A 230,686-nucleotide genomic window follows, 5' to 3' on the forward strand; every position below is an offset into this window, starting at 1 on the left:
TCTTAAGCACTTCTTCAAAGCTTCTGAATTCATAGGTACTGGCGGGACTTACACTGGAAGCTCCCATAGGATGACTGGCATCGGAGCCCTGTTTACACACTTCTATCAGCCGGGGGAGAATTATATTTTCCACCTCTGACTGGTCATATATTCCATTCTCAATACAGGGTGCCATCTGCTTCAGCCACATTTTAGCGTATGCCCTGCAGTTCTCATCATATGCGGATTGCAGTTGCTGGTTTACCAGGCTTTGTGCGGAATTACCGGAGGAGGAATTCAGCAAATTGCCCAGGCCATTTTGTGAGGCCACTTCGGCAGCACTTACAAAATTAGGTGTAAAACCTGCTGCGTATAATTGCTGCGCAGTTGGATTGGCGGCACCTGAAGGGCAAGCGGCATTTACAACAGTTACCAGGAGTTGTTTCTTCATTTGCAGATAACTGTTCCTGAATACTCTCCAGGCCATATCGAGATCGCCACTGCATAAAACTGTTTCATTAAACGGATAGAGGTATGCCTTATATAAGCCAGCAGTATCGTTTCCAGCTACAGTAACCGACATGCAGGCAGTAGCCCACATACTGAATGGCACATTGCTCTGAACGCTTCCATTTATATTTAAAGTAATTGTATGTGCTACGCTCAGGCTATTCTGAAGCTGAGATCCAAACGAGGCTGCCAGCGGGTCTGCAGGTTTACTGCCGGTTGCATATTGCGGGAAAGCGCTGGTATTGCCAATGGGATTAAGATATCCCTTACTCTTAGCGTCCTGGTAAGTATCTGTATTGGCGAAGTCGATATCCCATTCATGGCTGGCTTTATATTCCCCGAATTTTAGCAATTTGCAATATTCCGGATGTAATGGCAGCAACGCTTCGGCCCAGCTTAACTGGAATTTATCTGCAAACTGTTCCCTGTTGAGGAAATTAGGTTTTACCAATTGCAGATTCCTGTTATCGATAACGTAGGCAGGCTGCCCTGATGCATCGAAATAATTGATAGCAGTTTGCTGGAAAGGCTCAGGTTTATCCGCGTCCTCGTCTGCATAAAAGATAGAATACGCTGACTGTCTTTTTGCGAAGTCGGCGTATTGTCCTGACGGTGGCGTAAGATCGAGCAGCATAGCCTTTCGCAGATCATCCGCTTCTGTATGTTCGCCACAGAGCGCCTTGCAGGCTTCTTCCGCCTCTTTGTAGGCTGCCCAGGCCTGCTGACGGAATGAGGCCGAGTCGCTTGCCGCGATACCTGCACGCAGCATATATTGGGCCCGGAAATTCTCCCATTCGCCCAGGCTCTGCTTACAGGCGCTACAACTGGGATAACATTCCCTTCCCGACAATACGATAGTTCTTTGCTCGTTAATAATATCCTGCAGCGTAGTGCAGGTATTATTGGGAATAAATGATTTTTCCTGGTAGTAATCTTTCGCATACTTACTAATACTAAGCTGCTTGGTAACCTCGTAGTTACCGGGCACCAGGTGCAGTGTAAAATTCAGATGGAAGCCAGGCGTATTACATGCATTCTGAATATCGCTGATAGAAAAATTATGCAACACCTGTTCATAGGCCTTGCCACCGGGGAGTTTCTGGTTGTTGCAATCATCTGAAACCGTAATGGTAAGGTCATAAAGACAGCTATAACAGATCTGCGTTTGCTGACAGTTGCTTTTTAACAACGCTTCCGGGTCAAGATCGTAACGGAATACAAAATCGCCTTCCTGGTCAACGAACATACTTTTTTTATGTTCGATGGTTGTTCCCCTGAGCACGACACTGTTGGAGTCGGCCAGTTGTTCTGTTTTATGTCTTGCATATTTAGAATCCAGTTCTTTCATTCCTGCAGGCTTATCGCCCGCCAATGCTGTGGCAATGGTTCGCCCGTGCATGTCAACATAACTTACGCTAAACTGGCCGTTAGCGTCCTGCACGGCATTTTTGAAGTAATGCGACTGGTCGCCTACTTCGGTACCAAACAAGGCATCCAGTTCGTCCTGTGCAGGAGAAGCATAGAAATACCTGGTATCGTGGCCTTCGCCCGGCCTGTAATTGGCGCCTACCCCACCCTGCCTGCTGATCCTGCCGGTTCCATCCTGGGTGTACTGTGTTTCGGCAAAAGGAAAACCCTCTGCATCGGGGATATAGGCGTTGTTGCCTGACCTTTCAGGGTTTTGCGGTGAATAGTAACGTGCGGCACCAGTTTGTGTGCCCATTGCCGCTGCTCCTGTTCCGCAATATGCCGAGATATCGGGCAACGTATCGTAGTTACCTTTTTCGTATTCGCCGCCAGCCAATGCCACATTAAACTGCCGGGTATAACTGACGATAGTATTCAAGGTGGGGGCCGGTAATACCTGGATCACCGGCCTTCCCTGGTAGTCGTAAAAACTTTCAGCTACAACTGTGGTATTGGTAGAATTATCTTTTGTGACAGTTTGCCTGCTACGCAGGCTTCCGTCGTAATACTGCACTACCAGTTTACGCAATCCACCTTCGGCATAACTTATTGTCGACTGCCAGTTAAGTTCTCTTTCATGTCCCTGGAAAGCATATAAGCCAACAGTGTTATTCCAACTGGCTTCGAGCCGGCCCGGACCATTGTATTGAACAGCCCTGACCCTTACAAACACGGTACCAGCGTCGTTATACATCAAGGGAATAGCATAGTGGCTGCCGGCAAGACTAACCCGTGTAGCGTTATTCTTAAATACCGCATCGCTATTTACCGGGTTACCGAATACGTGGCTGGCAAGTGTGCTGCTGTCGACATAAGTCCATTCAAGATCGTATTCATGTGCGCCGAGAATGTCGTTCCAGGAAACGTATAACTCATCGGGATTGAGCTTTGCCGAGTCGGTCAGCACAAGACTGGTTACCGTAGTGGTACAATTAAATTTATAGCGGGGTTGTACCTGGATCTTATTTTCTATTATGATATAGCCATTATCGGGGGCCGGGGAAATAACCTGGTTAGCCGCATTAACGGCCTGAATGCCCAGGATCCTGACAGTAACGCGCTGGGCGTCGTGAAATACAAAAAGGTCCTGCATCCTGTGTGCAGCGGTATCATAGGTTACAGTAAAGTCATGCGTAATAGAATCCTGTACCTGTGAGGTGTTGGTATAAATGATACGGGCACTGACAGTAACCGTAAACCCGGGGGGCAGCAGCCGGTTATAGGATTCATTGATGCGTAAGGCTACAATATTTTTAACCGGGTAAGGCTGATCTATCTGAGCGCTGTATACCGGATCGAAAAAAAGGTCATTCTGAACGGTTACAGCGGCCTGTGTCACCAACTGCGATCCTGTCAGCGGTTGTACATATTCCACCACGGGTAAGCCAGGCTGGGCCTTTACCCTGCCAATGCAAACGGAAAGCAACACCACTATAGCCGTACTAATTTTAAGAAGATCTGTCTTCAGGCACATAAGGGTTGATTTAAAGGTTAGGAGTTGCTACGAATATTTTATAATTGCGATAAGCTTCAGTTACGTTGAACTCGTTACCGGTTCTGATAAAAAACTGCTTATCATCGAAATAACCGGCAGGCAACAACGGCTTTTTATAATCCGAAAGCCTGGTTTCCACTATACTGTATTCCGTGAAGCCCTCTTTTGCAAGACTATTACCCTGTAATTCTGGCAGCATATAACTGCTTTTGACCCAGAGTTTTGACTGTAACAAGTATCCTGAAGCCGTGTCGACCAGGAAAACTATCCTTTTATAAGGAGAAGGTTCTGAGAATTCCAATGTAGCCTGTTGCACTGTGGCGGTATCGCGGATACTATAACTCACCCCCTTCATGGTTTGCAAGAGACTGTCTGCTGAAGCAAGCGGATTCTGGCCGGCAATAGCTGCCGGTTTTGCCAGGTACATCAGTTTATCGGACTCAAACAGGGTAACACTGTATTGTTCATTAACGATAGTTTCTACCGCAGGCATCCTCACCCTGTAGCTGCTGCCCCAGAGCGTTAGTTCGCCCTTCAAAGAATCAATATAAGCAGACGGGCTGTTTTCACTGGCGTAGTAGTAACCCACTGTCATTTGAAAAGGCGCCGGCTGGCGATAGGTTTGCTTTACCCTTTCCAGGAGCTTTATAACCTGGCTACGCGCAGATGTATCCTGCGCTGCTACTGATACAAAGCAAAGACTGCATATCACCAATATGATCATTTCTCTATTTCTCATAAATCATTTTATTCTTCGATACGTAATGCGCTTCTTGTTTCCTGGATGGTTTTCACACCACGTTCTGTTTCTTTTTTAACACGGATGAGTGTACCGTCATCGTCATATTCATAGAAAGCAGCGTAGTTGTTTTCATCGAGTTCCGCCATGAGACGAAGATTTACCGGGTGGTAAATAAAGGACTTCATGTTGGCATGATAGGGATGAATCCTGATATCATCGACATACAAGGGTGTGCTGCCTGTTGACATGAAACTGAACACTGCAGAAGTTGCATCAGCGGGAACAGCGATCACTACTTCGTATCGTTGCCAGCCTTCAATAATATTACCTGCAGGCCTGGCTACCGTTGTAACATCACCGCCAGGACGTTTCACCGTTACCTGCAACTGGTTATTGACGTAGGTAGAACATTTGCAGTCCTGCTCTTCCCTTACCCAGGCCGAGATAAGCACCTGGGAAGCATTAAGCGGTGAGAATACAGGCAATACAGCCTGCTGGTTGGTTTTAATGCCGTCGAGCACGGCACCGCCGGTACAGGATGCCGTTTTTGTATTAAAGTTGAGCACGAAACTGTTGTCATCGGCCGGCTTCACTGTAGCAGCGATGGCAACGTTAGTTCCTGCATTTATTTTAAGGCTGTACTTACCCGTATGGCTATACGTGTCGCTGAGCTGCGATTTAAAATCCGAGAAATCAAAATGCCGTCCCACTACACAATTACTGTTACAGGCTGCATTGGAATAGAAATAATCCTCGAAGCCTTCGAAAGCAGACTCACGGTAACGCCCGTTCTGAATAACGGCTACCGGTAAGGAGTGATTGTAGCCATAGATTCCGGAGTTGAAACGACCGAGCGGATCTTTTGTTTCCAGCTCCAGGCCGCGCCTGCCATACAGGGAGGTTTCAGCATTCCATACCCATCGCGACAGGTCGTAACGCGGAACAATTTTATTATCATTAAAAATCCAGAAAGGTATAAATGAGGGAATAGTGCCGTCTTTTCTTATATGGTTACCGGTTGCGGACAGTACACCCGTACGATCGCCGTAATACGTGTAAGCTTTGCTGGTACGCATATTACCAGTAATACCGTAGAGATAGGGATTGGTGGCAGAATCGGTAATTGGATCGTAACACTGACCGGCGACGAGGGTGTCTCTGTATCCTTCACAATTGATTACCTCAAGTGTAAGGTTGGGAATCCGGTAGTCCTGTACCGGCGGGCAAACTCCCGTTCCCTGTTGCGTGAGGTTGGTAAGTGTCCAGTTACTATATTGTTCATCGAATCCGGTTAATGTATCTCTCCAAAATACTTGCCCGGCAGCAGTAGACAAATTCGGGTGCGAACAAAACATAATAGCAGTATCCTTTGGAGTAAAATAGGTCAGATTTAAACCAGTGCCCGGTGTATTGTTGCAACTGGGGAATGATCGCACGACCAAAATGACGTGAGGAGAATAAGGCAGCGTATTAGTTATAGTTAACAGGTAGTTGTTACATTCCGGCTCATAGTGCTCCAGAGTATATTGTACGTTTCCGGCGCTATTGCAGGCAGTTGATGTAAGATGATTAAGATATTCCTCAAAGAAATATTCAGCAACCTTTAACCCAACAGAACAACTACCAATATTGGCTTTATATACAAATGTGCCATATCGTCCTATACGAACCATATTTCCTGACCAGAAAAGCGATGAATCTTCATAGAATTTCCCATCCAGATTACTCCTTAAGATCATGCAGCTATTAGGATCAACGGGATAACCAGCTGCTATAGCTTCGTTCACCAATGTGCGAACGGTTACATTATCGGCCTCTTTAACCAGCAGGCGCTGCGATGCAATCAAATAATCAAAGAAAGGTTTAAGACAGCCGCATGTATTTTCATTCATTACGGGCGCTTTTACCCATTCGTGTTTTTTAGCCGCCGGAACGCGCCACAGGCCTTTGTATTCTACAGCGGCTGCATTTATAATGTTCCTGGTGCTATCGATACGTAAGGTGTAAACATTCCCATTTTTTTCAACAGGGTTCACTAACATAGAAACAGAACCAACACTGCCGTCTATATTTTTTCTTCCCGACCTGATTACCTTAAGCGCCAGGTTATGCCCTGTAACAGTACGCCCATCGGCATCTACAAGATAGAGGCTGTGCGCGCCACCATATAAACTGGAATCTACGACCCAGGCTTTCAGCTGACCGGGGAAGGTAGCTACTTCAGGAGAACAATCGGCGCCGCCTGTTTTTTGCCGGGTGTACACCATCAGCTCGTCACCTCCAGCCAGGTAATTCATTTCTTCTCCCGGATTCAGTCCCGCAGTGATCTTTCCATTGGTAATGGTCAGGTTCTCCAGCGTTACACCAATATTGGCATAAGCCAATCCCAATGCATCGTAAGCCCACCGGGAAGGATAGGAAAACTGGTATACAGGATCCTGGAACTCATTCTGTGTACTGGAAAGCACCACCTCTCCCGTTTCGCTATCATAAACAAGATTCCTGGCGGTAACCTTGCTTCCCTTATCTATTTGTACAATGCTATCGATGAGGCCATACCGCTGAATAACCTTCACGGAGGCAAGACTACGGAAAAGGGTTTCTTCACGTTGCGGAATGGAAGGCAATGAGGGAAGCGGGATAACGGGCGGCGCTCCTGGTCCGGGCACCAGGTCTACATTCAAGTTCACGTTGTTGCCATATACCAGCGTTTGCTGCTGGCGGGAATCCATCATGAGTTCGATATCTTTTCCTATAACAGCTTCCGGATCGATGGTACCGTCGGAATTAACTGCCATTACGGTATTGTTAAGCTGCTTATGTGTATTAGCGGGATTTTCTGTCTTGTAAAAATTGCCGGTGTAGGTCACATAATGTTCCATGTCGTTCTCGGCATAGGTTGCGGTAGACTTCAATTTACCGTGCATATCGTTCAGCTCTACTTTAAAGCCCTGCGCCACTGTGAGATAGTGTTTGGCATCAATCTTAAGTAAAGCAGGCAGCGTGGGTTTATACCTTTTTTTGGAGTTATCATCAATCACCGACCACTCTACCTTTGTTGGATAATCGTAAGCAGTATAAAAGCAACTTTCCTGTACGCCGTTCGCAGAGCGTTTTTTATCGGTATGAATAGAGCGCACACGCACCCTGCTATATCCTACCGACGGTGAAGGGAAGAAACTTTCACCCAGCGGCTCCTCGGTATAACCTATTGTTACCGGTGCGAGCACAGACACCCGTTGTGTATATTCGACAGGCAGGTGGAAAGGATTTTCTTCACTGCCTACACCCGGTTCGTAGGCGGCCACGCCGCTGCTAATCTCTATTTTCTGTCCATCTACCTCTTTAACATCAGTATAGTTATATTCCTGTCCGTAGGTAGCTTCTTTTTGCCGGGTCATTTTATACCAGCTATCGTAAACGGTAATCCTTTTTACCCTGGCGCCTCCACCCAGCCGTTTATAGGTTGGACATGCGAGCCTGACAAGCGACCTGTTCAGGTCTATATTTCTTGCCCATCCTCTGACACGTGCCAGGTTATCGAAGGAAGCCATCAACTCCATTACATTGGCATACATGCTATAGATAACTCTTACGGCCTCCGCCAAACCAAGATCATCTCCCACCTCAGAGCCTGTAAACGCTTTAGATGGCAGGTTCAAGCGCAGGAACTGGATAGCAGCTTTGGCAAGCGGGCTATATTCACCTCCGGGAGTTCCGTCTTTATTTATTCCTTTTAGTTTCAGGCGGATCCTATTGCCCGAAAAGGAATAGCCGGCGGCATGGTCAATATCGGCATAACAGGGTACATATTCATAACCAGAGCCCCATTTATCGCCTGGCATTGACACATATAAGCGGAAATACAGCTTATCAATGCCATCGAGATACCTGCTACGGATCTCAGCTTCGGATGTTACGGCCTGGGATACGTCGATGTATACGTATAGATTGTCACTTGGGGCTGCTGCAAAGCTGGCAGTATACAAACCGGCGGCGCTTTCATTCCAGTTAGCATTCCTGCTGAGGCCTGCCAGTTTAAATAGCTGCATGGCCCGCTTGTTTTGAACATAAGCATAGTCGTCGCTTTCGTAATCCACCTTGATAATACCACCTGAGGGCAGTTTTATCTGCGTCAACGCCCAGGCTCCTACATTGGAAGCGGCCATGGCACTGTCCTGCACCACATACGGATAATCGGAATTGGGGATAAGCGCTCCTGTAGTGGGGTTGCCTGCCGGAGACTTATAGTTGCCCCAGCGATCGTAAGACCTGATATTATAAGCGGGATTATTGCTGTGATAGGTAAATACATAAGCATTTTTTCTACCTTTTTCGTTGCCGTTGTAAGAGAACCAGATCTTTTTCAGCGTAAGCTTACCGGAATCGTTCAAGGGCTTGTTAAAGCCGGGGCACAATTCATAGGAGTACTCGAAATAAACCGTTTTTACGGGAGTGGCAGCGGTATCCTTTGCCAGGAACTCCGCCTTGTTATATAAAACAATCTTGCGTAATCTTTTAATTTTAGCGGATGCGGTTTTAACGGCCGCTTCATTCATTTCCATGGCATCGAGCCTCGGAGTGTTGTCGAGAAAGAATGCCGCCACCATGTTCTTAGATTCAATGCTGTTCAGGTACCAGTGCTCGCGGGAGCCATAGATATAATTGCCTTTATCGTCCCTGTTATCGGTACGCAGCCCTTCATTATAAGTAACCTTGCCTGCTTCAAATGGCACCCGCCATTGCAAAGCATTTTTAATACCGGCAGTTTTGGTATAGTTGAATTTGATAGCGTCGCCCTGGTCATCTTCGCTAATACCATCACCGGTAAGGTCGGCATAATCCGGAGAAAGAATTCCTGTAAGTAAAAACGAATGGGCATAAGATGGCACTTCCTCCGAGCTGAAATAATGTTCATTTCCTTTTTGATTATTAACCGTGTTATCTACGCCGGGCGTAAAATTTGCGGTTCCGTTAACAGCATCTCCGTCGGACTGGTTAAGGGAAAATGTGGCTTCTTTTTGCTGAATATTATATACAGGAATACCATACACATATCTGCGGCCATCGGGGTTAAGGACATCTATTTCAGAGATATGTGTTTTTTTACGGAAGCTGTTAATACGTTTTTCTTTGCTTAGCACTTCTCTCCCCTGCGCGTCTTTTACGGAAAAAGTATCATTCAATGGCTTGTTGAAAACGGCATCCAACGGGATGGTTAGCCAGTTTTGTCCAGGCACCTGCCATTGCAGGTTTACGATTGCATATTTGCCGGCATCGAAGAAATCAAGCCGGATATGATTAACTTCTCCTTCCACAAGATTGAGTGGTGTTCCTTCTTTGAACTGATCAGCGCCATGCGTATTCCAATCATCGATCACCAACACGTCGTTCACCCAAAGGCGAACGCCGTCATCTGATTTTGTTCTGAAGCGATAAGTACCGGTAACAGGGGCCTTTAACCTTCCTGTCCAGCGTGCAGAAAAATCGGATGGTATACTGGCGTCAGGCGATGCGCCTTTTCCCCAGTTCTTATCTATCGTTTCGCCATTAACAGTAAAAGGCGGATTACCAGCCAGATTCTTATTGGCGAAATATTCCCCGATAAAACCAGTTCCTTTACCCTGGTCGGCGGGATCGCCTACAACAGCACAGGTTCCCGAAAGGCTAAAGCTGTTAACCGGCTTGCTTTCTATGTATCTGGCAAGTCCCACCTTGTCGGCCTCCTCTGCAGTGAGGTAGGATATTACCTGGCTGCGCTTATCCCGTTTTGCCTTTACGGCGTTGTTTGCATTCAGGTCAACGCTACCTGTAAGGTGCTGGTTCGTGTATTTATTCAGCTTCCCGGTAGTGCTGATGAAGGAGCCGCTCTGGTAAAGCTCGGGCACCACCACCTCATCACCGCCTATTGCTTCATAAAACGCTTTGGTGTTTATAGATTTTTCACCGGGGTTCCTGAAATAGGCTGCTTCAAATAATTTTGAGGAAGACCTGAAGGCTGTGTTTGTAGCAAGTGGATGATCGCGCCAGGCGCCGGTTTGCGTAATTGAGCGGTTAAAATTCAAATCCACACCAGCATGTGCCAGCTTGCCTGCCCCTCCTTCTACAGAAAAACGTTCAGACGCATCCCTGGTACGCATGTAGTTATCACGTACATAACCGATATCGCCGCGGTAAGCCCTGAAGGCGCCGCCAGTGCCCTCACCCGTTATGGAAAACACATCATAAGTATAAGCAGGTATAGCAATATGGGGAATAGCAGGCTTTTCGCGATAAGGAATATCCTTTTCCCTGTTAAAATCAAGTACACTTTCCACATTATTATTTCCGTTCTGGTAATTGAGGTAACCATAGGCGGGTAGAGACAAGCGTTTATCGCTCTCTTCGACTTTCTGCTCCGACACATATCCGCTGATGGAAGTGTTGGCAAACAGCGCCCACTTAGTTTCACCTACTTTTGTTGAAAACGAGAACTGCGTACTGGTATAAGGCATTGTAATAGCAGGCGTAAAAGCGGGATAAGCAAATGACAAACTGGAAGAGAACTGATGCCTGATGGGAAGGCGAACCTGTTTTTCCGCCGTTTTCCCCACAGTTTTGTATAGCGACAACCCTGTTGAAAGCTGCAGGCCACTCAAACCTGCTCTTGAATTATAAGAAGATCCAATAGCGACAGAACCTGCCCCTTCCATGCTTTTCCCTCTTTCAAGTTCATACTTTGCAGAAAGCGTGGGAGCAATTGTAAAGCCATCCTGTGAATTATTGGTAAGAGAGAGCCCTGCCGTTAAACTTCCGCCCCCTTTTGAGCCGGCGGGAATACTTGCATTGAGGCCGGTTTCGATACCCCAGCCTTTGTAATTATTATAAAAAGCGCCGACGTTAAGGTCAAAATCCACCGGAATGCCTACTGCTTCCACTCCTTTACCCACGGTGGCGCCTGTTGTCTTATTTTCTTTTATAGACAATGATTTGGTAATGGTATCTGTAGTGCCATTGAAATCATCGGGCAGTCCCCTCAGGTTCCTAGTAATGGTTCCGGGGTTGATGTTCCAGCCATAGCCCACCCAGGAAGCCTCCTGGTCCATAGAGCCCCCACCCTGGTATGCGATGTTTACCGGATAACCACCCACGTCCAGCAAGGGAATGTTATAAGAGAAATCGCCTGTGAACAGGTCAACCATATCGGAGCTGTTTACCGAGGTAAACTGCTGCATTTCGGGCTGGGACGGGCCGCCATCCTCAAGAGTTTCTATTGCATAAGGCAGCGGTGGTAAATTCGCAGTTCCGCGGGCATCGGCCTGTGCGTTGGCAGCAACTGGTGATGAAGCCCCGTGCATTGGGTATGCGGTATTGTTACAGATAAAATTACCACCGGCCTTCAGCTGTTCAGCTGCCGCCAGCACCATTTCTGCGTAAAACAGGAAAAGGAAAATAAAAGCGATCGTTCTTTTGTTTCTTCCGAAGCTTGCCAGGATCATGAACTATAAGTTTAGGGTGTAGGTCATTGAATGGAACTATTGACGGGGTGTATCTACGAAGCGGAATTTGCTGTACCAGTGTTCATTCCTGCTGTTGATTACTTCGAGCAGGTACCGTTCATCATATAGCAATTGCCTGGTTATGACAGCGGGCAAGCTGGTAAAATTATGCCCGGGACTAAGCGATAAAGCACCAGTAACCCTTACCTGCTCACGGGCATCGCCAAGAGAGGTAATAACAAAGCTTACGGCAGAATCAGCTATTTCATTACCATAAGCTACCAGGATCTCTTTTTCACAAACAGCATCCGCCATATGTATATTCCTGGTAAGTGTAACAAATGAAGCGGCCTGCCGTTGGGGCTTCCCGGGGATGCCAGGTGCTGCAATGTTAAAAGTCCATACTTCGCTTTGAGTAATCAACTGACCATTATTACGGGCAACGACACACCATGCATACGTTTGCCCCGTATCCAGGAGGGCATTAGAAGCGGGGTAGCTAATGAAATTATTTTTTAAACGGCCGGCATTATAAACCAGCCTGTTCTGCCTGATGGCAGCTTCCGGGCTCTGCCCCTCCTCCAGTTTTGCAATCAGCAGGTCGTACGACAGATCACCGAATAATTGCAGGGGCGCCGGCGGCAGCCAGGAAAACCGGGGGCTTCCGTAACCAATGGTATCGTTATTTCCGGGCAAATGAAGAACAGGCGGGCTCAACGGCTGCACTTCAAGCGTGATACAGTCTTCCAGCAGCGTTTCCCCCGCTGCTTTCTGCCATGAGCTAACGCTGTAGCAGGCGATATAGGTACCTACCGGCAAAAAGCCTTCGGGCCGGAGATCGGCATTAAAAGCCGGCGAATGATACCTGTACTGCACGGGTGATACATCTGCCGGCTTCACCTGCATAGCGCCATGCGGCACCATCATGTTCTTACCAACAGCGGTCATAACAGGAGTGTTATCGGCAGCATTCATGAGTGTGATAGTTACCTGTACACTTGCATCACCTGCCCCGCCATTTACCAGCAGAAAATTCCAGAGCTGCGTTTTCTGAACCACACCTGCCGAAGGCACCTGTAATGTAAGCGTCAACTGCCCATATCCTTTTATAACATAAAGCAATAACAGAAATAGAACGCTGCTTTTTATAGTCATAACCAGTGTTATTAGAATGTTCTGAAAAAGCTGATCCTGCCGGTTTTATTTTCTACCAGCCGTTTTTCAGGACCGGGCAGAAAACCATTATCCAGCATCATCTGCAACTCACCTATTCTTTTTATTTTGATAAGTATATTGTTTTTGTATCCCCATTGAACCAGGTTGTAATTTGTTTGCCTGTTGTATTTTACGCCTGCTCCTATACTCAGCCAATCCGTTAATGCATACTGTATATCATTATCGAGGGAATACAGGTTATAATCGGCGGAGACGGCGGCACTGCCTGTTGCTTGCCAGGTAAACCGTTTGCTGAAAAAGACAGCATGGTTAAGCATGATGTTAGTAGTGTTGAAATGCAGGAAACCACTGTCGGCCTGCCTGTTATAAAACCGGGAATAGGTGGCAACACTATTCATAGCGGTTTCACCGAGGCTATAGTAATAACTGGCATTCGCTACCAGCGAATAGAATGTATTTTCGATATACGATTCATCGGACAATTTTGTCAGTTGCGCGCTGGGATAATATCCCACAAGCAGCACAGGCCATTTGGGCAAACGAAGTGTAGCCTGGATGGTTTTAAATACCGTATTGGCATGATACGATACCGCCTGCAGGTTGTTGTAATCGTTTTCCTTAAGAGATGCTTTCACCAACAGCTTTTTTTTGAAGAAAGGCTGTTCTGCCTGTACCAGCCACGCCTTTTGCTTTACACCTGTAGTGACGAGGCTAAAGGACTGAAAGTTGGCGCCATATTGTTTAATGAAACCGGTGAACACTGTTTGCGTTGCCGGAAGCCGGGATTGCAGTTTGAGGGAATATGCTTCATTGGAATGATCTTTCATAGACAAAGCGGTAGCAAACAGATCCTTGCTGGTGTTGTTATAGTAGGGCAATGAAGATTTAGCCAGTTCTGCAGTGATATACGTATTATCGTTCAGGCGGTAATTACCTTCGAGTGTAAAGCCCAGCAGGCGATAGTCGGGATATGCAGTTGCAGCGCCACTATTATTAAACAATTGCTTTTTCCCCGAGTACCATGTAAGAATGATATTATTACCTCCCAGCTGTCCCCATCCGGTCCTTAACATATACAAATACTGGCGGGGAGACTTTTTATTATTCACTATGAAATCGCGGAATCTGTAATCTACAGTTCCGGCAGCTACTGCAACATAATAAGAAGGATTGTATTCGGCCTGAAAGCCCGTTATACTTACATTTCTTGCCGATAATTCGGAGTAATTAACCAGGGTTCGTCCTACACCCATACTCCTGATAGCCAGCAGTTGTTTGTATCCTTTGGGCAAAATACTATCGGGCACCTGGCGTTCTTCCATTTCCCATTCCAACTCTCCGGGAGAAAAAGCAGCTTTTCGTTTTGTTGCCGCAGTACGCTTCCAGTCCTTCAATTTACCCTGCAGGTCATAATATTTCTTTTCCATCTGTGCCAACTCATTGTTGAGGGAATCCGCTTTTTTCTGCCAGGCAACATAGCGGTTCTGCCAGGAAAGCACAGGTGTATCCAGCTTAAAATCGCCGGCTTTCCCGATTGGATCCAATAGCTTTCGGGCATCCGGGGGCCAAGAGGTGTCATATTTAAGAGTGCCACCATATAACAATCTTTCTTTTTCTTCCACAAGTCTTTGTTTCAACCCGGGATCATTCAGCCTGGCCGTTAGTTTAGTTAATTCAATACGTTTAAGATCGAGTTTGTTTTTCCATAATGTTATAGAGTCCATCATAAAAGCCGGCGGATAAGTATTTATCTTTTGTACAATTCTATTCCGGAAGTCAGTAGTATTAAAATTGAAGTTCACATCGGAAAAATGTCTTGTAAACGAAGAGTTTCCGAACCTGTTGGTAAGGTATAAACGCATGGGATACTGGTCTTTCCAGGTAATATCGAGATAGGTTTGAACAGTATGGTAATAAATATCTTTTTCGGCATACGGGGTATCGCTGTATGAGCGGTAATCCATATTGTACAACACGTTGCCATGAATAACAAGATCGCTTTTCTTTCTGGCAGCAGCGCCCCCCGGCGTTGTTGCCGTGTAACCAATACTTTCAATATTGGGCAACAAAAACAAATGCATCAATGCTTTAGATAAATTTCTTTCTTTAACTAAAGCCGGCAGGTAATATGGTACCGTATCATATACTGTAAGAGCGGTATCGGCTGAAACATGAATAGCAGGTAATGCAAATGGCAGGCCTGGTAAAAGCAAATAAGCAGGTTCGCTTTTATCAGGAGGATGCGGAGGCTGACCGCTGACGGAATTAATTCCCAGGGCAATAACCATCCAACCTATCAGCAATATCGGCAATGCCTTCTTCAATGACATGAAACAGGCAAAATGGATGTAACAACAGGTTTATCCATTACTATTTGGCGGAAAGTATTCCATGCTACACGACATTGTATAACAATGCATAAGCCAATCAGGATATTGGTGCTCACGGCAAATGTGTTTTAAGGTCTACAAAAGGGTTGTTGCATTAAATGTAATCAACATATTACCTAATTGCAAGTAAAAGCCCTGCATAACGGAATAAACAGTGGTAAACCATAGGTAATTTTGGCCAGGACTCATTTATTTGAAAATAATGCCATCATAAATCACAAAACCCTTGCGCTACAAAATGGTGTATAATTTCTACACAGGTGATTATTGTACCGCTGCTTCGCCCGCTATTGGCTACTTAAATAAGGTAACCGTGGCTTGATTTTTTTGGAAACATTTTTGATTTACAGGTGTAAAAGTTTTCCGTTAACACTTTAAAAACTCTTACACTATGAAACTGAAATCCTTTTTACCTGTCCTGGTGTGCATGATCTCGTTTTTTGCTACAATAGTACCTGCCCAGGCTGCCATGAGCAACAAAGAAATACAAGCTGCCGTAGCGGGAATGAGTGAGTCGCAAAAGCAGGCCCGGGCTGAGCAGATAAAGCTGCGTGTTGAAGAAATTAAAAACATGGACAAGTCGCAGCTCACCAGTGAGGAAAGAAAGGAATTACGTGCGGAAATGAAGATGATGCGTAAGGAAGCCAAGGCTATCGGTGGCGGCGGCATTTATATTTCTCTGGCGGGAGTTCTGATCATCATATTGGTATTGATCCTGATCCTGTAGCAATTACACCGAATTAAACAACGCCGGCGCAACTACCAGTGTTGCCCGGCGTTTTTATTTATACCTATTTTTTTCACGAAAACTGTGTGTTATGGCAACTTTCAATCGCGTGAGCCTCAGACACGTCAATTCGTTACAACAGCCTAAATGGCTGGCTATTCTGAGAATTTTGCTAGGCGGTATGTTATTCATCAAGGGTATTACTTTTATCAGCGACAGCGCCCAACTGGAAACCATATTGGAGACAAGCCGTCTGCGTTATATCACCGGAAGTAATACGGCAGTATGGGCCGAAGTGATCGCCTGGACCAACCTGTTAGGCGGTTTATTTATTCTTACGGGTTTGTGTACACGTTATATGTCGCTTTTGCTCCTGCCTATATTGCTGGCGGCGGTATTTTTCGTGAACCTGCCCAATTATACCATTAACGGAGGATCGGAGTTTGCGTTTTCCATTATCATCCTCGTTCTATTAGGTATTTTCCTATACGAAGGAAGTGGTAAGATCTCTGCCGACGAGTATTTCAGAACTTATTACAAGGCGGGGTACCACAATGTGAAGGTAGACGTGTAAGGAACAGACAACAGAGGGTGTATTTTTATGATGAGCAGCAGATAAGTCTGATGAAGCTCCTATCTGCTGCTTTTATGTTATCATGCAGTTATACTTATAACAGCACTACTTCATCTCTTTCATCTCTTCCGCTCCAGTACACCTTTACTTTATTGGAAGGGAAAGTATCTATGGCACGGCCTATATAGTCGGCATGAATAGGAAGTTCGCGGCTAAAGCGGCGGTCGATAAGCACGCAGAGTTCTACTTTTGAAGGGCGGCCGAAATCGAGCAGTGCATCGAGCGATGCGCGGATGGTGCGGCCGGTCCATAATACGTCGTCGATTAATACAACGTTTTTATTTTCTATGCTAAAGGGGATATCCGTAGCGTTGGCGACGTGCAGTTCTTTACGTACGTCGTCGCGGTAAAAAGTAATATCCAACTTACCATATGGAACGGGGATACCTGGCAGCAGTTGCCTTAGTTCGTTCACGATACGGTCGCTCAAAAAAATACCACGGGGTTGCAGGCCAATGATGACCGTATTTTCCAACTGAAGATGGTTCTCGAGAATCTGGCGTGCCAATCTCTTGATTATTAAAGCTACCTGTGGTTCCGTTAAAATGGATTTCAAAATCTGATCGTAATTTTTGCACTAAAATAGAGCATTATGCTGAATGGTCATTATCTTAGGCCGATTAATAAAAACGATCTCCCAAACTGATGAAAAAGATATTTCTCACCACAGGCGTTCTGGCGATTGTATTAGCCGGGGCGGCACAGGTTAAAAAAACACCCGCAACCAGCTCCAAACCTGCTACAGCAGCCAAGCCCAAAACGGCAACCGGTACAGTGATGACGGCAGTACCTTTTAAAAATGCCGCCGATTCGTTCAGCTATGCTTTAGCGATGAGCGCTGCAAGTTTCTGCAAAGAAAAAGGCATCACCGAGGTTAATATGGCAATGATGCAGCGTGCTTTCAACGACGTACTTAAAACGAATAAGCCTGCTTTCACCATGGACCAGATGAACCAGGCGATGATGACCTATCTTACCAGAGCGGAAAAGGATAAAACGGCTGTTACCCGTAAAGAGGGAGCTGCATTCCTGGCGGCGAATAAAACCAAGCCTGGCGTTAAGGTACTGCCCAGCGGCCTGCAATACCAGGTAATAAAAGAAGGTACCGGCGCCAAGCCCACCCTTAGCGATAAGGTAAAAGTACATTATCATGGCATGCTGATAGACGGTACTGTTTTCGATAGTTCTGTAGACCGCGGCACTCCTATTACCCTTTCGGTAAGCGGTGTGATCGCCGGATGGACCGAAGCATTGCAGTTAATGCCTGTTGGCAGCAAGTGGAAGTTATTTATTCCTTCGGACCTGGCTTATGGCGACAGAGATACAGGCGGCCCCATCAAAGGTGGTTCTACGCTGATATTTGATGTAGAATTGCTTGGAATAGAAGCTGCCACTCCTGCAAATGAAGGAGCTGTACCAGAGCAATAGCGAGCAGCTGATCACAGTATATAAACAGAAAGAGGCCGTATCATAAGTGCGATACGGCCTCGTTTTATTCGGGTAGCTGATGGAGCCGGGTTCGCGTTTAAGCAATTCTCAGCGGCTATTTTTATTTATGACCACCCTCTTTTTTATTGTTTTTATTCTCCTGGCGCCAGGAAAGGATATTTATAATCCGTAGGGGGATTAAACGTTTCCTTCACTGTTCTTGCGCTAAGCCAGCGGTAGAGGTTGATCATGCTGCCAGCTTTGTCGTTGGTGCCACTTGCACGGGCGCCGCCGAAGGGTTGCTGCCCTACTACTGCGCCGGTTGGTTTATCGTTGATATAAAAGTTACCGGCTGCATTCCTGAGCTTTTGTGTAGCAAGCGTTATGGCATCCCTGTCCTGGGCCAGAACAGCGCCTGTAAGGGCATATGGCGAAGTGGTGTCTACCAGTTCCAGTGCTTTTTCATAATTATCGGCATCGTACACGTACAAGGTAAGTACGGGTCCAAAGATCTCTTCGCACATGGTAACATAACGCGGGTCTTTGGCTTCGATCACTGTTGGTTCAATGAAGTAACCTTCAGATTTATCGTAGTTGCCACCGGCTATGATCGTTGCTTTCCTGTCTTTTTTAGCGGCATCGATATAGGCTGCAATTTTATCGAAGCTTTTTTCGTCGATCACGGCGTTGATGAAGTTGCCGAAGTCTTCAACGGTTCCCATTTTCATGGTTTTGAGGACTGCTGCGAGCTTTGTTTTGATGGCATTGGCGAGGTTTGAAGGGATATAAGCCCTTGACGCTGCAGAACATTTTTGTCCCTGGAATTCAAACGCACCACGTGCCAGCGCTGTAACGGCTGCGTCGACGTCGGCGCTTTTATGCACGAGTACAAAATCCTTACCGCCGGTTTCACCTACTATGCGGGGGTAGGTCTTGTATTTGGCGATGTTTTTACCAATGGTTTCCCACATTTGGTTGAAGACGCCTGTAGAGCCTGTGAAGTGCACACCTGCGAAATCGGGATGTGTGAAACAAGCTTTACCCAGTACTGGTCCGCTTACATAAACGAGGTTGATAACGCCATCGGGCAATCCTGCTTCTTTGAGGATACGCATGAACATCTGTGCGGAATACACCTGAGTATTAGCAGGTTTCCATACCACTACGTTGCCGCACATGGCTGCGCTGGCGGGGAGGTTTCCGCCGATAGCGGTGAAGTTGAACGGTGTAATAGCCAGAACGAAGCCTTCCAGCGGGCGCCATTCGGTACGGTTATGAATTCCGGGAGAAGAGACCGGCTGCTGGCGGTAGATCTCGCTCAGGAAGTGTACGTTATACCGCAGGAAGTCGATAAGCTCACATGCGCTGTCGATCTCTGCCTGGTAAGCGTTTTTGCTTTGCCCCAGCATGGTAGTACCATTCATAAAGGAGCGGTATTTGGTAGCGATGAGGTCGGCCGCTTTCAGGAAGATGTGTGCGCGATCTTCCCAGGGCATGTTAGCCCATGCTTCTCTGGCCTTCAGGGCTGCGTCGATGGCCTGTTGAACGTGTTTATCGTCGCCTGCATGGAAATACCCCAATACGTGGCTGGTTTCATGTGGGGGACGGATGGCAATGCGTTTGCCGGTTTTAACGGCGCGACCGCCGATATACATAGGAATATCGATCTCTTTCTTTTTAAGCTCAGCTAAAGTTTTTTTCAATGTAGCTCGTTCAGCCGATCCGGGAGCATAAGACAGCACCGGCTCATTGGCTGGCAATGGGTAATGGAAATATCCCAGGTTCATAATCAGAAATTTTTAGCAAACGTAAGCAATAAAGTTTTTTTACCTTAGGATTGTTTTTCAGCAGCGTTTTTGTGATTAAAGTATTAAGATGGTTCAATTTGGTCGTTTTTCCGTTACCCTGTTACGCCTTGCCGCTTTTGTAATCCGTTCCAAGAAAAAGGAGACTGCCCGTGCCTATGCGCTGTTATCGGAGATTGAAAAACAGCTGGGGGGCCGGTTTCAGCCTGCTACACGCAGGAAGATCGCTATAAGTTACGGCCTGTATAACCCGATGATCTGCGATGCATTTGGCCGTTTACACGGGCGGCTGACCACGGATGCGGAAAAGGAAAGGCTGATCCACTATTTTATCTGCAGTTCGCTGTTCGACGATTTTACGGATCATGGCACCATCAGCGAAGCGCAGTTGTTGTCACTGTCGTTCTGCCCCGAAGATCATAAAGCGGTGAGCTTCGATGAAAAAGCTTTCCAGCAATCACATTTACTTTTATGGAACTATGTGGCCGATAAACCGGCTTATGAGAAGGTGACGAAGGCACTTTACAAGGCACAGCTGTTATCGAAGGAACAGCATAACAGCCAGCTGCCCGACGAAACCCTGCTGGACATTACTTTCACCAAGGGCGGTTATTCGGTCCTGTTATGCCGCTACTATCTTGATCTGCCGGCCAATGCTACGGAAGAGGCCTGCTGGTACCGGATAGGCACCATCATACAATTGACCAATGATCTTTTTGATATTTACAAAGACCTGGCCGACAACATAGATACTTTGCCTAACCGGATGACCAATGCATATGTTTTTGAACAGTTCTTCAGGGAGCAAATGGGAAAAATGGACGGTCTGATCCGGCAGCTGCCTTATGGCCGCCAGCGAATACAAGGTTTCAGGTTAGCGATGTCGGGTATTTATGGGCTGGGGCTTGTGGCCATAGACCAGCTCAAGGCAATCCAGGGCGACCAGTTGCAGCTTCCTGATTTCGGGTCGCTGCCGCGTAAGGCTTTGATCGTAGATATGGAGAAAACCAGGAACCTGGTAAAATGCCTCCGGCATGCTTATAAGAGCTGGCGTTATTGATGACAGGGCCGGTTGTTATAACCAGCCCAGTCATATCAAGCCCTGCGGGCTTATTGTAAATTGAGTTCAAGCTTGTCTTTTATTCTTCCTTGGCGCTCATGAGATAGGCTTTTATGAAGCCATCGAGTTCGCCGTCCATTACCGGTTGAACGTTGCCCACTTCGTAATCGGTACGGTGGTCTTTGATCATTTTGTAAGGGTGGAAAACGTAGCTGCGGATCTGGCTACCCCATTCGATCTTTTTCTTATTGGCATTGGTAGCGTTCTTGGCTTCTTCGCGGCGGCGCAGTTCTTCTTCATACAAGCGGCTTTTCAGCATCTTGAGCGCCAGTTCGCGGTTTTCGCCCTGGGTACGCGCCTGCTGACATTCAACGATGATGCCGCTGGGGATATGTTTCAACCTCACGGCAGTTTCTACCTTGTTCACATTCTGTCCGCCTTTACCGCCACTGCGATAGAACTCCCATTCCAGGTCGGCGGGGTTCACTTCAATTTCGATGCTGTCGTCGATCAAAGGATAAACGAAGACCGATGCAAAAGAAGTGTGCCGGCGTGCGTTGCTATCGAAAGGCGAAATCCTTACCAGGCGGTGTACGCCGCTTTCGGCTTTCAGGAAGCCATAGGCAAAGGGCCCTTCGAACTGGAGCGTTGCGGCTTTTATGCCGGCGCCATCGCCTTCCTGGTAGTCTAATTCGGTCACTTTCCAGCCTTGTTTTTCGCCATACATCAGGTACATGCGCATGAGCATTTCGGCCCAATCCTGGCTTTCAGTGCCACCGGCTCCGGGGTTGATCTGCAATACTGCGGGCAACTCGTCTTCCGGCTGATTCAGCGTACTTTTAAACTCTGCGTCTTCAATTTCCTTTAAAGCCAGCGTATGGGCTTCCCTGGTTTCTTCTTCCGTGGCGTCACCGGCTTTCCAGAATTCAAATAATACGGCAAAATCCTCTACCGACTGCTCCACCTGTTTAAAGAGTTTGAGCCAGTATTCATTCACCTTTATTTCCTTCATGATAGCCGTTGCGCGCTGGTTGTCGTCCCAGAAGCCTGGCGAAAGAGAGAGTTGGCGGTCGTTATCTATTTTTGCAGTCCTTTGATCGACGTCAAAGAAACCTCCTCAGGACACTAACACGGTCCCTCATATCTTTAATTTGCTCTTGTGTCATAGTTGGGCAAGATACATTATTTAAGTGACAGAGAAATAATGAATTAAGGCTACCAGTTGGCAAACTTTTTATTGAGTTTGGGCGCGGCGAGGTATAAGGCGATACCTGCGAGCATCAGCAGGGTAGAAATGATCTCGGCCTGGGTAGGCTGAAACCCGAAGAGATGCTGTGGCGTGTTCACCCTTATCTTTTCGATCCAGAAACGTTCAAAGCCGTTCAGGAAGAGATAGATGGCAAAAATGCGTCCGCCTACTTTTATGCGTTTGCGTAAAGACCATAACAGGGCAAACAGGAGCAGGCAAGCTATAATTTCATACAAAGGCGTAGGATACACACCTGCGGGCAGTTGGGTGCAGTAGTCGTTCCAGGTGCATCCGGGGATCATTTCCCCTACTTTGTTCACGTTATGCGGGTAGTTATAGGACCAGGCCCAATCGGGCAAAAATGAGAAGGGATTGGGTTTGGTATTGACGATACCCCAGTCGCCATCGCCGGACACCTGGCAACCGATACGCCCCAGTGCATAAGAAAGCATTAGTACGGGGCCGAAAGCATCGGCGGCATGGATGATGGCCACTTTATGTTTACGCAGGTACCATACGATGGCAATGGTTGCCACAATAAGCCCGCCGTAGAAGGTAAGTCCGCTTGCAGAAAAAAGATTATTGATAGGATCGTCGATGAAGCGGTCCCAGTTTTCGAGGTTATCGAAAATTTTGGCGCCGGCAAAACCTGCTACCGCTGCGATGATGGTAATATCTCCTACCCTGTCGCTTGGCCAGAGGCGTACCGTTTTTTTCTCGGGCTTGGGTAATTTTTCTTTGTTCCTTTCGCGCCACTTGATGCCGGCGAGTATCAAGCCCAGGACGATGCCGGCGGGCCAGCTACCGCTACCTGAGAATATGAAGGACTGCGGATCGTTCAATGCACCGGCGGTAAAGAAAACGCCGAGGATCTTATATCCAAAAATGAAACCCAGGAAAAAGTTCACCAGTAATTCGCTGATGGAAGCGGGCTCACCCACCGTTATAACCACTTCTTCATAACCAAGCAAGCCTTCCTTTTCTTTTCTTTTCAGTTCTTTAACCAGCACCCAGGCGCTTACAAGGAATGCGATAGCAACGAAAAAACCAAAGCTGTTTACGATTTTAAGTCCGGACAGTTCAATTCCAAACAGATCTTTAAAGGCGTAGTACAAATTAGGATACATTCCGAGTATGGTTTGTGAAGTGCAATGTTACTATAAAAAAAATCCCCCTGGCGAAACAGGGGGAACATTTACTAACCCATCCATAACAAAGCTGCACTTTAAATGGATGCTCTTTAACTGTTAACAATATTCATTGAAAACAGCAATAAGGTGTTGCGCGATAACCTGAGCCGGCGCTCCTTCGATCTGGTGACGCTCTACCATGTGTACCAGCTGGCCGTCTTTAAACAGTGCCACTGCAGGTGATGATGGAGGATAAGGCAAGAGATGTTCTCTTACTTTCTTCACTGCGTCTACATCGAAACCAGCGAAGCTGGTTGCTAATCTATCGGGACGCTTCTGCGCGTTTTTAACAGCCATTACAACTCCCGGGCGGGCAGCACCTGCTGCACATCCGCAAACGGAGTTAATTACTACAAGTGTAGTACCCTCCTGTTGTAACGTACTATCTACTGATTCAGGCGTTGCTAAATCTTCAAAGCCATTATCTGTTAATTCTGCCTTCATCGGCAATACTATCTCTGCTGGATACATCTTCTTTTCCTCCTTTTCGTTACTTGGGATAACAAAATTAAGGATTCTCCCCTAACGATAAAAACTGTTTTTTATGCCATTTTGACGGCCAAAACCAACCATAACAGACATTATGACACAAATAATGAGCCAAAAATGCCAGTATTACCTTAAAAACGGCAATGGAATGTCATTTGATCTACAGGAATCAAGTTCAACATTTAAAAACAATAAAAAGAATAATTATGACACTCGTAAAACACAACTACAGGAACCTGGACAATTTATTTGAAGATTTCTTTTCCTTTCCAGTGAACCAGGCAGCAGGCCGTACAATTCCTTCCGTAAACATTCATGAGTCTGCCGATGGTTTTCAATTAGACCTGGTAGCGCCGGGATTAAACAAATCTGATTTCAAGATCAATCTTGAGAAAGGTTTATTAACCATCAGCTATGAAAAGAAAGCGGAACAAGAGCAAAAGGACAGGAAAACACATCGCCGCGAGTTTACAGTAAGCAGCTTTAAAAGAAGCTTCACTATCGATGATCAGATCAATACTGAAGCCATTGAAGCAAAATATGAAAACGGTATCCTGCAATTGACACTTCCCAAAAAAGAAGAAGTAAAGGTTTTGCCTAAAGAGATAGCTATTGCTTAAGTTGATTTTTTTCATAAGAGCAGTTGATTTTGGTTTAACCCCTGTGTATTGACACAGGGGTTTTTTAAGTTTCTGATGCGCCGGATAAGAAAACCACTACTTACCCTTTGGGGTCAGACAGCAATGCGGTCAGTTTTTTATCCAGCTCCCAACCATAGAAATTAGTGCCGATAATAGTTTTTGTACTCATATCTATCAGGAAATTATGAGGCACGCTTTTAATAAAGTATTTGAGAGGGAGTTCACCGGTTGCTCCTTTCAGGTCACTTACATGTATCCAGTCGCCAACGTTGTCGGCCCGGATAGCCGCCAGCCATTTGTCGCGGGATTTATCAAGCGATACTGATACGATGGTGAAGCCGGCTTTATTAAATTGCTGGTATGCCTCGCGCAGGAAGGGATGTTGCAGCCTGCATGGACCGCACCAGCTGGCCCAGAAATCCAGCAGTACATACCTTGCTTTCAGACCTGCAAAATCAACCATTTTTCCCAGTGTATCGGGCAGCTGAAAATCAAGCGCCTTCTTCCCTATGCCGAAAGCTTCCTTTTCGGCGAGTATTTTTTCAAGCGCTGCGCCCATAGGCAGCTGCCGTAATTCAGGTGACAGCCTGTTGAAAAACGGACGGGAGTTCTGCTTCTCTGCAGTTCCGGGGCGCTCAAAATCATACACTGCTAAAAGCGAAACCGGAGAATTGGGGTAGGTTTTCAAAATCTCATCTACCAGTTTCTGTTCCTCCAGTTGAAGTGGCTTCAAGCGCTCTTTATATATTTCAACGCTATCACGCTTCTTCTCTCTTTCCAGGCGAAAAATTGCCAGATTCACAGGCCGCAACCGATCGTAGAACGCTGCGGTCTTTTTGCTGTAGGCGAGATATTCCTCCTGGAGACGTGAACCTTTTACCACTGCACCGCTCAGGGAATCTTTCGCTTGAAGGGTTATCCTGGCTCCCTCTTCAAGAAACAAACTATATCTCCTTTTTTCCTGTACGGCATGAGTAAGAGGGGTATTGTCATTAGCAGGACTATAAATGAGCGTTATTAATGCCGGGCTTTTCAATGCACCTTTGAGTACAAAATTGCCTTGCTCAAGGCGCGCGCTGTCTATCACCATTTTATCGCCATCTTTATACCTCATCTGGATAGATCCGCTTTTGGCGGGCTGAAAACTTCCCTGCACCACAAATCCTGTTTGTGCATGAATAAGCTGAGACAGCAGAAAAGTTGCGGCGAAGCTAACCTTCACCGCTATTTTTTTTCTTTTTGTATGCATAGTGTTGGATTAAGGATTGTTGGTCATGCCTGGATTCTGGAGCATTACTTTTAATGGAAAACGTAATGTAAATCTTTCTTTCCTGAGCGGGAGCCTTTCCACTTCATTGCCGTCGGGACCATAGACAATATGCTCATAGGTTTGAGCAGCGAACAGCGGATCTACCGACAGGCGACGCATATCGAACCAACGTAAACCTGTGAAAGCAAATTCACGAATCCGCTCATCAATTACAAAGCGTATCAGCGCATTTTTGTCCGTGATAGTCACTTCGGCATCGGCGTCGGGCATACGTTTGCTACGCAATGTTTTCAGATCTGCTTTTGCAGCGGACAGTGCGCCCGTGCGGGCATAACACTCTGCGCGTAACAGGTAGAGTTCCGGCATGCTAATACCTATAGCAACGGCGGCCGACGGAGCAAACTTTCTCATAGCACCTGGTACGGTTAATTGTGTGCCGTACGAGGAATAGGCTGGTGTGCGGGTATAAAACAACTTTCTTTTGTCATTGTTGCCATACAGCTCATACGCTTCTTTTTTCAGCAGTAATACGCCGTGCTGGTATTGATATTGTGAAGAAAATTGACGGGCGAACAGCGTTTCGGTGCTGGCCCATGGTAATGGCGCGCCAATATAATAACTTACAGTTGGCGCAAAGTACCAGGCTCCACCCGGCGCCAGCAATGTATTGTAATCGTACAAGCCCACAGGAAGGGTTCCGTTAGGCAGATGGTTAAATGCGCTTTCCAGTAAGGGAAGTGCCTGGTCGAATTTTCCCATAAACATATACACTTTACCCAGCAGGATTTCAGCGCCTGCCTGTGACATTCTTGAGCGTGCATCGTTGTTGCGGGGCAACAATGGCAGCGATTCTGTAATATCTTTTATAATAAAGTCATACACTTCCTGTACACTGGCTCTGGTAAAAGTGGTTGCAGTAACATCTGCATCCAGTATAATAGGAACACCAGGATCTGTAGCAGCAGTTGCAGGATCGTAAGGTTTGCCATACAGGCTAATAAACTGGAAATAACTCCAGGCTCTTGTGGCACGCGCTTCTGCACGAAGGGCTTGTTTCTCCGCCTCGGTGCCCCTTTCCGACTCCATCACCTCATTGATGATTTTGTTAAGTACGTAAATCTGCGCCGTTACGTTGGTCAACTCCGGCGCATCAGTTGCATCGTCATAAAGGTCGTCGGCCCAGCGGAAAGCCTGCTGAACTCCCTGCGACATTGAATTTAGAACTGCACTCTGCGCTACCACTTCGTCACCCAGCAGAATTTGCATATCGGCGGTGCCCAAAGACAATAATGTTCCGTTGTAAAACAGGTTCCTGTAGTCATTGGTTTGGGTGGCAATAATGCGCCCTTTTGGATCGATCTCCAGAAAAGATTTGGAGCAGGAAGAAAATACTCCCATCAACAGGAATATGCTTATTATTTTAAGATATTTCATGAATTTCTTGTTTTTAGAATGAAACATTTGCTCCTAGTGTGACTGTATTGAATCCTGAACGTTGTGTTCTGGTGCCTGTAAGGGCATTAAAGTATTCAGGATCGATATTATGTTTGTTTGCTTTCCAGAGCATAATATTGCTCAATTGAATACTGAGCGAGATATTTTGCGCTCGGATCTTGTCTGTTATATTCCGTGGCAACGCATAGGCGAACGTAATGTCTCTTAATTTCATAAATGAAGCGTTCAGCACATTGGTGTTTGCGTATGTATAATAATTCGTTGCCCGGGTAGTAGCACTGGTACTTGCATTACCTATCCAGCGTGGTATGTCCGTCACATTTTCATCACCGGCTTTTTTCCAGCGCTTGTCAAAATCGGCATGGGCATTACCGGTAGAAAGAGAACCGCCGCCCGGACTCAGACGGTTTAAAGAGTACATGGTATTTACATCTTTACGCATCACGTGACCCAGGTTGGCAATAATATTGGCTGTAAGCGAAAAGCCATTGTAACGGAAAGTGTTGGATAAACCACCACTCCATTTCGGCTGATAGGTACCCATGAAAAGCATGTCTTCCGGCTTTGCTATGCTGAGTGCTTTGGTAACACTGCCATCTTTTAGTCTGATTTGCGGATCACCTGTTGCATCGAGCCCTGCGTAGTTGTATGCGAAAATGGCGTAGGCTTCGTATCCCTGGAAAAAGCCGCCATAGGCATTGTTCGATATTATATTGTTTCCGGTTGTAATGTTTACATTGTTAGAAAGGCGGGTGATCTTGTTTTTGTTATAAGCCATGTTCAGTATAGAACTCCAGCTGAAGTGTTTTCCTTTTATATTTTCGGAGCGGAGTGCCAGTTCTAAACCTTTGTTTTCAAGGTCGCCCAGGTTACCAATTACTGCATTATAACCACCGAAAGCATTGACAGGGAGCTGCCCCAGCATATCTTTCGTTTTTCGCATATACAAGTCTATGGAACCGATGAGTCTTTTGTTCAACACACCAAAGTCGATACCGAAGTTAGTGGTAGCTGTAGACTCCCAGGATAATCTGCGGTTTGCAGGCGATACAATGGCATAGATACGTCCGCCCGGGTAAACGGAGGAGGTAGAGCCGCCGGATATAATATCATCTGAAGAGGCAATACCGGGTGCCGGAGCATTACCCGTAAGGCCATAAGTAAGTCGCAACGCCAGCAGGTTAAGCCAGTTCAGATGCTGCATAAAAGGTTCTGAGCTGATCTTGTATTTGGCTCCTACACTCCACACGGGGCGGTTCTGCGCCGATTTGTCGATGCCAAAAAGGCTTGACTCATCTTTCCGCCAGCTACCATTTACCGTGTACTTCTGAAGAAAGGTATAAGCAATGTTGCCGTAAACCGATCTTAACCTGCTTTTAGATTCTGTAAAAGAGAAATCATTTGAAAAATTCCAGTAGCTTCTGTTGGAATTATACAAAAGGATGGGATTGGCTATCCCTGCCGAGAGGGTTACATAGTCCAGTGCCTGGGGAGCAATCAGTCCATCATCGTAGCCCCAGAAAGTACCTGAGTTTCCGCGGGAAAAAGACTCCTGCTGTTCCATGCCCGCCAATGCAGTTACCTGATGATTGAGGTTATCCCAGTCGCGGTTGAAAAAAAGCTGGTTTCTAACGGTCCAGTTCTGCTGTCTGGCATCACTCCGGACATATTTGCCACCTTTGGCAGGGAAGTTATACTTGATCGTGTTATCCAGTACAGAGCCGGTGGCAAAACTCACCGTCATGTTTCTTACCGTATAAGCCCGGTCATCATTGAAAGAGCGGCCTTCACTTGTGCCTTTTACCAATCCATAGGTACCTTCGAATCGCAATCCTTTATATAAATTTACGGCTATGCCGGCTGTTAGTCGGGCCTGCAGCGATTCGTCGTTCGAGTAACCATAATTCACTTCATCGAGCGGCACGTAATTGAGGTTGATACCGCTCCGTGATTCCAGGTTCTGCCTTACACTTTCTATGCGGTACAGCCAGGGCATAGCAATATTACTTCCGTCGCTGTTGCGGAAAAGCTGGTAGGGAAGGAAATGTTTTTGCAGGACGATCTGTTTTTTATATAAGTGACCGGTCAGGATGAAATGATCAATGTTCTGCCCTCCTGCCGGTAGCGAATATCCAGTCCCTTAAAATATTCCAGTACGCCACTGAGCGGAACATCTTTCGACATACCGCCCCAGATGGCTTTGTCGGGCATTTTACCTTCAAAAATGATTTCAATATCGTACCAGCGTTCCAGCTCGCGGGAGATCTCTGCAAAGGAAAGACCTTCGAAGTTGAACTTGCCGTTTTTCCAGGCAATCACCTTATCAACTGCTACATTTTCTACCACCTGTATATTGTTTGAAGTCAGCTTAGCCTGCTGGCCGGGGTGTAACCGTACCTTTTCGGAAACAGTGGCAGCGGAAACGGCCACAGCGCCCTGCAGCAGTGTTGTACGAATGTTCGCTTCATTATCATAAGCATTGATATTGAATGCTGTACCTAATACTTCCACTTCTGCCTTACCATTAACCCGGACGATAAAAGGCTTTGCCGGATCTGCGGCTACCTCGAAATAAGCCTCACCTGTGACTTCCACCAGGCGCTTTTCAGCCGTAAACGAAACGGGATAACGTATAGCGCTTGCAGAATTCAGCCATACCTGCGTACCATCGGCAAGCGTAAGGTGAAACTGCCTGCTTCTGGGTGTAGACATGGTATTATAGGCTGTTACATTTTCGTTGCCTTCATAGATGAGCGCGCCGTTTATCACCTTTGCATTTACACCACCCTGCAGCGCAAGCGTGGCATTTTTAACAGTATCCAGGGAAATCTGCGAGCCATTTTCAAGCGTCAGGATGGCGCCCTGTTTACCAGGCAAAATATCCGTGGCAGCAACAGGGTTGTTTGCTGTATTTTTTGCCGGCTGCCTGGTAACAATTACCAAAGACAAGGCTGCCACAACTATGAGTATAGCGGCAGCAGCTGTCCAGCGCCACGGGCGCAGGAAGAAACTGCTGCGTTGTGGAGATGCCGGTTCAGCTGTGCTAAAAATGGCGGATAATATACCGTTGCTCGTGGGCAGATCGGGCTCGTCGGTGGCAGTAGCCTCCTTATACGCTTTATCGAGCAGGTTGTTGATAATATGCTCGTGCTCCGGCAATGCAGCCATAGCTATCCACTCGTCTCGTTCCGCCGGCGTGGCGGATTGATCCAAACAACGTTCAAAAAGGTACGATAGTCGTTCTACAGTCATTAAAAAGAGTTAGTTAACCTTACGGCTACTATATTGAGGCAGAAAACTTAAGGTTGGGGGGGCGTTCAGGAAAATTTTTTCAGGGAGCCTGCCAATATCACCAGTACAGGTAACAGATCGGTATGTGCCATGAAATAAGCCCTGACCTTTTTCGTAGCCTCATCGAGGTTGTACTTGACAGTTTCGGGCGAAACATCAAGTTTTGCAGCCACTTCTTCTCTTTTCAGGCCGGATTCCCTGATGAGCAAATAGGTTTCCTGCTGCCTGGGTGGTAACTTTTGAATGGCCTGCCGGAGCACATTATTATACTGCTTAAAGGTAAAAATGTGTTCGCCGGTGATATGGAAGGCTTGTTCTCCGGCATCTGTACCCGGTGAGTGCCGTTGCGCGGCCAGTTGTTTCAATCCGCGGTATGCAGCCCTGCGCGCAATGGTGTGCAGGTATGCTTCAAAATTTACGACAACTTCGAGCTCTTTGCGCCTGAGCCATATTTTAAGAAATACATCCTGCAGAATTTCTTCGGCCATCTGCCGGGAATTGGTTAACCTGAGGGTAGTGGCATAAATTTTCCCGCGGTGATGCATGAACAGCCGGGTGAATGCCTGTTCATTTCCTTCCGCCATTTGCCGGAGCAAATCATGTTGGTTATATGGTTGACCGGTTGACAATCTCCTTTCCCTTCGATGTAAAGAGCTGCAAACTAGGGCAAAAAAATTTAAATGCCACACAATACCCTACACAGGGCCATATTGTTGAAATTGAAAAGCCGCCTCATTTTTATTTATATTGTGTTGCTTAAATACTGAATGGAATGAAATACCTCTTCTTGTTCTTTATGCTGCTGCTAACCGGCCGAAGTATAAGCCAACCTCCTGCGGAACGTGCGTTGTTGTGGAAGATACAGGCGCCTGGTCAAAAGGCACCCTCCTATTTATATGGCACTTTTCATTTACTATGCCCGAAGGACCTGGTGGTTGATTCCGCCATCAAGAAAGCGTTTGTAACCACACGCCAGCTTTATCTTGAAGTAGATATGAGCAACAGCGCCGCTATGGCCATGGAGATGATAAAGTTCATGAAGATGAGCAACAACCAACATCTTTCGAAATTATTAAGCAAGGCTGATTACGATTCGGTATCCCATTTATTCCAGGCTAAAACGGGCATGCCATTAAACCTGCTGGGCAATACCAAGCCTGTTTTATTAATAGCCATGCTGTATCCTTCTTTAATGAACTGCCAGCCTGAAAGCTGGGAGCAGACCTTTGTAAAAATGTCGGAAGGGATGCATATGAAAATGGGTGGTCTCGAGACTGCGGAATTGCAGCTAAGCCTGCTTGATTCAATTCCGTATAAAGATCAGGCAGAGAGCCTGAAAACAGCGTTGTACAAGTTTGACAGCATGGCGGTGGCAACAAAGAAGATGGTTGAATTATACAAGAGCAAAAACCTGAAGCAGATGCAGGCTGAGGTTGCTGCGGATAAAGATATGGGAGCTTTTGCATCGATATTACTTGATAAGCGCAATGCCAGCTGGATACCAGTGATGCGTGCCCAGATGAAAAAGGCGCCCACTTTCTTTGCGGTTGGGGCCGGGCATCTTGCGGGAAAGAACGGGGTTATCAACCTGTTAAGAAAGAGCGGTTATACTGTGACTGCCGTAAAATAATATTCATTTGCATATCCCGGAGATTTTGCGGGTGGGGTGCAATAAAAGAAAACTGCCTGGCTTATAAAGCGCAGGCAGTTTTCTTATTGTTCAATAACATCCGGGTTATCTATCATAACCCAGGATCTTGAGCATGCTTTGCGCTGATTGTTCTTTGGCGTAAACCCAATCGACCAGTTTTCCATTTTTATCGTATCCTACGATAATATGTTTGGGTGAAGGGATAAGGCAGTGTTTGATACCACCGTAGCCGCTGATCTGATCCTGGTAAGCACCTGTATGGAAGAAGCCAACGTACAGCGGTTCTATATTGGGAGAATCGCCTTTATTGCTGGCGTGTTCCAGTTTGGGCAGGAACACTTCATTGATATGCTCTTCGGAATCGTAATAGTCGTGGCTGTCGCATGTGATCCCTCCCAGGACCACCCGCTGGTAATCGTTATCCCATTTATTGATGGGCAGCATCAGGAATTTTTCACCGATGCCCCAGGTATCGGGTAAGGTAGTGATGAAAGAAGAATCGATCATATACCAGATCTCGCGGTCGTTCTGCTGCTTTTGTGCAACAACGCTGTAGATATGCGCCATGCTTTCGCCAACGGTGAAGGAGCCAAACTCGGTATAGATATTTGGCATTGGCACTTTGGCTTTTTTGCAGGTCTTTTTGATGTTACCAACAATTTCATTGATCATGAACTGGTAGTCGTATTCAAAGCCAAGGGAGTGTTTAATGGGGAAGCCACCTCCGATGTTAATGGAATCGAGTTCAGGGCAGATCTTTTTAAGCTGGCAGTACAGGTTGATGATCTTATTCAGTTCACTCCAGTAGTAGATATCGTCTTTGATGCCTTTGTTCAGGAAGATGTGCAGCATTTTCAGCTGGAACTTGTGTTCGTAACCTTCGATATTATCGACATAGAATTCGAGGATATCCCTGGCCCTGATGCCGAGGCGGGAGGTATAGAACGGAAAGTTAGGTTCTTCTTCTGCTGCAACACGGATCCCCAGTTTAAAGGGCTGTTTTACGCTTCTTTTATAAGCATCGAGCTCTTCCTTGTTATCGAGAACAGGCACTACGTTTTTAAAACCGCTGTTAATAAGCTTGGCAATACGGGAGGTGTATTGTTTTTGTTTAAAGCCGTTGCAGATGATAAAGGTTTCTTTATTGATCTTACGGCGCTGGTAGAGCTTATTAATGATTTCGATGTCGTAGGCATAGGATGTTTCGAGATGAATATCGTGCTTCAACGCCTCTTCGACGACAAAGGAGAAGTGCGAGCTTTTGGTACAATAGCAATAGAAGTATTTGCCTTCGTACTTATGTTTTCGCATGGCATCTGCAAACATTTTCTTGGCCCTGTTGATCTGCATACCTATTTTAGGCAAATACGACAGCTTAAGCGGCGTACCGTATTTTTCGATCAGAGCTTTGAGGTCGAGGCCATTGAATTGGAGATACCCGTCGTCGTTTGTATTGAAACCTTCCTGCGGGAAGTGGAAGGTTTGTTTCACCAGCTCGGTGTACGTATTATTCATTCCCGGGTGCGTTATACTTTTAGTAAGTAATTAAAATAACGGTGCAAAAATAGTTTTTTGCAGATATTATAGACATAAAAAAACCGGGCCACAAAAAGTCCCGGTTTCCTATTGTTTTGATAACAATTATTTTACAGAGTCGATGAGCGCTTTGAAGCTGGCGGGCTCGTTCATAGCGAGGTCGGCCAGGACTTTGCGGTTCAGTTCGATTCCTTTTTTGTTCAATTTGTCGATGAAGCGGCTATAAGTGAGGCCTTCGGCTCTTACAGCGGCGTTAATACGGGCGATCCACAGCTGGCGGTATTCGCGTTTTTTAAGTTTACGGCCTACATAGCTGTAGGTCATCCCTTTTTCTACGATATTTTTCGCTACTGTATAAACGTTTTTGCGTTTACCATAAAAACCTTTTGCTTGCTTCAGGATCCTCTTCCTTCTGGCCCTTGATGCTACAGCATTTACTGAACGTGGCATAAGTATAAATTTGAATTACCGGCGAACGGTAACTGGAATTATAAAATGGGGATTATTTCAAACGTAATAAACGTTGTACAAAATCTTTGTTGGCAGGAGCTACGATACCGCTTACACGGAGCGCGCGCTTACGTTTTTTAGATTTTTTGGTAAGGATGTGACGTTTGAAAGACTTCTGGAAGGTGATTTCTCCTGAACCTGTCACCTTAAAACGCTTTTTTGCGCTTGAGTTGGTTTTAACCTTTGGCATATTAATAATCTGCGACGATTACACCCTGCCGGCGTTCCCGAACAGACGGGACACTTGTAGAGCCATATGGGTAATGTTTCCCTTTTTTAGGGTTTGCAAAGGTAGGTATAAAAGTGGAAAAACAAAACTTAGGATACAAAAAAGTCAAAAAGCGCGCAAAAAGGCGCTTTTTGACTTTCCGTATTTTTACTAAAGACTATAACTATTTCTTTTTCTGGCCTTTAGGCGCAAACATCACGAGCATCCGTTTGCCTTCCATCTTGGGCATACCTTCGAGCACACCCGCTTCGGTTAAACGTTCTGCAAACTTCAGCAGCAACAATTCGCCACGGTCTTTAAACATGATCGCGCGTCCTTTAAACTGCACATAGGCTTTTACCTTGTTACCGTCTTTCAGGAATTTTTCGGCATGTTTTGATTTGAAATCAAAGTCATGATCATCCGTACCAGGCGTAAAGCGGATCTCTTTCACCTCGCTTTGCTTGGCATTGGCTTTCATTTCTTTTTCCTTACGTTTTTTCTCGTAGAGGAATTTTTTATAGTCAATCACCTTACAAACGGGAGGATCGCCATTGGGAGAGATCTCCACCAGGTCGAGCTCCTGTTGCTGGGCTATGCGTAGTGCTTCTTGAGTAGGATAGATGCCCACAGTTACATTATCGCCAACAAGGCGAACCTGTGGTACCCGGATTCTATCGTTAATACGATGTTCAGGCTCCGGCTGCCTGTTAAAACGGGGATTAAACCTTCCTCCCCCTCCACCTCTGTTTGGTAAAGCCATTAATTGTTGTTTAGTAAAAAATAATTTTCAACCCTAAAATAATCATTTTATGCCTTTCTTTCCGCAATTTCCTCCACGATCGTATTCAGGAAGTCTTCAACCGACTGGCTGCCGAGGTCGCCCTGGCCCTGGCGGCGAACCGACAATTGTCCTTCGTTCATTTCCTTCTCTCCTACTACCAGCATGTACGGAACGCGGCTCAGTTCGGCTTCACGGATCTTTTTACCGATCTTCTCGCTGCGGTCGTCAATTTCCACCCTTACCCTGGCTTTGCGCAGTTTTTGCATCACCTCCCGGGCATAAGGCAGGAACTTGTCGCTGATAGGCAGTATTTTAACCTGTAAAGGCGACAGCCATACCGGGAATTTACCTGCATAGTTCTCTAACAGGAACCCGATGAACCGCTCGTGGGTACCCAGCGGCGCACGGTGGATGATCAAAGGCGTTTCCAGCGCATTTTCCTTGTTGGTGAACTCGAGCTTGAAGCGGCGGCCCTGGGCAAAATCGACCTGGTTGGTAGCCAGGGTAAATTCGCGTCCGATGGCGCTCCAGATCTGCACATCAATTTTCGGACCATAGAAAGCGCCTTCATCGGGCACTTCAATATATGGCGTACCGGTTTCGTTGAGCACGTCGCGCACCATCTGCTCTGTTTCGAGCCAGAGTTCGGGTTCGTTGATATATTTCTGTCCCAGTTTGGATGGTTCGTGCAGGGAAAGACGCATCACGTATTTATCGATACCGAAGATCTTGAAGTACTTGATGTACATGTCGTTCACCGCCTTGAATTCCTGGGCAAACTGTTCCCTGGTACAATAGATATGCGCATCGTTCATGTGCAGGCAACGCACCCGCATCAGTCCAAACAGCTCACCACTTTGCTCGTAACGGTAGCAGGTACCGTATTCGGCCAGGCGCAGGGGCAACTCGCGGTAGCTTCTGTGCTCGGCGGCAAAGATCTTGTGGTGGTGCGGGCAGTTCATGGACTTCAGGTAATATTTAGTACCATCGAGTTCCATGGCAGGGAACATACTGTCCTGATAATATGGCAGGTGTCCGCTGGTGAGGTACATGCTTTCTTTGGCGATATGCGGTGTTACCACGCGCTTGTAACCTGCTTCCTCTTCTGTTTCCTTGGCCAGTTTTTCGAGCTCTTCGATGATGATGGTACCGTTGGGCATCCACAGGGGAAGGCCAGCACCTACGTCGTCATCCATGGTGAAGATGCCCAGTTCTTTACCAAGTTTGCGGTGGTCGCGTTTTTTTGCTTCCTCCAGCATCGCCAGGTATTCGTCGAGTTCTTTCTGGTTCGGGAAAGTAACACCGTATACCCTGGTAAGCTGCCTGTTCTTTTCATCTCCTTTCCAGTAAGCGCCGGCGATATTGGTAAGCTTTATTGCCTTGATAAAGCCTGTGTTCGGGATATGAGGTCCACGGCAGAGATCGGTGAAATCGCCCTGGGTATAGAAAGTGATGTTACCATCATCGAGACCGCTTAACAGGTCCAGTTTGTATTCGTCACCTTTTTCTTCGAAGTAAGAGATAGCGTCTTTTTTGGAGATCTCTTTACGGATGTAGGCGTTGTTTTTCTTCGCCAGTTCATTCATTTTCTTCTCCAGTACAGCCAGGTCTTCTTCAGACAGTTTGCGGTCGCCCAGGTCCATATCGTAATAGAACCCTTTATCGAGTGCAGGACCTACCCAGAATTTCACGCCGGGAAATTGGCTTTCCACTGCTTCGGCCAATAAGTGTGCTGAAGAGTGCCAGAACGTTGATTTGCCATCCGTGTCGTCCCACGTCAGGAGTTTCAGATTTGCGTCTGCGGTAATGGGGCGTGTAGCATCCCATACCTGGCCATTGACACTCGCGGCCAATACTTTCCTGGCCAAACCTTCGCTGATGGATTTGGCGACTTCTAATGCAGATACGCCTGCTTCATATTGGCGTACTGCTCCGTCTGGTAGCGTTATATTAATCATAATGGGGAAGCAAAAGTAGCGATTTTAAGCTTTTAACGCTTCTTTATCAGCATATGCAATGTTCCCTCTTAATTTTGCAAAATGAGGTACCCGGTTTTATTTTTGCTTACCCTGTTTTCCATTGCTGCCACAGCCCAGGACCTTACCGGCATTTGGAGGGGCAATTTTGTACAGGGCGCAGGCCTTTTCAGCCAGCAATACAAGTACGAAGTCCAGATAAAACAAAACCATAACAAAGCTTTATCGGGCGTCACCTATTCTTATCTCACCACGGTATTTTACGGGAAAGCAGCGTGCCAGGGCATTTTCATGGACAAGGCGCGTAATGTTGTTCTGAAGGAAACGAAGATGCTTGAACTGCGTGCGTCGGATAATTCAACGGCGAATATCATGACCTGTTATCTTACCTATCGCAAAGAAGGTGCTACGGAATATCTTGAAGGCACTTATTCGAGCGTAAGCGTGAAGGATGGCATGATGGGCACCAATGGAAAGGTTTATCTTAAAAAGGTAAAGGAATCGGATTTCCAGACGGAAGACTTTTTGCTGGATGGCGTAAAAGGGAAAAAGGGAATTAAACCGGGTGCGGAATCGGCTTTACTGCCCCATAGCGGAGCCAGACGGTTGTTGCCGTCACCTAAACCAAAATTGTCTCCTGCCGATTCGTTGAGGATTGGCAAACGCGACGACAATGATGCCGACCTGATGCCGGAGGCTCCTCCCGAAGCCAGCAAAACAGTTCCGGTGCCACCTGTGCTGAGCGCCAGAAAAAACAAGCTGGTGAAAACGATCATTACTCATTCTCCCGATATTAAAATCCAGCTTTACGATAACGGCGAAATAGATAATGATACCGTTACTGTTTATCATAACAACAAAGTGGTAGTAGACAGGAAGAAACTTACTTACGACCCGCTTACCGTTAATGTTACTGCCAGTGAGGCGGATCCGGTTCATGAATTTGTAATGGTAGCGGAGAACCTGGGCACTATTCCTCCCAATTCGGCCTATATGGTCATATTCTCGGGTGGGAAAAGGTATGAGCTGTCTGTAGCGGCGGATCTGAAGGAAAATGCGAAGATCGTGATCGAGTACAGGAAGGAGGAGAAATAGATGATGGATGTAAGGTAGAGGGGCCAATGCCAGGATAGGCTTATATCACGGGAATGGGCTGATGTATTTTGGAAGTAAAGGCGCTACTAATTGCTAAGAAGATTGGGCTTTTGCTAAAAAAGAGGACGATTTCGGGGAAGATGCGATAAAGCATCCTTAAAGCTTCTCTAAAGCTTCTCAAGAGCTTCTTTAAAAAAGTCTGTTTTTTTAGCATTTGGTCAACTATCAAATAATAAAAATAGCCCCGGTTTTGCCGGGGCTATTTTTATTCCTTCCTATTTTCCCCTGAAATCGATGGAATCGGGAACATCGCCGCATTCGAGCATACCGGCTTTGTATTTAGGATGCTTTTTGCCGAGATAAGGATTTTCGACCACGTTTTTATCGCTGAGCCAGAAAGCTTCTTCTTCGTCGTTGAAGGCCATGGGGCAATGCTGGTGGTACACCACTGCCTGGTCGTATTTAACAGTGCGGGCGAGGTTGTATAAGTTATCGGACAGGATGTTGAAGGAGCGTCTTTTGCCCTCGATCGTTTTTTCGCCTGCGATGGCCTGCGCTTCAGCGTTTATTCCTTCAGAAAAAGAGCGGGCGGTGAGGATGATGGCGGAATCGGCTTTCAGCTCGTTCAACGGCACTTTAGAGACGCTGGCGGCCAGGGCATTGGCTGCGGCGCTGGCCTGGGCAGTATCCCATTCTACAAATGCATTCTTAAGTGTATAATATTTAGCTAACAAATCGTTAAAGGCGGTATTAAAGGCTGCGGAGTTTTTGCTGATGGCCAAAGCTTCCTGTTTTGGCGCTTCGGGCTTATCGGATTTTTTGGTATAAGAGAAATAGGCTACTACGGCAACCGCCACTACTACAATTATTAATACTAACTTTTTCATCCGCGAATTTTTAATTGAAGAATAAAGATAGCCGCTTCACGCGCTTTTCTTTTAGTTTTGCGGCAATTTAATTGAGTTATGTTAATTGGATTGAACAATGTGACCTTCGAATTCGGGGCAAGGGTAATAGTATCGGAAGCCACCTGGCATATACATCCGGGAGAAAGGATTGGGTTGATAGGCTATAATGGAACCGGGAAATCCACTATGCTGAAATTGCTGGTAGGACAATATACCCCTTCTGTTGGTACGGTTGAAAAGGGACGGGACACCACTATTGGTTACCTGCACCAGGACCTGTTAAGTTTCGACACCAATGATTCTATCCTGGAGGTGGCGATGGGGGCTTTCGAGCGGATCAAACAACTGGAGAAAGAGATTGAAACGCTGGGTCATCAGCTGGAAGCTACCAGCGATGAAAAGCTGCTTGAGCAATATACCGACAAACTGCATGAACTTGAAGTGCTGGGTGGTTATACCATTCATCACCGTACAGAGGAAGTATTGCAGGGTCTGGGTTTCAGCAATACCGATCTGCAACGTCCGTATAAGGAGTTCAGCGGGGGCTGGCGTATGCGTGTGCTGCTTGCGAAGATGATATTGCAGCAGCCCGATGTGTTACTGCTTGATGAACCTACGAACCACCTCGACCTTCCTTCTATCGAGTGGCTGGAGAAATACCTGCAGCATTACCAGGGCAGCGTGGTTATTGTAAGTCACGATAAATATTTCCTGAACCGTATGGTGAATAAGATCGTGGAGCTGTACCAGCAGCGGCTGCATATTTATTCCGGCAACTACGCGTTTTACGAGCAGGAGAAAGAGATCCGTGTAGAACTGCAGCAGCGTGCCTACGAGAACCAGCAGGATTATATCCGTCAGCAGGAGCGTTTCATTGAACGCTTTAAAGCCAAAGCCAGTAAGGCTGCGGCTGCGCAAAGCGCCATGAAGCGTCTGGATAAAATTGAGCGTATAGACCAGGTTGAAATTGAGCGTCCGAACCTCCGGATCAATTTCCAGGTAGATAAGCAGCCCGGCAAAGTATTGGCTGAGCTGAAAGGCGTCACCAAGAAATTCGGGGAGAATACCATTATTGAAAATGCCGTAGCTGAAATAGAGCGCGGTGATAAAATAGCGCTTATCGGCGCCAACGGTAAGGGTAAATCTACCGTGCTGCGCATTATTGCCGGCACCGAGCCTTACAGCGGCGAGCGCGTATGGGGGTATAACGTAGACGAAAGTTTTTATGCGCAGCACCAGCTTGAAGCACTGGATCTGAACAATACCATCCTGGAAGAAATGCAAACCTGCCGGAGCGGAAAAACAGAACTGGAACTCCGTTCACTGCTGGGTTGTTTCCTTTTTGGCGGTGACGATACCGATAAACGGATCAAAGTATTAAGCGGTGGTGAAAAAGCCAGGGTGGCGCTCGCGAAGGTAATTGTGAGCAAGGCCAATTTCCTGATGCTTGACGAACCTACGAACCACCTTGATATGCACAGCGTAGAGCTGCTGGCCAACGCATTGAACAAATACGAAGGCAGTATCATCTTCGTTAGTCACGACCGTTATTTCATTTCGGAGACTGCCAACAAGATCTGGGAGATCGTGGATCACGAGATCAAAGAGTTCAAGGGTACTTATAAGGAGTATATGGAATGGAAAGAGCGGATGGCCAGGCAACAAAAGGCGCAGGCGCAGGCGAATGCCAATAGCGGCGGAAAGGCTGTTCCTGAAAAGAAAGCGGCACCGGCCCCCACTCCTGCCAAAGCACCTGTAAGCCAGGAGCAGAAGAAAGAGCAACAGAAGATCCAGAAGGATTTCAATAAAGCGGAAAAGGACCTGGCGCAGCTGCAATCGGAAAAGGCGAAGCTGGAAGAAGCGATGGGTAACCCGGACAACTATTCAGACAAGCAAAAGTTCACTAAACTGGAGCAGGAATACCGGACCGTCCAGGAGAAGATCACTGAAGTGACGCGTGTGTATGAGGCCTTATTCGAGAAGGTGATGGAGATGGAATAGCTAACAACAGGTTGCAAAAACAGATAGAGAGGCTTTAGGTGTTCCTAAAGCCTCTTATTTTTTATAGTACCGTTTCTTTATTTTCCCAGGCTTTCACAAAATCGGAAACCAGGTAGCTGATGAGTTTACCTGTGGAGTCGCTTCTGCGGCCGTCGAGCAGCTGAGTGGCGCCTTCACAAATGTGGAGGTAGGCCGGGCTCGTTTCGCGGGCTGCCATATGAACATACTGGCGGGCCTGCAGGGTGGAGACGCCGGCAGGGGAAACCGCGCTGCTGAGGGTAGATTCGATGCTGTCGAGATCGAGTTCGAGCCCGCAGCGGTTGCCTTCGGTGAAATTTGCGGCGTGAAGTACGGCTTCGGTAAAACTATACTTTCCACGCAGGAAAATGTCTTCATAAGTCACCAGATCAAAGAAGGGGTTGTTCACGAGATCCATCCAGGAGTTCTGGGGCAGGTAGTTTTCGTGTAAGCCTACGATGCAATATTTTTCGAGATAGCCGTCGTCTTCGGCATAACGGAACGGGTTGCCGCTATGGCGTCCTTCGGCGGGGCGGTAATCGGCGTGTGCGTCGAGATTGATGACATTGATCTGGGCAAGCGGCAGGATGCCAGCCTGGTATAATCCTTTTGCTGCGCCTTTGATACATGGGTAGGCGTTGTTGTGTCCGCCACCGATAACGATGGGTATTTTGCCGTGTTGCGCCACCAGTTTCACCACATGCTCCACTTCATCGTCGATGGTTTTTACGGCGTGGCGGTAGGCTTCTATTCTTTCATCGGGGCTTCCGGCGTTGTTTTCTATGATGGTGATGATATCATAAAAGTCGAAATGGCCGAGGATAAGCACTTCCTGCCCTTGTAAGAAGTCATTACTCTGGATATTCAGGAACGCACGCAGAAAGGGCAGCCATGCCGAGTCTGCGCCTCCGATGCCATAGTTTGCTTTTACGCCTATATCTTCAGGAACGCCCAGAACAACAAAGGGGGCATTGGTTGCCTTCAGCACCTCTTCTATTGTCTTTCCTTTTTCCGCTACCTGCACGCATTCACCCAGCTTGGTTTCGAACTTCCTGATGCGGGTGATGGCGAGGATATCCTGCCTGTTATAAATTTTAAAATGCTGCATAATTTCACCTTGAATCGTTGTTATCACTCCGCGGTTTCGTTTCTGCGGTTCTATCCTATTGGTTTATCGAAAGCGCTGTCGTTGTCTGTTATACCTGTTTATGCGACTTTTCATACCGAATCCTTCGTTTCCTGGTTATCTGCCGTCTTCCCATTTGTCGATGGTTCTGCGGGGTCTGATGAAATCGAGCGGATATTTTTGAAAATAGCGCCACAAGATCCTGATAAATTCGGGATAATCTTTCAAGCGGATACCGCGTGATTTCAAAGCTACGATGAATGCCAGAGAAAAGCTAACCAAAAAGTTGAAGAAGCCTATGCCCAGCACGCCCAGCACTACAACAGCCAGGTATTGTCCCCTGACCTGGTCGAAGCCAAGTCCGTAAGTACCTATCGCCACGTTACCTGCGGAAATGGTGATATGCCTGATATCGAAGGGGATCCCGAGGATCTTTACGAAGATACCCGACATACCCAGCAGGAAGCCGAGTGCGATATTACCGGCAAGACTGCCGGCATGCGTTTCGAGATAATGGGAAAGCCGTTTACGGCGGCCGGCGGTCATAGTAAGGCGTAACACCGGGTGCATGATAAGTCTGTCGGCCACCCGGCTGTATTGCATTTTATTTTGAATAAACCCGGCAAGCAGTCCGCTCAGGAACAGGAAGAGGCCGGTATTGCAGGCATATAGTAAAGAAAAGCTTTCCCATGGATGCTGTTCGCGCAGCAGGCTCATTGCTTTTGCGCCCTGGGCCAGCTTGTGGCCGGTGCTTATATGGTAGAGCCATGCAAACAGCCATGTTACGGGGAACACCACCAGCAGGTTTCCGGCGAACGAGGCAAACTGGCTGCGGGTAACGCGCGCCACTGTTACCGCAAGATTATAGAGATTCGGCTGTTCGTTTTTCCGGGTGTCGAGCGAACCGGCTACGGCGCTGGCTGTAAAGGCCGGCTGTTTGGTTGCCAGTGTAGAATGCGTTTCTTCAATTGCGATGAAGCCAATGCTATAGTTAAGACTATAAGCCACGCCCTGCCATAACGGCAACAGGTGCAGCCTCCCGAGCAGATTTTTTACGACCACCATAAAGCAGACTATCAATCCGCCTCCCATGGCGCTCAGCAACATTTTATAGTATTGGCGTGGGGTGACCGTTATGTATTTGTCGCCTTTGCTGCCTTTGTGTTCGGCTATCTGGTAAGCCACATATCCGAAGCTCTGCGAAAACAGTTCTCGCAAGCTGTTCTTACGGTTCTCGTAGCGCACTACCAGGCGGAAGAAATCGACCAGGCGGCCTGTGTGAAAGGACTGGTCGTTATCCAGTGCATCTACCAGGATCTTCATGCGCGACAGGCAATAGCGCATAACAAGCAGCATATAACTCAAGGAAAGGCTGGCCCCTTTTATGGACTGGACCTCCCTTATTTCTTCAGCTACATCGGCACATTGTTCCAGGACGTTTTTCAATTCGTTATGCACCCGGGTGTTTTGCAGCTGGTTCACCAGTTGGTTTTGCACGATGAAGATGTTATCGCCTTCGAGCACTGCGGGAAGATATTTATGCACTTCGGGCTCCATCGACAAATGCGCCACTTTATAGGAAAGCATGATCAATGCCTCTGCCAGCTGCTCTTTGAATTTAAGATCCTGCTGGTCGATGGTAAAGCCAAGCGTATCGAAAAACTGTTTCCAGGTATCGCGGCTGATGGCTTCTACCCACAGATAGTCGTTCTTTTTATAAAAGACCCTGTTTATTACATATAAGAAATCATCTTCTTCCTGTAGTGACGGGAGGAATTTATGGCTCAGCCGGGAAGAGAATTCCTGGACAAACCCCCGCGACAGCAGCATGCCGCTATCGGTAAGGGTCTTGATGATATTGGTATGCGCGAGCTGCGTTACCACAGCAATTTTCATGTTACGCAGCAGCAGCGGATTGGCGTGCAATTGTGCTATTACCCGTTGTAAGTTCAGTTCTGCTTTTGATGCTGCTTTCATTTTACCGGGCCGCACCTGTTTGAAGAGGTGTACCAGGAAATCGAGGCATTGTTCACGGTTACGCGATGATAACTCGAAATTCTTCTCCAGTGAATCCCGGAAAAGGTCCATTCGCTTTTGTTTCATATGTTCCCCTCCTTTTTCTTTATAGCCAGGTTCCGCGCACCATCACCTTTTTAACGAGGTTTGTTCCGAATGAGTAAGGTATGTAGGCGATGGAGGGTATTGGATGTGTAAGAATAAGATTAGCCAGTTTTCCGGCAGTGATACTTCCCGTTTCATTTTGGAGCTGCATGGCGTAAGCGCCGTTGAGCGTGGCGGCGTTGATGGCTTCTTCCGGCAGCATCTTCATCTGAATACAGCTCATTGCTACTACCAGGTTCATATTACCGCTGGGGCTGGAGCCCGGGTTATAATCGCTTGCCAGCGCTATCGCGCAGCCGGCGCTTATTAAATCGCGTGCGGGCTGGAATGCCATACGCAGGAAGAAGGCGGCGGTAGGCAATAAGGTTCCGATGGTATCTGAAGCTGCGAGCGTTTCTATTGCCGGGCGATCCATTGTTTCGAGATGATCGACGCTGATAGCGCCGAGCTTCACCCCTGTTTGAACGCCGCCAGATAAATGCAGCTGGTTGGCATGGATCTTTGGCAACATGCCGTATTGCATACCCGCCCTGCAAATACGTTCTGTTTGTTCCGCGGAGAAAAAGCCCTCTTCACAAAAGGCATCGATATAATCGGCCAGTTGTTCTTTGGCTATTGCGGGGATCATTTCGCTGATGATGAGACCGACATAGGCTTCGTGGTTGCTGCGATATTCTTCGGGGAATGCATGTGCGCCCAGGAAAGTAGCTTTTACCGGAATGGGGGCTGTGTCTTTCAGCCTGCGGATAACGCGTAACATTTTAAGTTCATCCGCTACCGTTAACCCGTAGCCGCTTTTTATTTCGATGGCGGTGGTGCCAAGGTGCATCAGTTGTTGCAGCCTTTCCCAGGCCATGTTAAAAAGATCATTTTCAGAAGTAGATTGTAAACGCCTTGCCGAGTTAAGGATACCTCCGCCTTTGGCGGCGATACCGGCATAGCTGAGCCCCTTTATTTTATCAACGAACTCCTCTTCACGTGTGGCGGCAAATACAATGTGGGTATGGCTATCGCACCACCCGGGCAGGATAGCGCCTCCCTGCGCATCCCATACCTGTTCGTTATCGTGTACAAGCAGGGTGTTCATGGGTCCCCATTCCAGGATGCGGCCTTCGCGGATACGCAGCCAGGCGTTTGCCAATACCGGTAATCCGGCCAGCGCGGCTCCTTTCAACAACGAATACTGCTCCCGGATATTTACCAGCCATCCGATATTTTTGATCACACCTGTTGTCATACAACAATATTACAAAGCATTTGTCAGCAGCGGTCTTTTTTTGCGTGTAAATGACTAGTTTAGGTTTCTGAATATGAAGTTGCGATCCACATCCCTATTCATCCTATTGCTGCTGTTTGGCCTGCTGGCAGCGGGTCAGGGCAGGAAAACCGGCCGTCCACAACTGGGCGTTACACTAAGCGGCGGCGGCGCCAAGGGGCTTGCGCATATCGGCATACTAAAAGCTATCGATTCGGCGGGTTTGCATATAGATTATGTTACGGGCACCAGTATGGGAAGTATCATAGGCGCTTTATATGCCTGTGGATACAGTGGCGACAGTATTGAGCAGGTAGCGCGTAAGATAAACTGGGATGCGCTTTTATCGAATGCCGCGTCGCTGCGCACCATGGGCATGGATGAAAAGGATGAATACGACAAGTTTGCGGTGGAGCTTCCCTGGGTGAACCATGCTTTCCGTTTGCCTTCGGGTATGCTGGAGTCGCAGGAGCTATGGCTTAAGTTCAGTGAGTTCTTTTTCCCGGTATTCCGGATCAAAGACTTCTCGAAACTGCCCCGCGGTTTCAAGTGTGTGGCGGCTGATATTTCGAACGGGGAAGCAGTAGTAATGGAAGATGGTGAAATAGTATCGGCGGTGCGGGCAAGTATGGCTATTCCAACTGTATTTACCGCGGTAGAGTACCAGGGCCGGAAGATGGTGGATGGCGGCATCGTGCGTAATTTTCCTGTAAGAGACGCCAAGAAAATGGGGGCTGATTTTGTGATAGGCAGTAATGTATCCGGTTCGCTTTTGAGCAAGGAAAAGATCACCAATGCTTTCCAGGTATTATTACAGATCGCGTTTTTCAGGGAAGATGAAGACACCAGGAAGGAAAAGCAGCTTTGCGATATTTATATAGGGCATAGCCTCGATGATTATTCAACCGGCAGCTTTGGTTCTTCCAAAGAGATCATCGACGAAGGCATTGAAGTAGGCAGGAAGATGTATCCGGTGTTCAAGCGCCTGGCAGATTCATTGAACAGGATCTATGGCCCCGATAAACGCCATGCGCCCTGTGTACCGAAGGTACATTCCGTTAAAATAACCGAATCGGAAGTGAATGGTTTATCGCGTACGGGTAAGACCTTCTTTATGCGCCGTATGCAGTTTATACATGGTGAATGGTATGATGCTGCCAGTCTTGCCAAACATATCCGTGCCGCTTTTGGTACACGCTATTACCAGAAGATCGTTTACCGCCTGGAGCCTTTAACGGATACTACTGCCAGGATCATCTTCGATATAGAAGAGCATCCTTTTACGTTTGCGAAGCTGGGTATTCACTATAACTCGTTTTCTGGCATCAGCGTATTATCGAATCTTACGTCGCGCAATTTCTTTACCCCTTATTCGCGCAGCATGGTAACGCTGAATGTGGGTGAGAACATGCGGATACGCGGGGAGCATGTACAGTATTTCGGCAAATTCAAGAACTTTTCCGCCAATGCCATGATACAGGCGGAGCAAGTGAACATCAACACTTTCAACAACTATAAACAGGAGGGCATTTACCGGCAGAAATATTTCAAGTCGGAACTGAACATACGCAGGACATGGAACAACAAAGCGTCGCTGGGATTGGGTACCCGCTTTGAGGTGCTCGGCTATAGCCCCGACCTGGCTTCGAGCCTGGAAGCCAGGGGCAGCAGCAGTTTCACGAATTCTTACCTGTTCTTTAATTACAATACACTTTCGAACAATATTTATCCCCGGAAGGGACTTAAGCTGCATGCAGAGGCGGGTTATATTTATAACAGCAATCCCCGGTTCCATTTCTATAACCGTGGCACCGCGCTCGACATGGATTCTATAGGCGCCAGCTTCGACAATTTCCTGCGCACTTCCCTTTCCGCCTCCAACTACACTCCTATCAGCCGGAAGATCACGCTGATGCAACAGGTGCAGGCGGGTATCAATTTCAATGATCACCAGGGGTTCCTGAATGGCTATTATATTGGCGGGCTTAGCGGTAATGAGTTAAGGAACCAGATCACCTTTGCGGGTGTTGAAGAGGGCTCATTATATACCAGCAGCGCGGCGGCTTTACAGATTGGCGTGCGTTACCAGATGTATAGCTCCATATTCCTTACGGGCAGGGCCAACCTGTTGTACCACGACTTTATCAATACCAACAGCAAATACCAGCTATCGGGTTATCTTACGGGGTATGCGCTCACATTTGGCTATAATTTCCTGATGGGGCCGCTCGAGATAAGTGCGATGTATTGTGACCAGTCGAGGAAGCTGCGGCCTTATATCAACCTGGGGATAGCGTTTTAGAAATAGATGGCTGCATTGCCGGAGCATGCCTGAGGAAGCAGAGAGAAACAGTCCTGATAATAGATGGCTGCCTTACCGGAGCATGCCTAAGCAATGGAGATGGTAAAGAAAAGAGAAACAACCCGGAGGCGTGATAGCCTGCGCGTTCAGCAATGATAAAAGTCATAGCCCAGGTGAATACGGTAATCTACATTTACGCCTTTTTAACGGGTATTTACAGATAGATTATCGGCAATGAAAAAAGTTCTGGGTTATATCTTCTCTCCTATACATTATTTGTTTTTCGGGTTTTTCCTTTTGTTATTTCATCCTATTCAATGGCTGAGTTTGAAGCTGGGTGGTTATAGCGGGCATAAGCGGTCGGTAGATATCCTGAATTACTTTCTGACAAGTACTTATTACCTGATGGGTACCAGGGCTAAATTTACCAATGTTCACCGGTTGCCGGAAGGCAGGCCTATACTGTTCATCGCGAATCACCAGAGCATGTATGATATCCCTCCGATGATCTGGCATTTCAGGAAATATCATGCGAAGTTCATATCCAAGATAGAACTAACAAAGGGCATACCCAGTATATCCTTCAACTTAAAATATGGCGGGGCTGCGAATATCAATCGCAAAGATCCGAAGCAGTCGATAGGTGAAATATTAAAGCTGGCGCAGCGGATGCGTGATCAGAACTGGTCGGCCGTTATCTTTCCGGAAGGCACCCGTTCAAAAAACGGGGAGATGCGTGCGTTTGCCGTTGCGGGAGCTGCCACCATCCTAAAAAAAGTACCTGAGGCGCTGGTAGTGCCTGTAGCGATAAAGGGGGCCTGGAAACTGGTGCAGCATGGTGCTTTCCCGCTTAGTTTCGGGGAAAAGATGAGCTGGACGGTGCTTACTCCTATTGAACCGGCGGGGCGTACTCCTGAAGCGGTTTTGAAGGAGGCCGAGGAGGCTGTGAAAAACGAGATGGCAGACCAGATGCGCAAGGCATAAACCTTATTTTCCGCAAACAGGCGATATTATCTCCCGGTGCGTTCTGCGCCAGCGAAACTGTTTGATTTTTGCAGCTAATGGTTTGAATGTTACAAGAGGCGGCGTTTGGCAGCCACTACCTTTGCTATAGAAAATCAAATACGTATGAGCAGTAAAGTATGGTATGTAACAGGCGCATCCAAGGGATTGGGATTGGCGCTGGTGCAGAAGCTGCTGGCGGCGGGTCATAAAGTAGTGGCTACTTCAAGGTCACTTTCCGCTTTAACCAAAGCAGTGGGCATTGACGCCAGTTCCCAGTTTTTACCTGTAGCAACCGATCTGGGCAATGAGCAATCCGTTGAAGCCTCTATTAGAGCGGCTGTGGATACTTTCGGCAGAATAGATGTGGTTGTTAACAATGCCGGCTATGGTATAGGCGGTACTATTGAAGAGTTAAGCCAGGAGGAGATAAGGCAGAGCTTTGAAGTGAATGTATTTGGCACCATGACCGTAGCACAGAAGGCGATGCCTTACCTGCGTGCGCAGCGTTCGGGGCATTTGATCAATATTTCATCTATTGCCGGTTTTGCGGGTGCTACGGGGTGGGCTGTTTATGCGGCCGCCAAGCAGGCTGTAATTGGCTTTTCGGAAGTGCTTGCACAGGATGTCAAAGAGTTTGGTATAAAAGTAACAGTGGTAGCTCCGGGCGCCTTCCGCACACAATTTCTGACATCGGATTCGCTGGTATTGGCGGCGCACCAGATAAAAGATTACACCGAGGTAAGCGCTTCACACGCCCGTTACCGATCTATGGATGGTAAGCAAACAGGTGATCCGGATAAAGCTGCTGCTGTTTTTATGGAACTTGCAGCTTTACCTGAACCACCCGTCGTATTGTTTTTAGGTGAGGATGCCTGGAGCAGGGCTACTGCCAAAATAGCGACCTTACAGGAAGGTCTGAACAACTGGAAAGCATTAACCTGCTCTACTCAACTCACGGTATAACTATTTATCAAGTTTGAACGCATGCGCCGTTGCTTTTGCCTGTTCGTAACCTGCATCGGCATGACGGATAACGCCTGTGGCGGGGTCGTTGTGCAGGACGCGGCTGAGACGTGCAGCAGCAGCATCGGTGCCATCGGCAACGATCACCATGCCGGCGTGGATGCTGTAACCCATGCCAACACCGCCGCCGTGGTGAAGGCTTACCCAGCTTGCTCCGCCGGCCGTGTTTACCAGGGCATTCAAGATCGGCCAATCGGCAACAGCATCGCTGCCATCGAGCATGGCTTCCGTTTCGCGGTTGGGGGAAGCAACAGAGCCGGTGTCGAGGTGATCGCGGCCAATAACGATAGGTGCTTTTACTTTGCCGGAGCGCACCAGTTCATTGAATGCCAGCCCGGCTTTCTCGCGCTCACCCAGTCCTAACCAGCATATTCTTGCGGGCAGTCCCTGGAAGGAGATCTTTTCTTTGGCGAGCTTGAGCCAGCGTTGCAGGCTTTCGTTTTGGGGGAAGAGGTTTGCTATGACCTCGTCGGTTGCAGCGATATCGGCGGGGTCGCCGCTTAAGGCAGCCCAGCGGAACGGGCCTTTCCCTTCGCAAAACAGCGGGCGGATATAGGCAGGCACAAAACCGGGGAAGTTAAAAGCATTCGCCAATCCGTATTCTTTGGCGCGGGCGCGCAGGTTGTTGCCGTAATCGAAAGTGATGGCGCCTGCTGCCTGCAAATCGAGCATCAGTTGTACATGCAGCTTCATACTATCGTACGCCAGGGAGAGATATTTTGATTTATCGGATGTTCTTAATGCCGTTGCCTGCTCATTCGTTAAGGTATGCGGGATATAACCTACCAGCGGGTCATGTGCAGAAGTCTGGTCGGTTAAGACATCTACCTTTATGTTCCGGTCTTTTAGTCTTTGTAATAAATGAACTGCATTTGCCAGTACGCCAATGCTTACCGCTTTGCCTGCTGCTTTGGCTTCCAGCGCCGCATCGATCGCCTGATCGAGGTCGGAGAACTTAAGGTCGAGGTATTTTGTTTCCAAGCGTTTATCGATACGCCATTCCTCAACTTCGGCCACCAGGCAAACGCCTTCGTTCATGGTTACCGACAGTGGCTGAGCGCCGCCCATTCCTCCGAGGCCGGCGGTTACGCTGAGAGTGCCTTTAAGCGTGCCGCCGAAGTGTTTGCGGGCTACGGCTGCAAAGGTTTCATAAGTGCCTTGTACGATGCCCTGGGATCCTATGTAAATCCAGGAGCCGGCAGTCATCTGGCCGTACATGATAAGTCCTTTTTTCTCTAGCTCATCGAAATGCTCCCAGTTGGCCCATTGCGGCACCAGCTGAGAATTGCTGATAAGCACCCTGGGCGTATCGGGATGCGTTTTGAGGATGCCAACGGGTTTACCGCTCTGGATAAGCAGGGTTTCATCGTTTTCCAGGACTTTCAGCGCTGCGATGATATTATCAAGCGCTTCGAGATTGCGGGCGGCTTTACCACGGCCTCCGTAGACAATAAGTTCTTCCGGTTTTTCCGCAACGGCGGGGTCGAGGTTGTTCAGGAGCATGCGCAGCGCTGCTTCCTGAAGCCATCCTTTACAATTGAGCGTTGTACCTGTAGGGGTTTTATATTTCAATGCATCGTAAGTTGCCATAATGATAAGGTTTTAAGCAGTTTTAGGATAAATGATCTCATTGGAAGCGGCTTTCCAGTTGCGGAGGAATTCAATGGAATTCACCATATCGTTGTGTAACACACGATCCACTTCATTGAATGAAACCACCTGGCGGAAGGCAGCATATAGTTCTTCGAGAACAGGAGAAGTTTTTAAAGGTCTCCTGAAATCCAATGCCTGTGCGGCACTCATAAGTTCTATCGCCAATAGTTTTTCAACATTATTCATGACACGCAAACATTTTGTTGCGGCGTTGGCCCCCATGCTTACGTGGTCTTCCTGGTTGTTGGAGGAAGAGATGCTATCAACACTGGCTGGCGTACAGAGTTGTTTATTCTCGCTCACAATGCCTGCGGCTGTGTATTGCGGGATCATAAAGCCGCTGTTGAGGCCTGCTTCTTTTACGAGGAACAAAGGCAGATTGCGCTGACCGCTGATAAGCTGGTAGGTTCTGCGTTCGCTGATATTTCCCAGTTCACTCATGGCGATGGACAGGAAGTCGAGATGCAGGGCAAGCGGCTGTCCGTGGAAGTTGCCGCCGCTAACAATCAGGTCGTCGTGCGGGAAGATATTAGGGTTATCGGTCACGGAATTAATTTCCGTCATAAAGACCTGTAGTACCGTGTCGAAAACATCTTTGGAGGCACCGTGTACCTGTGGCACACAGCGGAAGCTATAAGGATCCTGCACCTGTTTCTTAGGCTGGTCGCCGATCTCGCTCTGCGCGAGGTATTGCCTGATGGCGCGCGCGGTAGCTACCTGTCCTTTATGCGGGCGGATCTCATGAATAAAGGGATGGAGCGGTCCTTTAATGCAGTCAAAGGCATCAAAAGACAGCGCTGTGATGAGGTCGGCCATTTTAAGCAGGTGTTCGGCCTTTTTCAGGCAGTACATACCATAGGCGCTCATGAACTGAGTGCCGTTGATCAATGCCAGGCCTTCTTTGCTTTGCAGGTGAATAGGTTCCCATCCCAGTTCTTTGAGCACCTCCTGAGCAAGGCGTTTCTTTCCCTGGTAATACACTTCGCCCAAACCTATCAACGGCAGGCTTAAATGACTTAAAGGGGCAAGATCGCCTGAGGCACCGAGTGAGCCCTGGGTATAGATCACGGGCAAGACACCTTTGTTATACATTTCCATCAGCCGCTTCACCGTATCGACCTGAACGCCGCTGTGGCCATAGCTGAGCGACTTTATCTTGAGCATGATCATCAGCTTCACAATATCGTGGGGCACCTCTTCTCCGAGTCCGCAGGCGTGCGATTTAATGAGGTTATCCTGGAGCTGTTCAATCTGGTCCTTGTCGATTTTAACGTGTTGCAGGAATCCGAACCCGGTATTGATGCCATAATAGAGCGCCCCGGGCTCATCCATTTTCTGATCGAGATAAGCGCGGCAGGCTGCAATTTTCTCATGGGCGTCGAATGTGACAGAAACCAGCTGATGGTAATCCAGCAAGTCTTTTACCTGGTTAAAACTTAACCATTTGCTGTCTAAAGGCAGGTAGTTATAGCTCATTTTGTTGACTTTCCTTTTTTGTTAGGCAGGCTTCTACCCTATTGAACAGGGAGTTTGCCTGGATATTATTTTCCAATTCCGTTAATGCTGTAAGCACCTGTGCGCTGGCGGCGCTTTCGTGCGCCAGTTGTTGCATAGCCTGCTGCAGGGCTTCCCAAACGGGCTGGATCTTCTGTAACAGCTTACTGCCTTTTGAGGTGAAGGTGACCACTTTACGGCGGGCATCCGATGCCGATGCAGTTGTTTTGATAAGGCCTTTTTCTTCCAGGTTACTCACCATCTGGCTGGCAGCGGAATGCGAGGTATTGAGCGTTTCTGCGATATCTTTTATGCTTACCTCTTTTTCACGAGAGAGAAGATAGAATACAGGAAACCAGGAAGCGTCGAAAGGAATCTGGTGGGCTTTATAGATGGCGCTCACATCGCCCAGAAAGGTATCTCCCAACCTTTTAAGCCGGCTGCCAAATACAAGGAATCCCAGTGACTGATAGAAGTTCATAGAAAATATATAAGCGCTTATATATTTCAAAGATAGGGAAATAGATCAAAGATGAAACTGGCATTGGCGTGGCAGTGAGAGCGCATGGAACGTTTGCAGGGGTAATGCGGCTTTAAGGCGGCTTAGAGGCGGCTATATAAAGCGTACTTTTTGGTAGCGGGAGGCATTGTTCAGTTCGGGTATCCGTTGTTATCTTTGCGTTTCAAGGGCAAGGCCCCAACAATATAACTCTTTAATACTTAGCAGTTTTGGTGAAGATAGGCAATATTGAACTTCCGGATTTTCCACTATTGGTAGCCCCGATGGAAGATGTAAGCGGCCCTCCTTTCCGGGCGGTGTGCAGGGCTAACGGGGCCGACCTGGTGTATACGGAATTCATTTCGAGCGAGGGATTGATCAACAAAGCCATCAGCAGCCGCCGTAAACTTCATTTGCTTGAGGAGGAGCGGCCGGTGGGGATCCAGCTTTTTGGCGGGGACGAAGGCAGGCTGGCACTGGCAGCGCAGATTGCCGATGTTACGCAGCCTGATTTGATAGATATCAACTTCGGTTGTCCTGTCAAAGGCATAGTGACCAAGGGGGCTGGCGCCGGAGTATTAAAGGATGTAGCTCTTATGGTACGGCTAACCAAGGCCTGTGTAAATGCCACACGACTGCCGGTTACCGTAAAAACACGTCTTGGCTGGGATGAGCAAAACAAGAACATAGAAGAGGTGGCGGAGCGTTTGCAGGATGTGGGTATAAAGGCGCTGTGCATTCATGGCCGTACGCGCATGCAAATGTATAAAGGCGAGGCAGACTGGTCGCTTATTGCCAGGGTAAAGAACAATCCGCGTATACATATCCCGATCTTCGGTAATGGAGATATAGACAGTGCTGCAAAGGCGCTGACTTATAAAAACCGTTATGGCGTTGATGGTATCATGATTGGAAGGGCTGCCATTGGCTATCCCTGGCTTTTCCGTGAGATCAAACATTATGCTGCTATGGGAGAGCTGCCTCCTCCCCCTTCGGTGCAGGATCGTGTGGCTGTGTGCAAGATGCACCTGGAGAAACTACTTGACTGGAAAGGGCCGGTAGCAGGCATTTATGAGATGCGCCAGCATTATACCAAATACCTTAAAGGACTACCTGAACTGAAAGAATGGCGCAGCCGCCTGGTGACGCTTAAGACACAGGAGGAGATATTATCAGTACTTGATACAATAGTAACACAGTATGGTGACTTTGAAATTCAGCGTACGGCTATCGAGCTGATCAATTATCATGAGAACTGTCCGTTATAGGGAGCCATCCTGTAACGTTTTCCATGAGAAATGAGGTACGGGCTTCTAAAGAAATAGCACGACTGGCGTTACCGCCTATCCCTGTTTTCAAATTTACTTTCGGAAATAATATTAAGTATCTATAATTTAGCGGGATTCACCTCCCATTTAAATTGCAATTACTTAATATATGAAACGGATCGTTCCGGTAGAAAACTCCAAGCAAACTGCCAAGTTCATTGACTTCCCCCATGATCTTAATGAAGGAAATCCCAATTATGTTCCTGAGTTGTTCATCGCGCAGCGCGATCTTCTGAGCCCGAAACATCCTTTCTTTGAACATGCTGAAATGCAGTTGTTCCTTGCTTATGATGGAGAGAAGATCACCGGCCGGATAGCCGCCATCCTCAATCACAATCATAACAGGTTCAATAATGTAAATGAAGGTTTCTTCGGCTTTTTTGATTGCATTGATGACGTTGAGACCTCCCAACTATTGTTTTCAACGGCAGAGAAATGGCTGAGAGACAAGGGGGTGACGGGTAAGATCATAGGTCCTGTAAACCATTCTACCAATGAGACCTGTGGTTTGCTGGTGGATGGATTTACTACTCCACCCAAGGTATTGATGACGTATAACAAGCCTTATTACGAGAAGCTTGTAACGGCGGCTGGTTTTCGTAAGCGGATCGACATTTATGCTTACCTGTATCATAAGGAGACATTTGATGACAGCCGTTTACGCAGGTTCCAGGCGGTGTTCCTGGAAAAGCTCAAGAAAAAAAATATTACGATCCGGCCTGTAAACATGAAGGACTTCAAGAATGAAGCAAGCCGTATCCGGGAGGTATATAATTCTGCATGGGATAAAAACCTGGGGTTTGCTCCTATGAGCGATAAGGAGTTTGATTATATGGCGAAGGATCTTAAGATGATCCTGGATCCGGAGTTGTGCCTTATTGCGGAGCATAACGGCAAAATGGTGGGGTTTGGCGCCGCGATCCCGAATATCAACGAGATATTGATCACTATCAAGAGAGGACGTCTTTTGCCTACAGGTATTTTCAAGCTGTTGTTGCGCAAAAACAAGGTAAAGGCATTACGTATACCATTGTTAGGCGTTATTGAAGGCTATCGTAAGATGGGTATAGAAACGATGTTTTATATGGGGATCATCGATTATTTCATGAAACATCCGCGACTGGTGGAAACGGAAGCTTCGTGGATACTCGAGAACAATTTACCAATGAACAAGGCTATTATCGATATTGGGGCAAAGCTGGATAAAACCTATCGTATTTACGAGAAGGATTAACCATTTGACCGGCAGTGTAGCCTCCATTACAGGCTGCAACCAGCACTAAATGTTATTGTCACCTGCACAAAAAAGAAAACCGGTAAGAAGTGAGCAGAAGCTACTTTTTACCGGTTTTGCAGTTTACTATATCTATTTATACTAACGCGCAGCTACGGGTACAGGGACAGGTTGTGGTGCTGTAAGAGAAAGGTTCTTTAAAACACAACTTGCTTTTTCAAGATCTTCTTTCATAGTAGCCAGGTATTGGCTGCTTTCTTTTTTCAGCAGTGAAACTTTGTCCTTGTAGTACTGGATGCCTTCGAGCAGATTTGATTTGAACGTCTGCAGGTACTTTTCCTGTTTGGGATTAAGTACGGTTGTAGCATCGAGTTTTTTCTTGAAATAATCTATATACAGGTGCAGTTCGTTGATGAACATATGCGGGCGGGGCAGGGAATTCAGGAGGTTGATACGTCCGTAGATATGTCCTACCATTTCGGCCAGCGAAAACACACCGGAGAAATAAGCCAGGTTGGGGCCGGGGCAAATTGTTACAGCGCCCAGGTTATGCGATAAAGGGATCTCGTTCTTCAATAAAGCGGAAGCGCCAAGGCCCTCGCAGAGGCAGTCTTTCACAACGATGTTATCCATGGCTGCCTGATATTCTTCGGCAGACATTTCGTCTTTGTTAAGCTGTTTAAGTTTCAGGTTCTGATACTGACGGGAGCCGGTACAGATAGGCGCACTGGTAAATTCAGTATCTGTTACCAGGAATTTTTTATAACAGGGGCTTCCAGGCCGTGCTTTCTGAATTCTTTCTTTACGTTGATCTTCAGAGCTGCTTATTCTGAAATTATGGAAGGGAACGCCGAGCGGAGATGCGTCGCTCATAAAGTAATCGTCTTTGCTGGCGGTGGCCAACTGCTGTAAGGTAGATGCATCTACGGAAGTAGCTTCGGGCACCAGCAGGAATGGGCTTCCCCAGCCTGTAGCATTTACATCGTAGTATTCAAGCAGGAAGGCCTGTTCATTTGCAGTACCTATACCACCTTGTACCGTGATCCTGAGTTCCGGTACAGCTGTGAATACCGGCAGCTCTTTTGCGGCAAGGGCGTTGTTACAGAGATCGCCCAGTTCCGTTGCCAATGCCGTTCTCTTTGTTTTAAATTCTTCGAGTATTGGTCCCAGCAGCAGTCCGTCTGTTGCAAAGGCATGACCGCCACAGTTCAGCCCCGATTCAATCCTGAATTCTGATACCCAAATACCTTTCTTTGCAAGAATTTTTCCTTGAACCAACGCAGAGCGGTAGTCACTAACTTTCAATATGATCTTCTTTCTGAAATTTCCGTTCTCATCAGGAAAGAAATCGGGAAACTGATCTATGTAATTGTATAAACGGGGGTTGTATCCTGCGGATAGAACGACGCCTGCGTTGAGATCGCTTTGTGCAAAACCTCTCAGAGAAGCGAGGGCATCGGAATATTCGGAAGGCAACATGTTACCATCGGCGTCGGTATTCATTTTATCTACCTTCACCATGATGTTCACATCGATGGAGCCTGCTACCAGTGAATTACGCAGCATTTCTTGCTGCTGTTGTTTCTGCTCTCCCCCGGGCAACTGCAGCATTTGCTGATAAGCCAGTTTAAGGGCAGCGTCTTCGGGTAAGAGCTCAAAGTATTTGGCGAGATCGTTCTGTTCTCCGAAAGGCAGGGTTTTGAGGGTTGCCATCTGCTCCTGCACCAATTCCTGTACGAGGTTGAGGTAGCTGGTAGTACGTTTGGCTCTGAAGTCGTGTTCGTCTTCTGTAATGGGCGTATAGGCTTTGCCATGATGCAAGGCATAATATCCCCTCATTTTCTCTATCAGCTGATCATCTACAATAGAGATCACAGAAGAGATGCCATAACGCGCTACTTTTATGGGAGTATCCATTGTATACCCTAATCCTAAAACCGGTATATGAAAGCTATGTGGTACAGAACTCATCGTGTGGGGGCTATAATTTTTAGCGAATGTCTGTTTCCCCGCTATGAGTAACAATGATATATATCATTTTATTATTTGATGGCTATACCACGTGAGGTTTTAAAACCGTTTATCCCAGATCGAGCATCCCTCCCCGGACAACATTCTGTTTTCTTTAACGTTCACCGGCTTTTCCGTTGTATTTCCTATCTGCTTCTACCCTTCTTTGTCATGTATGGCAGCCGGCTGTACTTTATCATCCCGGGAATTGGCAGCAGCAGATCGGGAAGCTTTTTGGAACATATTTCATACGACCCAAACACATACTTATAATTTATAATAAACTATAATTCCCTTACAACCGCAACAAGTATTCTTATATGAAACTCAATAATAATAAGGCTTACAGCTATTTTGTTTTCTCCTATATTTTTGTATTTTGGAGAAAATTGCATTTATGAAAAAGACAATGGCTGTTTTTTGTACAGCTGCTATCACACTTATCGCCTGTAACAGTAGCACCAATTCCAACACAACGACTTCGGACAGCAGCGCTCCCGCTGCCGCCACTGCCACCAAGCCACCTGCAACGGAGGAAAAATGGGAACCAGTAGATTCCGCCACTGAAATGAAAGCCTGGCAGGAATACGCTACTCCCGGCGCTTCGCATGAAGCATTAGCCAAATCGAACGGGTCATGGAACGGAGAAGTTACCATGTGGCATTCCGCCGATGGCGCTCCTATGAGCAGCAAGGCCACCATTACGAACAAAATGATCCTGGGAGGACGCTACCAGCAGAGTAACTTCAGTGGTAATTTCATGGGAATGCCATTTGAAGGCATGAGCATCGTAGGTTATGACAACTATCTTAAGAAGTTTATCAGCACCTGGGTGGACAATATGGGAACAGGCATTATGAAGATGGAAGGTCCCTGGGACGAAAGCAGCAAGTCGATGACACTGACCGGCAGCTCTATCAATCCTGCCAATGGAAAAGAATGCAAGATGCGTGAAGTATATAAGATCGTTGATGCCAAGACAGAGATCATGGAAATGTACGGCCCTGACTCCAAAACAGGCAAAGAGTACAAAATGATGGAAATTAAGTTCACAAGGAAATAAGCAACTATTCCGAATCATACCCAGTGGCCCGCAATTATTTGCGGGCCTTTTTTATGAAAACAGGCCATTCAACAAAAAATAGGCTCTCAATATTGCGCAACCAATTAATTGCATATATATTTGCAACCGAACAGTTGCGCAAATCATGAGAAGAGATGTATTCCAGGCAATAGCCGATCCAACACGCAGGGCGATACTGAGCCTGATTGCTTTTCAGGCCATGACACCTAATGCACTCGCTGAGCATTTTAACAGCAGCAGGCAGGCCGTATCCAAACATATCAAGGTTTTAACAGAATGCCAGTTGCTACGGCAAGAACAATCTGGCAGGGAAATTTATTATCATATCAACGCCAACTCGATGAAAGAGATAGCCGACTGGCTGGAACCGTTTCGCCAGGTTTGGGAACAAAGGTTTCAGCAGTTGGACGATTTATTACAAAATTCAAAAACCGGACTATGACAACACAAAAGCAAGCCATTTTCACTAAAGATGCGGTAGGCGGTAAAATAACCGTAGTGAAAGAGTTCAATGCCCCTGTATCGCAGGTTTGGAAAGCCTGGACAGAAGCAGCCTTACTGGATCAGTGGTGGGCACCTAAGCCCTGGAAAGCACGTACCAAAACAATGGATTTCCGCGAAGGCGGCTTATGGCATTATGCCATGGTTGGACCCGACGGCAGCGAACAATGGTGCCGGGTCGACTTCATCACCATCGTGCCCGAACAACGCTTTACAGTGATCAATGGTTTTGCCGATGCAGAAGGCAACCGCACACATGATCTTCCCGACATGAACTGGTCAAACGATTTTGTCGCAACAGACAATGGCACCAAAGTAACCATCCAGATAAACTTCGAGAGTGAAGTCGAGATGAAAAAGATTATCGAATTAGGCTTCGAAGAAGGATTCCAGGCCGGCCTAAGCAACCTCGACGAACTATTGGTCCACTAATTTAGTCTTACGATTCGCGCCTTATTTTATCAAAAGCCTTTTACCCTGCAGACACGCTCCTGTCAACAAGGGAAAAGGCTTTTGATATACCCGACCTCAACGTGGAATCAACAAGATAGCATCTGCCGCCACGGAACCGGAACCACTACCAGCAACAATTTCAACATAGTTGTCTTTACCGGCTCCAAACCGGAAAGTCCCCAATTCCACCCACGCGCCTGAAGTCTGCCCCGCAGCCTCCAGCTTATCATTTTCAATAACGATCTTATGTTTTCTCACCCCATCAAATACCGATAATTGCATCTTGCCTGCCCCAGCTCCCAGCTTAGGCAAATAAGTATATACCTGGTATACACCCGCCCTACCAATTTCAGGCACAAAACGAACAAAAGCCGGCTCTTGCGAAGCACTATCCTTAAGCAACCACGAAGCGCCATATCCCCTGGACTGAGACAACCACCTACCCTTTATAACAACATGCCTGGCATCATCATTATCTACAACAATTTCAGGAGCAGAACCATCCGCCAGCGGATCAGTTTTCAAACGCGCCTGCAAGCCCTTCACATCGATATCCTGTACAGCACCCTTTCCATCAACTGCCATTACTGCCGCAACGGCAGCAGATTGCGCCAGCACCATAAACACCGGCTCCATCCTGATAGAACCATAAGCAATATGAGAAGCCGAGAGACAAACAGGCACCAGCAAGTTCGTACACTCGCTTTTAACAGGCGTAATAGAACGATAAGCAATAGGATAAGGACCAAAGCCTCCCACCTGCACATCCCCTTCATTCTTCACCATACCATCGACAACGATACGCTGACAGTTATGAGAATCCATCGTATAAGCTGCCATGCCAATGCCATCATCAACAATTTCCTTCCCCTGGCAATTGGCCTGCGTCATGACATAAGCCCCTTTCATCCTTCTGGCTTCGCGGATATACAACTGTGGCGACCAATGTCCTGTTTCCTGGTATTCATCTTTAGGATACCCCCATTGCTGCATTTGACGGCGAATATGTTCCGGCATACGCGGGTCGTTACCAATAAAATACAGAAGCCCCTTTGTATACACCGTATGTTCATCGATGATCTGTTGTCGCGTAGCCATATCAGCCTCAGGATAATTATAATTCATACCAATCATATCCGTTGAAAAAGGGCCATTATTATTGATGTCGGTCTTATGGTTTGGCATAAGATCGAACTTCAGAAAAGCCCAAAGATCTTTTGCAGGTCTTTTCTCCAATACCCGCAGCAACAACTCGTATTTTTCCGGTGCATATCCCGCCGGCTTCGTAATAGCAATCCTGTTATCAGGGTTATCAGTAAGACAGATCCTGAAATTATAAGCCTGCACCTTATCATCACCACTCCCCTGCCGCGCGAGTTCCCCCGGACTAATCCCCCATAGCAACCCAGATTCAGCCTTGCCCGGAATCTTGTAAGGATCGATGCCATCAGGAAACTGGTGTTCGCCTCTTAATTGTACCCCGTTATAAGATTCATCATACAACTCATTGGCTTCACGCCCTATCACATAACCCACACCAGCTTTTGCCATCAGATCCCCCTCATAAGAACAATCGATAAACACCCTGGCCCTTATGATCTTTTCCCCGACAGTAATTTCGTTAATAGCATTTTCTTCCTTCTTAACGCTTAGAAGCGGCGCCCGGAACAGAACATCCACTCCCGCCTTTTCAATATAGTAGCGGAAAGTTTCTTCAGCCACATGCGGCTCAAAGATCCAGGCCTCCAGTTTGCCATAATGTTTCCCCATTCGACGGTAGAAATCCAGCGCTAACCCTGTGACGGCATACTTGTTTCCAATATCAGTATAGCCAAGTCCCCCTGAACTAAGACCGCCCAATCTCGCCCCCGGCTCTACCAGTAAAACCGACTTACCCGATTGTTTTGCAGTATAAGCAGCGATAACGCCCGCAGAGTTGCCACCATATACACAAACATCAACATAAACAACAGACTGCGCACAAACATACTGCCCGAACAATAGGCAACAGCAGGCAATCCAGACCAAAGACTTCTTCATAAGATTCATTTAATAACTGGTAAATACCCTGACCAAGCCCGCTATTGAATACCAAACATCCCCTAAGTCTTTATCCACCATGCAGCTTCAGAAAGCCGGCCAGTCCTCTATGAATGCTGTTTGCCTATCAGCATCAGCCCCCAACTGAAAAATAGCCTCGTTAAGCATGAGCTGTAGCTACTCATATTCCTATAGCAAGCGAGCAGGCAATAACCCATCCACCTAACCAGACGTACTAACGTCCAAGAGGAAGGTGTTCCATTCACATTTTTTTTGTTTCCAGTAGCTTAGACAGAAAATTTCCAGTCGGCCATGAAAAACTGCGTAATAAATTTTGTCAATATCAATGATACACAATACATTTGCAGCCCGGTTTGACAAAAGTGTCAAAGAAATGTTCGGGACGTAGCGCAGCCCGGTAGCGCACTTGCATGGGGTGCAAGGGGTCGCTAGTTCGAATCTAGTCGTCCCGACTTTTAGCTATTCAAAGCAGATTAAAATGCCTGTAAATAATTGATTTACAGGCATTTTTGTTTTTGGGCATTTGAAGATATATCAAAATATAGGATCATATCAAAAAGTTGAGGGATTAAACTTTTAGGCATAAATCTTCGCAAGTCTAAAAAGGAAGAAATTAATATCTCTTACGCCTCTGGCGGAGGCCCTAAAAGCCTTGATTTTGGCGTTAAAAGATTCTGCTGACGTATTAGTGCTTCTGTTATTGAAGTAATTCAATATGCTTTCGTAGTGAGTTTCGATGGACTTGTATACGGTTCTAAAAGATTCGATTCCCGCCTCTTCTATTTCGTTGAACCACAGGGCTAGTTTTTTAAAGGCTTCTTCCTTGCACTTACAATGACGGAAGATATTTGACAGCCTCATAGAGAGGTCATAGGCACTCTTTATGCCGGGATAATGCTCAAACATTAGCATAGCCCGCTGCTTTTGAGTATCTGTCCAGCAGTCTTTGTGTTTGAATAACAGATAACGGCTGCGCGCCAGTAACTGCTTGGGAGAATCGCCGTTAGGTAATAGCTGAGGTATGTAAGTTGTCCTTGTTTTTTAGCCCTGGCTATTTGTTCGTTTTCTTCATCCAGCGCCTTCCATCGATACTTGATACGTATTTCCTGCACTGCTTCCGATGCCAGTTGTTGTACGTGGAAGCGGTCTACTACGCGGTGAGCATAGGGAAAACAGCGCTTGACGATCACATGCATGCCGGCAGCCATATCGAGGGTGACCTCCTTTACGTGCTGTCGCAATCGCCTGCTAATACGTTGCAACACCTCGATAACCTTGTCAGCCTGGGTACTTTTAATCATCGCTACGATCGCTCCCTTTTGGCCTTTGGCAGATTTATTCGTTACCACTGTATAAAGCTCATCATTAGACAATGCCGTCTCATCAATGCTTAAATGAGTGCCCATATTCTTCTCAAATAGCATCCATTGACTCGCATGGTCACGCTGGTCCCATTCTTTGTAGTCTGAGATATGGTGTTTGTATTGCTGCTGAAGTTGCCGGCCATCCATTTGATACATTCTGGCCAGTTGATGGCAGCTGACAGGATGATTATCCAAATGCTGCTTTTAAAAAAAGCGCGAACTCTTTGGTCAGTCGTGCTCCTTTCATTACCAGATCCCAGTTGCGCGATACAATTTCTCCGCTTGACTGAACCTCCCAACGGCGGCGTTTGAGGCTTAATTCTACTTTATTATCGCGAATAGGGAAGTCCTGGACACGTACTTCAGGATAGAAGCCCTTAGAATGAAGCTTTTGTTCTTTGTATTCTTCAGCAGGAATGTTCTTTTCTTCTAAAAACAGGACAAGGCCAGCTTTGTCTTTAACTATATGCACGATGTCAAAATATTCCAGTGTCCCTTCTGGTAAAAAATAGCCTAATATCTCTCTTTCAGTACTCAATTTCCTATTACCGTTTTGTATCGACGGCAAATCAAACCTTTTTTACAATATCCCCCAAATTTTCGAACTGATCCAATATAGCATCCTTTTCGGGAGAAAATCGGGGAGACATTTTTTAAGATAGATTTGTCTCCCGGAAATCTGCGTAACTGATTGATGTTTAATTTGATATAACATATTTTATTGCATTTTGAAGTCACCTTTTTCCCGTCTTAAGTGAGGTTTAGAAGAGAGAAATGAAACCATTTTAAATCATTTCAAATCGTGTGTATGAAAAAAGACAAAAGTTTTGCTATCGACTTTAAAGCAAGAAAGACCAAAAGCAACCGCTCGTTTGCCTATCTGATAGTGAAGGTCACTGTCAACGGCGATGAAACCGAAATTTCTCTCAATGAGAAAATCCCTATTGCATCGTGGGACAGCAAGGCCGAAAAATTGAAAGGCCGAAATGTCGAAGTTCAGGCCTTGAACGATTATATCGACGATGTTCGTTTTCGCCTTAAAGAGAGTAAACGAACATTAGAAGCAGGTAGATACGAAGTGACGGCTGAGAGCGTAAGACAGCACTACGAAAACAGGCATATCAGCCAGCGTCCCCCCCTCGTCAGGGCATACCATGAAAGATTTAATCCAAAAGCATGAAAATCTGGAAGGCGAAACCAATAAACTGAAGGGCGGCACACTAAAAAACTATGTAACAACAGCAAAGTATCTGGGAAATTTTATGCTGGATTACTTCAAAAAGGAAGACGTAGATTTATTGATGTTCGATTATGAAGCCATTCTGGAACTGGAAAGACATATTCGCACCAAACCGCTAAAGAAGCATGACCCATGTAAAGGAAACGGTTTATTTAAACACATGGAACGCGTAAACAAAATGATGGGAATGGCCAAAGACATGAAATGGATAAAAGACAGTCCTTTTGATCCATACATTCCAGATCGAAAGAAGGTCATTCGCGAAAGATTAACCCTCGCTTATTTTGTACGTATCGAGAATCTAAAATTTGATGATCCAAAGCTAACTTTAGTTAAGGACCTGTTTGTCTTTGACTGTTATATCGGTGCCAGCTGTGTAGATTTAATGAATCTCAATGAAACTCATTTTGAGGTTTCCGGGGAGCATCTTTTATGTACGCTTTATCGTCAGAAAAGCACCGAATTGGCGGCGATTCCCGTCCCGCCCATTGCCAGGGAAATTATGGCTAAATACAGCAATACACCGGCAGCATTATCACGAGGTAAAATTTTTCCTTATATCAGTAACCAAGATTTCAACCGGTATTTGAAGGTAATTGCCTCGGCAGCTAACATTCCGATACACCTGGATACCAAAAAGGCAAGAGCTTTTTTTGCCAGGGAGTTAAACTTAAAGAATGGAGTTCCACTTGAAACAGTTAGTAAAATGATGGGACACGCCAAACTTGCGACTACTAAAGAGGTTTATGCAGATGTTGACGAAGAGAAAATCTTGGAAGATACGGCGCAGGTTCAGCAACGATTCGCTGCAAAGAAGCAGCAGTTTTTGGGGGTTGCGTGATAAAATTATCTGCAAGGTAAAATAGCGGCCATATTATTTACATATTGTATTATAGCTCAGGTTACTCATTTTGAGTAACCTTTTTAAGTCTTTTCATGAATTTTTTTCAAATTCAGGTATATCTCGCCATAAGGTTGCATACTCTCATAGTTTGTAGCCACTAATTTGACAAATGTTTCCAATGGGTAATATACAGAAATAATAACTGTATAACTTCAAAACAAAATCTCAGGAATAAACTTATCTCTCTTGTTTGCTTTTATAATTTTAGGATCATTAGTTATCAATGTGCATTCCATTTGTACTGCCGAAGCATAAATGATTTTGTCATGTAGTTCAAGAGTTCTTTCCGAATCAACATCAAGCAATAGACTAACAATTTCTTGCTCAATTGGTTTAATCTCCACATCCTCGCATTCCTTAAGCTGAATAAAGATTTCGTAGTAAAATTTTCGGGCCATTTCTTCGCTACGTAAAAAGTTTTTGTATATTTCTACGAAGACGACAGATGGGATTATTAGTTTGAAATAATCATAAGATCTATCCAGGCATTTCGAAATAGCATTTCTGACATTAGGACTTAACATATCCTTTTCATGAAAAAAAATGTTGTAATAGTTAATGAGTGCTACAGTATCAATTACAAATATTCTATTCATACCTTTCCAAATAATTCTGGTGTACGGAATGGATTTCTTCATCTAATGATACTTCCGCATTCGAAGGCTGCGATATTAGGAATTCTATAAAATCAACAGTCATTTCCTCAATAGCAAAGTTGCTTTCGTTGGCAAGAGAAAAGACCGAAGTTATAAATTGTTTACTAACGCCATTCTTGCGTATATTAGTTTCATTACTTTTTGAAAGGAAATAGGAGTTGCCATGAACTTCATGATAAAAATATTTACACCCCTCCACTAACTCAGAGATTTCTTTATCATCACAAAGGGTTTGTCCTAAAACCGAGTTAAGGAATATTTCCTGATTGTTTTTGCTTAGAACATATTTCATCCTAATCCGTCTGATTTGATTTGTTAAGTAAGTCTACTGTTTTTGTCGTCGAGATTGAATCCGGCAATGTATCTGATTGTATGTTTATAGCACCTTGCTTAGTTAAGCTACCTATATAAGGCTCGTCAATTTCCTCAATACCGTCGTTTGCAGCATTCTCAATGATATTATACGCCATTTGTAGAATCTTGGCTGCATTAAATTCTGCGGTTAGGCCAATTTGCCTAACTGCTCCTTCAGTAAAGGGACTTAAGGGTTTACCCGAATCTGACGTTCTGTATTCCGATAAATATTTCTGAATAAGCATTATGGCATGAACTTCATTAATTTTGTCAAAAAGGATCATGTGACGCGGATTATCAATGGAGGGATTCAATGAAACCCGCTGTTCTAGCCCGGAAAGTCCCCATGCATCTTGAAGAATTCGCGGCACACCCGCGTGAAGTGCGAGAATAATATTATAGAAGCCTATTTTTGAATTTAAGTAAAGTCCATCATATAAGATGGTTCTAAGTTGGGTTACAAAGTCCTTCTTTTGTATTGCACTCTGATGATCCGGTATCCGCTCGAAGTCATCTACAAACAAATAAGCTCCATTAAAACCAGCTGCCAAAAAAACATTTACTAAATCCGTAAAGATAAAATCCATCCTATCTTTACCCTTTTTTAGAGAATTAAAGTATTCGATAAATTCTTTCTGAGTAACGATACTAGTAAGAACTAGATGTGCTTCTTTATAAAGAGGAAAGTCACTGGATATTCCTTGTAAATGAGAGTTTTTGAGAATTTGTTTACCTATATCTGTTTTTGAGCATTCAAATATCTCGTTCCTTTCCTTACTCGAAAACCAATCTTTGTTGTTGAATTTTGCTACAATCTCATTTTCATCAGTGAATGACTCTAAAAATGTCGATGAATTTAGTAACGTGGATATAGCTTCGATCCTTAAAATAGCAAGAGCGTTGCTGATTATATTACTGTCAATAATTGCAGTAAATAGAATATCAACAAAGTTGTCAAATGATTTAGTTTTCCCTCCGGACTCTGGTTGAAAATAGATTGCAAAACATTTATTAACATTATCGGAAAGATCTAAGCAATACTCTTCGTTTATTTTTTTTGTCAGATTTAGAAGAAAAGCAGTCTTTCCGTTTCCTCTTCCGATATAGGAAGAGTCGAGAATAAAACCTAAACGTTGATGATTCAAATCGTTTTGAGGAACCTTTATAAAGTTTGTAAGCATTTTTTCCCATTCGACACTCCGGATCTCGGGTTCATAAATACTGCCATTGAATTTTCGCTCTGTTGAATCTTTATTGAGAATAGCCTGAGAGGGAAAAGGATTTTCGTTTAATAAATACCTTTCAAACTTACCCTGAGGTATCACATCAATTGATGATGTTGCTTTTTTTAGCAGTTTGCTCATTGTTATTTTTTTATGTCTATTGCTATTATGTTTAGAGATTTATTATCCACAACTATCGGTTCGCGTTTTAAATACATCGCTTTTGTTTCTGATGGTAATCTGTCAGCTTCTAACGAAATGCTTATTTTGGTTTCATTTCTAAGATTAAGCTGGTATAGGCTTTCTAAAAACTCTACAAACTTATTGTAAGATATTTTTAACTTAAAACAAACTAGATCCCTCAAGTCAGCGAGATTAACAAAGTAAGTTTTAACTCTGCTTTTAAGATCGATGTACGATTCATAAACACACTTTGTAAATTCTTCAATCATATTTTCAAAAGAGGGAGAGTGTATAAACAGTTTTATATTTTCTGGATATTGAAAAATTTCAAGAAAATCTCTATTAGACACACTTGGTGTCAAAATCGATATAGGATACACTATTTTTCCGCTAAAATTGTAGTAAAATTCAGTTGCATTTATAATTCCTAATTGTTTTCCTCGATAGCACCAAATATCAAAGTAGCTAAGGCTCATTTGCATTTTATAAATATCATTTAAAAAATAGTTGAGCCAGTGATCCCTTATCCGTTTAACGATGACGTTATAGTCTGCATTCTTAAGTGGAGCCTCAGGGGACAAGTCTATAAGCCCAGCGCTCACCAACTTCGCTATTAAATTTTCTTTTGTCGAGGAAAGATTCTGTTCGATATTTAAGTGCTCCTTTATGTCACTTCTTAGTTTTTCAACGAGTAGGTTTATATAATTAATAACGTCTGCCGTCTTTTTGAAAGACTCTTTAGCAATATTTAATCTTAGAGGAGAATAAACTGGAAATATTAATAGGCCAGATTTACTGGCGGAATAACACTTCTGTATCAGATAATAGAATCCGTGAAGCTCCCTTTCCATCAAATTGAAAATAGCCAAATGGTATTCATCCAAGTTTCGTTCATAATTATTAATCAGATTTTTTCCTGTAGTGGTAAGAAAAAAATCTTCACCTCTACTTTCAATTAGATTGTACAGTTTGGATTCTTCAATAACTTCTTTTAAAGTATATTCATATCTCTTCAGCTTTTTACTCGACATTTCTTCATCTGGAGTAATTATTTTTCTATATTTCGATTCGCCTAATTGAAAAGAGTCCTTTCTTCTCCGAAAGTCACTAAAAATTTCCTTTTTACTTTGATGTTGCTCTACGCTTTTGAGCAAAATGTAAAAGTATTCAAGAAAGTAAAACTTTTTGACACTTGTTATTTTTGGTTCAATAAGGAGCTTGCTCAAAAGAGACGTGGTTATTTTTGTTATGAAATAAATACATCTTACTTCATTCCGTGAAATAAGATATCAACAAATATCTGAAATATACCTCTTTTTTCAACTGTTCACGACTAGTTTTTAACTAATTAAGCCAACTTTTTCTAGTACATTATGTGAGGCTATTAGTATTCGAGACTTGTCATTTTTATTTTAATGGCTGTCAGATGCGATTATTTATTGGACGAAATTACCAATCGCCTCAGCTCCGGGGTGTTCAGGATTCGTTCAAGTTCATCGGAAATGATATTTTTTGCATCCTGTTTAATTTGGAGGAAGGAAGCCAGTATCGTTTTTTGGTCTATTTGCCCCTTCGATTTATCATCCCCTGCGGTTGATTTAATCACTGTATTTTCATCTAGGATAAATTCAGCATGAAACATTTTCTGTTCAATCTTCTGATCCGGATTGTCGGCTACGACACCAACGAATTCACCGGCTGACAGGGCGGCAATAACCGATTGCGGTATGGCATAATCCAATTGTTTGGATTTGGTAACGGAGGTTTCACTGCTGTTGATGGCAATGCTCTCTCTGTCCTGCATGATCTTCCCAAAGCGTTCTGCCAGATCTTTGGCGTGTTGACCAGTAACCTGCCCTGAGATAATATTGCCCACCATGTTCAGAATAACATCTGCCTGTTGTTTGCCATATTGGGCCACCAACTGGCTGGAATCCTGTATGACCATCACAACGGAAACGAGATAAGACCGGCAATAAGCTAAGAACTTAGACAGGCCGGGCCAGGAAAGATTGGCGAACTCTTCCAGCATAATGAGACAGGGCTGTTCTTCCTGTTCCTTCACGAGCTTTTGCAGGTTATTAAGGTAAAGAGAAACAATGGGGCTGTATACGTTCGCCTTCATCGGATTATTGGCGATGCAAACGATCTTCGGCGCTTTAGGATCATTGATTGTCATCGTAAAATCATCGGCGGATAATACATAGTAAAGGTTCGGGGAAGCTAAAGTAGCAAGGCTCATGGTAGCCCCGGAGATCTGCCCGATCAATTGTTTACCCGCATCACCCGTCAGTGCCTGGACAAAAGGTTTTGCCAATGCTTCCAATTGTGGTTCAGCCCGCAGGATGGTCAATAGTTTATCCAGATCGGTTTGCGCCATCTCGATGACGTGCGGCAGGGTGCAGTATTTTCCATCCTTATACAACCGCAAAAACCAGATGATAGCCGTTACAAAATTTATACTCGATTCCACCCAAAAATCCCCTTGTTCGTCGATCCAGTCCTGGTTTAAGCCAAGTAAAATACTGCGGGAGGCGGACGCAGCATCGGTAATATCTTTGAGGGATTCTATCTTCAGTGGGTTGCAGCGGTGCTGGATTTCATCAAAGTTCAGCACAAAAAATTTCGGTTCGACTTTATACAGGTGCTTATACCGTAATAATATTGGTAGGTGTCAGGTCTGGATATTTAAAATCATGCAAGCAGATACCGAAGCCTTTTCGGACGGCTTGCTCCAAAATGGGTTTCACGATCCGTCTTGTTTTACCACTGCCCGGTAGTCCGGCTGTCAGCAGGCTGCGAAAGGGATTCACGATAGATACTTGACTGCGCCGTTGTTTTCCCTTCAATTCATAGCGCGCCTTAAAATTAAAGCTGTATTTATTTTCCAGCAATCGTTCTTCCTGCGGGAATGTCTGGTTGTTTTTATTGAATACATCGCCCTGTAGTTTCAACTTAATGATGCGTGATAGCAGTGTGCCACCGGTCAGGATCAGGATAAAACCAATGCTGGTGATCGCCATGTATGTGCTTCCAACAAGTTGAGGCGCTTCGCGCCAGAACAGGATCAGACCTGCACCGAAATAGATCAACAGCTCGGTAATTAAATAAGCTAGGGCGATGGGGTAGTTCAATTTCTCAGACTTCTTTCCTTTTGCTCCCATAAGGGAGACAACGAGGAAGGCCAGTGCCAGGTATTTTGATTTATGAATGGAACTGAACAGCCCTGTCCGTATAATATTGCCAAGCAGACGGTCGGAAAGTGCGGCGGTCAGTTCCCATGTTTTAAAAGCACCATAGCAAAAATAATAGCAGTGCAGGAGCAAGATAAAAATGCTGATCCCACGTGTCATATCCAGGATTTTCTTCAATCCGATTTCAGGTGTTCCGTTTTTCATTGTCATTGATTTTAGCGTTCCAGGGAATTATCGTTGGTATGTTGGTGGCGGTTTCTGCGACGTTCTTCTTCGTCATCTTTGAGCGCATGATTCAAAGATTGACCGCCTCCCTTCGGCTGCATCAGCTCTGTTAGTGGCGAAGTGTCGTTTGACAATTCCGGTAGCTTTGATCTTTCATTGCGATCAGGCTGTGACTGTTTTGCTGTGGAATTGGCCGGGGATCGTTCATGGGCAGCGGAGTTATTAAGATCTTTCTGAAACAGCTTTTCCGCTTTTTTGCCCTCTTCTGGAAAAAGGGATAGCCCCATTCGTTCCATAATCCTTTTGGCGCCGTATTCTTTATTTTTATCGAGGTCAGAGCCGTTGTAGACTGTTTTTTTATCGTGGTCGACAAAGGTCAGGCCATATACGCGCCCTTGCTCGTTCTGCCAGATAACGAGCGAAACGTTTTCCTTTTCCAATCCCTGCTGGAAGGCGCGCAGACTTAGGGGTTGCTGACTGATCTGCCAGTCAATCTTCGTTTTTAGAGACTGCTTTCCTTTTTCTGCTTGCTGTTGATTGTCTTTAAAATGTCGTTCCAGTTCATCGAGTGTCGGCTTACTGTAGATGTCGCTGGCTTTGATAGGTACGCCGATCTTCTGCCCGTTTTCATCAAGCGCCCTATAATACAGGCCACGGTTTTCATACATACTGGACCCTTCTTTACCACGATCAGCGATGACATTGAAGCCTTTTAAAACAGTGTTGAGTTGTTCCAGTGATGTGTAACGGTAAGTAAGAAGCACATGATCGAGGACATTAGTAATACCCCGCAATGTTTCTGATCTGCCGTATTGAACACTGCGCGTATCAAGTGCAAGCGCCTGTCTTTTCTCGGCAGCCTTATCCAGTTTATCCACTTTTATCAGCCCGTATTTTTCTTCCAGTTCCTTACGTATCGGCTCCGATTTCTCTTTCGCCTGGTAGTGGGTATTGATGCGTTCGCCATCTTCTTTGATGAGTGTAGTCACTATGTTCAGATGCAGATGTGCGGCGTCAAAATGCTGGTAGACAAGATACGGCTGGTCACCAAAGCCCATCTTTTCCATGAACTCCGTTGCCAATACTTTAGAAAATTCAGGCGTGAGTTTATGTGTCTCGGACGGATGAAGGTTCAGGGATACATGCAGCAATTTGGTATCAGCACGGGTGTTCAGATCCATGCGATCTTTGAAGGTGTCGTACTTCTCACGGTACTTTAATTCGTCGGGGTTCTTCAAAAAATTGACAGCCGCCAGTAGCAATGCCTTGCCATCTTTGACTTTGTTTTCGTTATAGTTCAACACCCGGGACAAGGATTTCGGGTAACTTATTTGCGGGCGCATACTTCATGAATTTGAATGAGACGGATACGGATTTCTTCTGTTTTCTTCAGGAGCAATTGCCGCTTTGATCTTCAGCAATGCAGATAATACTTCATCGGCAGATTGATTGCGGTATTTCATCGTGACCGGCTTACTGAGTAAGATATTCCGGGCAAAATCACTCCGGCTTTGGTGCGTTGATTTTTTGCGTTTGGCATCGAGCTTTTCGAATTCTTCAGGCCGCAGCTGGATGGTGATCCGGCGTGTATAACCAGGTTCTTGCTGCTTCATATTCTCTCTTCACATTTATAGGTTATCAGCGGCTGCAAGCCGCTACTGCTTCCGGCAGGCCGAAGGCCTGCCCGCCCCCGCCGACTTCGGAGGCATCAGGGGGCGAGGTCGATTGCGGTCCAGGCAATCGGGTTCGATGAACAACGGCGGGAAGGCTTGTCGGGAGGTACTGCTGTTCAATGCGCAGTGCTGTGGCAGCGCGGGTTTGCTGTAGGTTCATACACTTCATTTTCAGGTCACACAATGCAGTAAAAATAACAGGTGTATGAACATCAGACAAGATGTGTGTGTGGCGTATAGGTTATGGGTGAAAGGAATTGAGTTTTTTAAGCCATAGAGGGCAGGGATAATGTGATTGTTGTACCTGTTATCAGGTAGCTGGGCGAAGATATTTGCTGTTCGCACGGATAAAAATCTTGTATTGAATTATCTTTAGGTACCCATGTTTTTCACCTAAAGATGTTATATGATTTATTTCGATGAAGCCGGTAATTCCGGTGAAAACCTGCTCGACTTACAGCAACCTGTTTTCCTGTTGCTCTCTCATAATTTCACGTTGACAGAGGCAAAAGAAATACTGCGGCCCTTGCAGGCGATATCAAAAGCAGAAGAACTGCATTTCAAAAATGTCAAAAAATATGCAGCGCAGCAACGGGCATTGATCGAGTGTTTCAAACATCCATTGATTCAAGAGGGGCGCGTTTATTTCTATGTTGCCCATAAAAAATTTATGATTACGATTCATCTTGTTGACCGATTGATCGAGTATGTTTTTCATAAAAGAGGAATAGATATTTACAAAGGAGGCTTCAATTTGTCAACGGCCAACATCCTTGCGATCCTGGGAACGTCTGTGTGGGATACCACGTTGTATGATCGGGTCTGCGTGTCATTTGTACAATGGACAAGGACTGCCGATAACCAGGATGCCGTAACTTTTTACGATGCGGTGAAAGCATTGTATCGGACTTTGCAACATGAAAAGGACCGGGAACTTGTTCAGTGGATACTGGATAGCGAACCCTTCAAGGAGGATATTGCAGAAAGTTTTGAGAAGTTTGGTACAGATGCTACCCTGTCCTGCTTCATAGAAGAGATACAATATTGGTCGCGGTCATTGAATGCTGATGTGGATGCCACCTTTGATAATTCCAAACAAATTGAGCATTGGAAAAGCTACATCGAGTACCTGCGGCATTTACCGCCTGCCGAAGTTGGCTTTGGAAGTCGCAAGCATAAGTATCCGCTTCCCTTAAAAAGCCTCACTCTGGAAGATAGCAAAACTTGTGTAGAATTGCAGCTTGCCGACCTGATGGCCTCTTATCTTAACTATTATTTCAATGTTACAGCCACAGGTCGGGAGGATGCATTTGCCCAACAGATTACTGATACCCGGCTGGTCCATGTGTTATTTAACAGAATGTGGCCGGGCAAGGAAATGAGACCAGAAGAATTAGGGATGGAAGATACCCGTGGTATCAATCCGTTGGATTACCTGGCTGCGCAAGCCCTGGCAAACCCTGAAGCCTATGCGAAGGTGGAGCGTAAGAAAAGAGGTGGCGCGAACGGATAAGCGTTATCATTTTGTGTTGGCGGCACTGACGAGTAGCAAATCCTATTCATAGCTTGCGATAGCACTACCTTTCGGCACCAGCGTTTTTTTGTTAACTTTTTTTTCGTGCCTGTAAAAAAAGTTGCCCCGGCTATGTGCAGCCGTGCAACTTGCTTGCGATGAAACAATGGGTTAACTTAAAATGGTATAAGCGGCTATGATTTTTTTGCTCATGGCCTCCGCTTCCGGGTGCGGGTTTTTATCGGGATGCCATTGTGCAATCAGTCGCCGAAACGCTTTTTTGATTTCCTGCGGTGTGGCTTCCGGGCTAATGCCTAATACTTCGTACGGTGTCATCAGGGCATACCAGGCCAATTATATTACCTTTCCATTCGGTATTAATATCGTAACTCATTCTGGTTAGTAAGTGGGTGTAATTGTTATCGTTTTGTACTGATATATAAAATTCTGAGAAAAACTCGAAAAAATCACCTTTAAAGGTTGCTTCATTATATGTCTTACCAAATAAATTCTCACAAATTTGATTCCTATGATTTTCACTTAGCATGGTAAAATGATCAGCAGGTGCTTGCAAATAGTTAATCGCATTTCTTATAGAGCCAGCCTGGAGTTCACCTGTAAACTTGAAGACAATTAATTGTTCGACCCAACTATTCATTCTTACCGAAGCCAAAGCCAACACTCTTTTGTCTTCATACAGATTAAATTCTTTTTTCCTATTAGCATTAGTATCACAATATGAGATCAGAGTAAATATCAAACGTCCAAATTCATAAAACTCATCGTTATTCTCAAAAAGGTCTTTGAGTTTATGATAATCTTTTTTATTATCAAGCAAAAATTCCTTTCCTCTCCCAGTTACTTCCAAATTGAGATACTCATCCAATGTATCTTTTGCTTTTTGAAAATAAAAATCAGGTTCATTAATAATTAGCAAACAGGTTTCTGACCTCAGAAAATTCTGAATTTTATTTCTTATTTTATCGTTCATTATTATTCCGCCTAATATTTTTTTTCTATTTCCTTATACAAGAAAACCATCTACTAGACATTGTTGAAATCTACTTACCCTTTATTCCTTCCAGATCCTTTCTCATTTGCTCTATCTTTTCATTTTGTTGGCTTATCGCTTTATTCTGCTGAATGATATAAAGGGTCAACTCTTCTATCTTTTTAAGAAGGACAACCTGATTATCGGCCAGATCAAGTCCATTTTCTTTTACCTCAATGGCGGAGGGCACTTCTGGAAGATGCTTATTTTGCTGAACAAATGTTTCTACATAAGCAAGGGATTTTAGTTGGTAAGACGAGTCGAATACATAATCAGCCCAATCGGTTTGTGTAACTTTTATTTTTCGGGTTTTAATATTTCCATTTACATTTAAGTCACGTTGCGTTGCGGTGGTTCCAATGGTTTGATTACCATTCAAAAATAGGTTTCCTGAGCCATTTAAACTCATTAGTGAAGTAAGAATACCGTTGTTGTCGTAATCAAAAAAACGGAACCCGCCCAATCCTCCACCACCTCTATTGGTAATAAAGTCAGTTTCTCCTTCGCTTCCAGATCGATTCCAGCCTATAAGTAATTTTCCGGTGTTCGCTAATGGAGAAAGCTGGTCAGGTATCGCAGGATCAAGATTACCACCGCCTAAAAGTGCGTTGCCATGAACCACCAGCTTATAAGAAGGAGTAGCGGTTCCAACGCCCAAATTTCCCGCAAAATAGCCACTCCCATCCCCTCTAACATAAAAAGAATTAGTACCACTTCCTAGTTCCGAATTTGTTCCGTGGTATCCGGAGAATAGATATACATTATTGGACGAAAGAGCATCAGTTTTGGCATAAAATATCGCTGCATATGGGTTGGGGAAACCATAACTAGTACCCATTTGCCGACCTGTATACATCGGTCCACCATATGACGTTTGTACAGTTATCCTTTGGTCAGTAGTATTTCCGGCTGTTGTAACTGATTGCAAGGTTTCCTGAGCGGCACTGAAATTAAGAATAAGAGAACTTAATGAAATCAGGCTGATTATTTTTTTCATAATAAGAGTTTAGGTTATTCAATTTTCTGCAATGTAATAAAGACCTAAAAACCTATCAACAGAATTATTGTGGTAAAATAACCCTTCCTAGACAGGAAGGGCCAACAGAACAAATGGAAAGAAATAGAAAGAATACTGTTCATCCCCCTTCACCTGCCAGGGGGTCGCTTTATTTGTAGAAGTTAAGATTTGATCTGACAAATGGGATTAATTTTAAGTAACCACACTTTTAAACGAATCCCAAAATGTCAGACCATGAAATCTGAAACTAAATTAATCAAAACCAAGTTAGAGCTGTTGAATTTAGCGTCACATTTAGGCAATGTATCGCAAGCCTGCAAAGTAATGGGGTACAGTCGCGACAGTTTCTACAGGATCAAAGAGCTGTATGATAACGGTGGCGAGAATGCTCTGCATGAAATCAGCCGTAAAAAGCCCATTGTTAAAAACCGTGTCGAACCAGCTATTGAGAAAGCAGTTGTAAAAATGGCCTTTGACTATCCTGCTTATGGGCAGCAACGTACCAGTAACGAACTGCGGAAACAAGGCATTTTTATCTTTGCGGGTGGTGTCCGGAGCGTTTGGCTAAGCCATAACCTGGAGGTGTTTGAAAAGCGGCTTAAAGCGCTGGAGACTCATAGGGGCTAGCCTTTTTGGTCAGCCCCTTACCCTTTTGGGGGAGTGAATACTTTCGGATTCTCTGATCATATATTAAAAATCACTTCCACGGATCATTCTGCTGTATCGACACATTGGCATTGATCTCATCCTGCGGAATAGGAAAGTATTTATGTTTAGCCTGCGGTGCGCGCACAGGATATACATCATTTACAGCAGCAGGAATAACGGTAAGAAATTTCCCGGTGCGGGTAAGGTCGTACCAGCGGTCGCCTTCGGCAAAAAACTCCCACGAACGTTCCTGCAAAACAGCCTCTATAAACTGGTCTTTCGACAACCCTTGCGGCAGATCATCCACATGAGCGCGAAAGCGTATCTCATGTATAAGATCATAAGCTACCTTGGTAGCGCCATTCTGCCGGGCCTCCGCTTCTGCTGCAATCAAAAAGGCATCAGCAAACCGGAAGATGGGTACATTGATAGTACCGCTGATGCCCACCGAATTGGCGTCCATATACTTCTTAACCAATACTCCTTTGGGCGTAATGGGCGTAATATCTTTCTGGTGAACAACCTGTCCCGATTTGTTTACATAAAACGTATCCAGCAGTTTACGCCTGGCATCGCTGGGGTCAAAAGAATCGAAAAAAGCCTGGTAGGCAAAGGCAGAACCGAAAGTAGAAGCACCATAGGCGGGTCCATCGCTGTTTTTGGGGCCGTACAGACTCAGCATTTGGTTGCTCAGGCCTGGTGTGGCGCTTTCACATTCAAAAGCCCACATGTTCTCCTGCCTCGCCACATCTTCTCTGGCTACATTGTACAGGTCGGTCACCTCTGCCATCAGCGTATACTTATTCGAGCTTCTCACCGCCTGGGCTTTTTCGAAAGCCAGCGGCCAGTTGCCGCTGTACAGGGCCGCTTTGGCATACAACAGCAGGGCCACTTCTTTACAGGTTCTGCCCTTTTGCAAAGCACTACTGTAAGAAGGCAAGCTGTTTACTGCTACGTCAAGGTCAGCAAATACCTGTTTGTAGATATCCGCCTGTGTGCTTTTGGCCACAACGGCATTGGTAAGACTGTTGCTGGCAGATGTTTTCAGTATCACATCTCCAAAATTTTTGGTGAGCGTCCAGTGGTAAAAAGCGCGGAGGAAATAAGCTTCTCCCATAATCTGGTCACGACGCGCCACGTCCATTTGGGTATTGGGTACTTTCGCCAGTACCCAGTTCACTTTCTCAATACCCTGGTAGCAGCTCTCCCATATCTGCTGGGGCGATTCAAACTGACGGCTAAAACTCTTTTGTGTGGTATAGTTAGCGTCGTAGTTAAACAGCGTAAGCGTATTGCGGCCTACTACCGGGCGCGGATAAATCTGATCGGCACTCCAGTCAGAAGCGCAGATAGCCGCCGTATTGTACAGGCCGGATATAGGGCTGTAAGCAGCCGTCAAAGCCGCTTCGGCATCTGATGCAGTTTTGTAAAACTGATCGGTAAAGATGGAAGAGAATGGCTGCTCGTTGAGTTTGCTGCAAGAAGCCAGCACTGACAGGGCAGCAGCAATAAAATATATTTTTATAGTAAGTGGTTTCATAACATTGTTTTTGTGCGGTGATGATAAGAGCAAAAATCAGAAGGTGAACTGTACGCCGGCAAGGTAGCTGCGCGACATAGGATACACCAGGTTGTCAATACCTACCTGCGTATTGGAACCGCCAAAGGCATTCACTTCCGGATCATAACCACTATACTTGGTAAACGTAAACAGGTTGTTGCCGCTCAGGTATACCCTTATGTTGCTCACACCTTTTATGCGTGGCAGTGTATACCCAAGCGTAATGTTCTTTATCCGAACAAAAGAACCGTCTTCCACAAAGCGGTTGGTAATCGGCAAACGGCCGCCCTGGTAACCACTTACATATTCATTGGCAGCATTGGTGGGCGACCAGCGATTACTCATACCCGCTACTACATTGCGCTGCCCCAGCGGATTTTCGAAAGTATAGCGACTCAGGTTATACAGATCATTGCCTTGCACACCGGAAACAAAAGCACTGAAGTCGAATTTTCGGTAAGATAAGTTGGTGGAGAAGCCAAAGATGAAGCTAGGGTTTGCATCACCGGAAATCACCTGGTCATCGGCTGTAATGCGGCCGTCTTTCACCACATCGGCCACCTTCATGCCACCGGTACGACTGCCCGATCCCTCCAGTATCGTTTCCCCTGTTTGGTAAATACCATCGAATAGGTAGGTTTTGTAAATGCCCAGCGGCTGCCCTGTTTGCAACACCACATAGTTATTTACCACATACTCTTTTACATCATCAGCCAGGTGAATGAGCTTGTTGCGGTTAAAGGTGATGTTACCGTTTACCGTCCACTTCACTTCCTTTTCCAGTATACGGGCACTTACACTCAGCTCCAGTCCTTTGTTTTCAATACTGGCAAAGTTGCCTGTTACAGACTGATAACCGGAAGAGGATGGAAGGTTCCGTACAAAGAGCAGGTCATCTGTACGTTTGTGGTAATAATCAGCAATGAAAGAAATGCGGTTGTTGAGTATAGAAAGATCCACACCCACATCCAGCTGGGTCGATTTTTCCCAACGCAGGTCTTTATTCGGAATACCCGTTGGACTTACCCCTATGGTATAAATATGATTAAACTGATAGTTGCTGCCGGAACCCACCAGCGCCAGTGAGTTGTAAGGGCCAATAGCTGCGGCATTACCGGTTACGCCATAGCTGGTCCGCAGTTTAAGATCGGTGAACAAATTCTGTTGCTGCAGGAAAGGCTCGTCTATAATGCGCCAGGCCCCAGATACGGCCGGAAAGAAGCCGTATTTATTGTTTTCACCAAATTTGGAAGCGCCATCATAACGCATCGTTACATCTATAAAATACCGGTTCTTATATCCATAATTCAGGCGGCCCATATAGCTGTCCAGCCTTTCTTCGGTACGGTAGCTGCCCACCGTTCTGTTTACCGCAAGACCAATGGCTTCGTTGGTAGTTACATCGTTGGGAAAACCGCTGGCTTCAATGCTGTTGGAATTGCCCAGGTTTTTCTGCGTACCAAAAACACCGGTCACTTTCAGGGAATGTTCTCCCAGGTTGCGCGAATAAGTCAAAATGCTTTCATGCAGCAGCGCCGTGCCATTACTGTTGCCTTTATAAGCACTGCCCGAACTGGCATTTTTTTCCAGGCTACCAAGAATGTACAGCGGCGAATACCTGTCTGCCAGGGTGGAAGAAAGGTCTGCATTGAAAGAGGCCCGGTAGGTTAATCCCTCTATAATTTTAGCTTCGGCGAAGAGGTTGGCCATAGTACGTTTAATGGCCTTCTGATTCAGCACCTCGGCCATACCCAGCGGGTTTACCACTTCGCGGTAACGGCCATTGAACTGGTCGGAGAAAGGGTAAATGGAACCATCTTCCCGGTAAGGCTGCAAAGTGGGAGGAGCGCCTAAAGCAGCGCCTACAATACTGGCGGTAGCCAGACCGTCTAACCCGGTAGCACCGGTAGGAATGGTATTGTTGATGGAGTAACTACTCAGTACCGTGGCTCCCATGCGAAAACGGTCGCTGATCTTATGATCTATGTTGAGGCGCAGCGAATATCTTTTGAAGTTGGAGTTGATAATGATCCCATCCTGGTTGAAATAATTACCGCTTATACTGAACTGTGTTTTCTCACTGCCACCCGATACGGAAAGCTGATAGTTTTGTATAATAGCTTCGCGGAAAAGAAGGTCCTGCCAGTCTATGCCCTTGCCCAGTGAGTCGGGATTACTGTAGACGGCAGAATTGTATATTTCATTTTCCAGTTTGGCAAAGCCGGCGGCGTTGAGCATATCAATAGTCTTTGTCACCTGCTGAATACCCTGGTAAGTCTCCAGTTGTACCCTGGTTGGGCCGTTCTTACCCCGTTTGGTGGAGATGATCACCACACCATTGGCACCACGGGCACCATAAATAGCGGTGGCCGAAGCATCCTTCAACACCTCTACCGATTCTATATCATTCGGATTGATGGTAGACAGCGGACTGGCATCCGTTACGCTGGCCTCGTTGGATATCTGTATGCCATCCACAATGTACAAGGGCTCGGAAGAGCCGTTGATGGAGTTGGTACCGCGTATACGCACACTAATATTGCCCCCTGGCGCCGCGTTGTTCTGCGTAATCTGTACACCCGACACCCGGGCCTGTAGCCCCTGGGCCACATTCACCACCGGAGTCTGGGTAATGTCAGCAGCTTTCACACTGGCTATAGCGCCGGTGGTGGCCGCTTTACGCTGGGTGCCGTACCCTACTACGATTACATCGTCCAGTTTGTTTACCTCCACCTCCATGGTAACGGTGAGGGTGCGCTGGTTATTCACCGCCACTTCCTGGCTTCTGTATCCCTTGTAAGAGATCACCAATACCGCCCTAGGCGATACAGCGGCCAGCCTGAACCGGCCTTCGGCATTGGTGGTAGTCACCTGCGATGTACCCTTAACCGCAACGTTGGCCCCGGAAAGCGGCACACCGCTGGTATCGGTCACCTGTCCGCCTACAGTTAGGTTGCCGCTTTGGGCGTGGGCAAAAAAAGAGAATAAAAGAAGCAAAAGAGTTACCAGAGGAACCGTAGTCAGTTCCTTTAATTTTATTACATTCATATGGCAATAATTTTTTACATAAACATTCAAAAGAAACTCATAAGCATAGGCATGTCTGCAACATCATTAGCCAATATTAGAAAGAATTTAAACCGTTGTATGCAGGTGAAATCACAGCTTCTACCGGGAACGATTGCGGTATCGTTCCCAATGCATAAAATGGTAGCAAGCCATTGCAGGAATGCTGCTTTCTTTGTACCCAAAACCAATACTATCCACCGGCATGATTAAATGCGTTCAATGCAAACAGGTGCATGCTATCACCAAAGCAGGCATAGTAAGAGGCCGTCAACGCTATCATTGCAAAGACTGCCACCTATACTTCACCATTCCCGAAGCAGCCAGTGCCACCGGCCCTGAAAAGCAGCAGTCTATGCCTACCATCCGTGATATTGCTGAGGCCCTCAACATTTCTAAATCTACCGTATCAAGGGCCCTTCAGGCACACAGCGATATCAATGCCCAAACGCGCCAGGCTGTGCTTGAGATGGCGCAAAAGCTCAACTACCACCCCAACTACATGGCCCAAAGCCTGGTGAACAAAAAGAGTAAAACCATCGGCATTCTTGTACCCGAGTTTGTTAACTATTACTTTCCCGCCCTCATCATCGCTGCTCAGGAAGTAGCTACCGAAGCAGGCTATAATGTCATCATCTGCCAGTCGCAGGAATCTGCCGGTACGGAAAAGGCCAATGTAGATGTATTGTTATCAGGACGCGTAGAGGGCGTGATAGCCTCCATGACCAAGGAAACAAAGCAGCATGATCACTTCCGTTCACTGGAGCAGCACAACATCCCTGTCGTTTTTTTTAATCGTATTTGTGAAGCCATGAACACCTCCCGGGTAACCGTTAACGATTATGAAGGAGCTTACAAAGGCGTGGAACACCTTATAAAAAATGGATATAAAAGAATAGCTTACATAGGCGGCCCTCCCAGCCTGCTGCTAAGCCAGAACCGGTTGAACGGCTACCTGGATGCATTAAAGAAATACCGTATTCCCGTACAGGAAAAATACATCGTATCCTACAACCTTACCGGGCACCATGCCAAACAATGCGCTCAAAAGCTGTTGAAGATGCGCGACAGGCCAGATGCTATTTTTTGCCTTAACGACATCAGTACAACCCAAACGCTTTTTGTAGCCAAATCGTTACAGATACAGGTACCGCAGCAACTGGGTATTGCCGGCTTCAGCAACAACCCCTTCTCCGCCCACGTAGAACCGACACTTACTACCATAGAACAGCCCATTCAGGAAATGGGCCGCGTGGCCATGAAGCTGCTGATAGATCACATTTCAAAAGGTTTTGGCAAATACAAACCGGTACACAGGATACTACCTACCAAACTGATTGTGCGACAATCATCGATAAGGTGAATACGCCTATCGCTCAATTCCGTTTTGCTTGTTGTATTTCATTTAACTTACTCGTCAATTTTACCTTTTCGTTGCTTTCGTTTGTCGTGAATCGGAGAATAGGGAATTATATTTCCCCAATATTTCATCTCAATTCCCAGATTTTTGAAAAGGCTGTATAAACAAAACTGAAAAAGGAGTTACGGTTCCTTTCGGGCTTTTTTATGTTTTTTAATTTAGTTCCAGTGTGGCGAGCAAGGGTGGTTTATATTCTTGCATGAAGTCGTACCGAAAAAACATGTACAGGTCCGTGTCTGTCTTTATTATAACCTGGGTTAAGCAGGAACTGGTATGCTCCGGTCAGATAAAGTTGTGATGGCACCAGCTCTGCAGCGTAGAATAGTTCGGTTAAATGTTCCCAGCCATAGTTGAGGTTGCCATCGCCCAGCATAAAACCTTTTCCACCTGCTTTCAGATAATCTTCATGTGCCTTTGAAATACCCGATGCAACATAAGCCAACCCGGCATTATCCGCCGCTCTCTTCCACCGTTCACCTGCCATCGATAATCCGAAGCTTAAAGAGTGATCTATTTCAGTAAACGCCCAGGTTTCATTTCGTCCGTCATTCCAACCTGCCCTGGCAAAACACCCCAAACTACTTGTAATCTTTTGTTCCATATTTAAACCGAAGCCGAATTTCGTGTTTCCATATTGCCGTGTTTCCTCTATTTCGGGATTGACCGGACTAAGCGCTATGCTTTGTTTGTAGTTGCCCAGATTGGCAGTGGTAAAGAAGCCCAAGATCCTGATAGCTCCATCAAGGCCTGCAAACTTGTGTTTGTGCGTGTATTCAATGGTGTGTGAGCTTGCTTTCGAGATATTCCAATTCATGTCATTGCCGTTGGCCTCTTTAGCAACCAATGCAGCGCCATAGCGAAGCTCATGCTGTGGCGTCACGAATTCGAGTACAATGGCAGGCGTATAACCTCTTGTATTTGCCGGATAATCCCAAGCTCCGTTGGCCATAAGCGCCCAGCTCATGAATTGCGTTCTGGGGTCGTGACTGAATTTGTTGTTGTCGAAATAATCTGTCGATCCTATTTTACCTATTGTGAAAGCAAAATATTTAAGCGGCGTATTTCCGTCCAATTGATTAAAATCAGCTTGCTGATAACCTGTTTCTTTTGTTAACGCAACTATTTGCCTGTAAAAAAGCCGGGCTAAATAGATTTTGGGAGCGGGGTCACCCACTCTGAATGTTTCGCCATTTGTAGCAGCAGCGACTCCCAATGCCTGGCTTAATCCTGCTCCTCCTGCAATTTCGGGATTAATAAACAAGCTTGCTCCTTTCCATAGCCGTGTTCCTGCAAATAAGGTAGCAGTAATGGATGTCTGGTTTTCTCCCTGAGTAAGAAGACTGTTATCACCGGTATATTTTGCGTTAAAAGACGGCTTCGACTGGCTTATGACAGTGGTTTGTGCGTGGACAGAGAAACGGTCATTTTTGGATGTATCAGGCTGTTGAGCCATTGCATTTACTGAGAGCAATTCCAATATTAGAATACCTATTATCCATTTCATAGCAGCTTCTTGCAACCCGGCACCCCAGGCCAGTGAACAAATACGTATTATATAAATCGATCTATCAAGAGCAATTTATTAAAAGCTATGATATAAAAAATAAAAATCTATACAGGAAACACAACACATTTATTTAAATCATCATTTAACCGGTTTCAGGAAGCAGCTGCTGGCAAAGAAGATGCCATATGTTCCATAAATGATGGAGAGGGATTATATTTGACACTGCACCTAACTTATAGATATGAAAACGATTGCCGTTCTACTGGCACTGCTTCCTATGTACCTGTCTGCGCAACATGCAACAGATGGTCCTTATATTATATATCGTAATGATGACAGCGCTGTGGTGAAGGTGCTTTTACAGCAGGAAGACCTGATAAGGCCAGCTTCCAGCGTTCTTGCTGTTTCGGCGTTGCCTGGCACCTCTTTCACAGTACCGGTAGCGAATCATCCTGAGTGGGCATTTCCTATACAAGCACATGCTTCTCTACTACCAGCTCCGGTGACTTATCCGGCATCCGAAAAGATACTTGTATTATCTGATATTGAGGGAGAGTTTGAAGCAGGAAGGCAACTGCTGATTGCAGCCGGCGTAATAGATACAACATATAACTGGACATTTGGCAAAGGGCAGGTAGTAGTAGCCGGTGATCTATTTGACCGTGGCCAGGATGTACTTCCCTGGCTTTGGCTGCTGTACAGCCTGGAAACCAAGGCGGCAGCGGCAGGCGGCTGGGTACATGTATTACTGGGAAATCATGATATCATGCAGCTAAGTGGCGACTATCGTTATACCGACGCCCGCTATTTCAAACATGCGTGGGTGATGGGAAGAGAAATCCGGAACCTGTTTGGCGCTGATACGGAACTGGGACGTTGGTTACGAAGTAAGAACATTATAGAAAAAGGAGGAGATTACCTGTTCATGCATGCAGGACTTTCTCCCGAGGTATTGCAAAAGCAGCTTTCATTACAGGCCATCAACGAGATCTGCCGTCCTTATTATGGGATGTCGCGCAAGGAGATGCCGGATAGCATGCATATGTTCTTTGATGCACGTTCGCCATTCTGGTATCGCGGCTATTTTATGAAACCACAAGCTCCGAAAACACTAATAGACAGTACGCTGAAACAGTACGCTTGCCGCACCATCGTGGTGGGACATACCATTACAGACACGACCATTACTATGCACTATAAGGGGAAAGTTATTGCCGTAGACGTAAATCAGCATGAGGGGCATCATGCGGCCTTGCTGATAGAAGGTCATAGCCGTTATATTATAGATGATAAAGGCAATAAAACAGCTTTAATAAATAATAAGCAGCCTTAGCATTTGAGACGTTGCCGGTATGCAACGTTGCGATATCAGCTCTGGCAGTAAATGAAATTTACCTAAGCATCATTAAGGCCTGGAACTGAGGATTCGCGTTTATATCAATTGGCCTGGCTTCATCCAGAATATCGTATTGCAAGTCGATGAAAGATTCAGTAATACGGACTTCCGAATTCCTTGTCTTTTCTATGTGCGTAATGGATTCAGGAGCAAGAGCAGACGCCTGATAGGCACGCCATACATCTTTTTCCTTTTCAACTATCTCATGCAGTATTGCCTTATAGTCTTTTTGATAAAGCACAGTAAGTTTTATCTTTTCTTTTGCCAGTAATCGTGCATAAACCAGGAGATCATCCATATCAACCAAATACTGTAGTTTTCTTAGCTGTGACCATTCAAGAATGTGCGCAACCGAATACATACCGTTTCGATGACCAGAGAAAAAGGTATAGAAAGCCAGGGAATCCTGAAGTTGCTCCAAACCATACTCCCCGTTGCCAAACAGTTCGTTTAGAACAACTGCCAGATGATCCATTATTAGGTCACGACTTATTCCATTGGCGCTGTCTATACTGTCGGCCAATATACGGCCTATTGTAAGATTTAGTAAGTTGAGCTCACCGTTGAGCAAAACTGATATTCGCTTTAAATTTCCGGACAACGTTTTTTGAAAAGCGGCTAATTGAGGATGCTGCATCCTGTTGGTTTGCCATAACCCTTCGGGCCCGTTACCGAAGCAGTAAAAACCCTTATATTCCCCTCCCCCTTCGCTTAAAAAGGGATTGGCTTTTGCAAGAGGACGGAATTCGGATAAAGCCGCAAGGGGCAGCATGCGTAGTATTTCCTGCTCTTCAAAACAGATAAGCAGATGTTCTTCTGCAGTAAATGCATCGGCATCATTAACTAACAGAGACGAAACCTGAATTGCCGCTTCGCCGAATGACTTGCGGTTATCAAGCATGACAGACAGGAATTCACAGAGATCGTTCCTGTGTTTTAAACGGAGCAGTAGTTGAATAGATCTCCAGTCGAAATAGATTGCCAGGCTTCGTGCGGCAGGCTCTGTTGGAAAAGCTTCACTAAACCTGATGACAGCCTTTAATTCTGCCGTATTAAAGTTAATAGCTGGGAGCGTTGCCTTTTGCAGCAATTCAAGCATGGAAATACCGTTTCCTTCCTGCAAGGCCGTTTCGCGTATGATCGCCATTTCTTTACTTATCGTCCAGTAAAGCAATACCTGTTCATAGCTTGCATGTTTGACTATGCTTTGCCGCGCGTTATGAAACGCCAGTAATAGTTTAGACTGCAGGTCGGATATTACATCAGTTTGAACATTCATACTTATGGCTTATTAATTTAATCATCTAATCCTTTTCGCTCCAGTATTTTAGGAATGCATTTTTCAATTCTTGACTCACGTGTTTTAGCCTGTTTCGCCTGCGAAAAGTAAAACAAATATGCGCGTTGCCTGCCGGGAGTCAATGCATTAAAAGCTGTTTTTACTGCGGGGTCTTGTTTTAATACCTTCTGAAATTCGTCAGGGACGGCATAATCTGATGTTTTCTTCAAGGCTACTTTTGATCCCGACTTCTCCATTTCTATAGCTTGTTGGATATAGTCTTTGATGACGGATCTCAGTTTCTTTACCTGGCTGAGCTCTGTAAACCGCAACTGCCGGGCGGATTGCACATTTTCGGTTTGCCGGATTAAAATGCCTTTATCATCTTTCAACAGGGCTCCTTTGTGAAACAGCAATGCACAGTATTCTTTAAACCCATGAATAAGCACCACATTTTTCCCCTGCAGGGTATAACATGGGTGCATCCATTTGTAATCTTCGGAGAGCTCCTTAGCTTCAAGAACAATTGTTCTCAATAGCGTCATTTCATCTTTCCACCGGGTGGCTTTGTCCAGGAACTGGTTGACGCTGGCGTTTAATCTGCTTTTTACTTCCACGGATATTTAGTTTTATGTTTAAGGTTCGGATCTGCTTTGAAATATAGAATAGCTATGCGGCTAATTCGATCTTTGTTTAAAAAGCCATTCGGGGATAAGGTTGGTGGTGTATAACGGTGGATATACTTCATGCGCCAACTTGTCGATTTCCCAGAAACGTTTATGCGTGGCGTGCATTTCCCGTAAGGTATGAAGCATGACACTATCGGTAGCAAACGGATTTTCATCATCGGCATTTCCGTGAACGAACCATATGGGCTTATTCAGCAGCGGATGTATGTAATCGAAGTCGGGGATACCCGAAATTGCAATGCCAGCAGTAAAGAGATCCGGCCGTAATCCTAATACGTTGATTGTTGCAGACGCGCCCATGGAGAAACCCATTACATATATGCGGCTTTTATCTACCGGCCATACATTGCATAAAGAATCTACCAGGTCCAGTGCGTTAGCGAGGCAAACCGAAGGTATTGAAACCAGTATACCTTTTTGCCTGTTCATTGTATAGTTTGAGGAGCGCTGGCTGAATTGCGGTGCCACTACATAAGCCGGGTAGGCGCTGCGTAATGCGGGTTGCGCCCACATTTTCACCAATGCATTGAGCTGACTGGTATTGTCTGTGCCTATACCACCTGAAGTGGGCAGGATCAAGACCAACGGGAATTTACGTGCAGCATTTTCTTTAAGCGGTTTTAATGCACGATAACGCACCGTATCGTTGACCTTTCCTGTATAAATGTATGCGGTGAAGCTATCATTACTGATCTTATTGATCCCGGCTCTTATGGCATAAGCGGCTTCTTTATTTGCCGGCGCCGCCAATTTCTGATAACTGACAGCGCGATCCGGAGTTGTACAAGCTGCAAGGATGGTTAATACTATTCCCAAGAGCGCATAGCTGGTATTTGCCTTAAATATCGAGTAAAGCGTCACTGTTTCTGTGAGAGACATATTTGAAGCGTCTTTAGTAATATAAAACGGCTCTAAAGTACTGTTTCCAGTATAAAAAAAGGCAAAAACTAATACCAGCATATGACAAATGACAGGTTTCTAACTATTTGTGAGCGTTAGTTTTGTGAGAGCCGAAAAGGAGTCTTTTAATGGGTCAGCTTGTCGGTCCTTTTAATAACTGTACGCTTTTATTTTCAAAAAAGGAACATATGTTCAGTGTAGATATGACGAAACCGGCCGATTTGCATTCTCATGCAAAGGGCACCGGTGCTTTACGCTCCCAGCATCCCGTTTACAAAGATTTTCTGCCTCCGTGTAATAATGCCTGTCCGGCCGGAGAGAACATACAGGCCTGGCTTTCACTTGCCCAGGAGGGGCAGCTATACGAGGCCTGGCAGAAACTGGTGGAAGAAAATCCGATGCCTGCTGTACATGGCCGTGTTTGTTACCATCCGTGTGAATCGGCCTGTAACCGTGCTTCTGTTGATGCTCCTGTAAGTATTCATGCTGTAGAACGTTTTCTTGGCGACAAGGCTTTGGAAGAAGGCTGGGCCATCCGGAATACAGCTGTTAAAACCGGCAAACGTGTACTGGTCATTGGCGGCGGTCCGAGCGGTTTATCTGCCGCCTATCATCTTACACGCCTGGGTCATGAAGTTGAGATATATGAAGCTGGTCCTATGCTGGGCGGCATGATGCGATTTGGCATTCCGGCCTACCGTCTTCCCCGCAATATCCTTGATGCCGAGATAAAAAGGATCCTGGATCTTGGTATCAAGGTAAAATTAGGCTGTAAGGTTGATGATATAGAAAAGGAAAAGGCATCCGGCAATTTTGATGCTGTATTTGTAGCTATAGGCGCCGGGCTTGCCAAGAAGATCGATATACCTGGTCAGGCGGCTGCCAAGATGCTTGATGCGGTATCGTTCTTGCGGGATGTAGAGATGGGTACTGCGCCGAAGCTGGGTCGTAAAGTGGCGGTATATGGCGGGGGCAACACTGCTATAGATGCAGCACGTACTGCCAAACGTTTGGGAGCCGATGCTTTTATCATTTATCGCCGTGACAGGGAACATATGCCTGCGCATGATGCCGAAGCTGATGACGCCCTGACTGAAGGCGTTAAAATAAACTGGCTCCGCAGTATCAAGAATGTAGATGACAACGATTTTGTTGTTGAGGTAATGGAAATACAGGATGGCAAGTTAACCGGTACGGGGAAGTTTGAAACCCTGGAAGCAGATGCACTTATTATGGCGCTGGGCCAGGATACCGATGCGGGTTTTCTTTCCAAATTAAGTGGTATAGCACTCTCCAAAGACGGCACCTTACAGGTAGATGATACCATGATGACCGGGCACAAGGGCGTATTTGCCGGCGGCGATATGGTGCCCAGTCAGCGCACAGTTACCATAGCCGTAGGTCATGGTAAGAAAGCTGCGCGTCATATCGATGCTCACCTGAAATCCTCCAAGTGGGAAAAGGCGCTTAAAAATGAATTAGTAGGTTTTGAAAAGCTGCATGTATGGTATAAAACGCTTGCACCCCAGCAGGAACAGGCGATACTTGATGCTGCAGAACGTACAGCCAGCTTCCAGGAGGTACTTGGCAGTTATACACAAGCGGAAGCGCTTTACGAAGCCCAACGCTGTCTTAGCTGCGGCAACTGTTTTGAATGCGACGGCTGTTACGGTTCGTGTCCTGAAGATGCGATATTGAAGCTGGGCAAGGGCAACCGTTATGAATATGATTACAACAAATGCACAGGATGTGCCGTATGCTATGAGCAATGCCCTTGTCATGCCATAGAGATGGTACCGGAAACTTTATAATTATTCCATGAGAGAGACAATAGTTAAAACCATTGACGGCAACGAGGCAGCGGCGTCCGTAGCTTACCGGGTAAACGAGGTATGTGCGATCTACCCTATCACGCCGTCTTCCACTATGGCCGAGCTGGCTGATGAGTGGAGCGCCGTTGGCTATAAAAATATATGGGACAATGTTCCCGACGTAATAGGCATGCAGAGTGAAGGTGGTGCTGCCGGTACCGTACACGGTGCTTTACAGGCCGGTACACTGACTACTACATTTACGGCATCACAAGGATTGATGCTGATGCTGCCCAATATGTATAAAATTGCGGGGGAATTGACCTCCACAGTTTTTCATGTGGCGGCGCGTGCGCTGGCAGCGCAGGGGCTTTCGATCTTCGGCGACCACAGTGATGTTATGGCGGCACGTACTACCGGGTTTGCGATGGCATCCTCGAATTCCGTTCAGGAAGCTCATGACCTCGCATTGATATTACAGGCAGCCACACTTGCTTCACGTGTACCTTTTATTCATTTCTTTGATGGTTTCCGGACCTCTCATGAGGTGAGCAAGATAGAGATGCTGAGCGATGATGATCTGCGTGCAATGATCAGCGATGAGCAGGTTTTTGCGCACAGGCAAAGAGCGCTGAATCCGGATAATCCATTCATCAGAGGTACTGCGCAAAACCCGGATGTTTATTTCCAGGCAAGAGAAACGGTGAACCCGTTCTATGACAAAGTTCCCGCTATGGTACAGGAGCAGATGAATAAGTTTGCCCAGCTTACAGGCAGACAATATCATCTGGCAGAATACACCGGTTGCCCCGATGCAGAACGCCTGATCGTTATTATGGGATCGGCCACTGAAACAGCCAGTGAAACGGCGCTGTTCCTGAATAAAAACGGAGAAAAAACAGGTGTTCTCAATGTGCGTCTCTTCCGCCCTTTTCCATTACAGGAGATCGTAGCTGCCATTCCGGCAACAGTAACCAAGATAGCGGTATTAGATCGCACCAAAGAACCGGGAGCGGAAGGCGAGCCCCTTTACAAGGATATTGTAACAGCATTGACAGAAGCTTATACCGGCGGCCAATTAAATACACTACCCAGGATTGTAGGCGGCCGTTACGGGCTTTCTTCGAAAGAATTTACGCCGGCAATGGTTAAGGGAATCTTTGATGAACTGAAGAATGATATTCCCAAGAATCATTTTACGATAGGGATCAATGATGACGTAACCCATACAAGCCTTAGCTACGATCCTCATTTTGAACTGGATGAAAGCGATGTAACTACAGCACTGTTCTATGGTCTTGGGGCTGACGGTACTGTTTCCGCCAATAAGAACAGTATCAAGATTATAGGTGAGAATACAGATTTTTATGCACAGGGTTATTTTGTGTATGACTCTAAAAAATCGGGGTCTCAAACAGTATCACATCTCCGTTTCGGCAAAAAACCTGTAAGAGCTCCTTATCTTATCAATAAGGCCAATTTTATAGCCTGCCATGTATTCAACTTCATTTCAAGAGTGAATATATTAGAGCAGGCCCGTCCTGGCGCTGTATTTTTACTTAATAGTCCCTACGGAAAAGACGAAGTATGGGATCATTTGCCACAGCCTGTACAGCAGACCATCATTGACAAAAAGCTCAAGTTTTATGTTATAGATGGTACAGCGGTAGCGGAAGCTACCGGTATGGGTAACCGCACCAACACCATCATGCAAACGTGTTTCTTTGCCCTGGCTGGTGTTTTACCTAAAGACGAGGCTATCGACGAGATTAAAAAGGCCATCAAAAAAACCTATGCCAAGAAGGGACAGAAGATCATTGATCTCAACTTCAATGCTGTTGATCAGTCGTTAAGTCACCTGCACGAGGTAGCAGTACCCAAAGTTGTTTCCAATAAATCGGGGTTTCCACTTACAGTACCTGTTGAAGCGCCTGAATTTGTACAACTGGTAACTGCGGAAATGATGCGTGGCAATGGGGACGCTTTACCTGTAAGTATGCTGCCGATCGATGGTACATATCCGAGCGGCACTACGCAATGGGAAAAACGTAATATTTCGGATACTGTTCCGGTGTGGGATGCCGAGACCTGTATTCAGTGCGGTAACTGCAGCTTTGTTTGTCCGCACAGCGTTATCAGGGCTAAATTCTACAACCAGGATGTACTGGAAAATGCTCCTGCTGAATTTCCTTCTGCACGTATCTCTGCAAGAGGTTTTCCGGAGACCCGATACAGTTTACAGGTATATGTAGAAGACTGCACAGGATGTACACTTTGCGTTGACGCCTGCCCTGCCTACAATATCAATGACCGCAGCAAGAAGGCCATTAACATGGCTGAGAAGCAGCCTATACTGGAAAAAGAAAAAGAAAATATCCGCTTCTTTGAATCTATCGATAACAATGACCGCTCGAAGGTTGACTTCTCATCTGTGAGAGGCACCCAATTCCTGGAACCATTATTTGAATTTTCAGGAGCTTGTTCCGGCTGCGGTGAAACGCCGTATGTCAAGTTATTGACGCAACTGTTTGGTGACAGGTTAATGGTAGCCAATGCTACGGGGTGTTCTTCGATCTACGGCGGCAACCTGCCCACTACGCCCTGGTCTAAAAACAGCCAGGGAAGAGGGCCGGCGTGGAGCAACTCTCTTTTTGAAGATAATGCTGAGTTCGGACTTGGCATGCGTGTGGCTGAAGACAAGAAACTATCTATAGCGCGTGAGCTGGTGCTGAAGTTAAAAGATAAAATTGGTGCAGAATTTACCAGTGAGCTACTGGAAGCTCCCCAGCTTACCGAATCGCAATTAGCATTGCAGCGCCTGCGGGTTGAAAAACTGACGGGTTTACTGCAAGACCATAAAGAAGATCCGCTGGTATTACAACTGCTTTCGTTGAAGGATCACCTGGTACGGCGTACCGTATGGCTGATCGGCGGTGACGGATGGGCTTATGATATAGGTTCAAGCGGCCTGGATCATGTGCTGGCAAGTGGCCGTAATGTAAACGTGCTGGTTTTAGATACGGAGGTTTACAGTAATACAGGTGGCCAGTCTTCAAAAGCGACGCCTACTGCCGCCACGGCTAAGTTTGCGTCTTCGGGTAAACGCGTAGGGAAGAAAGACCTTGCGTTGCAAGCTATATCGTATGGCAACGTATATGTAGCCCAGGTAGCCATGGGAGCCAATCCGCAGCAAACATTGCTGGCGATGCGCGAGGCAGAGGCTTACGATGGGCCTTCGCTGATACTGGCCTATAGTCATTGTATTGCACACGGCATTGATATGACCAAGGGGCTTACCCAACAGGAACTGGCGGTTAAAAGCGCTTACTGGCCGCTGCTGCGCTATAATCCACAGTTACGCAGGGCTAACAGTAATCCTTTTGTACTTGATTCGCCGGCTGCTACGATCACACTGAAGGACTATGCCTACAATGAACTACGGTATAAAAACCTGCAGAAAGCGAATCCCCAGGAAGCTGAATACCTGCTGGGTAAGGCGCAGGAACTGGTAGACTTGCGCTGGCAGACATATGAGAATATGCATTCCTGGAAAGCGGATGCATTTGCTCCTTTAATGTAGCACTATTTAACATTGCCCATAAACGACCAACGAAGCCCGCTCAATGAGCGGGTTTCTCTTTTATTACGAGGAGCGAATAAATCATAGGATGCCATAACAGCCTTACAGGCTTTTACCGTGGTCGCACGATCTGCTTTAGCGTTAAGAGGATCAGGCGTAATAGCCCTGCTATTACTATTACCCCCAATTGTACAATACCCTCGAGCAGACGGGTAAGTAGTTTCATCAAACGATCGTTGCTGCGGCGCCTGCCTTGCTCTGCAACGGGGCTGCCGTATACCTGTAATGGATTTCCTTCTAAGTTCATAGTTTAAGATTATCAAAAGGTGTGCACTTTTTTTTACGGATTAGTTCAGCATCCTTTTTGTGAACAGAATCTTCAAATTAATACTATGCCGAAGAAAATACCTGCAAGAGACAGCATTCATCCTCAACCGGACGACAAGCGTGCTGTTAACCCAAGTAACGCTAAAACTGAAAGCCTGGCGCCGTTTACAGAAGACCCTACCAATGAACTGATGACGACCAACCACGGAGTTAAGATCAATGATGATCAGAACACGCTAAAGGCGGGAGAAAGAGGCCCTTCCCTGCTGGAAGACTTCATTTTCAGGGAGAAAATGACACATTTTGATCATGAACGCATACCCGAGCGCATTGTACATGCGCGTGGTTCCGGAGCCCATGGCGTGTTTAAAGTTTATGAATCGCAAAGCGCTATTACCAAAGCTGCGTTTTTACAGGACCCTACCGTTGAAACACCTGTGTTTGTAAGATTTTCTACTGTTGCAGGCTCACGTGGTTCTACAGACCTGGCGCGTGATGTACGTGGCTTTGCAGTAAAATTCTACACTACAGAAGGCAATTTTGATCTCGTGGGTAATAATATGCCCGTTTTCTTTATCCAGGATGCGATGAAATTTCCCGACCTGATACATGCGGTAAAACCTGAGCCCGATAATGAGATACCACAGGCGGCTTCTGCACATGATACTTTCTGGGATTTTATTTCTTTAATGCCAGAAAGTACCCATATGATTATGTGGCTGATGAGTGACCGTGCTATTCCAAGAAGTTACCGGATGATGGAAGGATTTGGTGTTCATACTTTCAGGCTCATTAATGCCGACGGCGAATCGCATTTTGTAAAATTTCACTGGAAGCCACTGTTAGGCGTGCACAGTGTAGCCTGGGATGAGGCGCAGAACATTTCGGGTAAAGACCCTGATTTTCACCGACGCGATCTGTGGAATGCCATTGAGAGCGGCAATTTCCCTGAGTGGGAACTTGGCGTACAGGTTGTTCCGGAAGCCGATGAGCATAAGTTTGAATTTGACCTGCTGGACCCTACCAAGATCATTCCCGAAGAACTTGTGCCGGTACAACGCATTGGAAAACTGACACTCAACCGTAACCCGGATAATTTCTTTGCGGAAACAGAACAGATCGCTTTTCACGTGGGACATATTGTACCGGGTATCGACTTCACGAATGACCCTTTATTACAAGGCAGACTGTTTTCTTATACAGATACCCAATTACTACGCCTTGGCGGTCCTAACTTCCAGGAAATACCCATCAACAGGCCTATCGTAGAAGTACATAATAACCAACGTGACGGGCATATGCGCCAGACCATCAACAAGAGTAAAACCAGCTACAATCCCAATTCTTTAGGAGGTGGCTGCCCTTTCCAGGCCGGCAAATTGCAAGGAGGCTTTACCTCTTATACCGAAAGAATTGATGCGCATAAGATCCGGGAGCGGAGCCGCAGTTTCTTTGATCATTTCAGCCAGGCAAGACTCTTTTTCGAAAGCCAGTCAGAACCAGAGAAAGAACATATTGCGCAGGCGCTGTCATTTGAACTCGGCAAAGTACAAACAGTAGCTGTAAGGGAGCGTATGCTACACATTTTGTTCCATGTAAATAAACATCTTGCTGCTCAGGTTGCCTATGCTTTAGGTCATCATATACCCAAAGACAGTTCAGCGCCCATGAACCAGGGTGTTCCTGCCGATGGGGACCCGGAGCATTATGTTCCTATTATTAAAGACAGCCCGCTTGCTGTTTCAGCAGCATTGAGTATGGCGAATACCGTCAAGGACAATATCCGGACAAGACAGATTGCCATTCTGGCGGCAGACGGTGTTGATGAACAGTCGTTAAAGACCGTAAAGAATGCATTGATCGCCGAAGGCGCCGTTGTTGAAGTAATTGCTCCCAGACAAGGTTTTATATTATCAGAGAATGATGAGCAGATACCGGTAGATAAAAGTCTGCTTACCGCTGCATCGGTATTTTACGATGCAGTTTATGTACCAGGAGGAACGAATAGCGCCGCTACACTGGAAAGCGAGGCAGAGGCCATTCATTTTCTAAATGAAGCTTTTAAACATTGTAAAGCGATTGCTGCTGACGCCAGTGCTATCCAGGTAATTGAGGCGACCTATTTTGCGAAAAAGCTTCCGCCTGATTTCAGCAGGGAATCGGTCCTTACCGAAGGAATTGTAGTGGAGAAAAATGCCAAGCAACTTGCGTCGCTGTTTATAGATGCTATTAAGCAACATCGTTTCTGGGAGAGAGAACGTCCGAGGAAAGTTCCAGCGTAATCTGTTTTACAGGAAAGCTATTTTCAAGAAAACAAGCTGCCGGCAGGCAGCTTGTTTTCTTAGCAGCGTTCTATCGGGCGTTACTGAGATATTGTTTTATAAGCTGTGTAACAACAGGCGCTGCTACCTGAGCGCCAAAGCCTCCGTTTTCTACAAGACATACAATAGCAATGCGCGGTCGCGAACGTGGGGCAAAGGCAGCAAATACGGCATGATCCTTCTCTCCTTTTCCATTTTCAACAGTACCCGTTTTACCACAGATCTCCAGACCATTGACGCGGGCATTATAGGCAGTTCCCGCTTTTGTATTTACTGCTTCATACATTCCGCGATGCACTAAGTTCCAACTACTATCGGGCAAGACAAAAGCGTTGATCTTTTGATGACCTGCCAAAAAGCTACTACCCGGGATTCCTGCGATACTATCTACGATATGTGGCTGATAGAACCAACCCTTTCCGGCAACAATAGCAATAGCATTGGCCAACTGTAATACTGTGGCGCTTACCTCGCCCTGGCCTATTGCATTTGATAAAATGGTACAACTATTCCACCCTGAGCGGTACTTCAATTTATACAGGGTAGTATCAGGAACCATTCCTGCCTTTTCGCCCGGCAGATCAATACCTGTACGCGTACCGAATCCGAAATGCTTTATCAGTTCGGCCCACTGTGAAAGCCCTGATCCGGGAAAGGGTCCTATCATTTTCCGGAACAGATCGGCAAAATAGCTGTTGCAACTAATCGCCAGTGCTTTCACCAGGTTAGGCTGGTGGGCACCTTCGACATGGCATTTGGGTTTTGGTGGATTGCCGCACAACGTATAACTACCCTTGCAAACAAACGTAGTATAGGGATCGGCCACTCCCAGCTGCAAAGCAACCAGAGCCTGGAACAATTTAAAAGCTGAGCCGGGAGCGTTGTAACTGCTGATAGCCCTATTTAACAGAGGTTTATCTTTGTTCAGCCTGAGCGCGGGATAATAAGCATTCCGATCCAACGCCAGCTTAACAGGACTATAAGCAGGGCTACTTATCATGGCCAGGATGCCCCCTGTCTGAGGATCTATAGCAACAATGCTTCCTCTTTTACCCTGCATCAGCTTTTCTCCCATCAATTGCAAACGAAGATCTATTGTAGTATAAAGGTCTTTCCCTTTTTCGGGCATGACGTCCAAAGAACCTGCCGCCCATCGTTTTGAAGGCGTGTTCCTGTGATCGCAGGTCCAAAACTGCAGTCCTGTTGTGCCACGCAGAAAATGATCGTAGCTTTCTTCGAGTCCCGTTTCGCCGATACCGCCTGCTTTGATGTATCCGAGCAGGTGAGCGGCTGTATTAAAAGGATAATGCCGTACAGGCCTTTTCTTTAAAGAGAATGCGGGTTGCAGTTCCGGAAGTTTTTTTTGGAAAATACGGGTGATCTCTTTAGAAAGCAGGCCTTTAAAAGGGGCCGGCTGATCGCTTGTTCTTTTTGGCAATGGCTGTGCAGGATCGGACCAGTTACGTGCGTACTTCAACCGGTCGCGAAATTCCTTCCGGCTTATTTTCAACAAACTGCAGATGATAGCTGTATCCTGTTGCTTTACTTTTCCCGGGCGTACCATCAAGTCATAAAGAATGGAATCGGAGGCGAGCATCTTACGGTTGCGATCGAATATCGTTCCTCTTTGCGGGATATTATGAAGTGCGCATACCGAATCACTGGGATTATGCCGGATATACGGTAGCAGATCCGTTATGGGAAAGGAATAGTCCTGGCTCAGGATATCGGACGAAAGCAATAATTGTAGTAACAGGAGCACACTCAGCGACCATCTTTTTTTCATACCTAAAACCAGCCGTATGTTTGTTGATTTAGCGTTGTGCAGCAAATATATAATAAAGCATTAACCTGCGAAGCCACGAGTCAGCGAAGACTTTCCACACAATTTTTTAGCAGCAGGATGCTTTTAGTCATTTCCTCCTGATTGAGATGCCCAAAGCCCAATCGCATGGCGGTAAGGTTTTTCTGCTGGTAAAGTAAGGTGCGAGGAACGAATAATCCCTTTCGGGCTGATTCCTGGCTTAGTTTCAGTAAATTAACCGGTTCTTTCCATTGCGCCCATATAGCCAGTCCTCCTGCGGGTAATTTGAAAGAAAGCTGTTCACTAAAATGTTCCTGCAGCAGGAGTGCAAAATTGTCGCGGCGTTCCTTGTATACCAGGACCGATTTTTTCAGATGCCTGTGGATCTCTCCTTCGCGGATCATTTCTGCCAGCACCTGTTCGACAAGAATATCGCCCTGCCTGTCTATAATGCCCAGGTATTTTCTCATTTCCGCCATCAGGTTTTCGGGCGCCACAATGAAGCCGGTACGAAATCCCGGCGCCAATGATTTTCCAAAGGCGCCAACATATACTACCATGCCGCTGGTATCGGCACTTGCCATGGGCAAAACCGGCTTTTTATCGTAGCGAAAATCGAAATCGTAATCATCTTCCAGCACAATAAATCCGAATAGTGAGGCCAAGCGAAGGACTTCGATGCGCCGTCCGGCACTTAGCGTTATGGTAGTGGGGTAATGGTGATGGGGCGTAAGATAAAGCATACGTATGGGCTGCTGCCGGCAAAGCTGTTCCAGGGCTTGTACATCGATGCCTTCCTCATCCATTGGGATGGAGCAGATCTTAGCGCCTGCTTTCTGAAAGATCATGTTGACAGAAAAATAGCTCAGATCGGCCACCACAACCGTATCGCCTGGTTCGAGCAGGATCTCGGAGATGATATAAACACTCATTTCCGTGCTGCGGGTGATGAGCAGGTTATTTTTCGAGATATGCAATCCTCTTGACAGGTTGAGGTAGTGAGAAAGATTTTCTTTCAAAAACTCACTTCCATCCCTGTTGTAATACCCCATTTTACGATAATTGCTTTTACGCTTAAGGTTTGAGCTGTATAGACGTGAAAGCAAATCGGTTTGCGTAAGTCTTATATCGGGGATGCCGTCATTAAAGACATATTCACAGGTAGCATGCTCAAAAGGGTTATCAAGCAGGTTGGATTGTTTAAAGCTAAAGCCTGTTTTCACAGGATATCCATTTAAAGCGGCTTTAACGGGAGAGGCAATGCGCTGTGCTTTTCCTTCCTCTACCCCTACCACAAAAGTACCCTGATTGGGACGTGATTGAACCCAGCCCTGTGCCTCCAGTTCTTCGTAGGCGGCAACAACTGTTCTCCGGTGGACCTTCAACAACTCACTCAATACCCTGGATCCCGGCAATTTTGTTGCTTTCGGGAGGTAGCCCCGCTGAATGGCATTGATCACCTGGTGGGCTATCTGCATATAGACAGCCGTAGCCGACTCCCTGTCGAGGAGGATAAAACTAAGGTAAGGAACTTCAACCGGACTACCCATAAACTAAAAACTGGCACAGTTACATGATCCGGCAAGATAATAGTTTTGGTTAAAAATAAGAGAGATGCAGGACCTATTAAGTAAAATCGTTGGAGATGACGAGCTGCACGCCAGGTGGTTAAACACGCTTTCATTTATGGAAAATGCGGGCGCCCGAAAGATCTCGGCATGCGAGGCTACGGAGGAAGTGAGCCTTATGCAGCTAAAACATGCCGCCGAGGAGCATCGCCATGCTTATTACCTTAAAAAGCAGATAAGCAAGCTGTCTGACCAGCTTTGTGCTACCTACCGGCCGCAGGAGCTGCTTGCCGCCTATGCCACCCGGCGGTACTTACACCGACTGGATGTGCAGGTGTGCCGTTATCTTAAACAAAGATTAGGATTGAGCGGTCAGTTGCTTAAAGATGCAGCGTACCTGCTGGTTACCTATGCCATAGAAGTTCGTGCGGATGCTTTATACCCGGAATACCAGCAGGTGCTTAGTGAAGCCGGACATAAGGTGACAGTAAAATCGATTATCCTGGAAGAGGAAGGGCACCTGGAAGAAATGCTGGCCCAGTTACGCTTGTTTTCGGACATATGGGAACAACACGCCTCCATAGCGCAGCAACTGGAACAGGCGTTGTTTACCGAATGGTGGCTTGCTGTGACACAGGAAACAGAACACCCTTCCTATGCATGAACATCTCACCTTCATGTCGCAATTGCTCCTTAACCGGGTTGAACGGGGTAACCAGAGAAAACTGAAGGCGAACGATTGCCGCATTGACTTTTTCTCGAATGATTACCTGGGTTTTGCGGGAGACCCGGCATTTCAGCAGTTGATATGGGAAAACGTTAAGAGGTGTCCGGCACAATTAACAGGCAGTACCGGATCGAGGTTAATCAGTGGCACTTCCCGAGCAACATCAGAGACAGAGGCATCGATAGCCCGTGAACATGGCGTTGAAAGCGCCCTGCTTTTTACTTCGGGTTATACTGCAAACCTGTCGTTGTTTTCAAGCCTGGCTCAGCGCGGGGATACTATACTGGTGGATGAATATATACACCGTTCCGTGCACGATGGCTGTATGCTTTCCATGGCGCAAAAATGGAAGTTTCAGCATAATGATCTTTGCCATTTAGAAACGTTATTAAAGAAAGCCAAGGGGAAATGCCTCGTAGCGGTAGAAAGCCTTTATTCGATGGAAGGAGATTTTGCTCCATTAAAAGAACTGGTTTCAATTACTGAGCGCTATGGAGCCGCATTGATCATAGATGAGGCGCATGCCTTCGGAGTTTGGGGTTATGGCCTGGCAACTCAGCATCAATTGCAGAACCGGGTGCTTGCTACTGTAGTTACTTACGGTAAAGCAATGGGATTACATGGAGCGGCTATATTAACTCAACAGCTCACCAAAGACTACCTCGTTAACTATGCAGCTCCCTTTATTTACACCACAGCACCTGGCGACCTGGCAGCAGTGAGTATAAGCCTGGGATATGATCATTTGAAGCAAAATACAACAGCCAGCGCCTGCTTACAGGAAATAATTAAACAATTCCGGAACGCTGCTTTGACAACTAAGTCTATGGCTGGCAGTCCTATCCAGGTAATAGAACATTATTCACTGCAACAACTGGAAGAATTACAGACAGCATTGGCCGCTGAAGGAATGGCGACCTACCTGGTAAAAGCGCCATCTGTTAAAGCGGGTTCTGAACGCATACGCGTTTGCCTGCATGCCTTTAACAGTGAAAGAGAAGTAGCGCTGCTGACCAGTATCATAAAACATTACCTGTAAGGTTACTCCTATTAACGCCAATAAAAAGATGAAAGAAGCTTTAAAACTATTTGTAAGCGGCATAGGAACTGGTGTAGGCAAAACCATTTGCGCCGCTATTTTGACGGAAGCGTTTGAGGCTGATTACTGGAAGCCTGTGCAGGCCGGGGATCTGGATCGGTCTGACAGTATGCGGGTTCAAGCGCTGGTGAGTGAAGACCGTATTATTCACGAGGAGCGTTATCGTCTTTCGCTGCCGGCATCTCCCCATAAGGCAGCCCGTATAGAAAATTTACAACTACAGCCAAGCGAATGGCAATTACCGGCAACCCATCGTCCACTTATTGTAGAAGGTGCAGGCGGCTTGCTGGTTCCCTTAAACGACCATTATTTTATGCTTGACCTCATAAGCCAATGGCAACTTCCTGTGGCGCTGGTTGCGCGTGATTATCTCGGATGCATTAATCATACGTTGTTATCTATTGCGCTACTTAGCGCGAGGCATATTTGTATGCCGCTATTTATATTCAACGGTTGTTTTGATGCAGATGCCAAACGCGTTATAAGTCTTCAGCTCTCACCGGGAACCAAGGTATTAGAGATACCGGATATAGAAAACATTGATCGTGCAGCCATTCAGCAGCTCGTAAAAACACTCCACCTATTTTAAGATCATGACAAAAAGAAATGAACCCAGAACAAACTGGACAAAAGAAGAAGTAAGTTCAATTTATCATCAGCCCTTACTGGAACTGGTATTCCAGGCAGCAACCGTTCACCGGCAGTGGCATGACGCTTCTTCGATACAGGTAAGCACCCTGTTATCTGTAAAAACGGGTGGTTGCCCGGAAGACTGTTCTTATTGCGGGCAGGCTGCGCGCTATCATACCGACATCAAGGTGCAGGCCTTATTGCCTACAGAAACGGTGCTTTCACATGCCAGGCAGGCCAAAGATGCCGGGGCGCAAAGGTTCTGCATGGCGGCTGCCTGGCGGGAAGTACGGGATAACCGCGATTTTGACCGCATACTCGAGATGGTAAAGGGAGTGAATGAAATGGGATTACAAGTATGCTGTACGCTGGGCATGCTAACAGAAGAGCAGGCGCAGCGTCTTCGTGAGGCAGGTTTATACGCCTATAATCATAACCTGGACACTTCATCGGAGTACTATGAAGCAATCATTTCAACCCGACAATTCGACCAACGGATGAATACGCTGGATAATGTACGAAAAGCAGGTTTATCGGTATGTTCGGGCGGCATTATAGGATTAGGAGAAACAGACGAAGACAGGATATCGTTACTGCTAACGCTGGCTACCCTGCCCGAGCACCCCGAATCGGTACCCGTGAATGCGCTGGTAAGAGTAAAAGGAACACCACTGGAAGCGCAGCCTAAAGTAAGCGTATGGGAAATGGTTCGTATGATAGCCACCGCACGTATCATCATGCCTGCCTCCATGGTAAGGTTAAGTGCGGGGAGAATAGAAATGACCGAAGCGGAGCAGGCATGGTGCTTTATGGCCGGCGCCAATTCTATTTTTACAGGCGAACGGAAAACACTTTTGGTTACGCCTAATCCTGCTATATCGGAAGATATGGAAATGTTTATGCGACTGGGATTAAATGCAGCCGTTGCCCAAACAAAAACATCATGCGAACAAGCAGTTTAGCAGCCAGGGACGAGCGGGTAAACTGGCATCCTTACACGCAAATGAAAACAGCCTCGCCTGTTATACCGATAGTACGCGGGGAGGGCACCTATTTGTTTGACGAGCAGGGGAAACGTTATATAGATGCTATTTCATCGTGGTGGGTAACACTGCACGGTCATGCGCATCCGTATATTGCCAGCCAGGTATCCAAACAACTACATACGCTTGAACATGTGATATTTGCGGGTTTTACCCACAGGCCTGCAATAGAGTTATCCGAGCGGCTATTGTCATTGTTACCGGGTAACCAGCGTAGAATATTTTACTCCGACAATGGGTCTACGGCTGTAGAGGTAGCCTTAAAAATGAGCATCCAGTATCATTTTAACAATGGCGCCAGGAAGTTGAAGGTGCTGGCTTTGAGAGACGCTTATCATGGTGATACATTCGGGGCTATGTCGGTAAGCGGGCGCAGCCGGTGGACGGTGCCTTTTAATGATCTGCTATTCGAGGTGGTATTTATCGACAGACCTTCTGTCACCAACCTGGCAGCCATAAAACAGGTAATAGATGTTTACGCGGAAGCGGTGGCCTGTTTCATTTATGAGCCACTGGTGCAGGGAGCCGGCGGCATGTTAATGTATGAAGCCGATGTACTTAGCCAGCTTATGCTTTATTGCCGGCAAAAGGGAATATTACTGATCCAGGATGAAGTTTTTACAGGATTTGGACGTACGGGTCAATTATTTGCCGCCAATCATTTAACTGAGCAGCCTGATATCATGTGCTTTTCGAAAGGGTTAACCGGAGGTACTATGGCTATGGGAGTTACCAGTTGTTCGGAAATGCTATATGAGGCGTTCTATTCAAGCGACCGTTACAAGACCTTATTTCACGGGCATTCTTTCACGGCTAATCCATTGGCCTGTGCGGCTGCACTGGCCAGCCTCGACCTACTGGTTAACGAGAGTACACAAGATAATATTCACCGGATATGCCGGCAGCATGCTCATTTTATCGAGCGCATACGGCAGCATCAAGGAATTGGTGTTACCCGACAATGTGGCACTATCGTGGCTTTAGAGCCGAAGGAGAGCGAGGGTACGGGTTATTTTTACAAAGACCAGCAGCGTTTATACCATCAATTCCTTTCTAATGGCGTATTGCTGCGCCCGCTGGGGAGTGTAGTTTATATTGTACCGCCCTACTGCATCAGTCCTGAAGACCTGGATCTTGTTTATGAGGTTATTGAAACAGTCATCACGCAATAAGCGAGAGAGGATGGCTCATAAATAAAATCAGCCGCCGAGAGTTGCTTAAACGGGGAGCTTCTCTGCCAGGGATCCGAATGAAAGGAGGCTGTATCGCACTTATGATACGGCCTCTTTTACATTGCAGCGCTCTACTTTGGAAGCGCAGGCATCAAAACGGTCCGTTCTTCCATCTGGGCCGGCATACCCGCCTATTTACGGGTGTCATCGCTGCAATACTAATCGCCTATGTGTTCTTTAGGCAGACATTAGATAGCAGAGGAGACGAGCGATGCATTGCTAATAGTGTTAGCAGTTTTTTTTTACAAAAGATCTTTTGCTAAAAAAAAGATCTTTTTCAAAGAAGCTTTAAAGAAGCTTCTGAGATGCTTTAGAGAAGCTTTAAGGGTGCTTTCTCAAAAATGAGCTTTTTTTTAGCAAAATAGTATATGCTCCATTGAGGCTCCCAATAAAAGAGGGCGGTTTCATAGGTAAAATTAGCCGCCGAGAGTTGCTTAAACGGGTATCCTTCTCCATGGGGGGGCCGAAAGAACGAGGCCGTATCGCATTTATGATACGGCCTCGTTTCTGTGTATGTATTGGGGGTAGCAGGATTAGCAGCGAGAGCAAGCCTTTACGGCTGGTTCATTTGTGTTATTTATACTGTTCTGTTTTTTTATTATAATAATCCTGCATTACAAAGAATGCCTTTTTCTTAATTCCCCAGCTGGAGATCAATCCTTTCCTGTTAAAGAAGTCCTGGATGTTTGGAAGCTGGCGGCGGGGAGACCTGAAGTCGACAAGGATCCAGGGTGACAGGCCTGATAAACCATCTATTTTCTCCAGCATTTCGAGGTTACGGATGTATAATTCTTCCTGGTACTCTTCGTTCCATTTGGCAGTTTTATCGCCATGTAATCCCTGCAGGGCTTCACCGCCAAATTCGCTGATGATAACGGGTTTGTTATAAGGTACCTCCCATTTCATTTTTCTTGCATCTTCGTTGGAAGCACGGTACCAGCCGATGTATTGGTTAAAGCTGATAACGTCGACAAAAGTGTTCATGTTATCTTCGAGGCGGTTCAGGTTGTTGGCGTCTTTTGTAACTTCCATAGCCATGCTGATAAGCCTGGTATCATCCTGTTTACGTGCATAAGTGGCCAGTTTGCCCAGGAAGCGGTCGCGTGGTTCGCTATGCGGCGTTTCATTGGCGATAGACCAGATGATGACAGCACTACGGTTTTTATCGCGCCGGATCATATCGTGCAGTTGTTGCTGTGCATTGGCGTAGGTAGCTTCGTTTTCCCAGGAAATAGTCCAGTAAACAGGAATCTCCGACCAAACCATGATACCCATTTTTTCAGCCTGGCGGACCATATTCTCGCTATGCGGATAGTGCGCCAGCCGAACGTAGTTACATCCCATTTGTTTTGCCCATGTAAGCAAAGTTGTTGCGTCCTCTACGGAGTGTGCGCGGCCACGTGCATATGGCGCTTCTTCATGAATACTCACACCACGCAGGAAGATCTTCTTTCCGTTCAGGAGAATTTCCCTGCCTTTAGTTTCGATATTACGGAAGCCAATGTTATCCTTTATTACTTCGCCTTTCGCAGTTATCACCACCTCATATAATTTCGGATTTTCGGGAGACCAAAGTATGGGATTGGCGGTTAATTCGAAACTGGCTTTGCCTTCGGCATTAGTAGTAAGCGTTTGCTTTACTTTGAGCTCGGGGATTTCAACAGTTACTGACTGAGCGGCTGTTGCCGTATTAAGCTTGATCCAACCAGGGATAGTGTTTGCGCTACCTTTCTTCAGTTGCACCGTGTAATCCTCTACAAAAGTATCGGGAACACTTGCCAATAATACATCGCGAGTGATGCCTCCATAGTTCCACCAGTCGAAGTTTTGCGTGGGAACAAAGTCTTTTCCCCGTTTGTTATCGACTTTCACCACCACGAAATTTTCGCCGTCATTCAGGACATCGGTGATGTCGAAGTTAAAGGGAGTATAACCGCCCACGTGCGCACCTACCAATTCGCCGTTCACATATACTTTGGCGTCGTAGTTAACAGCGCCGAAATAAAGAATATTTTTTGTGCCGGATTGTTTTTTAAACTGGAAGTCCTTTTTAAACCAAACCGTTCCTTCATAGAAGAACAGTTGTGGATTTTGCATATTCCAGTCGCCGGGGATATCCATTACAGGAGAAGCGTCGAAGCTATATTCCACCAGGTCGGATGGCGATTTAGGTTTTTTATTTTCAAAGAAACCGCCTTTTGTATGGGGTTGCAGCCGATAGTCGTAGTAGCCGTTCTCGAGCGGGTCTACGATATAGTTCCATTTACCGTTCAGGGTCATATGCTGGCGTGCATAAATGTTAGCTACCAATGGAATTTCTTTGGCCAGCAGGCTGCCGGATAACAGGAAGGTAAGGATTAGCGTCAGTATTCTCTTTGAAAGTGCCATATCAATCATTTTTAGCTTTTAAAACTTATCTATTCTATTTGCGTGACAGCTTCTTATTGCTGTGTTTTATCGAAGTAGCTGATCAGATTATAGGTGTTTGTATTAACGATCTTCATTTGTTCCAACAACGGAGTGTAGGGGCTAAAGTACCTGTCGACAACGCCTTTATTGGAGTCCCTGTTCGAGGGATCGGTCGTTTTATCTTCCGGATCGTTATCCATATATTTGAACCAGTGCCATCCCACGCAGTTTTTGTTACGCAGCAATCCGAGCGTAAAATTCTGATAAAATATGCCACGATCTTTCTGAGAATGTACCAGCCATCCTGCACCGGTATTGTTAGGCAGCCCGGAATCCACGGCTTTGGTGTACCATTCCGTGATAATTACCGGTTTGCCGGACCATGCCGCCCAGTTATCGAAGATCTGCTGATCGGGTTCCCATTTGCGGTAATGATTTACAGAGATGATATCCATATACCTACCTGCTACTTTAAAGATCTCGGGATTACTTAGTTCCTGTCGTTCTTTATCCTGGTTAAAACGGCATCCCAGGTAAAGATGATTAGGATCGGCTTTCCGCAGCGCTGTAACCACTTTTTTCATGTATGTATCGAAATAAAAAGCGGTGAAAGCAGCCCTGTCTTCATCGGTGATATCGTTTACTGTAGCGTTATTTCCTTTGCGCTGTTTCAACCATTTTTCGGCGGCGATATAGCCCTGTTCTGTTTTACCCAATTTTGTGAGGTGGCGGTCGAGCGCATCGAACACCCAGGGCAATTCGTTGTCGGTGAAGTATCCCAGCAGGTATTTATCGTTCTTATATTTTGCTATCGGTTTAACCGCTTCTACGATATAGTTATCGAATTCTTTATCGAAGACCATCGCCAGATCGTAACGATAGCCCTGCCACCCGGCTTCTTCATATTTGCCTCCGAATTTCTTCAGATGATCTTTATGATATGCGCCCATAGGAGAAATGATGAGTGTGTAAACCAGAGGTTGTTTTTGCTGGCGCAGCAGGTCTACATTGGTCCATGCCCCGGCGCCGTTAAAACCATAACCTTTCAGCATATCAGAGGACTGCTGCACCCAGGAATCGAGCGTTCCGAATTTATGCTGAAAGGTTTGTTTCTGTTTTTCCGATTTGCCGGGATTAAATGCCACAACAGCTTTATGAATATAAGGATAACCATCGGGATCTATAATCCACCACCGGTCTTTTACTTTCTCTGTTCTGAAGAAGCCTGTGGCTTTAGCTCTCCAGTCTTTCCATCCACCATATCCGGAGGTTGGTGGTTCCTTCCGCTGTGTAAAGCCAGGTAAGGTATTCACAGTATTTGCCTCATACTTTGACCAGACAGAATCCTTATTGTCTTTCCTGGATTCTATGAATAGTTTTCCTCCATACTGTGCTTTACATCCGGCCAGACAGATGGCCAGTAATGCGGCGGGGATTGATACAATGTACTTCATTTTCAAGATATCGGCTTTAGATCAAACAACACCGGACGTACTCTCCTTACCTGTAGCGCCAGGCAAGGGTTCCCCTACTCTTCCCGGATCTGTGCTGTTGCAGTACAGATCCAGGAAGAAAGCGGATCACCAAACAGGCAATTATAACTCCTGATTTATTATTTACCCTGATAGAGGCCTTCTAACAAGCCATCGTAAGCGGGTTTCTTTTCAAACAGATTATTAAAAGGCAGCGCCCAATCGGGATTAGGGCTCAGCCAAGAACTGGGATCATGTACTCCCCACATGGTAATGCCGAAGCGCTGATTTTCCGGTATATCGAGCATTGCTTTAGCCGCAGCGCGATAACGTTCTTTCTGTTGCTGTGCCACTGTTTCGTTGAAAGCAGTCAGCTTTTTATCGGGGTTAACCGCCACATCGAGTTCAGAGACGTGAACTTTAAGGCCGGTAACAGCCGCTGCTGTGATGGCATACCTGATGTCGTTAACGGAGCGTGCTACGTTCGTATGCATTTGCAGGCCGAGGCCATGAATAGGAACATTGTTCTTTACCAGGCTATCGGCAAGATGATAAGCTGCTTTCCTGCGTGCGTGGCTCCATTCCTGACCGTAATCGTTATAGAAGAGAAGCGCCGCCGGATCGGCTTCATGCGCATAGCGGAAGGACAGTTCGATGTATTCCGGCCCTATTTTCTGCAGCCAGATACAATCGCGCAGGGAGCCATCGTCGTTGATGATCTCGTTCACGACATCCCATGAAGCAACTTTTCCTTTGTAGCGTCCTACCACATCCTGGATGTATTCTTTCAGGATTGTTTTCCAGTCATCTTTGGTGCCGGAGAAACTGGCCACCCATGTGGGCGTATGTTTATACCAGATGAGCGTATGACCATGAACACGCAGTTTATTTTCTGCAGCGAAGTTCACCAGGTAATCGGCATCGTCCCAGAAATAAGATTTTCTGCCGCGGCTGATCGAATTCATTTTCATGGCATTTTCGCCTGAGATACTACTCATTTCCGTAGTTACTATGTTACGGTAATTTGCGTTGCTCTTAAGCGTTGACGGCACTACGGCAGCTCCTATGGGAAAAGGCGCCTGGCGCAGGGTTTGAAGATCTGCTTTCTGATATGTTTGCTTGCTGTTATCGGAATCAAAGTTAGCCTGTTTACTGCATGCGCCCAATGTAAGCGCATACAGTAATATTATGATGGCATGCATATTCGTTATTTTCATTTTTTCAGCGTTTGGCATTAATAAAATGGCAGCGTTATTTAATTAATATCCCTGGTTTTGATCGAGGACATTTCCTACGTTGGCGTCGATCACAATCTGGGGGAAAGGTAATAACACGTGGAAGTCCTGAATACCTGCCACACCATCACGCTCGCCAGATGCGATGTGATTGTATTTACGGGTACGTTCAACAAGTTTGCCGGTGCGCACCAATGTTTCGCGGCGGTTTTCTTCTGTTACCAGTTCCCTCGCCCTTTCGTCGAGGATGTAGTCGAGCGTTACATCTGCAGCGGAAACAGGCGTGGCATGCGCGCGTTCTCTTACTTTATTGATGTAGAAGGCGGCGCCGTCGGCGGTGCTATTTTTACCTTGTTTAAACAGCGCCTCTGCCAGTAACAGATAAGTATCGGAAAGGCGGAGGTAAGCCTGATCGGCATAGGAGTAGTTTTCACCATAACGTGCGGGGTCGGCGAAAGTCCAGTCCCATTTACGCGTGCTGGCCCATTTATGGTTATTGGTGGTCATTTGTGCTTTACCCATATCGCAGGTCACTGTAGCGCCTGTACGGGTAATATATTTTTTCCTGATGGCGTATTCGCTAAAGCGATCGTCCTGTGGCTCGTAGATGGAGAATACCCAGGCGGTGATACCTGCGCGGCCAATACCCCTTCCGCCATATTCGGGAGAATAAGCGATGTTCAGGTTATTATATGCAGAAACCCATGTACGGCGTAAGGTGTTGGAATATTGTCCCAACTGGTTGTTCACTTCGGAATTAGGGAATACCCACAGGGCTTCGGTATTGCCCTGGCTGGGCAAGATATTACCGTTGTAGAACTGATCCATAAAAGCACATCCTGCCTGGCTTGCCTTAACACCGTAACGTGCAGTGATGAGCCTGTAGTTAGGATTGTTTACAACAGCGCGGGCTTTGGCTTCGGCCTCGGCCGGCTTGTTTTCCCAGAGGTACAGTTCTGCGAGGTAATGTTGTGCAATGGCTTTTGATAAGCGTGTTACATCCTGAGAATTGTTGGGCAACCATTGTTCGGCAAACAGCAAGTCTTCCTCGATCAGTTGTTGTATTTCAGGAACGGAGCTTCTTTCCCAGTCGTCCCTGTATGTTTCACCGGTGATTTCGGTAGTGTTTTTAGGAACGGGTCCGAAAGTCATTACCAGGTGGCGGTAAGCCCATGCCCTTATTAATTTCGCATGTGCAATGATCTCATTTTTGCGGGCTTCATCTGCTGCCGGGCTACCGCCAAGCCAGTTTACTTCGGGGCGCTCTGCACGGGAAATCATGAGGTTGGCAGAGCTGATACACCTGTATAAAATAAGGAAGATACCGGGTCTGTCTGAAGCGCTAACGTCGCCGTTCAGGAACTGCATCATGGGAGTTAGATCGGCAACTGTATAACGGTTGAGGCCACGTGTCCATGACAACTCAGTATTGGCCCAGGCCACATCGGTACCTATTTTCCATATAATGCCCAGTTCTGCCGACTGGATGGGTTCTCTGCGTTCCTGACGGGGAAAGTTCAGTAACGCATACTTAGCAGACAGGAAGCCGTTATAGTCGGTAAAAAGGTTATCGGCATAAGTTTCATCTTTTGCCTTTTCGTCGAGAAAGCTTTTAGAGCAGCCGGTGAACATAAAACCAGCAATAGTGAACGCGGCTGCATATATTAATTTTTTCATCAGTAATTCTTTTTTCTTTACAATAGATAGTACCTGATTGTATTAAAGTCCCACCCTGCATCCGAACAAGAATGCCCTTACCTGGGGAATACCATAATCGGAAGTGAATTCGGGGTCGAGGCCTATAAAGTTGGTAAGCGTGAGAACATTCTTCACGTTGCCGAATACTTCTACCCTGCTGATCTTAGCCTTGTTGAGCAGGCTTTGTGGCAGCCTGTAGCTAACAGAGACATCATTAAGACGGATATAAGAGGCATCGTTGGGTTTTCCGAAATAGTTAAGGCCATAAGGGTTGGAGTCGTCCCTGTTTGCAGGGTAGCCACTCAATGCATTTTCCGGCGTCCACCATTCTCTTTGCCTGATGTTTGTTTTACCGTCGAAGAAAGTGTTCATGTATTCGGTGTAACGCGTTACACCTTTTACTGCGTTGATGAAGAAACTCATAGACCAGTTGCCGTAGGTGAATGTGTTCATTAAACCTACCGTAAAGCGGGGATCGGCGTAGCCGATCACAGACATATCGGCTGTAGTGATCTTACCGTCGTTATTGATGTCTTTGATTCTTACGTCGCCGGGGCGTGCTTCGGGCATGTGAGAGCCTAAGATATTGTCTTTTTCCTGCCAGATGCCATCGAAAGTATAGGCATAAACTACGTTAATAGGTTTGCCGATAAACCACCTGTTACCGAGGTTATCGAGGGCATTACCGTTTGCTCCGAAAAGGCCAACATTCACAATACTATTTCTGTTGCGTGCGAAGTTGACATCTGTGCGCCATGAGAAGCGTTTCTTCTGAATGTTAATAGTTGACAGGGCTACTTCTATACCACTACTTTTTGTTTTACCAGTGTTCTGACGAATAGAGCCAACGCCATTGATCTGGGGGATATTCTTGTTCAGGAGCAGGTCGAAAGTATTGGCTGCGAAATAATCAATAGAACCGGTGATACGGCTGTTGAACATGGAGAAGTCCCAGCCAATGTTGATCTGGCGTGTTGTTTCCCATCCAAGAGAAGGATCGGCGAGTTTATTTGGATAAAAGCCTACGAGCGTTGTTTTATCGTTATTCAGGTAATAATCGGTAGACATGGTAGGCATGGTAGCGTAAGCTGCGATTGCCTGGTTACCATTTTCGCCATAAGAAAGCCTGAGCTTAGAACGGGTAAGCCATGCCGAAGTGGCCTGCATGAAAGATTCACGTTCCATGTTCCAGCCTAATGCTACGGATGGGAAAACACCATATTTATTATTGGCGCCAAAGGCAGAGAAGCCATCGCGACGCACAGAGAACGTAAACAGGTACTTGCTATTGAAGTTATAGTTCACACGTCCCAGTTGTGAGAGTTGTGTTTGTTTCTCGTATGTATCACTTGGTGTAAGTGAGGTTGCGAGCCTGAACTGATAGTAGGACATGTAATCGCCGAGGAAGCCCACCCCTGTGTTATCGTGGTATTTGGTGGTTGCTTCACGTGCAGTGTATACATAAGTAAGATCGAGGTTATGTAAACCAAATTTGCGGTTGTAGTTAAAGATATTTTCCAGCGACCAGTCTTGTTTGTATTGGTTGTTGACAATTGCCACACCTTTTTTAGATTGACCTTCGAGCGTAGCCGTTGAGGCTTCATAAGTTTCGATAAGCCTGTTACGGTAATTGTAGCCCGCGATGGTTTTGAGGGACAAACCTTTGATAAAAGGGAATTTGATGTGGAAGTAGTTGGTTGTATTAATACTTCTGGCAACGTCTTCCTTAGTTGTATTGAGGCCTTCCAAGGGGTTTGTTACGCCCATGTCATCGGGGTTTGGCTGCAGTTTGATGTTACCGTTGGCATCGTAAGGTTCGAGCAGCGGGTTCATACGGGTGGCATTGCTAATATTTGCCTGAACACCGGGACGATCGTGGTAACCGAGGACCGTGTTGGTTCCGTATTTCAGCCAGCTGGTGATATCGGATTCCATATTCACACGGAAGGTGTACCTGTTGAACTGGTCGTTTTTAGCGACACCTTTTGTTCTGTTCACGTTGCCGGAGATATAATATCTTGTTTTTTCGGCGCCACCGGATACGGCTACGCCATATTCCTGCATGATACCTGTTTGCATGGCGTGGCTGAGCCAATCGGTATTGACGCCTTTTTCAAACTGTTCTTTTTCATAGGAGCTGGCGCCAAGGCGGGCTTCCTTGAAATTATAGAACTGGGTGGCATCCATCATATCGGGGCGGTTAATGATGTTGCTGATACCGATAGTGGAGTTGATATTGATGGTGGTTTTACCCGCTACTCCCCTTTTTGTTGTTACGAGCAATACCCCCCCGGCAGCGCGGGCACCGTAGATGGCAGCGGAGGAAGCGTCTTTGAGGACCTCGATAGATTCAATGTCGTTGGGGTTGATCTCGGAGAGAAACCCTTCGTACTGAATACCGTCGAGCACAATCAATGGGCCGGCGTCGGCGCTGATAGAATTCTGGGCGCGGACCCTCATTTTGGTGCTACCCTCGGCACTGGTTCCGGTATTTACGATTGTAAGGCCGGGCAGTTTACCCTGAAGCGACTGGACAATGTTTACGTTAGGCATGTTTTCGAGGTCGGCCGGCTTAATGGAGACAACCGCACCGGTAACATCCCGCCGCTTTTGGGTACCGTAACCAACGACAACCACCTGGTCGAGGACCTTGTCGGCGCGGGTCATTACGACATCGATTACGTTTTTAGTGCCGACCCGGAAAGTTTGGTCGAGCATGCCTGTATAAGAGAATGTGATTTGGGCGGTATCGGACGGAACAGCAATTCTGAAACGTCCTTCCGCATTTGTGGCTGTACCTGTAGTGCGGCCTGAAAGCGTAACACTTACCCCAAGAAGTGGGGCGCCTGTTTCGTCGGTGACCTTACCGGAGACCGTTTTTCCTGTTTGTGCAGTTACTACAAGAGAAGACAGTAGCCATAAGAGCAGCAATAGTTTTTTTATTCGCATGGCAAAACAACTTTTTGTACGGACAAAGTAAGTTCAGTAGTGGGGTTAGGGGCTTATAATCCCGTTCGGGAGACTTATAAAATCGTACAGAAACGCTGATTTTGTACGATTTTAGGGGTATTTTATCATGAAAGATCCTCTTCAATGAACTTTTTAGGCGACTTACCATAGATTTTCCTGAAGCAGGTGCTGAAGTAAGCCGGCTCGTCGAAACCAACCATCAGGGCCACCTCATTAATGGAGTATTTTTTCTCCTGGAAGCAGGTAATGGCTTTTTTCATGCGGACGATCTTGATGAAGTCATTTGGCGAAAAGCCTGTTATTGCGTTACATTTTGTGTACAGGAGGGTACGGCTCAAGGCCAGTTCGCGGGCAAAGTCGTTGACTGAGAAAGCCGGGTTTGCCATGTTTTTCTCCACCACGGCGGTGGCGTTTTCGAGGAAACCATCGTTAAGTTCGTTTCCCGAGGTGGTGGTTTCGGGTTGTTCTTTGCTGCCGGCGGCAAGGAATTTCTGGCGGAGCAGTTTTCTATTCTGGATGATGGCGTCGATCTTCAAACGGAGGTAGCCGGCGTCGAACGGTTTGCCGATATAGTCGTCGGCTCCCAGGTGCAATCCTTTTTCAACAAATTGCTTGTCGCTGGCAACGGTAAGGAGGATAACCGGGATGTGGGAGGTTTCAAAAGTGCTTTTTACCTTTTCGCAAAGCTGGAAACCGTCCATTTCGGGCATATGCAAATCGGAAACGATGATATCCGGGTTTATTTTGAGCATGTTATCCCAGGCGTCGCGGCCATTTTCGGCGGTGTAGACCGTATAATAATGTCCCAATGACAGTTTCAGGAAAGATCTGAGATCTTCGTTGTCTTCGACTACGAGCAGTTTCATTTTCAGCGAACCGGTGAGGGTATGTTCTTCCTGCAGTTCTTTTTCACCGAGTACCGGCAGGTTGTGGTCATCGAGCACTACTGTATCGTGGAAGTGTTTGTTTCCGCGTTTAAACTGCATACAGAATTCAGTTCCCTGGTTTTCGGCGCTGCTGACCTCGATACTGCCATTGTGAAGGGCGACATACTTTTCTACCAGCATTAAACCCAGGCCGGAGCCTGTTATTTGTTTATTAATGGCGTTACCGGCGCGGTAAAAGCGTTTGAACAGGTTTTTACGATCCTGTTTGGAGATGCCGATGCCGGTATCGGCTATTTTCAGCTGCCAGGAGTTTTTGTCGGCAGAGAGTGTTATGGTGATCTTTCCTCCTGCCGGCGTATATTTCGTGGCGTTAGACATGAGGTTGTCGAGGATCTTATCCATTTTTTCAAGGTCGAACCATTCAATGAGCTCTTCGTCGGGCAGCAGCATTTCAAGGGATAAGCCTTTTGATGCCGCAGCAGACTGCCAGTAGATCAGTTTGTTGGATAGGTAACGTCTGAGGTCCTGTTTTTTGATCACCAGCTGGTCTTTGGCTTCATAAGCTTTCTGGAAGTCGAGGAGCTGGGAGAACATTTTGTTTAGCCTGTCGAGATTGTCGGTGACCAGGGACATCAGGTAGTTGTTCTGCGGAGAAGATTTGAGCTGTTCTTTCAGTTCATAGATGGGCGCACCGATAAGCGTGAGCGGTGTGCGAATGTCGTGAGCTGTGTTGATAAAGAACCGGATCTTTTCTTCCGTTTGCTTTTCTTCGAGCTTTTGCTGTGCATATTTATATATAAACCAAGCTGCTATCAATAGTATCACCAGTAAGATGATGCGTGCCCAGGCAGTTTTCCAAAACGGAGGGGTAACGGTGATCTTAATTTCCCTTTCGTCAATTACATTATTGCTGTCGTCGAGGTATTTTACTTTGAAGACATAGTCGTTGGGGCTAAGGTTGGTGTAATTGGCAATATGTTCGGTGGTAGGGCCTACCCAGTTTTTATCCATGTTTTCCAACATCCAGACATAGCGCCGGGCTTTTCCCAACGAATAGTCGATGGCTACAAAGTCGATTGAAAACGAATGTTGCTGGTAATTGAGTGTAATGGCGCTAGTGCTGTCCAGCGATTGTTTGAGCGGCGCATCCTTGTCGCCGGGTTTAACCATTTTATTAAACAAGCGCAGTCCCTGCAATGACAGGTGGGCTTCGTTAGCGCGTTTCTTTACTTCCCTGGGATTAAAATAGGTTACGCCGCTGTATGAGCCAAAGTAGATATCGCCTCTGATACTTTTTGCTTTGGAGCACTGGCGAAACCTATTACCGGAGATACCATCGGCTATCGAGAAGTTGCTGACTTTATGCGTGGACAGATTGAAGCAACCTATGCCATTCTCGGAGCTAAGCCAAAGGTTATTGTTATCGTCTCTTTCTATGGCGTAGATAATATCGGAAGGGAGGCCGTTTTCCTGGGTAAAGGTTGTAACAGTTCCGTTAAGCAGGTTACACCTATCGAGCCCGTTGCCATAGGATGCCAGCCAGATAATGGAATCGGATTCGAGATACATGTCACTGATGTACCTGCTTTTGAGATTTTTATTAAAGAGACATTCCTTGCTTTTTCCGGTTTGGGTATTTATTTCATGGACACCTAACTCTGTAGAAACCAGGATGGTATTCGGGCGACGATTCATCATATGGTTCACCTGTTCTACCGGCACTTTTAAAAAGGTGTTGTTGGATAAAGAAAGCCTGGAAACCGCTCCCCTTCTTCCGCCGAACCACATGTTTCCTTCTGCGTCTTCACAAATGGCGTAAATGAAGTTGGTTCCAATAGAATTCTCATTTCCGGGCTGAACAATATAATGATTGATGATTGCTCCCTGCTTACTGATCTCGTAAACACCTGAAGAATAGGTGCCTACCCAGATATGTTTCCGGGAGTCTTCGAAGAGGGTGAGCACATTTTTTTCGTTGAGGACGCGCTGCCATTTGTTTGCGTTCTTATTCCAAAAGGAAAGATCGTTATTAGTGGCCAGCCAGAGCTTACCGTCGGTATCTTCGAGCAGGTCGCAGACGATGCTATTGGTGAGGGAATTCGGCTGTTCATTATTTTCCTGTATGACGTGGAATCCCTGATCGGAGAAGTCCAGGATATTCAAGCCGTCGGTAAATGTAGATAACCAGACCTTTCCACCGGCGTCTTTATAGATATCGTAAACGACATTGCCGTTGATACGGTTTTTAGTGTCGTTCAGCTGGTTATAAAACTTTTCTACGGCAAACGTCTTTGTATCAAGAAGATAAGCGCCCAACCCGTCGGTACCCACGAGGAGGCGTTCACTATTGAAGGAGGCTAAAGACAGTACCGGATGAAACCAAAGTCTTTGTTCGCCTGTAGCGCGGAGCGTACCTGCGGCTATATCGTAAACGAAGAGGCCTTTATTGGAAGTTCCGACCCAAAGCCTGTTTGAATAGGGATCGAAGAGACAGGTTTCGATACTCAAGCCTTCTTTTTCAAGGAGTTCGTTTTTGATGACAGGCTGACGCGTGGCGGTTTTGATATTGTATTTATAGATCGCAAAATCGCTGACGAGCAATAAGTGTTCTTTATCGAGGTAGGAAACTGCGCGATATCGTCCTTTTGACAACTGGAGGGCGGTTTGCAGCTGCAATTTGTTGCCAACCAGGTGTTCTACCCCTTTACCTGTTATCGCCCAGATGCCGTTGCCTGCATCGAAGCAAAGTGAGCGGAGGTAGGTGTCAAGGTCTTTAAAGCAAATGAATTCATCGCGCCGTGCGTCGTATTTATAGACAGTGCCTCTATCGGTATATGCCCATAGCGCGGAATCGCGGTCGAGGCCTACTTTAATGGTGCGGATGGGGGTTTTGCCGTTAAAGAGGATGTTCATGGGGTAGTTCTTGATATTGAGTCCGTCGAAACGGTCAACCCCGAAGCGCGTTGAGATCCAGACAAATTTCTTTTTATCCTGAACGATATTAAAGACCTGGCGACCATTGATGCCCTGATCACCGCCGAGATGCGTAATACGCTGTGCCAGAAGCGGAACTGCACAGAAAAGCCAGATAGTGATAAAGGATATGGTTCTTATTAACTGAGATACTGCAAGCATAATATATAACAACACCTCCTGCATTTATATACAGGATAGCTTTGGTTCCGGATGGATGTATAAAGTTTCTAAGCTAGTGAAATTATAGCAATTCCCGGTTATGCACCTCTATTATAAGACGGATCGGACAAAAAGCCCGGTATATAAAACAATACCGGGCTTTGGCTTATTTATTTCTAGTGTTCATGTTCGCCTTTGTTCACCAATTTGGCCATTACAAAAAACGCTCCTTTGGTTACAATTCCTGCGTTGGCGGGAAGAGGCTTCACCGGGATGATGGCTGTATATCCCATATCGGTAACGCCTTTTGCCACGGGCCATTTTTCGAAAGTATATTTTTTAGCTCCGGTTTCAGCTTTTACGGGGGAGTTGCTTTTCGCGTGGTCGTGTCCGTGGTGGTCTGCCTCAGCAGCACCGCCATGGTTCATCAATACGAATACATAGTCCTGTCCCCCGTTGGCAACAATAGCTTCGGAAGGAACAGCTGGCAGCAAGCCGGTGCCGGTATTGATAACGGCCGTTACGTTCATACCTTCTATGAGGCCTGTTTTATCACCTTTCACCACAGCATGAACGGGAATCGTTTTCGTATCGTTTTCGAAGGCGGTGCCGATAGAGAAAATGCGGGCTTCGTGGTTTTCGCCGGGGTTATTGGTAAGGGTAAAACTAATAGACTGGTCCTTTTTCAGGCGCGGCAGGTCTTTTTCATAAACAAACAAGTCGAGGTGCAGGTCTGAGTTATTGACAATCCGTGCAATAGGCATTGCTGCGTTGATCTGCGCGCCTATTTCTGCTGAAACAGCGCTTACGGCGCCGCTGATAGGGGCCAGTATGGCAATGGTAGTATTGATTTTGCCGGAAGCAACTGCTGCTGTTGAAACGCCTATTGCGGAAAGCTGCTGCTGCAATCCATTGCGGGAGGCAACCAGGGAAGCAAGCTCTGTTTGAACCCGTTGTAAGTTTTTGAGCGGCGCCGCATTTCCCTCCACCAATTCGCGCTGTCGTTGCAGTTCCAGTTCTGTAAGCTTTATCTGCGCCAGAACAGACTGCAGTTCCTGTTGTGTGCGGGCTATACCGGGATTCACCAGGGTGGCTATCACTTGTCCTTTGCGTACGTGATCGCCGGGCAATACCAGCAGTGTTTTAACGAAGCCATCGGTTGCAGCGGTTACAATGGCTTTGTTTTGATTGGGAACGGAAAGGAGACCATTGGCCCTGATAGAGGTAATAAGATCCCTATATTGGATGGTATCCCAGGTAATGCCTACGGCATTGACCTGCTCCTGCGTAATTTCAGCAACAGTAGTTTCTTCGTCACCTGCATGTTCGTGCGCGTGTTCTTTTTCTTCCGACGCTTTTTCATTACCACCACAGGAGGTTAATAGTGCAAAGGCCAGCAATGCTATTATGAATTGTTTCATTTGTCAAATCTTTTACCTGTTTATATAATAATTCGATTGTACTACGGACTGATTGTACTGGTTGAGCACATCGAGATAGTTACGCTGCAGATCTATCGCCTGTGTGAGGAACTGGGAAAGCTCTGCGAAGCTGATCTCTCCTGCCCTATAGCTCAGGTCCGCTGCTTTCATGATGGCTTCGGCCTGTTTCAAGCCGGTTGATTCATAATATTCCAGGAGGTCTTTGTTTTTATTCACCTGCTGCATTGCCTGCTGGTATTCGGTATTAAGCGTGCGTTTCTGATAATCCAATAGATATTGCTGGTATTCCCTTTCGAGTTGAGCCGCCCGGATAGCATGTTTGTAAGTATTTCTACCCAACAGCGGTATGCCTACGGTGAATGAAAAACCAGTGAAGGGATTACTTAAACCGTATAACCGCTGGGAGAAGAAACGTCCCTGAAAATCGGGCATACGGGACATTTTAGCGACATCGATCTCCCTGTTCGCGATGGTGATATTCTGTTCCTGGATATTCAACATCGGATGAGGGCTGCTGCCAGGTGTTTGTTCCAGCGGGATCTTTGCCAAGGGGGCATCAACAGGCAGGAAAAGGCTATCTGTATTCATCAGCTTTTTCAGGATCTCCTGATACGATTGCATATCGCGTGCTATCAGCTTCAGCTGAACTGTTGTTTCGCGGGCTTTGGCGATTGCTGCGATGCTATCCAGGCCGGCAGTTTCGCCGGTGCGTACGCGCAGTACTGCCGCGGCTGACAGTGATGCATAGATGCTATCGAGCTTTTTCCAGAGCTGCTGCCTGCTTTGTGCATACCATAATGCGTAATAGGTGCTTTGCAATTCCTTTTTCAGCTCCAGTATTTTCAGTGATTTATTCAGTGTTGCTACTCTTGCCTGCTCACTGACCAACCGCCTGCGGGCTTTATAAAGGCCGGGCCAATCTATGCTCTGGGACACACCTATTTTCAAGATTCCCCTGCTATCATCGGGGCGCAGGTCTTCGTTTTCTGCAAATACGCCGGTATTGGGAATATTGTATCCTGTTTTACTTAACGCCAGTGCGCGCTGCACTTCGACATCAACGGCTCTTATCTGCAAGCTCTGGCGCATGGCCATGTCATAAGCGGTATCGAACGAAATGCGTGCAGCAGAAGGGCCAGCCTGTGCGAACAATGCCGGAGCTGCCAAAAGCAATAAGGGCAGCAGCAACAATTTGCCGGTATTGGCAGGCAGTTGCACAGCAGGTTTGGTAAAGAACATATATAACAGGGGAAGTACGATTAGTGTCAGTGCGGTTGCCGAGATAAGGCCGCCTATCACAACAGTAGCCAAAGGCTTCTGTACTTCGGCGCCTGCACCTGTTGAAATGGCCATTGGCAGGAAGCCAAGTGAGGCTACAATAGCGGTCATTAAAACCGGGCGCAGCCGTTCCAGCGTACCTCTCCGTATTCTTTCCATAACATTGGTCACGCCTTCTTTCTCCAACTGGTTAAAGGTACTGATGAGCACGATGCCGTTCAATACGGCAACACCAAACAAGGCTATGAAACCCACGCCTGCTGAGATGGAAAAGGGCATACCTCGTAACAAGAGCGCCAGAACACCGCCTATTGCGGCCATGGGTATGGCAGTAAAGATGAGGGTGGCCTGTTTAAAAGAATTAAATGTAAAGTATAACAACATAAAAATGAGTAATAGTGCGGCAGGCACTGCAATACTTAACCTGGCAGCGGCTTTCTGAAGGTTCTCGAATGTGCCACCATAGGTGAAGTAGTACCCTGTAGGCAATTTAAATTTATCGAGTTGGGCGTGAATGTCTTTCACAACAGACTGCACGTCGCGGCCATCAACATTGAAACCTATTACCAGCCTGCGTTTGGCATCTTCCCGGCTGATCTGGGCCGGTCCTTCTTTAAAAGTTACATCTGCCACCTGGCTTAACAGGATCTGGCTGCCATTGGGCAATGGAATAAACAGGTTGGCTACGTCGTCGATAGAAGTTCTGCTGGCGGAATCGAGGCGCACTACCAGATCGAAGCGTCTTTCATTTTCGAAAACCGTTCCCGCTACTTCGCCTGCAAAAGCGGTACTGACAACCCTGTTCACCTCAGCTATGTTGAGCCCATAGTTGGCGATACGACTTCTGTGATATTGGATGGTGATCTGGGGAAGGCCGGTGGTTTGTTCTACCTGGGGCGACGAAGATCCTTTCACCGATTTAATTATGGCCGCAATTTTAGGCGCCAATGCGGCCAGTGTATCTACATTTTCGCCGAAGATCTTTACTGCTACGTCCTGCCGTATGCCTGTCATCAGTTCGTTGAACCGCATTTGAATTGGCTGGTTTGCTTCGAAGAAGACACCGGGGATGACTTCGAGCCTTTCCTCTATTCTCCGTGCGAGATCATTATAATCTTTCGTGGTAGTCCATTCAGATTTATCCTTCAATGTTATGATAAGATCCGAGGCTTCAGGCGGCATAGGATCGGTAGGCACTTCGGCGCTGCCGGTTTTCCCTATCACTTCCTTCACTTCGGGGAAAGAGCGGATGATACGGGAAGCCTGCATAGATGTTTCTATGCTTTGGCTCAACGAAGCGCCTGCGGGTAAAATGCAGTGGAATGCAAAGTCGCCTTCCTGCAGTTGCGGGATGAACTCCCCTCCCATCCGGCTGAAGATAAATGCCGCCATTGCGGTTAAGGCTACAGCCGCCGTCATCACTGCGTATTTAAAACGTATTGCGAGTTCGAGTGCCGGGCGATAGAGACGTTGAAAGAAACGCATCATTTTGTCGGCGAAACTTTCTTTATCCGTTATCGTTTTAGGCAGCAGTAATGCCGATATCATTGGGATATAGGTAAGCGAAAGGATCAAGGCGCCCAGGATAGCAAAGCTTACCGTTTGCGCCATAGGGCGGAACATTTTACCTTCTATGCCCACCAATGTAAGCACGGGGATATATACCACCAGGATAATGATTTCACCAAAAGCTGCGCTGTTGCGGATACGTGAAGCAGAGATGAAGACTTCCTGGTCCATTTCCTGCTGCGTCAGGCGGGCGGTCCCTTTTCGTGACGACAGATGATGAAGGGTGGCTTCCACTATAATTACCGAGCCATCTACGATCAGGCCAAAGTCTATGGCACCGAGGCTCAGGAGGTTTGCAGATACGCCGAAGACATGCATCAGGCCCAGGGCAAAAAGCATAGATAAGGGTATTGCAGAGGCTACTATGATGCCTGCCCTAATGTTCCCAAGGAACATTACGAGTACGAAGATGACGATAAGGGCGCCTTCGAGGAGGTTTCGTTCTACTGTACTTATAGCACGATTTACAAGGCTGGTACGGTCGAGGTAAGGTTCGATGGTGACATCCTCCGGCAGGGACCGTTTGATAAGTTCCAGGCGTTCCTTCACCCTTTTTACCACGTCGGCGCTATTGGCCCCTTTGAGCATCATGATAATACCTCCCACGACCTCGCCTTCGCCGTTGCGTGTCATGGCACCGTAGCGGACGGCGCTGCCGAAGCGCACTTCTGCGACATCGCTGACATAGACGGGGATACCTGCCGGGTTTTTAATAACGATTCTACCAATATCTTCCAATGAGTTTACCAACCCGATGCCCCTGATAAAATAGGCGTTCGGTTTTTTATCGATATAGGCGCCTCCTGTATTCTGGTTGTTGTTCTTTAGTGCATTGAACAGTTCTGCAATGCTTACGTTCATTGCTTTCAGCCGATCGGGCTTTACTGCCACTTCGTATTGTTTCAATAAGCCACCGAAGCTGTTTACTTCCGCCACGCCGGGTGTACCATATAACTGGCGGGCGATGATCCAATCCTGCATGGTGCGGAGATCGGCTGCGCTGTATTTGTTTTCGCTGCCTTTTGCGGGGTGCAGGACGTACTCATAGATCTGGCCCAGGCCGGTACTTACGGGTGCCAGTTCGGGCATACTTACTCCTTCGGGAATATTTGCCCTCACGTTCTGCAGCCGTTCATTAATAAGCTGGCGTGCAAAATAGATATCTACCTTATCATCGAATACGGCTGTTACTACCGATAGCCCAAAACGGGAGATGGAGCGGATCTCTTCGAGATCGGGCAGGTTGGCGATACTTTGTTCTACGGGATAAGAGACAAATTGTTCTACTTCCTGGGTAGCCAGGGCGGGAGCCTGAGTGATGATCTGCACCTGGTTGTTGGTGATATCGGGAACGGCATCTATGGGTAACCGCAAGGCGCTCCATACGCCCCAGACAATAAGCAGTATGGTAAAGAAAATAATTACCAGTTTATTCTGAATACTAAACTTAATGATCCTGTTTAACATATCTGTAATGAATTAGCAGCTGAATAACCAGATGTATGCTATTCACCGGGGCCAATAGCGGTAGCTAACCGATGTACCATGACATAAGTATTCATTGCGATAGGGAAAACACAGTGGCCTGTTTACGGCATTCGTTTTTGTGCTGCCGGACAAACGGATACACTGTTTTAAGAAATGGGGGCGGCGGAGGTTGGCCGTGGCGGCTGGTAAAGCGGCTCACAAAAGGAAGATAAATGGAAATGCAAACCAGCCGCGATATGTGTTAATGCAGACTGAGGAGATAGCAACTCTACAATTGGGGACTGAGGCAGATCGACGCCCGGAACGCAGGTAGCGCAAGCCGGAGCAAAGGGAGAGCAACAGCCATCTTTCATTTTGCTATCGCTATGAAACGAGCCGGGCTGCTCCTGTTCACAATCATCCCATAAGCAACAGGGAGTGATTGTTTCTGCAAGAACAATCAATGATAATATAAGTGCCAGTAACCGTTTCACTTTTCAAATGTAGCTTAAAACATAAAAAGAAGCCATTTGAATTATTACAACCCGGTTGCATGGGGCTTATTAATTCACCTGTTAACCAAGACGATTAACCAGCCGATATTGCAGTTTCGTCCAAAAGCCTGAAGCCTGTTATCGCCGATCCCAGTAGCTTTATTGTATCAATCAAGACAGTCAACAAATAATAGCAGCTATGAGATTATTTCCAATGATAGTATTTTTGCAGTTACTTACTTCATGTTCAAAGCAAAGTAACAGCAGCGGCCCGGATCATTCCTCTTCCGCCGACACCATACAGGGGCCCATACAGAAGCCTGTATCGGGCTATGGAGCTGACGGTTCTTTTAAAGTAGCAGAGATCAATTTTACCAATCCGCAGTATACCGAGACACAAGTTTCGATATTTTATCCGCAGGGTACGAGTTCACCCCTTCCTACCATTTTCTTTTCACATCCTTATGGCGGGGAAGACAAGGCTTATAATATGGGACTTTTCAACTTCATAGCAAGGAAGGGATATGCAGTTGTTTTTGTACCTTACCGGACGATAGATATTAGTGTAGATCACCGTTACCAGACCCTGTGGGAAGGCTTTGTTAAAGCAGCTTCGGACAATCCGAATATTATAGACACCAGAAAAGTAGGATTTATGGGACATTCCTTTGGGGGTGGTGCGAGTATAGACCTGGCCTACAAAGCTTTCACAGAAAAGGGATGGGGAGAAAACGGACGATTTCTTTTTACAATGGCTCCCTGGTATAGTTTCAACTGGGGCAGTACGCTTACTACGCAACAGCAATTAGAACGGTTTCCCGCAAATACGAAAATGATAACCGAGGTATATGATGACGATGTTACAAATGATCACCGCCTTGCGATAGATATTTTCAAGAATATCAACATATCAAACAGTGAAAAGGATTTCATTTACTTCAGATCTTCCACGATCGACGGCTATCAGTATGTCACCGACCACGTAATGCCGAGTTCCCGAAAAGCCTATGATGCGTTAGATTACTATGGTGTTTACCGCCTGCTAGACGCTATGATGGACTATTGTTTTAATGGAAGTGCCGCCGGTAAAGATGTGGCATTGGGGAACGGTTCTGCGGCACAGGTAACAATGCCCGTTTATAAAGGACAAGCGATGGCACCGCTGGAAGTTACGGACGCCCCTATTGCCCGGTACCCGCAAAGCCGATACCTGTTTTCGTGCGGCAATTCCACTAATCCACGCAGCAATTATTGCGAATAACTGCGGAAAATGAAGTTCAGGATTATACCTGGTATCCCTATGCGGCTGCTCGTTAACTGGCTGCATAGGGATACCGGGTAATAAACAATTGTGGTATTATAATATAGACACTTTAAACGTAAAGGTTGCCTGTACTTTCTTACCATTAGACAATGTATAGACCAATGCCTGTTTAACCTGATAGTTATCTCCTGCTTTTACATGTCCGGGATATTGGCCTATCGTGAATATCATTTTCTTCTGATCATATTCGCTATATACAACGGCCGAACTGCCCCAGTTAACGACATCTCCTTTGGCGCTAAACCAATGCCCGTAACCGTTAGCAGTTGTTGCAGGATTAAGGTTGCCGTTGCTTTCCACTGCATAAAATTTAATATCAGTTCCTATTTTGGCAATAAGATCGTCGGGTTGCAACTGAAAGGCTTTGGTAAGTTTGGAAATATCTACCTGAACAGTGGTGTTGGCATAGTTTACATTGTCATGCGTTATAGAAGCCTGGTACTCGAATGCGATATCTGAAGGTTCTGTGCTGCCGCCATTATCGAGGTAGCCAAGCACGTTGGTATTCTGGAATTTTACATTATAAGGCCATTGGTCGTCATTGGAATTGTCGTCATCCCAGGCATGCTGGCTATAAGTTTTCGGGGCCCCTGTTACCACGAACCAGAGGCGGTCGCAATTAGCAGGGACGGTATAAGCAGCGTCACCGGATGCGTTTTTATACATGGCGCTGTAAGCCGTTGATCCATCTTTCAGCAGCGCAACGTATCCGTAGCGCCAGCCAGCAACAGCAGGGTCTTTTACCTGGTTATATCCCGATGCATTTACGATACCTTTAAAAGTTGCGTTCACTGTTGTGCCAGATGCCGGTACATTCAAAGGGATAACATTATAACCTGTTGCCTGCGGGCAGAAAGTTGCATCTGGCTGAAAAGAGCCATCGGAAAGCCTTGTCATTTTATAAGTATGTGTTCCGATAAACGCTTTTCCATTCTTTCGAATAGAATCGAGGTCCCATGTAACCATTTTTGAAGATGCGTCGTAGATCTCATCATTGAACTGCTCATTGGTAATATTGGTAAGCCGCTGATAAGCCTGAATAGCATCTTCAGGCTGCGAAGACTGTCGCCATAGTTTCCCGATAAAGTCAATTCCGTGTTTTTTTGTCCAATAATAATGGATAAAATAGCTGCTGTACCGGTAATCTTCATGCAAGAGATGTTTATTGTAATTCTGGGTATAAACACTAAAGTCGTGTCCTGTAAAAGCAACTTCCGGATACGACTGAAAGGCTTGCCATTGGGCACATTGTTCCCAAAAGGTATTTCCACCTTTTCCTCCATATCCATAACGGAAACCGTGTGTAAGTCCGAGGTCGCAACTCACCTGATACTGGAAGCAGTGCCCTACTTCGTGTGCGATGGTAGCTCCTACCGGATGGCAGGTTGCCGGGCTTATCCATAACGCTCCTATCATATTATCATATCCTGATCCGGTAGCCCGCCAGCCATCTTCATAATAAAGAAAGATCATCATTTTATAGGTGTCAAGATTAGACAACTGGCGGCCTGTTTCAACAAATTTCAGCTTGTTGACATTCATGGTGTAAAACGATTCGGCCTTTGCAAGCAGCTCTTCAATATCGACTTTGTATTTGTCGGGCACGCCAGGATCGGAAGGTAGCATTGCACCATATTCTTTAGACCAGAAAAGGATAAAATGATCGGATTGTTTTGAACGTTTGAAACTAAACTGGCTTGTATCGACATTCCAGTTCATAGCCGCCATATCTTTAGGTTTATAAATCTTTAAAGATTTAACAGTATCCACGATCGCGGCCGTCTCCGTTGCGCCGTTTTTTTTGCAGCTTGTGTAACCCGTAAGGACAATAAGCAAAAGGGCTGCAGCGTATAGTGCGCTCAGCCGAAGACGATAAGCAGTTTGCATAGTAAGTGGTATTAAATGATACCCGTTTGGGTTTGTCAAACTTAAACCGAAAGATCCTTTAATTATTTTCAATTATTGACGGAAAGTGCACGAATTTTAACAATCGTTTCCTTCTATTATTCATGATGAGAGGCTGCATGTAACATTAGCGTATGATGCGCATTCATTTCCTCTACCAGCGTTGCATCGTGAGACACCAATATAATAGTTCCTTCATAAGTTTTAAGCGCTGCGGTAAGCACCTCCATACTGGCAATATCCAGATTATTGGCAGGTTCATCGAGTATAATCATATCAGGGCTTTTATTGGAAGCCAACAGACAGCAAAGTGAGACTTTCATTTTTCCGCCGCCACTTAGTTGTCCGCATTTCTTATCCCAGGTATCTTTCCCCAACTGGCATTTGTGTAAGAGACTTTTCAACTCATGTTCCGGCATCAACTGACTGTTAAACTGCTGCAGTTGATTGAACACTGTTGCATTTTCATCCAGGAAACTATAGTGCTGATCGAGATAAATAATTTCTGCCGCTGCATTAAACAGTTCGCCGGAAGCCGGTTGTAGTTTGCCCATCATCAACTGCAACAATGTGGTTTTTCCACTACCGTTACTACCCTCTATCACAAAACGATCGCCACTATCGATCTGGAAATTCAACGGTTGTTGCCAGAGCGGGGTCCCATTAGCGTAGCTATAATTCAATTCGCTGGCTTTCACGAGAATTTTCCCCTTATGCAAATGCGTTCCGGGAAAACGGAGTTGCAATAACTGTTGCCGGTATAATAAAGTGCGTTGTTGTTGCAGCTTTTCATTGATGCCATCCATTTTGGCTGTATGCACCAACTGCAGTTTTGCGGTACTGCCTTCTGCAGCATTTCGCAATGAATTAGCTACAATTTTAGGCAGCCCAGTTTTATCTTTATCACGTCCGGCCTGTCTTTCTCTTCGTTCGTAGGCCAGCTGAGCCTGTTTCCTGGCAGCTTTCAGTTCTTTTTCCTGGTGCTGGATATCGTGTTCCAGGGCATTCAACTGCGCTTCGCGTTGTTCTTTGTAAAAGGTATAGTTGCCACCATACCATTCCAGTTTGCCATTCTCCAATGCCAGCGTACTATCGTTCAACTGGAGCAGTTGCCTGTCGTGGCTTATTACCAGCAGCGTGCCTTTATAAGCCTGCATGAAGCGGTACAGCAATTCCCTTCCCTGTTTATCGAGATGGTTGGTGGGTTCGTCCAACAATACTATTGACGGCTGATGCAAAGCAATACCGGCCAGCAATACTCTTGTTTGTTCGCCGCCGCTTAATTGCTGCATTGGCGTATGCGGGCCAACCTGTGGCAACTGCCAGTTCAGCAACTGTTGGCTGACGCGCTCTTCTATGTCCCACTGATCGGCGAGGATATCGTAGCAGGACTGGTCTTCCGTTCCTTCCAATATAGCTTTAAGGGCATTCAACACGTTGTGGACGTTCAATGCTTCCGCTACAGTTTCGCGGGAATGGCCCTGGTGCTGTTGTGGCAGGTAATAGGGTTTGTCGCTGACCAAGACTGTTCCTGCTGCCGGTTGCAGGCGGCCGGTAATTATTTGCATCAATACAGATTTGCCTGCGCCGTTGTTGCCGATAAGGTTTACGTGCCGGCCGGCGGTGATGGAGCAGCTTAAATGGCGGAAAAGCAAAGTACGGTCGTCGTGACAATACATGATATCATCAAGAATGATACTCATAGAACAAGAAAATTAAGAATGCTAAAAACTGGTTACCAAGTGCCCCGGCCAAAAGCAGCGGGGACGCCATGAGAGAGGCGTTGTATTGCGAGCGCTATTATTACTTAGTAAACTTCATTGGAGTAAGTCTTAAAGACGGGGCAAAGATAGGAATAATTCAAGCAAAAAAGATCAGCCTCTGTGCGGTAAGGTATTACGTACAGGGCGACCCGGTGATGGCGGGGAGTTGCCTGTGGCCGGGCGGGCGGCCCTGTTTGGGAAATTCGGCCTATATTGCGAAAAATTTTCAATCTTTCTCATGAAGATTTTAATCAGGCAGGCGCTTATTTCGGACCCGGGATCTTCTTTTAACGGCTCGACCCAGGATATTTTCATAGATAATGGTGTAATTGTTTCTATTGGCGCCAACCTGGCGGCTGGTGGCGATGATATAAAAGTAGTTGAGGCAGAAGGGCTGGTTGTGTCGCCGGGCTGGATAGATGTGTTCTCTCATTTCTGTGATCCGGGGCTGGAATTCCGGGAAACGCTGGAGTCGGGAGCGGCAGCAGCTGCTGCCGGCGGTTATACGCAGGTATTTACCCTTCCCAATACGCAGCCGGTTGTCAGCAATAAAACCCAGGTGCAGTATATCGTTCAGCGTTCTGCTTCGTTGCCGGTACAAATACGTCCTTTAGGTTCTGTTACGAGGAACCTGGAGGGAAAAGACCTGGCGGAGATGTATGATATGTACAATGCAGGGGCTGTAGCGTTCAGTGACGGTATTTATCCTGTTCAGTCGCCAGGGTTATTCCTGAAGGCATTGCAGTATGTAAAGGCATTTGACGGCGTACTGATACAACTACCTGTTGATGACAGTATTGGTAAATACGGGCTGATGCATGAAGGGGTGGTATCGACCCAAATGGGCTTACCGGGTATTCCTGCTATTGGCGAGGAGCTGATGATACAACGTGACATTGAGCTGGTAAGGTATACTGAGAGCCGTTTGCATATTACGGGGGTGTCGACCGCCAAGGGCATTGCGCTTATCAGGAAAGCCAAGGCTGAAGGGTTACAAGTAACCTGCAGTGTTACGCCTCATCATCTTAATTTCTGTGATGAAGACTTACGCGATTATGATACCAACCTGAAGCTGACCCCTCCCCTGCGTTTGCACAGTGATATGCTGGCGTTACGTGCGGCAGTGACTGAAGGTGTGGTGGATTGTATTGCTTCGCATCATATTCCGCAGGACTGGGATCACAAGACCTGTGAGTTCGAGTACGCGAAGAATGGCATGCTTTCGCTGCAAACAGTTTACAGTGCGGTGCAAACTGCGCTTCCGGCACTTACACCGGAAGCCATAGTGCAATTACTGGCTGTGCGCCCGGCAGAAATATTCGGGCTAACACATTCCGGCGTAGCGGAGGGTTCTGCGGCTGTTTTAACCTTATTTCAACCTGCAGCGGACAGCACCTTTACCAAACAAAACAACAGGAGCAAATCGGCCAATTCGGCTTTCCTTGACAAAACTTTAAAGGGAAATGTCGTTGGCATTGTAAATAACGGTCAACTCTTTTTAAACTAAAGCTTATGAATACCGCTCTTATCAATAAAGAGGCATACAAGTATGGCATCATCAATGGTTTGATAGGCATTCTGGTGCTGTATGGCACCTGGGCTGCCGGGATGAAGCCTTTTTTCTGGGCCCAGCTTTATGGTACTGTGATCCCGTATATGATCATTTTACTGATCATCGGCGGTTTTCAGTTACGCAAGGCCAACGGGGGTTACCTGAGCTTCAAAGAGGGTTTGCGTTTTTCCTTCTTATCGTATGTTATCAGTGCGGTGATGATTGCTATAGCAACTTATATTCTTTACAACCTGATAGACCCGGCGCTTACGCAAAAGTCGTTTGAAATAGGCCTGGAGCAGTCGCAGAAGATGCTTGAGAAGATGCATGCGTCGGAGGAGGTTATAGAGAAAACGCTGGCTGATGCACAAAAGAAGCAATCGGAGACCTCTGTAAAAACGATATTCCTTGGTCTTGGTTTAGAGCTAATCGTCTGTTTTGTGAAATCGTTAATTGTAACTTTATTCATAAGAAAAGAGAAACCGGTATCTTTCGAGCTGTAATTCATATCAGAATATATTGAACATGGACGTTTCCATTATTGTTCCGTTATATAACGAAGATGAGTCTATCCAGGAGCTTGGCCAGTGGATAGTACGCGTTGCAACCGAACACCAGCTAACGTATGAAGTTATTTGGGTTGATGACGGCAGTTCGGATCGCAGCTGGGAGGTGATAGAGGAAATGGCGGCGGCGAACAATCATTTCAGGGGGATCCGTTTTCAGCGTAATTACGGAAAATCGGCAGCGCTGAATGAAGGTTTCAAAGCGGCTCAGGGGGAGGTTGTGATAACCATGGATGCGGATATGCAGGACTCGCCTGATGAGATACCGGAATTACGCCGTTTGATCAAAGAAGACGGTTTTGACCTTGTGAGCGGCTGGAAAAAGAAACGATACGACAATACCCTTACCAAGAATCTTCCCTCCAAAATATTCAATGCAGCTGCCCGGCGGAGTTCCGGCATTAAGCTGCATGATTTCAACTGTGGCTTAAAGGCTTACCGCAAGCGCGTGATAAAAAGTATCGAGGTATATGGGGAAATGCACCGTTATATACCTGTGCTTGCGAAATGGGCGGGCTTCAGTAAGATAGGAGAAAAGGTAGTGGAGCACCGCGCCCGGAAATATGGAGTAACCAAATTCGGGTGGGAACGCTTTGTGAATGGTTTTCTTGACCTGGCCACGATCACTTTCATCAGTAAGTTCAGCAAGCGGCCCATGCATTTCTTTGGCTTATACGGGACCTTGTGTTTCCTGATAGGCTTTTGCATGACGTTATATTTAATCATCGGCAAGCTTACTATCGCCGACTTTGCCTTAACCAACCGGCCTCCTTTTTATGTGGCTTTGATAGCAATGGTGATAGGCATGCAGTTATTTTTGGCGGGTTTTATAGCCGAGCTTATAGGGCGTAATTCAGCGGAGCGCAATACCTACCTGATAGAAAAAAGACTGTAGTTATGCAAAAAGTGGTGATCATAGGTCCTGCGTATCCCTTGCGAGGCGGGCTGGCATCTTTCAATGAGCGGCTGGCCAGGCAGTTCAGCAGTGAGGGCTGCGATACTTCTATTTATACCTTTTCTCTTCAATATCCTGGTTTTCTGTTTCCCGGTACCACGCAGTATTCATCGGACCCTGCGCCTTCTGATCTTACAATAGCGGTGTGCATCAATTCGGTGAACCCGCTTAACTGGCTACAGGTGGGGAAGCGTTTAAGGGAACTGAGACCTGACCTGATCGTGGTAAGATACTGGCTTCCGTTTATGGGGCCTTGCCTGGGCACAATATTACGGCAGGTTAAAAAGAACCGTTTTACGAGGATTGTTTGTATAGCCGATAACGTAATACCACACGAGCACCGTCCCGGAGACAAGCCGTTCACGCAGTATTTTGTAAAGCCTATTGATGCTTTTGTTACCATGAGCAGCAAAGTGCGGGAGGATCTGCGTTCATTTACTTCAAAGCCTGTGCAGCAGGTGGTGCATCCCCTGTATGATAATTTTGGAGCGCCGGCTGAGAAAACAGAAGCGCGCAAACACCTGGGAATAGCCTCTGACATACCTGTTATTTTGTTCTTTGGTTTCATACGTAAGTACAAGGGGCTGGATCTTTTGCTGGAGGCCATGGCGCTTTTAAAGCAGCAGGGACATGAAAATATCAGGTTGTTAATTGCGGGAGAGTTTTATGCGGATGCTGCATTGTATCAGCAACAAATAGAAACGCTGGGTATAAGTGATCAGCTGATACTGAGAACCGATTTTATTCCTGACAGCGAAGTACGTTATTATCTCAGCGCTGCGGATTTTGTGATACAACCTTACCGTAGCGCCACCCAGAGCGGGGTTACGCCCCTGGCCTATCATTTTGAAAAGCCGATGCTGGTTACCAATGTAGGCGGATTACCTGATCTTGTACCAGACGGGGAGGCCGGATTGGTAGCGGAGCCGGAGCCTGCGTCTATTGCTCAACATATCATTCGTTTGTATGAATTAGGAGAAGAATGGTTTTTGCCTCATCTTCGCACGGAGAAGCAAAAATATAGTTGGCAAAAACTTACAGCCGCCTTAAAGCAGCTGGCGTTTGATTAACAGATCCATATGATTTACAGAAGCAGGGCGCCCTTAAGGGTAGGGCTCGCCGGTGGTGGCACCGATGTTAGTCCTTATAGCGATACTTATGGCGGTGCGATACTCAATGCCACCCTTTCGTTGTATGCCCATGCCAGTATAGAAATCGCCGACGGTGCTCCCGGCATCACCTTACAGGCATTAGACAGGCAGGAGGAAGCATATTTTGAATGGAATACCCGTTTACCCATCAATGGCAAGCTTGATATTCTGAAGGGAGTATATAACCGTATACAGCAGGATTATGGTTTTGCGCCTGCCCATTTCAAGTTATCGACCTATGTAGATGCGCCTGCGGGCAGTGGTTTGGGCACTTCTTCTACCCTTGTGGTAGCTATACTTGGCGCATTTACGGAAATGCTGAAATTACCCCTGGGAGATTATGATATAGCGCATTATGCGTACCAGATAGAGCGTGAAGACCTTGAACTGGCCGGGGGGCGGCAAGACCAATATGCCGCTACTTTTGGCGGGGTTAATTTTATGGAGTTCTATGCCGACGACAAAGTGATCGTAAATCCGCTTCGTATAAGGCAGGAATACATGAACGAGCTGGAACATAACCTGGTACTTTATTTCACGGCAACGAGCCGCGAATCGGCTGCCATTATCAAGGAGCAACAAAAGAACGTAACCCAGAACAACGAGAAATCGATAGAGGCCATGCATCACCTGAAGGAGCAGGCGCAGATGATGAAAGAAGCTTTATTGAAAGGCAAGCTCAATGATATAGGGCAAATACTGGATTATGGTTTTCAGCAGAAGCGCGCTATGGCTAATAATATTTCAAATGCGCTGATTGAAAGCATTTATGAAACAGCAAAGCAAGCCGGCGCTGTAGGCGGTAAGATCAGCGGAGCCGGTGGCGGTGGTTTTATGGTATTTTATTGTCCGGGGACAACACGTTATCCTGTGATAAGGGCGTTGCAGGCCTTTGGCGGCCAGGTACGTCCTTATCAATTCACCACGCATGGTTTGCATACGTGGACTACGCTATAGTAAATTTTTGAAAGCACCTTATCTTTGCATACAGATGAAAAATCATATTTCACAGATCATAGAAGCCTCTATACAGGTTAAACAACAGTTACTGGAAGACGAGGCGATGCTGCAGTCAATGGAATCTGCGGTGACCACTATTGCCCATTGCTTTCAGCAGGGTGGTAAAGTGTTGTTTTGCGGCAATGGCGGCAGTGCTGCCGATGCCCAGCACCTGGCAGCGGAGTTTTCGGGACGTTTTTATAAGGACCGGAAGGCACTTCCGGCAGAGGCGCTTCATTGCAACACATCGTACCTGACAGCTGTTGCCAATGATTATAGCTACGATGTTATTTATGCCCGTTTGGTAGAGGGGCTGGGCGTAAAAGGAGATGTTTTGATAGGGTTGAGCACTTCGGGCAATTCATCGAATATTGTAAGGGCTTTTGAAACAGCCAAAGAAAAGGAACTTATCACGATTGGTTTTACCGGGTTAAGCGGTGGCATTATGAAGAATTACAGTGATTTCCTGTTTAATGTTCCCAGCGTTGATACACCGCGTATACAGGAAAGTCATATCCTGATAGGGCATATCATTTGCCAGCTTGTGGAAGAAAAACTGTTTTCGTGATATGAGCGTTTCTATGTGTAGTACCGCCATTATACTGGCTGGCGGTCTTGGAACCCGGTTACGTTCCGTTGTTCCCGATCTTCCCAAATGTATGGCACCTATTCATGGGCAGCCTTTTCTGCATTATGTTATAGCGCATCTGAAAGCACAGGGTATCGTGCATTTTGTTTTTGCCCTGGGCTACAAACATGAATATTTCCTGGATTACCTGGAGCGGACCTTTCCGGAAGGCAATTACACCTTATCGATGGAAGAAGCGCCGTTAGGCACGGGTGGTGCGATAAGACAGGCCTGCAGCCTGATTAACGAAGAAAACGTGCTGGTCACCAATGGGGATACCCTGTTCAAAGGCGATATTCCTTCGTTGCTGCGCGTACATGAGCAATCGAAAGCGGATTGTTCGTTGTTGTTAAAGCCCATGCAACAGTTTAGCCGGTATGGGGTGGTGGAACTGTCGCCAGACGGGCTGATCACCAGTTTCAAAGAAAAACAATATTATGAATCGGGGCTGATCAATGCAGGCATGTACCTGCTACGAACCCGTCGTTTTTTATCGGAGGCATTACCGGAGAAGTTTTCTTTTGAGAAAGACTACCTGGAGGCCTTTTACCGCAGCCGTATTATGTGTGGCGTACCACAGGATGCTTATTTTATCGATATTGGTATCCCGGCAGATTATGCGCGCGCGCAGGCAGAATTAAGTTGAACTACAACGCATGAATTATCAGATAGACAAAAGCTGGACCCTATTCCTGGACCGTGACGGTGTTATCAACCATGAGAAGGTGGATGATTATGTACGCAATGTTGGCGAGTTCCGTATTTATGAAGGCGTTTTAGCATCCATTCCTGTATTCAACCAGCTTTTTGGAACGGTTGTAATGGTTACGAACCAGAAAGGCATAGGCAAAGGGCTGATGACAGTAGCAGATCTTGAAGGCATTCATAGTCATATGCTTGCGGAGATGGCACGTTTCGGCGGCGTCATCGATAAGATCTATTACGCACCGGACCTGGACTCCAGCAGTTTTAACCGGAAACCCAATCCCGGGATGGCATTCCAGGCGCAGGCTGATTTCCCAACAATAGACTTTTCGCGCAGTATCATGGTAGGCAACAAGCTTTCGGACATGCAATTCGGAAGAAATGCCGGGATGCATACTGTATTTCTGGCAACCACCAATCCTGAAACACCTTATCCGCATCTACTGGTAGATGAACGATACGGGAGCCTGAAAGCCTATGCAGACCACCTGGCACCATTAATAAAAGCATAAAAGTGCCGGGGCAAATACCAGTTCGCCACAGCTTATCGTTGAAGATTGTAATTTCGGAGTAATATGAAGTATCTACCCCGCCTGATATGGGTTTGTTTGTTTGCAACCCTGGGAATCAATACCGTTCATTCACAAGGAGGCAGCCGTATAGTACGCAGCCAGGCATCGATGATGGAGGATTCGCTGAAGGTCATTGGCCAGACAATGGCTTATGACCAGAGCCCTATCAAACGATTTGCGGCAGACAGTTTGTTCATACGTGTGCTGGTGCGTGCTTTAAAATTACAGGGGTCGTTTCAATATCCATTCGATTCTGTAAGCATGATATCGAAGTTATACCCGGCAGATAGTAGTTTCCGAATTTTTACGTGGCAGTTTGAAAGAGAAAGCTTTTATCGTCAGCGGGGGGCGATACAGATGAAGACAGCGGACGGCTCGCTAAAGTTATTTCCCCTTATCGATGTTTCCGAGTTCACCAGTACGCCTACCGATTCTGTTCGTTCGAACCTGAACTGGATAGGCGCTATTTATTACAAGCTGATAGAGAAGCGTTATAACAACAAGACCTATTACACCTTGTTAGGACTCGATGATAACGAGTTCAGCACTACCAAAAAGTGGATTGATGTACTCACGTTCAACAGCAATGGCCAGCCTCAATTTGGCGGTCCCTATTTTGCTTATAAAAACGACAGTATAAAACCTGCGCAACCTGCATTCCGGTTTTGCCTGGAATATAAAAAGGACACACGTGCGCGGCTGAACTATGACCAGGATATGGATATGATCCTGTTTGATCACCTGGTAAGCGAAAGCAGTAACCAGAGCAAGAAATACACGCTTATTCCCGATGGCGACAGTGAAGGTTTCAAGTGGCAGAATGGCCGCTGGGAGCATATTGTAAAGGTCTTTAATTCAAGTCTCGAGGACGGGCAGGCGCCTGTACCTCTTCCTATCAAAGGCGATGGAGGGGCTTCGGATGAGAAGAAGTTATGGGAGCAGTCGCTAAGGAATATGGAAAAAGAGAAGGCGAAGGCGCAGGAACAGCAGCCATCGTCACAGAAGAAAAAGTTACAGCAAAACCAACGTGCAGATCCGAGAGAGGCTCCGTCGAACTAGCCAACGTTCCGGCCCGTAAAGACATTTTGCGGCGCTTCGACAAGAGACTTGCGACGCTTTGACAAGACACTTGCGACGCTTTGACAAGAGACTTGCGACGCTTTGACAAGACACTTGCGACGCTTTGACAAGACACTTGCGACGCTTTGACAAGAGGCTTGCGACGCTTTGACAAGACATTTGCGGCGCTTCGACAAGAGACTGGCGACCTTTGACAAGACACTTGCGACGCTTTGACAAGAGATTTGCGACGCTTTGACAAGAGATTTGCGACGCTTTGACAAGAGATTTGCGACGCTTTGACAAGAGATCTGCGACCTTTGACAAGAGATTTGCGACCCTTTGACAAGAGACTTGCGACCTTTGACAAGACACTTGCGACCTTCGACAAGAGACTTGCGGCGCTTTGACAAGATTTTTGCGGCGCTTCTGCGCCATTATCATGAAAGCCGCTTTTTTTTAGCAAAAATGACGCTGCGGTGCTTTTTTACGCCATTTCAAGGATGCTCTTAGGAAGCTTTAGAGAAGCTTTAAGGATGCTTTAAAGTTGCTTCAGGCGTACGTGCTAATCTTATTAGCATTGCTAAAAAAAAGACGGGGCGGAAGTGTGATATCAACAATCATAAAAAAAGGGCTGACCATTGGTTTGGCCAGCCCGGAAGAGAGAACTTTATTACGACGCCAATTAGTCGAGTTTCAGTACTGCGAGGAATGCTTCCTGCGGCACTTCAACGCTACCGATCTGGCGCATACGTTTTTTACCTTCTTTTTGTTTTTCCAGCAGCTTACGTTTACGGCTGATATCACCACCATAACATTTAGCGGTTACGTCTTTACGCATAGCGCTGATATTTTCCCTTGCTATTACTTTAGCACCGATAGCGGCCTGGATGGCGATCTGGAACTGCTGACGTGGTAATAACTCTTTCAGTTTTTCGCAGAGTTTGCGGCCAAAATCCTGTGAACGGGAGCGGTGGATCAATGCGCTTAAGGCATCCACTTTTTCGTTGTTCAGGAGGATATCCATTTTTACGATATCAGCATCGCGGTAACCAATGGGAGAATAGTCGAATGACGCGTAACCGCGTGTCTGGCTCTTGAGCTTATCATAGAAATCGAATACGATTTCTGTGAGTGGCATTTCGAAAATGAGTTCGACACGTGTAGGAGTCAGGTAAGACTGGTTCATGAGGAAGCCTCTTTTACCCAGGCAAAGCGTCATGATATTACCGATATAATCGGGAGAAGTGATGATCTGTGCTTTGATAAAAGGTTCTTCGATCTTGGCCAGCTTGGTAGGATCGGGCATTTCGGAAGGGTTGTTCACCACAATTTTATCGCCTTTACTTGAGTGGGCGATGAAACTTACGTTGGGAACCGTGGTGATGACCGTTTGATTGAACTCGCGTTCGAGCCTTTCCTGGATGATCTCCATGTGGAGGAGGCCCAGGAAACCGCAGCGGAAACCAAAGCCAAGGGCCTGGGAGGTTTCGAGTTCAAAGGTGAGGGAAGCATCGTTCAACTGCAGTTTTTCCATACAGTCGCGTAATACTTCGAAGTCATCGGTGCTCACCGGGAAGATGCCGGCAAATACCATGGGTTTCACCTCTTCGAAGCCCTGGATCATTTCGCCGGGGTTGTTGGCAAGTGTAAGGGTATCCCCTACTTTCACTTCCTTGGCGTTTTTGATACCAGTGATGATATAACCTACGTCGCCGCAGCGCACTTCTTTCTTTTCTTCCATGCCCAGTTTCAGGATACCTACTTCATCGGCTTCGTAGTCTTCACCTGTAGCCAGGAAGCGGATCTTATCGCCTTTGCGAATGACGCCGTTGAGGATCCTGAAATAGATGATGATACCTCTGAAGCTGTTGAATACGCTATCGAAGATGAGCGCCTGCAGGGGAGCTTCTTCCGAGCCTGTTGGCGGCGGGATACGTTCTACGATGGCGGTAAGGATTTCTTCGATACCGATACCGCTTTTACCGGAGGCCAGCAGGATATCTTCGTCTTTACAACCGATAAGATCGATGATCTGATCTTTTACTTCGGGAATCATGGCGCCGTCCATATCAATTTTATTGATAACGGGTATGATCTCGAGGTCGTTGTCGATGGCGAGGTAGAGGTTACTGATGGTTTGCGCCTGGATGCCCTGGGAGGCATCGACGAGTAGAAGGGCGCCTTCGCAGGCTGCCAGTGCGCGGCTTACCTCATAGCTGAAGTCAACGTGACCGGGCGTATCGATCAGGTTAAACACATAGTCCTGGCCTTTGTGTTTATAATTGATCTGGATAGCGTGGCTTTTGATGGTGATGCCTTTTTCCCTTTCCAGGTCCATATCATCCAATACCTGGTTCATCATATCCCGTTCACCAATGGTCTTCGTGTGTTCGAGTAAACGGTCTGCCAACGTACTTTTCCCGTGGTCAATGTGTGCAATAATGCAAAAATTCCGAATATGCTTCATACTATAGTTAAGCTGCAAAGATAACTAAACTAAGGGCCTCCGCCTATTTCAGGCCATTAATAATAGTTGAAAACTCTTTGGCGATAAGGGAAGCGCCGCCTACGAGGCCGCCGTCGACATCGGGCTGGCCGAAGATTTCGGCTGCGTTGGCTGCTTTTACGCTACCGCCGTAGAGGATAGAAACGTTTTTGGCTACGTCGGCGCCGTATTTATTGGCTAATTCGGCCCTGATATGCGCGTGCATTTCCTGTGCCTGTTCGCTGGTGGCGGTTTTACCGGTACCGATGGCCCAGATTGGTTCGTAGGCGATCACCACTTTCTGGAGCTGTTCGGCGGACAAATGGTACAGAGATGCTTCCAACTGTTTGGCAACGAAGTTGTTCTGCGTACCAGCTTCCCTTACCTGGAGGGGTTCGCCACAGCAGAAGATAGGGGTCATATTATATTCGAGAACGATATTTACTTTTTCGGCGAGGAACTGATCTGATTCCTGGAAATATTCGCGGCGTTCGGAGTGGCCCAATACGACCCATTTAATACCGAGGGACTGGAGCATTTCTACCGAGATTTCGCCGGTATAGGCGCCGGATTTTTTGCTATAACAGTTTTGCGCGGCTATAAAGACGTGGCTTTTTCCTGCTACTTTTTGCTGTGCCATTGCCAGGTAAGGAGCCGGAACTGCGAAAACGACCAGGCGGTTGTGGTTCAGCTGGTAAGGCTGAGCGAGGATCTCGTCCAGTAAAGTTTCACCCTGTTGCAGGGTTAAATTCATTTTCCAGTTGGCTGCTGCAATTTGACTTTTCATACTCTTATGTTATTCTGTTTTGAATTCGAAGACTGCGCCTATGCTATTGCAAAAGGTGCTCAAAGATATGTTTCAAAATGCGAGATTCCTGTTCTGAGAGTGCATGGTGTTTCATTTTTTTCCAGTTGGCGATATCCTGCAAAGCTTTTTCAAATTCATATCGGGTGATCCCCTTCATGCCCCAGGTAAATGCGGGGACCACTTTAGGCGTAAGACCTTCGCCGAAGACGTTGGCGCAGCACCCGATAACGGAGCCGGTATTGATGGCTGTGTTGATGGCTGTGCGGCTATAATCGCCCATGACAAGGCCGCATTTAAAACCGGCGAGGATGAACTTGCCGGTGGCGTGGTGCCAGATCTTTACTTCTCCCCCTGTGTTTTTAACGTTGCTGTTGGTAGTACCTGCGCCCATGTTACACCATTCGCCAATGACAGCATCTCCGAGATAACCGTCGTGCGCTTTATTGCTATAGCCCTGCATAACGACATTTTTGATTTCGCCGCCAGCGGTGCAGGCGGGTCCCAATGAAGTGGCGCCGTAGACCTTCGCCCCCATTTTCAACACCGTTTTTTCACCTATAAACAAAGGTCCTCTCAACAATGCGCCTTCCATGATAACAGCGCCTTTGCTGATGTAAACCGGTCCGGTGGCGGCGTTGATGGTAGCAAACTCCATTTCGACGCCTTCTTCGACAAAGAGGTTGTTTTCGCCGAGCACTTTATTAGACGCGGATATTGCCGCGGCAGTTTTACCATTGGTAAGCAGTGGAAAATCAGTTCTGGCCCAGGTATCGTTCCACATAAATATTTCCCATGGGTACTGAAGATGCGTGACGCCTGTGCGGGTGACGACGTGGTGCAGGTGCGGGGAAAGCGCCGCCATGGAGAAGGCATTTTTGCCCAGGTTAAAACGGCAGGCAATGAGTCCCATTTCGTCTTGCAGCGCTTCGCCTTCGGCCAGTTGAAGGATGCTGTGGCGCAGTTGTTCATCGGGCAATACGGCGGCGTTGACAAAGAGGTGAGTTCCGGGTGCAGCCAGGGGATATAATGGCTGCAGGTATTCGCTGGTAAGGACAAAGACCTGCTCCTTACTCCAGTGCTGCCATCGTTGCTTTATGGTGAGCATTCCGAGCAGCAGATCGGCGACAGCGCGGGTTTGGGTAAGGGGGAACAGGCTTTCCCTGCCAGGCGGATCAAATAATATAATGCTCATATGTGTAAAGCTTGTTTGCCGTAAAGTTATTATATGAAAACAATTCACCTATTTTTGCGGCTTTCAAAAAAACAGGCAGCCGGGCAAGTACAGGCATGAAATTCGTAGCAGCCCATGCATAAATATAATCGTTGACATGAAAGTGGTTGGTGTTTCTTTAGGTGTATTGTTATTATGTTTTGCAGGATTTGTTGCATGTAACGAGCAGGCAGCCAGTAAAAATGCCTCCCTGCTGGGCGGAATTGCGAATGAGCCGAGTGATTTTACGTTTGCACCGCTGACACCAGGCCAGGTTAATTATTATCATCACAGAATAGAATCGGCTGTTCCCGCAATACTGGGGAATAATTTCAGCGGCGCCATACTGGTAGCCAAGAATGGAGTAGTTGTGTATGAGGACTACAGGGGTTACAGCAATACCCGCACGAAGGAAGCCATTAATGCGAACACTCCCTTTCACCTGGCATCTGTTTCCAAGACCTTTACCGGTACTACTGTTCTGAAGCTCTGGGAGCAGGGACGTTTATCGCTGGACGATTCATTACAGCATTATTTTCCTGCGTTTCCGTATTCCGGCATTACTGTTCGCATGTTGTTAAGTCACCGCAGCGGCTTACCTAATTACCTGTATTTCCTGGACAAGGGATGGAATAAAAAAGTAAAAGCCACCAACGAAGATGTGTTGAACTGGATGATCACCAATCGTCCGAGGCCCGATAACAACCCCAACCGGAATTTTCATTATTGCAATACCAATTATGTATTGCTGGCGATGATCATAGAAAAAGTGACGGGCATGGCCTATCCGCAATACATGAAAGACAGTGTATTCACCCCTTTGGGGATGAACCACAGTTTTGTGTTTTCGATACGGGATACCAGTCAATATGTACCTACTTATATTGGCAACATTCCTTATGCTATGGATCACCTGGATTGCACCTATGGCGATAAAAATATTTACAGTACTGTGCAGGATCTTCTTTTGTGGGACAAGGCATTGTACCAGCATCGTTTTGTACATGCTGCGACGCTGGATAGTGCGTTTAGGCCACAAAGCAACGAGCGCAAGTCGATGCATAATTACGGACTTGGCTGGCGGCTGTTCATCAATAACCAGGATACCATTATATATCATAACGGGAAATGGCATGGCAGCAATACAGTATTCACGCGCCAGGTGCAGGATACAGCCACCATCATTGTATTGGGCAACCGGTACAACCGTGCTATCTACCAGGCGAAGAAACTTGGTGATATATTCTCGGGCCATCAAGACAATAATAAGTTAGAAGAATAGAGGTTGCAAAATTGTACATTCGTTCCATGAAACTGCTCACGGCTGCACAAATACACGAGTGGGATGCTTATACAATTGCCCATGAACCTATATCCTCCATTGACCTCATGGAAAAAGCGGCACTTGCCTGCACCAACCATATTACCTTATTTACGGGGAGTGATTCCATATTAAAAGTATTTTGTGCAAAGGGCAATAACGGCGGTGATGGTTTGGCCATTGCCCGGCAGTTACTGGCGCAAGGGTATGACGTGTCGGTGTACATACTGGAGTTTGGGGCAAGGGGGTCTGATGATTTTGAAGCGAACCTACAGCGGTTACGCGGTATTACCGATGAGCTCTACTTTATAGAACATGCCGGCGCCTTCCCGGTTTTACATGCAGATGATATTGTGATAGATGCTTTATTTGGCTCGGGGTTAAACAGGCCACTCCAGGATTTGTCGGCCCAACTGGTTCAGCATATCAACGATGCCGATGTGAGAGTATTTTCGGTAGATGTGCCTAGCGGGATGTTCACGGAAGGTTCATCGAAGGGCAATATTATAGTTCAGGCAACACATACGCTCACCTTCCAGATACAGAAATACTGTTTTATGCTGGCAGAGAATGCTGTTTATACCGGCAGTGTTCAGGTGTTGGATATTGGCTTAAAAGAGAGCTTTCAACCTACGGAGGAGGCTATTTATCATCTTATCACTGTGCCGGATCTGCTGGCTATTTATGAGCCGCGCCATGAATTTGCGCATAAGGGCAGTTATGGCCATGCTTTACTTGCGGCGGGCAGTTACGGGAAAATGGGTGCTGCTGTACTGGCAGCAAGGGCCTGTTTAAGATCCGGGATAGGTTTATTAACTACCCTGATACCTGAAGAAGGATATATTATTATGCAGACTGCGGTTCCCGAAGCGATGGTAGTGGCCAGCATTGCTGCGGCTACGAGCGCTTATGCCTGTCTTGGGGTTGGCCCGGGACTGGGCACACACGAGGCTGCCGTAACACTGGTAGACCAGTTACTGCAGGGCGCCAGTCAGCCAATGATCATAGATGCAGATGCTTTAAATATTATCAGCCGGCATGCCGGCTGGCTGGAGCGCATACCTGAGAACAGCATCTTAACTCCTCATCCCAAAGAATTCGACCGGTTATTCGGGGAACATGAGAATGAATCGAAGCGGATAGAAAAGGCCATTCATCTTTCGAAGCAATATCGCTGGGTTATTGTATTAAAGGGGCATCATAGTCTTGTGGCCTGGCAGGGCAAGGGCTGGTTCAATACTACCGGGAATGCGGGGATGGCCACCGGTGGCAGCGGCGATGTGCTTACCGGCATCTTAACGGCCCTGATGGCGCAATACAAACAGCCTCATTATGCTGCTTTACTAGGGGTGTATTTGCATGGGCTGGCGGCAGATCTTGCACTGGATACGGAAGTTCATTCTATGGAAAGCCTTTTACCGTCGGATATTATCGACTCGCTTGGGCGTGCTTTTTACGCTATAGCCTAATATCGGAAGCCTTGGGGCTTGTAAAAGTATTGCAACTATATAAAAGCCCATGGGGCAGCTATATGAATAGATTTTTTTTCTGGGTACCGGTTTTAGCTTTTGCCAGTTGCCGGTATCAAAAGCCTATTACTACGGTTGACTACCTGAACAATGGTCAAACCTGCAACCAGAAGATACCTGCAGACATTATAAAGAACGGGAAGATAAATAGCGCTTTTATTAAAAGCCTCCAATTTAGCATTTTAGATTCCATTTCTTTTCCCGATAAAAATCCTGATAGAAAGAAGCTATACAGCACTCCTGTTGCAGTCGATTTCAGTAAGAGAATAAAGCGACATTCAGAAGCATATTATTCCGTGTATACAGCTTATAATATCGACAAGGCAATAAAATACTATAATAAGCTTTTTGAAAATAAGATAGACTTCAATTCCCAGGAGGATTACAGGGAGATAAGTGTTTTGTATGGTGATATACCGTTATTAACCTCCCCCAAAGAATTCATTATTCAGCCCGGGGGCCAACCGTCGCCTTCTTTGTTTTACCATGAGATGGGACACAGGGCCTTCTGGTATCTTCAGGATAGATTAAACATTAAGTTCGGAGGGCTTACCTATATACATATGGGGCTTCTGGAATACTTCACGGTTTCGTTAAACAATTCCCCTGTTGTTGGAGAAGATTTCGTTCCCTCAAATCTGATAAGAGACGCTTCCCGATTATGCCAGTATCCTGCTGCCGATTCCCTTTATATCGGCTCTTTTTTCGATAAGCTGAAAGCGTTTTATAAATCAGAACTCGAAAATGAGCATAATAACATTTCAAAGTATTACTATCTCTCCGTTTCCAGGTATCAAAAATACTTTGCAAACGTGCTGGATAATCATAGAGCCGGTTTGATTATCACTTCTACCTTATGGCGTATCAGGCAAAAACTCGGAAAAGACAAAACCGACCGGCTTGTAGCTCAGACTATTTTGGGATTAAATTCATTTTTTGACAGGAGAGATCAATTCTACCGGGCGGGCAAGGAGGAATCATCTTCCGCTAAGATAGAGTGGTTTGACCTGTATTATGGATTGATTCAGACGGATAAAGCGCTCTATAATGGAGAGAATCAATTAGTTATTGAAAAGGAATTCAAAACAACCGGTTTCCCGGTCGAGAGCGTAAAAAAATAGAGGTGTTGGAAAACACCTCTCTGTAACCCTTCATAAACAATCCATACCCCTATGGATAGTTATTTTATTGGAGCAAACTTAAAAAAATATTAAAGGATTAAAAAAATATTAAATACATTTTCACATTTTTTTCCGATAATTCTAATAGGTTTCTAATGTGGAATTCGGGAGGAGAAAAGCAGACAGGGGTTTATCAATTAATTACAAATGATATAAATCACGTGTATGTTATAGGTGGTACAGTGCATTTTTTCACTACCTTTCGATTTTATATCAATTAAATCTTCGACATCCTTGCTTATGTACAACTCACTGTTTTATCTCGTGCCTGTGATGGGCGTAATAGGCCTTTTGTACACTTTTGTCAAATTCAACTGGGTATCTCGCCAGGATGCCGGCAACGAACGGATGAAGGAAATCAGCACTTATATTGCTGATGGTTCTATGGCTTTTCTGAAAGCGGAATGGAAGATCCTCTCCTATTTTGTAATTATAGTTGCGTTGTTGCTGGGTGTAATGGCTCAAAGTAACCCGCATTCGAACTGGTTGATCGCTGTAGCCTTCATATTGGGTGCGATTTGCAGCGCTACCGCCGGTTATATAGGCATGAAGGTGGCTACCAAGGCCAATGTACGTACAGCACATGCGGCACGCACCAGTTTATCGAAAGCTTTATCCGTTTCTTTTACAGGTGGTTCTGTTATGGGACTGGGTGTAGCTGGTTTAGCCGTTTTAGGTTTAGGAGGGTTATACCTTATTTTCAAACAAATACTGGCGCCCGGAGCTGAAGTTCGATCGGAGGAAATGCTGCGGACTATTGAAGTACTTACCGGTTTTTCACTTGGTGCAGAATCTATTGCGTTGTTTGCGCGTGTTGGCGGTGGTATTTATACCAAGGCAGCCGACGTTGGCGCTGACCTTGTAGGTAAAGTAGAAGCTGGCATCCCCGAAGATGATCCGCGTAACCCTGCCACTATTGCCGACAACGTTGGTGATAACGTAGGTGATGTTGCGGGTATGGGCGCCGACTTATTCGGTTCTTATGTGGCAACCGTTCTTGCAACGATGGTACTGGGGCAAGAAACTATATCCAGTGATAATTTCGAAGGTTTTGGCCCTATATTGTTGCCAATGATAATAGCTGGTTTAGGCATCCTGTTTTCCATCATCGGCACTTTCTTCGTTAAGATAAGTGATGCTGCCGGTATCAATACCAGCAATGTACAACGTGCCTTAAACATGGGTAACTGGGGTTCTATCGTATTAACGGCCCTAGCCTGTATTGGACTTGTATATTATATTTTACCGGAAACAATGACCTTACGTGGTCTTGAATTCACCAAATGGGGAGTACTGGGCGCGATTGGTGTTGGTTTACTGGTAGGTACTCTTATGAGTATCATTACTGAATACTATACAGCGATGGGCAAACGTCCTGTAATGAGCATTATCAGGCAGTCTGCTACGGGGCATGCTACCAACGTAATTGGTGGTCTGGCAGTAGGTATGGAATCGACCCTGCTCCCGATACTGGTACTGGCAGGTGGTATTTATGGTTCTTATGCCTGTGCTGGTTTATATGGCGTGGCTATTGCAGCTGCGGGTATGATGGCGACTACTGCGATGCAATTGGCGATCGATGCGTTTGGTCCTATTGCCGACAATGCCGGCGGTATTGCCGAGATGAGCGAGTTACCTAAAGAAGTTCGTGAAAAAACCGACGTTCTGGATGCGGTGGGTAACACTACAGCTGCTACCGGTAAAGGTTTTGCGATTGCTTCTGCGGCCTTAACGGCGCTGGCATTGTTTGCTGCGTTTGTGGGTGTAGCTGGCATCAGCGGGATCGATATATATAAAGCGGATGTCCTGGCTTGTTTATTTGTAGGAGCGATGATACCTTTTATTTTCTCCTCACTGGCCATACGTGCGGTAGGTGAAGCTGCGATGTCGATGGTTGAAGAAGTACGCCGCCAGTTCCGTTCTATTCCAGGTATCATGGAAGGCACCGGAAAACCTGAATACGACAAATGCGTGGCGATTTCAACACAGGCTTCGATCAAAAAAATGATGTTGCCCGGTGCTATTGCTATTATTTCTCCGCTGATCATCGGCTTTTTAATGGGACCTGAAGCACTGGGCGGTTTTCTTGCAGGCGCTACTGTGAGCGGTGTGTTAATGGGTATGTTCCAGAACAATGCCGGCGGTGCATGGGACAACGCTAAAAAAAGCTTTGAGAAAGGTGTTGAAATCAATGGTGAGACTTACTATAAGAAATCAGAACCCCATAAGGCTTCGGTAACCGGTGATACCGTAGGTGATCCTTTCAAAGACACCTCCGGCCCATCAATGAACATCCTTATTAAACTGATGTCGATTGTATCACTGGTAATAGCTCCAACGTTAGCGCAGTTATTCCATACAAAAGATGCAGTTCGTGTGAAACAAAAGCCAGCTATCGAGCAAACCGTACAAGCTGCTGTTCCTGCCAACCAAGGCAATGTTGCAGCTTATAAATAACATTTCGTTGTTAAAAAAAAGCGGGCCGGATGTAGTTATCCGGCCCGCTTTTTTATATACTTGTGTCTATGAAAAACTTAATTTACTCACTCCCTTTATTGTTATTACCGGCCTGTAATAACGGTGAACAAAATAACAAGCATTCCGATTCAACCGTTATTATAAAACCAGCCAGTCAGGTATCTGAGAAAAGAGAAAAAGTAAGCAGTACACCTGTGGCAGAATACAAACAGAAAGTTCCTGATGAGCTAAACGACTGGTATTTTACGGTTAAGGTGTATGAAACCTCTGCCACTTTTGGTTATCGTATACAGTTGCAATACCAGGAACTGAGGGCGGAAGACAATTTTACCGTTCCTAATCTAGGTTTCAATCCTGTTATTTCCATCAAAAAGGGGCCTGAGGATTATAGTTGCGTTATCGGGTTTCATGACAAGGAAGGATTATTCAAAGAATATAAGCTGGTAACGGCGAAGAACGGGAAGGTAAATATCAAAACCATTGGTCATTATGCGGTTTCAACCGTTTCGCGCGTACAATAAGCTGGAATTTTACCGAAATTTTATGTTTGAAAGCGCATATAATACTTACATTTGATACGAAATAATTCGTAACATGAGCAATCTAAAAAGTGTGAAACCGACAGAAAGTGAGCTAGAGATACTACAGATACTCTGGAAAAGAGAGCAGGCAACCGTACGTGAAGTGCATGAGGAGTTAAGCCAGTATAAAGAAAGTGGTTATACTACCACTCTCAAACTCATGCAGATCATGTTTGAAAAGGGTATTGTGGTGCGTGATGATTCTGCGAAGACACATATTTACCGGCCCAACATATCGAGGGACAACACCCAGAAGCAACTGCTGGGCAAGATGGTGAATTCCTTATTTGAAGGTTCTACCAGCCAGCTGGTGATGCAGGCGCTGGGCAGTACACCACCTTCCAGGGAAGAACTGGATGAGATTCAGCAGCTGCTGGACAATCTGAAAAAACAATAAACCGCATTGTATGCAGGCATTGCTCCACTCTCCTTTTTTACAGGCATTGGGTTATGCCATTGCCAACAGTTTGTGGCAGGCAGCCCTTTTATGGCTGGCAGTGGCATTGATCACGGGTCTTGTTCCTTTATCGGCTGCGGTTAAATACCGGTTAGCACTTATTGCGCAACTGGGGGCCTTTTGCTGGTTTCTTATCACTTTCAAGGTATATTTTCAGCAATGTGCGGTGGCTGCTTCGGCCCTGGAGTCGTTGAACATGCCTGCGGAGAATGCGTGGATAGTAGCGCCGGAAGCAACATCTTTCCGTTCCAGCTTACTGGCGTGGACGTTGAAAATAGAGCAGCTGCTACCGTTTTTATCGATAGCTTACCTGTTCCTGCTGGTGTTCCTGGGGGTTAAATGGATCAGGACCTACCGCAAGGCGCAGCAGATACGTAAGGATGGGTTGCATAAAATTGATGTGGAGTGGCGTTTGTTTGTACAAAAGGTTGCCGTGCAGCTTCATATAAAACCCAAGGTAGAGCTCTTTCTATCTTCTGTGGTGAACAGTCCTTTAACAGTGGGTTATCTTAAACCTATTATCTTATTACCCATAGCCAGTATCAACCATCTTACTCCGCAGCAACTGGAGGCATTGTTATTACATGAGCTGGCGCATATTAAACGGGGGGATTATTTCATCAACCTGATACAATCTGTCATAGAGATCACATTGTTCTTCAATCCGTTTATGCAACTGCTGAGCCGTTTAACGCGGAAGGAAAGGGAGAACGCCTGTGACGACTGGGTATTACAGTTTCAATATAATCCTTCGATGTATGCTGAAGCGCTGTTGCGTATGGCGCATTTACAGGCGGCCCCGGTACTAGCCATGCAGGCCAGTGGTAATAAGGGAGAATTGCTGCCCCGGGTAAAGCGCATGCTGAACCAACAAGAAAAGGCATTTAATTATAAACAACACCTGATTGCCCTGGTAGTTATGACGGGGGTGTTAAGCACTATAGCCTGGCTGCAGCCAGGATTATCGAGCTATAACCAGGCTGGCAATGGCAAAACACAGCAACCGGTATTATTGGAACCGATCACTGCAAGGGTAGACAACCCTTTATTCAATCCTGTTTTTTTCCTTGCGAATCATAAGCGCGACGAGGGGGAAAGAACCCATACAGCGGAAAAGCCTGCCGTCAAAATTCGTACTACCGTAGCTGCGGCCGCGCGTTATAAAGAAGAGCCGGAAAGTACCCTTGCAACTGTCATTGAAGAAAGCGCCAGGATAGACAGCAATATATTGCAACCTGTTATGGCGGAGCATATTACGGTAATGCCGTTACCTAATTTTGTGGTACAGCTGCAAAACATGGACATGGTACCTCCTGCTCCTGAAGTATTTTATTACCGTTTGCCCATGCGCCCTCCCCAACCAGGTGGCCGTACAGCCAGAAGTATAAAAGTGAGGATAGCGGCTCCGCCAGCCCCGCCAAGGGCAAGAGTGTTGCAGCGCGCAGACAATATACGGAGTTACGCTTCCGGTACTGCAGCGAGCCTACGCCGTACCATGGACAGCGCTCATGTAAGAATGCATCATAGAAATATAGATCGTGCCATCAGCAATTTGTTGAGAGAGATAGCAGATTCCGGCCGTTTGTCGCAATCGCGCCAGTTCCGGTTATTAGCCAAATTGCCTGCCGACCTGGAGCTGCTGGACACGGAGATGCTGGAACGCGCCTTTGAAATGTTGGAACGCCAGGAAGCGATCTGGGCCTATTGCCGTCCTGCGGTTAAGGAAAAAGACCGTGTAAGGCCGGATGTTAATGTTACCATCAAAAAAAGGAAAGATCATTCCACCAATAATACCAATGGCACAACGGCAGGGGCTACCATGCTGCAACAAGGCACGGCTACCTATTATACCCAGCCTGTACCGCCTCCACCCCCATCGTCGTATAATGAGCGCCAGCCACAAGTGGTCACTTATCAATATAAAGATGTGATGATCACTATTTCGAACAGCTTAAATGGCGTTACCACACAAAGCAGTCAGATCACCATCCGGAAGATGACCAAGGAAGAAAAGCAGGAGAATATGCTGGTTGATGAAAAAGAGGCGGTGCCGGCGGGACCGGAAGCTCCGCTGAGCCAGTCGTTACTCATTCATGCAGATTAGGATCTATTGAGGTTGCTGTGTTACCAAATATTCTTCGGGCACCAATCATCGTGGTTATTACCCAGGGCGAGGCCTATGAGGATCTCGTGTGTTCCCTTGGTGACGTTATTCAATTTAGAAGCCGTAAAATCGTACGCATAGCCAATATTGAGGTTATTGCTGATATTCATACCTAACATTACGGCATATCCTTCTTTAAAACGGTAATTTAATCCTACCCAGGCGTCATCCCTGTATTGCAGTTTTGCATTGAGGTCGAGGCTGGCGGGAGTTGGCGTTACATATTTTACAAGAACAGAAGGCAGGAGGGAAAAGTCTTCTCCGAGAAAAGTAAGGAAGCCCCCGGACAGAAACAAGTGAGGTAAGAGTTTTCCTTTCAGTTTTGCGATAGAATCGCCTGTAAGTTTGCCGCCGTCGAAGCCGATACCCTGTGGAACGATGTTAAGGCTTGATGCGCCGACAAAGAATTTTGAGGAGTACAACCAAATACCTGCGTTAAAATCCGTTTTCAATTTATTCAATTCGCCGCTGCCCTGCAGGATGGGGTCTACGGGATATTCAACACCGAAATCGAGTTTTTCGGAGTTAAGGCGCATTTGCTGTACGCCTGCAGACAGGCCGGCGCTGATATTCATGGAGGGTGAAAGCGCGATATGATAGGCAAAAGTGCCGTAGGCAGAAAAGCGGTTCATAGGCCCTGTTCTGTCGTTGATAAATGAAAATCCCATTCCGGCATGGGGCGGTGGAGCGGTGTATTCGTTCCAGTAAGCTTTTCCGCGCGGGTTGGTGCCGGAAGCGTGGGTGCCTGCGATGGTAGGCCTGTCGTAGTCGCTTTTGGTAAGTGGTCCGTGAACAGTGACGTAAGTCGTTACCGGCGATCCGTTCAAACCTACCCATTGGTGCCTGTGGCTCATTTTTACATCCCAATAGTTTTCGATACCTGCGACTGCGGGATTGATGATGAAACTATTCAAAATGTATTGCGTGTATTGGGGGCGTTGCTGCGCATGTAACTGAATTACTCCTACCATTGCAAGAACAATAGCCAGTCGTCTTTTCATGTCTTAAAAATAGACAATCAGCTATAGAGGCCGGAGCTGAAAAAGGCCGTTTTTCCTCCCTTAGATCAGGGGATTAAGGCCTTAGGGCCTGCGCAGAAGAGCAGGTCGATGATACTCAAATTAGGCTGGAAGCCGTTGCGATCTTCGAAAAGCTGGAAGTAACGGGGCAGGTTACCGGTATGGTTCCGGAAGTTAGAGGGGCGCCAGTAATTTCTAAAATCTGCCATTACGGCAGGATTATATTCCTGTACGAAGTTATCGGTTAGTTTAACTGAAGCGGTTGTTTTAAACAGCTTTTGAATCCATGCTGCTATTTCGAGGTTAAGATCGAAAAGGTAGACGTGCCGTTTTTGGAGCAGGCTTTCGACGCTGCCGGCATAAAAATCAAAATAGGGTGCGCGGCGGTAACATGAGGTAATGGACCTCCAGTGCTGGACGTTCCATTTATCCTGCCAGGCAATTTTGATATCGCGGTAGGAGGCTTTCTGATCGCGTCCTTTTTCGAGGGGGACGGATAAATTAATGAGTCCGTTGCTGCCGGCGATGATACAACGGTTGCGAAAACTGTTCTTCTGGTAGGTATCACATGCTTCTATTTCAACATATGAATATTCAAACCACATTTTTATTAAGCTAATGCATGGAAAGTATTGGTTATCAGTTATTAATACTTTTTCAGATTCCATAAATGCGATTATGAGGTCAGGCGCCCTAAAAAGCGCCTATTTCGTTAAAAAAAGCTTCCCAATAAGGGTTACACTTAATTTCAATATACCTCATATATGTCTAAAAATGAAGTAGTTATTATTATTTTAGCTTACTAAATAAATTAGTCCAATCTTTTTGGTATGTCGGATGGCCGATTTCCAATTTTTTTAGCAGTGCTATTTCTAATAAAGGCCAGGCTAAAGCGGCTCTTACATCCCACATCCACCCAAAAATCTGACCGACTGGCTAAATTAGTTAGAAAGTGTTTAAAGTAAAAATTGAGGTAGTGGAATGTGGGTAACTCCCCTATTGATGTGGATTTCTAAAATTATTAGTAGAGGAATAGTAAGGGGTAAAAGACGCTTTTAATAACTATTAAATAGTGTCAATTATGCATCATTTAGATCCACAAAAAAGCAATCAATTCTTTACAGAGACAGCCGCACAAATGCGCATAGAAGCGGAAAGGGATTTTGCAAATAACTTATCAGAGTTTGAATCCTATTCAAAAGAAAAATATGGGGTAGCTACAAAAGCGTACTATAAAAACAATATTCTAGTTCTTGACTTTTGCTATGAAGACATATTGGCAGTATTTAAAACTCCCGGTGTAACAGTTTTAGAAGAATGGCCTACAGAATTGGAAAAATTTGTAATTGAGAAAAAAGGGCCGCTATATAACTCAAAAGGAGAAATCATGCCTAATCCAGAGAAAGGATAGCTAATTCAGGCCATTGAGGGCTGTATTCAACTGGCAGATGCTTATAAGTATTCAACAATTTTTCAGATGGGAATAGATCGCTATCAAATACAAATGAGCGCATATTTTGGAGGTTGTCAGACGGAGCGGCAATGAAGGCCATTTGACCCTCAGTTTTAGTCTTATTTATCTCCAGTATACAATTGAAGTTATAGGGGGCTATTTGAAACAGTACAGGGTCTGTCTCATGATTGGTTAGCACCTCTTCTATCTGATTTCTATTGGCCTCTGATAGCTGACTGATATTGTAAAGGATTTTTTCAATATCAGTCGCTTTTCCCACTGTTCCAGATTCATTCAGGTAATCTACTTTAAAAGTAATAGGGTTCATAATATTTTGTTTAGCTAAATATAATCTATGCAATTCAAGAACTTAAAACAACTGGTTATATATTTCGGCAATGACGAACAGAAATGCCGGGACTTCCTGGCTAAAGAGCGATGGGGGAATAAGCCTATTTGTGTACACTGCCAGCATGATAAGTGCTACCGCTTTACCGATGGAAGATTATATAAATGTGCCAAATGCCGGAAGCAGTTCACCGTTACAATGGGAACTATCTTTGAAAATAGCAAAGTTCCCTTAAGCACCTGGTTTGCTGCTATTTATCTGTGTACTGCGCATAAAAAAGGAATTAGTTCTATACAACTAGCTAAGGATCTGGGAGTAACGCAGAAAACAAGCTGGTTTATGCTCATGCGAATTAAGGAAATGACCAAGGTAAAAGACCGGGCTAAAATGACCAGAATAGTAGAAGTAGATGAAACCTATGTAGGGGGAAAAGAGCGGAACAAGAGCAATGCAGAACGTAAAGCATTCGCGGAAGGAAAGCGCAAAGCAGAAAAGACCCCGGTAATAGGAATAGTAGAACGCAAAGGTATGGCTTACCTACAGGTAGCTAAGGACGTTACGGGAGGCACTTTAAAGGGGCTAGTCCGGGAAGCAGCGGATCGTATGAGCATTATAGTTACCGATTCCTTTTCAGGATATACCGGGCTGCGAGATCAATACATTGGACATGTTACAGTAAATCACTCCCAAAATGAATACATAAGCGGGATCTATCACACAAACACCGTGGAAGGGTTCTTTTCGATATTAAAGCGTTCTATTCTTGGGATATTCCACCATTTAAGCGTAAAGCACCTGCAACGGTACTGCGATGAAATTAGCTTCCGGTATAATACCAGATATATGGAAGATGCAGAAAGATTCTACTATACACTTACAAAAACGGAAGGCAGGCTAACATATAAACGCCTAATAACAGCTATTAACTAATCTTTACTAGTTACCTTTTTGAAATAGGTAGCTACTGCCCCACCAATTGCACCACTAAAAAACAGTTTATCAATTCCCTGAATTTGTTCATTAGTTAGCCATTGATAACAATCAGGAAGTGCTAAATGTATTAAACGACAACTTATAATACCCGTAGCAACTAGCGAAACAATTAACATGAAGATTATAAATACCCAATGAAGTACATCCTGTACCGTATTGTGACGTTTTAAGCCACTCATTTCATACCGCTCTTTTAATTCTTTGGCGGTTTTTTTATCTAAAGGTGCAGGATCTATAGGCTCTGTTATATTAGCAAGATCGCTAGACAGTGGATTGGGCTGGTTGTTGGCTGGCATTTGCCTTAATCTTGTAATGTTTTTGAATTAAATCATTAGGAATGATTACACCCTCCCTATTACAACCTCCCATCTCATTCCAAGTAGTATCCCACGGTGTCCCTTTTTGATGGGTGAGCGCCGACAATTGAAGCCCATCATATTTACTATAAACATCCCATATCTTATTAAGAAACGGATACATGTCATTGTCAGATGGCATGGGTATATTATCAGTAAATGGCGCTTCCGCAAACGTTTTTATTTGACCATTTCCGAATTTCTTAAATTCTCTGTAAACAGAGACTACAACAGGGCCATATTTCCATGCCTCTACCGGCTCACTTAAAAGCGGCTTCCCTGTGAGACCGAGATGCCAACCATGAGCTATATAGGTCAATTTAACCAGCTTCATGGGTGTCAATTCTTTGCCAGTCTCGAAAGACTTATTAACAAAGAAGTTAGCTATTGCTAATGGATTTTCCATGAATGTAGAATGTTTTACGTTTGCAAGTTCGATATAATAACGTTGAAATGCAATAAATGTTAGCAAAAACAACGCTAAATAACGAAATTCACATATAAACACTCAGGAAATGGCAAAAGCATCAAAACCAAAGAATGAAGTAAAACAGGCCCCTAAAAAGAAGCCCGTTAAATTAGGTATGAGCTTTGGAGAAGCTATTAAATTGGCTGTCAATACACCCAAAAAGAAGAAATAGCACCTACTCAGCCCGTCTTATCCACGCTGTTACAGCTATGTAAACGTAAGCATTATAGCCTACTATCTGGCATTGTATCATTTCTGGATCTCCCACTGAGGGGGTTATTACCCTAAATAAGACCTCTCCAAAGTAGAAACAGTCATTAGCTTTTAGCTGCCCTAATGTGGTGAATTGATTATTCATATGAAACTACTTTAGTATCTTGGGTCATATTTTTCGACATCAAACTGCTTTTCAACAACCCCAATTAGTTTTATCTTATAGGTATAGATGGAATCTCCTTTGCTTATGCGATATATGGGGCCTAAATCACGGGGATGCTTATCATTCTTGTGATCTAAATAATATACAAGACCAAATAAACAAGCACCCCACCCTATCAAAGCCATCACGCCATGCAGGCGCTCACTAAATGTGTATGCTTTCTTTTCCATGCTATTTCAAGGGGATAAAGTTTTTTAGAATACCCACATACTTTTCAGGGGCTGCGGTCTCATACTGTTCGTTATAGTCATCCCATGTCACAACTCTTTTCTCGTAAATCGAAAAAAGCAATCCATTGAAACGGCGCTGGTAAATGGCTTTACGCTGCTTTACGTTTAGATCATCACTGTACTCCTTAAAATTGCTAGAAGAAGGATTTGTTAGAATGAAGAGGAACAGGACAGAAAATAAAATCCAATGCCAAACCTTGAGTTTGATTTTCATGGTAAATTCCCGTAAGGGCGGTTTATTACTCCCGTCCCAAGAAGTAGTACACAGGGAAATAAAATAGCGTGGGACTTTTAGAGTAATCCCACAGCAATCTAGGCATTGGCGCGCCTGCAAACTATAGGACATACAATAAGCCCACGCCATAGCGTGAGCGTCATTGCTCAATCCCTTTTAGTTTGCTTTGTAAAACGCCAATTTTAGATTGCAAAAAGGACTAGCTAAACGCTACTTCAATATTTTACCAGCGCAAAATACAAAAGCTAGACAAAACCGGCCATAAAATTAAACGATTGGGTATTTTTAAGCGCTAAAATCCTAGAATGAATATATTTTTCGATTTTGAAGAATCAGGAGAAATTCCCAAAGGTGCACAATTTAATGATCCAGAAGCTCAACTTGGAATAGATTTGGTACGAGATTTTGTCAAAAGCAGAGTAGCAGTATTAAAAGATGAAATAGAAAGACAACCAAACGGGCAAATTATAATACAATTTTTTTATGGGCCTACTGGAATAATATTTAAAAACTTTACTGATTCACTTTCGGGAAAGTTATCTGATTGCTTTCAATTAAATGACGCAGCCTATCTCTCAAGAAAGTTGTGGGCCATTTTTTGCCCCGGAGAACCGTATCCCACAGAAGACGAACATCCTTAAACCGCTCCCCTTTAAAAATATATTCAGAAGCCAATTCGTCATAAGATATACCGAAATCAGCAATATACGCTAAATGAACGTCTATTGAATCAGGATGATCTTTTATGTAGTCTCCCGCTAATTTGTATATATTTTCGGCTTTTAACAATGCTGGGTGATATAGTTAATGTAAACAAATTAGCTCTTGTTACTGTAACAAGAGAGCAATAACTCTGTTAAATCATTTTCCCATATGACATAAACTTTTCCAGACAATTTTGGGGCAGTTTGGGACTTGGGAGTACAAAACATATTAATTATCAATCTAATATTATTTTCATCTAATATGGGCTTATTTTCCATTTTTGATTATATTGTATGACCTAAAAAACTCCCAAATGGCAAAGTTTATTGAGATAATCCTAGACACCAACCCAGAAAAGAAAGCGCTTTTAAATATTGATAGTATTGAATACATATCACCAGGCACTACAGGGGCTTATATAAAACTATCTCAGTCAAATCCAAACGGAACACCGTATTTAAATGCAAAAGAGTCTTATGAGACCATCAAAGACCTGATTGAAGCGTCATAAAGACACCGGCAAAAACAACTCGATATCTTTCACAACATCCGAAAAGAGGTTCTTAATCTCTTTAAGGGGCATTCCATTGACTATAGCTAAAACTTCTACCCTCTTACCCTTCCATTCGTCAGATAAGGTATCCATCTCACTAGATGCCCACATGCCCTTTTGCCTCTTGCGGACATTAATCTTTTCTTCAATGTGATTTTCTTCTAATATGGTTCCATTTTCCATGTTTTCGCGCACTCACCGTTTTCCCCGACACCCATTTCAAAAAATCCTAATGCATCCAAAATCAAAATATACATATCAATATTGATACCCTTACTGTGGGTGGAAGAGGTAAGTATAGGCCGCTAAAGCTGGCCGAAACGGAGTGTACTCCTACCCTGCCGGGAATAGTGCAAACATAGTGAATAGATGGTAAATAGCAGAAAGCGGATATGAGCATGGGGATATATGCCTGAGTGAAATGTTGAACGCCGCTATTTAAAAACGGCAGATTTGAATCGTTTTAAGACGCTTTATCGTAGATAGGTAAAATCCAGGGAAAGAATCCTAATCCTATGCTCAATGAAAACTAATGATGATCAATGGCTAGAAACGGTCAAACAGTTTCTGCAACTTAATACGGAGGCAGATAGAGAGCTACAGAATATTGTCAATCTGGCAGCCGAAATTGCGGAAACCCCTGTTGCGCTTCTCACCCTACTTGATGAGGACAAGCAGTGGTTCAAGGCTAAAAGAGGTGTTGCGATGGACTCCACCCCACGGCAGATCTCCTTTTGTACACATGCTATAGAAGCGGAAGGGATGATGATCGTTCCTGATACGATGCAGGATGAACGCTTTGTATTGAATCCTTTGGTTACCGGCGAGCACCAGATCCGCTTTTATGCCGGTGCGCCGCTTACCACGTTAAACGGGTATAAGGTAGGCACATTGTGTATACTGGATCAAAAGCCGCGGGAGCTGACCGAAAAGCAGCAGATGATGCTGGAGCTATTATCGCAACAGGCGATCAACAAGCTGGAGTTATTGCTTACCATCAAACATCTTAACCAAACACTTGCGGAAGCGGAATACCAGAAGAAGCAATTGCAGGAGAAGTCGATACGCCTCCGGGCTTTCTTCGAGGGGTTTAACAGCTGTTATCTGCTGATAGACCGGGAAAACCGGCTGCTGGATTTCAATCATGCAGCTGCTGCCCTGTTCAAGCAGCTGCAGCGGGAGGATCTGTGGGTTGGCAGGCCACTGGAAAATTTCATTGATGCCAATCTTTTACCGGCGGTTCAAAAGGGCGTTGCGGAGGCGTTAGCGGGCCAGAGCAGCAAAAATGAGGCTGTTGGTTATTATGAAAATGAGGCGATCTGGTGGGAGATGCATTTTAGTCCGGCGAAGGATCATGACGGGAAGATCATAGGCGTGAGTTTCAACTCTATAGATATTAGTGCGAATAAGAAGCAGCAGCAGGCGATCTTAATTCAAAACAGTTCGCTTCGTCAAATTGCGTATATACAATCGCATGAATTCCGGAAGCCGGTGGCTTCTATATTAGGCCTGATGCATCTTATTAAGGACTCCAATTACGAGGAGGCCGCTTTTTACCTGCCCTATATGGAGGAGGCGGTAAATGAGCTGGACGAGAAAATAAAGATAAGCGTAGACTATACGGCCACTATTCCGCTGGAAGCTATTAAAAGCTAATTATAACAAATTTGAATATCGATTCTCCCCTAATTTGCGGCCATGAAGACAATGTATAAGGCCGCCGGTATTATGGCGTTAGTTCTGGCAGTATTTGCGTCCGCTTGTAAAAAGCCTATGGGATTTGAATACAGAGGTATCAATAACGTGCAGCTGGAAAACGTGAGCATGGATAAGTCGACCGTAATATTGGATATGCTGTATTATAATCCCAACAGTTTTGGCGTGAACTTAAAGCATGTTGACTGTGACGTATATGTAGACAGCAATTTTATTGGAAAATATACACTGGACACCATGATGCATATAGACCGCAAGGCTACTTTTACGATCCCTACGCGGATGGATGTAAATATGCGTAACCTGCTGAGGGGCGGATTATTTGCTTTGCTTGGGCAAAAAGTTCAGATAAGTGTAAAAGGGAGTACCCGTGTAGGCAAAGGGGGCATCTTTATCAATGTCCCCTTTGATTTCACCGGTAAATATGATATACCACTTTTCAGGTAACAACTTTATTTTATTGCTACCCTTATTGGCGGCTGGCTGTTATTGCATTGGCGGTATATTGCAGGGCTTGCCTTTTTGAGGTCCGCCGCCTTCTTCGGGGCGTTTGCATACCGGCGGCAGCATTTTATATGAATCTTCGGTGGCTTTGGAGTCTTCGGTATCGAATCCTGCGTTGTTGATCACCGTTTTCAGGTAACCTGCATCGATAAGCGTGGGATAGTACTGAATACGGATGGTACCTGTACTCATCACGATCTGCCATTTCATGATACCTGAATCGTTATTGGGGCCTTTTTCCCTGAAGAGGTATTTTTCGAGTCTGTCTTTACACTCCCAACATTTCAGCTGAGGCGATTTAAAAGTTACCCATTGCGGTGTTTTTGGCGTTTGCGCCTGTGTAGCCAGGAACAAGAATACGCCACACAATAAAGCGAGGGATCTTTTCATCATAATATCTGCTTTTTCAATGAAGTTGAATGCAATTTAATATTATAGCGGGAGGTATGAGACAACTTATTTACCCCATTCGGCGGGATTGCTACGCCATTCGAGTAAAAGCGGTTCCATTTCGGGCGCTACGATACCTTTTTCAAGCGCAAGCTGAATTAAGGCATTATAGTTTGTGAGGGATTTAAAGGGGACACCTGCTTTTTCAAAATTAGCTACTGCCAGGTCGAAGCCGTAGTTAAAGATAGAGACCATGCCCACAACTTCTACCCCGGCGTTGCGGAGAACGTCGACCACCTGGAGGCTGCTTTTACCGGTAGAGATAAGATCTTCGATGACCAGTACTTTTTGACCTGCTTCGAGTGCGCCTTCGATCTGGTTGCCGAGTCCGTGTTCTTTTGGTTTGGGGCGAACATATACATAGGGCAGTTTGAGCTGATCGGCGGCCATTGCGCCCCAGGGGATACCTGCTGTTGCCACTCCTGCGAGTACTCCGGCGTCGGGAAACTGTTCGAATATAACGTTACACATTTCGCTTTTCACGAAATCGCGTATAAAAGGAAAGGACAATACCTTGCGGTTATCGCAATAAATAGGGCTTTTCCATCCGCTGGCCCATGTAAAAGGCTGTTGTGGGTTTAATTTGACGGCACCGGATTGGAGTAATTTTTCAGCAACTGCTTTTTCGTTTGAGGTCATATTTATTATTTCGACTTGGAAAAGAGAACGCGAAAATAAAAAGCTATTTGCTACCGATTCGTATAAATTACGGAAATTCGCAGCAATGAAGAAAATTATAGCAGCAGGCGGACTGGTATTCAACGACCAGGACGAGTTATTAATGATCTTTCGCCGGGACAAGTGGGATTTGCCCAAGGGCAAACTTGATGATGGTGAAACCATTGAAGCATGCGCCGTTCGCGAAGTAATTGAAGAAACAGGTCTCCAGCATGTATTACTGATGGAGAAACTGGGGATCACACTCCACACTTATACTGAAAAGGGCGAAGCAATAGAAAAGGAATCGCATTGGTTCCGCATGACCGCTCCTGGTCAACAGGCCCTTATACCCCAGACTGAAGAAGACATCACTATTATTGAATGGGTTAATAAAAACGACATTTCGGCCCGTTTGCAGAACACCTATGCTAATATAACAGCGATCATAGCCCAAAGCGGTTGGTAAGGAAACGTCTGTAACCTTCTGATAACCAATTAACATACCTCTATTTCTTATTGTGTAGGAATACATAATGGAATCATTTTTGTAAACTAGCGAGAAGTATGAGTAAGACTATTATAGTATCGAACCGATTGCCCGTAAAAGTCAATATTACTGATGGAGAACTAAGCATGCAGGCGAGCGAAGGCGGGTTAGCAACAGGATTAGGATCGATTTACAAGGAAGGTAATAATGTATGGATCGGGTGGCCCGGAACGGAAGTGGCGGAAGAGCAGCAGAAGCATGTTACGAATCAATTAAAGGATCTACGACTCAGCCCGGTTTTTCTTACGAAGGAGGATATCCTTCTTTTTTACGAGGGTTTTTCGAACGAGATATTGTGGCCTGTATTTCATTATATGTCGACCTACGCGCGTTATGAAGACGAGTACTGGGAGTCGTACAGGCAGGTAAACGAGAAATTCAAGACAGCTATTTTACAGGTTGCGGAGGCAGGTGATACCATTTGGATACATGATTATCAATTACTGTTACTGGCGGGGCTTATCCGTCGTGAGTTACCTAATATCACCATTGGTTTTTTTCAGCATATTCCTTTTCCTTCGTATGAACTGTTCCGGCTTATCCCATGGCGTTCCGAGTTGTTAGAGGGCATGCTGGGTGCGGACCTGGTAGGATTTCATACCTATGATGATGCGCGGCATTTTTTATCGGCTGCCACGCGGATCCTGCAATTACAGTCGTCTTCGAACATCGTGACCTATAACCAACGCTCTGTAGTTGTAGAGTCGTTTCCTATGGGTATTGACGATACCAAGTTCAATGACCTTGTATTAACGAATGACGAGGTGCGGAATAATATATCGCACCTGGAGGAGTCGTTCACTAATATACGGATGATATTATCGATAGACCGGCTGGATTACAGTAAGGGGATCTTACAGCGTTTACAGGCCTTTGATATATTCCTGCAGGAGCATCCTGAGTACAAGGAGAAAGTTTCGTTATACATGATAGTGGTACCGTCGAGAGATACGGTGACGCAATACAAGGAGTTAAGAGATGAGATAGATAAGCTGGTAGGAAATATCAATGCGCGTTTCAGGACGAACACCTGGTCGCCGGTGAACTATTTCTACCGTTCGTTTCCTTTGGAGATGTTATCGGCGTTATACAGTTTTGCCGAGATCTGTCTTGTAACCCCTATGAGGGACGGCATGAACCTTGTTTGTAAGGAGTATGTTGCCAGTCGCACGCATAATGATGGTGTATTAATACTCAGTGAGATGGCGGGCGCGTCGAAGGAGTTGATAGACGCGATTATCGTTAACCCGAACAACGTTCGCCAGATGAGTGCCGCTCTAGTGGAGGCGCTTAATATGAGTGAAGATGAACAAGTAAGGCGGATGACGCAAATGCGGATGCTGGTGAGCAAATACAATATTACAAACTGGGTAAAAGTATTTATGGAGCGATTAGAGGAAACGAAACGCCTGCAATTATCGTTACAGGCGAGATATATTGGCACGCAGACGCTGAACTATATCAGGAACAAATATGCGAAGGCGCATTCGCGCCTGATATTATTAGACTATGACGGCACCTTAGTTGAGTTTAATTCGAACCTCAACATGGCGCGTCCTGATAAGGAATTATACAATATACTCGAGGAGCTGACACGTGATGTGCGTAATCATGTGGTGATCATCAGTGGGCGTAATCATGTAACACTCCAGGAATGGTTTGGTCATCTTAAGGTGGATATGGTAGCCGAGCATGGTGTATGGAACCGTTATTACGGCAGTGAATGGGAGGATAAAAAGGGGTTGAACAATTCGTGGAAGCAAACCGTGTTTCCGATACTGAATACCTATACAGAAAGAACGCCGGGTTCTTTGATCGAAGAAAAGAGCTATTCGCTGGTGTGGCATTATCGCAAGGCTGAGAAGGAGCTTGGAGAAATGCGTGCGTCGGAGATGATCAATAATTTACGGTATATGGCTGCGGATCTGGGGTTACACCTGTTACCGGGCAATAAAGTGGTAGAGATCAAAAATGTGGAGGTAAACAAGGGCAAATCGGCGCAGCAATATCTTCATAATGGCAATTATGATTTTGTAATGGCTATTGGCGATGACAATACAGATGAAGATATGTTCAAGGCGCTGAAGCCTGATGCTATTTCGATAAAGGTGAACAGCAGTATATCGGCTGCGCGTTTTTACCTAAGAGATGTGCGGGAGGTAAGGGAATTTCTTAAGGGGTTACCCAATAAATTACTGATCACCAAGATGATAGACAGGGTACTTAACTGGATACCGAATGTACCCTTTACGATAAAGAAAAAATAACTACAAACCTCGTAAGCCGGATTCTGTTTCTAAACTATCATTTATCTGCGATGAACATTGCTGTTCACCTGTTGCTGCCTACCCTGGCTCATTGGGCGAGCCGCCCTCAGGCGAGCCTATACATGGCATTACAGCATCTAAGGTTTACCCTCCGGTGATGTTACCATCACCGGACGTGAGCTCTTACCTCACATTTTCACCCTTACCGCGTGGAGGCGGCGGTTATTTTCTGTGGCACTTGCTGTGAATGGCGGAAGCCAAACCCCGGCTCTTCACCGGTAGATTGCCCTGTGCTGTCCGGACTTTCCTTGCCGCAGAAGCTGCGACACGATAGTTCGGGTTTGTAGTAAGCGGCAAAGATAAGAACAGATCGCTGAAGACGGATGACAGATGACAGAAAGAATTGGACGCGGGAGGGAATCAGATGGAGCACAAAGAATGGCTGGCGCAGTTGCCAGCCATTTTACTTTTTAGTACTGGAAGAATATTTCTGTGGCGCCGTAGCCGAAGCGGGCGTCGTATTTGTTGATGAAAGTTTTCACGTCTTTGCGTACTTTAAGGAGGTCGTGGATCTCATCGCGGAGGCGGCCGGAGCCAACGCCGTGGATAATGATGAGGGTGGCCTGGTGGTGCGCCACTGCCAGTTCGTACCATTTTTCGAATTCCCTCAGCTGGATGTTCAGGATCTCGAGGTTACTCATTTGCTCCCAATTGTTCGAGAGTTTTTCTATGTGGAGGTCGACCACAGAGCGGGGCTGTGGCAGGTGCTGACGGATATTGCTGAGATCGTAGACTTTATACCCTTTGGCCGCCAGAGCGCTTACCTCTATCCTATCGTCTTCTTTTTTCTCCGGGTAGCGGGCAAAAAGCTGGTAAGAAATAGATGGTTCGTTCTTCTCCTTCATTTCCTCGATGCGTTTGAAGACCTGTTTGCCTTTGAGTTTTACGTTGGTTTCGTAGTAGTTTTCCTTTTTCTTATCGGGTTTGACGAGGGAGAACTCGAAGATGAAAGCGGGGTTATTACTCAGGTCGTCGAAAGGCACGTCGTGCAGGTAAAAGTCCTGGAAACGGTGAATTTCGTTATCGAGGCCGAAGCCTTCGGTACCGTTCGCGAATTGCTGGCGATAGCTGAATTTGTATGCGTTATCGGTTTTATTGACCAGGTACACTTTGAAATAGTCCACTATTTCATCGTCGAACTCGTCGTAAGAGAATTTAGGAAGGAATGAAAGCCAGACACCGTCTTCCACCTTGATCTGGTTGGGAGTAGGTTTTTCTTTGGGAATGTTATCGGCGTATTGTTTTGGGGCCGGCTTTGGCGCCTCGACCACTTTCTTTTTGGTGAACCTATGAAAATACGGGAAATCGATCTGGTCCATGTAGGCGGGGAATTTCACGCCCCGCACCTCAATGAGCACCATGTTATCGTTGATGATTTCAATGACCTTACCTTCTTCGTTGCTGTGTAATACTAATATATCGTCGCCTACCTGATACTTCATGCTGCAAAATTAGTTAAAAAGATGACAGATGAGAGAAGGGAAAAAGAAACCCCAAAGCGGGTTTACGCCGGCTTTGGGGCTATATATAGTGCGCACCAATATGCTATTCCCTGCCAGCTGCGGGTTTTAGTTTGGAGTTTTTATAACCGTAGAGGAAATAAACGAGGAGGCCCAGCGCCATCCAGGCGAAAAAGAGGAACCAGCTGCCTGTCGGGATCTCGATCATGAGATAGAGGCAAAACAGGACGCCGAGGATGGGAATGAGGGAGTAACTTCTTACAATGGTTATGATGCTAAGCGCCAGGGCTATGAGCATGAACAAAAGGAAGAGGATCTCCTGATGGTTTTCTGTTGTCAGGTGCGTAGCAGCGTTGATGATCCTATAGCGGAAGAAGTAGACAAACAATGCAAATACTACGGGCACGATGTAGCGGCCGTTGATATAGGGCAGGCTAAACTTACCTGCTTGTTTTTCAATGGGTGGCAGCAATAATACCCCCCCGGAAACCAGGACAAAGGCGAAAAGTGTGCCTATGCTGGTAAGGTCGGTCACCACCCCGCTTTGCAGGAACAGGGAAGGCACGGCAACCAGGATACCTGTTATGATGGTTGCAAAAGACGGCGTGTGGTATTTAGGGTGTACCTGCTGGAATTTTTTTGGCAGGAGGCCATCGCGGCTCATGCTCATCCAGATACGTGGCTGTCCCAGCTGGAAGACGAGCAGTACAGAAGTTGTGGCGACGACGGCGCTTACCGAGATAATTTTTTCAATCCAGGGGGCTCTTTTGGCGAAGACAAACGCCAGCGGGTCGTTTACATCTTTGAAGCGGCTATAATTTTCGACTCCTGTGAGCACCAATGCGATAAGAATATAAAGGGCAGTGCAGATGACGAGGGAATAGATCATGGCCCTTGGCATATCGCGCTGGGGGTTTTTACATTCTTCGGCGGTTGTGGAGATGGCGTCGAAACCTATGTAAGCGTAGAAGACGGCTGATACACCTTTGAGGACACCTTCGAAGCGATTGGGCAGGAATGGCGTCCAGTTGTTCACGTCGACGAAGAAGGCGCCGGAAATGATCACGAAGATGATGACTGCGATCTTAAAGATGACCATATAATTGGCGGACTGCTTACTTTCTTTGATGCCTATGTAGGCGATCCAGGTGATAAGCGCCACTATAATGAAAGCGGGCAGGTTAAAGAAAACATGTTTTCCTGCGAGTATGGGGGCTTCGTTCCAGGCGGTTATTGCGAACTGGTATTTCTTCAGTAATTCGGGGTCTGTGATCTTACCTGTTGCGAGGGCTTTGGCAGCTTCGTGGAATGCTGAAGCGGCTGTTGCGGGATCGATCAGCAGCCAGTCGGGCAGGTGGATATGGAAGATATGCACCAGCAGGTTATTAAAGTAACCACTCCAGGAGATGGCCACTACGATATTACCGATAGCGTATTCGAGGATGAGGGCCCAGCCGATGGTCCAGGCGATAAGTTCGCCGAAGGTCACATAGGAGTAGGTGTATGCGCTACCTGAGATGGGTACCCTGCTTGCAAATTCGGCATAACAGAGGGCTGAGAATCCGCAGGTTACGGCTGTGATGATGAACAAGAGCGAGATACCGGGGCCACCGTGATAAGCTGCGCCTCCGATGGTAGAGAAGATACCTGCGCCGACGACGGCTGCAATTCCCATAAAGGTAAGGTCGCGTACGCCGAGGACTTTTCTAAGTCCTGCACCATGTTCTCCGATCCCCTCCTGCTGGTCTTTAAGAATACCGTCAATACTTTTTTTGCGGAATAAAGACTTACTCATGAACTTAGTTTTGGTTAATGTTCCCGTGCTACCAGGAAGTCGGCCAGCTGAGCCAGGTGAATTTTACGTTTTGAGGTCACCGCCACCGCTTCGAGGTGGTGATGTGCCTGGTTAAGGTATTGTTGTTTAAGGTTACGTGCCCATTCGTCGACATTACATTCCCTGAAGATAGACAAAACCTGCTGTACTTTACCGGCGGGGTTTTCCTGCATCAAGCGGAGCAGTTTTTCCTTCCGTGGAGTGTCGGCCACTTCGAGGGCGTGGAGTAAGAGGAAAGTCTTTTTATTCTGGCGGATATCGCCGCCGGGTTCTTTGCCGAATTTTTCCGGATCGCCGAATGCGTCGAGGTAATCGTCCTGTACCTGGAAGGCGATGCCGAGATTACGACCAAATTCGTAAACATGATGGCAATTACCTTCGCTGGCGCCGCCGAGGATGGCGCCTGTTTGCAAGCTGGCGGCGAGGAGTACGGATGTTTTCAATTCGATCATCCTGATATATTCCGTCAGTGACACGTTGTTGCGCTGTTCAAAGTCCATGTCGAGCTGTTGTCCTTCGCAGACCTCTCTAGCGGTTTTATTGAAGAGCTGGAGGATGCGTGGCAGGAAGTTTTTATCGAGGCGCGCGAGGTACTCGTAGGCGACGATCATCATAACGTCGCCTGTAAGCAGCGCTGTGCTTTCGTTGTATTTTGTATGCACGGTAGGCTGTCCCCTTCTGAGGGTTGCCTTATCCATGATATCGTCGTGCATAAGGGTGAAGTTATGAAACAGCTCTATAGCTGTAGCTACGTCGTAGGCGTTGGGATGAATTTCTCCGAAGAGTTCATTACCCATGAGGCAGGCTGCGGGTCTTATACGTTTACCTCCAATATTAAGGAAATAGTTACCGGGCTCGTATAAAGTGGCCGGTTGTGCCGGAAAATGTGAAGCGTTGAATTTTTCAGAAAAAATTTCAACCAGTTCTTTAAATGAGTGCATCCATTAAATTAATGGTGGCAAATGTAACGAGATTTGCCCCAACCTGTTTCAACAGGACTTGTTCTTTTTCGTTGCGGCGGGCTCCCTGATTTGGCGGATACTGTTAGTGAGATTTGCCGGAATGCGCATCAGCAGAGGGATTGGTAGAGCGCCAGGTATTCGCGGGCGGCTTTTTCCCAGCTAAAAGAGCGGGCTTTCTGCTGCAAAGATTGGGACATACCGGAGCTGGTTTTGAATTTTTCCATGCCATTTTTAAAGGTGAGGGTCATATGTTCCGGTTCAAAAGAGCGGAAATAGAAGCCCAGGTCACCTGCTATTTCGGGAATAGATGTTCTATCGGACAGGAATACGGGTTTACCGAAATACATGGCTTCTACGATGGGGATGCCGAAGCCTTCGGCCAGAGAGGGATGCAGGAATGCGTTACAATTCTTAAAATACCAGGCCCGGTCTTCGTCGGAGACGGTGCCGATAATGTGCAGGCGGTTGCTGATGCCCAGTTCTACCGCTTTCTGGCGCATTGCTTCAACATAATCCTGGTCGTCGATTTTACCAGCCAGGACCAGTTCGTATTCAGGGGTTTCTTTTAACAATGGCAGCAGCACATGGTAATTTTTTTTACTGTTCAAATAGCCGATACCGAAGAGAAAGGGCTTGCGTGGCGTATAAGCCCGGGGGGTAAGAGGCATGGTGTTATCCACATTTACGCCGTTATGAATCACCCGCACAAGTTTATTTCCCACATCACAGTTATTGAGAACGTCCTGTTTAGTAAATTCAGAGATACAAACTATGGCGTCACTTTTGCTGATATTATTTTGAACATGTTCCAGGTTTTGCTGTTGTTTGCTTAGCGGCTTTCCTTCGTGAAGAAAGTTAAGGTCATGAATAGTGAGTACCAGCTTCGTGTTCCTGTTCTTTTGTACTGCGGGCATGATGCGTCCCATTTGGAAAGGAGCATGCCAGACCTTACAATCGTTGAGGAAGGCCCTGAAATAAGGGAGTTTATGCCATTTGCTTTTAACGATATGGATACCGGGAGCACCAAAGGCAGTTTGTTGTGATGGCGGTACATAGAAGTTCATCGGCTCCTGGTTTTGCTTAGCCAGCAGTTGATTTATATGGAGGCCGAGGTTGAGGCAATAGTAATAAAGCCCGGAATACGGGAAGCGCATGGGATCACAATCAAGAATAATTTTAGCCATAGACTGATTCAGGAGTACGCAATAAAGAGACCAAAACTAAAGAGAAGTGCATCAAAGCGTATGCAAGGTGCGAAAGAAAGTCTGAAAAAATTATTTATCATTCCGTGCAACGGATACCAAAAACTAATTGTCAGCGTTCTATTATTTATATTGAATAGAGCCCTTTTACTTACAACACGCAGCAAGCATGAAGAAAATCGTATTTGATTGTGAACGCATGAAGTATGCCAGTACGGGTTTATATCATTTTTCGTTAAACCTGGGCAGTGCATTGATGAAGAAGGCTATCGAGGGAGAAGAGGCATTAACATTCTTTGTTCCTCCTAATGCTATAGGTGCGTTTGGAAAAGATCTATCCTATCTCAAGCAGCATTCGTTACAAAAGCTGTATCTCCCTTCTTTAAAGGAGTTTGACATATGGCATGCTACGTACCAGAGTTCGGATTACGTTCCGAGGCGGAATAAGAAGATAAAGGTGGTATTGAGCATTCATGATCTTAATTTTTTTTATGAAAACAAGTCTGAGAAAAAGAGAGAGAAGTATCTGCGGCATTTGCAGCAAAATGTAGATCGCAGTGATGCCATCATATGCATTTCTGATTTTTGCAGGCAGGATGTGTTACAACATTGTGATACCCATGGCAAGCCTGTTCATGTTATTTATAATGGCACCAATTCATTAAAGGCTCCTGCGTTGACGCAATTATCGTACAAGCCCAAGAAGCCTTTCCTGTTTTCACTTGGCAGCATTTGCAGGAAGAAAAACTTTCATGTGTTGTTACAGTTGCTGACCCAGAACAATGGCCTGGAGCTGATCATAGCCGGCCGGCCTGACGACCTGGATTATCTCGAGTACATTCGTCAATCGGCGCAGCAGCTTAAGGTAGCGGAGTATCTGCGGATCCTCGGTCCTATCAATGAGCATGAGAAGTCGTGGTATTACAGCAATTGTTATGCATTTGCCTTTCCTTCTATTGCCGAAGGTTTTGGGTTACCGGTAGCGGAGGCCATGTCTGTTGGCAAGCCTGTTTTTTTATCGGATAAAACGGCGTTACCTGAAATAGGAAGGAATATGGCATTCTATTTCCGTGATTTCAGTGCGGATCATATGCAGAATGTATTCCTGTCGGGGATGGAGGAATATATCAGGAACGACATGCATACGGCGATCAGGGAGCACGGTGCTTCGTTCAGTTGGGATAAGGCTGCCGGGGAATATATGGAAGTATATCGTTCTCTTTACTAATAATACGTGAAAAAGCCTTAATATTATTGACCCAAAGACAGTTATAATTATTTTCGTTACATGAAAGTTTATCGCCGGTTACTAGCATACGCACGTCCATTCAGCAAGTTCGTGGTCCCCTTCTTTATTTTTACATTGATAGGAGTTTTTTTTAGTGTTTTCCAGTTTGCCCTGATCATTCCCCTGCTCAACTTTCTTTTTGATCCCGTGAATACTGCTGATGCAGCTAAATATGCGACGGCTCCGGAGTTCAGGGTATCCTCCTCATTCTTTAAAGATTATTTTTATTATTTAATATATCATTTCAAGACAAGCAACCCGATACATGCTCTTTATTTTCTTGCCGGGATGATTGTAACATCTGTGATCATGGCCAACATATGCCGTTACCTGGCACAACGTTGCCTGATAAGCACGCGGACGTTACTGGTTAAGAGGTTACGTGAAGCATTGTTTGAAAAGATCAACCATCTTCATCTTGGTTTTTTCACCAAGGAGCATAAGGGTGATATCATAGCAAGATTGAACGGTGACGTATATGGTATAGAGAGCGCTGCTGCGAGCTCGCTCGAGGTGTTGTTCAAGGAGCCTTATGTTATGATAGGTTATTTTATTGCATTATTTGCGATTTCGGCGAAGCTGACCCTGTTCACACTTATCATTATACCCGTTTCGGCAGTGGCGATCGCTGCGGTGACCAAGAAGTTAAAGAAGGAAGCCAGTGAGGTGCAGGCATCTGCCGGCAAATTGCTGACGATCATAGATGAAACTTTGCTGGGCATGCGTATTATCAGGGCGTTCAACGCTACAGGTTTTATATTAAAGCGTTTCAGCCAGGAAAATGATTTTTACCGCCAGGCGAGTTTAGCTTCTTTTGCCAGAAGAGAGCTTGCTCCTTCGTTTTCGGAAGCTGCGGGCGTTATGGTTGTGGCGTGTATTCTCGTGTATGGCGGCAGCCTGGTACTTGCCAATAACGGCGGTTTACAAGCTGGTGCTTTCATTGCGTTCATTGCGATCTTTTCGCAGGTGATACGTCCGGCCAAAGCCATAGTAGTAGCGCTTTCGAACATACAAGCGGGGCAGGCATCGGGCGAGCGTATACTTGAGATACTTGACAAACCTGTTGAGATAGAAGACAGTCCGAATGCGGTACCGTTACCGGCTTTTACCGATAAGATAGAATTACGGGATGTTTATTTTGGTTATGGCGAAAGGCTGGTATTACAGCATATAAACCTTACGATACAAAAGGGTAAGACCGTGGCGCTGGTAGGGCCTTCGGGTGTAGGGAAATCGACTATCGCCGACCTGGTGCCCCGTTTTTATGAGGCTACGGGTGGAGAAGTGCTTATTGATGGAAAAAATGTGAAAGAGTATACGATGGAATCGTTGCGCAGTCATATGAGCTTTGTGACGCAGGAGATCATACTGTTCAATGACAGCATCTTCAACAATATTGCCCTGGGCCGTCCTGACGCCAAGATGGAAGATGTGATACATGCTGCCAAGGTTGCCAATGCGCATGACTTTATCATGGAGACAGAAAATGGTTATGATACCAATATCGGGGACAGGGGGATCCGTTTATCGGGTGGTCAGCGTCAGCGTTTGAGTATCGCGAGGGCTGTATTCAAGAACCCATCGATATTGATATTGGATGAGGCCACTTCGGCGCTCGATACGGAATCGGAAAAGTCGGTACAAGAAGCGTTGAACAATCTTATGCAAGGGCGTACTACGCTGGTGATCGCTCACCGTTTAAGTACTATCAAGGAAGCCGATGAAATCATTATTATGCAGGAAGGCCGTATTGTAGAGCGTGGCAGTCATGATGAGCTGATACAATCGGAGGAAAGTATTTATCACAGGCTTACCAAGTTGCAGAAGATTGCATAGCTGGCTGGAATTGCCTGAGATAGCTAATATAAGAAGGGCTTTACTTACTGTTTCGTAGTTTGTAAAGCCCTTGCTCATTTTATAAGCCTTGTTTTTATTTCTTACGCTTCTTTACAGGAGCTGCCGCTTTCTTTTTAGCGGGTGTTTTGGAAGCAACGGTTTTAGCGGTTCCGCCGGTGACCTGTTTGGGTTTGGCGGATTTAGCTTTGCTGTTATTTCCTGTTTTTCCAGGTGCTGCGGGCTTGTTTGGTACAGCCGCTTTTTTTGTTGCTTTTCCTGTAGTGGTTTTGCCGGGTGCTGTTTTATTTGCTGCTGTTTTATTTGCTGCGGTGTTGTTTGCTGCCGCGGTTTTGGCGGGCACAGTGGGTTTGTTCACTGCAACTTTTTTAACAGGGGCAACAGGCTTACCTACTTTGGTGGCATTGCCCGATACAGCCGGCTTTTTTACCGTTGTTGTTTTAACCGGTGCAACAGGTTTAGCTGTCTTCGTGGTTTTTGCGGCTTTGCCGGTTGTTTTTGTATTGCCTGTTTTCGTGGCTTTGCCGGTTGCTTTTACATTACCCCCTGAGGCTTTAACGGCAACACTGGATTTGCCTGTTACAGCGGCTTTACGGGAGGTTGTGTTTGTGCCGGTAACCTTTTTAACGGGAGCAGCCTGTTTAGTTTTCGCTACCGCTTTTTTGGGTGCGACAGACTTTACAGCAGTTGGCTGCTGCGTTTTTGCAGGCTGTTCTTTTGCCGATGCCTTTTTAGGATTCGTTTTTGCAGGCCGTTCTTTTGCCGACGCTTTTTCAGGAGCGGCTTTAACAGGCTTATTTATGGCTGTTTCCTTTACAGGTTTAGCTGTTATAGCTTTTCCGGATGCTGATGGCTTTCCGGCGGCGGCTGATGAGGCTTTCGCAGGAGTTGCTTTTTTAGACATTCCAGGGGCACTGGAGGCCGTTTTAGCCTCACCTGAAGGTGTTATTGCTTTAGCCTTGTTTTGGGGCGCTGTTTTGGCCGGAGCTGCTTTTTTAGGCGCAGGAACCGCATTAGCTTTAGAAGCGGCTGCGTTGGCTTTAGAAACTGCTGCGTTAGCTGCGGGAGCAGTTGCTTTGGCTTTAGAAGCGGCTGCGTTGGCTGCGGGAGCAGCTGCTTTAGCTTCAGGAGCGGCTGCGTTTATTTCGGAAGCGGCTGCGTTAGCTTCAGGAGCGATGGCAGCGTCTTTCGCTTCAGCGGTATGTTCGGGGGCCGGTGCAGCATTTTCGGTTTGGGGGATGTTTTCAGGATCTCCCGGCTCTGCGGTTTGTTGGGCAGCTGGCCTTGCTTCTTCTGTTTTAGGCTGTGCAGGTGATGGCCTGGAAGCGATGTATTTGGCGGGCGGGCTGGCCACAGTTGCCTGAGGGGTAACGGTTGCTTCTTCTGTAGCGTGAAGTACCCATTCGTAATCGAGCTGCCTTTTTTCGAGGTTGGCGGCTACCACCCTGATCCTTACTTTGTCGCCCATTCTAAACCTGCGGCCGCTTCGGAGGCCGTCGAGGCTGTAATCGGCTTCATTGTGCCTGAAATCGTCGTAATCGCTCAGGCTGGTGATATGTACCAGGCCTTCGCATTTATGAGCGACTGTTTCGGCCCAGAAGCCAAAGCCGCTTACGCCGCTGATAACAGCTTCAAATTCTTCGCCCAGGTAGCTTTTCATGTATTCTACCTGTTTGTATTTATTACCGGAGCGTTCGCATTCCATGGCGGCGCGTTCGCGTTCGCTGCTGTGTTTACATTTCTCTTCCATCTTCTTGTCTACTTCCGGTTTGCCGGCCAGGCAAGTTTCGACGATACGATGGACCATTACATCGGGGTAACGGCGTATGGGAGAAGTAAAGTGGCAATAATCTTCGAAGCCCAGTCCGTAGTGGCCTATGTTCTGCGATGTATAAACGGCTTTGGCCATTGTGCGGATACCCAGTTGTTCCAGCACGTGCTGTTCGGGCTTTCCTTTGGCGGCTTCGAGCATGCGGTTAAAGCTTTCGGCTATTTTTTCCGGGGTACTTATATCGAAAGTATGGCCATACTTGCGGGCGAAGGCGATGAAAGGCGTCAGCTTTTGTTCATCGGGCTGATCGTGTACGCGGTATGGGAACGGCAGGTCGTTGCCGCCGACCTTGATACGCGACACATAAGCTGCCACAGTGCGGTTGGCAAGCAGCATGAACTCTTCGATGAGCTGGTGCGCTTCCTTGCTTTCTTTTACGACGATGCCGATGGGTTTTGCATTTTCATCGAGCTTAAAGCGTACTTCCTGTGAAGAGAAGTTGATGGCACCTTTTGCGAAGCGTTCGCGACGCATTGTTTGTGCAAGATTGTTGAGCAGGAAAATTTCATCGAGGTATTTGCCTTCACCAGATTCAATGATCTCCTGTACGTCTTCGTAGGTGAAGCGGTGATTGGAGTGGATCACAGTTTTACCTATCCAGAACTCTTTGACTTCTGCGTTCTTATTCATCTGGAAGACTGCGGAGAAGCTCATTTTATCTTCATGCGGCCTCAGGGAGCAAAGTTCATTGGATATTCTTTCGGGCAGCATAGGGTTGACCCTATCGGGCATATAGACAGATGTAGCCCTGCGATAGGCTTCATCGTCGAGGGCGCTACCTGGTTCAACATAGTGGCTTACATCGGCGATGTGCACTCCTATTTCGTACCAGCCGTTTGGCAGCAGCCTCAGGGAGAGCGCGTCGTCGAAGTCTTTAGCGTCGACGGGGTCTATTGTAAACGTCAGCACATCGCGGAAGTCCTTTCTTTTATCGATATCGGACTGGCTGATGCTATCGGGGAGGCGTTCAGCTTCTTCCATCACCTCATCGGGGAAAGAAAGCGAGAAGCCGTTGCTGGCAAGGATCTCTTTCATTGCCAGGTCGTTTTCATTGGTGGCGTCCATAGTGGTAACCACCTCACCTACCGGCTTTTTATCGTCCTTATCCCATTTGATCATGCGCACGACCACTTTGTCTTTGTTTTTTGCGCCGTTGATACGATCGAGTGGGACGTAGATATCCGGCATAGGGCGTTCGCCGTCGACAACGACGAAAGCGAAGTTGGCAGCCATTTGCAGGGTTCCTATGAATTCGGTTTGCTTGCGGCTCACCACTTCTGTAATACGACCTTCTTTTCGTCCGCTGCGCAGGTTTTCACGAATGACTTTGACCCTAACTGTATCTCCGTGGAGTGCATTGTTAAAGTCGCCGGGGCGTACCAATACATCTCCGCTGCCATCGGCAATGACGACATAACCGATTCCGGAGCGGGTAATTTCGAGGGTACCCTTGCTCAGGAGATGTTGTTGGTGATGTTGTGTTGCCTTTCCTTTTCCGGTCTTGTGTTTGTGATGTTTTTTTCTGCTCATTCTGATGCAGGTTGTAGTTGAAAGTTATCGACAAAATCGAGGATCTGCCGGTTAAATTGTCCGCCTTCATTAAACAAAAAACCGTGCCGGACGGGTAATACGTATAAGGGCAGGTTATCGAGCTCCTGCCTGAATTTAAGTAACCGTACGGCATCTTTTTCTGTTGTGACGATCATTTTCTGCGGGGCCTGTATCTGGTCGTATCGTTTACGGATGTCTTTGAGGTCATCGATACGGAAGATATGATGATCGCTATAATCCTGCTGGTAGTAGGCAGCAGTGTTGTCGCCCAGGTAATGCTGAAGCGGTGCTGGGTTTGCGATACCGCAAACGAGCAGCACTTCATCGATCAACTGCAGCGGTCTTTCGGAGCGGTGAATGATATGATAGGGCGTTCCATATTCGATAGCAGTAAAGTAGAGCTGTTGTTTGGGCAGGGGTGCAATTTCTTTCCGGATATTATCGCGTGTTGCCGTATCGAGGTTGGGCGGGCATTTGGTTACGATAATGATATCGGCTCTTTTGTAGGACAAGCGCTGGTCGCGCAGGTCGCCTGTTGGCAGGAAGTAATCTCTTGTAAAGAGGTTGCTATAGTCGGTAAGGACGATGTTCAATCCTGCGGTAACGGCGCGGTGCTGGAAGGCGTCGTCGAGGATGATGGCCTGGATGCCTGGCCGGTCGTGCAGCAACTGGGGGATGGCAACGATGCGCTCTTCTCCTACGGCTACGGCTACATTGGGGAATTTGAGGTGGAACTGCATGGGTTCGTCGCCGATATCCAATGCGGTGCTGAGATCGTTTGCCAGGGCGTATCCTTTTGTTTTACGCTTATACCCCCTGCTCAGGGTGGCTATTTTATAGTTGTGCTGCAACAAGTTGAGGAGGTATTCGACCATGGGCGATTTGCCTGTTCCCCCTACTGCGAGGTTGCCTACACATATGAGGGGCAGGTTAAACTGTGCCGAGCGAAGCACGCCTTTATTGTACAGGTAGTTGCGGATAGTTACCACCAGTCCGTACAGCAGCGCAAAAGGGAGTAACAGCACCCTGAAAGATTTCAAAAAGAAAGCATTAAAATTCATAAACGTCTTCTGGGGTAATGCAATAGTTTAAAGGTACGTCAAAAGCCTGTGTATCAATGATTTTTTCAATTGGCGGGAAATAGCTGAAACCTATGGTGAGCACGTCTTCGCGGCAGGAAGCGAGGAAGCGGTCGTAGAATCCCTTACCATATCCGACGCGGAAGCCCTGCTGGTCGCATACGAGCATGGGTACCAGGATGAGGTCGAGTTCGGAGGGGGCAACGGGGCGTCCGTCTTTGGGTTCGGTGATGCCGTAATCGTTGGTGGTATAGGTAGTGTCTTCATCGATGATAACGGCTTTCATCGAGAAGTCGTTTAGATTGCAGACGGGGTAAGAGATGCGCAGGCCTGGAATCATATGGCGGAGGTAGCCGGAGAAAAGGTGGGTATTGGGTTCTGCCTTGCCGGCCAGGGGCCAGTAAGTAAGCAGGTTATGCACGTTTTCGAAAGCCAGTTGCTGGAACCGGATGAGCAGCAGGTCGTCCAGTTTGAGCTTATCGCGGGAGGATATGCCTTCCCTTTTTTCCTTATATAGTTTACGTAACTCCTTCTTGGTCATAAAGTACAGCAGCAGCTCTTTTCGCAAACGCAGTGTATGCCAGCGAGCTTTACAGGGTGGAAATATCGATAAAAACGGTGATATTTCCTGAAACAGATGGCGGATGACGGATGGCGGCTGCCCGGAATTATATGATTTAGCGGTAACAGGCCCTATCCGTTTTTATTCCTGCGGTTCGAAGAAAGAGAAGAGCGTAGTGCCGTAGTTACGGACGAAGCTGAAGCCCTGGAACTGTTCGTAGTTATTCCGGGGGGTATGTTCGAGCACGAAGAAGCCACCGGGGGCGATCAATTGCTTTTCGACAATGATGCGTGGGAGATCATCTATGGTACCGAGGGCATAGGGCGGGCCGGCGAAGATGAAATCGAACTGTCCTGAGCAGGTGTTGAGGAAGTTAAAGACTTCGATCTTCAGCACCTGGCAATTTTCGATGCCCAGCATGTCGACATTCTTTTTGATAAATGCGAACATCTGCGGGTCTTTTTCCACGATGGTAAGTTTGGCGGCGCCTCTTGAAGCCAGTTCGTAACTGATACTGCCGGTACCTCCGAAGAGGTCGAGCGTGGTAGCGCCATCGAAGTCGATACGGTGCTGCAGAATATTAAAGAGACCTTCTTTCGCTATATCGGTAGTAGGTCGTGTATAGGGCATATGTGCAGGCGGGTTGATTCTTCTGCCGCCCCATTTTCCCGAGATAATCCTCATGACATCATTTTAAAGAACGGTAAAAAATAATGCGGCGGGTGTTGCGCAAACTCACTACCTATCTGCCATTCGCCAGATGGTTCCGCAGTTGACACGTCGCGCAGGTATTTTTTCAATTCCTCGTACATCGGGGAGTTCAGGTCGATGAGCCCTTCTACGTGTACGGGGGTGGTATCATAATCCATTTTATACTGGTTGCAGGTATTGAGGATATGGTACAGTGCGTCTTCGGGCGTCTGGTAGTCGAACGTCTGGAGCAGTTGCACCTTAAATCCTTTTACGAGAATGAGGATAAAATGGCTGCGATAGAAAAGGGTGTAAATGCCTTTGGGGTCGTTGGAAAAGCGGTAGTAGAGCTGGAGGTATTTGTGTTCAAATGCTGCTCCGGGGAAATACTGTTGTGCGGCATCTTTCCAGTTTCTTGGGATACGGAAAACGGCGGTCATTTGTTCTGCCGGGCGTTGTTGTTCCTGGACGAGGGTATTGACGGAATTACCGAACATAAGGTCGAGGTAATTGGGGGCTATTTCCCTGTCGTGGAAAGAGTTGGGAACGAGCAGGCATTCCTGGTTTTCCCAGATGACCTGGGTTTTGGCATAACGGTTATCGAGGAGCCTGGAGAAGAGCTTTACCTGTTTGAGGACTTCGGCAAGGCTATCGAGCGGAGACATTTCGTGTTCAAACAGTTCGAAAGCGAGGATCTGCCTGGTGGTTTCTTCTGCCGTCCACAGGGCAATGTGCCGCTGGCCCAGTTCCACATAAAGCCTTTCCTCTTCCGCAGTCGTATCTGTAGTTGTATAAATGCCAAAGGTTTTCTGTACCATTTTTTCCAATTCAACTGCAATGATACTATAAAGCGGCGGGAGTAGAAAGAATGGGCGGTGGAAACGATTGGGGAAAGTAACCCTTGTATAAGGGATTGAGCAGCAGGAAAAGAGGTGGCTATCGAATGTAAAAAAATCCTATTATTTTTGCAGGCTTATGTCAACCGCATCCACGCAACTACAGGTTTCGACCAGTTACCGGCAGATCTTCAAGCTAGCCTTACCGATTATGGCGGCGGTGGCGGTTCCCCAGATCAATTTCGTTACCAACAATATTTTCCTGGGAGGAACGGGGGAACAATCGCTGGCCGTGGCGGGGATCACGGGTGTGTATTACCTGATATTTGCGGTGATAGGCCTTGGACTAAACAATGGCTTACAGGCGCTGATAGCACGGCGGGCCGGGGAAAACCGGGTATCGGAGATAGGCGTTTTGTTTCAGCAGGGTTTACGGATTGCGATGGTGCTGGCTGCGGTGGGAATAGCGCTCACCTATTTACTGGCCCCGGTGGTATTACGCTGGTCGTTACATAACGAGAGCAATGTTACGATGGCGGTTAATTTTCTTTATATCAGGATATGGGGTCTGCCTTTTTTGTTCATATACCAGATGCGTAATGCGCTGCTTGTAGGGACCAACCAAAGCCGTTTCCTGGTGATAGGCACGCTTGCGGAGACGGTTACGAACATTGTGCTTGATTACGGGCTTATTTATGGCAAGCTGGGTATGCCTGAAATGGGTTTTAACGGCGCTGCGCTGGCGTCGGTGATAGCGGAGGCAACCGGATTGATCGTGATCTTTCTGGTAATGCGGAAACAGGGCATCAGCCGAGCACTGCAGCTGTTCCGGAACAGCGGTTATCATAAGGAGAACACGCGGCTGATACTGAGCCAGTCGTCGCCGCTGATACTACAATATGTACTTAGTATTGTTGCGTGGGAGTTCTTTTATATACTTATAGAACATCATGGGGAGCAGGAGCTGGCGATATCGAATGCTATGCGTAATATATTCGGGCTATTCGGCTGCGCCACCTGGGCTTTTTCGGCCGCAACCAATGCCATGGTGAGCAATGTTATAGGCCAGGGTCTTACGGATAAGGTGATGGAGCTGATATGGAAGATCGTGCGCCTAAGCGCCGGTTTTGCTTTGCTGGTATGTTTGGTGTTAAACCTGGCTCCGGGCTTTTTCCTGCAGGTGTACCAGCAGGGGCCTGATTTCATAGCAGCAGCGACACCTGTAGCCAGGGTGGTATCTATAGGACTGGTATTACAATCTATCGCCAATATATGGCTGAATGCGGTGGTAGGAACGGGTAACAGCCGTTTCAACCTGTTTTCGGAATCGCTGGCGATCGTTGTTTATGTGATCTATGTTTACCTGGTACTGGAATACTTTCATTTATCGATCACCTGGGGCTGGCTGAGTGAATGTTTGTACTGGTGTACCATATTCACTCCATCGTTCTGGTATATGATGAGCGGCAGGTGGAAACATAAGAAAATATAACATGGCGGCGAAGCAGGCACCTATACAAAGCTTCCGTCAGGATAAACAGATCCAGACGATGAATGAAAAAGATACGCTGGAGGTTATACATCCGGGGTATCCCTACCGTTCGGAAACGCTGGCGCTGATACTGGTACTCGGGGGTGAGATACACCTGAAGGCCAATCTTATCGAGTTTGTTGCGACCAGGAACAATCTTGTTTTCGTGAACCCGAACAAGATCTATGAGTTTACTTCCATCAGCAAAGATTTCAAGATGCTGGGGATATCGTTCACCTCGGATTTCCTGGGCGAATCGGGGATACATTTAGGGACGCCTGAAGTGCTTGAGTTTTTTTCTGCCGGTTTTTATCCTTGTTTTCCTTTGAATGATACAGAAACACATTCTATTCATTCGATGTTATCTTTTCTATCGGGCAAGTTGCTGCTGCAGCAAGAGCAACTATACCTGCAGGACGTGATCCGCCACTCTTTTCTTACTTTATTATTTGAAGCAGCCTCTATTTACCGCCGTTTTTCTTCCAACCAGCAGGTGAAGCTGACGCGTAAAGAAGAGATCACGCTTAACTTTTTAAAGCTGGTGGGAGCTCATTTCAGAACAGAGCGGAGTGTGCAGTTCTATGCCGACGCCTTGTTCATATCGGCGAGGCATCTGAGCCAGGTGGTAAAGGAAGTTAGTGGCAAGACTGCGGGAGAGATGATAGAAGATGCGGTGATACAGGAGGCTAAGGTGTTATTATTACATCCGGGGTATAATATATCGCGCATTACACAGGAACTTAATTTCAGCAGTGCTTCTTTCTTTAGTAAGTTTTTTAAAACACGTACGGGGCTTTCTCCTTCCGAATGCCGGACGCGGTAATTTCCTAAAATCCTACATATAGTCAAGTAAATCCTACAAACCGACCTTTTCCGGGAATTGCGGCAGCTACAACTTTGCATCATCAAATAAAGGTTAGATGAACCCGTTTCCAGGTGTGGGCAATGCGGTGGTTGTAGGCGCTTCGAGCCCTATGAGCATTGGTATTGTAAGAACATTATTACAGCAAAAGGCGACAGTGATTGCCCCGGTAAACAATGCATTAGAGATAGAGCTGCTGCAGACGCAGACGGGAGATATTACGTCGGGCAGGCTGGTCACTTATTTATCGGATAAATCGGATTACAATACGGTGCAGTGCATGAGCGACATTGTATCGGACGAGTATGGGCATATATCGCTGGTCGTATATGTATCGGACGAAGCACGGCGTTCGCCTTTTCTCAGCGAAGTGGAGATTGCGGAGTGGGACAATATGTTAACTGCCGAACTTACCCCCTGCTTCATTGCCGGCAAGCTGTATATAGAACACAGCAAGCCTTTCAAGTCGGGGCTATTCATACATGTAGTAAAGCAGGACAATTTCATCGACAAACCTTACAGCAGCCTGGCGAATATTGCAGCGGTAGCGCAAATGGAAATGAGCAATCATTTTGCACAGGAGGCGGCATTAGACGGTTTACGTTTTTATCATGTGATTGTGGCCAGGCAAAGCAAGAGCCATCCTATAAAGCCTGAAGCCGATGCTGCGGCAGACATCGATGCTCTTGGTGATTTTGTGATGCAGTTGTATGAAAACCGTTTACAGGAAACGGTTCAAACATTTCAAACCTTCCGGTATATGGGCTAGTATCGTTTCATCCTCCATTTAAATATATAATAATGATGCGATTCAAGTATCAGCGGGTAGCCGCTATGGCATTGCTATGCCCGTTTTTAACGTCGTGCGGCAAAGGGAAAGGCACCAAAGCACCAACGGAAGCTCCCCGGGTGGTAACGGTACAAGCTGTACAGGCAACAGGTTTGCAGCAATCACTGTTTTATTCCGGCACACTGGAAGCGGATAATATTGTACAGCTTGGATTTGCGGTTCCGGGCGTCGTGAACCAGGTAGCGGTACAGGAAGGCCAGCGTGTAAGTACGGGTCAGTTGCTGGCTACCATCGACGCCACAGAATATACCAATGCGCTGGCCATTGCCAATGCAGCCCTGTCGCAGGCGGAGGATTTGTACCAGCGTTTACATAGTTTATATGAAAAAGGAAGTTTACCTGCCAAAGATTACATAGAGATCAAAAGCCGGCTGGAGCAGGCCAGGGCGAATAAAAACCTTGCTGCGAAAAGACTTGCCGACTGCAGGTTATATGCCCCGATGCCGGGAATCATTACGGTTAAAGCTGCGGAAAGAGGCAGTACGGCAGCGCCTGGCGTACCTGCTTTCACCATTGCCAAAACAGATCAGGTATATGCGCGTATCACGGTTCCAGAATCGGAAGTAGGCGCCTTGCGGCAAGGGCAGGAAGCGCAGGTGGCCATCAGTACTTTACAGGATACTTTAAAAGGGAAAATAAGTATCATCAACCCCCAGGCCGATAACACCACTCATACTTACAGTGTAAAGATCAGGCTTGCCAATGGCAATGGCCGTTTGTTACCGGGCATGTTATCGGAGGTTAGTATTGGCAATGGCCGGTCGGTTGAAGCGATTGTGATACCTGCAAAAGCTGTGTTACGTGATGCAGATAATATCACCTATGTGTTTGTTGCCAATGAACAGCGTGCAGCCGTGCGGAAGCGGATAACGGTAGGGCGTGTTACCGGGGACAATGCGGTTGTTGTTACGAGCGGGCTTCAGAGCGGCGATCAGCTGGTAACAGCCGGGCAAACGAATCTTAGCGAAGGTAGTGCGCTCCGCTTCTAAGTTCCTTTTCACTCACCACCAATATACAATAACTGATGAGCAGTAAACGAAAACTACATTTCATAGAGGCAGCGATGAAGTATAAGCAAGTGACCATTGTGGTTACGGCTTTGCTGATGCTACTGGGTGTATGGGCATTGATGAATATGCCACGCAGTGAAGATCCGAAGATAGATATGCCTGTGGCGATGGTCTATGCTTTTTATCCAGGTGCTGATGAAGTACAGATGGAGAAGCAGGTAACGAACAAGATAGAGCAGTATCTTTTTTCGTTTGAAGAAGTTAAGAAGAAGAAGACCCGGTCGCAAACCAAAGACGGACAGGTATTCATTACCGTGGAATTGCATACCGAGGTAAAAGACCGGAAGAAGTTCTGGAGTACGTTGCAACACGGGCTGAACACGCATTTGCGTCCGAACCTGCCGGCCGGTGTGACCGGGCCTATCGTGAACAGCAATTTCGGGGATGTTACCGCCCAGATTATAACGGTATCGTCGCCCAACCGGAGTTATGCAGAGATTGAAAAGTACCTGGACAAACTGGAAGATGGTTTAAAAGTGATACCCACCGTATCGAAGATAAACAGGGCTGGCGGCCAGAAGCAGCAGATCTATATTACGCTGAATGACCAGAAGATGCAGCAATATGGATTCGATGTATCGCATATTGCCCGGGTACTGCAATTACAGAATGTTACGGGTTATTCCGGGGAGCTGACCATAGCTGCCAGCAATGTTCCGGTGTTTGCCAACAGCCGTTACCAGTCGGAAGCCGATATTGCGGAACAGATTGTTTATACGACGCCAGAAGGCATTGTTACCCGACTAAAGAATGTAGCCACCATAGAACGCAGGTATGAAGAGCAATCTTCTTTCATACGACTTGGAGAGGATAAAACGATGATACTTTCCATAGAGATGCAGCCGGGGAACAATATTGTACATTTTGGTCATGAAGTAGAGGATAAGATAGCTGCGATACAGAAAAGCTTTCCTGCGGATGTAAAGATCAATATGATCGTGAACCAGCCTGAGGTTGTGGGAGAAAGCATCCGTCATTTCATGATAGAGTTTGGAATGGCGATTGCTTCGGTGATTATTGTCGTCATGTTACTGTTGCCGTTGCGTGTGGCTGCCGTTTCTTCGCTGGCGGCACCGCTTTCCATCATCATCACATTTGGATTACTGAGCATTATCGGTACTGAATTACACCAGGTAACGCTGGCGGGACTGATCATTGTTTTGGGTATGGTGGTAGACAATGCGATTGTAGTCGTTGACAATTACATAGAAAAATTAGACGAAGGTATTACGCCGTGGACAGCGGCATGGCAAGCCGCCAAGCAGTTGTCGCTACCTATTTTCACCGCTACACTGGCCATCATATTCGCTTTTGCACCGCTGGCTTTTTTCATGGACGGCATAGCCAAAGATTTCATGGCAGCATTACCTGTAACGGTTGCGGTAGCCTTGATCACCTCCATGGCTGTGGCATTGTTGCTGACGCCTTATACCTGTTACCTGTTCATCAAAAAAGGACTGAAACATAAGGTGAGTGAACGGAATAACAGGAAAAGCCTGCTGGATCGTTTGCAGCATGTATTCAATGCTGCCGTGGAGGCCTGTTTCCGCTGGCCCAAGACCACGATTGCCGGAGCAGTACTGGCAGTAGTGCTAGCCTTGTTCATCGGCGGCCGTGTAGACCAGGAGTTTTTTCCTACCACGGAGCGAAATCAATTCAATATAGAAGTTTGGTTACCAAGCGGCACCTCGCTGGGTGAAACGGAGGCCACGGTAAAACGAATAGAGGCTGTACTTCAGAAGGATAAGCGTGTAGCCGGCGTTGCCAGTTTCATAGGAACGAGTTCGCCGCGCTTTCAGACAACCTATGCACCTGAGCCGCCACGCCGCAATTTTGCGCAGGTATTTATTACCACCACCAGCGCCGATGCTACTAATGAAATTGTACATGAGTACCTGCCCCGGTTCGAGGGCTTTGTTCCGGATGGCTATATCAGGCTGCGGCAGTTGAGTTTCCAGGAGGGTTCTCCCGTAGCGGTAAGGATTATAGGAGAAGATATGCAGGCGCAGAAAAAGGTAGCTGCACAAGTATCAGAGATACTACAAAAAGCAGCCGGCACCAACTGGGTACATACCGACTATGAAGCCGATTATTTCGGCGTAAGCCTGGCAATCAAGGAAGACAAAGCCAACAGGCTGGGTGTGAGCAACCAGGCGATTACACAGACGTTAGGAGCAGGATTGAAAGGCTATGCGGTATCGCAGATATGGGAGGGCGACAAACCGATCGATATTTTCCTGAGACTGGATTCGAATGGCCGCAAGAATTTTGATGCCATGGCAGATCTGCATGTCAGTACCAACTATGGCGGCAAGGTGCCATTGAAAGAGGTTGCGGAACTAACGCCGGGGTGGCATACAGGTGTTATTGCCCACCGGAACGGCTTGAGGACTTTAACTGTGTTATCGGAAGCACAACTGGGTATACGTCCTTCGAATATTCTGAAAAAGGTACAACCACAGATAGAACAACTATCGTTACCGGAAGGCATACGTATTGACTATGGCGGCGATGCCGAGTCGAGCGCCGAGAACCAGCCGGGTATGATAACTGCCTTAGGAGTGAGCCTGATCTTAATTTTCCTTACGCTGTTATTCCAGTTCAAGAGCTTCGGCAAAACGCTGATCATATTATCGACGTTTCCATTAAGCCTGCTGGGTGCTTTCCTGGGGCTGCTTGTTACGGGCAACCCGATAGGTATGACCGGCTTCATGGGCATCATCAGCCTGATAGGCATCGTGGTTCGTAATGGTATTATACTGGTGGATTATGCCGATGAGCTGGTACACGATCATGGCTACAATATTAAATCGGCTGCACTGGCAGCGGCCAAGCGGCGGATGCGTCCCATCTTCCTGACATCGGCAGCGGCAGCAGTTGGCGTGGTTCCCATGATCATCAGCAAGTCGCCTTTATGGGCGCCGTTGGGAAGTGTGCTCGCCTTTGGGTTAATTGTATCGATGATACTTACCCTATTTGTAGTACCAGTATTGTATTACCGGTTTGTAAAGGAAACTGTTGCCGATACCACATCCGAGCTGCAGCCGGACTACCACGACCCGATACAGTATAAGCCTTCTCATTCTTAATTCAACAAAGCGCACATGAAACAATCGAGATATCTGCGCCCGGTAGTACTGGCAGGCCTGTTATCCTGGTTTACCGGTTTGCAGGGACAGGAATTACTACCGCTGGAACAGGCCAAACAAATGGCACTGGAAAGAAATAACCAGCTTAAAATAACACAGCAGCAGGTGCTGGCAGCCAAAGCAGCAAAGCTACAGGCAGATGCTGCGGCCAAACCACATCTTGACGGATCGGTCACCGGATTCTATGTAGGTAAGCCTTTGAACCAGTTGTTACCAGAATATGGCGTATCGCCATCGCTGACGGCGTCGCAGGCTATTTATGCCGGCGGCAAGATAAAGCTGGGTCAGCAGTCGGCTGCGAAAAATATAGAGGTGCAGGAAGAACAACATGCGCTGACTGCAACAGAGGTTGTCTTTCAGACAGAGCAAGCTTACTGGAACATTGTTTCGATGCAGGAAAAGGTAAAGCTGGCGCAGCAATATAAAAAGCAACTGCAGGCATTACATACAGACCTGAACAATCAATTCCAGGCCGGTTTAACTTATAAGAACGACCTGTTAAGAGTAGCGGTGCAATTGAATGAAGCCGAACTGAATATTATACGTGCCGAGGACGGGGTTACTCTTTCAAAGCTGGCGCTGGCCCAGCTAACGGGCAGAAACGGGCAGACAGGGTTTCTTATCACAGATACCATTGCAGGATTATTTCCACCGGTAAACAGAGACACCGGTTATGCGCAATTGTACCAGAACAGGCCGGAGATCCGAATGATGGAAAAACGTATTGAAGCAGGGCAGTTGCAGGAGAAACTTCTGAAAGCGGATTTCCTGCCATCGATAGGTATCAGTGCCGGTGGTTTTGGGGCATTGGGAAAGGAAGGAATCAACCCTACAGACCCGGGAAAAAACGGGATGGCTTCTTATTACGGGATGGTGAGTTTGAGTATTCCCCTGCTGGACTGGGGTGGCAGAAAGCAGAAGATAAAACAACAGCAATTTGCCATTGCCGCACAACAATACCAGTTACAGGAAACAAAAGAGTTGCTGACACTGGAATTACAGCAAGCTTATATAGCGCTTAACCAAGCAGCCAAGAAGGTTTCTTTCTCCGAAGCATCGTTACAGCAGGCGAATGAGAATTTAAAGCTCAGCAATGACCGTTTCGAGGCCGGCACTATTGTAGGTAAGGATGTACTGGAGGCTCAATCGATATGGCAGCAGGCGGTTACCGATATGATAGAAGCAAAGGTGAGTTACAAGATCAGTGAAGCGACGTTAAGAAAGGTACAGGGTGTAAACAGATAGGCGGTAACACCCGTTGCAAAACTGCCTGGCAAGAGAAACGCTCTCTTAAGCCAGGCAGCTATTTCTTTCTTACATTTGGCCATGGCTGGTTCAATTCGTTACAAAACCAAGATAGCAGTTATCGGGGCAGGCCAGGCGGGGCTTTCCGCCGCCTATCATCTTAAAAAGCTGGGCTGGGAAATTGGTCGTGATTTTATCATTTTGGATGATGCGCCACATGCCGGCGGGGCGTGGCAGGATCGCTGGGATTCGTTAACGCTTAGCACGGTGAATAGAATTCACGATTTGCCAAGTATGTCATTCGAAGAGACATTGGCCAATCCGCAGGCTACGGAAGTACAGGCCAATATAGCCGTCCCGCATTATTTCGATTTGTACGAAAAAACATTCGGACTAAAAGTGTTTCGCCCACTAAAAGTAGAAAGGGTTAGTTTACACGAACCGCTTTTTTATATAGATACTGCATCTACGGCATTCTCGGCTCATGGCATCATCAATGGCACAGGCACCTGGCTCAATCCCTATATTCCGGTGTATCCCGGCGCTGAAACTTTTGAAGGAGAGCAGTTGCATACGCAAGACTTTAAAACAGCCTCCTATTTTAAAGGAAAACATGTTATTGTCGTTGGCGGAGGTATTTCGGCCATCCAACTCCTGGACCAGATATCACAAGTAACTACGACAACCTGGGTTACCCGAAGGCCTCCTGTTTTCAGAGCAGGTCCTTTTGACGATGCGGCTGGACATGAAGCAGTCGCCATGGTAGAAGAGCGTGTACGTAAAGGTTTGCCGCCGCTATCCGTGGTTTCGGTGACGGGCCTTCCTGTAAACGACAGTGTCAAACAAATGGAAGCCAGGGGTGTACTGCATCGCTTACCTATGTTCAGCGAAATCACCAAAGATGGTGTCAAATGGGCAGACGGGGCTGAGAAAAAAGCAGACGTGATACTTTGGAATACAGGATTCAAGGGAGCGCTGGATCACTTAGCCGCCGTTGTCCCCAGAGAAGAAGGCGGCGGTATTTTAATAGATGGCCGGCTGGCAACCCGGGTTGCCAAGCAGCCGCGGATTCACCTGGTAGGATACGGCCCTTCCGCATCCACCATCGGCGCCAATCGTGCGGGACGGGCAGCGGTGCAGGAATTGATAGAAACGCTTGGTTTGAGCAAGTAAAGCGATTTGTTAAACCGTACAACTTTCGCAAGTGTCGAGGAAATCCTGATCGACATCAACACCCAAGCCGGGTGTATCGGGCACTTCCAGGAAATAACCATTATAACGAACACCACCTTTGACAGGATCCATTTTCTGTCCCAGCAGGCAGGTGTCCATATCGTAAAACTGAATGGTATCGTGTGCCAATGCGAAGTGGGCAAAGGCTGTTAAGGCCACTCTTGACTCCAGCATCCCGCCCATCATACAGGGGATATTCTTTTGTTCGCAGATATCGATGATCTCAGTTGCTTCGAGGAAACCGCCGGATTTCGCGAATTTGATATTGATGTAATCGCAGGCCCCGGCATTGATGAGCTGGCGCGCATCGTGATGATTGAAGACACTTTCGTCGGCCATGATTTTCACGGCGGCCTGTTGTCTTAGTTTGGGAAGCAGATCGTTATACCAGGTACGCATGGGCTGTTCGCAGAACTGCACGTTAGAATGCGCCATCCCGTTAAGGGCTTTCAGTGCGCCGTTAAAGTCCCATCCCTGGTTGGCATCCACTCGTAGGGTTAGTTCGGGGCCTACGGCCTGCCTTATCTTTTCTACTCTTTCGATGTCTTCTTCGGGAGTAACACCCAGTTTTATTTTGATAATACGTACGCCATCTTTTTTGAACTGGATGGCTTTTTCCGCCATTTTAGCGGGGGTATCGATACCTATGGTAAGATCGGTTTCCAAGAGTTTGGGTTGTCCTCCCAATAAGCGGTAAAGCGGTTGGTTTGCGGCTTTGGCTTTGAGATCGTACAAAGCCATATCGAAGGCGCTTTTGATGGTGGCATTAAAAGCTGTGAAGGCGTGCAGTTCCTGCATACGTGCGGGAATATCGGTTGCATCTTTTCCTTTCCAGATCGCTGCAAATTCCTTCGCCATTTCGAAGCAGGTGGTTTGCGTTTCTCCTACTATCATTGGAAAAGCGGAGCACTCTCCTACCCCATACATGCCCGTATCGGTATATACCCTTATGAAGGTATTTTGCAGGAAGTGCATGGTACCTGTCGCTATTTTAAAGGGCTCGGTTGGAATACTCAACTTGTAGATTTCCGTGTGCAGGATAGTCATGGTATGTTTATTTGATCAGTGCTTTGAACAAGATTTTCTTGCGGCAGTTTATTAAGCTTAGATACAATTTTACGAAATCCGCCCTTAAAAACCGCAATAAAACGCAAAAGCAAAGCAAAATACCTGCAAAATAACGACACAAAGGAAATAAACGGGTACATCTCCATACTTAATAACGTTTAAGATAAAGGCCCCGCAGAGATAGAAAAAAATGCTTTACATTTTAATAATAATATTATTTAAACATTAAAGGTTATTACTTCATTTGCCTTTTTGTTAGTATCTTACTTCAACAGAACACCTATTCAACCGAAATCTTACCACATGCTTTCATCCGTCTCTTTTCTAACTGCATTGCCTGCCATCCTTGGAATTGCGGGTTTCGTGATCTATTATATACTTAAGAAAAGCGTTACAGAAGACCCTACCGTTCGCAGAATTATCGATAAATTAAAATTCGACGAACCTGATTTCGAAAACCGGTGGAATGGCTTAACGTCTACTCAAAAGGAAGCCTTACTTAAAGATGACAATGAACTCAGAAGCAAACTGGCTGTTCAAGACAGAGCCATAAAAACGAATGCGCAAAAGAAGTATTTGTTCATGCAAGGCATACCGGTCGCTATCCAAATGTTTTACAGAACAGCCGCCCCAGCAAACCGGTAAGAAAGAACATTTAGAAATAGATTTCGAAGAATCGACTTCAGTTCTGCAAAGGATATGTATGTATCAAAACCTGATTTGTAACTGCGCTACTGCTGTATTATGCGTATATTCTGAGGACAGGGGGATATTATTCTTATAGATATCGAAGATGAACCCCAATTGGAGGCAGGCAAAATAGTCATCGGCGAATTCCGTGGATAACATTGGGATGATGGTTTGTCGCGGGTTGCTGTTGAATTTGGTGCATAGGTTGAGGTATTCGTAACGCGCAGAGAGTTCAACGGTGCGGAGACGCGGGTGATTACATTCGTACCGGAGATTTGGGAAGACATAAAGCCCTTTCATCCTGAAATCATTCAGTTTATGCACCGGCTCTCCTGTATAGGCTGCGAAGGCATTGAAGTTGGTTCCTTCTTTATAGTCGGCGGTGCATTCGAGTTTCCATTTGGGACAAAGCGTAGCTACATATTTAAGGTCGCCGCCCCAGGCATCACCTGCCTGGTTTTTGACGCTACCTCTGCCTGCATTGACGCCTATGGTGAGGTTTTTCATAAGACCTGCTTCCAGGCGACCATAGATGTGTTTTGTATTGTCGTTATCGGTGGGCTGATTTTTACCATTACCATTGTGGATGCCGGCGTAATAACGCAGCGGCATTTTTCCTTCGCCATTGATATCACCGTACACACATAAGCCTGTCTGAAAGCTTTGCCAGCCGTTGCTGCCGAAGGCATAGTAGCTATTGGAGTAATCGAGGGACTTGATGATATCTACGGGAATTTCTTCTTCGATACCGAAGAAAGGACGGTATTGTCCTGCTATGATGCGGCAGTGCCTGCTGAAGGAATACCTGATAAATGCGTTTTCGAGGACTTTACCTGAGAGATTGCTGTTGCTGAAATCGGCAAGGTTGACGAGGATCGCAGCATCGAAATGATCGTTGACTCTTGCCAGTGCCTGAACGCGGACACGTTTCAGAGAAAAGCTATTGGTGACGCCGGGTTTGTCGCTATTAAACTGCTGGCCATTGACATCGACATCGTTTGTACAAGAATAGGTGTAACGCGTCTGGAGCAATCCTGACCAGGAGAAGCCCCTTTTATAACATGAATAGTTTTTAACGGCTGTATCGGGCTGGCTTGTCTGCTGGCCAAATGAAAGGGTATGATAGCATAAGAACAGAAGCAAGAAGGGAACAATTCTCATAATGAAGCGGTTCGAATGAAAGGTTTCGACCGATGGCAAAAAAAGCACAAAAAGCAAGTTTGTACTATGACTTGCGTCATGTGGAGCGCTGAGTTTGACTAGTGTGTGGCAATGAGAGCGGAGGTAAGCGGACTATAGACGGCATTAAGACGGCTTTATAAAGCGTTCTTTTTCGCAGATCGCTGTTCAGCACTCCTTCCCCTTTTTGCGGGGGAAGGAGGCGAAGCAGCGGCTATGGGTTAGTTATCAGGCGCTTGTTGGGCGGAGGCTACGCGTTTTACTGCCAGCAGGTAAGCGGCATCGCGCAGCGAATCGTTGCTATTGCGGGCTGTAGCGTACACTTCCCGGAAGCTTTTCTCCAGGATCTCTTCCAGTTTGCTATTGACTTCCAGGATATTCCAGGTTTCATTTTTCACATTCTGCAGCCATTCGAAATAAGAGACGATGACACCGCCGGCATTTGCCAGGATATCCGGCACTACAAAGATCTGTTTCTCCCGGAGTATTTTATCGGCATCTGCGGAAGTGGGGCCATTGGCCGCTTCTACAATAATGCCGGCCTTGATGGCGGCGGCATTGGCGGCGGTGATCACATTTTCCCTGGCTGCGGGGATCAGCACATCAACGGGTAAAGTTAGTAATTCGTTATGCAGGATGGGATAGGCATGATAGTAACCATATATAGACCTATCGTTGCGTCCGGCATAAGCGATGAGGTCGGGTATGTCGATTCCATCGGCGTTGAACAATGCAGCCGATACATCGCTCACCGCTACAACCTTCACCCCTTGTTCCCAGAGAAATAAAGCCGTATGAAGGCCCACATTTCCGAAGCCCTGGATGGCCACCGTAGTAGTAGTGGATCTCTTTTTAAGTTTATCGAGCGCCAGCAGTGTTATGATGCTTACCCCTCTCCCTGTGGCTTCTACCCTACCCAAAGAGCCTCCTGCATATAAGTGTTTCCCTGTTACTACTGCATGTATTATTTTGCCGTGCAGTAGAGAGAATTCGTCCATGAGCCAGCCCATTTCATCGGGGCCTGTGCCGAGGTCGGGTGCGGGAACATCTTTGTGGGGGCCGAAAGTATCGGCAAGGGCCTGGGTGTAGGCTCTTGTAAGTTTTTCCAGTTCGGTACGGGAGAGTTTTGACGGATCGCAGTTGATGCCTCCTTTGGCGCCACCGAAGGGGATGCCTACCAATGCTGACTTCCAGGTCATCCATGCGGCGAGGGCTTTGACCTCATCGATGTTGACTTCTGTATCGTAACGGATGCCACCTTTTGAAGGCCCGAGTACCGTGGAGTGAATGACGCGATAGCCTTCGAAATTCTTTTCGCTACCGTTGTCGAGTGTGATTGAGAAGTTAAGTAAGATCTGTTTGGCGGGACGACTGAGACGATGGCGCTCTTCCTGGCTCAGGCGCAGCATATCTGCTGCTTTATTGAAACGGGCGAGCATAGATTCATAGGGGTTATCTACTACAGACAACACAGGTTCTTTTGTATAACTCATACGTTATTCATTTATAGCATTAACGGGAATAATAATAAAGGGGATAAAGACAATGAAAGCAGCAACAGTAACAAACCGCTATGAACAGCAGCGGAAGATCAGCAACAACAACAGCTTTTATAGCCGGAGCAGACAACGATATAAGAAAGAAGTTTGTTCATTTATGTTGCAAACATACGTTCTTTTTTATTAGTCCATATAAATAATAGACTTTATTTTTGGCACCGCAAATTGTAATTCTTTTAAACAGAGGTTCAATAATGGAAAACCACAACCACTCCCGCCGTCAATTTGTTCGTAATGGTCTTTTACTTACGGCTGCCTTACCGGTATCACGTTTACTGGGGTCAACCGATTCTTCCTATAAAGCCGGTGCGGCGGTGCCTGCTGCTGTGCCTTTACACTGGTTGCATGAACAAGCTTTTACTGCTGCGAATGTAACGTGGGGAACACCCTGGCCGGCGGGTGCCGTGCGTGCCGATACGTCCTTTGTGTTACAGGCGGCAAACGATACGCAGCATGCTGTTCAAAGCTGGCCCCTGGCCTACTGGCCTGATGGTTCTTTAAAATGGAGTGGCCATGCTGCTGCCGCATTGCCTGAAAAAGACTGGCAACTGTTGCCAGGTAAAACCAGTCCGGCTACTACACTTCATATAAAAGAGACAGCAACAGAGATCGTTGTTTCTACCGGTATCATTACCTGTCGTTTTCTGCGGAAAGGAAATGAGGTCATCTCAGGCATTCAGCGCGGCAGTCAGACGATTGCAGCACAGGGGCAACTGGTGTTACTGCACCAGGACCAACCTTCCGATGCAGCAGAAGGCACCACACGCACCACGAGTTTTAATGGCCTCATCCGTTCTGTAATCGTAGAACAGCAAGGGCCTGTACGCGGTGTGATCAAGATAGAAGGCACACATAACAGGCCGGCGGATGGCAAACAACTGCTGCCTTTTGTGCTTCGCTTTTATTTCTATTCCAATAGCGAAGCGATCCGGATTGTACATACTATTGTTTATGATGGCAATGAGTACGAGGATTTCGTTAAAGGAATAGGTATTCGTTTTTCGGTGCCTATGCAAGGGGAATTACATAATCGTCATATCCGTTTCAGCGGAGAGGATAATGGCGTTTTTGCGGAAGCGGTTCGTGGAATTACCGGACTTCGCAGGGATGCGGGCAAAGATGCACGCGCTGCGCAGGTAAGAGGTGAGGCTGTTGCCAATGCTGCTGCATTGCCGGCGCCCGTAGGCGAACATCTGCAATTAGTGCCTGCTTTTGGTGATTATACGTTATTACAGTCGAGCTCTGAAGCATTTGAAATACGGAAACGCACCAAGCAAGGCTATACGTGGTTACAAGCGGCAACCGGGCATCGCGCAACGGGGCTGGCTTATACGGGAAGCGCTTCCGGCGGACTGGCTTTCGGTATCCGTAATTTCTGGCAAAGCCATCCGGGGCAATTAGACATACGTGGCGCAGACCGGGATAGTGCCACTGTGACTTTATGGGCCTGGGCTGCCGATGCACCTGCCATGGATCTCAGGTTTTATCATGATGGTCTTGGACAGGACGATTTTGTAAAACAAAGGGAAGGTTTAGATATCACCTATGAAGATTATGAGCCGGGATTCGGAACACCCCATGGTGTAGCACGTACCAGTGAGTTCCAGCTATGGGCATTGGCGGCTACCCCTTCGGCAGTGGCGTTCAGTGAACTCGCCCAGCAGTTAAGTCATCCCCCGGTACTAATATGTATGCCGGCGTACTTACATTCCGTTGGAGTGTTTGGTAACAACTGGAGTCTTCCCGACCGTTCTACTGCTGCCAAGACCCGTATAGAGGCACAGCTTGATTTCTATTTCAATTATTATAAAAAACAAGTAGAACAACGCCACTGGTATGGCTTCTGGAATTATGGAGATGTCATGCATGCTTATGATACAGACCGTCATGTATGGCGTTATGACGTGGGAGGTTATGCGTGGGATAATTCGGAGTTGTCTACAGATCTGTGGTTATGGTATTATTTTTTACGTACGGGACGAACAGATGTATTCCGCATGGCTGAAGCCATGACACGGCATACGGGAGAAGTAGATGTTCATCACATAGGCCGGTTTGCCCCTCTTGGCTCGCGGCATAATGTATTACACTGGGGATGTTCTGCCAAACAGCTGCGGATAAGTACTGCTGCCAACCGACGTTTCTATTTTTATCTTACAGCAGATGAACGTACGGGTGATCTTATGCGTGAGCAGGTAAATGCCGCCCATACGCTTGTAACGATACAGCCGGGCAGAAAACTAGGTGGTCAAAAAAGCGCTCCTCCTGCCCCTCCGGCGACTACCACAAAGGCACAGATCAGCTTTGGAACAGACTGGGGCGCCATTGCTGCGGCCTGGTTTACCGAATGGGAAAGGACGGGTGATAAGAAGATAAAGCAAAAATTAGAAAACAGTATGACCACGATCGCCTCACAGCCACTGGGCTTTTTTGCAGGCGGCGCCGTCATGGATCTGGATACGGGGCGTTATGAATTAAGTAATGAAACACATCCTGTAGCACCGCATCTGAATGCTGTTTTTGGTCTTACAGAAATATGTGCCGAACTGGTACAACATCTTTCGGTTCCTGCTTTTGAAAAGGCATGGGTTCAATATTGTACCCTTTATAATGCTCCTGCAGCGGAACAAAAAGCAGCCCTGGGCGAGCCACTGACGAAGAATGCATTGCGCCAGGGACATGCCCGGCTTACTGCTTATGCTGCCTATCGTACAGGCAATAAAGCGCTTGCACAACGTGCCTGGAAGGAGTTTTATGCAGATGACACTACAGACCCGATTGCTGCGATACCGCAGGAGCAAAGAATCAATACACCGGAGGTGCTACAGCCTATAGATGAAGTAAGTTCGATATCCACCAATGGCGTGGCGCAGTGGGCGTTATCAGCGATTCAATGCCTGGGGCTGGCCGGAGAAGCGCTCAATCAATAAGCCCACAATATTTGTAGACTAAACACTTATTCCCTATCTTTGTTTTTATAAAGCAATAACTGCATTATGAAAAATTTAGTCGTAAGCCAATATCTACGTTTCCTTTCACCAGAGATAGACTGCGTGTATTGTTGTTGTTGTTAGACTCATTACTTTATCGATTTTTCCTTGTTTTAAATATCACTGCAATACATCCTGTATTGTAACGAAAGCTTGCTATTGTCAACATATGCCTATTTAGCCTATTATTCGAATAGACTAAATGCAATAAAATCAATTTCAGATGAAAACTATTTTTCGTCGGGGCAAGCTTTTGCTACTCCTGTTGTGGTTATGCTCTTATATGGCGTGCCAGAAAAACCAGATCAGGGTAAATACAACAGATGATGTGAACATTGTTGGTTACCTGAATAACCACGCAGCGGACTACTCGCTTTTTTCGAGGATCATAGAACGTGCAGAAGCCAGTGGTTACTTAAATGCCTATGGTGCCTATACCTTGTTTGCGCCTACCAATACTGCCGTAAAAACATATCTCAGCAAGCAGGGGAAAACTTCAGTAGACGATATAGGCGTTGATGCTCTAAAGGATCTGCTTCGTTTTCACCTGATAGCAGACACACTTACCACCAGCAGTTTTACCGATGGTAAATTACCTGCCATTACGCAGTACGGCCAGTATCTCATTACCAGTGTAGCTACAACGGATGGCAAATCGAGTTATCTTATCAACCGGCAGGCGATAGTAACGAAAGCCAATATCGTTACCGGAAACGGCATTATTCATGCGATCGATCATGTACTTGAACCTGCCCAATCGACATTGGCCCAGTTGTTATCGCAGGACAGCCGTTATTCCATTTTTACGCAGGCGCTTAAAGAGACCGGCTATTATGATTCATTGAATATAGCGAACAACAGCGACAGTACACGCAGGTGGCTTACGCTGATTGCCCAGACCGATGCCGTGTACCGGGCCAATAACATCGCCGATTACCCTGCGCTAAAAGCTCTTTACAGCCAGACAGGCAATCCTAAACTGGCTGAGGATAGTCTTCATTTATATGTGGCTTATCATATACTTCCCGGCATCAGATTTCTTGCCGATATCGTAAGCGCCACCTCCCACAGTACACTTGCGCCACAAGAGGTAGTTACTTCAAAATTATCGGGGCAGGAAGTACTACTCAATGAAGATATTTTCAATGGCATCACGGAACCCGGCGTTCAGTTAGACAGGACGAACAGCGATATCACTGCCAACAACGGGGCATTACATTCCGCGCTCAGCAACCTGAGTATTAAAGTGCGTAAACCTGTACCAGTGTACTGGGATGTAGCGGACCAACCTGAATTACGCAAGCTGGTTTCGTTATTCCGCAAACCCGGGCAGGTACAGGAGTTTACAGATCCGGATCAATTCTCGGGTATCAACTGGTCCGGCGGCAGCATCAAATACAATGTAACAGCCACCTCTTCTTCGGACTATTACTGTTACTATGATTTCATTTCGTTGTATATGAGGACGGCTGTAACACCGTGGATAGAATTCAAGACGCCTTTTTTAGTAAAAGGCAAGTATAAAGTGTGGGTATGTTTCCGCCGTGCAAGAGCACAAACCATTCAAGTACAGGTTGACGACCAGATAATGCCGCGACTGATATCGGTAGCAGACTACTATCCTGTTGCACTTGACGACGACAATGCCGAAGCTGCGGGCTTCAAGCGCTTCATGGTCACTGCTGCTTCCAACTCGAATCATATCGGCAAACTTGTGGGGACGGTAGATATCACCACGAGCCAGCAGCATACCATCAAGTTCATTGCTTTAACCAATGAAAGCGGTTCTGCGAATACCTTCAACCTGGACATGGTACATTTCATTCCTATTGAAGAAGAACAAAAGTGGCCCCGCTTCAACCGCGATGGTTCGATGGAATACAAATAGTCATTTCAATACCTGTTATTACCGCTACAATGAATTTCATACATAAAAATGCCGGCAGCCTTTTACTGGTTCTGCTGGCTTTAGTTACCGGTTGCCAGAAAAAGGAATTCGACGCTTATTACAGTCGCCCTGACAATCTTGCGCAGCCCATTTACCAGCAGCTACAGTCGCGCGGCAATTTTAAACATCTGCTTGCGCTGATCGACAAAGCGGGCTATAAGACCACGTTGAATACGGCAGGCTACTGGACCTTATTTGCACCCAACGACGAAGCTTTTGAAGCCTATCTTAAGACACGTGGCATTCAAAGTATCGAAAATATATCGGCAGACAGCGCTACTGCATTGGTGCAATATGCTTTGGTATATAATGCGTTTAAAGCGCAAACATTGGGAGACTACCAGTCGAATGCAGGCTGGGTTACCAGCGCTGCCTATAAACGCCGCACCGCCTATTACGACTTTGTTTATACTGAAAACAACCGGAAGCTGATTGCAGCCAACCGTAACGGGAGCTATGTTTCTTCGGATAATAACAACAAGTATCTCCCCTATTTTGTTTCTTCTTATTTCAATACCCAAAAGCTTAGTTCCGATGACTATGCGTATTTCTACCCGGGTGTCACTTATACGGGCTTTAATGTTGCAGGTGCAAAGGTTGTGAACAAAGATATCGTTGCAGAAAACGGCGTGATACATGAAACCGACAAGGTGATATCTCCCCTGCCGAGCCTGGACCAGTACCTGGCTTCACACCCGGAATACAGTGAGTTCAAGAAGATCTATGACCAGTTCCTGGTAACCTATACTGCCAATAGTGAGATCACAGCGCGTTACCGCGCCCTTACCCAATCGCCGGACCAGGTGTATGTTAAAAACTACAGCAGCACACTTGCCTTTTCGCCCAACAACGAAAACTTCCTGAAGTTACAAGACAACGACGGGCAGTCTGATGGATATACCTTATTCATTCCTACCAATGAGGTGTTACTGAATTACGAGCAAAACGTATTACTGCGTTATTACCCGGTTAAATCGCTGTCGCAACTGCCCATAGGCATTGTTACGGACTTTCTTAATGCCCATATGTGGAAGACTACCGTATGGCCTTCGAAGTTTGCTACGACACTTAATTATCATGGAGAAGCCGCCAGGTTTACGAGTACCGACATTGTAGATAAACAAGTGCTGAGCAACGGCATCTTTTATGGAACCAGCAAAGTACAGGAGGCAAATGTATTTCATTCCGTATATGGCCATGCCTATCTAAACCCCGGCTACAGCCTGTTGACACGTGCGCTGGACCTGGAGTTGAAGCTGGTTGTGAGCAATCCCAATCTCCGTTTTGCGCTATGCTTATTATCGGATGCTACGCTAACGCAGGCTGGCTTTGCCTGGAATACTGCCAACAGCACCTTTCAATATACAGCACCCGGCGGATCAACCGTTATAGGCGCCGATGCTGTGAACAGGCTGAAAAGGCTACTCAACCTTCATATCATTGCTTATGCCGGCAATACTGCACCTGATTTTTCCGGGGAAGGCATCATTGAAACTTATGACGGCGAATATATCAGGTATAATCAGAATAAGCTATTTGCTGCCGGTAGCGCTGAAACGGGCATTGTCATCGATTCGTTTAAAACAGCGAGTAATGGTACCGGGTATTACCTGCACAACCTACTCAACTTTTCGGAACAGAACATTGGAAAAGACATCGAGAAGTACGCCACCAAGAGCAGTGATCCTTACTATCGATTTTTTCAATATTTGAAAAGCAGCCCTCTTTACACCGCTGCTACCGGGGCAATCCAGGGCGTATCGGCGGGTAATTTTTATACCGTATTCATTCCCAGTAATGCGGCGATACAGACTGCTATAGACCAAGGATGGCTGCCTTCGTCAACAGCCCCTTCGACCAGTGAAGACATCGATAAGGTAAGCAGGTTCATCCAATATCATATACTCAACAAGAATACGGTAGTTCCGGATGGGCAGAAGACGGGCAGTTTTGAGACGCTGCTTAAGAACAGTAGTGGCGATGCCGTATCCGTGCGAATTTCGGGGCAAGCCGGTTCGCTGCAAATTACCGATGCACGGCATGCTTCTCCCAATGCCAACCTTGTTACTGCCTATAGCAATGTTTTATCGAACCGGGCTGTCGTTCACCAGATCGATCAGTTTCTGCAATACCAATACTAATTCAGCTTAGAACATGAAAGCAATTCTATTCCTTATAATCGCTTTGGCGACACTGATGCCACACCATGCCGATGCACAAAACAGCGGTGGCGCCATTGTTATCAGAGGCAGGCTGACAGACAAGAACCAGCATCCATTAGCGAACGTATCGGTAATGGAGGTTGACAAAGACCAGCGGGTTATCGGCGGCAGCGCAACAGACCAACAAGGTAATTTTGTACTCCGAATTTCCAGCACACGCAACAGGATCAGTTTCTCTTATATCGGTTACAAAACCACTACTGTTGAGATAGGTAGCCGCCGGCAGATAAATATTGAATTATCGCCGGGGGAAGATCAATTAAGCGAGGTGATCATTTCATCACGTAAAACTGTCAATAACGGCACCGGGTTAAATGTAGATGACCTGAACCGTACGATATCAGTGGCTTCCATCAATGCCAAAGAGTTAGAAGAGATGCCTTCCTCTTCCATAGACCAGGCATTACAGGGGCGGCTTCCGGGGGTAGATATTGCTGCCAGTTCGGGAGATCCCGGTACCGGTATGCAGATACGGATACGCGGCACCTCTTCTATCAATGCGGGCACAGATCCCTTGATCGTAGTAGATGGCATGCCTTATGAGACAACAGTTCCCGACGGATTCAACTTTGCAACGGCCGATGAGCAAGGCTATGCGCAACTTCTAAACATCGCACCTTCGGACATCAGGGATATCAGTGTATTAAAGGATGCTGCAGCGACGGCCGTATGGGGTGCCAGGGCCTCCAATGGCGTACTTATCATCAATACCAAGAGAGGGACAACAGGGAAACCTTCCGTCACCTATACCTTCAAAGGAACTGCATCGAAACAGCCACGGGCCTTACCGATGTTAAACGGAGGCCAGTATTCTACGCTGATACCCGAAGCTTACATGAATGCTACCGGGCGGCCGCTCAATACTGCCTCTATGAAAGAGTTTCTTTATGATCCCCGTGATCCATACTGGTATTACAATTACAGTAATAATACGGACTGGATAGATGCGATTACACAAACGGGTTACCTGCAGGATCATAATATCTCTATTTCCGGCGGTGGGGAACGGGCTAAATACTTTGCATCCTTCGGCTATTTCAACCAGGAAGGCACTACGAAGGGAACCGATCTAAACCGAATCACCACACGTATCAACCTAGATTATACGGTATCGGCACTGCTTAGTTTCAGAACAGATATTTCGTATACCCATATCAGCAATCACCAGCTTTATTCCAATAAGGTACGTAATGTAGCGTACCGGAAGATGCCGAATATGAGCATCTATGAATATGATATCAATGGCAACCTGACCCCCAATTACTTTTCACCGCTGTCCAATATCCAGGGGTATTATAATGGCAATGCAAGCAATAGCACCTACAATCCACTTGCTATGGCCGATGCGGCCAAGAACCACCAGCGGGGCGACCGGATCACGCCGCATTTCAGTATCCAGTATAAGATCATCCCGCAGGTTTTAACGATGACCAGCGATATCCAGTTCGATATCAATACCAGCAAGATCAATACATTCCTGCCCCAGATAGCAACGGGCAGGCCCTTCACCGAAACAGTGGTAAACCGGGCAACCGATGCCGACTACGATGCTTATAATGTGCAATCCAAAACCAACCTGCTATTCACGCCGCGACCGGGCCCTAAACACAGCTTTCAGGGCCTGCTGTCGCTGCAAACCAACGATTACCGTTATGTAGATCAGCAGCTCATGACATCGAACACGGCTTCTTCTTTTATGCAGGATCCTTCGGCTCCATCGCGTACCCAGAATGAAGAGCTAAGTGTAAGTGCGGCCAATACCCGGACCAGATCAGTAGGTTTACTAGTAAGCGGGCAGTACAGCTTCCTGGACCGTTATATCATCAATGCCGGTTTAAGAGCAGATGGTAACTCCCGTTTTGGTCCTGCCCATCGCTACGGGCTTTTTCCTTCTTTATCGGGCCGGTGGCGGGTATCGGGTGAAAGCTTTATCAGCCGGGCTCATTTCATCAATGATCTTAGTATCAGAGCCAGTTATGGCCAGAGCGGCAACGCCCCGAAAACCGACTATGCATACTTCAATACATACGGCACATTCGGCTGGACTTATACGGGATTCTCCGGCGTTTACTCCCAGAACATGGAATTGAAAAACCTGAAATGGGAAACTATCGAGGGGCAGAACCTTGGAGTAGATATTTCTTTATTCAAGAACAGGTTATCCGGCTCTTTCGATATTTACCGCAACCGTACCAAAGACATGATCTTCCCGGGACTTCAGCTGATGTCGACCACTGGTTACGATGCAGTAGATATGAATGTTGGCGTTATGGATAACCAGGGGTGGGAAGTTAATATGAATATCGTTGCCTTAAAAAAGAAAGACTGGCAACTCAGTTTCAATATCAATCTCGCGCATAATGAAAATATGATCCGCTCCATATCGCCCCTTTATCCTATTGAAAGTTCGAAGTCTACTACACTGAACGGCGTTTATAAATCGTACCTGCAAACGGATAATCCTTTTGGTTCTTTTTATGGTTACCGTTTCAAAGGAGTATATAAAGACAAAGCTGCCACTGTTGCGGCAGATGCCAATGGTAAACCCATCGTGGGTTTAAACGGGGAGCAAGTATATATGCGTTTCAACTATCCTTCTACAGATTATATATTTCAACCTGGCGATGCGCAGTATGAAGACATCAACCACGATGGTAATATCGATTACCGTGACATTGTGTACTTAGGTAATGGTAATCCTAAGTTAACAGGCGGTTTTGGTCCTACTATCAGTTGGAAAGGCAACTGGCGTCTGACCGCCTTCTTTAGTTTCAGAACCGGCTACCAGATCATCAATGCCACGAAAATGTATACCACCAACATGTATGGTTACGACAATCAAAGTACAGCCGTGCTGCGCAGGTGGCGTAATGAAGGCGATGTAACAGATATGCCACGCGCTATTTACAATGCCGGGTACAACTGGCTGGGTTCTGACCGTTATGTAGAAAATGGTTCTTTCCTGCGCTGGCGAACGCTCACCGTACGTTATAACCTCCCGGACAAGGCGTTAAAGAAAACCGGCTTCAAGGCATTGAGCTTTTATGTTACCGGCGAAAACATACTGACGTTTACGCGCTATACGGGGCAAGATCCTGAGGTTACCACCCGCATAACGAGTCCTTTTTCTACAACAGTAGACGAGTCTATGACGCCACCGGTAAGAAATTTCACCATCGGCATCAGCGCCACCTTGTGATCATTGAAGCATAAATATAAAATGATGAAATCTTTCAAATACTATCTATTCATAGCAGTACTGGTATCTGGCATTTCTTCCTGCAATAAATGGCTGGATCTGAAACCTGAAGACGGTATTGTGAGTGCCGACTTCTGGAAAACAAAAGAGCAGGTACAATCTGCAGTAATAGGATGTTATGCGTCGCTGTTAGGCTCTCCGGCAGGCGTTTCGGACCGCTCTTTAGCAGAATATCTTTTCCTCTGGGGGGAGCTGAGGGCCGACATGATCAGTCCCGGCCCGGGCATTACCAATGAGGAGCAACAAGTCATCAACGTCAATATTCTCCCCGGCAACAGTATCAACAGCTGGAGCGCTGTTTACCGTACCATCAACTATTGCAATACGATCATAGACCATGCTGCCGAAGTGCAACAGTACGACAATACCTTTACCCAAACTGCATTGAACAATTACATTGCAGAAGCAAAAGGGCTGCGTGGACTTTTATATTTTTACCTGGTACGCAGTTTTGGAGATGTACCACTGGTACTCAAGTCTACCGCAACGGATGAAGATATCAGTCCTATTGCCAAAAGCAGCAAAGACGCGGTTCTTGAACAGATCGTTACCGACCTGAAAGATGCATTGGAGAAAGCCCCGGAAACACATGGCAGCGTTACTTACAATGCAGGCCGGCTTCACAAGTATTCCATTGCTACCATACTCGCCGATGTTTATCTCTGGCGTGAAGAATATGCATTATGTATCAGCACCTGTGATGAAATAATCAAAGCCGGCAAATACCAACTTGTTGAAGGCAACAGTGCCTGGTTTACCACCTTGTATTATAATGGCAATTCGCCGGAGAGTATTTTCGAGTTCCAGTTCGACGCACAGAAACTGAATACCTTCTATCCCCTATTCGCTACCAATTCGAAAAGGTTCCTGGCTTCAGAAAAGGTAATGGAAGATATTTATACGGTAGACTATAATGATGAGACCTTAACTGACTTACGAGGTGCTGCCGCCGCTGTTCGTACCAGCGACAACTCTATCTGGAAATATACCGGTTTTACCTACAATACGCTGCGTGCGCAGGACGCCTCTTATGCGCATTGGTTCGTATACCGCTACAGCGATGTGCTGCTGATGAAAGCAGAAGCCTGCTCACAGTCTGGCAGAGGTGCGGAGGCATTGGAAATAGTACAAACCATCAGAGACCGAAGCCATGCGCTGGTAGCCACGGAGCGCCATCCTGCTGTTACCGATGCACAGGAAATAGCCGCTTATATACTTGAAGAAAGGGCACGTGAATTTGCTTTCGAAGGCAAACGTTGGTATGATGTATTACGTAATGCCCGCAGGAACAACTATGCCAACCTGGGCAACCTGCTGGATATGGTTTCGGGGACTGTACCGGCAGACAGACAACAGTCGGCACTAGGCAAGTACCGCGATTATAACAGCCATTATTTCCCTGTGTATGAGCCTGAGTTACTGAAGAATTCTTTATTAAAACAGAATCCATTTTATGAATAGATACTCTTATACTTATTTCATACTGGTGCTTTTCCTGCTCAGCGCCTGCAAAAAAGAATGGAACAGCCATAACGGCATCACCGATGAAGGTGTAAAAGAAAACCTGTTTGAAAAGATTGGCCGGGACAGCAGCCTCAGTTTATTCCGCGACCTATTAGTGAGATCTGGTTATGATACGATCATCAACACATCGCCTTCCTATACGGTGTGGGCGCCCAGTAATGAAGCGTTACGCAAAATTGATCCTGCTTTACTAGCCAATGACAGTATCGTAAAACAACTAGTTGCCGGGCATATCAGCCTGCTGGCCTATCAAACAACGGAGCCTGCTCCTTCCTTACGCATACAAACACTCGCCGGCAAATATCATTCTTTCACTGCAACCAGCTTTGGAGAAGACCATGCGGTTATTACTGCTGCGAATGAATACGCCCGTAATGGTATTCTACATCATATTAATGGCGTAGTTGTACCACGACGGAATATCTGGGAATATCTACAATATAGTTCTGCAGGACAACGTCAGAAGGTATTTCTGCAATCGCTCAGCTACAACGGAACAGATAGCCTTTCCGGAAAAACTGTCATCAAAAACCGTTTCCTGGAGCAGGTAGCCGGTATACATAATGAAGCCAAGCAATATACTTATTTCGTTTTGCAGGATGCTGTTTACGAGGAAGCTATAACAGCGTTAAAGCCTCATTTCATTACCAGTACTGTTGACAGCACCGACTCATTATCCAACTGGTGGCTGGTGAAGGACCTGGTTGCAGAAGGGTTGTATGAAGAAGACAATTTGCCTGATACTTTACTCTCCGTATCGCAGGTAAAGATACCGGTAGACAAGAACAATATCGTTTCTTCCTATAAAGCCAGTAACGGCATTGTTTATGTGCTTCGCAGGCCTGCTACACCTCTTTCTCTTAAATTCCCGACACTCATTATAGAGGGAGAAAATCCGGCTGGATTCAGCCGTACGGATAAAACAGCAAATATCTTTTATCGTGTTAAGGCAGATCCATCGGGTAAGGTGTTCAGAGATATACAGGTTTATGGGCATGCTACTCCCCTGTTTTATATCCGTTATCAACCGGCGCAGGTACCTGCAGGCACCTATAAAGTTTACTGGCGTGCCGTAGCCGGTAACAGCGATGCCCAAACGGTAAGCTTCGAGCAACGGGTTGCTTTTAGCCAGGCAGATGCTACCGGGTTTAGTTACAAAGCAGTTACACTCAACAACTACGAGGAGGTTTACCTGGGAGAATATACCGTTACACGCTTTGGTTCGTTGCCTGTTTACCTGGTAGCAGCCAACTCCGCCACAGCCGGGGTTAATACCTTATCACTTGACTACCTAAAGCTGGTACCCAGCTTTTAATTGCTATGATCATGAAAATATTAAGAATACTCACACTGCTGCTACTGTTACATTCAACAGGTACGTCATTGCCGGCCCAGGATCTGGCGCTGGTTACCGGCACCGTTTCCGATGCCCATACCGGCAAACCTATTGCCGGTATTACAGTAGCTTATGAAGATGGCGCCAGTACGCTTACAGACGACAAAGGCAGCTTTCAGCTACGGGTTGCCAACTATCTTGTTTCTCTTACTATTTCAGGCAGCGGCTACCAGGTTTTATCCCTGCCTTTAAAAAACCGGAAACAGGTACATGTATCGCTGTATGAAGCGGGATTTACATCATTCTACAGCGAGGTTAGGTTTCCAGACAGAACAAGATCTTTACATCAGTCAGCCAGTAGCCTTGGGACAGTGAATACCGGCGGTGCCTGGCAAGCGGGAACCGAATCGCCCGACAACTATTTGCAGGGCAGGATACCAGGGCTTACTGTTACGCGGCGGTCAGGAACGCCGGGAGCAGGCGCCAACTTATTATTACGTGGTTATACTTCGCTACATGCCAGCAACCAGCCCTTACTTGTAGTTGACGGCGTTATTTATGACAACAGCAGCTATGGGAATTCCATCATTGGTGGACATACAGCGAATCCACTTCAAAATATAGACATAAAAGATATCAGCCAGGTTACTGTTGTAAAAGACGCAGTGAACACTTACGGAACCAAAGCTGCCAACGGCGTTATTTTCATTACAACAGAACATGCCAAAGAACTTGCCACGCGTATAGACTTTGCCGCTTACCAGGGCATGAACCTCACCCCTGCTCAATTACCTGTTATGGGCACCTCCGATTACCGCACTTACCTGGCCGACCTATTCAAAAGCGGCGGCTACACGAGTGAACAACTGGCCAATCTTCCCTATCTCAATGATGATATTGCCAGCAGCACTTATCATACCTATCACAATAATACCAACTGGCAGGACCAGGTATTGCGGCGGGGCAGCATCAACAATTATTACCTGAAAGTTACCGGCGGCGATGATATTGCGCGTTATGCTTTGTTTATGGGTTACGGCCGTAACAGCAGTATTACCGATAATACACAACTCTCTTCTTACCGTACCCGTTTCAATGCCGATCTCAACCTTAGTCCCAAGCTTACAGCGACCGCCAATTTATCTTTTTCCTATAATGAGCAGTCTTTAAAAGACCAGGGATTAAGTTTTAAAACCAACCCGATATATGTATCGCTGGTAAAGGCTCCCCTACTGGCAGTTCATGATATCGATGAAAACGGGGTAAGATCGCCTAACCTGGCAGATACCGATATATTTGGCGTCAGTAATCCCCAAAGTCTTACAGGTACTGCCAAAGCAGCCGATAAGAACTACCGGTTCTTTGGATCGATACAAGCTAATTATCGTTTTAACAGTCGCTGGCAACTGTCTTCCCTTACGGGCCTTATCTATGGCAAGATCCGGGAGAATACATTTCTACCACGTAAAGGCATTGCCGACGATACATTGCATAACGCGGTAGCCGACAGCAGGCTTGGCAGCCGGGTTCAACGTTTATTCAACATTTACAACGATACCCGACTGAACTATTCTGCCAGCTATCATCAGAACTATCGCGTGAATGCGGCTATCGGCTTACGTTATCAACAAACAGAAGCCGAAGAAGACTATACACTTGGTTACAATTCAGCCACCGACAATCTCATCAGTGTAGGTAATGGCGCCAATGCCTTACGGGTAGTAGGCGGCGATATCGGGAGGTCGAGGTGGTTGAATACCTACCTTAGCATAGAACAACAATTGAAGCAACGTTATATTGCTCAATTCACGTTAACTGCAGATGCCTCGTCCCGCTTTGGCCGCGACATTTCCGGCGTACCTGCCGTAGGAGGCAACAAACTGGCTGTATTACCGGCATTGGGCCTCAGCTGGTTGCTTTCTTCAGAGCCTTTTATGGATCATGCGGCATTTATAGACCTATTGAAATTAAGGGGTAGCTATGGCCTTACCGGCAATGATGATATCGGCAATTACGATGCCCGCAAGTATTATGTATCGCAAAATTTGCTGGGGTTACAAGGTTTGGTACGTGGCAACATCGGCAATCCGGGTCTTCAATGGGAACTGGTAAAGAAGTTAAACCTGGGTGTGGATGCAGCGTTATTTCAACAACGTCTTCAATTCAGCGTGGACGTGTATAAAAACAACACGAGTAAATTATTGCTTTACGAACCACTTGCGGCTGCAACAGGATTCAATTTCGTTAAAGCCAACCGGGGCGCCATGCAAACCAGCGGTATAGATATTCGCCTTGGCGGACGTGTTTTAAACGGCCCCCTTACCTGGGATGTCAATTTGCTGGTTTCAACATATCGTAATAAGATCACCAGTCTTTCAGGCAGTTCACCCATTATCACGAGCTATGGCGGGGCTTCCTATATTACGCAGGAAGGCAGTGCGGCCAACCTGTTTTATGGCTGGCGTACAAAAGGCATTTACACTACACATGAGGCAGCTGCTGCCGAGGGGTACAGCGTGATAACTGCCAATGGCAACACAGTGGCGTTTCAGGGCGGCGATATACGTTTCGACGATATCAATGGCGATAAACGTATAGACGAGGCAGACCGAGTTGTCATAGGCAACCCCAACCCTGATTACACAGGTAGTATCGGGTCTTCTTTGAACTATAAACGCTGGAGCCTTGATCTGTTGTTTACGTTCAGCCAAGGTAATGATGTATTCAACTACACACGCGCTGTACTTGAATCGGCCTCGGGTACCAATAACCAATTGTTAAGCGTAGTCAACCGCTGGCGCGCAGATGGCCAGCACACTGATATACCCCGTGTATCGATGGGTGATGCGACAGGAAACGCCCGTTTTTCGGACCGGTGGATAGAAGACGGCTCTTATCTGCGCCTGCGTACTGTTACACTGGCTTACGATATACCTGTTGAAACACGGCTGCTCCGTTATGCGAAAGTTTATCTCAGCGCCTACAACCTACTTACGTTTACCCGTTATCTTGGTTATGATCCCGAATACGCTGCCAACAGCAGCCTTTATAGCATGGGCAGCGACACCGGTCCCGAGCCCTTGTATAAAACTATTCAATTAGGGCTGAGAGTTGGTTTGTAATCATCGTTTACCGCTTAATTCATTATTCATTATGCTAGTTAAAAATATAATTCTTTCGCTGTTGCTGCTTTTGGTGTTCAGCTCCTGCCGTAAAACGCTGGAGGTGTTACCAGAGACCACACTGGACGAATCGCAGGTGTACAGGAATGTTTACGATGCGGATGCAGCAGTAATAGGTATTTACGGGCAACTTTCGGGGCTTGCACGTCAATATGTTGTGCTGAACGAGTTGCGTGGCGATTTGCTTACCGTGACATCGAACGCCGACACATCGTTACAGCAGATAGCCGGACACCGGGTTTCCAGCGGCAACCCTTATGCCGATCCGAGGCCTTTTTATAAGGTTATCCTCAACTGTAACGATGTACTAAAAAACTTCGACATCATGCTGCGGGATAAAAAAATGACGACGTCTGAATATAACAGCCGTTATGCCGACATCGCCACTTTACGTTGCTGGCTATACCTGCAGCTGGGCATTCATTTTGGCGAAATACCCTATGTTACAGATGCCATTGAAAACATCAATGATCTGAAGGACGCCAGCCGTTTCCCCCGTGTATCGTTCCGCCAGTTGTTGACATCCCTGATCGGAACGATGGAGGGATTGCCTACATTGGAAGTATATCCTACCGGCAGCACCCTGCTTACCACGGCGGACAATACCATTACCAACAAATTTTTCGTGAATAAACAATGCCTGCTGGGCGACCTGTACCTATGGCACAATGATTACACGAAAGCAGCCACCGCTTACCGTGCCGTAATGGAAACCAATACAGCAAGCGGCGATTTCGACACCTATAAGATCAGGATAGCGGATGTAGCTTCCAATAACGATCTGGCGGTTGGTTATATCCGTTATCGCGAACAAGACATCAATGCTTTGATCAATAACAACACGCAGGGCTGGAAATCGATGTTTATCCGTTCGCGCGACGACTTATGGAATACAGAATGGTTGTGGGTGCTGCCTTTCAACAGCAACTTTGCCCCGGAAGAACCTTTTGCAGAACTGTTCTCGCCATATGCCGGCTACTTATTGAAACCCTCTGCCCGGGCATTGCATAACTGGAACAGCCAGGTGCAAAACAATGGCTTTCCCTTTGACGCAAGAGGTATATTTAGTGCCGATACTACCAGCGCCGTTCCTGCTGTCAGGAAATATACGTACCATTACAATATTGAACAGCCGCTGGTGAAAAACAGCAGTTGGTTTTTGTATCGTGCAGCGGTAGTTCATCTGCGTTATGCAGAAGCAGCGAACAGGGACGGTCGTGGTAAGATAGCCTGGGCATTGCTGAATACCGGCATAGGCAGTACTTATGATGATGCGTCTCAGACTGATAAAACCAACCTGATGCAAACCTTCGACAGCCCTCCATATGATTTTGATGCCCGCAATGGCACCGCTCCTTATTTCCGGGGTCCCTGGCACCGTAATGGTGGTATCCGGGGCCGTGCTTACCTGCAGCCGCTCAGCATTTCGTTACAGCAAAACACAACAGCACTGGAAGATGCACTGGTAAATGAAAGCGCGCTTGAACTAGCGTTTGAAGGGCATCGCTGGCCGGATCTGTTGCGTATTGCGCTGCGGAGAAATGACGCAGGTTACCTGGCTGCCCAAACCGGTGATAGCCGATTGCTCGATCCATCGAACTGGTACCTGCCTTTTAACTGGAATCCCTAATTCAATATCGTTTCATGAAAAGCCTACCATATATCTGCGTTTTATTATTGTTATGCTCATTTCTTCCTTACCAGTTACTATCGCAACGCCAGATGGAAAAACTGGACAGGGGTATTGTAGCTGTGAGAACCGGAGAACACACCGCTTTTGTAAGCTGGCGTTTACTTGGGACTGAGTCGCCGGATATTGGCTTCGATATTTATAAGCAACCGGGGAAAGGCAGGATTGTGCAGTTAAACAAAAGTCCCCTGAAAGGCCCGACACATTTTATCGACAGCCTGGTGGATTTTAAATACAACAACACGTATATCGTAAAGCCAGTATTACCGAAGAACCAGCTGGCGACAGCAGTGGCCGGGCAATATGTATTACCGGCCGGAACACCTATACGTCAATACCTGTCCATTCCTTTACAGCAACCGGCGGGAGGCGTAAGTGCGGACGGGCAATCTTATAGTTATAGTGCCAATGACGCCAGTGCAGCAGATCTCGATGGTGATGGCATTTATGAAATCATACTCAAATGGGAGCCTTCGAACGCCAAGAATCCACCACAAACAGGCTTCACGGGCAACCAGCTCATCGATGCCTACAAACTTGACGGAACACACTTATGGCGTATAGATCTTGGGCGAAATATCCGTTCAGGAGCCGCCTACACGCAGTTCCTGGTGTATGATTTCGACGGCGATGGAAAAGCAGAGCTGGTGTGCAAAACAGCGGACGGCACTATTGACGGCAGCGGTAAAGTAATTGGGGATAGTACCAAAGACTGGCGCACCTATACAAAGGGAGCTACCTATGGTAAAATCGTTGATGGCCCAGAATATCTTACCGTATTCGATGGCATTACGGGCGCTGCTATGGTTACTTCCGATTTCATTCCCAACCGCTATCCTTTGGACGGCTGGGGTGGTATTGGCGGTAACGGGCGAAATGATAACAGTGGTGGCCGTTCGGACCGTTTCACTGCGGGTGTCGCTTATCTTGATGGTATTCACCCCAGCATTGTATATGTACGGGGCTGGTATGGCCGTTCTGTTGTAGCTGCCTGGGATTGGCGAAATGGTGCCTTAACCAGCCGCTGGGTATTTGATACGAAGGATGGCAAGAATCCTTATTCCGGCATGGCCAATCATAGTGTAACAGTAGGTGATGTAGACCATGACGGTAAAGATGAAATATGCGTAGGCGCCATGACCGTTGATGACAATGGTCAAGGGCTTTATACCACAGGTTTGCGTCATGGCGATGCGTTGCATCTTAGCGTGATGCACCCGGACAGTACTGCTTTGCAGGTATATGGCATACATGAAAACGAAGACAGTGCTACCGATGCTACCGGCAGGCCCGGCGTGGCCCTGTTCAATGCCGCCAACGGACAAATATTATGGCGTCTTTTCCCCGGTGAAGACGTTGGCCGCGGCGTTGCTGCGGACATAGATCCCAGGCATCCGGGTTTCGAGAACTGGGGCGGCCCTGGTGGCTTACGTGATTTCTACGGCAAAGAGATTTCGCCCGTAGCCCCCTCCTCTACCAATTTCGTAGTGTGGTGGGATGGCGATCTTACGCGGGAGTTGCTCGATAAGAACCGTATCGATAAATGGGACTGGACACAAAACAAAACCATTAACCTGTTTACAGCGGAGGGTTGTGTTTCCAACAACGGCACGAAAGCCACTCCGGCTCTCAGTGCCGATTTATTCGGCGACTGGCGTGAAGAAGTGATATGGCGCACGGCAGATAATAAAGAGTTACGTATTTATACCACTACTATACCGACCTCTCATCGTCTTACTACATTAATGCATGATCCACAATATCGCGTGGCCATAGCCTGGCAGAATGTTGGCTATAACCAGCCTCCTCATCCGGGCTTTTACCTGGGTGCAGGTATGCGGTCAACGCCTTCCGGGCAAGAGATTGGTTTAGCCTCTTCGCGTGGTAGCGAAAACCGCCTTTCAAAAGATGCAAATGAAAAAGGGAAGTTGCTCTATGCGTCCCATTTCTCCGATCCATCTTCTTTACAGCAATGGCATACAGAGATGGAAGCGCTTCCGGCTTCAAAAGTAGCGATACAAAACGGGCAATTGGTATTAGACACAAAAGGAGGCGTTACCGTGTGGCTTGCTAAAAAATTAAAAGGAAATCTTCGCATTGAATATAGCAGAAAGGTGGTTCTTGGAGATGGCGTCAATGACCGGGTATCCGATCTCAACCAGTTCTGGATGGCCAGCGATCCCAGGCAGACCAACCTGTTCACGCGGTCAGGCGCATTCAGTTCTTACGATTCGCTTCAACTGTATTATGTTGGCATGGGCGGCAACACCAACAGCACTACCCGTTTCCGTAAGTACGTGGGAGACGGCAGCAAACCACTCGTTGCCGAGTATACCGACAGCGCTCATTTGCTGGTGCCGAATAAAGAGTACCAGGTTACCATTATCGTTAAAAACGGCACCACCAGTTATTGGGTAAATGGCGAACGTTATTTTCATTATACCGATCCTGCTCCACTCAAAGAAGGTTACTTTGGATTCAGATCTACCTTTTCAAGACAGGAAATCAGCGATATCAAGATTTATCAACTTCCATAATAAAGTTACGCGGTCGTTAGCCCCAGACGCCAAGGAGTCAACTATCATTCAACAAACTGAGATAGATACTCCTTGATTTGATCAGATACGATCTTTACTTCATCAGCAATTTCGTTAAACATATTGTCAACTTCGCCGGGATGGAAGACGGGCAAGTGTGAGAACTTATTTGCCATTTCGGCAAGCTGTACCATGCCTGCGGTAGCGGCGGTTCCATACATTTTATGGCCCATGGCATTCACCCCCTGCAAGTTTTGTTCGTTTACCTGCTTTTCGAGCAGGAGTAGCGTTTTATTGAGTTCACTTGTCGTCAGCACCAAAAGCTCATTAATGATACCATCTTCATCGCCCAGGTATTTTTTGACAATATTGACATCGAAGTGCTGATTGCTTTCTGCAACGGGCTCCTGTGTAGCTGCTGAAGTTTTACTATCGTGTAACCAGGTGGCAAACAAAGCGCGGATGGATTCTTCGACAAAAGGTTTTGCCAGGAAATCGTCCATACCTGCTGCGAGGCATTTTTCGCGTTCTCCTTTTACATTGCCTGCGGTAAGGGCAACAATGGGAACATGTTTACTGGTTTCAAGTCCCCTGATAGCGCGCGTGGCTTCGTAACCGTTCATTTCCGGCATCTGTACGTCCATGAGAATGATGTCCGGCAATTGCTGTCTAAATTTTTCTACTGCCATTATTCCATTTGCTGCTTCCACAATGATCGCATTGGGGGTAATTCTTTTAATGACAGTGCGTGCAAGCAGCATATTCACATCATTATCTTCAGCGACCAATACCGTAAATACAGACTTATCTGAATCGGTTTGCAGAATAGCATCCTGTTGCTTTTTCTTTTCGGTGCGCAAAGCCCTGGAAAGCGTTTGATACATTTCCTGCATCTTGATGGGCTTGACCAGGCGGCAGTCGACGTTCAGTTCTTCGCATGCCCGCAGCATGGTTTCATCATCGGAAGAGCTGTGCAGGACTATTACTATCGATTTGTTGTTGATGAGGTTACTCATCCTGATCTTACGGATTGTTTCGAGGCCATCCATATGGGGCATGTGGTAGTCCATCATTACAACATCGTATTGGTGTTCTGCAGCGGAAAGGATCTCCAATGCCTCAAAGCCATTTTTAGCCTCATCTGAAGCGATATTTCTGAACATCAGCATTTGCTTCAGGATCTCCCTGTTATGCCTGTTATCGTCGACAATAAGCACCCTTTTGATCTGTTCGGTGTTGGCAAACGGTAACCGCTCGCCCTGTTGGGTTCTCAGGTTCAGATCGAAATAAAAAGTACTTCCTACGCCTGGTGTGCTACGTACGTGGAGCTTGCTGCCCATAAGTCCGAGCAGACTGTTGGAGATTGTTAATCCCAGGCCTGTGCCTCCGTATTTTTTTGTAGTAGAAGTATCTTCCTGTGCAAAGGATTCAAAGATCTTTTGCTGGCGGTCGGGTTTTATACCAATACCTGTATCACGGACTTCGAACCGGAAAGTCACCTGTTCCCTGGTAATATCGGTCACTGCCTCTATTTTGAGTTCTATTTCTCCCTGTTCGGTAAATTTGACAGCATTGCCCAGGAGGTTTACCAGCACCTGCTTCAGGCGTACGGCATCGGCCCAGATAAACCTTGGGAGATCGGTACTGATATTAAGCAAAATTTCCAGGCCTTTTTTCTGGGCCTGGTATGTAATAATATCGGAAGCCTGGCATCCCAATTCGAACAAGTCGGTCTTATCTATATCCAGTTCCAGTTTACCTGCTTCTATTTTAGAGAAGTCGAGGATATCGTTAATGGTACTCAGGAGAGCATTCGCCGACTGGTTTACGACCGACAGGTATTGCAGTTGAATTTCCGTAAGTTTTGTTTTCAGGAGAATATCGGTGAAACCAATTACACCATTCAGCGGCGTACGAATTTCGTGGCTCATGTTAGCCAGGAATTCGGATTTTGCGATGTTCGCCTGTTCTGCCTGTTGCTTGGCGTTTTGCAGCTCCTGCCTTTGTTTATAACTATCCGTTATATCCTGGAAGGTGCCATAAAGCCTTTTTACCTGGCCATCTTCTATTTCTGCATTACCTAAAGTTCTTATCCATCGTTCGTTTCCTTTTGCCGTTACTATTTCCAATTCCAAATCCCAGGGAGTACCGTCTTTTATAGCACGGTTCAGTGCTTCTATGATAACAGCCCTGCTTTCCTCTTTATAGAATTGCAGGCCTTTGTCTAACTGCGGTTCAAAGTCGGGCTCCACTTCGTGTAGTTGCCGGGTTACTTTAGACCAATGAATCTTTTTCTTTAGCAGATCGAACTCCCACCCTCCCACGCTGGCCACTTCATTTGTCTGCTGCAGCATTTCCGAGGTACGTTTGAGGCTATTTTCGAGGTGGTATTGTTCGGTGATGTCTATAGAATTTCCGATCACATAAACAGATCCATCGATAGCTGTATCGAGTGTATTGTTATACATCCATACCCTATGTTCGCCATTTCTTTTAAGGGTGGTCATAAGGCCTTTGGCGACTCCGTCCTTTACTATTTTTTCAAGATATTCAGAAACAAAAGCATGTCTTTCTTCCGGCACGATATCAAATAAACTTTTGCCTTCGAGTTCTTCAACAGTGTACCCTAGCAAGCCTGCTCCTGCGACATTTACTGATAAGAAATTGCCCTGCAGGTCGTGCGTACACATGAGTCCGATCGAATGTTCAAAAAAAGAGCGCAGCCTGTTTTCACTGGCTTGCAGCAGTTTTTCTTTCCTGATCATCTCGGAGACATCCCTGGCTATCGCGAATATTTCGCCTGTGGCAGGATGGGGAGTAGTTACCCATTGAAGCGTTTTGTACCGCCCATCCGTTGTTTTAACACGGTTGCTAAAGTTTATGGTAGCCTTACCTAAAGCCAGGTTAGCCAATTCCTCTTTAGCAGGTTCGATATCATCGGGATGGGTAATTTCAAAGAAAGATGTATGAAGAAGAAAGTCACGGTCCCAGCCCAACACATTTGTAAAAGCAGGATTTACTTTTTTAAAATAGCCATCTAATCCCGCTACGCAGATAAGGTCGTTGGATACCTGGAAGAGCTGCTCGAAATGCCTGGCTTCTTCCTTTCTCCTGTTTTCCTGTATAAGACTGGTGACTTGTTCTGCCAGCAATTTGAGTGCTGTTTGCTGGTCTTCATTTATAGTACGTGGAACAAAGTCGAGCACACACAGGGAGCCCAATGCGAAGCCATTTGTATCGATCAACGGGTAGCCGGCATAGAACCTGATATGCGGTTCACCTGTAACAAAAATATTTTCGCGAAAACGTTCATCAAGCAAGGCATCTTCAATGAGCAGGATCTCCCGCTTCATGATAGTGTACTGACAAAAAGAAACTTCCCGTTCTGTTTCATTGATCTCCGATTCGAAGCCTATAACAGATTTAAACCATTGTTTATTTTTATCGAGCAGTGAGATGAGTGCAATGGGGGCCTGGCAAATGATGGAGGCAATTTGAGTGAGCCTGTCGAATTCGGCATCTTTCAGGCTGTTAAGGTGATAATTCCTTAAAGCCTGCACGCGAGCGTCGTCATCAGGGGGTATGGGCAATCGGTTCATAGTTACAAGTTAAATATTTTACCGGCTTTTTGTGCAGCGTCAGACCTTAAAAAAACATAAAATAAAAAGCCGCCATAGGGGAAATATGGCGGCTTTATTTATTATGTAAATGCTTAACGTTTTCCGCGTGTAATCAGGTATAACAGCAAAGCAACAAAACCCAACACCAGAAAAATGCCCCACCACATACCTGCTTTAAAGATGCCCGATACTACAGAGCAACTGCTTAATAAAAAGGAAAATAAGATAAGGCTTAGTGCGTATTCTTTTTTTATCATATGATTAGTTTTCAAATAAGTAATGAAAAATATATGCCAGTTATATCCGCTTGTTATACCTGTATCTATGTAGAAGCAATTCCCCGATTCATAAGGCGAAGCAGCTTCATCAGGGTCATTTCTTCGGAACTGAGGCCGGTTTTACTGGCGCCTGCGGGCGCATTAAGCTGTTCGCGATACTTCGGCAACTGCTTCTCTTCATACAATCTTATCAGTCCGGGATGGACATAGTATTTTTTACATACGGCTCTTGTATTGCCCAGCCTGGCGCTTACCTGGTCGAGCACAGCAACTATATTTTTTCTACATAAGGTAGCTGTACCGGCAGCCTCCAATGCACAGAAAGCCTGCAGCGCCTGAACCGATCCTGCCCAGGTACGGAAGTCTTTAGCCGTGAATTCATCGCCTGTTATTTCTTTAATATACCTGTTTACCATACCTGAATCCAGGGATCGGTGCATGCCCTGATCGTCGTAATATTGGAACAGTTCTTTACCTGGTATATCCCTGCATTGTTTTACCAGTTTCGCCAGTTTCCTGTGATGCAGTTTAATATCGTGAACAACGCCTTTTTTTCCTTTAAAAGAAAATCTAAGGTTATCGCCGCTGACGGCAACGTGTTTATCCTTAAGTGTAGTAAGGCCATAAGAGCCATTCAGTTTCTCGTACTCATTACTTCCTATTCTTATAAGCGTATGTTCCATCAGGCTTATTACCAGGGCTATTACCTTATTTTCAGGAAGTCCGGGTAGCTGCAGGTCGCGCCGGACCTGCTTTCTGAGCAAGGGTAGTTTTTTTCCGAATTCATAGAGATGGTGAAACTTTGTTTCGGAACGGATCACCTGCCACCGGGTATGGTAGCGGTATTGTTTGCGTTTCCTGACATCAAAGCCAGTGGCCTGTATATGGCCATTAGGAAGGGGGCAGATCCATACATTTTCCCAGGCTGGCGGTATCACCAGTTTTTTTATACGTTCTATCTGTGATTTGTCCTTTAAAGTGCGGTTATGGTATTTATAGGAAAAACCTTTTCCGGCTTTGATGCGTGAAATACCCGGCTGAGCATCGTTCACATAAACCAGCTTCACCAGGGAGGCTGCATCTTCATAATTCTGATGTACATGTAAAAGGTCGGTATGTGTTAACCTGATAGCAGGATCGGCCATAATTGGTGCTTTTAAAAAGCTGCTTAAAATTTGATGCCAGTATCTTATTTTGCGTTATGCAATATAGATTCAACATCCTAACCTTCTTGTTATTAAGCGTTCTTGCAATGGCGTCCTGCAGCCGTAAAACGGCACCTGCGGGTAGCGAAACCGGTTCCGGTAAATTCAGGCGGGAAAAGGGGAAAGCATCTTATTACGCGGATAAATTCGATGGCCGTAAGACCGCCAGCGGGGAGATCTTTCGCCAGAATAAGCTGACCGCGGCTCACCGTACGCTGCCATTTGGCACTATGGTAACGGTAAAGAACCTGGCCAACGGCAAAACAGTTACAGTACGCGTGAATGACCGGGGGCCGTTTGTAAGCGGGCGTATCATAGACCTCAGCCGGGCGGCGGCTAATGCCATTGATATCGTAAAACAGGGCGTTGCATCGGTAGAAATAAGCTATCGTTAACCAAACAACCACGTATATTACCGCTTATCATGCAGGCATGAAAATATTTCCGGAGGTAATATTCATTACCCGTTTTTTTTCGCAATTTTATGGCCTACCCGTTTTGTAATCCAGTACCATTCAGCATATAACTCCCAAATGAAATAGCAGTAGGATCACAGCATTTTAGCCATTCTTTCCCTGAAGCATAGGTACAAACGAAAAATATTCGAAGCATTCTTCCGTTGTTGCGTTTTCGGCGACTTTGGTAATGCGCAGCATTCTCTGGCGGCCGTCTTCTTCATCAACAGGAATAACCAGGTAGCCACCGATCTTAAGCTGTGCTACCAGTTTTGGTGGAATATAAGGAGCTGCTGCGGTAATGATGATCTTATCGAAGGGAGCATACGCGGGCAATCCTTCAAAACCATCGCCATAGAAGAACTTAATATTGGGATATTTGTTGCGGAAAACAAACTGTTTGTTATGCTCGTACAGTTTTTTCTGGCGTTCGATCGTATAAACGCGGGCCTGCATTTCGGCCAGCACAGTTGCCTGGTAAACGCTTCCGGTACCTATTTCAAGCACCTTATCGCCTTTATTGATCTGCAGGAGCTGCGTTTGATAAGCAACTGTATAAGGCTGTGAAATAGTCTGACCCTCTCCTATCGGAAAGGCGCGGTCTTCATAAGCTATTTTATCAAATGCTGAATCCAGGAAAAAATGGCGTGGGATACTGTTGATGGCGTCGAGTACATTTTCATCTATAATTCCCTTCTCTCTTAGCAGATTTACCAGTTGTTTACGTAAACCTTTGTGCTGATATGAATCTTCAAACCTTCTCATTCTGCTGCAAAGGTAGCATTTCAAAATCTTACTTAAAATTAACAATTCAGAAATGGGTATAAAAAAGCGCCTCCCGGATTAAATTTCCACGAAGGCGCTTTAGCGATATCAAGCGTTGTAATTACTTCAGTTTCATATCAGTAATAACTGCTTTAATTCTATCATTCAACTCAGCATATACTGCATCGAACTGGTCTTTAGCGACCAGGGTGCTGTTAACACTGAAGTAGAATTTGATTTTTGGTTCCGTTCCGGAAGGACGTGCAGAGATTTTAGTGCCGTCTTCGAGGATGAATTGCAATACGTTGCTCTTGGGGAGTGTGATATCCCAGGTTTCGCCTGTTTTCAGGTTTTTGCCTACCTGCAACTGGTAGTCGAGCAGTTGCACCACGGCTGAACCATTGATGGTTGCAGGCGGGTTATTACGGAAGCCCTGCATCATTTCAGCGATCTCTTCCTGTCCGCGCATTCCTTTTTTAGTAATACTGATGAGGTGCTCGAGGTAGAAACCATATTGGATATAAAGATCTATCAGTTTATCGTAGAGGCTTCTTCCCTGTTCTTTTTCGTAAGCCGCCATTTCGCAAAGCAGCGCTACGGCAGAAACCGCATCTTTATCACGCACCTGATCGCCCACCATCAGACCAAAGCTTTCTTCTCCGCCGATCACATAGTTTTCTTTGCCTTCTTTTTCTTTCAGCAACTCGGCGATCCACTTAAAGCCTGTAAGTACGTTGTAACAGGAGATATCGTTCTTTTTAGCTACCTGGTCGATCATTTCGCTGGTAACGATGGTTTTGATGACCATATCGTTTGGTTTGGCGAGCCCTTTTTTCTTACGAGCTTCGATCATATAGGCAAATGCAAGAACAGCAGTTTGGTTACCATTCATAAGCACCCACTCTCCTTTATGATTTTTAACGCCAATTCCTACACGGTCGGCATCGGGGTCAGTCCCCGCCAGGATATCGGCATCAATTGCTTTTGCTTTCTGAAGACCAATGCTCATAGCTTCGGATTCTTCAGGGTTGGGATAGGAAACGGTAGGGAAATTACCATCGGGCGTAGCCTGTTCGTCGACTATGGTAACATTGGTAAAACCATAAGCTGCGAGAACCTGCGGCACCAGTTTAATGCCTGTTCCGTGAATAGGCGTATAAACAATTTTCAGGTCGTGCTGTTTGCTGATCACTTCGGGATAAACGCTGAGGCCTTTTACCATTTCGATATAGGCGTCATCGATGTCTTTACCGATAAGGGTGATGCGGTTTTCGCCACCGGAGAACTTCACATCGGCAACGCTGCTGATGGCTTCTACTTCTTTGATCACATTTTTATCGTGCGGGGGCACCAGCTGACCGCCATCGTTCCAGTACGCTTTATACCCGTTATATTCCTTAGGGTTATGTGAAGCGGTACAAACCACACCAGCCTGACATTGCAACGTACGGATCACAAAAGAAAGTTCAGGCGTAGGTCTGAGCGCTTCAAAAAGAAATACCTGTATGCCGTTGGCAGCAAAGACGTTAGCTGTAGTTTCGGCAAAAAAGCGGCTGTTATTGCGGCTATCGTGTGCAATAGCAACTTTTACAGGAGAATCGCCATAAGTTTTACGCAAATAGTTTGCAAAACCCTGAGTGGCCATGCCCACAGTATATTTATTCATACGGTTGGTACCAACGCCCATGATACCGCGAAGGCCTCCTGTACCGAATTCGAGGTTACGGTAAAAAGCATCGGCCAGCTCATCGGGGCTGCTTTGCTGTAAACGCTGAATTTCATCTTTAGTAGCCTGGTCATAATTACCATTCAGCCACTCATTTACTTTTGCTGATATGTTTGCGTCCATACGATATGATTGTTATTGATTTTTGCGTATCAGGGTTAAAGGTAAGCGCCCAGCACTTCATTGTTTTCAACAACCACCTGGATATGATCCTGAAGTGTGGTTGCTACTGAAAGTCCGACATAATCGGCTTTCACCGGAAAATGTTTGTGCATACGTTCTACCAATACCAGCGTTTGTATTCTTTTCGGGAAAAATGCCAGTAAGGGTTTTAATGCATACATGAGCGTACTTCCTGTATTGGTGACATCGTCGATAAGGATGACGTTTTTACCATTCAGGTCTACTTCTTCGTTCAAAGTAATGTTCAGCGGCTTATGTTTATCCAGGGTTACAGAAAGCACCTGGATGGGAGCGTTGATATATGGTTTAAGCATATTGCCTATTTTGCCGGCAATGACCATACCACTTTGCCTGATACCGATTAAAACGAGGGGCGCCTCATCTTCGCTAAGCTGCTCCGCAATTTCCAGGGCCATACGCTGCAGTTTTTGTTCTGCCGTAGCCTGGTTCAATAAATAATTTCTATCCGCCATCGTGTGTATATTACGCTGAACAGCAATATTAAACTACAATTCACAATTGGCAAATTACATATCAGAAAGTTGCAGAAAATATTACCTTAGCGGCCATAACCAATGCCGGTATGCGTATTATTGAGGAAACAGCTTTTATTATTATCCTGGTTGCAGCCATCGTCTTATTTACCAAAAAAGCACGGCAGATTTACCGGAATATACTTTTAGGCAGGGAGGTTTCCTGCAATGACCAGCCCGGAAAGCGCTGGAACAATGTGTTATTGCTGGCACTCGGGCAAAAGAAGATGTTCCGCAACCCGCTTGTGGGAGTATTGCATTTCATTGTATATGCCGGTTTCATTATCATCAATATCGAGGTGCTGGAAATATTGCTGGATGGCATCCTGGGCACGCATCGCCTGTTTTCTTCTCCGTTAGGTGTGGTTTACAGCTGGCTGATCAATTCTTTTGAATTACTGGCAGCGGGAGTAACCATAGGTTGCGCCATCTTCCTGGTACGCCGTAACATAGTTAAGGTAAAGCGACTGGTACATAGTGATCTGAAAGGCTGGCCCCGCAGCGACGCCAATTATATTCTTATCACGGAAATAGTACTGATGAGCCTGTTCCTGACCATGAATGCCACCGATACTATTTTGCAGGAACGTGGTTATGGTCATTATGGAGAACACCTGACCGGCAATTTCGTTATATCGGGCTGGTTACAGCCATTATTTACAGGGCTAAGCAGCAGTGCCCTGGTAGCCATTGAGCGCAGTTGCTGGTGGTTACATATCATTGGGATCCTTGCCTTTCTTAATTATCTGCCTTATTCCAAACATCTGCATATAGTGCTGGCATTTCCCAATGCTTACTATGCGCCACTGGTTCCACAGGGCAAAATGAATAATATGCCTGAAATCCAGAAGGAAGTATTGTATGCCATGCAACCGGAGCTGGCTCCTGCCGGCGATGCCGCGCAGCCTGCACCACATAAGTTTGGCGCCAAAGATATTACGGACCTTACCTGGAAGAACCTTCTGGATGCCTATAGTTGTACAGAATGCGGCCGCTGTACGGCAGCCTGTCCGGCCAACATCACCGGCAAGAAGCTGAGTCCCCGTAAAATCATGATGGATACGCGCGACCGGGCGGAGGAAATAGGACGCATCATCAATAACAAAGGGCAGTTTGAAGAAGACGGCAAGGCGTTGTTGCACGATTTTATAACAGCCGAAGAGCTCAGGGCCTGTACCAGTTGCCAGGCTTGCGTTCAGGCCTGTCCTGTAAGCATTTCTCCCCTGGACATCATTGTTCAGTTGCGCCGCTATATGGTGATGGAAGAAAGTAATGCGCCACAGGAATGGAATGGCATGTTCAGTAATATAGAAAACAACTTTGCCCCCTGGCAGTTCTCTCCCGATGAAAGGGACAAATGGGTGGCGGAGATGGAATCATAAACAGAAGAGAATTTTAAACAAAGAGAAAGATGCATATAAAATCAATGGCTGAATATGCAGCCAGCGGAGAAACGCCTGATATTTTATTCTGGGTAGGTTGTGCGGGAAGTTTTGATCAGCGGGCACAGAAAATAACGAAGGCGTTTGCTACGATACTTGATAAAACCGGCATCAAATACGCCATACTGGGGAAAGAAGAAGCCTGTACAGGAGATCCTGCACGACGTGCAGGCAATGAGTTCCTGTTCCAGATGATGGCGTACAATAACATTCAGATCCTGAACGGCTACGGTGTTAAAAAAATAGTTACTACCTGCCCGCATTGTTTCAATATACTCAAGAATGAATATCCTGAACTGGGAGGCACCTACGATGTTGTGCACCATACCACGCTGTTACAGGAATTAATTGATGAGGGCAAGATCCGTATAAAAGAAGGCGGCAGCTTTAAAGGCAAAAAAATAACCTTCCACGACAGTTGTTACCTGGGCCGTGCCAACAATATTTACGAAGCTCCGCGAAAAGTATTGGAGGCGTTGGACGGGGAGCTGGTAGAAATGAAGCGCTGTGGCTCAAACGGCCTTTGCTGTGGAGCAGGCGGCGCCCAGATGTTCAAGGAAGACGAACCCGGCAACACCCGGATCAATATAGAACGTGCAGCCGAAGCCCTGGAAACAGGCGCTACCGTGGTAGCATCGGCCTGTCCTTTCTGCAACACCATGATGACCGACGGGATCAAAAGCAAAGAAAAAGAAGGTGATGTAGCCGTACTTGATGTTGCTGAATTGATCGCCTCCAGCATGGAGCAGTAAGGAAAATCGGTTTCAGCACATTAACTTTGCAATATGAACCTGAATTATTCCCATTTATTGCCGCAGGATTTTGATGCTTCTTCCCGGGTATGGATCTACCAGAGCAACCGTATGTTCTCTATTCCCGAAGCATTGGAAATTGAAGAGATGCTGAATGAATTTGTGAGTGGCTGGAATACGCATGGCAAGGCCAATAAAGGCTATGCAAACCTCCTCTTCGGCCAGTTTATTGTACTTATTGCCGACGAAACGGCTGGCAACGTGAGCGGCTGCAGTACCGACAGCTCTGTAAGAGTGATGAAAGAAATAGAAAAAAGGTTCTCTGTGAACCTGTTCGACAGGCAATTACTCGCATTTGTGGTAAAAGACAAACTACAGTTACTGCCTTTACCACAGTTTGCGTACGCCGCATCGAATGGATTTATCACAGCCGACACCCTGTATTTCAATAATACGGTAACAACGCTTGACGCACTGAAAAATAACTGGCTGGTTGCTGTTAAAAACAGCTGGCTGGCAGCACGTCTTCCCAAAGCAACCGTTTAATAATCAACGGGTCTAGCTTTTTTGCCTTACACGGTCAACCGCTGCTTTCATTTCTTTATCGCTGATCTTCCGTTGTACCATCTTATTCAGCTGGTAGGTGACGGTAAGTTTGAAATTCCGTGTGCGTGAAGCTCTAAAGCTTTCGAGGAAGAAGTTTGGCCCATAGGTAAATGTGGTATATTTCTGCGAAGCAAACGGATCTATCACATTCAACTGCATGATCAGCCTTTTATCAAAGAATTTACGTTGTACGCCCAGGTTAAGCGATACATTGCTTCTTGCCCTGCCCTGCGGATCGGCAAAGCTGTTAAAGCGGGCATTGCCTTCGAAACGCAGCAGGCTTGTGGGAGTATAGTTATAATTCAGCGTTGAATAAAAAGAGCCTCCGTCGCGGTATTTATACAACTCCTTCCCCATCTGATCATAAACATTGTAAGTATAGCCAACGCTGGTATTTATACGCAATTGCTTGCTGATGGTATACCCTCCCCATACGCTGGCTTCGTACTCTTTACGGTTGCTGATGTTACGGTAAGTTGTCTGGGTCTTACCATCGCCCACAAGGGTACGGATGGAGTTAAACACGTCTTTGATATTGTTAAATCCTGCCGAACCGTTGATGTAGTATTTACCTTTGATATAGCTGATATTCCAGTCGAAATTATCGGCGATAGAAGCATCCAGATAGGGATTACCAAAGCGGATATTATAAGGATCGCTATAATCGATACTGGGGTTCAACTGTCCTATGCCCGGTCTTCGGATAGCTGCACGATAAACCAATGAGGTATTCAGGGTTTTATCAAACTCTTTACGCACGGTAAAATTCGGCATCAGTTTCCAGTAACTATTACTCACGGCAGGTGTGTTGCCTTCTATGAAATTGAAATCAAGGCTGGTTTGTTCTGCCTGAACACCACTGATGATCTTCCATTTCGCCGGCAATGCTATCGTAAAACCGGCACGTACTGTAAAAATCTTCTGGTGAAAATAAAAGTCGTTACTCAAACCATCATTGGGCACCATTGTACCATCGGACTGGCGGAGAAATTCGGTCTCCAGCACATTATGCGTTTGGGCGCTGCTATAAGTGGCGCCGGTTGTGATGGCTGAACCCTGGTTGAATACAGGGCGGTTGTAATCGATACGGATATTGTAATTATCACTGTTATTGAGCGTATGCTGCTCCTGCATTGAATCATTGCCATTGGGCGTGAAGTCGTTAAAATAAAAGCGCTGGAAATAGTTCCTGTTATTGTCGTTCCTGTTCAGGTTGGTTCCTATGATCACCCTTAATTTTTCAGCAGGGTTATCACCTTTGTACTGATAGGTAACTGTAACAGAATTATTATATCCCAGTCCATCCGTAGCACTGTTCCGGGTACTTAGCCTTGTAGTATCCAGGAACCTGTTCTTATTGGCATATGTTGTAAGGCTGTTATTATCGAAGCTATTCAGGTTACCCTGGTAAACACCGGAAAAGGAATGGTGTTTATCGAATTCATAATCCAGTTGCAGGCGAAGATTGGGACGCAGGTTCTTATTCGTAAAACCTGCATCGGTATTCAGGTAGTTGGAAGAGTCGGCATAAATGTTTTCACGGCGCGAATAACTGTTGCCTTTCACCTGGCTGGCAGCAGTACCGGCAACGGCGGTAAAGGCAAGCTTTTTACTGCGGTACGAAACGTTGGCTGAAAGGTTACCCTCTCCCCTTGTGCCGCCGGCAAGAGTGATCCTTCCTATCCAGCCTATTTTGCCTTTTTTAGTAACAATATTAATGACGCCGCCTTGTTCGGTTGCATATTCGGGAGGTGGATTCATCATCAATTCTATTTTTTCCACCGAGCCTCCCGGCAAACTTTCCAGCAAATCCTGCAACTGGTCGCCACTTAATTCAACAGGTTTATCGTCAATGAGGATCTTAGGCTCTTTGCCACGCAGTAAGATCTTACCTTCGGGATCGTTGCTTACGAGTGGCATGTTTTTGAGGATCTCGGAAGTGGAAGAGCCATCGCTGAGCGCACTCTGGCCAACATTATAAGTGATCTTGCCATCGGTATTTTCGATCAGCGGCTTTTCGGCATATACGATCACCTCTGCCAGCTGCGTGCCCGGCGCACTTATTTTAAGGTCGCCAAGATTAAAATCGTAACGTTCTTCACGCAGATGAATGCTATCGAGGATAAGCGGGTTGTAACCAATAGCGGTAATTTTCAGCCGGTAATAGCCTAATTCTATTTTATTGAACTCGAAAGCACCATTTTTATCGCTCACCACAGTTTTTTGCCTGTTGGTATCGGCCAGCTGCTGCAGCCTGATGGTCGCATACATAACCGCTTGTCCTGCCGGGGTATCGATAAGGTTGCCTACAATGAGGCCAAGACTATTTTTCTTAGAGATCTGGTTTACCGTATCCGGCTGCTGGGCATGAACAAGCAACACAAAAAGTGTAAAGGCAAGGGCAATAGCAATTTTTCTCACTTACTGAATTGGTTTTATTGGGCCTGGTGCGTCACCTGAGCCAGTTTCATCTGGAAACCGATACCCAGCAGGCTTTTTACCTGTAAAGCCGGGCTATCCTTATCAGGACCAAACAGCTTTACATCATCGTCATAGATCATATCCAGGTTGTAGCTGGCGGAAAGAAACCTGTTGATCTTAAAAGTCATGATGTTGGTAAAGTATACATCAACATTTCCGGGTTTACTTTTATAATCGGAGAACAAGTCCATTCTTCCTTTATAGGTTACATTTTTACCCAAGGTCAACGAATAGTTGATGGTAGAAAAAGCACCCACCTGGTTAAAGATCCTTTGGCCTGCCGGCACCCCATATACCCCTTTGTCGGCCAATTTCCTGTTGGCTACAATGGTAGCACGGGAGGTGATCGGAGAAAGAAAGACTGAAAAATTGGGCAAAGGTTTATAATCCAT

General features: G+C 46.3%; 173 protein-coding genes, 1 tRNA gene, 1 other RNA gene and 1 pseudogene (2 of these 176 cut by a window edge). 80 read left to right on the forward strand and 96 right to left on the reverse strand.

Going from position 1 to position 230,686, the window contains the following annotated elements; translation table 11 throughout:
* The 5 genes in view from ESB13_RS04850 to ESB13_RS04870 are tightly spaced (at most 36 nt apart) and all read right to left on the reverse strand, a layout consistent with a single transcriptional unit that may run on beyond the window.
* A protein-coding gene (locus ESB13_RS04850) for a scabin-related ADP-ribosyltransferase (RefSeq protein ID WP_129001892.1) crosses the window boundary here: on the reverse strand, positions 1-3,430 show its 5' portion. Its footprint begins 5,486 nt before the window's first position; 3,430 of the gene's 8,916 nt are visible here — the first part of the coding sequence; it begins with the start codon at positions 3,428-3,430; its stop codon lies beyond the left edge, outside the window.
* Positions 3,431-3,440: 10 nt separating this feature from the next.
* A complete protein-coding gene (locus ESB13_RS04855) occupies positions 3,441-4,190 on the reverse strand; it encodes a hypothetical protein (RefSeq protein WP_129001893.1) in 750 nt (249 codons plus the stop codon).
* Between the two features lie 8 nt (positions 4,191-4,198).
* Entirely contained in the window at positions 4,199-11,671 is a 7,473-nt protein-coding gene (locus tag ESB13_RS04860; protein ID WP_129001894.1) for a PA14 domain-containing protein, read from the reverse strand.
* A 36-nt stretch (positions 11,672-11,707) separates the two neighbouring features.
* Positions 11,708-12,826, reverse strand: a complete 1,119-nt coding sequence (locus ESB13_RS04865; RefSeq protein WP_129001895.1) for a hypothetical protein — start codon at positions 12,824-12,826, stop codon at positions 11,708-11,710.
* A gap of 11 nt (positions 12,827-12,837) precedes the next feature.
* Positions 12,838-15,177: a hypothetical protein gene (locus ESB13_RS04870; protein ID WP_129001896.1), complete on the reverse strand. Its 2,340-nt coding sequence runs from the start codon at positions 15,175-15,177 to the stop codon at positions 12,838-12,840.
* A 451-nt stretch (positions 15,178-15,628) separates the two neighbouring features.
* Here ESB13_RS04870 and ESB13_RS04875 point away from each other — a divergent pair, with 451 nt between their 5' ends.
* Together ESB13_RS04875 and ESB13_RS04880 are read left to right on the forward strand one after the other, a co-directional pair.
* Complete coding sequence (locus ESB13_RS04875) at positions 15,629-15,964, forward strand: hypothetical protein (RefSeq protein ID WP_129001897.1); 336 nt, start codon at positions 15,629-15,631, stop codon at positions 15,962-15,964.
* Positions 15,965-16,055: 91 nt separating this feature from the next.
* Complete coding sequence (locus ESB13_RS04880; RefSeq protein ID WP_129001898.1) at positions 16,056-16,538, forward strand: DoxX family protein; 483 nt, start codon at positions 16,056-16,058, stop codon at positions 16,536-16,538.
* Positions 16,539-16,632: 94 nt separating this feature from the next.
* On the opposite strand, the gene pyrR is transcribed toward ESB13_RS04880, so the two are convergent.
* A complete protein-coding gene (gene pyrR, locus ESB13_RS04885; protein WP_129001899.1) occupies positions 16,633-17,154 on the reverse strand; it encodes a bifunctional pyr operon transcriptional regulator/uracil phosphoribosyltransferase PyrR in 522 nt (173 codons plus the stop codon).
* A gap of 89 nt (positions 17,155-17,243) precedes the next feature.
* Between pyrR and ESB13_RS24165 the strand changes: the two genes are divergently transcribed.
* The gene (locus ESB13_RS24165; protein WP_129001900.1) at positions 17,244-18,026 is read left to right on the forward strand and encodes an FKBP-type peptidyl-prolyl cis-trans isomerase; all 783 of its coding nucleotides are present in this window, start codon (positions 17,244-17,246) and stop codon (positions 18,024-18,026) included.
* 152 nt (positions 18,027-18,178) lie between these two features.
* Here ESB13_RS24165 and pruA read toward each other — a convergent pair whose 3' ends face one another.
* Entirely contained in the window at positions 18,179-19,813 is a 1,635-nt protein-coding gene (pruA, locus tag ESB13_RS04895; RefSeq protein ID WP_129001901.1) for an L-glutamate gamma-semialdehyde dehydrogenase, read from the reverse strand.
* Positions 19,814-19,901: 88 nt separating this feature from the next.
* Between pruA and ESB13_RS04900 the strand changes: the two genes are divergently transcribed.
* Positions 19,902-20,891 carry a hypothetical protein gene (locus tag ESB13_RS04900; protein WP_129001902.1) on the forward strand — a complete coding sequence of 330 codons (990 nt, stop codon included), beginning with the start codon at positions 19,902-19,904 and terminating at the stop codon, positions 20,889-20,891.
* 79 nt (positions 20,892-20,970) lie between these two features.
* On the opposite strand, the gene prfB is transcribed toward ESB13_RS04900, so the two are convergent.
* From prfB to ESB13_RS04915, 3 genes are all read right to left on the reverse strand, one after another.
* A protein-coding gene (gene prfB / locus ESB13_RS04905; RefSeq protein ID WP_129001903.1) for a peptide chain release factor 2 occupies positions 20,971-22,057 on the reverse strand; the annotation gives its coding sequence in 2 pieces (ribosomal slippage) (positions 20,971-21,996 and positions 21,998-22,057; 1,086 coding nt in all).
* A gap of 49 nt (positions 22,058-22,106) precedes the next feature.
* A complete protein-coding gene (locus tag ESB13_RS04910; protein WP_129001904.1) occupies positions 22,107-23,267 on the reverse strand; it encodes a prolipoprotein diacylglyceryl transferase in 1,161 nt (386 codons plus the stop codon).
* 120 nt (positions 23,268-23,387) lie between these two features.
* Positions 23,388-23,801 carry a BrxA/BrxB family bacilliredoxin gene (locus tag ESB13_RS04915; protein WP_129001905.1) on the reverse strand — a complete coding sequence of 138 codons (414 nt, stop codon included), beginning with the start codon at positions 23,799-23,801 and terminating at the stop codon, positions 23,388-23,390.
* 224 nt (positions 23,802-24,025) lie between these two features.
* Between ESB13_RS04915 and ESB13_RS04920 the strand changes: the two genes are divergently transcribed.
* Entirely contained in the window at positions 24,026-24,439 is a 414-nt protein-coding gene (locus tag ESB13_RS04920; RefSeq protein ID WP_129001906.1) for an Hsp20/alpha crystallin family protein, read from the forward strand.
* Between the two features lie 100 nt (positions 24,440-24,539).
* Here ESB13_RS04920 and ESB13_RS04925 read toward each other — a convergent pair whose 3' ends face one another.
* From ESB13_RS04925 to ESB13_RS04945, 5 genes are all read right to left on the reverse strand, one after another.
* The gene (locus tag ESB13_RS04925) at positions 24,540-25,709 is read right to left on the reverse strand and encodes a TlpA disulfide reductase family protein (RefSeq protein ID WP_129001907.1); all 1,170 of its coding nucleotides are present in this window, start codon (positions 25,707-25,709) and stop codon (positions 24,540-24,542) included.
* A gap of 9 nt (positions 25,710-25,718) precedes the next feature.
* A complete protein-coding gene (locus ESB13_RS04930; RefSeq protein WP_164974095.1) occupies positions 25,719-27,164 on the reverse strand; it encodes a RagB/SusD family nutrient uptake outer membrane protein in 1,446 nt (481 codons plus the stop codon).
* A gap of 13 nt (positions 27,165-27,177) precedes the next feature.
* A complete protein-coding gene (locus ESB13_RS04935) occupies positions 27,178-29,181 on the reverse strand; it encodes a SusC/RagA family TonB-linked outer membrane protein (RefSeq protein WP_129001909.1) in 2,004 nt (667 codons plus the stop codon).
* Positions 29,182-29,270: 89 nt separating this feature from the next.
* A complete protein-coding gene (locus ESB13_RS04940; RefSeq protein ID WP_129001910.1) occupies positions 29,271-30,437 on the reverse strand; it encodes a FecR family protein in 1,167 nt (388 codons plus the stop codon).
* Positions 30,438-30,502: 65 nt separating this feature from the next.
* Positions 30,503-31,060, reverse strand: a complete 558-nt coding sequence (locus ESB13_RS04945) for an RNA polymerase sigma factor (RefSeq protein WP_129001911.1) — start codon at positions 31,058-31,060, stop codon at positions 30,503-30,505.
* Positions 31,061-31,248: 188 nt separating this feature from the next.
* On the opposite strand from ESB13_RS04945, the gene ESB13_RS04950 reads away from it, so the two are divergent.
* Positions 31,249-32,106: a TraB/GumN family protein gene (locus ESB13_RS04950; protein WP_129001912.1), complete on the forward strand. Its 858-nt coding sequence runs from the start codon at positions 31,249-31,251 to the stop codon at positions 32,104-32,106.
* A 105-nt stretch (positions 32,107-32,211) separates the two neighbouring features.
* Here ESB13_RS04950 and ESB13_RS04955 read toward each other — a convergent pair whose 3' ends face one another.
* The 5 genes from ESB13_RS04955 to thrS all read right to left on the reverse strand — a co-directional run bounded on the left by ESB13_RS04955 (position 32,212) and on the right by thrS (position 37,123).
* A complete protein-coding gene (locus tag ESB13_RS04955; protein ID WP_129001913.1) occupies positions 32,212-33,642 on the reverse strand; it encodes a type III PLP-dependent enzyme domain-containing protein in 1,431 nt (476 codons plus the stop codon).
* 126 nt (positions 33,643-33,768) lie between these two features.
* Complete coding sequence (rplT, locus tag ESB13_RS04960) at positions 33,769-34,113, reverse strand: 50S ribosomal protein L20 (RefSeq protein ID WP_129001914.1); 345 nt, start codon at positions 34,111-34,113, stop codon at positions 33,769-33,771.
* A gap of 52 nt (positions 34,114-34,165) precedes the next feature.
* A complete protein-coding gene (gene rpmI / locus ESB13_RS04965; RefSeq protein ID WP_129001915.1) occupies positions 34,166-34,363 on the reverse strand; it encodes a 50S ribosomal protein L35 in 198 nt (65 codons plus the stop codon).
* 202 nt (positions 34,364-34,565) lie between these two features.
* Positions 34,566-35,144, reverse strand: a complete 579-nt coding sequence (gene infC, locus ESB13_RS04970; protein ID WP_129001916.1) for a translation initiation factor IF-3 — start codon at positions 35,142-35,144, stop codon at positions 34,566-34,568.
* Positions 35,145-35,191: 47 nt separating this feature from the next.
* Positions 35,192-37,123, reverse strand: coding sequence for a threonine--tRNA ligase (gene thrS / locus ESB13_RS04975; RefSeq protein WP_129001917.1), 1,932 nt, complete (start codon positions 37,121-37,123; stop codon positions 35,192-35,194).
* Between the two features lie 81 nt (positions 37,124-37,204).
* Here thrS and ESB13_RS04980 point away from each other — a divergent pair, with 81 nt between their 5' ends.
* Positions 37,205-38,236, forward strand: coding sequence for a hypothetical protein (locus ESB13_RS04980; protein ID WP_129001918.1), 1,032 nt, complete (start codon positions 37,205-37,207; stop codon positions 38,234-38,236).
* Positions 38,237-38,511: 275 nt separating this feature from the next.
* On the opposite strand, the gene ESB13_RS04985 is transcribed toward ESB13_RS04980, so the two are convergent.
* Complete coding sequence (locus tag ESB13_RS04985) at positions 38,512-39,123, reverse strand: DUF3347 domain-containing protein (protein WP_129001919.1); 612 nt, start codon at positions 39,121-39,123, stop codon at positions 38,512-38,514.
* Between the two features lie 78 nt (positions 39,124-39,201).
* Between ESB13_RS04985 and abc-f the strand changes: the two genes are divergently transcribed.
* Positions 39,202-41,145, forward strand: a complete 1,944-nt coding sequence (gene abc-f, locus ESB13_RS04990) for a ribosomal protection-like ABC-F family protein (RefSeq protein WP_129001920.1) — start codon at positions 39,202-39,204, stop codon at positions 41,143-41,145.
* A 61-nt stretch (positions 41,146-41,206) separates the two neighbouring features.
* On the opposite strand, the gene ESB13_RS04995 is transcribed toward abc-f, so the two are convergent.
* The 3 genes from ESB13_RS04995 to hutI all read right to left on the reverse strand — a co-directional run bounded on the left by ESB13_RS04995 (position 41,207) and on the right by hutI (position 45,647).
* Positions 41,207-42,271, reverse strand: a complete 1,065-nt coding sequence (locus tag ESB13_RS04995) for a formimidoylglutamase (protein WP_164974096.1) — start codon at positions 42,269-42,271, stop codon at positions 41,207-41,209.
* Positions 42,272-42,406: 135 nt separating this feature from the next.
* Complete coding sequence (locus ESB13_RS05000; RefSeq protein WP_129001921.1) at positions 42,407-44,392, reverse strand: site-specific recombinase; 1,986 nt, start codon at positions 44,390-44,392, stop codon at positions 42,407-42,409.
* Positions 44,393-44,411: 19 nt separating this feature from the next.
* Positions 44,412-45,647, reverse strand: coding sequence for an imidazolonepropionase (gene hutI, locus ESB13_RS05005; protein WP_129001922.1), 1,236 nt, complete (start codon positions 45,645-45,647; stop codon positions 44,412-44,414).
* A gap of 73 nt (positions 45,648-45,720) precedes the next feature.
* On the opposite strand from hutI, the gene ESB13_RS05010 reads away from it, so the two are divergent.
* The 3 genes from ESB13_RS05010 to ESB13_RS05020 all read left to right on the forward strand — a co-directional run bounded on the left by ESB13_RS05010 (position 45,721) and on the right by ESB13_RS05020 (position 49,935).
* Complete coding sequence (locus tag ESB13_RS05010; RefSeq protein WP_129001923.1) at positions 45,721-47,967, forward strand: patatin-like phospholipase family protein; 2,247 nt, start codon at positions 45,721-45,723, stop codon at positions 47,965-47,967.
* Positions 47,968-48,201: 234 nt separating this feature from the next.
* Positions 48,202-48,951: a lysophospholipid acyltransferase family protein gene (locus ESB13_RS05015; protein ID WP_129001924.1), complete on the forward strand. Its 750-nt coding sequence runs from the start codon at positions 48,202-48,204 to the stop codon at positions 48,949-48,951.
* Between the two features lie 144 nt (positions 48,952-49,095).
* On the forward strand, positions 49,096-49,935 hold the full coding sequence (locus ESB13_RS05020) for an SDR family NAD(P)-dependent oxidoreductase (protein WP_129001925.1): 840 nt from the start codon (positions 49,096-49,098) through the stop codon (positions 49,933-49,935).
* On the opposite strand, the gene hutU is transcribed toward ESB13_RS05020, so the two are convergent.
* The 3 genes from hutU to ESB13_RS05035 are packed head-to-tail and all read right to left on the reverse strand — an operon-like array spanning position 49,936 to position 53,623.
* A complete protein-coding gene (gene hutU, locus ESB13_RS05025) occupies positions 49,936-51,585 on the reverse strand; it encodes a urocanate hydratase (RefSeq protein WP_129001926.1) in 1,650 nt (549 codons plus the stop codon).
* Positions 51,586-51,597: 12 nt separating this feature from the next.
* Positions 51,598-53,124: a histidine ammonia-lyase gene (gene hutH, locus ESB13_RS05030; RefSeq protein WP_129001927.1), complete on the reverse strand. Its 1,527-nt coding sequence runs from the start codon at positions 53,122-53,124 to the stop codon at positions 51,598-51,600.
* A complete protein-coding gene (locus tag ESB13_RS05035) occupies positions 53,114-53,623 on the reverse strand; it encodes a MarR family winged helix-turn-helix transcriptional regulator (RefSeq protein WP_129001928.1) in 510 nt (169 codons plus the stop codon). The genes hutH and ESB13_RS05035 overlap by 11 nt, the downstream gene beginning before the upstream one ends.
* A gap of 248 nt (positions 53,624-53,871) precedes the next feature.
* Here ESB13_RS05035 and dusB point away from each other — a divergent pair, with 248 nt between their 5' ends.
* Entirely contained in the window at positions 53,872-54,909 is a 1,038-nt protein-coding gene (gene dusB, locus ESB13_RS05040; RefSeq protein WP_129001929.1) for a tRNA dihydrouridine synthase DusB, read from the forward strand.
* A 169-nt stretch (positions 54,910-55,078) separates the two neighbouring features.
* On the forward strand, positions 55,079-56,203 hold the full coding sequence (locus ESB13_RS05045) for a GNAT family N-acetyltransferase (protein ID WP_129001930.1): 1,125 nt from the start codon (positions 55,079-55,081) through the stop codon (positions 56,201-56,203).
* 141 nt (positions 56,204-56,344) lie between these two features.
* On the opposite strand, the gene ESB13_RS05050 is transcribed toward ESB13_RS05045, so the two are convergent.
* The gene (locus ESB13_RS05050) at positions 56,345-58,174 is read right to left on the reverse strand and encodes a hypothetical protein (protein WP_129001931.1); all 1,830 of its coding nucleotides are present in this window, start codon (positions 58,172-58,174) and stop codon (positions 56,345-56,347) included.
* A gap of 436 nt (positions 58,175-58,610) precedes the next feature.
* On the opposite strand from ESB13_RS05050, the gene ESB13_RS05055 reads away from it, so the two are divergent.
* The 3 genes from ESB13_RS05055 to ESB13_RS05065 all read left to right on the forward strand — a co-directional run bounded on the left by ESB13_RS05055 (position 58,611) and on the right by ESB13_RS05065 (position 60,230).
* The gene (locus ESB13_RS05055; protein WP_220399549.1) at positions 58,611-59,276 is read left to right on the forward strand and encodes a DUF1579 domain-containing protein; all 666 of its coding nucleotides are present in this window, start codon (positions 58,611-58,613) and stop codon (positions 59,274-59,276) included.
* Positions 59,277-59,421: 145 nt separating this feature from the next.
* Complete coding sequence (locus ESB13_RS05060; RefSeq protein ID WP_129001932.1) at positions 59,422-59,739, forward strand: ArsR/SmtB family transcription factor; 318 nt, start codon at positions 59,422-59,424, stop codon at positions 59,737-59,739.
* Positions 59,736-60,230, forward strand: coding sequence for an SRPBCC family protein (locus ESB13_RS05065; RefSeq protein WP_129001933.1), 495 nt, complete (start codon positions 59,736-59,738; stop codon positions 60,228-60,230). Before ESB13_RS05060 ends, ESB13_RS05065 begins: the two co-directional genes overlap by 4 nt.
* Positions 60,231-60,326: 96 nt before the next feature.
* Here the strand turns inward: ESB13_RS05065 and ESB13_RS05070 are convergent, their stop codons facing one another.
* A complete protein-coding gene (locus tag ESB13_RS05070; RefSeq protein WP_129001934.1) occupies positions 60,327-62,291 on the reverse strand; it encodes an FAD-dependent oxidoreductase in 1,965 nt (654 codons plus the stop codon).
* 399 nt (positions 62,292-62,690) lie between these two features.
* Between ESB13_RS05070 and ESB13_RS05075 the strand changes: the two genes are divergently transcribed.
* Positions 62,691-62,764: transfer RNA gene (locus ESB13_RS05075), tRNA-Pro, on the forward strand.
* 124 nt (positions 62,765-62,888) lie between these two features.
* Here the strand turns inward: ESB13_RS05075 and ESB13_RS24010 are convergent.
* From ESB13_RS24010 to ESB13_RS05085, 3 genes are read right to left on the reverse strand one after another with little or no spacing between them, the layout of a single operon-like run.
* Positions 62,889-63,335: a transposase gene (locus ESB13_RS24010; RefSeq protein WP_342772667.1), complete on the reverse strand. Its 447-nt coding sequence runs from the start codon at positions 63,333-63,335 to the stop codon at positions 62,889-62,891.
* Entirely contained in the window at positions 63,218-63,871 is a 654-nt protein-coding gene (locus ESB13_RS24015) for an ISAon1 family transposase (RefSeq protein WP_246022439.1), read from the reverse strand. Before ESB13_RS24015 ends, ESB13_RS24010 begins: the two co-directional genes overlap by 118 nt.
* Positions 63,864-64,214 carry an ISAon1 family transposase N-terminal region protein gene (locus tag ESB13_RS05085; RefSeq protein ID WP_129001935.1) on the reverse strand — a complete coding sequence of 117 codons (351 nt, stop codon included), beginning with the start codon at positions 64,212-64,214 and terminating at the stop codon, positions 63,864-63,866. The genes ESB13_RS24015 and ESB13_RS05085 overlap by 8 nt, the downstream gene beginning before the upstream one ends.
* Positions 64,215-64,484: 270 nt before the next feature.
* Between ESB13_RS05085 and ESB13_RS05090 the strand changes: the two genes are divergently transcribed.
* Both ESB13_RS05090 and ESB13_RS05095 read left to right on the forward strand, forming a co-directional pair.
* A complete protein-coding gene (locus ESB13_RS05090) occupies positions 64,485-64,856 on the forward strand; it encodes an Arm DNA-binding domain-containing protein (RefSeq protein ID WP_129001936.1) in 372 nt (123 codons plus the stop codon).
* Positions 64,831-65,757 (forward strand): site-specific integrase, encoded by a 927-nt coding sequence (locus ESB13_RS05095; RefSeq protein ID WP_129001937.1) that lies wholly within the window; start codon positions 64,831-64,833, stop codon positions 65,755-65,757. The genes ESB13_RS05090 and ESB13_RS05095 overlap by 26 nt, the downstream gene beginning before the upstream one ends.
* A 215-nt stretch (positions 65,758-65,972) precedes the next feature.
* Here ESB13_RS05095 and ESB13_RS05100 read toward each other — a convergent pair whose 3' ends face one another.
* The 8 genes from ESB13_RS05100 to ESB13_RS05125 form a co-directional block, all read right to left on the reverse strand.
* Positions 65,973-66,416: a PIN domain-containing protein gene (locus ESB13_RS05100; protein WP_164974097.1), complete on the reverse strand. Its 444-nt coding sequence runs from the start codon at positions 66,414-66,416 to the stop codon at positions 65,973-65,975.
* On the reverse strand, positions 66,409-66,768 hold the full coding sequence (locus ESB13_RS23720) for a hypothetical protein (RefSeq protein WP_164974098.1): 360 nt from the start codon (positions 66,766-66,768) through the stop codon (positions 66,409-66,411). Before ESB13_RS23720 ends, ESB13_RS05100 begins: the two co-directional genes overlap by 8 nt.
* Before the next feature lies 1 nt (position 66,769).
* A complete protein-coding gene (locus tag ESB13_RS05105) occupies positions 66,770-68,194 on the reverse strand; it encodes a hypothetical protein (RefSeq protein WP_129001939.1) in 1,425 nt (474 codons plus the stop codon).
* Between the two features lie 2 nt (positions 68,195-68,196).
* Positions 68,197-69,462, reverse strand: a complete 1,266-nt coding sequence (locus ESB13_RS05110) for a hypothetical protein (protein WP_129001940.1) — start codon at positions 69,460-69,462, stop codon at positions 68,197-68,199.
* 206 nt (positions 69,463-69,668) lie between these two features.
* Complete coding sequence (locus ESB13_RS23910; RefSeq protein WP_220399550.1) at positions 69,669-70,853, reverse strand: type IV secretory system conjugative DNA transfer family protein; 1,185 nt, start codon at positions 70,851-70,853, stop codon at positions 69,669-69,671.
* 31 nt (positions 70,854-70,884) lie between these two features.
* Positions 70,885-71,634: a YWFCY domain-containing protein gene (locus ESB13_RS23915; RefSeq protein ID WP_220399551.1), complete on the reverse strand. Its 750-nt coding sequence runs from the start codon at positions 71,632-71,634 to the stop codon at positions 70,885-70,887.
* Positions 71,635-71,645: 11 nt separating this feature from the next.
* Entirely contained in the window at positions 71,646-72,998 is a 1,353-nt protein-coding gene (locus ESB13_RS05120) for a relaxase/mobilization nuclease domain-containing protein (RefSeq protein ID WP_129001941.1), read from the reverse strand.
* A gap of 3 nt (positions 72,999-73,001) precedes the next feature.
* On the reverse strand, positions 73,002-73,268 hold the full coding sequence (locus ESB13_RS05125) for a hypothetical protein (RefSeq protein ID WP_129001942.1): 267 nt from the start codon (positions 73,266-73,268) through the stop codon (positions 73,002-73,004).
* Positions 73,269-73,734: 466 nt separating this feature from the next.
* Between ESB13_RS05125 and ESB13_RS05130 the strand changes: the two genes are divergently transcribed.
* Positions 73,735-74,841, forward strand: coding sequence for a DUF3800 domain-containing protein (locus ESB13_RS05130; protein WP_129001943.1), 1,107 nt, complete (start codon positions 73,735-73,737; stop codon positions 74,839-74,841).
* 171 nt (positions 74,842-75,012) lie between these two features.
* On the opposite strand, the gene ESB13_RS24265 is transcribed toward ESB13_RS05130, so the two are convergent.
* The 3 genes from ESB13_RS24265 to ESB13_RS05145 all read right to left on the reverse strand — a co-directional run bounded on the left by ESB13_RS24265 (position 75,013) and on the right by ESB13_RS05145 (position 76,889).
* Positions 75,013-75,177, reverse strand: coding sequence for a J domain-containing protein (locus tag ESB13_RS24265; RefSeq protein WP_129001944.1), 165 nt, complete (start codon positions 75,175-75,177; stop codon positions 75,013-75,015).
* Positions 75,149-75,832 carry a hypothetical protein gene (locus ESB13_RS05140; protein ID WP_129001945.1) on the reverse strand — a complete coding sequence of 228 codons (684 nt, stop codon included), beginning with the start codon at positions 75,830-75,832 and terminating at the stop codon, positions 75,149-75,151. Before ESB13_RS05140 ends, ESB13_RS24265 begins: the two co-directional genes overlap by 29 nt.
* Positions 75,833-75,902: 70 nt before the next feature.
* Complete coding sequence (locus tag ESB13_RS05145) at positions 75,903-76,889, reverse strand: hypothetical protein (protein ID WP_129001946.1); 987 nt, start codon at positions 76,887-76,889, stop codon at positions 75,903-75,905.
* Between the two features lie 255 nt (positions 76,890-77,144).
* On the opposite strand from ESB13_RS05145, the pseudogene ESB13_RS05150 reads away from it, so the two are divergent.
* Positions 77,145-77,522: pseudogene (locus ESB13_RS05150) on the forward strand (helix-turn-helix domain-containing protein); the annotation flags it as partial.
* Positions 77,523-77,607: 85 nt separating this feature from the next.
* Here the strand turns inward: ESB13_RS05150 and ESB13_RS05155 are convergent.
* Together ESB13_RS05155 and ESB13_RS05160 are read right to left on the reverse strand one after the other, a co-directional pair.
* Positions 77,608-79,098: a RagB/SusD family nutrient uptake outer membrane protein gene (locus ESB13_RS05155; RefSeq protein WP_129001947.1), complete on the reverse strand. Its 1,491-nt coding sequence runs from the start codon at positions 79,096-79,098 to the stop codon at positions 77,608-77,610.
* Between the two features lie 36 nt (positions 79,099-79,134).
* Positions 79,135-82,167, reverse strand: a complete 3,033-nt coding sequence (locus ESB13_RS05160; protein WP_129001948.1) for a SusC/RagA family TonB-linked outer membrane protein — start codon at positions 82,165-82,167, stop codon at positions 79,135-79,137.
* Between the two features lie 223 nt (positions 82,168-82,390).
* On the opposite strand from ESB13_RS05160, the gene ESB13_RS05165 reads away from it, so the two are divergent.
* Positions 82,391-83,548 (forward strand): LacI family DNA-binding transcriptional regulator, encoded by a 1,158-nt coding sequence (locus tag ESB13_RS05165; RefSeq protein WP_129001949.1) that lies wholly within the window; start codon positions 82,391-82,393, stop codon positions 83,546-83,548.
* Positions 83,549-83,792: 244 nt separating this feature from the next.
* Here the strand turns inward: ESB13_RS05165 and ESB13_RS05170 are convergent, their stop codons facing one another.
* Positions 83,793-85,109 carry a carbohydrate porin gene (locus ESB13_RS05170; RefSeq protein ID WP_129001950.1) on the reverse strand — a complete coding sequence of 439 codons (1,317 nt, stop codon included), beginning with the start codon at positions 85,107-85,109 and terminating at the stop codon, positions 83,793-83,795.
* Positions 85,110-85,353: 244 nt separating this feature from the next.
* On the opposite strand from ESB13_RS05170, the gene ESB13_RS05175 reads away from it, so the two are divergent.
* Entirely contained in the window at positions 85,354-86,445 is a 1,092-nt protein-coding gene (locus ESB13_RS05175) for a metallophosphoesterase (protein WP_129001951.1), read from the forward strand.
* A 58-nt stretch (positions 86,446-86,503) separates the two neighbouring features.
* Here the strand turns inward: ESB13_RS05175 and ESB13_RS05180 are convergent, their stop codons facing one another.
* Genes ESB13_RS05180 through ESB13_RS05190 form a run of 3 tightly spaced genes read right to left on the reverse strand, consistent with a single transcriptional unit; the run spans position 86,504 to position 89,355 of the window.
* Entirely contained in the window at positions 86,504-87,787 is a 1,284-nt protein-coding gene (locus ESB13_RS05180; protein WP_129001952.1) for a DUF1016 N-terminal domain-containing protein, read from the reverse strand.
* A 17-nt stretch (positions 87,788-87,804) separates the two neighbouring features.
* On the reverse strand, positions 87,805-88,404 hold the full coding sequence (locus ESB13_RS05185) for a YdeI/OmpD-associated family protein (protein ID WP_342772651.1): 600 nt from the start codon (positions 88,402-88,404) through the stop codon (positions 87,805-87,807).
* Between the two features lie 60 nt (positions 88,405-88,464).
* The gene (locus tag ESB13_RS05190; RefSeq protein WP_129001953.1) at positions 88,465-89,355 is read right to left on the reverse strand and encodes a carboxylesterase family protein; all 891 of its coding nucleotides are present in this window, start codon (positions 89,353-89,355) and stop codon (positions 88,465-88,467) included.
* A gap of 209 nt (positions 89,356-89,564) precedes the next feature.
* On the opposite strand from ESB13_RS05190, the gene ESB13_RS05195 reads away from it, so the two are divergent.
* Positions 89,565-91,187, forward strand: coding sequence for an NAD(P)-binding protein (locus ESB13_RS05195; RefSeq protein ID WP_129001954.1), 1,623 nt, complete (start codon positions 89,565-89,567; stop codon positions 91,185-91,187).
* A gap of 7 nt (positions 91,188-91,194) precedes the next feature.
* Positions 91,195-94,767 (forward strand): pyruvate:ferredoxin (flavodoxin) oxidoreductase, encoded by a 3,573-nt coding sequence (gene nifJ, locus ESB13_RS05200; RefSeq protein WP_129001955.1) that lies wholly within the window; start codon positions 91,195-91,197, stop codon positions 94,765-94,767.
* A 112-nt stretch (positions 94,768-94,879) separates the two neighbouring features.
* Here nifJ and ESB13_RS05205 read toward each other — a convergent pair whose 3' ends face one another.
* The gene (locus ESB13_RS05205) at positions 94,880-95,074 is read right to left on the reverse strand and encodes a hypothetical protein (protein ID WP_129001956.1); all 195 of its coding nucleotides are present in this window, start codon (positions 95,072-95,074) and stop codon (positions 94,880-94,882) included.
* 85 nt (positions 95,075-95,159) lie between these two features.
* Here ESB13_RS05205 and ESB13_RS05210 point away from each other — a divergent pair, with 85 nt between their 5' ends.
* Positions 95,160-97,376 carry a catalase gene (locus ESB13_RS05210; protein ID WP_129001957.1) on the forward strand — a complete coding sequence of 739 codons (2,217 nt, stop codon included), beginning with the start codon at positions 95,160-95,162 and terminating at the stop codon, positions 97,374-97,376.
* Between the two features lie 70 nt (positions 97,377-97,446).
* Here ESB13_RS05210 and ESB13_RS05215 read toward each other — a convergent pair whose 3' ends face one another.
* The gene (locus ESB13_RS05215) at positions 97,447-99,201 is read right to left on the reverse strand and encodes a peptidoglycan D,D-transpeptidase FtsI family protein (protein ID WP_129001958.1); all 1,755 of its coding nucleotides are present in this window, start codon (positions 99,199-99,201) and stop codon (positions 97,447-97,449) included.
* 80 nt (positions 99,202-99,281) lie between these two features.
* Positions 99,282-100,769: an aminotransferase-like domain-containing protein gene (locus ESB13_RS05220; RefSeq protein WP_129001959.1), complete on the reverse strand. Its 1,488-nt coding sequence runs from the start codon at positions 100,767-100,769 to the stop codon at positions 99,282-99,284.
* Positions 100,770-100,833: 64 nt separating this feature from the next.
* Between ESB13_RS05220 and ESB13_RS05225 the strand changes: the two genes are divergently transcribed.
* Genes ESB13_RS05225 through bioA form a run of 5 tightly spaced genes read left to right on the forward strand, consistent with a single transcriptional unit; the run spans position 100,834 to position 105,458 of the window.
* Positions 100,834-101,451, forward strand: coding sequence for a hypothetical protein (locus tag ESB13_RS05225; RefSeq protein WP_129001960.1), 618 nt, complete (start codon positions 100,834-100,836; stop codon positions 101,449-101,451).
* Positions 101,444-102,553, forward strand: a complete 1,110-nt coding sequence (locus ESB13_RS05230) for an aminotransferase class I/II-fold pyridoxal phosphate-dependent enzyme (RefSeq protein ID WP_129001961.1) — start codon at positions 101,444-101,446, stop codon at positions 102,551-102,553. The genes ESB13_RS05225 and ESB13_RS05230 overlap by 8 nt, the downstream gene beginning before the upstream one ends.
* Before the next feature lie 28 nt (positions 102,554-102,581).
* Complete coding sequence (bioD, locus tag ESB13_RS05235) at positions 102,582-103,202, forward strand: dethiobiotin synthase (RefSeq protein ID WP_129001962.1); 621 nt, start codon at positions 102,582-102,584, stop codon at positions 103,200-103,202.
* Positions 103,203-103,206: 4 nt separating this feature from the next.
* Positions 103,207-104,205: a biotin synthase BioB gene (gene bioB, locus ESB13_RS05240; protein WP_129001963.1), complete on the forward strand. Its 999-nt coding sequence runs from the start codon at positions 103,207-103,209 to the stop codon at positions 104,203-104,205.
* Positions 104,187-105,458: an adenosylmethionine--8-amino-7-oxononanoate transaminase gene (gene bioA, locus ESB13_RS05245; RefSeq protein WP_129001964.1), complete on the forward strand. Its 1,272-nt coding sequence runs from the start codon at positions 104,187-104,189 to the stop codon at positions 105,456-105,458. Before bioB ends, bioA begins: the two co-directional genes overlap by 19 nt.
* Before the next feature lie 633 nt (positions 105,459-106,091).
* On the opposite strand, the gene ESB13_RS05250 is transcribed toward bioA, so the two are convergent.
* The 8 genes from ESB13_RS05250 to ESB13_RS05285 form a co-directional block, all read right to left on the reverse strand.
* Entirely contained in the window at positions 106,092-107,906 is a 1,815-nt protein-coding gene (locus tag ESB13_RS05250; RefSeq protein WP_129001965.1) for a glycoside hydrolase family 2 protein, read from the reverse strand.
* A gap of 53 nt (positions 107,907-107,959) precedes the next feature.
* Positions 107,960-109,381, reverse strand: a complete 1,422-nt coding sequence (locus ESB13_RS05255) for a hypothetical protein (RefSeq protein WP_181955286.1) — start codon at positions 109,379-109,381, stop codon at positions 107,960-107,962.
* Between the two features lie 158 nt (positions 109,382-109,539).
* Positions 109,540-110,616, reverse strand: a complete 1,077-nt coding sequence (locus ESB13_RS05260) for an endo-1,4-beta-xylanase (RefSeq protein ID WP_164974099.1) — start codon at positions 110,614-110,616, stop codon at positions 109,540-109,542.
* Positions 110,617-110,658: 42 nt separating this feature from the next.
* Positions 110,659-112,311, reverse strand: a complete 1,653-nt coding sequence (locus ESB13_RS05265) for a RagB/SusD family nutrient uptake outer membrane protein (RefSeq protein ID WP_129001968.1) — start codon at positions 112,309-112,311, stop codon at positions 110,659-110,661.
* A 42-nt stretch (positions 112,312-112,353) separates the two neighbouring features.
* Positions 112,354-115,281: a SusC/RagA family TonB-linked outer membrane protein gene (locus ESB13_RS05270; protein WP_220399552.1), complete on the reverse strand. Its 2,928-nt coding sequence runs from the start codon at positions 115,279-115,281 to the stop codon at positions 112,354-112,356.
* Positions 115,282-115,406: 125 nt separating this feature from the next.
* On the reverse strand, positions 115,407-119,324 hold the full coding sequence (locus tag ESB13_RS05275) for a hybrid sensor histidine kinase/response regulator transcription factor (protein ID WP_164974100.1): 3,918 nt from the start codon (positions 119,322-119,324) through the stop codon (positions 115,407-115,409).
* A 176-nt stretch (positions 119,325-119,500) separates the two neighbouring features.
* Positions 119,501-120,745, reverse strand: coding sequence for an efflux RND transporter periplasmic adaptor subunit (locus ESB13_RS05280; protein ID WP_129001970.1), 1,245 nt, complete (start codon positions 120,743-120,745; stop codon positions 119,501-119,503).
* Positions 120,746-120,757: 12 nt separating this feature from the next.
* Complete coding sequence (locus tag ESB13_RS05285; RefSeq protein WP_129001971.1) at positions 120,758-125,080, reverse strand: CusA/CzcA family heavy metal efflux RND transporter; 4,323 nt, start codon at positions 125,078-125,080, stop codon at positions 120,758-120,760.
* Between the two features lie 693 nt (positions 125,081-125,773).
* Between ESB13_RS05285 and ESB13_RS05290 the strand changes: the two genes are divergently transcribed.
* The gene (locus ESB13_RS05290; RefSeq protein ID WP_129001972.1) at positions 125,774-126,835 is read left to right on the forward strand and encodes an alpha/beta hydrolase; all 1,062 of its coding nucleotides are present in this window, start codon (positions 125,774-125,776) and stop codon (positions 126,833-126,835) included.
* A gap of 96 nt (positions 126,836-126,931) precedes the next feature.
* Here ESB13_RS05290 and ESB13_RS05295 read toward each other — a convergent pair whose 3' ends face one another.
* Together ESB13_RS05295 and ESB13_RS05300 are read right to left on the reverse strand one after the other, a co-directional pair.
* Positions 126,932-128,785 carry a DUF4859 domain-containing protein gene (locus ESB13_RS05295; RefSeq protein WP_129001973.1) on the reverse strand — a complete coding sequence of 618 codons (1,854 nt, stop codon included), beginning with the start codon at positions 128,783-128,785 and terminating at the stop codon, positions 126,932-126,934.
* 116 nt (positions 128,786-128,901) lie between these two features.
* Complete coding sequence (locus ESB13_RS05300) at positions 128,902-130,506, reverse strand: ABC-F family ATP-binding cassette domain-containing protein (protein WP_129001974.1); 1,605 nt, start codon at positions 130,504-130,506, stop codon at positions 128,902-128,904.
* A 298-nt stretch (positions 130,507-130,804) separates the two neighbouring features.
* Here ESB13_RS05300 and ESB13_RS05305 point away from each other — a divergent pair, with 298 nt between their 5' ends.
* The 9 genes from ESB13_RS05305 (at position 130,805) to ESB13_RS05345 (ending at position 138,753) form a co-directional block, all read left to right on the forward strand.
* Entirely contained in the window at positions 130,805-132,073 is a 1,269-nt protein-coding gene (locus ESB13_RS05305) for a dihydroorotase (protein WP_129001975.1), read from the forward strand.
* A 5-nt stretch (positions 132,074-132,078) separates the two neighbouring features.
* A complete protein-coding gene (locus ESB13_RS05310) occupies positions 132,079-132,621 on the forward strand; it encodes a DUF4199 domain-containing protein (RefSeq protein WP_129001976.1) in 543 nt (180 codons plus the stop codon).
* A gap of 22 nt (positions 132,622-132,643) precedes the next feature.
* On the forward strand, positions 132,644-133,579 hold the full coding sequence (locus ESB13_RS05315) for a glycosyltransferase family 2 protein (protein WP_129001977.1): 936 nt from the start codon (positions 132,644-132,646) through the stop codon (positions 133,577-133,579).
* Positions 133,580-133,581: 2 nt separating this feature from the next.
* Positions 133,582-134,709, forward strand: coding sequence for a glycosyltransferase (locus ESB13_RS05320; protein ID WP_129001978.1), 1,128 nt, complete (start codon positions 133,582-133,584; stop codon positions 134,707-134,709).
* A gap of 9 nt (positions 134,710-134,718) precedes the next feature.
* On the forward strand, positions 134,719-135,747 hold the full coding sequence (locus ESB13_RS05325; RefSeq protein WP_129001979.1) for a GHMP family kinase ATP-binding protein: 1,029 nt from the start codon (positions 134,719-134,721) through the stop codon (positions 135,745-135,747).
* Between the two features lie 34 nt (positions 135,748-135,781).
* The gene (gene gmhA, locus ESB13_RS05330; protein WP_129001980.1) at positions 135,782-136,357 is read left to right on the forward strand and encodes a D-sedoheptulose 7-phosphate isomerase; all 576 of its coding nucleotides are present in this window, start codon (positions 135,782-135,784) and stop codon (positions 136,355-136,357) included.
* Between the two features lies 1 nt (position 136,358).
* Positions 136,359-137,063, forward strand: a complete 705-nt coding sequence (locus ESB13_RS05335; protein WP_129001981.1) for a nucleotidyltransferase family protein — start codon at positions 136,359-136,361, stop codon at positions 137,061-137,063.
* Between the two features lie 10 nt (positions 137,064-137,073).
* Positions 137,074-137,634 (forward strand): D-glycero-alpha-D-manno-heptose-1,7-bisphosphate 7-phosphatase, encoded by a 561-nt coding sequence (locus ESB13_RS05340; RefSeq protein WP_129001982.1) that lies wholly within the window; start codon positions 137,074-137,076, stop codon positions 137,632-137,634.
* A 63-nt stretch (positions 137,635-137,697) separates the two neighbouring features.
* Positions 137,698-138,753: a hypothetical protein gene (locus tag ESB13_RS05345; protein ID WP_129001983.1), complete on the forward strand. Its 1,056-nt coding sequence runs from the start codon at positions 137,698-137,700 to the stop codon at positions 138,751-138,753.
* 685 nt (positions 138,754-139,438) lie between these two features.
* Here ESB13_RS05345 and lepA read toward each other — a convergent pair.
* The 3 genes from lepA to ESB13_RS05360 are packed head-to-tail and all read right to left on the reverse strand — an operon-like array spanning position 139,439 to position 143,241.
* Positions 139,439-141,223 (reverse strand): translation elongation factor 4, encoded by a 1,785-nt coding sequence (lepA, locus tag ESB13_RS05350; protein WP_129001984.1) that lies wholly within the window; start codon positions 141,221-141,223, stop codon positions 139,439-139,441.
* Between the two features lie 43 nt (positions 141,224-141,266).
* On the reverse strand, positions 141,267-142,028 hold the full coding sequence (gene tpiA, locus ESB13_RS05355; RefSeq protein WP_129001985.1) for a triose-phosphate isomerase: 762 nt from the start codon (positions 142,026-142,028) through the stop codon (positions 141,267-141,269).
* 43 nt (positions 142,029-142,071) lie between these two features.
* Positions 142,072-143,241 carry a putative sugar nucleotidyl transferase gene (locus ESB13_RS05360; protein WP_129001986.1) on the reverse strand — a complete coding sequence of 390 codons (1,170 nt, stop codon included), beginning with the start codon at positions 143,239-143,241 and terminating at the stop codon, positions 142,072-142,074.
* A 136-nt stretch (positions 143,242-143,377) separates the two neighbouring features.
* Here ESB13_RS05360 and ESB13_RS05365 point away from each other — a divergent pair, with 136 nt between their 5' ends.
* The 7 genes from ESB13_RS05365 to ESB13_RS05395 all read left to right on the forward strand — a co-directional run bounded on the left by ESB13_RS05365 (position 143,378) and on the right by ESB13_RS05395 (position 152,910).
* Positions 143,378-144,541: a serine hydrolase domain-containing protein gene (locus ESB13_RS05365; RefSeq protein WP_129001987.1), complete on the forward strand. Its 1,164-nt coding sequence runs from the start codon at positions 143,378-143,380 to the stop codon at positions 144,539-144,541.
* Between the two features lie 26 nt (positions 144,542-144,567).
* The gene (locus ESB13_RS05370; protein WP_129001988.1) at positions 144,568-146,049 is read left to right on the forward strand and encodes an NAD(P)H-hydrate dehydratase; all 1,482 of its coding nucleotides are present in this window, start codon (positions 144,568-144,570) and stop codon (positions 146,047-146,049) included.
* A 62-nt stretch (positions 146,050-146,111) separates the two neighbouring features.
* Complete coding sequence (locus ESB13_RS05375) at positions 146,112-147,230, forward strand: hypothetical protein (protein WP_129001989.1); 1,119 nt, start codon at positions 146,112-146,114, stop codon at positions 147,228-147,230.
* A gap of 300 nt (positions 147,231-147,530) precedes the next feature.
* Positions 147,531-149,747 carry a sodium-translocating pyrophosphatase gene (locus ESB13_RS05380; protein ID WP_129001990.1) on the forward strand — a complete coding sequence of 739 codons (2,217 nt, stop codon included), beginning with the start codon at positions 147,531-147,533 and terminating at the stop codon, positions 149,745-149,747.
* Between the two features lie 68 nt (positions 149,748-149,815).
* On the forward strand, positions 149,816-150,289 hold the full coding sequence (locus ESB13_RS05385) for a hypothetical protein (protein ID WP_129001991.1): 474 nt from the start codon (positions 149,816-149,818) through the stop codon (positions 150,287-150,289).
* 73 nt (positions 150,290-150,362) lie between these two features.
* Positions 150,363-150,746, forward strand: coding sequence for a BlaI/MecI/CopY family transcriptional regulator (locus tag ESB13_RS05390; RefSeq protein WP_129001992.1), 384 nt, complete (start codon positions 150,363-150,365; stop codon positions 150,744-150,746).
* Positions 150,747-150,756: 10 nt separating this feature from the next.
* Positions 150,757-152,910, forward strand: coding sequence for a M56 family metallopeptidase (locus ESB13_RS05395; protein WP_129001993.1), 2,154 nt, complete (start codon positions 150,757-150,759; stop codon positions 152,908-152,910).
* Positions 152,911-152,930: 20 nt separating this feature from the next.
* Here ESB13_RS05395 and ESB13_RS05400 read toward each other — a convergent pair whose 3' ends face one another.
* Positions 152,931-153,971, reverse strand: a complete 1,041-nt coding sequence (locus tag ESB13_RS05400; RefSeq protein ID WP_129001994.1) for a PorP/SprF family type IX secretion system membrane protein — start codon at positions 153,969-153,971, stop codon at positions 152,931-152,933.
* Positions 153,972-154,036: 65 nt separating this feature from the next.
* A complete protein-coding gene (locus tag ESB13_RS05405; RefSeq protein ID WP_129001995.1) occupies positions 154,037-154,657 on the reverse strand; it encodes a WbqC family protein in 621 nt (206 codons plus the stop codon).
* 413 nt (positions 154,658-155,070) lie between these two features.
* Here ESB13_RS05405 and ESB13_RS05410 point away from each other — a divergent pair, with 413 nt between their 5' ends.
* Entirely contained in the window at positions 155,071-155,400 is a 330-nt protein-coding gene (locus ESB13_RS05410) for a hypothetical protein (RefSeq protein ID WP_129001996.1), read from the forward strand.
* Here the strand turns inward: ESB13_RS05410 and ESB13_RS05415 are convergent.
* Positions 155,381-155,770, reverse strand: coding sequence for a hypothetical protein (locus ESB13_RS05415; protein WP_129001997.1), 390 nt, complete (start codon positions 155,768-155,770; stop codon positions 155,381-155,383). The genes ESB13_RS05410 and ESB13_RS05415 overlap by 20 nt on opposite strands.
* A 27-nt stretch (positions 155,771-155,797) precedes the next feature.
* Between ESB13_RS05415 and ESB13_RS05420 the strand changes: the two genes are divergently transcribed.
* The gene (locus tag ESB13_RS05420; protein ID WP_129001998.1) at positions 155,798-156,721 is read left to right on the forward strand and encodes an IS1595 family transposase; all 924 of its coding nucleotides are present in this window, start codon (positions 155,798-155,800) and stop codon (positions 156,719-156,721) included.
* Here the strand turns inward: ESB13_RS05420 and ESB13_RS05425 are convergent.
* Both ESB13_RS05425 and ESB13_RS05430 read right to left on the reverse strand, forming a co-directional pair.
* Positions 156,718-157,080 carry a hypothetical protein gene (locus ESB13_RS05425; RefSeq protein WP_129001999.1) on the reverse strand — a complete coding sequence of 121 codons (363 nt, stop codon included), beginning with the start codon at positions 157,078-157,080 and terminating at the stop codon, positions 156,718-156,720. The two genes, ESB13_RS05420 and ESB13_RS05425, sit on opposite strands and share 4 nt — an antisense overlap.
* Positions 157,046-157,546, reverse strand: coding sequence for a Panacea domain-containing protein (locus tag ESB13_RS05430; RefSeq protein WP_129002000.1), 501 nt, complete (start codon positions 157,544-157,546; stop codon positions 157,046-157,048). Before ESB13_RS05430 ends, ESB13_RS05425 begins: the two co-directional genes overlap by 35 nt.
* Before the next feature lie 109 nt (positions 157,547-157,655).
* Between ESB13_RS05430 and ESB13_RS24170 the strand changes: the two genes are divergently transcribed.
* Complete coding sequence (locus ESB13_RS24170; RefSeq protein ID WP_281275034.1) at positions 157,656-157,781, forward strand: hypothetical protein; 126 nt, start codon at positions 157,656-157,658, stop codon at positions 157,779-157,781.
* Between the two features lie 197 nt (positions 157,782-157,978).
* Here the strand turns inward: ESB13_RS24170 and ESB13_RS05435 are convergent, their stop codons facing one another.
* On the reverse strand, positions 157,979-158,218 hold the full coding sequence (locus tag ESB13_RS05435) for a hypothetical protein (protein ID WP_129002001.1): 240 nt from the start codon (positions 158,216-158,218) through the stop codon (positions 157,979-157,981).
* Between the two features lies 1 nt (position 158,219).
* Positions 158,220-158,663, reverse strand: coding sequence for a hypothetical protein (locus tag ESB13_RS23725; protein ID WP_164974102.1), 444 nt, complete (start codon positions 158,661-158,663; stop codon positions 158,220-158,222).
* Between the two features lie 155 nt (positions 158,664-158,818).
* Between ESB13_RS23725 and ESB13_RS05445 the strand changes: the two genes are divergently transcribed.
* Together ESB13_RS05445 and ESB13_RS05450 are read left to right on the forward strand one after the other, a co-directional pair.
* On the forward strand, positions 158,819-159,154 hold the full coding sequence (locus tag ESB13_RS05445; RefSeq protein WP_129002003.1) for a hypothetical protein: 336 nt from the start codon (positions 158,819-158,821) through the stop codon (positions 159,152-159,154).
* 377 nt (positions 159,155-159,531) lie between these two features.
* Entirely contained in the window at positions 159,532-159,729 is a 198-nt protein-coding gene (locus ESB13_RS05450; protein WP_129002004.1) for a hypothetical protein, read from the forward strand.
* Here ESB13_RS05450 and ESB13_RS05455 read toward each other — a convergent pair.
* Entirely contained in the window at positions 159,724-159,954 is a 231-nt protein-coding gene (locus ESB13_RS05455) for a hypothetical protein (protein WP_129002005.1), read from the reverse strand. The genes ESB13_RS05450 and ESB13_RS05455 overlap by 6 nt on opposite strands.
* Before the next feature lie 339 nt (positions 159,955-160,293).
* Between ESB13_RS05455 and ESB13_RS05460 the strand changes: the two genes are divergently transcribed.
* Positions 160,294-161,427, forward strand: a complete 1,134-nt coding sequence (locus tag ESB13_RS05460) for a GAF domain-containing protein (RefSeq protein ID WP_129002006.1) — start codon at positions 160,294-160,296, stop codon at positions 161,425-161,427.
* A 42-nt stretch (positions 161,428-161,469) separates the two neighbouring features.
* On the forward strand, positions 161,470-161,934 hold the full coding sequence (locus tag ESB13_RS05465; RefSeq protein WP_129002007.1) for an LEA type 2 family protein: 465 nt from the start codon (positions 161,470-161,472) through the stop codon (positions 161,932-161,934).
* Between the two features lie 39 nt (positions 161,935-161,973).
* Here the strand turns inward: ESB13_RS05465 and ESB13_RS05470 are convergent, their stop codons facing one another.
* Complete coding sequence (locus ESB13_RS05470) at positions 161,974-162,384, reverse strand: hypothetical protein (protein ID WP_129002008.1); 411 nt, start codon at positions 162,382-162,384, stop codon at positions 161,974-161,976.
* Between the two features lie 63 nt (positions 162,385-162,447).
* On the reverse strand, positions 162,448-163,080 hold the full coding sequence (gene pyrE / locus ESB13_RS05475) for an orotate phosphoribosyltransferase (protein ID WP_129002009.1): 633 nt from the start codon (positions 163,078-163,080) through the stop codon (positions 162,448-162,450).
* Between the two features lie 85 nt (positions 163,081-163,165).
* On the opposite strand from pyrE, the gene ESB13_RS05480 reads away from it, so the two are divergent.
* Together ESB13_RS05480 and ESB13_RS05485 are read left to right on the forward strand one after the other, a co-directional pair.
* A complete protein-coding gene (locus tag ESB13_RS05480; protein WP_129002010.1) occupies positions 163,166-163,567 on the forward strand; it encodes an NUDIX hydrolase in 402 nt (133 codons plus the stop codon).
* 98 nt (positions 163,568-163,665) lie between these two features.
* Positions 163,666-165,915 (forward strand): bifunctional alpha,alpha-trehalose-phosphate synthase (UDP-forming)/trehalose-phosphatase, encoded by a 2,250-nt coding sequence (locus tag ESB13_RS05485; protein WP_129002011.1) that lies wholly within the window; start codon positions 163,666-163,668, stop codon positions 165,913-165,915.
* On the opposite strand, the gene rnpB is transcribed toward ESB13_RS05485, so the two are convergent.
* The 5 genes from rnpB to ESB13_RS05510 form a co-directional block, all read right to left on the reverse strand.
* Positions 165,912-166,262: RNase P RNA component class A (rnpB, locus tag ESB13_RS05490), an RNA gene on the reverse strand. The two genes, ESB13_RS05485 and rnpB, sit on opposite strands and share 4 nt — an antisense overlap.
* Positions 166,263-166,385: 123 nt before the next feature.
* Positions 166,386-167,417: a Smr/MutS family protein gene (locus tag ESB13_RS05495; protein WP_129002012.1), complete on the reverse strand. Its 1,032-nt coding sequence runs from the start codon at positions 167,415-167,417 to the stop codon at positions 166,386-166,388.
* A 103-nt stretch (positions 167,418-167,520) separates the two neighbouring features.
* Positions 167,521-169,230: an amino acid permease gene (locus ESB13_RS05500; protein WP_129002013.1), complete on the reverse strand. Its 1,710-nt coding sequence runs from the start codon at positions 169,228-169,230 to the stop codon at positions 167,521-167,523.
* A 14-nt stretch (positions 169,231-169,244) separates the two neighbouring features.
* Positions 169,245-170,210 (reverse strand): polyprenyl synthetase family protein, encoded by a 966-nt coding sequence (locus ESB13_RS05505; protein WP_129002014.1) that lies wholly within the window; start codon positions 170,208-170,210, stop codon positions 169,245-169,247.
* A 128-nt stretch (positions 170,211-170,338) separates the two neighbouring features.
* Positions 170,339-171,415 carry a glycosyltransferase family 4 protein gene (locus ESB13_RS05510; protein ID WP_129002015.1) on the reverse strand — a complete coding sequence of 359 codons (1,077 nt, stop codon included), beginning with the start codon at positions 171,413-171,415 and terminating at the stop codon, positions 170,339-170,341.
* Positions 171,416-171,602: 187 nt separating this feature from the next.
* Between ESB13_RS05510 and ESB13_RS05515 the strand changes: the two genes are divergently transcribed.
* Positions 171,603-172,661, forward strand: a complete 1,059-nt coding sequence (locus tag ESB13_RS05515; protein ID WP_129002016.1) for a glycosyltransferase family 4 protein — start codon at positions 171,603-171,605, stop codon at positions 172,659-172,661.
* Between the two features lie 60 nt (positions 172,662-172,721).
* Positions 172,722-174,557, forward strand: coding sequence for an ABC transporter ATP-binding protein (locus ESB13_RS05520; RefSeq protein ID WP_129002017.1), 1,836 nt, complete (start codon positions 172,722-172,724; stop codon positions 174,555-174,557).
* A 94-nt stretch (positions 174,558-174,651) separates the two neighbouring features.
* On the opposite strand, the gene rnr is transcribed toward ESB13_RS05520, so the two are convergent.
* From rnr to ESB13_RS05545, 5 genes are all read right to left on the reverse strand, one after another.
* The gene (gene rnr / locus ESB13_RS24020; RefSeq protein WP_129002018.1) at positions 174,652-177,936 is read right to left on the reverse strand and encodes a ribonuclease R; all 3,285 of its coding nucleotides are present in this window, start codon (positions 177,934-177,936) and stop codon (positions 174,652-174,654) included.
* Positions 177,933-178,997, reverse strand: a complete 1,065-nt coding sequence (lpxK, locus tag ESB13_RS05530) for a tetraacyldisaccharide 4'-kinase (RefSeq protein WP_246022441.1) — start codon at positions 178,995-178,997, stop codon at positions 177,933-177,935. The genes rnr and lpxK overlap by 4 nt, the downstream gene beginning before the upstream one ends.
* A 10-nt stretch (positions 178,998-179,007) precedes the next feature.
* Complete coding sequence (locus tag ESB13_RS05535) at positions 179,008-179,604, reverse strand: 5-formyltetrahydrofolate cyclo-ligase (RefSeq protein ID WP_129002020.1); 597 nt, start codon at positions 179,602-179,604, stop codon at positions 179,008-179,010.
* Positions 179,605-179,739: 135 nt separating this feature from the next.
* Positions 179,740-180,282 (reverse strand): RsmD family RNA methyltransferase, encoded by a 543-nt coding sequence (locus ESB13_RS05540; RefSeq protein ID WP_129002021.1) that lies wholly within the window; start codon positions 180,280-180,282, stop codon positions 179,740-179,742.
* Positions 180,279-181,106 (reverse strand): DUF3822 family protein, encoded by an 828-nt coding sequence (locus tag ESB13_RS05545; RefSeq protein ID WP_129002022.1) that lies wholly within the window; start codon positions 181,104-181,106, stop codon positions 180,279-180,281. The genes ESB13_RS05540 and ESB13_RS05545 overlap by 4 nt, the downstream gene beginning before the upstream one ends.
* 157 nt (positions 181,107-181,263) lie before the next feature.
* Between ESB13_RS05545 and ESB13_RS05550 the strand changes: the two genes are divergently transcribed.
* From ESB13_RS05550 to ESB13_RS05580, 7 genes are all read left to right on the forward strand, one after another.
* Positions 181,264-182,616, forward strand: coding sequence for an MATE family efflux transporter (locus ESB13_RS05550; RefSeq protein WP_129002023.1), 1,353 nt, complete (start codon positions 181,264-181,266; stop codon positions 182,614-182,616).
* Between the two features lies 1 nt (position 182,617).
* Complete coding sequence (locus ESB13_RS05555; protein ID WP_129002024.1) at positions 182,618-183,478, forward strand: AraC family transcriptional regulator; 861 nt, start codon at positions 182,618-182,620, stop codon at positions 183,476-183,478.
* Between the two features lie 97 nt (positions 183,479-183,575).
* Entirely contained in the window at positions 183,576-184,286 is a 711-nt protein-coding gene (locus ESB13_RS05560) for an SDR family NAD(P)-dependent oxidoreductase (protein ID WP_129002025.1), read from the forward strand.
* Between the two features lie 32 nt (positions 184,287-184,318).
* Positions 184,319-185,356, forward strand: a complete 1,038-nt coding sequence (locus tag ESB13_RS05565; RefSeq protein WP_129002026.1) for an efflux RND transporter periplasmic adaptor subunit — start codon at positions 184,319-184,321, stop codon at positions 185,354-185,356.
* 35 nt (positions 185,357-185,391) lie between these two features.
* Positions 185,392-188,526 (forward strand): efflux RND transporter permease subunit, encoded by a 3,135-nt coding sequence (locus ESB13_RS05570; protein WP_220399554.1) that lies wholly within the window; start codon positions 185,392-185,394, stop codon positions 188,524-188,526.
* Positions 188,527-188,541: 15 nt separating this feature from the next.
* Positions 188,542-189,831, forward strand: coding sequence for a TolC family protein (locus ESB13_RS05575; RefSeq protein WP_129002027.1), 1,290 nt, complete (start codon positions 188,542-188,544; stop codon positions 189,829-189,831).
* Positions 189,832-189,912: 81 nt separating this feature from the next.
* Positions 189,913-191,004: an NAD(P)-binding domain-containing protein gene (locus tag ESB13_RS05580; RefSeq protein WP_129002028.1), complete on the forward strand. Its 1,092-nt coding sequence runs from the start codon at positions 189,913-189,915 to the stop codon at positions 191,002-191,004.
* A gap of 9 nt (positions 191,005-191,013) precedes the next feature.
* On the opposite strand, the gene ESB13_RS05585 is transcribed toward ESB13_RS05580, so the two are convergent.
* Positions 191,014-192,111: a mandelate racemase/muconate lactonizing enzyme family protein gene (locus ESB13_RS05585; RefSeq protein WP_129002029.1), complete on the reverse strand. Its 1,098-nt coding sequence runs from the start codon at positions 192,109-192,111 to the stop codon at positions 191,014-191,016.
* 324 nt (positions 192,112-192,435) lie between these two features.
* On the opposite strand from ESB13_RS05585, the gene ESB13_RS05590 reads away from it, so the two are divergent.
* On the forward strand, positions 192,436-192,777 hold the full coding sequence (locus ESB13_RS05590; protein ID WP_129002030.1) for a hypothetical protein: 342 nt from the start codon (positions 192,436-192,438) through the stop codon (positions 192,775-192,777).
* Between the two features lie 63 nt (positions 192,778-192,840).
* Here ESB13_RS05590 and ESB13_RS05595 read toward each other — a convergent pair whose 3' ends face one another.
* A complete protein-coding gene (locus ESB13_RS05595; protein WP_129002031.1) occupies positions 192,841-193,983 on the reverse strand; it encodes a porin in 1,143 nt (380 codons plus the stop codon).
* Between the two features lie 239 nt (positions 193,984-194,222).
* On the reverse strand, positions 194,223-195,494 hold the full coding sequence (locus ESB13_RS05600) for a Glu/Leu/Phe/Val family dehydrogenase (RefSeq protein ID WP_220399555.1): 1,272 nt from the start codon (positions 195,492-195,494) through the stop codon (positions 194,223-194,225).
* Between the two features lie 260 nt (positions 195,495-195,754).
* On the opposite strand from ESB13_RS05600, the gene ESB13_RS05605 reads away from it, so the two are divergent.
* From ESB13_RS05605 to ESB13_RS05645, 9 genes are all read left to right on the forward strand, one after another.
* Positions 195,755-198,490 (forward strand): exo-rhamnogalacturonan lyase family protein, encoded by a 2,736-nt coding sequence (locus tag ESB13_RS05605; protein WP_129002032.1) that lies wholly within the window; start codon positions 195,755-195,757, stop codon positions 198,488-198,490.
* Positions 198,491-198,773: 283 nt separating this feature from the next.
* Entirely contained in the window at positions 198,774-200,438 is a 1,665-nt protein-coding gene (locus tag ESB13_RS05610) for a fasciclin domain-containing protein (RefSeq protein ID WP_129002033.1), read from the forward strand.
* Positions 200,439-200,467: 29 nt separating this feature from the next.
* Complete coding sequence (locus ESB13_RS05615) at positions 200,468-202,639, forward strand: fasciclin domain-containing protein (RefSeq protein ID WP_129002034.1); 2,172 nt, start codon at positions 200,468-200,470, stop codon at positions 202,637-202,639.
* Positions 202,640-202,652: 13 nt separating this feature from the next.
* A complete protein-coding gene (locus ESB13_RS05620; protein ID WP_129002035.1) occupies positions 202,653-205,919 on the forward strand; it encodes a SusC/RagA family TonB-linked outer membrane protein in 3,267 nt (1,088 codons plus the stop codon).
* A 21-nt stretch (positions 205,920-205,940) separates the two neighbouring features.
* Positions 205,941-207,440: a RagB/SusD family nutrient uptake outer membrane protein gene (locus ESB13_RS05625; RefSeq protein ID WP_129002036.1), complete on the forward strand. Its 1,500-nt coding sequence runs from the start codon at positions 205,941-205,943 to the stop codon at positions 207,438-207,440.
* The gene (locus tag ESB13_RS05630; RefSeq protein ID WP_129002037.1) at positions 207,433-208,818 is read left to right on the forward strand and encodes a fasciclin domain-containing protein; all 1,386 of its coding nucleotides are present in this window, start codon (positions 207,433-207,435) and stop codon (positions 208,816-208,818) included. The genes ESB13_RS05625 and ESB13_RS05630 overlap by 8 nt, the downstream gene beginning before the upstream one ends.
* An 11-nt stretch (positions 208,819-208,829) precedes the next feature.
* Positions 208,830-211,961: a SusC/RagA family TonB-linked outer membrane protein gene (locus ESB13_RS05635; protein WP_164974103.1), complete on the forward strand. Its 3,132-nt coding sequence runs from the start codon at positions 208,830-208,832 to the stop codon at positions 211,959-211,961.
* Between the two features lie 31 nt (positions 211,962-211,992).
* Positions 211,993-213,651: a RagB/SusD family nutrient uptake outer membrane protein gene (locus ESB13_RS05640; RefSeq protein ID WP_129002039.1), complete on the forward strand. Its 1,659-nt coding sequence runs from the start codon at positions 211,993-211,995 to the stop codon at positions 213,649-213,651.
* Positions 213,652-213,665: 14 nt separating this feature from the next.
* Positions 213,666-216,248 (forward strand): rhamnogalacturonan lyase family protein, encoded by a 2,583-nt coding sequence (locus ESB13_RS05645; RefSeq protein ID WP_164974104.1) that lies wholly within the window; start codon positions 213,666-213,668, stop codon positions 216,246-216,248.
* A 44-nt stretch (positions 216,249-216,292) separates the two neighbouring features.
* Here ESB13_RS05645 and ESB13_RS05650 read toward each other — a convergent pair whose 3' ends face one another.
* From ESB13_RS05650 to ESB13_RS05655, 3 genes are all read right to left on the reverse strand, one after another.
* Positions 216,293-219,847 (reverse strand): response regulator, encoded by a 3,555-nt coding sequence (locus tag ESB13_RS05650; RefSeq protein ID WP_129002040.1) that lies wholly within the window; start codon positions 219,845-219,847, stop codon positions 216,293-216,295.
* 113 nt (positions 219,848-219,960) lie between these two features.
* Positions 219,961-220,125 carry a hypothetical protein gene (locus ESB13_RS23730; RefSeq protein ID WP_164974105.1) on the reverse strand — a complete coding sequence of 55 codons (165 nt, stop codon included), beginning with the start codon at positions 220,123-220,125 and terminating at the stop codon, positions 219,961-219,963.
* Between the two features lie 65 nt (positions 220,126-220,190).
* Positions 220,191-221,291, reverse strand: coding sequence for a DNA topoisomerase IB (locus ESB13_RS05655; RefSeq protein ID WP_129002041.1), 1,101 nt, complete (start codon positions 221,289-221,291; stop codon positions 220,191-220,193).
* Between the two features lie 107 nt (positions 221,292-221,398).
* On the opposite strand from ESB13_RS05655, the gene ESB13_RS24175 reads away from it, so the two are divergent.
* On the forward strand, positions 221,399-221,746 hold the full coding sequence (locus ESB13_RS24175; RefSeq protein WP_281275036.1) for a septal ring lytic transglycosylase RlpA family protein: 348 nt from the start codon (positions 221,399-221,401) through the stop codon (positions 221,744-221,746).
* Between the two features lie 165 nt (positions 221,747-221,911).
* On the opposite strand, the gene ESB13_RS05665 is transcribed toward ESB13_RS24175, so the two are convergent.
* From ESB13_RS05665 to ESB13_RS05675, 3 genes are all read right to left on the reverse strand, one after another.
* The gene (locus ESB13_RS05665) at positions 221,912-222,571 is read right to left on the reverse strand and encodes a protein-L-isoaspartate(D-aspartate) O-methyltransferase (protein WP_129002043.1); all 660 of its coding nucleotides are present in this window, start codon (positions 222,569-222,571) and stop codon (positions 221,912-221,914) included.
* 121 nt (positions 222,572-222,692) lie between these two features.
* Positions 222,693-224,420 (reverse strand): phospho-sugar mutase, encoded by a 1,728-nt coding sequence (locus ESB13_RS05670; protein WP_129002044.1) that lies wholly within the window; start codon positions 224,418-224,420, stop codon positions 222,693-222,695.
* Positions 224,421-224,455: 35 nt separating this feature from the next.
* Complete coding sequence (locus ESB13_RS05675; protein WP_129002045.1) at positions 224,456-224,953, reverse strand: phosphoribosyltransferase family protein; 498 nt, start codon at positions 224,951-224,953, stop codon at positions 224,456-224,458.
* 110 nt (positions 224,954-225,063) lie between these two features.
* On the opposite strand from ESB13_RS05675, the gene ESB13_RS05680 reads away from it, so the two are divergent.
* Genes ESB13_RS05680 through ESB13_RS05690 form a run of 3 tightly spaced genes read left to right on the forward strand, consistent with a single transcriptional unit; the run spans position 225,064 to position 227,753 of the window.
* A complete protein-coding gene (locus ESB13_RS05680) occupies positions 225,064-226,395 on the forward strand; it encodes a (Fe-S)-binding protein (protein ID WP_129002046.1) in 1,332 nt (443 codons plus the stop codon).
* 29 nt (positions 226,396-226,424) lie between these two features.
* Positions 226,425-227,207: a (Fe-S)-binding protein gene (locus tag ESB13_RS05685; RefSeq protein ID WP_129002047.1), complete on the forward strand. Its 783-nt coding sequence runs from the start codon at positions 226,425-226,427 to the stop codon at positions 227,205-227,207.
* Between the two features lie 33 nt (positions 227,208-227,240).
* Entirely contained in the window at positions 227,241-227,753 is a 513-nt protein-coding gene (locus ESB13_RS05690; protein ID WP_129002048.1) for a hypothetical protein, read from the forward strand.
* A gap of 12 nt (positions 227,754-227,765) precedes the next feature.
* Here ESB13_RS05690 and ESB13_RS05695 read toward each other — a convergent pair whose 3' ends face one another.
* On the reverse strand, positions 227,766-230,234 hold the full coding sequence (locus tag ESB13_RS05695; RefSeq protein WP_129002049.1) for an outer membrane beta-barrel protein: 2,469 nt from the start codon (positions 230,232-230,234) through the stop codon (positions 227,766-227,768).
* 14 nt (positions 230,235-230,248) lie between these two features.
* Positions 230,249-230,686: the end of a DUF3078 domain-containing protein gene (locus ESB13_RS05700; RefSeq protein WP_129002050.1), read on the reverse strand. It continues 525 nt past the right edge of the window; only the last 438 of its 963 coding nucleotides appear in the window; its start codon lies beyond the right edge, outside the window — the gene reads right to left on this strand; the stop codon is at positions 230,249-230,251.

Origin of the sequence: Filimonas effusa (genome assembly GCF_004118675.1) — a bacterium.
GTDB classification, from domain to species: Bacteria; Bacteroidota; Bacteroidia; order Chitinophagales; family Chitinophagaceae; genus Filimonas; species Filimonas effusa.

Bases quoted from the DNA above. Each gene is read 5' to 3' on its own strand.
- ESB13_RS04855 (WP_129001893.1), bottom strand. From the start codon at position 4,190: ATGAGAAATAGAGAAATGATCATATTGGTGATATGCAGTCTTTGCTTT.
- ESB13_RS04860 (WP_129001894.1), bottom strand. From the start codon at position 11,671: ATGATCCTGGCAAGCTTCGGAAGAAACAAAAGAACGATCGCTTTTATT.
- ESB13_RS04865 (WP_129001895.1), bottom strand. From the start codon at position 12,826: ATGACTATAAAAAGCAGCGTTCTATTTCTGTTATTGCTTTATGTTATA.
- ESB13_RS04870 (WP_129001896.1), bottom strand. From the start codon at position 15,177: ATGTCATTGAAGAAGGCATTGCCGATATTGCTGATAGGTTGGATGGTT.
- ESB13_RS04875 (WP_129001897.1), top strand. From the start codon at position 15,629: ATGAAACTGAAATCCTTTTTACCTGTCCTGGTGTGCATGATCTCGTTT.
- ESB13_RS04880 (WP_129001898.1), top strand. From the start codon at position 16,056: ATGGCAACTTTCAATCGCGTGAGCCTCAGACACGTCAATTCGTTACAA.
- ESB13_RS24165 (WP_129001900.1), top strand. From the start codon at position 17,244: ATGAAAAAGATATTTCTCACCACAGGCGTTCTGGCGATTGTATTAGCC.
- pruA (WP_129001901.1), bottom strand. From the start codon at position 19,813: ATGAACCTGGGATATTTCCATTACCCATTGCCAGCCAATGAGCCGGTG.
- ESB13_RS04900 (WP_129001902.1), top strand. From the start codon at position 19,902: ATGGTTCAATTTGGTCGTTTTTCCGTTACCCTGTTACGCCTTGCCGCT.
- ESB13_RS04910 (WP_129001904.1), bottom strand. From the start codon at position 23,267: ATGTATCCTAATTTGTACTACGCCTTTAAAGATCTGTTTGGAATTGAA.
- ESB13_RS04915 (WP_129001905.1), bottom strand. From the start codon at position 23,801: ATGTATCCAGCAGAGATAGTATTGCCGATGAAGGCAGAATTAACAGAT.
- ESB13_RS04920 (WP_129001906.1), top strand. From the start codon at position 24,026: ATGACACTCGTAAAACACAACTACAGGAACCTGGACAATTTATTTGAA.
- ESB13_RS04925 (WP_129001907.1), bottom strand. From the start codon at position 25,709: ATGCATACAAAAAGAAAAAAAATAGCGGTGAAGGTTAGCTTCGCCGCA.
- ESB13_RS04930 (WP_164974095.1), bottom strand. From the start codon at position 27,164: ATGAAATATCTTAAAATAATAAGCATATTCCTGTTGATGGGAGTATTT.
- ESB13_RS04935 (WP_129001909.1), bottom strand. From the start codon at position 29,181: ATGCCCTGGCTGTACCGCATAGAAAGTGTAAGGCAGAACCTGGAATCA.
- ESB13_RS04940 (WP_129001910.1), bottom strand. From the start codon at position 30,437: ATGACTGTAGAACGACTATCGTACCTTTTTGAACGTTGTTTGGATCAA.
- ESB13_RS04945 (WP_129001911.1), bottom strand. From the start codon at position 31,060: ATGGCGGAAGGAAATGAACAGGCATTCACCCGGCTGTTCATGCATCAC.
- ESB13_RS04950 (WP_129001912.1), top strand. From the start codon at position 31,249: ATGAAATACCTCTTCTTGTTCTTTATGCTGCTGCTAACCGGCCGAAGT.
- ESB13_RS04955 (WP_129001913.1), bottom strand. From the start codon at position 33,642: ATGAATAATACGTACACCGAGCTGGTGAAACAAACCTTCCACTTCCCG.
- rplT (WP_129001914.1), bottom strand. From the start codon at position 34,113: ATGCCACGTTCAGTAAATGCTGTAGCATCAAGGGCCAGAAGGAAGAGG.
- rpmI (WP_129001915.1), bottom strand. From the start codon at position 34,363: ATGCCAAAGGTTAAAACCAACTCAAGCGCAAAAAAGCGTTTTAAGGTG.
- infC (WP_129001916.1), bottom strand. From the start codon at position 35,144: ATGGCTTTACCAAACAGAGGTGGAGGGGGAGGAAGGTTTAATCCCCGT.
- thrS (WP_129001917.1), bottom strand. From the start codon at position 37,123: ATGATTAATATAACGCTACCAGACGGAGCAGTACGCCAATATGAAGCA.
- ESB13_RS04980 (WP_129001918.1), top strand. From the start codon at position 37,205: ATGAGGTACCCGGTTTTATTTTTGCTTACCCTGTTTTCCATTGCTGCC.
- ESB13_RS04985 (WP_129001919.1), bottom strand. From the start codon at position 39,123: ATGAAAAAGTTAGTATTAATAATTGTAGTAGTGGCGGTTGCCGTAGTA.
- abc-f (WP_129001920.1), top strand. From the start codon at position 39,202: ATGTTAATTGGATTGAACAATGTGACCTTCGAATTCGGGGCAAGGGTA.
- ESB13_RS04995 (WP_164974096.1), bottom strand. From the start codon at position 42,271: ATGCAGCATTTTAAAATTTATAACAGGCAGGATATCCTCGCCATCACC.
- ESB13_RS05000 (WP_129001921.1), bottom strand. From the start codon at position 44,392: ATGAAACAAAAGCGAATGGACCTTTTCCGGGATTCACTGGAGAAGAAT.
- hutI (WP_129001922.1), bottom strand. From the start codon at position 45,647: ATGACAACAGGTGTGATCAAAAATATCGGATGGCTGGTAAATATCCGG.
- ESB13_RS05010 (WP_129001923.1), top strand. From the start codon at position 45,721: ATGAAGTTGCGATCCACATCCCTATTCATCCTATTGCTGCTGTTTGGC.
- ESB13_RS05015 (WP_129001924.1), top strand. From the start codon at position 48,202: ATGAAAAAAGTTCTGGGTTATATCTTCTCTCCTATACATTATTTGTTT.
- ESB13_RS05020 (WP_129001925.1), top strand. From the start codon at position 49,096: ATGAGCAGTAAAGTATGGTATGTAACAGGCGCATCCAAGGGATTGGGA.
- hutU (WP_129001926.1), bottom strand. From the start codon at position 51,585: ATGGCAACTTACGATGCATTGAAATATAAAACCCCTACAGGTACAACG.
- hutH (WP_129001927.1), bottom strand. From the start codon at position 53,124: ATGAGCTATAACTACCTGCCTTTAGACAGCAAATGGTTAAGTTTTAAC.
- ESB13_RS05035 (WP_129001928.1), bottom strand. From the start codon at position 53,623: ATGAACTTCTATCAGTCACTGGGATTCCTTGTATTTGGCAGCCGGCTT.
- ESB13_RS05045 (WP_129001930.1), top strand. From the start codon at position 55,079: ATGAAACGGATCGTTCCGGTAGAAAACTCCAAGCAAACTGCCAAGTTC.
- ESB13_RS05050 (WP_129001931.1), bottom strand. From the start codon at position 58,174: ATGAGTTCTGTACCACATAGCTTTCATATACCGGTTTTAGGATTAGGG.
- ESB13_RS05055 (WP_220399549.1), top strand. From the start codon at position 58,611: ATGAAAAAGACAATGGCTGTTTTTTGTACAGCTGCTATCACACTTATC.
- ESB13_RS05060 (WP_129001932.1), top strand. From the start codon at position 59,422: ATGAGAAGAGATGTATTCCAGGCAATAGCCGATCCAACACGCAGGGCG.
- ESB13_RS05065 (WP_129001933.1), top strand. From the start codon at position 59,736: ATGACAACACAAAAGCAAGCCATTTTCACTAAAGATGCGGTAGGCGGT.
- ESB13_RS05070 (WP_129001934.1), bottom strand. From the start codon at position 62,291: ATGAAGAAGTCTTTGGTCTGGATTGCCTGCTGTTGCCTATTGTTCGGG.
- ESB13_RS05090 (WP_129001936.1), top strand. From the start codon at position 64,485: ATGAAAAAAGACAAAAGTTTTGCTATCGACTTTAAAGCAAGAAAGACC.
- ESB13_RS05095 (WP_129001937.1), top strand. From the start codon at position 64,831: ATGAAAGATTTAATCCAAAAGCATGAAAATCTGGAAGGCGAAACCAAT.
- ESB13_RS05100 (WP_164974097.1), bottom strand. From the start codon at position 66,416: ATGAATAGAATATTTGTAATTGATACTGTAGCACTCATTAACTATTAC.
- ESB13_RS23720 (WP_164974098.1), bottom strand. From the start codon at position 66,768: ATGAAATATGTTCTAAGCAAAAACAATCAGGAAATATTCCTTAACTCG.
- ESB13_RS05105 (WP_129001939.1), bottom strand. From the start codon at position 68,194: ATGAGCAAACTGCTAAAAAAAGCAACATCATCAATTGATGTGATACCT.
- ESB13_RS23915 (WP_220399551.1), bottom strand. From the start codon at position 71,634: ATGAAAAACGGAACACCTGAAATCGGATTGAAGAAAATCCTGGATATG.
- ESB13_RS05120 (WP_129001941.1), bottom strand. From the start codon at position 72,998: ATGCGCCCGCAAATAAGTTACCCGAAATCCTTGTCCCGGGTGTTGAAC.
- ESB13_RS05125 (WP_129001942.1), bottom strand. From the start codon at position 73,268: ATGAAGCAGCAAGAACCTGGTTATACACGCCGGATCACCATCCAGCTG.
- ESB13_RS05130 (WP_129001943.1), top strand. From the start codon at position 73,735: ATGATTTATTTCGATGAAGCCGGTAATTCCGGTGAAAACCTGCTCGAC.
- ESB13_RS24265 (WP_129001944.1), bottom strand. From the start codon at position 75,177: ATGACACCGTACGAAGTATTAGGCATTAGCCCGGAAGCCACACCGCAG.
- ESB13_RS05140 (WP_129001945.1), bottom strand. From the start codon at position 75,832: ATGAACGATAAAATAAGAAATAAAATTCAGAATTTTCTGAGGTCAGAA.
- ESB13_RS05145 (WP_129001946.1), bottom strand. From the start codon at position 76,889: ATGAAAAAAATAATCAGCCTGATTTCATTAAGTTCTCTTATTCTTAAT.
- ESB13_RS05155 (WP_129001947.1), bottom strand. From the start codon at position 79,098: ATGAAACCACTTACTATAAAAATATATTTTATTGCTGCTGCCCTGTCA.
- ESB13_RS05160 (WP_129001948.1), bottom strand. From the start codon at position 82,167: ATGAATGTAATAAAATTAAAGGAACTGACTACGGTTCCTCTGGTAACT.
- ESB13_RS05165 (WP_129001949.1), top strand. From the start codon at position 82,391: ATGATTAAATGCGTTCAATGCAAACAGGTGCATGCTATCACCAAAGCA.
- ESB13_RS05170 (WP_129001950.1), bottom strand. From the start codon at position 85,109: ATGAAATGGATAATAGGTATTCTAATATTGGAATTGCTCTCAGTAAAT.
- ESB13_RS05175 (WP_129001951.1), top strand. From the start codon at position 85,354: ATGAAAACGATTGCCGTTCTACTGGCACTGCTTCCTATGTACCTGTCT.
- ESB13_RS05180 (WP_129001952.1), bottom strand. From the start codon at position 87,787: ATGAATGTTCAAACTGATGTAATATCCGACCTGCAGTCTAAACTATTA.
- ESB13_RS05190 (WP_129001953.1), bottom strand. From the start codon at position 89,355: ATGTCTCTCACAGAAACAGTGACGCTTTACTCGATATTTAAGGCAAAT.
- ESB13_RS05195 (WP_129001954.1), top strand. From the start codon at position 89,565: ATGTTCAGTGTAGATATGACGAAACCGGCCGATTTGCATTCTCATGCA.
- nifJ (WP_129001955.1), top strand. From the start codon at position 91,195: ATGAGAGAGACAATAGTTAAAACCATTGACGGCAACGAGGCAGCGGCG.
- ESB13_RS05205 (WP_129001956.1), bottom strand. From the start codon at position 95,074: ATGAACTTAGAAGGAAATCCATTACAGGTATACGGCAGCCCCGTTGCA.
- ESB13_RS05210 (WP_129001957.1), top strand. From the start codon at position 95,160: ATGCCGAAGAAAATACCTGCAAGAGACAGCATTCATCCTCAACCGGAC.
- ESB13_RS05215 (WP_129001958.1), bottom strand. From the start codon at position 99,201: ATGAAAAAAAGATGGTCGCTGAGTGTGCTCCTGTTACTACAATTATTG.
- ESB13_RS05220 (WP_129001959.1), bottom strand. From the start codon at position 100,769: ATGGGTAGTCCGGTTGAAGTTCCTTACCTTAGTTTTATCCTCCTCGAC.
- ESB13_RS05225 (WP_129001960.1), top strand. From the start codon at position 100,834: ATGCAGGACCTATTAAGTAAAATCGTTGGAGATGACGAGCTGCACGCC.
- ESB13_RS05230 (WP_129001961.1), top strand. From the start codon at position 101,444: ATGCATGAACATCTCACCTTCATGTCGCAATTGCTCCTTAACCGGGTT.
- bioD (WP_129001962.1), top strand. From the start codon at position 102,582: ATGAAAGAAGCTTTAAAACTATTTGTAAGCGGCATAGGAACTGGTGTA.
- bioB (WP_129001963.1), top strand. From the start codon at position 103,207: ATGACAAAAAGAAATGAACCCAGAACAAACTGGACAAAAGAAGAAGTA.
- bioA (WP_129001964.1), top strand. From the start codon at position 104,187: ATGCGAACAAGCAGTTTAGCAGCCAGGGACGAGCGGGTAAACTGGCAT.
- ESB13_RS05250 (WP_129001965.1), bottom strand. From the start codon at position 107,906: ATGGCACTTTCAAAGAGAATACTGACGCTAATCCTTACCTTCCTGTTA.
- ESB13_RS05255 (WP_181955286.1), bottom strand. From the start codon at position 109,381: ATGAAGTACATTGTATCAATCCCCGCCGCATTACTGGCCATCTGTCTG.
- ESB13_RS05260 (WP_164974099.1), bottom strand. From the start codon at position 110,616: ATGAAAATAACGAATATGCATGCCATCATAATATTACTGTATGCGCTT.
- ESB13_RS05265 (WP_129001968.1), bottom strand. From the start codon at position 112,311: ATGAAAAAATTAATATATGCAGCCGCGTTCACTATTGCTGGTTTTATG.
- ESB13_RS05270 (WP_220399552.1), bottom strand. From the start codon at position 115,281: ATGCGAATAAAAAAACTATTGCTGCTCTTATGGCTACTGTCTTCTCTT.
- ESB13_RS05275 (WP_164974100.1), bottom strand. From the start codon at position 119,324: ATGCTTGCAGTATCTCAGTTAATAAGAACCATATCCTTTATCACTATC.
- ESB13_RS05280 (WP_129001970.1), bottom strand. From the start codon at position 120,745: ATGAAACAATTCATAATAGCATTGCTGGCCTTTGCACTATTAACCTCC.
- ESB13_RS05285 (WP_129001971.1), bottom strand. From the start codon at position 125,080: ATGTTAAACAGGATCATTAAGTTTAGTATTCAGAATAAACTGGTAATT.
- ESB13_RS05290 (WP_129001972.1), top strand. From the start codon at position 125,774: ATGAGATTATTTCCAATGATAGTATTTTTGCAGTTACTTACTTCATGT.
- ESB13_RS05295 (WP_129001973.1), bottom strand. From the start codon at position 128,785: ATGCAAACTGCTTATCGTCTTCGGCTGAGCGCACTATACGCTGCAGCC.
- ESB13_RS05300 (WP_129001974.1), bottom strand. From the start codon at position 130,506: ATGAGTATCATTCTTGATGATATCATGTATTGTCACGACGACCGTACT.
- ESB13_RS05305 (WP_129001975.1), top strand. From the start codon at position 130,805: ATGAAGATTTTAATCAGGCAGGCGCTTATTTCGGACCCGGGATCTTCT.
- ESB13_RS05310 (WP_129001976.1), top strand. From the start codon at position 132,079: ATGAATACCGCTCTTATCAATAAAGAGGCATACAAGTATGGCATCATC.
- ESB13_RS05315 (WP_129001977.1), top strand. From the start codon at position 132,644: ATGGACGTTTCCATTATTGTTCCGTTATATAACGAAGATGAGTCTATC.
- ESB13_RS05320 (WP_129001978.1), top strand. From the start codon at position 133,582: ATGCAAAAAGTGGTGATCATAGGTCCTGCGTATCCCTTGCGAGGCGGG.
- ESB13_RS05325 (WP_129001979.1), top strand. From the start codon at position 134,719: ATGATTTACAGAAGCAGGGCGCCCTTAAGGGTAGGGCTCGCCGGTGGT.
- gmhA (WP_129001980.1), top strand. From the start codon at position 135,782: ATGAAAAATCATATTTCACAGATCATAGAAGCCTCTATACAGGTTAAA.
- ESB13_RS05335 (WP_129001981.1), top strand. From the start codon at position 136,359: ATGAGCGTTTCTATGTGTAGTACCGCCATTATACTGGCTGGCGGTCTT.
- ESB13_RS05340 (WP_129001982.1), top strand. From the start codon at position 137,074: ATGAATTATCAGATAGACAAAAGCTGGACCCTATTCCTGGACCGTGAC.
- ESB13_RS05345 (WP_129001983.1), top strand. From the start codon at position 137,698: ATGAAGTATCTACCCCGCCTGATATGGGTTTGTTTGTTTGCAACCCTG.
- lepA (WP_129001984.1), bottom strand. From the start codon at position 141,223: ATGAAGCATATTCGGAATTTTTGCATTATTGCACACATTGACCACGGG.
- tpiA (WP_129001985.1), bottom strand. From the start codon at position 142,028: ATGAAAAGTCAAATTGCAGCAGCCAACTGGAAAATGAATTTAACCCTG.
- ESB13_RS05360 (WP_129001986.1), bottom strand. From the start codon at position 143,241: ATGAGCATTATATTATTTGATCCGCCTGGCAGGGAAAGCCTGTTCCCC.
- ESB13_RS05365 (WP_129001987.1), top strand. From the start codon at position 143,378: ATGAAAGTGGTTGGTGTTTCTTTAGGTGTATTGTTATTATGTTTTGCA.
- ESB13_RS05370 (WP_129001988.1), top strand. From the start codon at position 144,568: ATGAAACTGCTCACGGCTGCACAAATACACGAGTGGGATGCTTATACA.
- ESB13_RS05375 (WP_129001989.1), top strand. From the start codon at position 146,112: ATGAATAGATTTTTTTTCTGGGTACCGGTTTTAGCTTTTGCCAGTTGC.
- ESB13_RS05380 (WP_129001990.1), top strand. From the start codon at position 147,531: ATGTACAACTCACTGTTTTATCTCGTGCCTGTGATGGGCGTAATAGGC.
- ESB13_RS05385 (WP_129001991.1), top strand. From the start codon at position 149,816: ATGAAAAACTTAATTTACTCACTCCCTTTATTGTTATTACCGGCCTGT.
- ESB13_RS05390 (WP_129001992.1), top strand. From the start codon at position 150,363: ATGAGCAATCTAAAAAGTGTGAAACCGACAGAAAGTGAGCTAGAGATA.
- ESB13_RS05395 (WP_129001993.1), top strand. From the start codon at position 150,757: ATGCAGGCATTGCTCCACTCTCCTTTTTTACAGGCATTGGGTTATGCC.
- ESB13_RS05400 (WP_129001994.1), bottom strand. From the start codon at position 153,971: ATGAAAAGACGACTGGCTATTGTTCTTGCAATGGTAGGAGTAATTCAG.
- ESB13_RS05405 (WP_129001995.1), bottom strand. From the start codon at position 154,657: ATGGAATCTGAAAAAGTATTAATAACTGATAACCAATACTTTCCATGC.
- ESB13_RS05410 (WP_129001996.1), top strand. From the start codon at position 155,071: ATGCATCATTTAGATCCACAAAAAAGCAATCAATTCTTTACAGAGACA.
- ESB13_RS05415 (WP_129001997.1), bottom strand. From the start codon at position 155,770: ATGAACCCTATTACTTTTAAAGTAGATTACCTGAATGAATCTGGAACA.
- ESB13_RS05420 (WP_129001998.1), top strand. From the start codon at position 155,798: ATGCAATTCAAGAACTTAAAACAACTGGTTATATATTTCGGCAATGAC.
- ESB13_RS05425 (WP_129001999.1), bottom strand. From the start codon at position 157,080: ATGCCAGCCAACAACCAGCCCAATCCACTGTCTAGCGATCTTGCTAAT.
- ESB13_RS05430 (WP_129002000.1), bottom strand. From the start codon at position 157,546: ATGGAAAATCCATTAGCAATAGCTAACTTCTTTGTTAATAAGTCTTTC.
- ESB13_RS24170 (WP_281275034.1), top strand. From the start codon at position 157,656: ATGGCAAAAGCATCAAAACCAAAGAATGAAGTAAAACAGGCCCCTAAA.
- ESB13_RS05435 (WP_129002001.1), bottom strand. From the start codon at position 158,218: ATGGAAAAGAAAGCATACACATTTAGTGAGCGCCTGCATGGCGTGATG.
- ESB13_RS05445 (WP_129002003.1), top strand. From the start codon at position 158,819: ATGAATATATTTTTCGATTTTGAAGAATCAGGAGAAATTCCCAAAGGT.
- ESB13_RS05450 (WP_129002004.1), top strand. From the start codon at position 159,532: ATGGCAAAGTTTATTGAGATAATCCTAGACACCAACCCAGAAAAGAAA.
- ESB13_RS05455 (WP_129002005.1), bottom strand. From the start codon at position 159,954: ATGGAAAATGGAACCATATTAGAAGAAAATCACATTGAAGAAAAGATT.
- ESB13_RS05460 (WP_129002006.1), top strand. From the start codon at position 160,294: ATGAAAACTAATGATGATCAATGGCTAGAAACGGTCAAACAGTTTCTG.
- ESB13_RS05465 (WP_129002007.1), top strand. From the start codon at position 161,470: ATGAAGACAATGTATAAGGCCGCCGGTATTATGGCGTTAGTTCTGGCA.
- ESB13_RS05470 (WP_129002008.1), bottom strand. From the start codon at position 162,384: ATGATGAAAAGATCCCTCGCTTTATTGTGTGGCGTATTCTTGTTCCTG.
- pyrE (WP_129002009.1), bottom strand. From the start codon at position 163,080: ATGACCTCAAACGAAAAAGCAGTTGCTGAAAAATTACTCCAATCCGGT.
- ESB13_RS05480 (WP_129002010.1), top strand. From the start codon at position 163,166: ATGAAGAAAATTATAGCAGCAGGCGGACTGGTATTCAACGACCAGGAC.
- ESB13_RS05485 (WP_129002011.1), top strand. From the start codon at position 163,666: ATGAGTAAGACTATTATAGTATCGAACCGATTGCCCGTAAAAGTCAAT.
- ESB13_RS05495 (WP_129002012.1), bottom strand. From the start codon at position 167,417: ATGAAGTATCAGGTAGGCGACGATATATTAGTATTACACAGCAACGAA.
- ESB13_RS05500 (WP_129002013.1), bottom strand. From the start codon at position 169,230: ATGAGTAAGTCTTTATTCCGCAAAAAAAGTATTGACGGTATTCTTAAA.
- ESB13_RS05505 (WP_129002014.1), bottom strand. From the start codon at position 170,210: ATGCACTCATTTAAAGAACTGGTTGAAATTTTTTCTGAAAAATTCAAC.
- ESB13_RS05510 (WP_129002015.1), bottom strand. From the start codon at position 171,415: ATGGCTAAAATTATTCTTGATTGTGATCCCATGCGCTTCCCGTATTCC.
- ESB13_RS05515 (WP_129002016.1), top strand. From the start codon at position 171,603: ATGAAGAAAATCGTATTTGATTGTGAACGCATGAAGTATGCCAGTACG.
- ESB13_RS05520 (WP_129002017.1), top strand. From the start codon at position 172,722: ATGAAAGTTTATCGCCGGTTACTAGCATACGCACGTCCATTCAGCAAG.
- rnr (WP_129002018.1), bottom strand. From the start codon at position 177,936: ATGAGCAGAAAAAAACATCACAAACACAAGACCGGAAAAGGAAAGGCA.
- ESB13_RS05540 (WP_129002021.1), bottom strand. From the start codon at position 180,282: ATGAGGATTATCTCGGGAAAATGGGGCGGCAGAAGAATCAACCCGCCT.
- ESB13_RS05545 (WP_129002022.1), bottom strand. From the start codon at position 181,106: ATGGTACAGAAAACCTTTGGCATTTATACAACTACAGATACGACTGCG.
- ESB13_RS05550 (WP_129002023.1), top strand. From the start codon at position 181,264: ATGTCAACCGCATCCACGCAACTACAGGTTTCGACCAGTTACCGGCAG.
- ESB13_RS05555 (WP_129002024.1), top strand. From the start codon at position 182,618: ATGGCGGCGAAGCAGGCACCTATACAAAGCTTCCGTCAGGATAAACAG.
- ESB13_RS05560 (WP_129002025.1), top strand. From the start codon at position 183,576: ATGAACCCGTTTCCAGGTGTGGGCAATGCGGTGGTTGTAGGCGCTTCG.
- ESB13_RS05565 (WP_129002026.1), top strand. From the start codon at position 184,319: ATGATGCGATTCAAGTATCAGCGGGTAGCCGCTATGGCATTGCTATGC.
- ESB13_RS05570 (WP_220399554.1), top strand. From the start codon at position 185,392: ATGAGCAGTAAACGAAAACTACATTTCATAGAGGCAGCGATGAAGTAT.
- ESB13_RS05575 (WP_129002027.1), top strand. From the start codon at position 188,542: ATGAAACAATCGAGATATCTGCGCCCGGTAGTACTGGCAGGCCTGTTA.
- ESB13_RS05580 (WP_129002028.1), top strand. From the start codon at position 189,913: ATGGCTGGTTCAATTCGTTACAAAACCAAGATAGCAGTTATCGGGGCA.
- ESB13_RS05585 (WP_129002029.1), bottom strand. From the start codon at position 192,111: ATGACTATCCTGCACACGGAAATCTACAAGTTGAGTATTCCAACCGAG.
- ESB13_RS05590 (WP_129002030.1), top strand. From the start codon at position 192,436: ATGCTTTCATCCGTCTCTTTTCTAACTGCATTGCCTGCCATCCTTGGA.
- ESB13_RS05595 (WP_129002031.1), bottom strand. From the start codon at position 193,983: ATGAGAATTGTTCCCTTCTTGCTTCTGTTCTTATGCTATCATACCCTT.
- ESB13_RS05600 (WP_220399555.1), bottom strand. From the start codon at position 195,494: ATGAGTTATACAAAAGAACCTGTGTTGTCTGTAGTAGATAACCCCTAT.
- ESB13_RS05605 (WP_129002032.1), top strand. From the start codon at position 195,755: ATGGAAAACCACAACCACTCCCGCCGTCAATTTGTTCGTAATGGTCTT.
- ESB13_RS05610 (WP_129002033.1), top strand. From the start codon at position 198,774: ATGAAAACTATTTTTCGTCGGGGCAAGCTTTTGCTACTCCTGTTGTGG.
- ESB13_RS05615 (WP_129002034.1), top strand. From the start codon at position 200,468: ATGAATTTCATACATAAAAATGCCGGCAGCCTTTTACTGGTTCTGCTG.
- ESB13_RS05620 (WP_129002035.1), top strand. From the start codon at position 202,653: ATGAAAGCAATTCTATTCCTTATAATCGCTTTGGCGACACTGATGCCA.
- ESB13_RS05625 (WP_129002036.1), top strand. From the start codon at position 205,941: ATGATGAAATCTTTCAAATACTATCTATTCATAGCAGTACTGGTATCT.
- ESB13_RS05630 (WP_129002037.1), top strand. From the start codon at position 207,433: ATGAATAGATACTCTTATACTTATTTCATACTGGTGCTTTTCCTGCTC.
- ESB13_RS05635 (WP_164974103.1), top strand. From the start codon at position 208,830: ATGAAAATATTAAGAATACTCACACTGCTGCTACTGTTACATTCAACA.
- ESB13_RS05640 (WP_129002039.1), top strand. From the start codon at position 211,993: ATGCTAGTTAAAAATATAATTCTTTCGCTGTTGCTGCTTTTGGTGTTC.
- ESB13_RS05645 (WP_164974104.1), top strand. From the start codon at position 213,666: ATGAAAAGCCTACCATATATCTGCGTTTTATTATTGTTATGCTCATTT.
- ESB13_RS05650 (WP_129002040.1), bottom strand. From the start codon at position 219,847: ATGAACCGATTGCCCATACCCCCTGATGACGACGCTCGCGTGCAGGCT.
- ESB13_RS23730 (WP_164974105.1), bottom strand. From the start codon at position 220,125: ATGATAAAAAAAGAATACGCACTAAGCCTTATCTTATTTTCCTTTTTA.
- ESB13_RS05655 (WP_129002041.1), bottom strand. From the start codon at position 221,291: ATGGCCGATCCTGCTATCAGGTTAACACATACCGACCTTTTACATGTA.
- ESB13_RS24175 (WP_281275036.1), top strand. From the start codon at position 221,399: ATGGCGTCCTGCAGCCGTAAAACGGCACCTGCGGGTAGCGAAACCGGT.
- ESB13_RS05665 (WP_129002043.1), bottom strand. From the start codon at position 222,571: ATGAGAAGGTTTGAAGATTCATATCAGCACAAAGGTTTACGTAAACAA.
- ESB13_RS05670 (WP_129002044.1), bottom strand. From the start codon at position 224,420: ATGGACGCAAACATATCAGCAAAAGTAAATGAGTGGCTGAATGGTAAT.
- ESB13_RS05675 (WP_129002045.1), bottom strand. From the start codon at position 224,953: ATGGCGGATAGAAATTATTTATTGAACCAGGCTACGGCAGAACAAAAA.
- ESB13_RS05680 (WP_129002046.1), top strand. From the start codon at position 225,064: ATGCGTATTATTGAGGAAACAGCTTTTATTATTATCCTGGTTGCAGCC.
- ESB13_RS05685 (WP_129002047.1), top strand. From the start codon at position 226,425: ATGCATATAAAATCAATGGCTGAATATGCAGCCAGCGGAGAAACGCCT.
- ESB13_RS05690 (WP_129002048.1), top strand. From the start codon at position 227,241: ATGAACCTGAATTATTCCCATTTATTGCCGCAGGATTTTGATGCTTCT.